The following is a 230,686-nucleotide window of genomic DNA, read 5'->3' on the forward strand; positions in this document are numbered from 1 at the left end:
CGGCGTGAAGCAGTTCATCGTCCAGACCCATTTCCAGACGCCCTTGGAGGTGACGCCCGAGGCCGAAGAGGCCATCCGGAAGATCCTTTCGGCGGGATGGCTCATCACCAACCAGCTGGTCTACACCGTGGCCGCTTCGCGCCGCGGACATACCGCACGCTTGCGGCAGGTGCTCAATTCGCTGGGAGTGGTGTGCTATTACACCTTCTCGGTCAAGGGCTTCGAGGAGAACCGCGCGGTTTTCACGCCCAACAGCCGTTCGATGCAGGAGCAGGTCGAGGAGAAGGTTTACGGACGCCTGACCGCCGGGCAGGCGTCGGAGCTCGACGCGCTGCTGGCCGACGGACGCGATACGGCGGCCAAACTCCGCCGCTTCATGCGCAAATACCGTCTGCCGTTTCTCGCCACGGACCGCAGCGTGCTGAATCTTCCGGCCATCGGCAAGAGCATGACCTTCCGGCTGGTGGGCCTCACGCCCGAGGGGCGCCGCATTCTGCGCTTCGACCACGACCGCACGCGCCGCCACAGCCCGATCATCGACCGCATGGGCGAGATATTCATCGTCGAGAGCAAGTCGGTGGCCGCCTACCTGCGGCAGATCGGCAAGATGGGTGAGGACCCCGAGGATTATGCCTCGATCTGGGCCTATACCCGGGGTGAGACCGAACCCCGGTTCGGGCTTTACGAATACCCCGGATTCGACTTCGGGGTGACCGGCCGGATGAGCAATCTGGAATTGTAGCGGATGCAATAAACGGCACTGATTTTGCGTTTATTATATAATGATTATTAAACGCATGCAATGATGAAAAAGACGATTCACAGAGCCGGTACCCGCGGGTACGCCGATCACGGCTGGCTCCAGACACACCATACTTTCAGTTTCGCCGGATATTACGATCCCACGCGCGTCCATTTCGGCGCCCTGAGGGTGCTGAACGATGATACGGTGGCTCCGGGCGAGGGGTTCGGGACGCATCCTCACGACAACATGGAGATTGTTTCGATCGTGCTCTCGGGTGCGCTGAAGCACGGCGACAGCATGGGGCATATGAAGGTGCTCGAACCGGGCGAAATCCAGGTGATGAGCGCTGGCACGGGCATCACGCACAGCGAGATGAACGCCAGCCGCGAGGAGCCGGTGAAGTTCCTGCAAATCTGGGTGCTCACCGATGCCGACAACCATACGCCCCGTTACAACCAGGTCGAGCTGCTGCCCGGGAAGCGTAACGAACTGCGGCTGATCGTGGGCCCCGAGGGCCACGGCGGCGAGCACGTCGGGTGGATTCACCAGCAGGCGTGGTTCTATACGCTGGGCCTCGACGCCGGGCATGAGACGGAGTACCGGATGAATCTCCACGGCAACGGAGCCTATGTCTTCGTGGTCGAGGGACGCGCCGAGGTGGCGGGCGAAGAGCTCGGACCCCGCGACGGCATGGGTATAGAGGACGCTGACGATTTTCGGATCAAAGCCTCCGGAGATGCCAAGCTGCTGATTATCGAGGTCCCGATGGAGGTCTGAACCGTTTCGTTAGGAGCAAATCCGCCGGAGTGCAGACTCCGGCGGATTTTTCGTGTTTCAGAACTCCGAGGTGAAGTGGAAACGAATGTCCTTGAAATTCTCCTGCGCGAGGGCGAGCCCGTAGCTCGTGTCGGCGAGGAATACGTCGCGGCCGTGTTTATCGACGGCCATGTTGGTGTGCTTGCGGCGTTTGAAGTCGGCCAGCTGCGCGGCGTTGTCGCTGTCGATCCAGCAGGCTTTGTAGATCGAGATCGGTTCCCAGCGGCACGAGGCGTTGTACTCGTGCTCCAACCGGTACTGAATCACCTCGAATTGCAGCGCGCCCACCGTGCCGATGATCTTGCGGCCGTTGAGCGACGAGGTGAACAGCTGTGCCACGCCCTCGTCCATCAGCTGGTCGATGCCTTTGGCCAGTTGCTTGAATTTCAGCGGGTCGGCGTTCTCGATGTAGCGGAACTGCTCGGGGGCGAACGACGGAATTCCGGTGAAGCGGAGCTTCTCGCCTTCGGTGAAGGTGTCGCCGATCTTGAAGTTCCCCGTGTCGTGCAGACCCACGATGTCGCCCGGATAGGCGAAGTCGATCACCGACTTTTTCTCGGCCATGAAGGCCGTCGGGGAGGAGAATTTCAACTGCTTGCCGCTGCGTACGTGGAGGTAGTTCCTATTCCGTTCGAACGTGCCGGAACAGATCTTCAGGAACGCGATGCGGTCGCGGTGGTTGGGGTCCATGTTGGCGTGGATCTTGAAGACGAAGCCGGTCATTTTCGGCTCCGCAGGCTCCACCTGCCGGGTTTCGGTCGGCGCCGGGCGCGGCGAGGGGGCGATGCGCACGAAGCATTCGAGCAGTTCGCGCACGCCGAAATTGTTCACCGCCGAGCCGAAGAACACCGGGGCCAGTTCGCCCCGCAGGTAGGCGTCGCGGTCGAACTGGTCGTAGACGCCCTCGACCAGTTCCACGTCGGAACGCAGCTGGGCGGCGAACTTCTCGCCGATGTAGCCTTCGAGTTCCTGCGAGGCGAGGTCCGAGATTTCGGCCGTCGAGGCGTCGGCCGTGAGCTTTTCGTCCGACGTGAAGAGCGAGAGGTTCTTCTCGTAAAGGTTGTAGACGCCCTTGAACGTGGGTCCGTTCGAGATCGGGAAGGCCAGCGGCCGCACGCGGATATGCAGTTCCTTCTCCACCTCGTCCAGCAGGTCGAACGGCTCTTTCGACGGGCGGTCGAGCTTGTTGATGAAGACGATCACGGGGGTTTGGCGCATGCGGCAGACCTCCATCAGCTTGCGGGTCTGGGCCTCGACGCCCTTGGCGCCGTCGATGACGATGATCACCGAGTCGACGGCCGTCAGCGTGCGGTAGGTGTCCTCGGCGAAATCCTCGTGGCCCGGGGTGTCGAGGATGTTGATCTTGCAGCCCCGGTATTCGAATCCCATCACGGCCGTGGCCACCGAGATGCCTCGCTGGCGTTCGATCTCCATGAAGTCGGACGTGGCGCCCTTCTTGATCTTGTTGCTCTTGACGGCTCCGGCCACATGGATGGCGCCGCCGAACAGCAGCAGTTTTTCCGTAAGGGTGGTTTTGCCCGCGTCGGGGTGGGCGATGACGGCGAAGGTCCGCCGCCGGGTTATCTCTTCCTGTTGTGTCATGCGTTATTCTTTCGGGTAATCGGCGTTGTAGTGGCAGCCTACGGACTCCTTGATCTCGCGGCCCTGCTTGATGACCAGGTAGGCGATGGCGATCATGTTCCGCAGCTCGCACAGTTCGCGGTTGGGCTTGGTCTTGTTGTAAAGTTCCTCGGTCTCCTGCCAGAGGATTTCCAGCCGGTGCATGGCGCGCTTGAGCGAGAGGTTCGACCGCACGATGCCCACGTAGTTGGACATGATCGTCTGCATCTCGCGCTTCGACTGGATGATCATCAGCATCTCCTCGGTGTGCTGCGTGCCTTCGAAATCCCAGTCGGGAATGCCCTCCTGAAAATCGACTTTCTCCAGCAGCGACGCCGTGTGGCGCGCGGCCTGGTCGGCGTAGACCACCGCTTCGATCAGCGAGTTCGAGGCCAGGCGGTTGGCGCCGTGCAGTCCCGTGCACGAGGTCTCGCCCAGCGCGTAGAGCCGTTTCACGGAGGTTTCGCCGTTGGTGTCGACCTTCACGCCGCCGCAGCAGTAGTGCGCCGCAGGGGTCACGGGAATCCAGTCTTTGGTGATGTCGATGCCGATCGAGCGGCATTTTTCATAGATGTTCGGGAAATGGCTCTTCACGGCCTCGGGGTCCTTGTGCGTCACGTCGAGGTAGACGAAGTCGGAACCCCGTTTGGTCATCTCGCGGTAGATGGCGCGGGCCACCACGTCGCGCGGCGCGAGGGATTTCATCGGGTGGTATTTGTCCATGAACTCCTTGCCGTCGGGCAGCCGCAGGATGGCCCCGAAGCCGCGCATGGCTTCGGTGATCAGGAAGTTGGGCTTCTCGCCGGGGTTGTAGAGCGTCGTGGGGTGGAACTGGATGAACTCCATGTTCTCGGTCATCGCCTTGGCGCGGTGGCACATGGCGATGCCGTCGCCCGTGGCGACCACGGGATTCGAGGTCGTGGAGTAGACGTTGCCGCAGCCGCCCGTGGCCACGACGGTGAATTTCGAAAGCATGGTCTCGATCTCGTTGGTGTCGAGATTCAGGACGTAGGCCCCGAACGAGGCCAGTCCGCGCGTGTGGCGGGTGACGAATTCGCCCAGATGGTGCTGCGTCAGCAGGTCGATGGCGAAGTGGCGTTCGAGAACCGTGATGTTCGGATGCTCCCTCACCGACTGCACGAGCGCCCGTTCGATCTCGGCTCCCGTGAGGTCCTCGTGGTGGAGGATGCGGTGCTCCGAGTGTCCGCCTTCGCGGTTGAGCTCGAAACGCCCGTCGGGGGTCTTGTCGAAACGCGTGCCCCAGGCTATGAGGTCGGCGATCAGTTCCGGAGCGCGCCGCACGACCAGTTCCACGGCCTTCTCGTCGCATTTGCCTGCGCCGCAGACCAGCGTGTCGCGGATGTGTTTCTCGAATGTGTCGGGGGCGTATGTCACCGAGCAGATACCGCCCTGGGCATAGTTGGTGTTGCACTCTTCGATCGCGCCCTTGGTGACGATCGTAACGTGTCCGTGGGCTGCGGCTTTCAGCGCGAACGAAAGGCCCGCGGCGCCGGAACCGATAACCAGAAAGTCGGTTTTCATGGGTTTTTCCTTTTTCTATTGCCTTGCAGCGCCGCAAAGTTACAAAAAATAGTAACTTTGCCGCATAATTTCCGGCAAAATATGGAACGACATATCGACATAAACCGCTACGACTACGACCTTCCGGAGGAGCGGATCGCCAAATTCCCCCTCGCCGAGCGCAGCGCCTCGAAACTGCTCGTCTGGCGCGGCGGCGGGATTTCCGAACGGCATTTCGCCGACATCGGCGACGTGTTGCCCGCGGGCGAACTGCTGGTCTTCAACAACACGAAGGTCATCCGGGCGCGGATCATCATGCACAAGCCTTCGGGGGCGCGGATCGAGGTCTTCTGCCTCGAGCCGCACGACCCGGCCGACTACGAACGGGCGTTCGCCGTCACGGGCGGCTGCACGTGGTCGTGCATCGTGGGCAATCGCAAGAAGTGGAAAGAGGGGTATGTGGAGATCAATTTCGACGGCGAATACCTCCGGGCGTGGATCGTCGAGGACCACGGCCGCGAATGCGTCGTGCGCTTCGAGTGGAGCGCCCCGATGAGCTTCGGACAGCTGCTGGAGCACCTCGGGCGGATTCCGATTCCGCCCTACCTGAACCGCGAGAGCGAGGAGATCGACAACACGCGCTACCAGACGGTCTATTCGAAATTCGAGGGGTCGGTGGCGGCGCCGACCGCCGGCCTGCACTTCACGCCCGAGCTGATCGACGCCATGAAGTCCCGCGGATTCGGGTTCGAGGAGGTGACGCTCCACGTCGGGGCGGGGACCTTCCTGCCCGTGAAGGACGACGATGCCGCGAAGCATCCGATGCACACCGAGCATTTCGAGGTGCGCCGTGCGACGGTGGCCCGCCTGCTGGAGAAGTGGGGGCACATCACCGCCGTGGGAACCACCTCGGTCCGCACGCTCGAATCGCTCGCAGCCCTTGCGTGGCGCATCCGTACCGCCGGGACGCCGGACGCCGGACGGGTGGTCGGACAGTGGGAGCTGTACGACATTCCGGCTGACTATTCGGGGCGCGATGCCCTGGAGGAGCTGTTGGGGTGGATGGATGCGAACGGGGTCGAACGGCTGAAAGCCGCGACGCAGATCATGATCACGCCGCTGGGTTACGAGTTCCGCATCGTGCGCAACATCGTCACCAATTTCCACCAGCCCAAATCGACTCTGCTGCTGTTGGTCTCGGCCTTCGCGGGCGACGACTGGCACAGGATCTACGACTACGCCCTCGGGCACGATTTCCGCTTCCTGAGCTACGGCGATTCGTCGGTGCTGATGCGGGAGTGACCGTTTTGCAGAAAAAGAACAGGGACGCTGTTTTTCAGCGTCCCTGTTTTATTTGGTGCGGGCCGGATTAGAAATTATATCCGACGCTGATCGAGAAGCAGTTGTTGCGTATCGTGCCGTCGCCGTTGACAAGGTCTTTCTGAATCAGGTTCAGACAGCCGATGTCGTAGCCCAGTCCGAAGTAGATGCGGTTCCAGACGACGCCTGCGCCCAGACGCACGCCCAGGTCGGAGCGCTTGAGCATGCCGTCGTCGCCGAAGATGTCGTCTTTCTCGCCGTTTGCTTTCATCTTGCCGCCGATGCCGAGACCGTAGTAAAGACCTGCGAACGGCTGGATCGTAACGATGTTTTTGATGTTGAAGTGGTAATTTACCAGCACGGGAATTTGCAGGTAGGAGGGGCGGAAGCTCACTCCGGATAATTTGCCGCCGCGGCTCGAAAAGGCGAGTCCGGTTTCGAGGTAGAAAGGCAGTCTGTCGCAGAGCAGGATTTGGTCCGAAACGGCGACATGGAATGCGGCCCGCGAGTCGGTGCTTACCGATACGCCGCTCTCTGAAATCGAGTAGCTCGACAGGTTGAGACCGGCGCGGACGCCCAGGATGTTCTTTTCGTGATTTTGTGCCGAAACGGTGTTCGCCAGCAGGATGGCGGCCACGATGAGTAATACTTTTTTCATAGCTGTAAAGTTTGAGGTGTTTGCGTGGCAAATATAGGATAATTTTTTCCGAAAAATCCCCCCCCCGATTTTTTTTACGGGCAATCGGCGGCATTGTTCGTAAATTCCTATGTATTAATGAGATCGCTCCGGATGTCAGAAATTGTATCCGATCGTCACGGACAGGCAGTCGTTGCGGATTTCGATCGCCCGGGTCCGGGACTCGTAACTGAAAAGCGATCCGCCCTTGAACTGGTTCATGCAGCCGATGTCGTAGCTTACGCCCAGATAGATGCGTTTCACGACGAATCCGACGCCTGCCCGGACTCCGAAGTCCAGCCGGTGAAGCACTCCCCGGTCGCCGAACAGCTCCTCTGTCCCGAGGTAGTCGAACTCCATGCGGCCCCTCAGCCCCACGCCGCCGTAGATGCCGGCGAAAGGCTGTATCGTGAGGAGGTCGCGGACGTTGAAATGGCAGTTGACGAGCAGGGGAACTTGCAGGTAGAACGGCCGCGGAGTCGTCCGGTAGACTTCGCCGTATTGCGCAAGAGCGATTTTGCCGCCGCGGCTCGAAAAATCGACCCCCGTTTCGAGGTAGAGGGGCAGCTTCCGGGTCAGCAGCACCTGATCCGAGACGGCGAAACGGAATCCCGTGCGCCAGCCGATGCTGATCGGCATATCTTCGGCCGAAACCGCGAGTTTCGAGACGTTGAGGCCGGCGCGGACACCCAGGATGTTCTTTTCGCGCTGCTGGGCCCGGACGCTTCCCGCCAGCAGCAGGACGAGCAGGATCAATGCGTATCTTTTCATGCGTGCAAGAGGTTATTCTTCGGGGGCGGCGCTTCGGAGCGCCAGCCGTTTGACCCAGACGACGAAGCCGCCCGTGAGGATGAGGTTCAGCACCAGCGTCAGCACCGAGACGATGAGCGCCGGGCCGCCGAGGCTGTACCCGAGGGCGATGAAGATCACCCCGGCGCCCACCTCGCCGCGGGTGAACATGCCCACCGAGAGGGCCAGCCGTTCGCTCAGCTTCCGGTCGCGGTAGAAGAAGACCGGGACGAGCTTTCCGAGGTTGGAAAGTGCCGATACGGCTGCGACGTGCAGCAGCAGGACGCCCCACGGCATCATCGGCTGTGCGGCGGTGACCGATCCGGCTGCCGCGGCCGCGTCGGACGCCGCGGAGCCCGTCACCAGCGGCATGCTCATTCCCACCAGCAGCATGAACAGGAACGAGATGCCCGTCGAGGCGCGGCGTTCGGCGGGGGTGTCGTGGTCGCGGTGTTTCATCAGCATGCCGATCACGAAGGCCGGGAGCAGCACCTCGATGTGGATGCTGTTTTCGGGGCCGTACCAGTGGGCCGTCGCCAGATAGAGCAGCTGCGTCAGGGCGCAGACCGCGACGGAGAGGCCCAGGATGCGTTTCCAGTCCTGCTTCACGTTCCAGGCCGCCTGCCACCGCCACCCGACGGCGAGCAGGACGCTCACCGTGCCCACGATGGCGAACATCTGCCATTTGAGGCCGATCATCAGGATTTGCAGCGGGATCATCAGCAGGATGGTGTCCAGATCGTCGAAGATCGCCAGCACTTGTATTTTACGGTAGATCCAGCTCTGTTTCAGGTGCAGCGCCGCGAGCATCGTGAAGAGGATGCCCGCCGAGGTCGGGGCCGCGAAACGGCTCAGCAGCAGGTTCTCCTTCCACGCCGCGGGGCTTCCCCACAAGTCGGAGGGCAGCAGCACGAAGACGTAATAGAGGGCGATCAGCAGCCACGGAAGCGCCGCGGTGGCCATAGCGATGAAGTAATCGGCGGTGTAGGAGCGCCAGCGGGACTTGTCGATCTCGAACTCCCGGCCGACGTTGATCATAATGAACCCCAGACAGACGTAGAGCAGCGTGTCGGTCGCGGCCTTGAAGCCCGCATAGGATGCGCCCAGTGCGCCGGGAAGCAGCTGCGAGGCGACGAGGCCCAGCATCAGGAAGAGCGAGAACGAAAGAACTTTTCGCATTGAATGACGGTCGTTTACGTGGTTTTGCGCGTAGGCAGCGGCGCAAAGATACGATATTTGCGCCGGAAACGGAAAAAGGCGTGCCGCAATCGTGAAAAAATTAACAATAAAGAAACCGCAATTCGCAATTATTTTGTACCTTTGCCGCGACGTTTAGGAAGTTAGTATTTCAAACACATATTATTCAAACCATTACAACTATGCAGATTGTAGAGATTCATGCAAGGGAGATCCTCGACTCGCGAGGCAATCCGACCGTCGAGGTCGAAGTACGGACTGTATCGGGCGCATTCGGCCGCGCTGCCGTTCCGAGCGGCGCATCGACCGGCGAGAACGAGGCGCTCGAACTTCGTGACGGCGACAAGAGCCGTTACCTGGGCAAAGGCGTGCTCAACGCCGTGAAGAACGTCAACGAGGTGATCGCCCCGGCCATCATCGGCATGAACGTCGCCGATCAGGTGGGCATCGACAAGGCCATGATCGCCCTCGACGGCACCCCGACCAAGTCGAAGTTGGGCGCCAACGCCATCCTCGGCGTGTCGCTGGCCGTGGCCCGCGCCGCCGCCGACTACTTCGGCATGCCCCTCTATCGCTATATCGGCGGTTCGAACGCCAAGACGCTGCCCGTTCCGATGATGAACATCATCAACGGCGGTTCGCACTCGGACGCCCCGATCGCATTCCAGGAGTTCATGATCCGTCCCGTAGGCGCCGCTTCGTTCCACGAGGGCATCCGCATGGGCGCCGAGGTGTTCCACAACCTCAAGAAGGTGCTCCACAACCGCAACCTCTCGACGGCCGTAGGCGACGAGGGCGGTTTCGCTCCCGCGCTCAACGGCACGGAGGACGCCATCGAGTCGATCATCGAGGCTATCAAGATGGCCGGCTACAAGCCCGGCCGCAAGTGCGAGGGCGGCGACGTGTCGATCGGCATGGACTGCGCTTCGTCGGAGTTCTTCGAGAACGGCGTTTACGACTACACCAAGTTCGAGGGTGCGAAGGGCGCCAAGCGTTCGTCGAAGGAGCAGGTCGAGTACCTGAAGGGCCTCGTTGCCAAATACCCCATCGACTCGATCGAGGACGGTATGTCGGAGAACGACTGGGAAGGCTGGCAGATGCTCACCAAGGAGATCGGCGACAAGTGCCAGCTCGTGGGCGACGACCTCTTCGTCACGAACGTGGACTTCCTGAAGAAGGGCATCGAGATGGGCTGCGCCAACTCGATCCTCATCAAGGTAAACCAGATCGGTACGCTGACCGAGACGCTCGACGCCATCGAGATGGCTCACCGCGCCGGCTACACGTCGGTGACGTCGCACCGTTCGGGCGAGACCGAGGATTCGACGATCGCCGACATCGCCGTGGCTACGAACTCGGGCCAGATCAAGACCGGTTCGGCTTCGCGTTCGGACCGTATGGCCAAGTACAACCAGCTGCTCCGCATCGAGGAGGAGCTCGGCGACGAGGCTATCTACGGCTACACGAAGGTATACCGCAAGTAATCTGCGGACCGATCAGAGAGAACCGGATGTCCCGACGGGGCATCCGGTTTTTGTTTTTGTTTTCGTCGGGTTGGCCGGCGTTTTCGGCGCGCGGCCGCTTCCGCGGGCGTTCCGCACGGCTCCGTCCGTTCTCCGCCGGCGGCCGGCGCCGGGTGAAAAGTTTCGGCCGGGAGCTTTCTACGGGTCGCATCCGGCAAACTATTTGTTTCAAAATGCCATCTTTGCGGTTACAGCGAAACCAGTTAAAAGAAGGCATTATGAACATAGGAAACGATCCGAAAAAACGATTGAACATGAGTATCAAGCCGATGCTCAACATTCGCCCCGGCAGCCCCGACGGACGCTATACGCTCGTCATTCAGCTCATACTCGAAAGACGCCGCGGCGTGCTCTTCACGCCGTACCGCCTGCTGCCGGAGGAATTCGATCTCTGGAAACGCAAGGCGGTCGCCGTCAACCAGCGCAAGACGCACGTGGCGCATATCAGGGATGTCAACGCCTTTCTGGAGAAACAGCGGGAGGAGATCGCGCGCATCCTCGCCGAGTTCGAACGGGACGGAAAACCCTTCACCGTCCACGATATTACTTCGGCTTACCGCCGGCGATACGACAACCGCTACGTGCACACCTTTTTCCAGCATCAGATCGCGGAGCTGATCAAGGAGGGTTCGCAGGGTACGGCGAACAAGTACAATGCGACGCTGGTGGCTTTCGAGAAGTTCGCCGGCAGCCGCCGGGTCCACTTCGACGACATCGACGAGAACCTGTTGCTGGATTTCGAACGGTATCTGCATCAGATTCCGCTGCAACCCAACACGGTATCCTTCTACCTGAGCAATTTCCGGGCGCTGTATAACAAAGCCCAGAAACGAGGGTATGTGACCCGCAGCCGGTCGCCTTTCGATGCCGTGCCCATCCGCATCGGGAAGACCCGCAAGCTGGCCGTCAGCGAGGAGATGCTCCGCAAGGTCGCCGACGCCCGGTTCCCGGATTCCGAGAAGCTGACCTGCGCCCGGGATCTGTTCATGTTCAGCTTCTACTGCCGGGGAATGTCGTTCGTGGATATGGCCTATCTGCGGCAGGAGGATATTCACGGAGGGATGATCTACTACCGCCGCCGCAAGACGGGGCAGACCTATACGGTCAAGATCATTCCGGAGGTGCAGGAGATCCTCGACCGCTATCGGGATCGCTGCTTTCCGTGGGCGCTGCCCGTGATGCTCGACTTCGACGGAGAGGGCCGTTTGCGGCCTCTCGTATACGAGGGCGCGACGGCGGAGGACCGCAAGCGCTTCGAAGCGCGGTTGTATCTGCGCTATAAGTACAACCTGTCGCATTATCTGCGCTTTTACCGGGATATGAGCAAAAAACTGGAACTGCCCGTCAAACTGTCGTTCAACGTCGCCCGCCACAGTTGGGCCAGCCTCGCGCGCAAGCACGGCGTCTCCGTTTCCGTGATCAGCGCGGGACTGGGGCACACTTCCGAAAAGACCACGCAAATTTACCTCGACGAACTGGACAACAGCACCGTGGACGCTGCGAACGCGATGGTGGCGGGACTGCTGAAAGCTCCGGCTCCGGATCGGGGAAAAAGGGCGGAGAAAAAGTTGAAATCAGCGAAAAAATAGTATTTTTGCTATCGGACCGCAGCTCTTGTGTTTCACGGGGATGCGGAAAAAAATGCGGTCTTTTCGGAAAAGACTGTGGGGGCTTCTTTTTCTTGCGGCTTTGAGCTGAATCCGTCTCGAATTCCCGGTGCAAAGATACGGGAAAAATATGAATATGAATTTACCCCCCCCCTGACCGGAATCGGACATTCTTATATCCCGTTTATGCCAAAAGCGCATTTCTAACCCGTTATCGGTCAGAGATGTGCTTCGTTCTTAATTCGGCGGGCGTGCAATTCAGGTGGCGCTGGCAGAATCGGTAAAAAGCAAGATAACTGCTGAAGTCGAATATGTGCATCAGCTCTTCGTTGCTTGTGATTCCGTTACGGACTGCCTGTTCTATTTCTGAGGCTTTTTGTTTCATCCTCCATTTGTGATAGGACTCGTGGAATGCCTCCCGGAACTTGCGGGTAAAGGTCCTTCCGCTCATGTGTCCCATTGCCGCCATGTCCTCGACGGTTTTGGCCTGGCGGTAGGAACTCAGGACGAAGAGCGTGAAATCGTCTTTGGGTTTCAGGACATCGCGGAAGAAACAGCCCAGACGTTTGTCGCCGTATAGACATATCATCATCAGGTACAGTTCATGTTCCTTGACGATGTGATAGCAGGGAATGTGCAGCCGGTGCGGGTCGAATGCCGGTTCCAGCCCGCGAAGAAACGACAGCAGCTCCGGGACGATCTCCAGCACGGGAGAGAACGACTCCATGCCGCCGCTCTTCACGGCAACGTGCGCCAGAATGTCGTTGTGGCAAAATATAATCCGGTTATTGAAGTCGAGGGCGATGACCTCGCTCTCGGTTTGTGCCATTACCGTCGCAGTCCTGCTTTTTGCGAGGAATATGCACTGGCCCCCGGAAAGGTAATGGTTGTCGCGGCTGTCCATGCAGACGTGGATATGCCCCGAAAGCAGAAACAAAATCCGATGCGAACGATGGGCTGCGCCGGGCAGCCAATGGCGCTCTTGGAGCCTCGTCTTCGAAAACCTGGCGGAAAAACGGTCGTTGTCATAGGAGCATTCCGCGCAACCGACAGGGCAGTTGACCGTGCGGAGCGCTTCGCATGCGTCGTGGGCCGCGTTTGATGGCTGTTTCATCGTTATCCTTTTTGGTCCGACTTCTATTTCGCTGAATTATAGCATTTTGTATTTATGGTTTCATCCCGTGTGACAATATTCGCAATGATTAAGCGATTCCTTGCGGAATGTATCGCTTAATAATCTGATTCTTAGCGGTATATATCGGAGCTCTCGCATCCGACAGTCTTTTCCGAAAAGACTGTCGGACATGATCTGTTCGTCCGGCGCGTTTTGTGGCATTCGGCTGGTTTGTCTTTTCCCGGCGTTACCGGGCGGAAAGGTGTCGTCTGTTGTCGTATGATGCAAATAAATTCATCTATGAGGAAACTTCTTATCCTATTGTTTCTATCGTGCTGTTCGGCAGGTCCGGCTGCTGCGCAGCGGTTCGGAGTCAAGACCAATGCGCTGCATTGGGCGACGGCCGGAACGCTCAATGCGGGCCTCGAAGCCGGCCTGGGCAAGCGGACCTCGCTCGAACTGACCGGCGATTACAATCCCTGGACGCTCGACAGGGACGAGAACCGGAAACTCAAATTCTGGTCGGTGATGCCGGAGTTCCGCTATTGGCTCTGCGAACGCTTCAACGGCCATTTTTTCGGACTGCACTCCGGCTACGGCGAATACAATATCAGCGGTGTGCGCATCCCTTTCCTGAAAAAGTCCGTGAAGGACCACCGCTATCAGGGCTGGGCGACCGGCCTGGGCATCTCTTACGGTTACTCGTGGCTGCTGGGCCGGCGCTGGAATCTGGAGGCGACCGTCGGCGCGGGATACGTCTATACGAATTACGACCGCTACGAATGTGCGACCTGCGGCAAATTCCGCGGGACGGGCGACCGGCACTATTTCGGACCGACGAAAGCCGGCATTTCCATCATATACATCATAGATTAGGAGGGACGACGCAATGAAGCATATCTTTTACATATTGTTGGTTGTGCTGGCATACGGCCCGGTCCGGGCGTATGCCGGAAAAACCGGAAAGACGGTGAGTTATCTTCCGGTGATCGGGATGAAGGATCAGGAGGTGCGGAAGAACGGACGCAGCGTGGAGCTGACGATGGTCGTCGATCTGAGCGGTGCGCGTATCCGGACCCAGCATACGGTGTCGCTGACCCCTGTGCTGGTCTCCCGCGACGGACGGCGCGAGGCGGCGTTTCCGCCGGTCGTGGTGGACGGCGGCACGCGCAGTAAGGTTTACCTGCGCGCACAGCGCATGAAGAGCGTGGAGCTGCCGCCCTGCCATGACGGGCGGGCGGAGGTCGTCATCCGCCGCAGGAACGGTACGGAGCAGACCTACGACTATGCGGCCGCGCTGCCTTACGAGCGGTGGATGCTCGACGGACGGGTGGAGCTGCGCGAGGAGGTTCACGGATGCGTGAACTGCGCTTCCGGCGAGTCGGAGCAGGAGCTCATGTCGGACGTATTGCCCGGGTTCGTGCCCGAATACCGCTTCGCGGCGATTCTTCCCGAGCCCGAACCGGTGAAAGCCCGTGCCGAAACCCGTACCGCCCGGCTGCAATTCCGCCAGGACAGCTATACGATTCTGCCGGAGTTCAGGAACAACCGGGCCGAGCTGGACACGGTGTCGAACTCGATCCTGCTCGTGAAGCGAAACGGCGACGTGGAGATCACGGGAATCTACATCACCGGTTATGCTTCGCCCGAGGGATCGGAGGCGCATAACCTCGTGCTTTCGGAGAACCGCGCCAAGGCGCTCGCCGGGTATATCCGTCGTCACGACGGCATCGCCCCCGAACTGCTGCATGTCGAATGGCGCGGCGAGGACTGGGACGGGTTCGTCGAGGCATTGGACGACTATCCGCAGCTGCTGGGGCTCGACCGCATCCGCGAACTGATTGCGAAATACCCCGGCAACCGGGACTATTGCGAGCTGGCATTCCGCCGGCTGGAGCCCCCGGCGATCTACCGGCGGCTGTTGAACGAGGTCTATCCTCCGCTGCGGCGCAACGAGTACAGGATCGAATACAACGTGCGCAATTTCGATCTGGAGGAGGCGCGGCGGATGATCGGCGAGCGGCCCGACCTGCTGAGTCTGGAGGAGATGTACAAGGTTGCCGGGTCCTATGAAAAGGGATCGGCCGGGTACGAGCGGGCGATGGAAACCGCCGCACGCTGCTACCCCGATCGGCCGGCCGTGCTGAACGACCGGGCGCTCGCGGCGCTCGGGCGGGGCGATGCCGCCGCTGCGATAGGCATGCTGGAGGAGTGCGGCTTGTCGGAGAAACACCCCTCGCTGCTCAATACGCTCGGCGTGGCCTACGCCCGCAGCGGCGAGGTGCGGAAGGCCGAGGAGGCGTTCCGGCGCGCCGCGGGGCAGGGGTCGGACGAGGCGCGTCACAATCTGGAACAGCTCCGGCTGGTCATCGACCAGCTGTGATCCGCGACCGGAAATCGGAGATAACGGACATTTCAATATTCACATTCATTAATTCCATTCGTATTATGAAAATCAAAAACTATCTGGCTCTGACCCTTATGGCGGCGGTGTCGTTCGCGGCCTGCGATAAGGGGGAGAACGGCGCGGACGGCGACAAGTCGCCGAAAAGCGTGACCCTTACTTTGTCCAATGTCGTGCCCGGAACCCGTGCTGCCGATGATCCCGTGGCCGGCGACAGTAAAGTGACACTCAACGATTTCCAGGTGTTCTTTGCCGAGAGCGACGGGACGCTGGTGAAAGGCAAGACGTTGCAGAACACGGATGCGGAGCACTATTTCGCGGTCGCCGATTTCAAAGACGAGAACAAAGTGTTCCATTTCCTGCCCGCCGAGGTGACCAAGGTGATCGTCGTGGGCAATCTTTCCGAAGATTTGAAGACGGCCCTGGCTTCCGCCGGGAGCACCGACGACCTGAAACGTACGCTGACGGTCGCTGCCGAGCAGGACGATGCGAATCTCGCCCTTTACGACGAAGTGGAGCTGACTACGGTCGTGGGCGAGGACTCCGCCGGACACCCGCTTTACAAGGCTGCGATGGTGCTCGAACCCCGCGTCGCACGTATCGAGGTGGTCGGCTTCGAGTACAAGGCCGAGGTGGACGATGCCACGCAGGCGGAGAAAGAGCGTCTTTACGAGAGCATTCAGGTCGAGCAGATCGTGCTGAACAACTACTACGGCCAGGCCGAGTTCGTGACGGGCGCCGTTTCGGGGATTAAGACGAATACGCCGATCGACGCCGGTTCGGTGTTCGGATTCTTCGCAAATGCCGCGAGCGACTGGACGAACGATAAGCTGGACGGCACGAACCTGCCGGCAGTCAATCTGGACGAGGCGGCGGGCTACAAGATGGCGTACGGGGCTGCCGCCAAACGCCCGGCCTACCATTTCTTCCCCGACGCTGCCAAAATCGCCGGAGACGACCATCCGCAGCTCGTGGTGAAGCTGACCGGGACGAAGGCCAACGGCGACAAGGCCGCGCTCTATCTGGCTACGAAGGGTTTCTCGCCTGCCGTGACCTCCGACGTTGCCAAGATCTATCAGGTGAAATTCGAATTCGACGACGGCGATCTGGCGAATCCGCAGAAATGCGTCGAGGTCAGCGTGGATGTCGTTGCCTGGGATGTCGTACCGGTCATCGCCCAGCTCTGAGATTTTTCCATCGGCATTTTCACGGGGGAGGGCCGGGGCCGCTCCGCCTCCTCCCCCGTACTTTTTACGGACGAAAAACATACGGACTATGAGATTCAGAATTTTCGCTTTGGGCCTGTTGCTCGCAGGGGCGGCTGCGTCGTGTATCCGGGAGGACATGAGCCAGTGCCGCAATGCGCACGAACTGGTGCTGAGCTACCTGGGGGACGGGAAGACCGAGATATTCGGCGATAAGATCTGCCGGGTCGAGATGTATGTTTTCGATGCGATGAACAGCTGCGTGGCCGATTTCGTCGTTCCCGCCGGCCAGGTCGCGGCCCGCACCGCGGAGCTGCCGCCCCTCGCGCCCGGCGATTACCGGGTGGTGTGTCTGGGCAACACGCACCACACGAAGACCGTGAATCTTTCGGCCGGAAGTTTCGATGCGATCCGCTTCGCCGACGCGGATTATGTGGACACGGGCGCTGCGTCGGGCAACGACTCGCTCTACTATGCGTCGGTGCCTGTCACGGTGACCGGATTCACCGGGAAAGAGGGGGATCGGACCACCCTCGTGCCCTTCGTCTGCTCCCACTACGATCTGTCGGTCGAAGTGGCCGGCATTCCCCGGTCCGATGTCAGAGCCGGCCTGCTGCCGAAGCTCGAAATCTGCGGTGTCGCGCCTTGCACCGACTTTGAGAACCGCGTATGCGGAGAGGCGGCCGACTATACGCTCGAAACCAGGTACGACGCCGACAAGATGCTGTTGACCTCCGAGACCAATATCATGCGGCATACGAATCACGAGGCGGTGAGCGTCTGCCTGCGCACCGCTTCGGGCGAAAGCACTTTCGTCGAGGTCAACCTCGCGGAGTTCCTGGCCGAGCATCCGGCCATAGATTGTTCGAAACAGGAGGTGCTGATCCCGATCCGCATCGAATTCACCTCGGCGGGTGTCGAGGTTTCGGTGCCGGACTGGTTCGTTCAGGAGGTGAAACCCGAATTTTAAGCGATTACGACCATGCGTAAAGTCAGATATCTGTTGCTTGCGGCGTTCGTCGCCGCCTGTTGCGGCGGGGCGGTGTCCGGCTGCGGAAAAGAGGACGCGGACTCCGATTCTGCCGGGAAAAAGAGAGTCTCGGTGCTGATGAAGGTCGGCACCCGCAGCGTCGATGCGGCGGACGGCACGCCGACGGACGCGGAGGCGGTTCTGCACACGCTCCGCGTCTATGCCTTCGTCGGCGACGAGCGCGTCGGTTATTATTACAGCGACGGCGGCCTTGAGGCATCCGCTGCGTTCCTGATGGATATGACCCTGAAATCGACATCCGGTCAGAAGGTGGATTTCTATGTCGTGGCCAACGAGGCGGCGATGGTGACCCTCGGCGTCAGCGGCGGCCTGTCGGAGACGACGACTCCCGCGCAGCTCAGGCAGTTCCGCTTCACGCAGCTCGACCTTTCGAAGGGGCTGCCGATGTACTGCATGACGACGGAGACGATCGACGTTGTCACGGACGACCCGAACAATCCTCCCGCCGAACTGGGGCACGAAGACCATACGCTGCTGGCGCAGAAGCTCGAATTCGAACTCCGGCGGCCCGTGGCGAAGCTGGGGGTTTTCGCTGCCAAGCGTCCGGGCGAGGCGGCCGAACTGCGCATCACCGGACTGACGATGCTGGAGCAGGGCACGCGCATGCACAACTACCTGATGCCGCAGGATCGTGCGGTGCTGGAGCAGGTGCAGTCGATGTCGGCGCCCTTGGAACTGGACCCGGTCACGGCGGCGGTCGGCGAACTGACGGTTCCCGCGACCGCGACCGAGGAGGAGGCCCGCCGGAATCCGGCCAACTACACGCCGGTGCTCGACACGCCGTTCTACCCCTTCGAGAACCCGTGGGGCAACGGCGGAAGCTGGGACATTCCGGGCGACGAACAGGGCAATGTGCTGAAGATCGACTACGAGTTCGGGGGCGAGAGCCGCACGGGGCTGATCTTCCTGCCGGCGATGGAGCGCAACCGCTACTATACGGTGTGCTGCCTGATCAGCAACACGGGCAAATTCACCGTGGAGTACATGGTGGCCGACTGGGAGGAGGGCGATTCGTGGGACGACCTGATCTTCGATTACCCCTCCTACACCAATCCGCTTTCGGCCGAACCGACCGCCTCGACGGTGCCCGCAGAGGCCCCGACGATCTTCTATAACCCCGATTACGACCCTTCGGATGACGACACGTTCGTCGAGGGGGCGCTTGAGGTGCAGGGGAGCTGTTCGTTCTTTTTCCAGCTGTCGGCCCCTTCGGGGCAGGTCTGGACGGCGACGCTGCTCGATGTCTCGGCGGCCGACTATTCGGTGACGGTCTATGACGCCGCCGGCCGGAAGACGGATATTCCGGAGGCGTCGGACGAGTTCTACCGGATCGTCGTGCGCGCGCTGAACGACAATCCCGCCTATGTGGGCCGAATCATCCGGCTGGGGATCGCCTACACGCCGACATGGGAGGGCATGGGCACGGGCAGTTTCCTGCTTATCAACGGCTCGGACGGCGACATCAAATGGCCTTGCCACTCCGACGGCCGGCAGGTCCCCGAATTGATCGAGATCAAACAAGTTGCTAATTGACCGGGTAGCGAACCGGATACCCGGGACTAAACAATTCAACGACGATGAAACGTATTTTATCCTATTGGGCGATCTTCTGCTGCGCGGCGTGCGGCCTCGCGGCCTGCGTGCAGGACGACGATCCGGCGGATGCGGCGGGCGGCGACAGCATCCGCCTCGGCGTTTCGGGGATCGAACGGATGACGCGCGCCGAATCCACCGCCGTCGAGTCGCGCGTCGATCGGCTCGACGTGCTGATATTCGATGCGGCGGGCGTGAAACGGCACTACGAGCGGGTTTCGGCCGGCGGCGTGAGTCAGGGCGTGGTGACGCTCCGGGCCAGGCGGACCGATTTCGAGGCGAATGCGGACTACTGGGTCTACCTGATCGCCAACACGTCGCACCCCGAAGCGGATTTCGAGGCGCTGACTACGCGCGAGGGGTTGCAGACGATGACGCAGCGGGATGCGAACATCCACATGACGGGGCTCCCGGAGGTGCAGAATGCCCCCAGAGCGTTTCTGATGGACGGCATCGCCTATCCGAAGGGCGCTTCGGCCGAACCCGCGGCGCCGGCGCCCGTGAAGCTGTACGACGGAGTCCGTTCGAACGACACCGAACTGATGGTGACGCTGCGGCGGGCCGCCGCCAAGATCGTGGTGCGCATCAGGAAGGGCGCGAGCATCACGTTCGACGACTATGAGGCCGCGGCGGGACACGGCTGCGGCTACTACCTGCGCAACATGCCGATCTCGACCTCGCTCGTCGCCGAAGCGCAGCAGAATGCCGAGGTGGCTACGCCCGGCAAGAACAGCGCCGGCTATTTCCAGTGGGGCATCGACGACGACAAGAGCTTCATCGGGGAGGTGCGCGTCACGGCCTATGCTTACAGCCACGACTGGGACGGCCGGAGCGCCCTCGACTGGGAACCCCGTCTGGTCGTCAACCTGCCGATGTGGTACCACGGCAGGGAGGGAGAGCCCGGGTACAATCCCGATAGGGAGGATGACAATTTCCATGCGAACAGCTACTACCAGATTCCGATCTGCCGTCCGTCGGTGAAACGGCTCGAACGCAACCGCTGCTACGAGGTGACCGTCGAGGTGAATGCCGCGGGGGCCACCGATGCGTCGGAACCGGTCGAGCTGGGCCCGATCCGCTATTCGGTCCGGGATTGGGAGGAGCAGACGATCGGCATCGGCGGCGAAACCGAACGTCCGCACTACCTGATGGTGAATACCGATTCGATGGAGATGCACAACATGGCCGACGATGATACGACGCTCGAATTCGCATCGTCGTCGAAGGTGACCGTGACGCCTGTCGAAGCCTGGTATTTCGACAAGAACGACGACCGGCAGTCCGTCGATGTCGGCAGCGCCGGAATCACGGCGACTCCGGACGAGGGGCTGTCCGGGCATATCAAAGTGCACAGCCCGGTGCCGACGAACAATGCGCCGCGCTATGTCAAATTGAAAGTGGAAAACGAGGACGGCTCCCAGCCGCGCGAGATCGTCATCGTCCAGTATCCGCTGGAATACATCACCAATATCCACGGCTGGTATTCGTACCGCGACGATTTCAACGGCGGCAGGACGAACTGGGAGTATCTGGACGGCATTCCGGCGGAGGAGGTGGAGGGGCAGTCCTACGATTCGCAGCAGTTCTCATCCGAGAAGCGGACGACTTCCAACAGCCTTTTCAAATCGAAAGCCGTCGATAACAGCGGAGGAATCAGCCGCTATGCCTGGGAGCAAAACGGTTCGGGATGGTGGGGGAATAATCCTCCCTACACCTATCGCCGGACGTTCGACAATGTCGATAATAACGATAATTTCCGCATGTACCATGTCCGGATCACGGCTTCGTCGGGCGAATATACGCTGGGGCGCCCGCGGCTGAATGACGAGGGCAATACGGACCGGAGCTCCGAGAATTCGGTGATCGTATCTCCCTCGTTCCTGATCGCTTCGCAGCTGGGAACTACCTCTGCGACCAGTGCGAGAACGACCGCCGAAGAGCATTGCAAACAGTATGTCGAGGTCTATAAGACCAGGGACGCATCGGGGAAGGAGGTCACGAGGAGACTGACCGACTGGCGTCTGCCGACGCACTACGAGGTGGGGATCATCCTCAGATTCCAGAACTCTTCCGCAGCTATGGACGAAGTGATGTCCGGCGATTATTATTGGTCGGCGAGCGGCCGGGTGGCCCGGGCCGACTGGGAAAATCTGCCGGAAAGCGGTTCCGCCAACATCCGCTGCATTCACGATGCGTATGACATCGAATAGGAATCATAAAAGTCAACTGACATGATGAAAGGAATCATATACGCTGCGGCCGTGTCGTCGTTCGTGCTGGCCGCATGCACCTCCTGCACGCACGACGGCCTGCCCGGCGCGGAGGTTCCGGACGACGGCTGCATCGAAATCCGTTTCGACGCCGATATTCCGCCGATGCCCGTGGTCGCCACCCGCTCGGTCGATCCCGACGGCACGGGCGTGCAGAACATGACGCTCTTCTGTTTCGACAGCTACGGACTTTTCGTCGCAACGACGCAGGCGACGCTGGCGCCGACATCGGACGACCTGCATGAAGGCACGTTCACGGCCCGCGTGCCGCAGAATACGCGCCTGATCCATTTCCTGGGCAACCAGAACATGCTGGGATTTCAGGAACGGGATTTCTACAACAAGTCGGAGGCGCAGGTGATGGCCGCGCTCGAAGGCTCCTCGGGCATGATGATCTACTGGGCCCGTTTCGCCTGTGCCGAGGACGATCCGCGCTCCGTCGCCGAGCAGCTGAAAGCGCAGGGCGGGATAGAGCTCGTCCGCAACCATGCGCTGATCTCGGTGGACAACCCCGCGGGCAACGGCAGTCTGGACGTGACCGGGTTCGTCGTCTGCAATACCAGCGCGTTCGGCACCGTGGCGCCCTATCACCCCGAGCAGGGATTCGTATGGCCGGGGACGGAGCCTTTCGTGACGCTGCCGAAAAATACGTCGGTGATGAGCGACATCCTCGACGTGACGACCGACATGCGGCAATATGTCTTCGAGTGCGAGAATACGGCCGACAAACCCGTCAGTGTGATCCTGCGCGGACACCGCCCCGGTGAAACCGAGGCCGACGACCTTTATTACCGCGTGATGCTGATCGATGCGCAGGGCGAACAGCTGCTCATCCGCCGCAACCACCATTACATTCTCCATATCGAGGGCGAACTTTCCTACGGGCAGCGCTCGTTCGGCGAAGCGCTCGATGCTGCCGCGACGAACAACGTCTGGATCTCGATCCGGGACAATATCGACGAGGTTTCGGACGGCACCTTTACCCTGAAAGTCGATCGGACGAGCTATGTGCTGGACCAGAGCAACGAGGGGCGGCAGTATTCGCTTCGCTACACGCTCCGGAGGAACGACGGATCGGCGGTTTCGGAGGCCGACAAACCGTCGGTGACGTGGCTCGACGGCAACAACGTGGCGGGGCAGAATGTCGGCAATTCGTTCGTCGTCGGGAGCGACGGCGTGGGGAACGGCGAACTCACCGTGGTGCTGCGCGAAATGGGCGGCAGCGAAAAGCTCGAAGGGACGCTGCTGGTCAAAAAGGGGCTTTTGCAGCGCAAGATCAAGATCATCCTCATCAAAACGCAGTCGTTCCGGCCCGCATGGGTGGCGTCGCAGGTGTTCGGCACACCCTCTGCCGGAGAGAGCGGAGGCACGTACGGCGAACATGTGACGTTGATGTTCACCGTTCCGGAGACATGTCCGGCGGAGCTGTTTCCGCTGCGGGTGCTGATCGGCGTCGAGGATCTCGATGTCCGCGCGGCGGCCGGCATGTCGCTGCCGGTGATCCGCCGCGGCGAGGATGGCTTCGGAGAGAATATCCTCGACGAAAAGGGGGAGCCGATCGAATACAAGTTCGTCTATACGGCCGTACAGCCGGGCGTGCAGCGGGTGTATTTCCGCACGATCCTGCCGCAGAGCGGTTCCGGAGCGAAGACCAAGGTTTCGGTCGAAGCCGGATACTTCGCCACGCAGGAGAAGGAGGTGACCTATACCGGCCTCCGATATGTGATCGAGGTCGCCGGATTGAACGAATATACGGCCAGACCCGACGACGATTTCGCCGACGACGAGAAGATCTTCTACCGGCTGGTGCCGCAGAAGAAGGGCGCTTTCGTCCAGTTCACCATGCATCTGCACGATAATTCAGCGGAAACATCGTCCGGCGGCGATTACGGCGAATTCGTCAACGCCACGGCCGACGACGAGTTTCTGATCTATTCGCAGTATCTCGACCACATTCCCGACGGAGAGGAGCCCGACGGCGTTACGTTCGACTGCACGTTCTCGCCCGTCAACGAGGATATGTGGACGGAGAATGGCCGCATGTATCTCTTTTACCCGCGCGCGGGCGGCGATACGCCGCAGTCGGGGACGGGCATCTATTCGATTTACCTGCGAACCAACCGTCCGCAGAGTGCCGAGGTCGTCCGCATAGCCTCCAATATTTCGGGCGAGAAGTCGTTGAAAGATGTCGCCCGGGACTATGCCGGCCGCGGTTATCGTTCGACTTCGTTCGAGCTGGCCAACTACAACCCCTTCCGTTTTGCGGCACGCATAGACGGTGCGGGCGGGGATGCCTCCGGAAGCGACGCGGAGCCGGTGACGGAATTGACGTGGAATTATGAGAATCCGGCCGAAACGAACATCGACATCGAGTTCGACGTGACCAGTTTCCGGGGTTCGGACGACCGGTCGGCCGATCCTTTCGGCGAGACGTTCGAGGTCTATATCGACGCGCCGATGCTGACCGTGGACGAATCGCGGCTGGCCGAGTGCAATCTGACGCCCGATAAACTCAAAGCGGACCCTGAGGTCGAGGGGCGTTTCGTTTATACGGTCGATGCCTCGCGCGAGGAGGAGCGCAAATTCGGTGTCGCAGACGCGCTGATCCCCGATACGACGCCGGCCGCTGCCGGAAGCCCTGCGCCTTCACAGTCGGGAGAGCGCAAGCGGCTGCCGTTCAAGACGAACTGTGTGGTGAGCGCCGGCGACATCACCCTTTCGTCGAACGAGGAGAAAGTCGTCTTCTTCCGGAAGACCTTCCGTGTGGCGAACGAGTCGGTCACGGGGCGGATCACCTACGATCCGGGCACCGGGGCGATTCCCGTGCCGCGCAATGCGTTCGTGTCGTTCATACAGTCGGGAACGGGGAGCCGCATCGGGTCGATGACCGTGACGGCGGACGGCCGCTACGAGTTGCGGTTGCGCAAGGAGTATGACCCCGGGTGGTTCGATCGCATCGAACTCCGCTATACGAAGGACGGCGCGGTTTACCGGAACCGGATCGACGAGAACAATCCGCTGACGCTGGCCCGTCTGGTGCAGTCGCCCGATATAGTATTGGTGAATGTGGCCGCTGATTGACTGAACCTATGACACGGGCCGACAAATTGCTGCTGTTGCTGCTCTGCGGAGCGTGCATGCTGGCCGGATGTCCGGAGATCCGCACCGCCGAGCGTCCCGAAACCGCCGAGTGCCCCGAAACCGCGGAACCCGCCGCAGACACGGCGGATTCCGAGAGCGCGGACGGGACTCCCGGGCGGCGGGCTTTCCGGCTGCCCGATGTGCCGGAGGCCCTGCGCGATCCGGCCGACCGGGCGGACTATCTGGCCTTGCACTATTGGGACTGTTTCGACTTCGCCGATACGGTCCTGCTTTCGTGTCCGGAGATCACCGAACAGGCTTTCGTTGATTTTCTGAGCGTGCTGCCCCATGCCCGCGAGGCGGCCGCGGCGGTCGATACGCTCTATTCGCGGGCGGCCGTGCGGAGCGAGGCGCTCTATTGTTTCATCGGGCTGGGCGACAAGTATCTTTACGAACCCAACTCCCCGATGTGCGACGAGGAGCTTTACATCCTGGTGCTGCGGGCGCTGACGGCCAATCCCCGGATCGGTGAGGCCGACAAACTGCGGCCGCGCCGCCTGCTGGAGACGGTGTCGAAGAATCGCCCGGGAGACAAGGCGGCCGATTTCGAGTTTCTGGGCCGCGACGGAGTGAAACGGCGCATGTCGCATCTGAAGGCGGAATATACGCTGCTGTGCTTTTACGATCCCTCCTGCGACGAATGCGGGCGGGTGAAAGGGCGGCTGGCAGCATCGCCGGCCGTTTGCGGGATGGTCGGGGAAGGGCGGCTGGCCGTGCTGTCGGTGAACGTCGCCGGCGACAGCGGGGCGTGGCGCGATGCGGCTGTCCCGGAGGGTTGGACGGACGGCTGCGATGTCGGGGAGCGGCTGGTGCGCGGGGCGGTTTACGACCTGAAAGCCATGCCGACGCTCTATTTGCTGGATCGTGAAAAGCGGGTGCTTCTCAAAGACACTTCTGTCGGGCGGCTCGAAGCGAAGCTCGCCGGAGCGGACTTTTAGGGCCGCATGGCGTGAAACCGTGACTCATATATTTCCGGGGCGGAAAAAGCGTCCTGGCTCCGCAAAATCGGCTTTATTGAGCCGATGATTCCCGGGGCCGGGAACGCAGGCTGCCGCACCCTGCGTACGGGCTCATATCCCATGACATGAAAAAGAGGAGGGGCTTACCGTCGCGGCGCCCCTCCGGATGAACATTTCTGCAAATTTGAACTTTTTATTTGATTGCTTATGGTAAGAAATGTTCAGTTCGTTCTAAAAGTTCGCATCGATGAAATCGCTGTAATCTTTCATATCCTCTTCCCAGCCGGTGTTTTTCATGCCTTTGACGGTATAGCTGACCGTCGAGCCGTCCGGATTCGTGCGCGTGTAACCGAACTCGATCGCATCGGCTTTGTAACCGGTCTTGGTGTCCACGCCGTTTTTCGTCACCTTGCCCCCGGTCACCGTTACGGTATAGCCCTGGGAGGCGACGGCTCCGGCGTATCCGGCCGTGTAGTAGCCCTGTCCGAGATAGATGTTGTGGCAGGTCCGGGGCTGAACGGCCTCTGCCGAAGTGCAGGAGAAGGTCAGCGCGCTGTTGTCGCAACTCAGTTTGAATTGCAGGGCGTCGAGATAGCGAGGGTTTCCGCTTGCCGAATAATCGCAGTCGGCGATGGTCATCCACATGGCATCCGCCGCGTTGTCGGTCGTATTGGTCACCAGAATGTCGAATACGGTAACGGGGGTGTCCGGAGCGGACGATTCGTAGGCGAAGCAGATCCACTGGCCGTCCAGATCGGCAACGGCCGTCATGTCGGGATCATCCACGTCGTAGGTTTCGCAGGATGCGCATCCCATTGCGACGAGAGCGCCTGCAAACAGCATTTTCAGTATTTTGTTCATAATCCTTGCATTTTTGATATTAATCTTCGTCGCTGCTATTTATGCCACCACATCTTGGCCGTCAGCGGTTCGACCTGCGGGGCGTTGGGGTTGTAGTCCGTCGAATTGTAGGGATAGAGGAAGCGGCAGGGGAATCCGCCCAGCACGCCTTCCGAAGCGGTGATCGTCGTGCCGCGCGTCGGATAGCCCGTGCGGTTCATGTCGAACCACGATTCGATGGGCATGCAGCGTACGTTCGAGGCCCATTTGTGATTGATGATCTGCTCCACCATCTGCTCGGTCGTTCCGCCCGTGAATGCGTAGTCGCCGGCGATCAGCTCGTCGGCTCCCGTGCAGCCGCAGCGCGCGAAGGCAGCCCGGATGGCCTCTTCGTAATTACTCCTGGCATTGGCCGCATCGTTCAGGCGGGCGTACGCTTCGGCCTTGAGGAAACAAGCCTCGTCGATCGTGGCGAAATAGACCGGATCGGTGGCGCCGAGTTGCAGCCGGTTCGCTTCGGCAGGCGTCGGGGTCGTTCCGTAGGCGACGCCCGTTGCACCGCCCTCGTAGTAGTAGGACAGCCGCGAATCGGTCGCGCTCAGTACGCCGAGTATGTCCGAGCAGCAGCGGATGTTCTGATCCGTATTGAGCTGGCGGCGGTCGCTCTCGTAGAGCGGGTTCGACTTGTCGGCTTCATTGGAGAAGTTGTCGAAGGCCGCATCCTGCGTGTCGAGCAGGTTGTTTTCCGCCAGCAGGGACTGGATCTTGCTGCGGTTGGTGTCGAAATCGCGCAGCAGAACCCGCAGGTAGAGCGTATTGGCGAATTTCACCCACTGTTCGACATCGCCTCCGAAGATCATGTCCGCCTTCACGGACGTATTGGCCTGTTCGTCGGCTGCGAGCTGCCCGGCGTTCATGGACCGGATCTCTTCGAGGATGCCGGTGATGATGCCCTGCATCTGTTCGCCGCTGTCTAATCCGGGGGTTGTGTTCTCCGGGTTCAGATAGCCGTCCGTATAGGCGACCTTGTCGTACAGACTGGTCAGCAGATAGAGATTGTAGGCCAGCATCGTCTTGGCTTCGAGCACGAAATTGGAAACGCCCGACTCGCCCTCGCACTGTTCGAGGATCGTCCTGACGGAGGGCAGTACGCGGACGTAGAGATACGACCACGGGCTGGTGAAATAGGCCGACTGCGTGTTCAGGTCGTAGTTCATGACGGTGGTGTACTGGCTGGTGTTCCTGTTCTGAACGGTGTACTGCGCCCAGAAATAGCCCGTCAGCGTCAGTTCATAGCCCACTTTGTCGGCGGTCATGAGCGCTACGGTCGGTAACAGCGTCGTCTTGTCCGCCTTGCTGACATAGTTCGGGTTTTCGTTGATGTCCAACCAATCCCGGCAACCGCTCAGAGTCAACGAAACGAAGACGAGCAATGTGAAGATATTCTTTTTCATGATTGAGTCTCCTTGAATTTAGCCGTTAGAATACGATTTTGATGCTGCCTCCGAACGTGCGGGTCGTGGGTGCGGAGTAATACTCGCCGAACTGCGATTCGAGGTCATTGCCATAGTTGGTCATGTCGGGATCGACCAGCCCCTGCGACGGCGTCCACATCAGCAGGTTGCGTCCCACGAACGATATGTCGATGCCCGACAGCCATTTCACGCCGGCGAACCATTTGCGGGGCAGGCGGTAGGTGAGGTTCACTTCGCGGAGTTTCAGATAGGTTTTGTCGATCAGATCGTCGCGGTAACGCTCGCTGTTGGTGTTCGAATACCAATAGTAGTTCATGTTGTAGTAGGCGGTGACCGGGATGTTGTTTTCGTGGTACTCTCCGTCCGATCCCATATATACGGCATTGGGCACGACGAACGGATCGCGCATGTTGTACATGGTCTCTTCCGCATTGCCGTTGAAGTAGATGACGCTCTTGGTCGCGGAATACATCTTGCCGCCGTAGCGCCAGTCGAACGAGAATCCCAGCGAAAGGTCTTTCCAGCGGACGGTGTTGTTGAAACCCATCGTGAATTTGGGATCGGCATGGCCGATGATCTCCGTCTCGGTGGTGGAGACGACCGGATAGCCGCTCGTGGCGTTGACGATCGTCTTGCCGTAATGGGGGCTCGACTCGTCCTGCACGGTCTCGGTCTTGTAGAAGGTCCAGGTGCCGAGCGACTCGCCGACGATCGCTTTCAGCTGCGGACCGGAGGTGAGGCCGTAGATGGTCGTTTCGGTGACATCGTCCCACAGCTCCTTCACCTCGTTGTTGTTCTTGGAGAACGTGTAGGTGAAATTCCACTCCCAGTCCTTGGTGCGCACGGGAACCAGCCCCAGCGTCAGTTCGACACCGCGGTTCTGGATCTTGCCCACGTTGCGGACGCGGGTCGTGTAGCCCGCTTCGGGAGCCAGCGTCGCCGAGATGATCTGGTTCTTCGTCTCCTTGTTGTAGTAGGCGACGTCGAGGTTGATGCGGTTCTGGAACAGACGTACGTCCGCGCCGATCTCCCATTCGGTCGAGATCTCCGGTTTGAGGTCCGATGCCGGCATGCGGGTGGAGCGCAGCAGGCCGGAGTAGCCGTTCAGCGGGAACGTGAGGTCGCCGAAGCCGCCCGTGGCACTCCCCAGCACATAGTAACCCGACGTATAATAGGGGGACGCGTCGTTACCGGTTTTTCCGTAACCGCCGCGGAGTTTGAGGAAACTCAAAACGTCGCTACGCATCGAAGGAAACAGGTCGGTGAGGACCACCGAGGCATTGACGCCCCAGTAGAAGAACGAGTTGCTGTCGATAGGAAGCGTGGACGACCAGTCGTTGCGGGCCGAGAGGGTCAGGTAGATGCCGTCGCGCCAGCCCAGATCGGCTTGTCCGTAAAGACCGATCAGACGGCGGCGCTGGTAGAGCGAGGCGGAGGTCGGAGTGGCTCCGCTCGTATTGCCGAAGCTCGGCCAGTTCTCGACGGCCAGTCCCGTCAGCGAGCCGTCGAGGTAGGAAGCCGTGCGCTGGTTGAGGTTCCAGCCGGCTGCGGCGTGGAGCGACCAGTCCCTGCCGAAGCGGTAATCGGCGTTGAGCAGCACGTTGGCGTCGATCTGATTGCTCTTGCGCGAGATCTCCTCGTAGGAGCCCTGTTCGGCGCTGCCGCCCTCGGTCTCCGTATATGACCCGGGCGAGAAGACCCAGATGTCGTTGTAGTATTTCTCCAGCGAGTTGCTGAAATCGCCGCCCAAACGTCCGATCAGCGACAGTCCTTTGTAGAGCTGGAAGCCGACCTCGATATTGCCGTATACGCGGTCGTCCTGGAAGGTCGAGTAGTTGTGGTCGAGCGTCCACCAGGGGTTCTGGGCATAGGGCGAATAATAGTTGTCGGCGTTGTTGTAGATGCTGTTGTAGTCTTTCAGATCGCCGTAGTCGATGTCAACCGGATACTGGAGAATGTCCTGATAGATCGTCGAACCGTTCTGCCCCTGACCCGTCATGGCGTTGCGCACATCCTTGCGGACGTAGGTCACGCCGTAGTTCAGCCATGCGAGACCTCCCTTGATCTTCGTGTTGCCGCGGAACGAGAAGGTGTTGCGCTTGAAGTAGTCGTCGTTGCCCGGAAGAATGCCGTTCGAATAGGTGTTGCCGTAGGATGCCACGAATCCGCTGTTGGCCGTGCCGCCCTGCACGGTGATCGTGTTGTTCGTTTCGAAGCCCGTGTCGTAGAAGTTTTTCAGCGAATTTTTGGCATAGGAAAAAGGTTTGTAGGACATCTCGGCCCCGTTGTTCCACGTCGCTCCCGGACGCCAGTAGTTTTCGCGCCCGTCGAGGATGTTGCCCCAGGAGCCGTTTTCCGTGGGCGAGAAGTTGCCGAAATAACCGCCGTCGTAATCGTAGTACCACCCCTGGCCGAACTTGTTCTGCAACTGCGGGATGCGCAGCGCGGTGCTGGCCATGAACGAGCCGTCGTAGGTGACGGTGACATCCTCGTTCTGGCGTCCCCGCTTGGTGGTGATGATGATCACGCCGTTGCCGGCGCGCGAGCCGTAGAGCGCCGTCGCCGAGGCTCCCTTCAGGACCGTGATCGACTCGATGTCCTCCGGATTGACATCGGCCGCCTGGTTGCCGAAGTCGATCGAGTTGTTCAGATCCTGCGTTCCCATCGTGGAGTTGGATACGGGAACGCCGTCGATGACATAGAGCGGCTGGTTGCTGCCGGCCAGCGACGAATAGCCGCGGACGATGACCTTCTGCGAGGTGCCCGTGCCGCCCGACGAGGAGATCTGCATGCCGGCGACCTTGCCGATCAGACCGGTCATGGCGTCGGCGGCGTGTCCCTTGGCGATCTCATCCGCCTTGATCGTGGTCGAGGCGTAGCCGAGCGTGCGTTCCTGCCGCGTGATGCCCAAAGCCGTGATGACGACGTTGTCCAGTCCTATCGCATCGTCCTGCATGGTGACATCGACGGTCGTTTTGCCGTTGACCGGAATGCGCTGAGTCTGCATGCCGATAAAGGAAACTTGCAGAACATCGCCGGGGCGGACATTCAGCGTATATTTGCCGTCCGCATTCGTACTGGTGCCGACATGGGAACCTTCGATGACGACCGTAGCGCCTGCGATCGGCTTGCCGTCGGCTGAGGTGACCGTACCGGAAACTTTGCCGTTCTGGGCGAGAGCGCAGACGCAACATCCGAAAACGGCCATGAAGAATAGTACAAATTTTCTCATAAACCTGAAGTTTGAGTTAATAAACCTTTAATATCTCCTTCTAAGAGATATGATTACGGATTGTAAGCGCTGAACGGACGGCTGTTAATGATTCCAGAGGCCGATTTTGGGCCAACAATCGCCCTTTAATGCGAACATTTCTGCAACCGGAACTTCAAAATTATAAGTCCGAATATTGATCGTAACGATTTTTTGCCTATTTTTGCCCGTGAAATCATATCTCTTAGAAGGAGATTCGATCTCTTATCTCAGGCCCTTTTCCCGGAACGAATTTATAACCGGCCGCTTTGTCCGGTCCGCGGCGGGGCGGATACGGCGCAAAAAAAACGTCCGACCGCCAAGTCGGCCGGACTTGTGCGATCGAACGCTATGCAACCGTTCTACGGTTGCGAAACAGATGACCTTCCCCCGGAACGGGTATTTTAGAGGTGCCGGGAGGTCAGTTTTCCGGCGCCGAGTAGTCCCACCGGCGCGAACAGAGATAAAGCCCCAGGCAGATGACCGAGCAGAGCAGAACGAGCGTGGTCATCGAGCGGATCATATCGCCGAGGCCGGTGAGCGGCGCCACGATGCCGCCGAACAGGAACGGCAGGGCCCCCAGCAGGGCGGAGGCGATGCCCCGGTGCTCCGTCACGGAGTTCAGCGCCAATGTGATGCCCACCGGCGTAATCATGCCGACGCAAAACAGCATCGGAACGAGAACCAGCTCGAAGAGAACGAACGGCCACTCCAGCCACAGGGCGACCGACATCAGCAGTCCCGTGACGAACAACCCGACGGAGCACCACGGCGTAGCCGATGCCAAACGTCGGATCTTCATCACGACGCTGCTGCCGACCACCAGTCCCAGCGCATTGCCGGCGAAGCAGATGCTGTACTGCAAGGGCGTCAGTCCGAAATGTTGCTGGAAGATGAAAGGCGAGGCGGAGATGTAGGCGATCAGCGCGGCCGCCGAAAAACTTTGCAGCAGGTTCATCACCAGATATTTGCCGTTCGTTACCACGGGTACGTAGCATCGGAAGGTTTTCCAGACGGGCATTTGCAGGCGGTCTTTTTCAGCCAGCGACTCCGGCATGCGGCGGCATACGGCGAGCAGCCCCAGGGCCCAAATTCCCAGCACGGCGAACGTTCCCTGCCAGGAGGTCAGGCTGAATGCCACGCCCCCGACGACCGGTGCCACGATGGGCGCCACGCCCTGCACGGCGGCGAGCACGGCGAAGTAGCGGGCCACGTCCTGCCCGGTGAACGAATCGGCGATGATCGCTTTCGAGATGACCAGTCCGGCGGCTCCCGTCAGTCCCTGCAACAGCCGGAAGAGGATAAAGGCCGAAATCCGGGTGGAGAGCATGCAGCCCGCCGTGGCCAGAACGAAAAGCAGCAGGCACCACAGCAACGGGCGCTGGCGGCCGTATTTGTCCGTAACGGGGCCGACGAGAAGCTGTCCGGCGGCCAGCCCCAGCATGCCGGCTGTCAGGCTCAGCTGGATCAGGGAGGCCGAACCTCCGAAATAAGCGGTCAGTTCGGGCAGGCACGGGAGGTAGAAATCGGTGATGAACGGCCCGAAAGCCGTCAGGTTGCCCAAAATGAAAACGAGTCTCTTTTTGTTCATGGTCCGTCGGGTTTTTTGAAAAAAAGAGTGTCCGAACACATAAAAGCCAATTAGACTTACGTGTTCGGACACTACATATTGCTTTGCGGCACAAAAGTAACGAAAAATATTCGACCCGCCAAGCATCAGGGCCTGAAAAATCACTTTTCCCGGCTCAAGACGGCCATTGCCGCTTCCGAATAGGTTTTGCCCACCGGCAGCCGTTTGCCGCATTTCGACAGCACGACTTCGGTGCTCGAGAACTTCGCAATACGCTTCTCGGGCACGACGAACGAGCGGTGGATGCGGATGAACTCCCCGTCCGGGAGCTGCTCCTCGACGGCGCGCAGGGAGATTTTCGACGTAACGGTCGCGCCGTCGATGGTGTGTACCCGGACGTAGTTGTCCAGCGATTCGATGTAGAGAATCGTATCGACAGCGATCGATACGTTCTTGTAATCCGCTTTCAGAACCAGGCTGCGGGAGGCCGACTCCGCGATCCGCAGCAGGTCGTGCATCCGCAGCCACTCTTCCGCTTTCTGCATGGCACGCTCGAAACGTTCGTAGAAATAGGGCTTGTGCAGGAAATCGACGGCATCGACCTCGAAGCCGTCGAGTGCGTAATGGGCGTATGCGGTGGTGAAGACGAGGCAGCAGGCGGGCGGCAGTTCGCGGGCGAGTTCGATGCCCGACGTGCCGTTCATCTCGATGTCGAGGAAAACCACGTCGGGCCGCCACTCTTTCACGCGGGCCATGCCGGCCCGCGGCGAGCTGTAAGTTTCCAGCTCGATGCCGCCCCGGCGTTCGCAGTACTGGCGGACGATGCTCAGGGCGATGGGTTCGTCGTCGATGGCGATACAGCGGATCATAGGGCGGGGGATTGAATTTCGAGCCGGACGCGAAACAGACCGTCGGCATCCGTGCCGGTCTCCAGCCGGTGCCGGTCGGGATAGAGCAGCGCGAGGCGCTTGCGGCAGTTGGCGATGCCCATGCGTTTCGAGTTTTGCGACTCCCGCCCGAAAACGGAGTTTTCCACTTCGAAGCGGAGCGTGGAGCCCTGCTGGCGGAGCCGGATACGGACGAAGCAAGGTTCGTTGGACGAAATGCCGTACTTGAACGCATTTTCCACGAACGTAATCAGCAGCATGGGCGGCACTGACATCGCGTTGTGCTCGACCGTGCGGTCGAAGCGGACCTCGGCGAATCCGTTCAGCCGCAAGGTTTGCAAGGCGATATACTGGTCGATGTACTCCACCTCCTCGCCGAGCGGTATGAAATCGCGATTGGCGTTGTTGTACATGTATTTCGTCAGGTTGATGAAGCGTTCCAGCGTCGCTTCGGTCTTGTCGGAACGGGTGATGAGCAATCCGTAGAGCGCGTTGAGCGTGTTGAACAGAAAATGCGGGTTGATCTGCGCCTTGTAGAGCGCAAGTTCGGCTTTGTTGCGTTCGTACTCCACCTCCTCGCGGGCCAGCCGCTGGCGGTAGGCTTCCGTCAGCATGCCGACGGCGAAGCAGAAGATCACGACGATGATATAATGCAGCCAGATGGCCTGCTGATTCTGCCGCGCGCCCCAGCTCGGAACGGGAATCGCCGCCAGCTGCTGCCGGACATGGTAGAACGGCGACGATATTTCGTAGGACGAGAAGAGGAACGTGACCAGCAGGGAGACGGCAATCGCCGTCAGGGCGTACATGCGCGGTCTGCCTTTGTGGAACAGCCGCGGAACGATGAAGTATTTGTAGGAGAAATAGGTGGCATAGAGCCAGCCGACGAACGAGCAGAAAAACACGGGATAGGTTCCCCACCACCGCTCCACCGGAAAGGCGAAGATCATCAGCGGCAGGAACCCGAGGCAAAAAGCGAGGTCGATATACAGAGAGGCGTTTTTCATCGTCCGGAGAAAGCTATTTGTGCTGCTCGAAAAGCCACTCCTGCACTCCTTCGATGCCGTAGGCCACGAACCACGTGGCGCGGTGGCTGCCGCCCGTGAGGTAGGTGAAAAGCAGGTGGCCGCCCCCGGCGCGCATCTTGTCGGCTTCGGCGGAGAGCTCTTCGGGCGAGGCTGTCAGGTCCCACGTGGCCTCTGAGACGCTATGGCCCTGCCCGCGCCACTTCTCGACGGCCCGGCTTTGCAGGGTGTTCGACGATGCGTCGCCCTCGCATGAAATGATCCAGATGTTTTGGTCGGCGAGCGGGCCCATCAGTTCGGGATTCCATTTGCCGGCCACGAGCAGCGCTCCGGCGAAGAGGTCGGGCTCCTTGAGCATCATCACGATCGACGACATGCAGCCCATCGACTGTCCGGTGGCGTAGATCCGGTCGGGATCGACGGAATAGCGCGTTTGCAGGTCTTTCAGCAATTCGATCGTGGTGTCGAGATGGTGGCTGTAATTCCAGTTGTCGTCAACGGTAATGACCGGATATTCGGGAGCCACGACGATGCACTTATGTCGGGCCTGCGCCTCGGGTTCGGCCCACGAGGTCGCGCCGTTGCCCTGGTAGAGCGTCTGCGTGACGGGGCCGCTCGCCGCCCCGGCGTCGTGGATGAAGAGCACCAGCGGATATTTTTCCGCCGGGTCGTAGTCTTCGGGCAGGTAGATGTTGTAGGGCAGCGTCTGACCCGTATAGGGGCTCACGAACTCCTCCTGCCGGAAATCGTCGGCCACCAGGCAGATCTCTTCGGTGGTCTTGATGGGGGCGTCGCTCGCCGCATAGGTTTTGCCCTTCGCCGTCCTGATGTCCGCAATCTGATACGCCGTGGCGTCGCCCGGATATTCGTCGTCGCCGCCCGTGCTCCAGCCGGCCCGCAGTCCGGGGCCTCCCTGCATCCGGTCGCGCTCCCGCTTCTTTTCCATGTCGGCTTCGGTGGGCTGCTTGGGCTGTGCATTCAGATCGACTTCCGTCTTCAGTTCGATAACGACATAGCGTCCGTCCGTCCCCTTTTCGGCCCGTTCGGGGACCGTGTTGGCGTAAATGCGCGTCACCTCCCGGCCCTCGACCGCATAGCTTTCGGCCGTCAGGCTCTTGTCGCGGACGGGGGCGTCGTACTCCAGCACGACGGTTTCCACCTTGCGGCCGTCGCCCAGTACGCGGCTGACGGCCGTGGCGGATTGTACGTGTCCGGTCGGGGCGGCGGCTTGCGCCAAACCTGCGGCTCCTGACAGGAGCAGCGTGAAAATAGTTCTCTTTTTCATGGTTCCGTAATTTTGAATGACGCATCCTATGATGCAAAGATACTTCCTTTTTTCAGGAAAGCCGGCAAAAGCGTCCGGCCGTTCACCCCCGGATCGGGCCGCTTTACCCCCGGATTGCGGGATCGCGGGCCGGGAGGTGACGCTTATGACTATTTTTGTCATACGACAAAAAATGCAATCATGGACGTTCGCACATTCATAAACCGTCCGATCCTTTCGGGCGTCATCTCCGTGGCCATCGTCATCGTCGGGCTGATCGGCCTGAGCCGTCTGCCCGTCGAACAGTTTCCCGACATCGCCCCTCCCACCGTGCGCGTCAGCGCCACCTATACCGGAGCCAACGCCGAGACGGTGATGAAGAGCGTCGTCACGCCCCTCGAGGAGCAGCTCAACGGTGTGGAGAACATGATCTATATGACCTCGACGGCCACCAACACCGGTGCGGCCACCATCAACGTCTACTTCCGGCAGGGCACCGACCCCGACATGTCGGTGGTCAACGTGCAGAACCGCGTGGCTTCGGCGCAGGGGCTGCTTCCGGCCGAAGTCACGAAGGCGGGCGTGACGGTGCGCAAGCGTCAGAACAATTCGCTGAAGGCCATATCGCTCTATTCGCCCGACGACCGTTACGATGCCAACTTCCTGACCAACTACATGAAGATCAACATCGAGCCTCGGATGTCGCGTATCGCGGGCGTGGGCGAGGTGAATATCTGGGGCGCCAGCTATTCGCTGCGCATCTGGCTCGATCCGTCGAAGATGGCGCAGTACGGACTGATGCCCTCGGACATCGCCGCGGTGCTGGCCGAGCAGAATGTGGAATCCCCGACGGGGACGCTGGGAGCCGAATCGGCCAATACGTTTCAGTATGTGCTGAAATACCGCGGCCGTTACGAGGAGGAGGCCGACTACGAGAACATGGTCATACGCTCGCTGCCCGACGGCAGCGTGCTGAGGCTGAAAGACGTGGCCCGCATCGAACTCGGTGCCGAGAACTATACGATGCTCAGTCAGACGAGCGGACATCCCGGCGCTAACTGCATGATGGCCCAGACCTCCGGCTCGAACGCCAACGAGATCATCGAAGAGATCGACGAAGTGTCGGCCGACATCGCCTCGTCGCTCCCCAAAGGCATGGTGCTGACCGACATCACCAGCACGAAGGATTTTCTCGATGCCTCGATTGCCAATGTGGTCGAGACGCTCCTTATCGCCATCGTTCTGGTGGTCCTGGTGGTCTATCTCTTCCTCCACGACCTGCGGGCCACGCTCATTCCGTCGCTGGCCATCGTCGTGTCGCTGATCGGAACGTTCGCATTCCTTTACGTCGTCGGGTTCAGCCTGAACCTGCTGACGCTTTTCGCCTTGGTGCTGGTCATCGGCACCGTGGTGGACGACAGCATCGTGGTCGTAGAGGCCGTGCAGGCGAAGTTCGACGAAGGATACGTCTCCGTCTATCGGGCCACGGAGGATGCGATGGGCGGGCTGACCTCGGCGCTGATGACCACGACGATCGTTTTCATGGCCGTGTTCATCCCCGTCAGCTTCATGGGCGGCACGACCGGAACGTTCTACACGCAATTCGGACTGACGATGGCCGTCGCCGTCGCCATCTCGCTGCTCAATGCCATGACGCTCAGCCCGGCGCTCTGCGCGCTCATCCTGCGGCCCCGCGCCGATGCCGCGAGCGGGGAGATGCCGGGTTTCTCCGACCGATTCCATGCGGCTTTCGATCGTTCGTTCCGCCGCGTACAGCAGAAATACCTGCGGGGCGTGTCCTTTTTGTTCCGCCGCAAGGCAATCGCCGTCGGGAGCATCGTCGCGGCGTGCGGTGTGCTGGTCTGGCTGATGAGCGTTACCAAAACGGGCCTCGTGCCGCAGGAGGACATGGGCACGATCAACGTGGGCGTGCAGACTTCGCCCGGCAGCAGTCTGGAAGAGACCGACCGCATCATGGACGAAATCGAAGCGGCCATCCGCGACATTCCGCAAATCCAGATCTATTCGCGCGTTACGGGCAAGGACACCCGGCACAACCAGTCGTCGTCGGCCGGATCGTTTTCCGTCCGGCTGAAAAATTGGAGCGAGCGCACGAAGAAGGGCGACGACATAGCCTCGGTCATGGCGGAGATCTACCGCCGCACCGACGGCATCAAGACGGCGCAGATACGTGTCTCCACCACTCCGATGATCTCCGGATACGGCCAAAGCGACGGTTTCGAACTTTACGTGCAGGACCGCAAGGGCGGCAGCGTGGAAGACCTGCTGCGATATACCCGCGCATTTATCGACGCCCTGAACGCACGACCGGAAATATCGCGCGCCTACACGACGTTCGATACCAAATTCCCGCAGTACCGGGTCGAGGTGGATGCGGCCTTGTGCAAGCGCAACGGCGTGTCGCCCGCCGATGTCCTCAGCACCCTTGCGGGGTATGTGGGCGGCAGCTATTCGTCGAATCTGAACCGCTTCACCAAACTCTACCGCGTCATGGTGCAGGCTTCGCCCGAATACCGGCTCGACACCGAGGCGCTGAACGATCTGTTCGTGCGCAATGCCGCGGGCGGGATGTCGCCCCTGTCGCAATACCTGACGCTCACGAAGGTCTACGGCTCGGAGAGCCTTTCGCGATTCAACCTCTTTTCGGCTGTCGCCGTCTACGGCGCACCGGCCGAAGGGTACAGTTCGGGACAGGCCATTCGGGCGATCGGGGAGGTGTCGAAGAGCGCCTTGCCCGAAGGATACGGCTACGAGTTCGGCGGCATGTCGCGTGAGGAGGCTTCGACGAGCAATGCCACCACGATGGTCTTCATCGTCTGCATCCTCTTCATTTATCTGATTCTCTGCGCACTTTACGAAAGCCTCTTCATCCCGTTCGCCGTCATCCTCGCCGTGCCGTTCGGTTTGGCCGGCAGCTTCGTCTTCGCGCAGTTGTGGGGGCTTGAAAACAATATCTATATGCAGACGGGGCTGATCATGCTGATCGGCCTGCTCGCCAAAACGGCCATTCTGCTTACGGAGTACGCCTCCGACCGCCGACAGCAGGGCATGGGAATCGCGGCGGCGGCCATGTCGGCGGCCAAAGCCCGGCTGCGTCCTATTTTGATGACCTCGCTCACGATGATTTTCGGCATGTTGCCGCTGATGTTCGCGCAGGGTGTCGGCGCCAACGGCAACATTTCGGTCGGCGTGGGTACGGTCGGCGGCATGCTGACCGGCACGCTGGCACTGCTCTTTATCGTGCCGGCGTTGTTCATCATCTTCCGGTATTTGCAGGAGCGGTTCCTGCCCGGACGTTTCCGGGCGTCCGAATAACGCCGTACGATTGTTTCCGGATCTCCGCCGCATCGTCCCGGGCTTCTTTGCGACATCTTGCTGGTCGAGTTTACGACGCAGCGAGACCGCTGCATAGCGGGCTGGACTCCGGGAATGTTTCGTATCCGGGGTTCGGCCCGTTTTCAGGGCGTGTTCTCCCCGACGTACATGTCGAATATCTCGTGCCGGTCGAAGTCGAGCCAGTATTGCAGCGCCAGGGCCCGCACGTATTGCCAGTAGGGCTCTGTCAGATTGCCGTAAAGTTCGATTCCCCGTTTCACGTCCCGGCGGATACGGTCGGCGTACCCGGGTTTCAGCACCAGCCGTACCGTCTTGTTCTTGAAGGTGAAACGGGCTTCGGGCCGCGGCGTGACGTTTTCCGCGACGGTAATCAGCCCGTGTCCCACGGAGGCTCCCGTACCTACCTGCAAGCCGTCGTTCATGCAGCTTATCGGCGGATTATGCCCCGCATAAGTCGTCACCAGAATATCGTCCACTCCGATATTGAAATATTCACGGGCGCGGATTCCCATCTTGACGCCGATCGTGGCGTATATTCCCAGATGACCGTGCAGTTCGTTGGTCAGCACGCCCGCACGCCATTCGCTCACTCCGTGGCGGGCGATCGCCGAGTCGATGATCGGAACGACATCCGCCGCATACAGCGCATGCCGTACCGGAAAGCCGTAGAACACCCGGCTCTCGCTGTCGGGTTTTCCCCGGAGGATCGCCGTCAGCCGGGTCTGCACCTCCTCCGCCGGGACCTTGTCCGACAGTTCGCACGCCTGAACCGTTCCGCTCAGCTTCCGGGAAGAGAACAGCTCCGGGGCGAACAGCCAGAGCGCGACCAGATCGTCCCAGGCTTCCAGATGACGTTCGCCGACCAGCTTCGCCAGCGGGGGCGTGCGGTGCGTCGCGGCGATTTTCCGGGCGTAGACGTTCGGCACGGCCGCCACCGAGTCGATCAGGGCGGGCGTAACGACGACCGGGCAGGCCGGATTTGCCGACACGACCGTTACGGGCACGCCGCTCGCCAGCACATAACGGGAGGCGGTGCTATCCGTTTCGAAATTGGCTCCGGAGAGCGGCCCGGTCCGGCTGTTGTACCAGACGACCCGGTCGATCCGCGCGCCGGAAGCGGGATTTTCCCGCAGAACGTCGCATAGATTCGTCAAAGCCCCGAGGGCGATGAAAACGACCTTCTCCTCCTCTTCTCCGAGGGTTTCGGCGATCAATGCCGGCGCCGCAGGGAAGCCGGTTCCGGCGGTTGCCGCGGCTGCGGCATCGCCCCAGTCCACGGCCTCGGAGTGGGCGCGCCACATCGGTGCGGGGGCATTCGCCGCACGTCCCGCGCCGACCGGAACGCCTTCGTGGTGGAAGGAGTCGAGCAGCGCACGCACACGTACGGCGGCGCTGTCGGGAAGCAGCGCGCCTTCCGAAGTCGTGACGGCGAGCACCTCGACTTCGCGGTTGCCCAGCAGCATGCAGAGGGTGCGCAGGTCGTCGGCGGCGCCGTCGGTGTCGATGACGGCGTGGAAACGGGCTTTGCCCGAATGCGCATGGCAGGGGGCGAGGAGGACCGACAGGATGACTGCCAGCAGGCCCCGGCGGAAAAAGTACGGACGGATTGTCATGGTCTCGGATCGTATTCAGAAATTGACATTCATGCCGCCCAGCGCCGTGGCTTTCGGCATGGGGAACCCGGCGTTGATCTCATAACGCTGCGCCAGCAGATTTTCGCCCCGCACGAACAGATCGAGCCAACGGGTCGCGCGGAAAGTGACATTGGCGTTCCACAGCACGAAATTATCCTTGGCCACGGGTTTGACCGAGGTGTAAAGTCCGTGGATATACTGCACGCCCGTCGATGCCTTCCAGCGTCTGCGCGAAAAATCGACCCCGGCGTAGAGTTTGTGTTCGGGGGCTGCGACCACCGGATAGGCCATGTGGAGGTAGCTGTAATTGACCGAAACGGCCCACGCGGGGTTTATGCGGCAGGCCGCGTCGCCCTCGGCGCCCCAGTTCTCGATCCGGCCCGTATTGATGTTTTTCGGGCGTCCGTCCACCGGAACGGTCTGGATCATGTTGTCGCCGTCGATGTAGTAGACGCTGATCGCGTACGAAAGCGCCCCGTCCGACACGCGCTGTGTGAATGAAAGTTCGTAGTTCATCAGTTTTTCGGGTTTCAGATCGGGATTCTGCGGCGGGAACATATACATTTCGCGGATCGTCGGGAAACGGAATCCTTTGCTGACCATCGCCTTGATCTGGGCATTGTGCGGAAGCAGGAACGACAGCCCGCCCTGCGGCACCCACTCCGTGCCCGCGTGCGAGTGGTGGTCGAGGCGCAGCCCGGCGTCGAGCGTCAGCCAGTGCGTCAGGCTCTGGCGGAAATCGATGTATACGGCCGCCTCGTCCATTGTTTTGTCGGCCGTGGTTTTATCCGGAGCGCCGTCGGTGAAGGTGTTCCACGCCTTGCCGCCGAAATGCTGCCAGTCTGCACCCACGGTCAGGCGGTTGCCGCTGAAAAGCGTGACGCTCTGATACCACGATACGCCCAGCATCCTGTCGCGGGAGTTGAAGCGGTAGTTCAGCGGCTCTTCGCCGGGCGAGTATCCGTCGTTGATTCTGTGCCGGCCCCAGTTGTAGAAGAAACTCAGGGTTCCGGAGGTCTTGCCGTAGTCGTTGCGCAGAGCGAACGATGTCATGCCGCGGGTGATGCGCTGGCGGTTGTCGAGAATGGGTGCCGAAACGGCGCCCGGGTTCTGGGCATTGAAATGCGTGAGGTTCACGTCGGCGTAAACGTCCCACCGTTCCGTGATCCGGTATCCCAGTTTGGCGTAACCGCCGTACTGCTCGAATCCCATGTTCCTGCGATGGCCGTCGGTGCGGTTGTAAGAGCCGGTCACCGTACTGGTGAAACGTCCGGCCCGAATCTGGTTCGTGACCTCGGTTTCCAGCGTGTTGTAGGAGCCGTAACCGGCATGGAGGTCGGTTTTGACCCCGTCTTCGTGCATCTTGCGCGTCACGATATTGATGACGCCGCCCATGGCGTTCGAGCCGTACAACACCGAAGCGGGGCCGCGCACGACCTCGACCCGGTCGGCCAGCATCGACTGATAGGCGTCGGCGATCGGATGCCCCATCAGCCCCATGTACTGGGGATGCCCGTCGATCAGCACCAGCAGCCCCGTCGTGGGGCTTCCGCCGACGCCGCGCAGCGTCATCTGCCCGGCGGCCCCGCCCGAAACGCCGTATCCCATGATGCCGCGTCCCGTGACGAACAGTCCCGGAATCCGCTCGGTCAGCGTCGGCAGCAGCGACGGCCGGAATCCCTCGGCGATCTTCTGCCGTCCGACGACGGAGATGGTCATCGGCAAGTGCCGGATGTCGGTTTCATGCCGGGTTCCCGTGACCACGACCTCCCCGATCGGATAGGTTTTCGCATTGCGCAGGCTGTCGGCAGTCTCCGACCGCAGGGCGCATACAGGGACGATGCTGCCCGACAGCAGCAGGACAAACAGTTTGGACTTCATCTTCTCGCATTATGTTTTACTTGGACATTCGTCACTCTCTTTTTGCAGCGTATTTTCGTCCTTCACCAATTCTTGTTCCAAAATCCGCCGCCGGAGCGGGAAAGTGCGAATCCCGGAAATGCTCCGGACCGGACGGACGGTTTTTCTTTCGGCGCGTTTCTTGTTCTGAGCCGCATAAACCGCTCATTATGGAAAACACCCGGCAACCGATCCTGTTACGGGTCCGGCAGCACCTGCGCGATGCCGTCGGACGCATGCACCCTTCCGTCTCGTTCGTCTCCTGCATCGGTGTTCTGCTGGCTTATCTGACGGGCGTCTACATAACGGGATCGCTTCACGAGGCGTCGCGCTGGATGGGGGCCATGCTGGCCTGCACGTCGCTGGTGGTCGTCTTGCAGTCGAACAGCTACAAGGCTTCGCTGCGCACCGGATGGACCCGGGTGCTGGGAACCTTCCTCGGGGCGCTCGTCGCCTACACATATCTCAAAATGTGGCCCTTCTCGATCGTGGGGATGCTCGCTTCGGTCTTCGTGCTGGAGATGCTCTGCATGCTGGTCGGAATCTACCGGAACGGCCGTATCGCCACCATTACGCTGCTCATCATCCTGCTCGTCTCGCAGATGACGCCCCACGTCTCGCCGGCCGTGAACTGCCTGCTGCGCTTTACCGAATCGGTCGTCGGCGTCGTGGTGGGCATTGCGCTGCTGTGGCTGCTCGAACGGTGGAACAGATGGCTCTACCCGCAGGAATACGCAAACACGGTTACCGATAAAAATATGAACATGGACACGATGCCCCTGCGTTGGGGCCATTTCAGAGTGCTTGTCGTCGCCTCGCTCGGACAGATCACCGGAGCCGGGCTGGCGACGCTGGTCGGCGTCATACTGCCGATGATTCAGATTTTCCGGCATCCCGGACTTACCTCCCTGCAACAGGGACTCGTGGCGGCGACCAGTCTCGTCGGAATCATGGTCGGTTCGGTGCTGTTCGGAGCGTGGAGCGATAAAAAGGGATACCTGTTTTTCTTCCGCTTCTGCCCCGCGCTCATCCTCGCGGCCTCGCTGTTCACCTTTTTCACGGCCGATCTCTTCGGACTGGTCACGGGGCTGTTTTTCATGGGACTGGGCATCGGAGGCGGTTACAGCCTCGATTCGGACTATATCTCCGAGATCATGCCCCGGCGGTGGAGACTGCTGATGGTCGGCGTGGCGAAAGCCGCGTCGTCGCTGGGCAGCATCGCGGCGGCGGCCGTCTGCTTCTTCCTGTTGCGGGAGTGGGGCGATCCGCACCTCTGGAACCGGCTGCTGCTGCTCGTCGCATTCATGGCGGTCGTCATGCTGCTTTGCCGCATCCGTTTCGAACAGAGTCCCGGATGGCTCATCGCCCACGGGCGAATATCCGAAGCCGAAGAGGCCGTGCGCTATTTTCTGGGACCGGACGTGGAGATCGGCGAGATCCGCAACCGCCCGAACAAAACGCAGATGCCGAAGGCGGCTTGGAGCGACCTCTTCAAATCGGGCCAGGTGAAGAAAGTGATTTTCAGCGGCATTCCGTGGGCCTGCGAGGGATTGGGCGTCTACGGCATCGGGGTTTTCCTGCCCGTGCTGGTCATGGCGCTGGGGCTGGAAACGGGGTCCGAGTCGGCCTTTGCCCGGATCACCGATTCGGTATTGCTGACCACATGGATCAACCTCTGCATCCTGCCGGGATTCGTACTGGGCCTGCTGCTCGTGAACCGCTGGTACCACGTGCGGACCCAGACGTGGGGCTTTGTCCTCTGCGCCGCGGGCATGGCCATCCTGCTGGCGGCCTACGAATTCCGCTGGCCGGTCTGGACCGCCGTGTCCGGGTTCATGCTCTTCGAACTGTTCCTCAATGCGGGCCCCCACCTGATGACGTTCATCATTCCGCCCCAAATCTACTCCGTCGCCGAGCGCGGCGCAGGCGCGGGGCTGGCCGCGGCTTTCGGCAAACTGGGCGCCGTCGCCGGCGTCGTCTTCATCCCGATGCTGCTCAAGTGGGGCGGGGCTTCGCTGGTGCTTTGGGTGACGATCGGCGTACTGCTCGCCGGGGCGTTGGTTACGGCTGTCGTCGGCCGGGAGGTGCTTCCCGACCGGGGGCGGTCCGTTCGTCCCGAGATCCGGCGCGACTGACCGTCAGGGGGCGTACTCCTTTTTCAGCGCGCGTTTCATCCGCAGTTCGCAGGGCTGTTCCAGTCCGCACTCTTCGAGCAGGGCCAGATCGCCGAATACGTGCCGCGTACTGCCGTCGGCCACGATCCGCCCCTCCTTCATCACGATCGTCCGGTCGCAAAGGTCGAGCACCATCTCCATATCATGCGTGGCGATCAGCGTCGTGTGGCTGAAACGGCGTATCAGGTCGATGATCTGCCGCCGGGCGCGGGGATCGAGATTCGAGGTCGGCTCGTCCATGACGAGCACCGACGGCTCCATCGCAAGGACCGTCGCTATCGCAACGCGCTTCTTCTGTCCGCCCGAAAGCCGGAAGGGCGACTCCCCGCGCAGATCGAGCGCACCGACGGCGTCGAGGGCTTCCGTGACGCGGCGGCGGATCTCTTCGGGTTCGAGACGCATGTTCGAAGGTCCGAAGGCCACGTCTTCTTCGACCGTGGGCATGAAGAGCTGATTGTCCGAATCCTGAAACACCAGCCCTACGGATTGCCGCACCAGCGGCAGCGTTCTGCGCGTGAGCGCGATCCCGCCCAAGACCACTCCGCCCTGCGAGGGCATCAGCAATCCGTTGGTGTGCAGCAGCAGAGTCGATTTCCCGGCTCCGTTGGCCCCGACCAAGGCGACCTTCTCCCCGTGCGTGATGCGGAACGAGACGCCGCAGAGCGCTTCGTAACCGTTGGGATAACGGTAATGCACATCGTCGAACCGGAGGTAGTGGTGGCTCATGTCAGAAGTTGTTTATCAGCATCGAGAAGTTTTCGGCCGGACGGCACAGGCGCAGCAGGACGAGTGCCGAGCACCATGCGGCGAGAAACAGGGTATCGCGCATTTTCCATGCCGGACGTTCGGACATCCCCTCCGGGATGCGTCCCGTGAATCCGCGGGCGAGCATCGCCCGGCTGATCCGTTCGGCCCGGTCGAAGGTGCGGATCAGCAGCTGCCCGACGAGCGTTCCCCAGACTTTGAGCGGGTAGGATTTGCGGCCGAAACTCCTCGCGTCGCGGGCCTGTTGCATGGCTGCGGCCTCTTCGATCAGGACGAAAAGGTAACGGTAGACGAAAAGCAGCTGCGTGGTGAAAACGGCCGGCACGCCGAGCTGCTGCAAACTCCGGCAAAGGCGGTAGTACCCGGTGCTGCCGATCAGCACCAGCAGCGCCTGCACCGACAGCAGGCCGCGCAGGATGATCGAGAGGAACGATATCCAGCCGGCGGTGACGACCAGCGCACCCATCCGGAAAACCGGCTCGCGGTCGTAGAAAAGGTTGAAAACGCCGATGAAGGCGACGAACGGCAGCACGACGAGCGACCGCCGGAAAATCGGTCCGTAACGCAGGCCGCCCATCGCGCAGGTGAAGATCGGGAAGATGAAAAACAGCAGCAGTTCCGGAAGCCGGTATGGCAGCACGGAGAGCATCGTCACGAGAAAAACCACTGTAACGAGCAGCTTGGCCCGGGCATCCGTGCGATGGAGCGGACTTTGCATCCGCGCGGTCCGCTCCATCGCGTCCAACGCACAAAGCACATGTTGCAGTCTGTTTTTCATTCCTGCCTTTGTCCGGCGCGGAACAGGCAGGAGGCGCCGAATACGGCCAGCAAAATGGCCCCGCTTCCTACGATTCCCGCAAACGTCGTGTTGTAGTCGGGTATCACGGCCGTTTTCTCCTGAATGGCGGCGGCTCTCCGGTGCAGGCCGTCGGACGCAGGTTCCAGTTCGGCCCGGCCCGCCGTTTTGGCGATCGACCATTCCAGTCCGTCGGGATCGGACGAGGCGATCCACGAGAACGACCCGCCGATCAGCAGTGCCGCCAGCGCGATCGCCGCAAGGGCTTTTCCGAGTCTCCGTCTTCCGGGGGCGCTCGCTCGGCGGATGCCGTACAACAGTTCGGGCTTATAGCGCTGCACGACGCAGATCACCGCCGCCGTGGCCAGCCCCTCGCCGATGCCGATGAACAGATGGATCGGAAGCATGAACAGCAGAAACTGCCCCATCGGCAGCGCGGTGATGCCCGACGCTTCGGTTTCGATCGTCACGGCCAATGCGCCCAGTTCGAGACCGGCCACCGAGGCGAGCACCGACGCGGCGATGATCCGCCCCGGCGATGCGCCGGGCTTCATCAGCGGCCTGAACAGCAGCGGATAGGCCACCAGACACGACAATGCCGCCATGTTGAGGATATTGGCGCCCAGGGCCATGAAGCCGCCGTCGGCAAAGACGAGACACTGAATCACCAGCACCGAAGCCAGCGTAATCAGCGCGGCCCAGGGGCCCAGTATCGCCGAGAGCAGGATGCCGCCGACCAGATGGCCGCTCGAACCCGTTCCCGGGATGGAGAAATTTATCATCTGGGCAGCGAAGATGAAGGCGCCCATCACGCCCATCAGCGGAACGATGTGCTCGTCCCGCCCGTCGGGTTCGGGGCGGTCGTTGCGCGGACGCCTGACTTTCCGGATTGCCGTTCCGAGTAGGGCCAGCGATATGGCTCCCGTAACGGCGAATACCGGCGGGGAGACCAGTGCGTCGGACATGTGCATAGTCTGTTGTTTTTCAGGTTTTCAGACCGCCCCGGTCCGGCCGTTGCCGGACGGGCGGACGGTTATTTCGTTTTCGCGCCCGGCTGCTGCGCCGCCAGATGCTTCTTGTTCTCCGGATACCAGTTCGAATGGTCGGGTTTCTCCTCGTCGTCGAACCTGACGAGCGGCAGCAGGAAGAGCCACGTCGTGATGCAGAACGGCCCGGTCAGGGTGGCGATTCCGACGGGCGCCATCAGCACATACATGCCGGCCTGGACGAACACCGTCGTCAAGATCCCTAGCACGGCCCACAACGCCGAACGGAAATTCGGTTTGTAGAACACCGTTGCCAGCGCAATGGCCGTCAGCACGGGGCTGTATCCGTAAAGTCCTTCGGAGATGTCCGGGCCCGACGCTTTCAGCGCGACGACCGTCAGCAGCGCCAGCGCCGAGCCGATCGCGGCCCAGAGCGCCGCCCAGCGGCTGCAAAGGAACAATCCTGCGAGGAAACAGATTCCCGTCACCCACGAATCGATCAGAAAGACCTGTCCGATACCTTTCAGCCAGTAAACCGCCAGATCGCCGAAACGGATGTTCTCCAGCGCCGGAAAGGCCGCCGGAAGCGCCGGATCGGCCATGTGGGTCGTCGGAAGCCCGTGCATGGCGCGCGCCGCGAGCAGAAACATCCATGTGCAGAAAACGAACGGGAAGGTGAACGAATTGACCTTCCAAGGCGCCATCACGTTGTTGAACCCCGTGCGCACCCATGTCGTCAGCGCCGCACAGAGCACCAGCGCCAGCCACATCCAGACGGTGTTGCCCATGAACGTGGGAAACGCGCATCCCACCAGCACGCCGTTGAAGCCCCAGAGTCCCTGTTCGCCGTCCCTGGCCGGAAATCCGAGGATGTAACCCGTTACCGTCGAGACGATCACGCCCAGCAGGGCGCCCCAGGCGACGAGTCCCTGGCCTTCGGCGTACGCACCCCAGAAAATGCCGATCATGAACAGCAGTCCGGTCCATGCGCTGTTTTGAAACATCACCTGCCCGGTTCCGCGCAGCAGAATTTTGATAAAATCGAAGGAACCTCCGCCGGCCCCTTCGGATCGAGCGATCGTATTTGCCATATTTGCATTGTTTAACCGTTAATCCAAGTTTTTATCGCCAAGGAAACTCTTCGGGCAAAGGTTTGCCCTTGATTTCCTGCCGGACCGAGGAGCAGAATTCGCGGACGAGTTTCTTCACGGGTGCCGTCTCCTCGCCCAAAACCTTATAGAGCAGTCCCGCTTCGTTCGGCAGTCGCGTGATACCGGCGGCCAGCCGGCGGCCGCGGTCGATGAATGCCTCCGTCCGTTCGTAGATGCCGTCGGCGTGTTCCGGAGGCGTCAGCACGATCACGTTGGCGAAAACGTCATACCCGTTCATCGCGCCGAGCGTCGAGGGCGGGTGCATTTCGGGCCGGATGATGAATTTTTCGCGGAACAACTGCCTCCCGCCGGGGCGTTCGGCATGGGAGCAGACCGAGAGGATGTCGTACTGGAAAGTCTCGCCCCGGTCGAAATACTTCCGGCCGCTCATGTAAATCTCCGAATAGAACAGCGTGGCCGACGGCGCGATGCGGATCGCCGTGTCGGCGATGAACCGCGTGTGCTGGCACGGGATGGTCGGTTCGGGCAGGTATTCCAGATAGGCGTTCTCTTCGAGTTCGAACACCTGTGTCAGTCCCGAATAGTTGTAGCGCATCTCGGCCAGTTTGGTCGCCGCTCCGGTCGAAATGTGGGCATAGGCGCCTTCGCGGACGACGAAACGCTGTTCGTAGCGATCGCCGTCCACGTTGGGGCCTCCCGAGGACAGGATGTAAACGCACGGCATCTCGGGCATGCCTTCGTCGAAATAGAGCTCCTGCTGGACGATCAGCGGCGCATGCCGGTCCAGGTCGCGCATGATCGACCTGCCGTCGCCGTCGAGCTCGAATCCCAGATAGAGGTATCCCATTTTCCCCGGAGTGCCGACGGGCATCGCCTTCGGCTCTTCGAGGTAGGGGCTCATCTCTTTGGCTGCTGCGAAATTCATCGTGGGGCGCCGGTTAGGGGTTCCGGAACTTTCTCTTTGTCGTTGTCGAGGTCGAAGAGCGCCATCCGGCGGATCAGGGCGACCAGTTCGTCGATCCCTTCGCCCGTCATGCAGTTGGTGAATACGAACGGTTTGCCCGGACGCATCAGCTCGGAGTCGCGCCGCATCACTTCGAGGTCGGCATGGACATAGGGGGCCAGGTCGGTCTTGTTGATGACCAGAATGTCGGACTGGGAGATTCCCGGGCCGTCCTTGCGGGGAATCTTGTCGCCTGCGGCCACGTCGATCACATAGATGAAAAAATCCACCAGCGCAGGGCTGAACGTGAGGGTGAGGTTGTCGCCGCCCGACTCGATCAGCACCACGTCGCCGTCGGGAAACCGGGCCTCCATCTCCTCGACCGCCGCGATGTTCATCGAGGGGTCCTCGCGCACGGCCGTGTGGGGACACGCACCGGTCTCGACGCCGATGATCCGCTCCTCGACAAGAATGCCCTTCAGCATTTTACGCACGTGCTTGGCGTCTTCCGTGGTCACTACGTCATTGGTTATCACCAGCACCTTGTAGCCCATGTCCAGAAGCCGCGGGGTGATCGCTTCGATCAGCGCTGTCTTGCCGGAGCCCACGGGGCCGCCGATTCCGATTCTGCAAGTTGTGTTGTCGCTCATAATTTTATCTTTCTGTTTGTGTATAAGTTCATTCTGTTTTCGGGTGGCACCGGATTCGGATTGCCGCGCTCGCATCCGTTCGCTCGCAATGACCGGCTTTCGGAAAGAGTCCGGGCGCACATTGGGAACGGATGCGCTCCGGCCTGCCTTCTCCCCTAAATCGGGCTTTTTAAGCCCGCGCCTGTAAAACCCGCTTCTTAAGCGGGTCAGTTCATGAACATCCGTTTGGTTCCCTTTTCGTGCAGCGAGGCGAGAATGTCGATCTGCGGCACGAAGGTGTACATGTCGTCGAAATCCATGTCGCTCGCCGTGTCATAGAGTTCCCCGAGCTTTTCGGCGGTCCGGAACAGGATGCGCTGCGTGTCGTAGTGCGACACGCGCACGCAGCGGAGGGCCGCGCTCACGACCATGTTGACCACACCGTACTGGTGGGAGCAGAAAAGCTCCTTTTCGGAGATTCCGCAGGCCGCGAATACGATCCCCTGTGCCACGGGATAAGTACCGGGAGTGCGGTCTCCGGCGATGTCGCCGAGCCACTGCGCTGCGGTTTCATCGGGAAAGATCTGTTTCGACAGCTCGGCCAGCTTCTTGCCCATACGCCGGGTCATCAGCCGCGCCTCGGCGTTCATCTTGCAGAGGAGGGCCTGACGGTCGGCATTGAGGATGCCCTCGTAATAACCGAGGTTATAGCTGCGGAAAGCGTGCAGCGCCGCGACTCCGTCGGTGAAGGCGGCCTGCCGGACGATGTCCTGCGCGTATTGTTCGAGCGTCGCGGCGTCGTACACCAGTCCCTCTTCGGCGGCCGTTTCCAGCCCGTTGGAGAAAGAGAAGGTCCCGACCGGAAAGGCCGAGTCGGTGAATTCGAGCAGCCGCATGACGGTTGTCGCGTTGTCGGTCATGGGTGTCGGTTTACTGCGCATGCGCATGTTCGTGATGGTGGTGTACGTCGCTGTCGGGGCCCGTACCGCCGAACAGACGCCGGATTTCGTGGGGCGCCAGGTAGGGAATCACCTCCGAGCCGGGCTGGAACGACCAGGCGACGCCTTCGATATGGTGTGTGCGCATCACGCTGTCCATCACTTTCTTGTCCACCGTCAGCGGGATGTAGACCTTCGTTCCCTTGACCACGGCGGGCCAATGCTGGTTGCCGATGGCATGGCCGAGTTCCACCGAGATGTGGATGATCGTTTCCGGCGTTTGGCGTGCCAGATCCGAAAGGTCCGCGACCAGCACGTCGTTGAGCCGGATGCGGATGGCCGCGATGCGGCGCTGTTCGGGCAGGTATTCGATGATGTCGCCGTCGAGCATCTGCGAGTGGCGTTTCAATGCCACGGCGTATTCGTTTTCCCGGTCGCCTTTGACCGCGAAGCGGCTTTTCTGGGCCGTCCACTGGTCGAGATCGATAAATTCGATCTCGGCTCCCCGCGCTCTCTCCGCCCATTCGGGGTCGTGCAGGTTGCCTATGATTTCCGTATAGATTTTCATCGTATGTGTGTTTTGGGAGTTTGCACCGACCCCCGGGAGCGGCCGTGCGGGCCGCCCCCGGAATCGGACGGGTGTCTAACTGAACCAGAGCAGCTGGCTCAGGGGGAATTTGTCGGCCGGCTTGACGTAGGCCCGGATGTCGTTGACCAGCACGTCGAACGTTTCGGGATTCACGTCGATCTTCGGCATTCCTCCGTTGCGCACCATGTCGTATTTGGTGAGCTGGCGGGTGCGGCGCACGGGCTGCACCATGCGGTGCAGGTGGAGACGCTCCTTGATGCCGCTCTGGAATGCGGCGTTCGATACGAACGAGAGGCAGGTCTCGGGCAGCGTGCGGCCGAAAGCGCCGTACATCGGACGGTAGTAGCACGGCTGCGGCGTCGGGAGCGACGCATTGGGATCGCCCATGTTCGACCAGTTGATCAGACCGCCCTTGATGACCATCTTGGGCTTGGCGCCGAAGAACTGCGGCTCCCAGAGGACGAGGTCGGCGACCTTGCCTTTTTCGACCGATCCGAGGTAGTCGGACACACCGTAGGTGATGGCCGGGTTGATCGTGATCTTGGCGATGTAGCGCAGCACGCGGAAGTTGTCGTTTCCGTCGGCATCCTCGGCGAGCTTGCCGCAGGCGTTTTTCATGAACGACGCCATCTGGAACGTACGCATGAACGATTCGCCGATGCGGCCCATGGCCTGCGAGTCGGACGAGACCATCGACAGTACGCCCAGGTCGTGCAACACGTTCTCCGCGGCCTGCGTTTCGGGGCGCACGCGGCTCTCGGCGAAGGCCACGTCCGACGGAATCTTCGGATTGAGGTTGTGGCAGACCATGATCATGTCGAACAGCTCGGCCTGGGAATTGACGCCGAACGGCAGGGTGGGATTGGTCGATGAAGGCAGCACGTAGGGCATCGACGCCACTTTCAGCAGGTCGGGGGCGTGTCCGCCGCCGGCGCCTTCGGTGTGGTAGGTGTGGATCGTGCGGCCGTCCATGGCGGCGATCGTGTCCTCGACGTATCCGCTTTCGTTGAGCGTGTCGGAGTGGATGGCCACCTGCACGTCGAAACGGTCGGCGACACCCAGCGCGGCGCGGATCGCAGCGGGGGTCGAACCCCAGTCCTCGTGAATTTTCAGGCCGCAGGCTCCGGCCTCGATCTGCTCTTCGAGCGGCTGGTTCATCGAACAGTTGCCCTTGCCCAGCAGACCGACGTTCACCGGAAGCCCCTCGATTGCCTCCAGCATACGTTCGATGTTCCAGCGGCCGGAAGTGATGGTGGTGCCGTTGCTGCCGTCCGTAGGGCCGATTCCGCCGCCGAACAGTGTCGTAATGCCGTTGCTCAGACAGGCGTAAGCCTGCTGCGGGGAGATCATGTGCACGTGGCCGTCGATGCCGGCCGCTGTCAGGATCAGGTGCTCGCCCGATATTGCGTCGGTCGCGGTGCTGGTCACCAGATCGGGATGCACGCCGTGCATGATATTGGGATTTCCCGCCTTGCCGATACCGGCGATTTTCCCGTCCTTGATACCCACGTCGGCCTTCACGACGCCCAGATTGGCGTCGATGATCGTCACGTTGGTGATCACGAGGTCGAGCGACCCTTCCTTCGAAGTCATCGTATTGGCCAGCCCCATACCGTCGCGGATGGTTTTGCCGCCGCCGTAGACGACCTCGTCGCCGTATTCGCGCAAGTCTTTTTCGATCTCGACGTAAAGATCGGTGTCGCCCAGCCGGATTTTGTCGCCGACGGTGGGACCGAACAGGTTATTGTATTCCTGACGTGAAATTGTTGCCATATCCTCTATTTTTTAGTGTTGTTGCCTTTTTTCATAGCGGCCTCGGCATCGCTTTCCGAAACGGTCTTGAAGCCTGCGTGCCGGACTTTGCGCGTGGCGTGCATGCGTGCAGGGAAATAGGTGGGCGCATCCTCGTCGCCCGTGTATCCCATCACCAGCCCGTTGAAGCCGATCACGCGGCGTTTGCCCGAATAGGCCACGACCTCGACCTCTTTCTGGTCGCCCGGTTCGAAACGGATGGCGGTCGTTGCGGGAATGTTCAGGTGACAGCCGAAAGCGGCGTCGCGGTCGAATTCCAGGTAACGGTTGACTTCGAAGAAATGGAAATGCGAACCGACCTGAACCGGACGGTCGCCGGTGTTGCGCACGACAAGCTGCACGGTCTTGCGGCCGGTGTTGTACTCGATCGGGGCGTTCATCAGGATTACTCCTCCGACGGCTACGGGCTTTGCGGGCTTGAAACCGGGTTCATTCGGATAGAGACTCGCCGCCTGTGCCTGATTTTTCGCAGGGGCGGGATTTTTCGTACTCATAATCGGGATTTTTAGAATTACTTGATAGGATGGTGGATGCTCACCAAACGGGAGCCGTCCGTAAATACGGCTTCGACCTGCAACAGGTCGATCATGTCGGCGACGCCCTCCATGACATCGCTTTTTTTCAGTACGCTGGCCGCCCCTTTCATAACCTCTTCCACGGTCTTGCCTTCACGCGCGCCCTCCAATGCCGTGGACGTGATATAGGCTACGGCCTCCGGATAATTCAGTTTCAGCCCTTTTTTCATCCGCCGTTCGGCGATCATGCCGAGCGAAAGCAGCATCAACTTGTCAATCTCTTTCGGTGTCAAGTGCATAGTAAACGATTTTTACGATTAATCCGGCTCCGCATCCCCGACGGCCATACGTATCCCGCCGGGGCAGCAGTCTGCCGGTACTGATCTGCGGAATTCCAAATAGGATGCCAAAAGTCCTCCCGCGGCGATTCGCGGCGAAAAAGCGGAAGTCCCGGTGGCATTGAATTTGTCCGGGAAAGAATCCGAATGATAGAATCAACCAAAAACGTGTGAATTATGTTCAAAGCGATGATGCTTGCAGGACTCGGCGGTTTTATCGGCACATGCCTGCGCTTTCTGACGGGAAAACTGGCCCATGTCATTACGGTTTCTGCTTTTCCGTGGGGTACGTTCGCCGTCAATGTTATCGGCAGTTTCGTGATCGGTATTTTCTTCGGATTGGCCGAAAAGACCCATGTCATCTCACCGTCGATGAACGTCTTCCTGATCACCGGCTTCTGCGGCGGTTTCACCACCTTTTCGTCGTTTGCCGACGACATGTACCTGCTCCTGCAACAGAAACACTGGCTCTATTTCGGTCTTTACGTCGGTCTGAGTTTCGTCCTGGGGCTGGTACTCGTGTGGCTGGGACGCTCGCTGATAAAGACGGTATAGCGGCTGTCGCCGGCACACCCGTCCCGAAGCGAAACGCACCGAATCGGCCGGAATGCGCCATGTATGCCGGCTGAAAGGGAATGTCGGAGCCGCAGACATCCGTCTGACCGGGCAGGTGCAGGCTATCGACGACATTCAGCGGCAGGTCGTCTTTCCGATACCGTTGCCTGGTATATTCGGTCAAGTATCGGAGTAGGCGGTGGTATTTGTTACAAGTTACTTGTGTGATACGTGTTCCGACCTCTCGCTGCCGTTTGTCGCAGTATTTCGAAAACTCGGCGAGGAACATCCGCTGTGCGGCTTAAAAACGAAAAAGCCTTATATATCAACGATATATAAGACTTTTGCTCTTTTGTGCGCTTTCCTATCCTGCGCCTCCAGGGTGGAAGAAGGGGCTCGAACCCTCGACCTTCGGAACCACAATCCGACGCTCTAACCAACTGAGCTACATCCACCGTGTCGATACGTACTCGTCGTATCGGGATGCAAATGTAATATGTTTTTTCGGTCCGTGCAAAATTTTCGGCTTAAAAATCTTCGGGAAAACGCATCGGGTGACAAAATGGCAGTCCCCTCTGCTCGTTTGTCACGCAAAACCTGCCAAAAAACGGTTGGCACACCTATTGATGGATACGGGGGTGCGAAAGCAACTGAAAAAACACATATAAAAACTTAAAACACGTAAAAGCTATGAATGTAAAACCGTTATCGGACCGTGTGCTGGTTCTCCCGAATCCCGCGGAGGAGAAGACAGCCGGAGGATTGATCATCCCCGACACGGCAAAGGAAAAACCGCTGGCAGGCAAGGTCGTTGCAGTGGGCCCCGGCACTTCGGAGGTCAAGATGGAGGTCAAGGTGGGCGATCAGGTCCTCTACGGCAAGTATGCCGGTCAGGAGATCCAGGTCGATGGCGTAGACTACCTCATCATGAAACAGAACGATATTTTGGCAATCATCTAATAATTCGCATACAGTCATGGCAAAAGATATCAAATACAATGTAGAGGCGCGCGAACTGCTCAAGGAGGGTGTCGATGCGCTGTCGAACGCCGTCAAGGTAACGCTGGGCCCCAAAGGCCGCAACGTCATTATCGACAAGAAATTCGGCGCTCCGCAGATCACCAAGGACGGCGTGACCGTGGCCAAGGAGGTCGAGCTGGAGGACGCTTTCGCCAACATGGGCGCCCAGATGGTCAAGGAGGTCGCTTCGAAGACCAATGACGATGCGGGCGACGGTACGACGACCGCGACCGTGCTGGCGCAGTCGATTATCGGTGTGGGCCTGAAGAACGTGACGGCCGGCGCCAACCCGATGGATCTGAAACGCGGTATCGACAAGGCCGTTGCGAAGGTTGTGGAGTCGCTTCGCAAGCAGAGCCAGGAGGTCGGTTCGGATTTCGCCAAGATCGAGCAGGTGGCCACCATTTCGGCCAACAACGACCAGAATATCGGTAAGCTGATTGCCGAGGCGATGGCCAAGGTTAACAAGGAGGGTGTCATCACCGTCGAGGAGGCCAAGGGCACCGAAACCCATGTCGAGGTGGTCGAGGGCATGCAGTTCGACCGCGGTTATATCTCGGCCTACTTCATCACCGACACCGAGAAGATGGAGGCTCAGCTCGAAAAACCCTATATCCTGATTACGGACAAGAAGATTTCGACGATGAAGGAGCTGATGGGCGTGCTGGAGCCGGTGGCTCAGAGCGGCCGTGCGCTGCTGATCATCGCCGAGGATGTCGATGGCGAGGCTCTTTCGGCACTCGTGGTCAACAAACTGCGCGGTACGTTGAAGATCGCCGCTTGCAAGGCTCCGGGCTTCGGCGACCGCCGCAAAGAGATGCTGGAGGATATCGCCGTGCTGACGGGCGGTACCGTGATCTCGGCCGACAAGGGCATGAAGATCGAGGATGCCACGTTGGCTATGCTGGGTTCGGCCGACAAGGTGACGCTCAACAAGGAGAACACCACCATCGTCGATGGCGCCGGTAAGAAGGAGGAGATCGCTGCGCGCGTGGCGCAGATCCGCGCTTCGATCGAGAAGGCTACGTCGGACTACGACAAGGAGAAGTTGCAGGAGCGTCTGGCCAAGCTGGCCGGCGGTGTGGCCGTGCTCTACGTCGGAGCCGCTACCGAGGTCGAGATGAAGGAGAAGAAAGACCGCGTGGACGACGCGCTGGCCGCAACCCGTGCAGCCGTCGAAGAGGGTATCGTCCCGGGCGGCGGTGTGGCTTACATCCGCGCCACGGCGGCTCTTGAAGGCATGAAGGGCGACAACGAGGACCAGACGACGGGTATCCAGATCGTGAAACGCGCCATCGAGGAGCCTTTGCGCCAGATCGTTGCGAACGCCGGCGGCGAGGGTTCGGTGGTCGTTAACAAGGTGAAGGAGGGCAAGGACGCCTTCGGTTACAACGCCCGCGACGACAAGTACGAGGACATGATGAAGGCCGGTATCATCGACCCGACGAAAGTGTCGCGCGTCGCATTGGAGAATGCCGCGTCGATCGCTTCGATGTTCCTCACCACGGAGTGCGTGTTGGCCGAGAAGAAATCGGAGGCTCCCGCCATGCCGGCAATGCCCGGAGGCGGCATGGGCGGCATGATGTAATTCCGCACATTACCTGAAGCGGGGCGGGTGGAAGAATATTTCCATCCGCCCCGCTTTTTTTATTACCTTCGCGGCCGAAACTTACGTGTTATGAAAAAGGGTATTCTCTATGCTATACTGGCCTCGGTGTTGTGGGCCCTCGTCAATCCGTTCATCAAACAGGGACTCAGCTACGATTTTACGCCGATGAATTTCGCCGGGCTGCGCTTCACGACCGTCGGCGTCATCCTCTTCGCCTACACGTGGCACGGCGGCATGTGGCGCGAGATCGTGCGCCACATGCGGCTGTTCGGCAATCTCATTCTGATCAACATGTTCCTGGGCTACACGGCGTTTTATTTCGGCGTGGACTTCGTCAGCGGAGCCATCGGCTCGATCGTCATGGGCCTCACGCCGCTGATCAACGTGCTGCTGGCGCACCTGCTGGCCAGCGACGACCGGCTGAACCGCTACAAGGTCGTGAGCCTGCTGGTCAGTCTGGCGGGACTGCTGCTGATCGTCGGCACGGGCAGCGACGGCGCGCCGCTCGACTGGCGCGGCATCGGGGGCATCGTGCTGTTGCTGGCGAGCATCGTCTTTCAGGGCTACTCCGCGATTTCGGTTTCGGAGGACAAGGGCAAGGTCGATCCGGTCTTCCTCAATGCCGTGCAGATGTTCTTCGGCGGTCTGCTGATCTACGGCGTGGGCGTCGCCGCAGAGGGTTTCCACCCTTTTTGGGCCAAACCGGCCGGATTCTACGGAAGCCTCGGGGTGCTGGTCTTCATTTCGGTCTTCGCTTTCAGCTTCTGGTTCATGGCCCTGCGCACCGAGGGCACGAAGGTCAGCGATATCAATATGTGCCGCCTGATCAATCCCGTGCTGGGGGCGGTTCTGAGCTGGATCATGCTGCCCGGCGAGTATCCCCATTTCAGCACCGTGGCAGGCATGGCGATTATCGTCGGTTCGCTCGTCATCTACTTCAAGGGTGAAATCCTCGTCGAACGGTGGCGGCGGCGACGCCTCTGAACGAACGGAGTGCCCCGAAAGGTGCTCCGCTGCATTTTGGATTCAGGGCATCCATTCCAGAATGCCCTCGACGGGATTCGCCGCGCGCCATGCCTCGAATTCGGCATAGGTGCGCACACCGTCGCGCAGCACGGCCTGATAATATTCGATGCCCATGATCTTCACCTCGTCGGGCGTGTCGTATTTGATTTGCAGGATGGCGCGCCGCGTCTCGTCGGTCAGCACGGCGCCGATCCGGTCGGCCACCCGTTCGAAATAGCCCTCCCAGGCCGATCCGCGGGCCATGTGGATCATGTCGATCTGCCAGAGCCGGTCGTCGGCGTCGGCATACCACGCATGCCATTCGAGACATTGGTCCGGGGCGTCGAGCAGGTTGCCGTATTCGATGCGGCGGATGCGGGGATTCGCGGCGATGCGGGTCATGGCCGCGAAGCTGTCGGCGATGTTCAGGGACGGGGAGTAGATGTGGAAGTCGATGTCGCGGTGTTTCATCAGCAGGCCCGTGCGGAACGACCCCACGAGGTTCGGTTCGGCGCCCGCCGCCCGCCAGGCGGCTTCCAGCCCGGTGTCGCGGATGACCTCGCGGGCGCGCTGCTGGTTGGCGGCCGCGATTTCGAGGATGTTTTCCATGATGCGTTTTTTGCGGGGTTATCGTAGCGGGCGGAGCGATTCCGGGTCGCTCCGTCTTGTGTAAATCGGTTCGGGGCGGTTATTTGCCCAGCAGGATGCGGGCCTGGGCCACGGCGGCGTCGGTGATCTCCGAGCCGGAGAGCATTTTGGCGATTTCGGTCACGCGTTCGTCGTCGCCGAGGCGGGTGATCTCCGTGCGTCCGTTGCGCTTGTAGACCACGAAATGCGCCGAGCCCTTCGAGGCGACCTGCGGCAGGTGGGTGATGTCCACCACCTGCATCGACGCCGCGAGCGATTCGATGATCTCGCCCATGGCGTCGGCGATGCGGCCCGAGACACCCGTGTCGATCTCGTCGAAGATGATCGTCGGCAGCTGCATCCGCTCGGCCAGCAGGGCTTTCAGAGCCAGCATCACGCGCGAAAGCTCACCGCCCGAGGCGATGCGTTCGACGGGCTGGGGCGTCATGTTCCGGTTGGCTGTGAAGAGGAACTGCACGCTGTCGCACCCCGTGCGGCCCGGTTCGGCCAGCGGCGTCAGCGCGATGCGGAAGAGGGTGTCGGGCATGCCCAGTTTGGCGAGGGTCGAGAGGATGTGTTTTTCGAATCCCGCAGCCGCCTTTTCGCGCGTTTTGTGCAGACGGTCGGCCAGGGCGAGGAGCTTGGCGGCGGCTTCTCCGAGGGCGGACTCCGCTTCGGCGATCTCCTCGCCGCTGTGGACGATGGCCGCTAGTTGGGCCGCACAGCGGTCGCGCAGGTCGATCAGCCCGGCTTCGTCCGCGACGTGGTGTTTCTGTTGGAGCGCGATCAGCGCGTCGAGGCGGGCCGAGCGTTTCGCCAGCCGCTCCGGATCGGCGTCGAGCCGTTCTGCGGCCGCAGCGGCCGAATTGTTGATGTCCTTCAGCTCTTCGAGCACCGACCGCAGACGGTCGGCGTACTCCCCGGCGGCGGGGTAGTGGCCGCGGATATGGTTGAGTTCGTTTTCCGAGTTTTTAAGCTGCGCCAGCACTCCCGTTTCGTCGGTGTCGAAAGCGTTGCGCAGCGTGGTCAGCGCTTCGCCGATGCGGTCGGCGTTTTCGAGCACCGTCAGCTCCTCTTCCAGTTCGGCCTGTTCGCCGGCGCGCAGGTTGGCGGCCGTCAGCTCCTCGGTCTGGAACCGGAGCCACTCCTCGTCGCGGCGGCCCTTCTCGGCGGCTTCGCGCAGGGCGGCCAGCCGGCGCCGCAGTTCGGATGTCCGGGCGTACTGTGCGGTGTATTGGGCCAGCAGCTCCCGGTTCGCGGCCACGGTATCGAGTGCCGAGGTGCGGAACTCCTCCGACGAGAGGATCAGGTTCTGGTGCTGGGAATGGATGTCGATCAGGCGGCTCCCCAGTTCGCGCAACTGCGCCAGCTGCACCGGCACGTCGTTGATGAAAGCGCGGCTCTTGCCCGTCGGGGTGATGATGCGCGTCAGGGTCGTTTCGGGAGCGTAGTCGAGGTCGTTTTCGTCGAAGAACGCCTCCAGGTCGCGCCCCGTGAGGTCGAAAATCCCCTCGACCGTGCAGTTGCGCGCCGCGTCCTTCATCGCCGAACCGTCGTTCTTGGCCCCCAGCAGCAGCCCGAGAGCTCCGAGCAGGATGGATTTTCCGGCGCCCGTCTCACCCGTGATGATGTTCAGACGGGGGTCCAGCTCCATTTCGAGCTTGTCGATAAGCGCGTAATTTTCGACCGACAGACGGCGTAGCATGCGAAATTACAAATTAAGAATTAAAAATTAAAAGCTCCGGCCTTCCGTTGCGGAAGGCATTCATCGGGCGAAAAATTTTTCGATTTTGTCGGCAATGCGTGCGGCGACCTCGCGCTTCGCCATCAGGGGCAGCTCTTCGCGTCCCGCACGGTCGATGAAGGTCACCTTGTTGGTGTCGCCGCGGAATCCGGCTCCGGCGTTGCGCAGCGAGTTGAGCACGATGAAGTCGAAATTCTTCTTCGTGAGTTTGGCTTCGGCGTGCGCCTCCTCGTCGTGGGTCTCCAAAGCGAATCCCACCAGCAGGCGGCCGCCCTTGTGCGCCCCCAGTTCGGCAGCGATGTCGCGCGTCCGGCGCAGGGCGATGTACATGTCGCCGTCGCCTTTCTTGATCTTGGTTTCCGAAACGCTGTCGGGAGTGTAGTCGGCCACGGCGGCGCACATCACCGCACCGTCGGCCTTCTCGAAGGCCCGGACCGCGGCGTCGTACATCTCGGCGGCCGAGAGCACGTCCACCCGCTCGACGCCTGCGGGCGTCGGCAGCGCCGTGCGGCCCGTGACGAGCGTCACCTCGGCGCCCCTGCCGGCCAGCTCCCCGGCAATGGCGTAGCCCATCTTCCCCGAGGAGTGGTTCGAGATGAACCGCACGGGGTCGATGGCCTCGATCGTGGCTCCTGCCGTGACGATCAGCCGTTTACCTTGCAGACTCTTTTTTTTTTCGCGGAGAAGGTCGCCGACGAATGCGGCGATCGCTTCGGGTTCGGCCATGCGGCCCTTGCCGGTCAGTCCGCTGGCCAGTTCGCCTTCGCCGGGCTCGACGATGCGGACGCCGCGTTCGGCGAGTGTCCGCAGGTTCTGCTGCGTGGCTGCGTGGGCGTACATGTCCAGGTCCATGGCGGGAGCCGCGACGACCGGGCAGCGTGCCGAGAGGTAGGTCGTCAGTAGCAGATTGTCGGCGATGCCGCCAGCCATCTTGGCCAGCGTGTTGGCCGTGGCGGGGGCGATCAGGTAGCAGTCCGCCCATTCGCCCAGCGACACGTGGGAGTTCCACGCGCCGTTTTCCGGATCGAAGAATTCGACCAGAATGGGATTTTTCGAGAGCGTGGCCATCGTCAGCGGCGTGATGAACTGCTTGGCCAGCGGCGTCATCACCACGCGTACGTCGGCGCCTGCCGTCTTCAATAAACGACAAAGCACGGCAGCCTTGTAGGCCGCTATGCTGCCCGTGATGCCCAGCAGTATGTGCCGTCCCGCCAGCGGGGGATTCGCAACGCCTTCGGATGCCATCTCCCTGCGCGGATTAGATCACCTTCATCTCGCCGTCCTTGCCCTCCTTGAAGACCAGTTCGTGGTCGATGAACTCCTCGGTGGCGATGATCACCGGTTTGGGCAGGCGCTCGTAGTAACGCGAGATCTCGATCTGCTCGCGGTTCTCGAAGGTCTCCTCCATAGTGTCGGTGGGCGACGAGAAATCGGCGAGTTTGCGGTTGAGCTCGGTTTTGAGTTCGGTTGCGATCTGGTTGGCGCGGCGGGCGATGATGTTGACGCTCTCGTAGATGTTGCCCGTTTCCGAGTCCAGATCCACCAGCTTGCGCGTGATGGTGTTGTTGGGAATGTTCTTTTTGATTTCCATTCTTATATATTGTTGTCCTTGTTGTTGTTGCGGTCGAGGTAGTCGCGGGCGCTCTTGGCCATGCGGTCGAGCTCCTTGATGTGCTTCGATTCGGGGAACTCCTCCTTGAACGAGAGGTAGGAGTCGAGCATCGTCAGATAGCGGTCCGTCTGCTTGTCCTGGACCGAGTTGCTGGCGAAGCGGTAGCCGGCATCGACGATCAGGTACATGATCTCCTCGCGGTGCTTGCTTTCGGGATATTGTTTCAGGGCGTTTTTCAGCGCCACGATCGCCGATTTGTAGCGGCCGATCTTATAATAGGTATAGGCGTTGATGTAGGCTTTGTCGTGGAGCCGTTCGGTGAGCTCCGCGTTGATCTTCTTGAAATCCTCGATCCGGTCGCTCTTCGGATAGCGCGACATGAATTCGTTGATGGCGATCAGCGCCTGGCCGGTCATCGTCTGGTCGCGCGAGGGTCCCGGCGAGAGGTAGTAGAAGCAGAGCGCGTACATGCCTTCGGCGTCCTCGATGAAGGCGCTGCGGCCGAATTTGCGCCGGAAGTCGTCCAGCAGGGTCGATGCCGTGTCGTAATCGCGGTTCTTGAATTTGCAGCGGGCGTTGAAGAACGAGATGCTGTCTTCGGTCGGGGTGCCGGTGTAGTAGTACTGGGCTCCTTCGAAGAGCGTCGAGGCGCGCTGCCACTTCTCCTTCTGGTAGTACTCCATCGCCTTGCTGTAAATCAGTTCGGGTTTTCCGCTTTTCAGCAGGGCGTTCATGCCAGAACACCCTCCGAGGATAGCCGCGGCCGCCAGTCCGCAAAGGGCGTATAAAAAAGTCTGCTTCATTTATGAATCTATTACGGCGCTTTATCGCACAAAGTTACACATAAATTAACGATTTGCAAAAAAAATTATTGCACGCGGAAGCTGCAAAGAGGGATGGATCGCCGTTTTTTATTCCGGCGGATGCGAAAGCCCCCGCCGGGGCGGGGGATCAGGACCGGGATTTTCAGAAAAAGAAACCGACGGAACCGCCGTAGACGATGTCGTGGGGCACTTTGACACGGCGCGATACGCCGTCCGACGTGAAGTCGTGCCACACCCGCGAGCGCGGATAGCCCGAGATGCGGAAGTCGATGAAGAATTTGCGGACGTTGAAGCCCAGGCCGCCCATGACCCCGATGTCGCCGTTGTTGAACCGGACCCGGAGCAGCTGCGGGGCGCTGCTGCGCTCGGAATCCGTGACGCGGAACAGCGCGCCTCCGAACAGCCGCAGCACGCCGAACTGGAAGCCCAGCTGGACGGGAATCTCGAACCGCTCGGTGCGCAGCGTCAGGCGGCGGTTTCCGGCATCCCCGGCGCGGACGGAGTAGTTGACGAAGGCGTAGTCCAGTTCCGATTGCAGATGGAGGTGCTTCGAGAGGTTGAGGCGCAGGACGAAGCCCACGTCGTAGCCTGCCCGCGGGGAGCCCGGCGAGAACCGGATGTCGCCGATGCGTGTCGGGACGAACGAGTAGTCGGTGAAATTGACGCCGCCGCGCACGCCGACCATCAGGCGTTGGGCGGAGGCCGCGCCCGAAACGAGGAGCGCGGCGAGGAGGGTGAAGACAAGGTGTTTCATGGTGCGTATATGTTTAGGACGGGATCACATCAGGGGTGACACGAGCCGCAGCACGTCGCCCAGCGTCCGGCGCCACAGCGGGGGCCGCCACTCCCGGCGCGTGATGCGCCGGCAGGAGGCGAGGTCCTCGCCGAAGTTCGCCGCCAGTTCGCGGACCGCCTCCCGGCCGCGGATGAAGGCCGTGACTTCGAGGTTGTCCGTCAGACTGCGGTAGTCCATGTTCGCGGTGCCCACCGAGGCCAGCTCTTCATCGACGATCACCAGTTTGGCGTGCAGGAATCCGTTGTCGTAGCGGTAGAGTTCGACCCCGGCGTCGAGCAGGTCCCCGACGTAGGAGTCGGACACGAGGTCCGAGAACGGGGAGTCGCTGCACGCCGGGATCATCACCTCGACCCGGATGCCGCTCCGGGCCGCCAGCCGCAGGGCGTCGAGGATCATCACCGGGGGCAGGAAGTAGGGCGAACAGATGCGCACCCGCTTCCGGGCCCGGACGATGGCCGCCGCGAACGCCTCGGCGATAGTCAGCCGCGAAGGGCCCTCTTCGGACCATGCCAGCTGGATCGGCAGCCGCTGCCGGATGCGGTGAGGGGCGATGTATCTGCGCGGGTCGAGACGCTCCCGGGCGGCCCGCGCCCAATCGGCGATGAAGAGTCGCTGGAGGTCCGCGACGGCGTCGCCTTCGATGCGAAGGTGCTCGTCGCGCCACTTGCCCATGCAATCTCCGTCGAGGTAGTATTTCGCAATATTTATGCCACCCAGATAGGCGGTTTTTCCGTCCGTAACGACTATTTTGCGGTGGTTGCGGCGCGCGGCGCGCGGGGTGAACCACGGGAAGCGGACCGGTTCGAAGGCGGCCGTGCGGACCCCCGCCTCGTGCATGCGCCGCAGCATTGCGCGGCTCAGCCGCCACGAACCCACGGCGTCGTAGATGACCCGCACCTCCAGCCCAGCGCGGGCCTTGCGGATCAGGATTTCGGCGATGGTGCGGCCGATGCGGTCGTCGCGGATGATGTAGTACTCCATGTGGATCGAGCGGGCGGCGTGTTGCAGGGCGGCGATGAGCGATGCGAAGGCATTGTTGCCGTTGTGGAGCAGTTCGATGCGGTTGTGCCGCGTGGGGGAGGTGCCGCAGCCCCGGGCGACGATCTGTTCCACGGCGTCGCCCCTGTGGACGGCCTCTTCGGCCGGGGGTGCGGGACGGCGGTATCCCGCCAGTACGTACAGCAGCGTGCCAGCCACCGGGAGCAGGAGAACCAGAGCCAGCCACACGGCCGCCGAAGCGGGTATCCGCTGCCGACGCGTGATGACGAGACCCGCGCCGAGCGTCCATAACAGATGGATCGTGAGGAGGGTGTGCATAACCCCGTTCGCGGGCACGATCCGTGCCACGGAGCGCGAAAAAGATTTGGAAATATGGAATTTACTTTCTATCTTTGTCTGAGCAACGCAACGGGGTTCTGACCTTTACGGGTCAGGATTCTTTATTTTTTATGTTTTTTTAGGTATGGCAAAAGAGATTATTTATCTGACAGCGGAGGGTTATAAAAAACTCAAGGAGGAGCTCGATCACCTGCGTTCCGTCGAGCGTCCGGCGATTTCGGCGGCGATCGCCGAAGCGCGCGACAAGGGCGACCTTTCGGAGAACGCGGAGTACGACGCTGCCCGTGAGGCGCAGGGTCTGATGGAGATGCGTATCGCCAAGCTGGAAGATACGATCGCCAATGCGCGCGTGATCGACGAATCGAAGATCGACAAGAGCAAGGTGCAGATTCTGAGTAAGGTGACGCTCCTGAATCACAACACCCACAAGCAGATGACCTATACGATCGTCGCCGAGCACGAGGCCAACCTGCGCGAAGGGAAGCTGGCCATCGGCACGCCGATCGCCAAGGCGCTGCTGGGCCGCAAGAAGGGCGACTGCGTGGATGTGGACGTACCTGCCGGCACGATCCACTTCGAGATCCTCGACATCAGCATCTGAGGCGCCCGGCTTCCGGGAGGGGCGCACGGTCCGTCTCCCGCAGCGGGCGACCGGACAGACATACAACCTACTAATGTTTAGGTATTTTTGCAGGGGCCGCTTGTCGCGGCCCTTTTTTATTGTAACTTTGCATCCGATGAAGATGCGCCCCGGACTCAGACGATGCTGTGCGGCTTTCCTGCTGTCGGTCCTGCTCGCGGCCTACGCGGGGCAGAAGGTGCATATCTATAACGAGGACCCGGCCCACTTCGCGGCGTTCAGCGGCGACCTGGTGCCCGACAACGGCGCCGAGCAGCAGATCGTCGAGTTCTGTATCGTCGATGATTTCCATTTCTTCCCCTATCTGCTCGAAATCCCTTATGCGCATCAGTTCTACGCCGAGGTGCTCGCCGTGCTGCTGCCCGAGGCCACGCGCTGCAAGTGTGCGCCTGAGATTTCGTTCTTCTCCCTGCGGGCGCCTCCTGCGGCGTAATCTCGTTTCGCCTCCTTTCTGATTTGTCCGGAGTTTTCCGGGCCCCACTCTCAATTTTATTTTACTATGAAACGACATATCCTGTCGGTACTCCTCGTCGTGTGCCTGACTGTTTCCGGCGTGCTGGGCGCCGAGGCCCCGCGCAAAGGCACGGATGCCAACCTTTACGGTCATGTGGTGGACCGTGAAACTCACGAACATATTCCCTATGCCTCGATAGCCGTCGTCGGCACGGCCTTCGGTACGACGACCGACGCCTCGGGGCACTATTTTCTGAAAAACCTCCCCGAAGGGGAGCTGACGCTCGAAGTCCGCGCCCTGGGCTACGCCCCGAAAAGGACCTCCGTCGCGCTGAAGCGCGGCGAGACGCTGGAACTGAATTTCGAGGTGGCGCAGAACGGCATCTCGATGGACGAGGTGGTCGTGTCGGCGAGCCGTTCGGCGACGCTGCGGCGCGAGGCCCCGGCGCTGGTGAGCGTGCTCGACTCCAAGTTGTTCGAGCGGACCAATGCCGCGTGTCTGGCGCAGGGCCTTTCGTTCCAGCCCGGCGTGCGGGTCGAGGACGACTGCCAGAACTGCGGCTTCATGCAGGTGCGCATCAACGGCCTCGACGGCCACTATTCGCAGATTCTGGTCGATTCGCATCCCGTCTTTTCGGCCCTGACGGGTGTCTACGGGCTGGAACAGATTCCGGCCAACATGATCGAGCGGGTCGAGGTGCTGCGCGGCGGCGGCTCGGCGCTTTTCGGTTCGTCGGCCATCGGCGGCACGATCAACATCATCACCCGGGAACCGTCGCGCAGTTCGGCCCAGCTGTCGCACACGCTGACTTCGCTCGGCGGCAGCAACTCCTATGACAATGCGACGATGCTCAACGCCTCGATCGTCTCCGAGAGCGGCCGTGCGGGCATCAGCGTCTTCGGTCAGAGCCGCCACCGCTCGGGCTACGACCACGACGGCGACGGTTTCACCGAACTGCCCGTCATCAACAGCCAGTCGGTCGGCATGCGCTCGTTTTTCCGCACGGGGGCTTATTCGCGCATCACGGCGCAGTATCACCATATCGACGAATACCGCCGGGGCGGCGACCTGCTGGACCTGCCTCCGCACGAAGCCTTCGTCGCCGAGCAGACCGACCATGCGATCGACGGCGGAAGCCTTTCGTTCGACATCTCATCGGCCGACCGCAGCAACCGCTTCAATGCCTACGCCTCGTTCCAGAACACGGCCCGCAAGAGTTATTACGGCAGCAAACAGGACCTCGACGCCTACGGCACGACGCACGACCTAACCGCGGCGGCCGGCGTGCAGTATGTCCATGCCTTCCGCAAGCTGCTGTTCATGCCCTCGGAGCTGACCTTAGGGGCCGAATACAGTTTCGACGAACTCGAGGACCGTTCAATCGGCTACGCTATCGACACCGACCAGACGGTGCATATCGTGGGCGGATACTTGCAGAACGAGTGGAAGATCAAAAAATGGTCGCTGCTGATCGGCGGCCGCCTTGATAAGCACAACCTCGTGGATCACGTGATTTTCAGCCCCCGGGCCAACATCCGTTTCAACCCTTCGGAGTCGGTGAACCTGCGGGTGAGCTACGCCGGAGGCTACCGCGCTCCGCAGGCTTTCGACGAGGACATGCACATCGCCATCGTGGGCGGCAAGCGGGTCCGCATCCGTCTCGCCGACGATCTGAAAGAGGAGCGCTCGCACAGCGTGAGCCTTTCGGCCGATCTTTACCACACGTTCGGAAGCGTGCAGGCCAATCTGCTCGTCGAGGGATTCTATACCAAACTGGTGGATGTGTTCGCCCTGCGGGACATCGAGGACACGGCCGACGGCGGCAAGATCAAGGAGCGTTACAACGGTTCGGGCGCCACGGTGCGCGGACTGAACGCCGAGGGCCGGGCGGCCTTCACCCGCTGGTTCGAACTCCAGGCGGGAATGACGTGGCAGCGGAGCCGCTACTCTGAACCCGAGCAGTGGAGCGAGGATGCGGAGGTGCCGCCCGTGCGCCGGATGTTCCGCACGCCCGATCTCTACGGCTATTTCACCGCGTCGTTCAAGCCGCTGCGCCGCTTCACGGCCGATGTGACCGGAACCTGCACGGGGGAGATGCTCGTGCAGCACATGGCCGGATCGGGGGTGGACCGGGACGTGGCGGTCACCACGCCGGCGTTCTGCGACGTGAACCTGCGGCTGGCCTATGATCTGCGTATCTATAAGGAGATCACGCTCCAGTTCTACGGCGGCGTGCAGAACCTCTTCGACGCCTATCAGAAGGATTTCGACCGGGGCGCCGAACGCGATTCGGGTTATGTCTACGGGCCTTCGCTGCCCCGCAGCTGGTTCGTCGGTGCGAAAATCAGCTTCTGATCCGGCCGCCGGACACGAAAAAGCCGCTCTCCGATCGGAGAGCGGCTTTTTTTGCAGGATATGACGGGGTGTTCGGGCGTGTTTCGCAGGACGGCTGTCCGCTCGCCTGCCCCCCCCCTCTCTCGGCGGCTTAGAGCGCCTTGATCTCGTGCAGGATGTTGTTCGTCTTGCGGACGGCCTCGGCCGAAGCGGCGAACTTCTCGGCCTCCTCTTTCGTGAGGTCGATCTTCACGATCTTCTCGATGCCCTTGCGGCCGATGATCGCCGGAACGCCGATGCAGATGTCCTTCTGGCCGTACTCGCCGTCGAGGTAGCAGCAGCAGGGAACCAGCTTCTTCTGGTCGTGGAGGATCGCCTCGACCATCATCGAAGCGGCGGCTCCCGGAGCATACCAGGCCGACGTGCCGATGAGTTTGGTGAGGGTCGCGCCGCCGACCATCGTGTTGGCGACGGCCTCTTCGAGCTTCTTCTTCGAAGCGAACTGCGAGACGGGAACGCCGTTGACCGTGGCTTTCGACACGAGGGGAATCATCGTCGTGTCGCCGTGGCCGCCGATGACCATGCCGTCAACGTTGTTGATGTTGGCTCCGGTGGCTTTGGCCAGGTAGCATTTGAAGCGCGACGAGTCGAGTGCGCCGCCCATGCCGATGATGCGGTTCTTCGGCAGTCCCGAGGCTTTCAGGGCCAGGTAGGTCAGCGTGTCCATCGGGTTGGCGACCACGATGATGATGGCGCGGGGCGAGTATTTTATGACGTTCTCGATCACACCCTTCATGATGCCGGCGTTGGTGCCGATCAGCTCTTCGCGGGTCATGCCCGGCTTGCGGGGGATGCCCGAGGTGATGACCACGACATCCGAATTGGCGGTCTTCTTATAATCGTTGGTCGCTCCTACGAGCTTCGTGTCGAAATCCATCAGCGTCGAGCACTGGTACATGTCCAGCATCTTGCCCTCCGAGAGGCCCTCCTTGATGTCGATGAGGACCACTTCGCTCGCCACTTCGCGGCAAGCCATCACGTTCGCACAGGTGGCGCCCACGGCGCCTGCGCCTACGACGGTAACTTTTGACATAACGGTAAGTATTTTGTGTTAATTGTTCGTTTCGGTTCTCTCGGGCCGGCTCCATTCGCGGCGTTCCGCCGCGTTTACAAGTCTGACCCTCCTAAATCCCCTCCTCGTGAGGGGACTTTATCCGAAGGCTTTGAGGGAAACTTGTCGGGCGTGAACTATCCGAAAGTATAATTCAGTTTCGCTCGTCGCTCCTAAAGCCTGCTTCTTAAGCGCTTTAGCCGATCAGCTTTTCGTAGTCGGCGGGGCTCAGCAGCGCGTCGTAGTCGGCCGGGTTCGACATCTTGACCTTGACGAGCCAGCCTTCGCCGTAGGCGTCCTTGTTGACGATGGAGGGGTCGGCGTCCACGGCGTCGTTGAACTCCACGATTTCGCCGCCCACGGGCAGGAAAGCGTCGCTCACGGTCTTCACGGCCTCGATCGAGCCGAACACCTCGCCGGCGGCGAGCGTTTCGCCCACGGTCGGGACATCGACGAATACGATGTCTCCCAGTTGGCTTTGCGCGAAGTCGGTGATGCCGATGACGGCCGTGTCACCCTCGATACGGCACCACTCGTGGTCGTTCGAGTATTTCAGATTTGCAGGTACGTTCATGTTATTCTTAATGTTTGATTTGAAATTGGCTGTTTTACGATGCAAATATAACTGTTATTTCTGTAACAGCAAGGATTTGTGTCAGGAATTTATCACGAATTCCACCTCTTTGAACAGGTATTCCCGCAGCAGGCCGTCGTCATGGCGCAGCAGCAGTTCTCCTGAGGGGCGGACGCCCTCGATCACGGCCCCGAACGGCGTGCCGTCGGGGAGGCGGAACGTGCGGCGCCGGCCCAGTCCGTACATGCGTTCGCGGTAGTCGCGCTGCAAGGCTTCGGCGGCGCCCTCTTCGAGTTGCGCGTAGCGGGCTTCGAGCCGTTCGCGGAAGGTTTCGAGCACTTCGCGGCGGTCGAACCTGCGGCCCGCGGCGGCGGCCATCGACACGGGGTTCGGAAGCGCCGGGTCGAATTGCGTCTGGTTGACGTTGATGCCGATTCCGACGACCGTGCGGTCGAGCGTCGGCCCCGAGTAGCTGTGCTCGATCAGGATGCCGACCAGCTTCCGGTCGCCGGCGTAGATGTCGTTGGTCCACTTGATGCGGGTCTCGATGCCTGCCTGCGCGAAGGTGTCCGTGAGCGCCAGCGCCACGGCCTCCGACAGCAGGAACTGCTCGCCGACGGGCAGGAACCGGGGGCAGAGCACCACCGAGAAGGTGAGGTTCTCGCCCTCGGCGCTCGTCCACGTATGTCCCCGCTGGCCGCGCCCGGCGGTTTGCCGTTCGGCCCATACGATGTCGCCGTGGCGGTATTTCGCGTCGCGGGCGTCGTCGTTCGTGGAGGTGGTCTCTTCGATGCGGTAGATCATGCCTATACCGATACGCCGAAGTCGCGCAGGGCGTTGTTGAGCGATGTTTTCTTGTCGGTGGACTCCTTGCGCTGTCCGATGATCAGCGCGCAGGTGACGCTGTATTCGCCCGCCGGGAACTGTTTGCGGTAACTGCCCGGGACGACCACCGAGCGGGGCGGCACATAGCCTTTGTAGGTGACGGGCTCGGGTCCCGTAACGTCGATGATGTGCGTCGAGCCGGTGATGACGGTGTTCGAGCCCAGCACGGCTTCGCGGCAGACGTGCGCCCCCTCGACCACGATGCAGCGCGAGCCGATGAAGCAGTTGTCCTCGATGATGACCGGTGCGGCCTGCACGGGTTCCAGCACGCCGCCGATGCCCACGCCTCCCGAGAGGTGGACGTGCTTGCCGATCTGGGCGCACGAACCGACCGTGGCCCACGTGTCCACCATCGTGCCGGTATCGACGTAGGCGCCGATGTTCACGTACGAGGGCATCAGGATCGCCCCCGGGGCGATGTAGGCTCCGTAGCGCGCCACGGCGTGAGGCACGACGCGCACGCCCAGCTCTTCGTAGCCGTGTTTGAGCTCCATCTTGTCGTACCACTCCAGCTCCCCGGCCTTCATCTTGCGCATGGGCTGGATCGGGAAGTAGAGGATCACGGCCTTCTTGACCCATTCGTTGACCTGCCATTCGCTCGCGTCCGGGGCGACGGGCTCCGCCGTGCGGAGCTGCCCCTTGTCCACCAGTTCCACGACCTGCCGCACGGCCTGCTGCACGGCGGGGTCCTGAAGCAGTGCGCGGTCTTCCCACGCCTGCTCGATTATCGTTTTGAGTTCGTTGTACATAGTCCGTTGTTTTTCGCAGGCCGAAGTTACTGAAAATATCGGATAACTCGGCCATCGGGTCTGAAAAATATGAGTCGCCGGCCCGGAAGGGGATTCGGGCTGAACGTAAGCCCCCGCCTGGGGCGGGGATTTGGGGGTGGGTCGGATCTGCGAACGCAGCGAAGCCGCGAATGTATGGCCGTAAACGAAAAAATGCGGGCAATGCACTTACAATGAGTCGGGAAAGTGCGTTGTTTTCTGTTTTTTTCCTAACTTTGTCCCGATCATTACCCAAACGGTTCTATTATGACGAGTTTTTTCTACAAAGCCGCCGTCCTGCTCGGTGCAGCGGCGGTGGCGGCAAGTTGCAGCGACATGAAACAGATCAAACACCTGCCTTACCCCGAAACCGAGCGCGGCGACGTGGTGGACAACTATTTCGGTACCGAGGTTCCCGATCCCTACCGGTGGCTCGAAGACGACAATTCCGAAGCGACGGCCGCCTGGGTCGCCGCCGAGAACGCCGTGACCCAGGACTATCTCTCGCAGATTCCGTTCCGCGGGGCGATCCGCGAGCGGCTGACCGAGTTGTGGAACTATCCCAAGGAGGGGGCTCCCGCGAAGCACGGCGACTGGTGGTACTATACCTATAACGACGGCTTGCAGAACCAGGCGGTGATCTGGCGCACGAAGGAGCCGGGCACCCCGGGCGAGGTGTTCCTCGACCCCAACACGCTCTCCGACGACGGAACGGTGGCGCTGGCCGCCATGTCGTTCTCGAAGGACGGACGCTGGTTCGCCTATTCGGCCGCCGCGTCGGGTTCCGACTGGGTGGAGATCCGCGTGATGGACACCGCCGACAAGTCGCTCGCCGCCGACAGGATCGAGTGGGTGAAGTTCTCGGGCGCCCGGTGGGCTCCCGATTCCAAGGGATTCTATTACAGCGCCTACGACGCGCCGAAAAAGAGCGCCTATTCGTCCAAGAATGAATTCCAGAAAGTTTACTACCACGAACTGGGTACGCCCCAGTCGGCCGACAAACTCGTCTACGAGGACAAGGCGCACCCGCTGCGCTACTTCTCGGCCGTGCCTTCCGACGACGGCAAGTGGCTCTTCATCGTGGGTTCCGAGGGTACGTCGGGGAACGAAATTCTTTATAAGAAAGTCTCGGAACCGAAATTCCGCACGTTGCTCCCGGGCTTCGATGCCGATTACATGCCCGTCGATTGCAAGGACGACGCGCTGTTCTTCGTCACCAACGAGGGCGCCTCGAACTACGCGCTCAAACGCATCGAGCTGAACGCTCCCGCCAAGGTTGCGACGGTGATTCCCGAAGATGGGAAAAACCTGCTCGAAGGGGTCGGCACGGCCGGCGGCTATCTGTTCGCCTACTACTTGCAGGATGCGCAGAACCGGGTCCGTCAGTACGACTACGACGGCAAGCTGGTGCGCACGGTCGAGCTGCCCGCCATCGGTACGGTCGGCGGCTTCGGCGGCGAGAGGGAGGATACGGAGCTCTACTATACGCTGACCAACTACACGTCGCCCGCGACCGTCTACAAATACGACATCGCCTCGGGGGCATCGACGCTCTACAAGGCCCCGGAGGTGAAATTCGATCCCTCGCAGTTCACGACCGAGCAGGTGTTCTACACGTCGAAGGACGGTACCCGGGTCCCGATGTTCATCACCTGCCGCAAGGGGCTGAAACGCGACGGCAAGAATCCCTGCCTGCTCTATGCCTACGGCGGTTTCCAGATCAACATCACCCCCGGATTCACCCCGACGACGATCCTCTTCATCGAGCAGGGCGGCGTCTACTGCGAAGCCAACCTGCGCGGCGGTTCGGAGTACGGCGAGGCGTGGCACAAGGCCGGCATGCTGGAAAACAAGCAGAACGTCTTCGACGACTTCATCGCGGCGGCCGAATACCTCATCGCCGAGAAATACACTTCGTCGGACAAGCTGGCGATCCGCGGCGGTTCGAACGGCGGTCTGCTGGTCGGAGCCTGCGAGGTGCAGCGTCCGGACCTCTACGCCGTCTGCTTCCCGGCCGTCGGCGTGATGGACATGCTGCGCTACCACAAGTTCACCATCGGCTGGGGCTGGGCCGTGGAGTACGGTTCGTCGGACAACGAGGAGCAGTTCTCCTATATTTATAAGTACTCCCCGCTGCACAACATCAAGGAGGGGACGAAATATCCCGCGACGCTGGTGACCACCGCCGACCACGACGACCGCGTCGTGCCGGCCCATTCGTTCAAGTTCGCGGCCGCGATGCAGCACGCCCAGGCGGGCGACGCCCCGATCCTGATCCGCATCGAGTCGAAGGCGGGCCACGGGGCCGGCAAACCCACCTCGAAGCGCATCGACGAAGCGACGGATCAGTACGCATTCCTGTTCCAGAACATCGGAGTGCCCTATAAGGTAATTAAGAATTAAGAATTAAAAATTGGTTTTTCATTTCGGGACATCCGGTTGTAAATCCAGTCGAAATCCCGGTTGCGTTGCGACAAGCCCCTCCCACGGGAGGGGTTTGGGGTGGGGGAGATTTGTAAACGCGGCCGATGGCCGCGAGAGTACGGCAGTAGATAGCGGTAAGACAGTAAGGTAAGGTTAGTTAGGTTAAAACGAGAGATAACATGAAGGTCTATAAATTCGGAGGCGCGTCGGTGCGGAATGCCGACGGCGTGAGAAACCTGCGCAAGATCATCGACGACGAACAGAACCTGTTCATCATCGTTTCGGCGATGGGCAAGACGACCAATGCGCTGGAAAAGGTGTTCGAGGGGGTTCAGAAAGGGGACCGGCAGCTTTCGCTGGACAACGTCGAGGCGCTGCGCAAATACCATGCGGAGATCATCGACGACCTGTGGCGCGGTCCCAAACGCCTGCCGGCGGTCGATGCGCTGTTCGACGAGCTGGAAAAAATAGCCGTGGAGACCGACTATAAACCGGCCGACGCCGAGTTGTGGTACGACACGATCGTGGCCTACGGCGAGCTGGTTTCGACGACGATCATCTCCGAATACCTCAACTACGCCGGGGTTCCCAACCGCTGGATCGACATGCGCCGCTGCTTCCTCACCGAACAGCGTCACAAGGATGCCGGGGTGAACCTCGAAGCCTCGACGGAACTGTTGAAAAACGCGCTGGGCAAGTGTGACGAGAATATCTTCATCGGACAGGGATTCATCGGCGGGGCTCCCGACGGCACGACCACCACGCTGGGGCGCGAGGGCTCGGACTATTCGGCGGCCGTGGTGGCCAACATCCTCGACGCCGAGTCGATGTCGGTGTGGAAGGACGTGGACGGCGTGATGAACGCCGATCCGAAAGCGTTCCCCGATGCCGTGCAGATCACCGAACTGAACTACCTCGACACCATCGAGCTGGCTTACAGCGGAGCGCAGATCATCCACCCCAAGACGATCAAACCCCTTCAGAACAAGAACATTCCACTCTATGTGCGTCCTTTCGGCGACAAGCGCAAGCCCGGTACGGTCATCCGCGGCATGTCGGCCCCGGTCGATGTGCCCATCCTGATCCTCAAGAAGGACCAGGTGCTGCTGACGATCCGTTCGCGCGACTTTTCGTTCGTGCTGGAGGAGAAGTTCGCCACGATCTTCTCGCTGCTGGAGCGGTTCCGCATCAAGACCAACCTGATCCACAACTCGGCCGTGAACCTGAGTCTGTGCGTCGATAATTCGTGGCACATCGACGAGGCGGTCGAGGCGCTGCGCGAGGCGGGCTTCGACGTGATGAAGGCCGAGAATATGGAGTTGCTGACCGTGCGCGGCTATACCGACGAGCTGTGGCGCAGATACGCCCGCGGTCCGCAGGTCTTCGTGCGGCAGGCGACGCAGTCCACCGTGCGCGTGGTACGGAAAAAGGAGTGTTAGAAAAACACTCCTTTTTTTACTCCTGCCCCTGCCGGAGGCGGTGGATGATGCCGATCATCGACGTTTCCCGGATCTCGCCGTTGCGCTTCATGCTCCAGATCGTGCGGGCGATATAGCGTTCGATGTCGCGCTCCAGACGTTTGTAGAGCGCGCATTTGGTGTAATTCTCGTTGTCCAGGAGCACGTCGCGGATCGAGCGCAGCGAATTGGTGTAGTTCGCCATCTCGTTCTTGAGCGCCACGCCCTGCTTCTTCGATGCGGTGATCTTGGCGATCGACATCGCCCGCAGCTTCTCGCACACGGTGTTCAGGGCGATCATCACCACGTTGTCCATCAGCGTATGGCCGTGCATGAACAGATAGGCGTTCTCGGGTTTCAGTCCGCGTTCCTTGAGCTGTTCCTCGAATTCCTTCATCGGTTCGATCATCCGCGGATTGCGCCGGCGGAGCAGCTCCTCGCGCTTCGTGACGTTGCGCCGGAGCCATTCGAGGGTCTTTTCGCCGTTGTTCTCGATGTCGAGGTAGCCGATGCGCACCGACTGCTTGAAGTCGATCAGCGGAAAGACGTTCTCCGTGGCCAGCTGCGCCGAGTAGGCGTACCAGACGAACAGCGGGTAGATCGTGCACGAGTATTCGCGCATGAATTTCACGAAGTCGAAGATGCGTGTGTCGTTCTTGGTGGCCTTCACGCAGACGTTGTGCAGCGAGGGGGCGTAGCAGAGGTAGTTCTCGGTGGCGTAGGCGTAGGTGTGGAACATGAACCGGCTGCCGTTGACCTCCTTCGACTGGGGCGTGCGGTCGGCGAAGAGGTAGTCGAAATCGGAATCGACGCAGAGGATCGTCTCCTCCGACGAACGGGGGATCATCCCCATCAGCACCTTTTTGCCTTTGGGCAGGTCGCCGCGGTCGGGCACCGAGATTTCGAACCGCAGGTAGGGATTCTGGAAATGGTCGAAAATCCCGCGCCAGAATGCCACGTCCTCGTAGCCTTCGACATAGACCTTCACCAGCCGCTGGTCCGGATTGGCGGGCAGGGGCTCGGGCAGCCGTTCGGGCGTCATCGGCTGCGAGAAGGGGTTGAGCCGGCGCAGTTTTTCGCGGAACTTTTTTGCCATACGCATATAAAAATAATACAGACCCGCTGCGGAAGCGAATTTGCGCACGGTCCGGCGGAGCTTTTCGACAAATTAACGGGTCGTTGCGACACCAAAGATAAATATTTTGCTAATTTTGCGCAATAAATTACGTCCCTTTCGGCGTTCATTTGCAACCATTCGAACAATTATGGCGGACAACGACTGGAAAGCGCGGCTCGGGATGGTCTATTCGACCGATCCCGGCTTCAAATACGAAACGGCCGAAGAGCCCGAGGCGGAGACCCTGCCCCCGGCGCGGCAGGACCTGCGGGTGTGGCTCGACCGCAAGCAGCGGGCCGGCAAGGTCGTGACCCTCGTCAGGGGCTTCGTGGGCCGCGACGGGGATTTGCAGGAGCTGGCGCGCCTGTTGAAGACCCGCTGCGGCGTCGGAGGTGCCGCCAAGGAGGGCGAAATCATCATTCAGGGCGACCACCGCGACCGCGTGGTCGAGATTCTCACCCGCAGCGGCTACCGCTGCAAAAAAGCCGGCAGCTGACGTGCGCCGGCTGCTGTTCCTGCTCGCGGCGCTCGTCGCCGTCTGCGGTGCCGAGCGCGCCGCCGCCCAGTATTACACGTGGGGTTCGGACCCTCCGATGAAGTGGTCTGCGATCCGCACGCCCGACGTGCGGATGATCTATCCCGACACCGTGTCGGCCGTCGCCCGGCGCACGCTGTTCTACATCCGCACCGTGCAGCCCGACATCGCCTACGGCTTCCGCCACGGTCCGATGCGCATCCCCTTCGTCATGCACCCCGAGAATTTCCAGTCGAACGGGCTGGTGATGTATCTTCCCAAGCGTGTGGAGTTCCTCACCTCGCCGGCCGTCGAGGGCTACTCGATGCCGTGGTACAAACAGCTCGTGGCCCACGAATACCGCCATGCCGTGCAGTACAACAACCTCGACCGGGGCGTCATCCGCGCCCTGAGCTACGTGCTGGGGCAGCAGGGTTCGACCATCGGCCTGCTGTGCATGCCGATCTGGGCTATGGAGGGCGACGCCGTGATGTCCGAGACGATGATGTCGTCGTTCGGACGGGGGTTGCAGCCCTCGTTCTCGATGGCCTACCGCGCGATGGGCAGCGTCGGCCGCGACCGGCGCAACATCGACCGCTGGTTCTGCGGCTCCTACCGCGACTACATTCCCGACCACTACGAACTGGGATACCAGATATGTTCCTATGCCTGGGAGCGTTACGGTGAAAATGTCTGGGACAAGGTCGCGTGGTACGGTTCGCGCAACCCCTACGTGCTGGCCACCACGCGCGTCGCCCTGGGCAAGTTCTACAAGACCAACGTGCAGAAGCTCTTCCGCGAGACCTTCGACGAACTGGAACGCTATTGGGATTCGCTGCCCGCCGCCGAGGACAGCGCCGCAACCCTGACCCGACTGCCCGAAAAGAACCACACCACCTACCAATGGCCCCTGCCGCTGGGCGATACGGCCGTGCTGGCGCTCAAAACCGACCTCGACCGTGTGTCGCGCTTCGTCGAGATCGACCGCCGCACGGGCCGCGAACGCCTCGTCTGCTACACGGGGCAGGTCTCGACCCGCCCTTCGCTGTGCGGGGGACGGGTGTGGTGGACCGAATACCGCCGCTCGAAACTCTTCGAACAGCGCGTCAATTCGCAGCTTTGTTATATGGAGCTCTCCGACGGCGTGCCCCGCTCGGTCGCCGGACGCCGCAGGGCGCTCTTCCCGGTGGAGACGCCCGACGAACTGGGGTGGGTCGAGTACGATCCCGACGGCCGCTATACGGTCGTCGTGCGGCGCGGGTCGGAACCCGAACGGCGCCTGGCGACGCCGGGCCGGACCGAGGTGCACGGGCTGGCGTGGGACGACCGGACGGCGGCGTGGTACGTCCTCGTCACCGATGACAGCGGCATGTGGATCGGCCGCATCGACAGCGAAGGGGTGCATCCGATCACCGAGGGGGCCTACATCACCCTTTCGAATCTCCGGGCCGGCGGCGGCAAACTCTACTACGGCTCGATCGCCTCGGGCAAGGACGAGGCCCATTGCTACGACCTGACGGACGGCCGCGAATACCGCATCACGACCTCGGCCTACGGCTCTTTCTCTCCGGCTCCTGCCGGCGGCCGCGTGCTGCTGACGACCTACGACCGCCGCGGCTACCGCGTCACGGAGCAGGCCGCGGACAGCGCGCTGATCCCCGTCGCGCCGTCGCGTCTGCCGGTCAACCTCGTCAATCCGCCGCGCAGGCGCTGGGACGTGGTGAACCTTGATACGGTGCGTTTCGATGCGGCCGACTCCCGGATGCAGCGCGATTCGTTCCGCACGAAGCGTTACCGCAAGGTGCCCAACCTGATCAATGTCCACAGCTGGATGCCGCTGGCGTTCAATCCGTTCGCCGCGGTGGACGAACACGTCATCGACCTCAATCTGGGCTTCACGCTTCTGTCGCAGAACCTCCTGTCGAACACCGAGGCTTACGCCTCCTACGGCTGGAACCGCAGCGAAGGTTCGCTGGTGAACCTCGGGGTGCGCTATTTCGGGCTGGGCGTGCGCTTCGACCTCGACGCCTCCTACGGCGGCAACCAGCTCTTCTACTCGCTCGGACAGTATAACCGGCAGACCGGAAAATACGAATATCAGTCGCGCCCCGCGCCCGACAAATACTACTCCGTGGGGCTGTCGGCCACGCTGCCGCTCTATTTCCAGCAGGGCTACCATACGCGCCAGCTCTCCGTCTCGACGGGCTGGAACTACTCCAACGGCATGGTCGCCAATATGCGGGAGATCGAATGGGGCCAGGGAGGGCTGATCTCCAACATCCAGCACATCGGATTCCGCAAGGGGCTGCACAAACTCTCGTTCGGCGTGGGTTTCTCGGACCAGGTGCGCATGTCCCACCGCGATTTCGCTCCCCGCTGGGGCTACACCCTCAGCACGAACTACACGTTCAATCCGGCGAACTCCCATTTCAGCGACCTGATTTCGTTCTACGGACAGGCTTACCTGCCGGGATTCATGCGCCACAATTCGGTGAAAGTCGCCGCGACCTATCAGACCTCGCTCGGAGGGTACAAATACCCCTCGGGCTACTCGCCGCTCAGCTACCGTTCGACGCGCCTCATTCCCCGCGGATTCACCTCGGCGGACATTCTGTCGAACAACTACACGGCCGTGTCGTTCGATTACCAGTTGCCGGTGTGGTGCCCCGAGGGCGGTATCGGGTCGGTGATTTACATCAAGCGCATCCGGCTCAACGCCGGCGGCGACTACGCGCAGTTCCGCGACGCGGGACACGATGTCTGGCGGCGCATCTGGTCCGCGGGCGGCGATCTCGTCGTCGATTTCAACGCCTTCCGCCAGCCTGCGTCGGCCACCTCGACCTTCAAACTGTCGTGCTACAAGCCTTCGAACGGCTCCGTGTGGTTCGCGGCGTCGGTGGGGCTACCGTTTTAAGGAATATTTCGTATCTTTACCGCAAATTTTGGTCGTATGACACAGCGTAAAAAGACGGGCGTGAGTCCGAAAATGATAAAATGGATCTGGTGCGTGGCGCTCGCACCCTTTGCGTTCGTGGGCGTGCTGCTGCTGCTGACGGCGCTCGGCGTCTTCGGGCGCATGCCCTCGTTCGAGGAGCTGGAGAACCCCCGCAGCAACCTCGCCACGGAGATCTATTCCGAGGACGGCAAGGTCATCGGCACCTTCTTCGTGCAGAACCGCTCCTACGTGCAGTACGCGGACCTCTTTCCGTCGGATTCGACGCTCCGCATCCGGCTCGACGGATACGAGGTGCCGCCGATCGTCGCGGCGCTCATCTCGACCGAGGACATCCGCTTCCGCGGCCATTCGGGCATCGACATCCCCTCGCTGGCGCGTGTGGCGGTGAAGACGCTGCTGATGCAGAACACCTCGCAGGGCGGCGGCTCGACCATCACCCAGCAGCTGGCCAAGAACCTCTTCCCGCGCGATACGGCCCGCAACCGCGGCGCCGTCGTCCGCAAGGCCAAGCTCGTGACGGCGAAGCTGAAAGAGTGGATCACGGCCCTCAAACTCGAATACAACTATACCAAAGAGGAGATCGCCGCGATGTACCTCAATACGGTGGAATTCGGCTCGAACGCCTACGGCATCAAGTCGGCGGCCCACACGTTCTTCAACAAGGAGCCCGACGAGCTGAACGTGCAGGAGGCGGCCGTGCTGGTGGGCGTGGTGAACGCCCCGACGCGCTACTCCCCGGTGCGCAATCCGGACAACGCCCTCGCGCGCCGCAACCTCGTGCTTTCGCGCATGGAGGAGGCCGGGGCGCTGACGCGCAGGCAGCGCGACTCGATCGCGGCGCTGCCCATCGTGCTGAACTACCGGCCCGTGTCGCATAACGAGGGCTCGGCGACCTATTTCCGCGAGATGCTGCGTCTGGTGATGAACGCCGAGCGGCCCAAGCGCAGCCAGTTCTACAACGAATGGGACTACGACCAGGCGGTGAAGGAGTACGACGAGAATCCGCTCTACGGCTGGTGCCTCAAAAACCGCAAGGCCGACGGCACGCCCTACAACATCTACCGCGACGGACTGAAAATCTACACCACGATCAACTCCGTGATGCAGTCCTATGCCGAGCAGGCCGTGCAGCGGCAGATGGAGAAGGAGATCCAGCCCAAGATGGACGCGCAGTACCGCAGCACCAAGACGCTTTTCATCGGCGCCGACCGCGAGGAGCGCGAGCGCATCATGCGCCACGCCGTCCGCTATTCGGACCGCTACCGCGAGATGAAGAACGCCGGGGCGAGCGAGAAGCAGATACAGGCCGCATTCGACAAACCCTGCGACATGAAGGTCTTCACCTACAAGGGCGAACGCGACACGCTGATGACCCCGCGCGACTCGATTCTCCACCACAAGCGGATCATGCGCGCTGCGATGGTGGCGCTCGATCCCCGCACAGGTTTTGTAAAAGCCTATGTCGGAGGCCCCAATTTCCGTTATTTCAAGTATGACATGGCCCGGCAGGGCAAGCGGCAGATCGGTTCGACGATCAAGCCCTTCGTCTATACCTTCGCCATCGACCATCTGGGTATGACCCCCTGCACGATGGTCCCGAACCTGCCGACGACCATCGAGACGGCCAACGGCACGGCGTGGTCGCCCAAGGAGGCCGGCAACGTCGAGTACGACGGCGTGCTGCATCCCCTGAGCTGGGGCCTGGCACGCAGCCGCAACAACTATTCGGCGTGGATCATGAAGCAGGCCAAGCAGCCGGCGGCCGTGGCCGACTTCATCCATAACATGGGTATCCGCAGTTACATCGATCCGGTGCCGGCGCTGGCCCTCGGCTCCTCGGAGTCGAATGTCTACGAGTTGGTGAGCGCCTTCTCGACCTTCGCCAACCAGGGCGTGCACACCGATGCGATCTTCGTGACCCGCATCGAGGACCGGCAGGGCAACCTGATCGCTTCGTTCATCCCCCAGTCGCAGGACGCCATCAGCGAACGCACGGCCTACACGATGCTCACGATGTTGCAGGGCGTGGTCAATGCGGGAACGGCCGGGCGTCTGAAGTGGCAGTTCGGATTCAACGACGTGGAGATCGGCGGCAAGACCGGAACATCGAACCAGAACCGCGACGCATGGTTCATGTGCGTGGCTCCGAAGCTCGTGGCAGGGGCCTGGGTCGGCGGCGAGGACCAGTCGGTGCACTTCGTCCGCGGCGGCGAGGGCAGCGTGATGGCCCTGCCGATCGTCGGCGATTTCATGAAGCGGGTCTACGACGACGGACGCTTCGGCATCGGCCGCGGGGATCAGTTCCTGCGTCCGGCGATGATGCCCCGCTACGACTGCGACGAAGAGGTCGATCCCGGGAAGCCCGATACCTCCGACGAGGACGACTTCTTTAATTGATGATTACGGCCGGCCATTGTGCCGGTCGATTTTTTTTGCATTTCGTACTGATTTCGTTATATTTGTCCCCGGAGCTTCCGTGTACGGTCCGTCCGAGCGGGAACGATGATCACTTTTTAATTTTAATCAGGATGAAAATTGCTATTGTGGGCGTCAGCGGTGCTGTGGGCCAGGAATTTCTGCGAATTTTGGAGGAACGGGCGCTTCCGATCGACGAACTCGTGCTGTTCGGGTCCCAGCGCAGTGCGGGACGCAAATACAAGTTTCGCGGAAAGGAGATCGAGGTCAAACTGCTGCAACACAACGACGATTTCAAGGGGATCGACTTCGCCCTGACCTCGGCCGGGGCCGGAACGTCGAAGGAGTTCGCCGATACGATCACCAAACACGGTACGGTCATGATCGACAATTCGAGCGCCTTCCGCATGGATGACGACGTGCCCCTCGTGGTGCCGGAGGTCAATCCCGAGGATGCGAAGAATGCGCCCCGCCGCATCATCGCCAACCCCAACTGCACGACGATCCAGATGGTCGTGGCGCTGAACGCCGTCGAGAAGCTCTCGCACATCACCCGCGTGCATGTCTCGACCTACCAGTCGGCCAGCGGCGCCGGAGCCGCCGCCATGACGGAGCTGGAGACGCAGTATGCCGAGCTCGGCGCGGGCAAGGAGCCCACGGTGGCGAAATTCGCTTTCCAGCTGGCCTATAACGTGATTCCGCATATCGACGTGTTCACCGACAACGACTACACGAAGGAGGAGATGAAGATGTTCCACGAGACGCGCAAGATCATGCACTCGGACATCCGCGTGTCGGCGACCTGCGTGCGCGTTCCGGTGATGCGCGCCCATTCGGAGAGCGTGTGGCTCGAGACCGAACGCCCCGTGTCGGTGGAGGAGGTCCGCGCGGCCTTCGCCAAGGAGCCGGGCGTAGTGCTGATGGACGACCCGGCCGGCAAGGTCTACCCGATGCCGCTCTTCATCGCCGGCAACGACCCTGTCTACGTGGGCCGTATCCGCAAGGACCTGACCTGCGAGAACGGACTGACGTTCTGGTGCGTGAGCGACCAGATCCGGAAGGGTGCGGCGCTCAACGCCGTGCAGATCCTCGAAACGCTGATCTGACTCTCCGGCGGCGGTCTCCGCCGTCGGATCTGATAACGGCCCGATGCCATGAAAAAATTGCTTTCCGCCCTTTATGCGATGCCCGGACCCGTATGGCTGTTCGGCGCTTACGGCGTTTCCCGGATGTGGTCGTGGCTGCTCGCATGGGCCGCTTCCGGCTCCCTGCCGACGACGTGGACGGCTGCCGTCACGCTCTTTGCCTCCCTGCTGCCCTTGACGCTGCTGTGGCTGCTGCTGCGACGGAGTCCTTATGCCGTGCAGCAGGTCAGCCTGTATGCGGGATTGAAAAGTGCGGCGCATTTCGCGGCCCTGTTCCTGTATCGTCCGGTTTTCGGCGACCTCCCGGGTGCCTTTTCGGTGCCCGCGAGCGCGCTGCTGACTAACGCGGTGATGTGCGCCTTGTGGTTCGGAGTGCTGCGTTACTTCGAACGTTCGGAGGACATCGCCCGGCTGTTTCCTGCGGAGGAGCGGCGGCGGACGTGGTGGCCTGCGGTGCCGATGGCCGTCCTGATTCTGACCTGCATGTAGACGGCTTGCATAGAACGAACCCCGGAGTGCGAACTCCGGGGTTTTTGTGTCGTCTGTCCGGCCGGCATGCGTGCGAAATGTGCGATAATTGCGACCTTTCGGAATAAATTTCTTGAATTATGACTACTTCCGTAAAGGTGAAATTCCGCACATCGCGTGTCCCGGGCAAGGCCGGGAGCATCTATTATCAGGTGACGCACGACCGTCAGGTCCGCCGCATCGCCACCCGCATCCGCATTCTCCCCGCATGGTGGGACGCCGCTGCCGGGCACGTCCTGCCGCTTCCCGGCGAGGCGTCGGTGATCCGGCTCCGCATCGACGGCGACGTGGCCCTGCTGCTGCGTATCGTCCGCGACCTGACGCTCGAAAGGCGTCCGTACACGGCGGACGAGATCGTCGCGCGTTTCCGCACCCCGCACCGGGATGTCTCTGTACTGGCATTCCTGCGGGGGCAGATCGCCCGGCTGACTTCGGAAGGGCGGCTGGGGACGGCGCGCAACTACGCGCGCACGCTCAACAGCTTTTCGGCTTTTCTCGGCGGCACGGACCTTCCCTTCGCCGCCTTTACCGAGCCGCTGGTCGAGGAGTACAACGCCTATCTCGTCCGGCGCGGCGTCGTGCGCAACACCGTGTCGTTCTACATGCGCATTCTCCGCGCCGTCTACAACCGGGCGGTCCGGCAGCGCCTTACAGAGCAGAGTTTTCCGTTCAGCGGCGTCTACACGGGCATCGACCACACCCGCAAGCGGGCCGTCGAGGAGCGGCTCATCGGCCGGCTCCGGAACCTCGACCTGAGCGGATCGGACGCCCTGGCGCTGGCCCGCGACCTCTTTATTTTCAGCTACTGCACGCGCGGGATGTCGTTTGTCGATATGGCCTTCCTGCGGAAGCGCGACCTCTCGGGCGGGGAGATCAATTACGTGCGGCGCAAGACGGGGCAGCTGATGACCGTGCATTTGGAGACGTGCATGCGGGAGATCGTCCGGCGGTACGAGTGGCGCACCCGGAATACGCCTTACGTCTTTCCGCTGCTGACCGCCGAGGAGCCCGGCAGGGCCTATTCGCAGTATCAGATAGCGCTGAACTATTACAACCGCCAGCTGAAGCGGCTCTCGCAGCTCCTCGGGCTCGAAGAGGGGCTTTCGTCCTACGCGTCGCGCCACAGCTGGGCGACGGCGGCGCGCAACCACCGGGTGCCCATCACGGTCATCAGCGCGGGCATGGGACACACCTCCGAGCGCACGACCCGGATCTATCTCTCTTCGCTGGAGAGCTCGGTGATCGACTGTGCCAACCGGAAGATCCTGTCGGCGCTGACCCGGATATGACGCAGCGGGCCGGACCCTTTCGGAGTCCGGCCCGTCGGCTGTCATTTCACCTCCCAGTCGTCGGTGCGGAACGAGGAGGCGGGGATGCCCGAACTGTTGAACAGCGTAGCTTCGGCGTAGTTGCGGAAGGCGTAGCGCACGGCCACGGGCTCCGCAACGGCGTCGCACGTGACGATCAGGCGTCCTTTGCCCTTTTCGATCCGGGCCGTGGCGGGGTGGAACACCCGGTCGGCGCCGGCGACCTCGAAGCCCGTGAGCGTGTCGCCCAGCGGGGCGAGGCCCTCGCGGCCCGTGCGGAAGGTCAGATAGGCTTTGCCGTCGGCAACCTCCATCTTTTCATAAACCGGCGTGTCGGCGTCGATGCCCTTCATGCCGTAGGTTTTCGTCAGCGCCAGCCATGCCAGGCGTGTGCCGACCTCCTCTTTCCGGGCGGGGTGGATGCAGTTCTCGTCGCCGATGTCCATCGTCACGGCCATGCCGCTCGACGGAATGTCGCCGAGGTTGCGCAGCTGGGCTTCGCGCAGCAGGACCGAACCCGCCGCTTCGTTGGAATTCTCATAGCGGTAGGGCGCGATCTGCACGTAGTAGAACGGCAGTTCGCCCTGCGCCCAGCGTTCGCGGAGCATCTTCACGAAGGCCGGCATCAGCGCCCGGTACTGGCCGGGCCGCAGCCGGTTCGATTCGCCCTGGTACCAGAGGAAGCCCTTGACGGTGAAGGGCACGAGCGGTGCGATCATGGCGTTGTAGAGTCCGCAGGGCTTGTTCTGAGGACGGTCGATCTTCCCGTCGCCGTCGAGGAACGAGAGGTCGAACTCCTTGAAGCCGCCCATCGTCTCGCGGTCCATCCATGCCTCGACGGGCGTGCCGCCCCAGCAGGTGACGATGACACCCACGGGAACGTCCAGCACCTCTTGCAGGTAGCGGGCGAAGTAGTAGGCCGTGGCGCTCGTCGCGGCGACGGCCTCGGAGGTGTGCTTCTGCCATTGCGCCGTGCACTCCTCCTGCGGGGTGCGTGCCGTGGCGCGGTTCACGGTGCAGAGGCGGATCGGCGTCGCGGCCTTGGCCCGTACGATCGCGTCTGCCGAGCCTTCGACGGGCTGGTTGAAGAAGCCGCGCACGGGCATCTCCATGTTTGACTGCCCGGAGCAGAGCCACACCTCGCCGATCAGTACGTCACGGAGCGTCAGCGTCTCGCCGTCGCTCAGCTCGATCGTGTAGGGGCCTCCGGCCTCCGGGGTGGGCACGGCGGCCTGCCAGCGGCCGTCGCGGCTGGCGGTGGCCGTCACGGGCTTCGCGCTCCACGAGGGGCGGATGGTGACTTTCTTTCCGGGAGCGGCTTTGCCCCAGAACTGCGCTTCGGACTGCTGCTGGAGCACCATGTTGTCGCCGAAGATGCCGGGCAGGACGACTTTCGCCTGCATCGTGAGGGCCGTGCCGAGCGCGGCCAGTGTGAGAAGGATTCGTTTCATGGTTCGTTATCGGATTTAATCGGATTCGACAGAACGGTCGCAGACCTCAAAATTACGAAAAATATTCGAAAAACCTCGATCGGGCATTTTATTTGTTGGAATGCCGTTCGACGCGCAGCCCGGCGGGGGTGTCCCTGGTGGGCGGATAACGTAAAAAACGACCTTTTATGACGACATTCATCACCTTATTTATAATTCCTCTGATTATGGCAACCGATACCGCAACCGAACCGCGTTTCACGCCGCAGGAACTGCCCTACGCATACGATGCGCTCGAGCCGGCGATCTCCGGCGAGACGATGCGCTACCACCACGACAAGCACTATGCGGGCTATGTCGCCAAGCTCAACGAGCTGATTCTCGACACGCCCTTTGCCGGACAGCCGCTCGAAGACATCGTACTCTCGTCCGACGGTGCGATCTTCAACAACGCCGCGCAGGCTTGGAACCACGAATTTTTCTTCGGACAACTCTCCCCGCATCCGCAGAAAGCGCCCTCGAACGAACTTTCGGAGGCCATCGACCGCGATTTCGGTTCGTTCGACGGGCTGAAAACACGGATGGCGCAGGCTGCCGCCGGGCTGTTCGGATCGGGCTGGGTGTGGCTGGCCGAGAACGGGTCGGGCGAGTTGGTGGTCGTCGGCGAACAGAACGCCGGCAATCCGATGTGCCGGGGCATGAAGCCGCTGCTGGCGATCGACGTTTGGGAGCACGCCTACTACATCGACTACCGCAACCGCCGCGCCGACGCCGTGGGCGCGCTGTGGAACGTCATCGACTGGCGTGTCGTGGAGGACCGCTACGCGAAGGAATAGCCTTCCGGACCGTCGTGTGAGAATGCCGCTTTCCCGTTTCGGAAGGCGGCTTTCGTTGTTCGAAATGGCGATTATGTAATCAAAATTCGTCTTTTTGCGTCTTTTTCCGTCCGCAGAGTCTTTTTTCTGCATAAAAGACCGTATCTTCGCATCGCATAAACTGCGATTCGGACGGAATGTTGGAACGGCTTCGATATGTCTTGATCCTGCTGCTCTTCGCTTTGGCGGGAAATCTCGGGGACACCTCGTTTCAGGATGCAGGCGGTGTACCGCCTGCGCTCGACGAGACGGTGACGGCGTGTCCTCCGGCAGCCGTCCGCAACTATTTCTCCGTGGCGCTCTGTTCGTGCAGCGCCTCGATCGAGGCCCCCGTCGTGCAGACGGACCAGAAGGCCGTCGTCCGGCAGCGCGCCGCCGTGCGCACCGCCGTCGATGCCGCGTTCGGAGTGCGCACCGCGATGCGCACCTATGCCCGGACCCTGCATGCCGATCCCGTGGATTATTACGTCTACTCGCTGGGGCGCATTCTGATTTAGCGTCCCTGCCCCCCCCCTTCGTCTTTTGTCTGTTTCTTCCGGGAGCGCTCTTCCCGGATTCGCGGCGTTTCGGGCGCCGGATAGATATAATTCGTAAAACAATCGCTTATGTATTTTACGCTGTTGGTGGTCGTTATCCTTACGGCCATTGCGCTGGTAGCTGTCGCGCTGGGCATCGCCCGCGCCATCTCGCCGCGCTCGTACAACCCCCAGAAGGGCGAAGCCTACGAATGCGGCATCCCCACGCGGGGCCGTTCGTGGATGCAGTTCAAGGTGGGTTACTACCTCTTCGCCATCCTTTTCCTGATGTTCGATGTCGAGACGGTGTTCCTCTTCTCGTGGGCCGTGGTCGTGCAGGAACTGGGCGTCTACGGACTGGTGAGCATCCTCTTTTTCTTGTTGGTACTGATTCTGGGCCTTGCCTACGCATGGCGGAAAGGAGCTTTGGAATGGAAATGATGAAGAGACCGAAAATCAAGTCGATGTCCTACGAGGATTTCAACGACAACGAATACATCGAACGGATGGTCGCCGAACTGCGCGAGGGCGGTGCCAACGTGCTGGTGGGGTGTCTGGACGAACTGATCGAGTGGGGCCGCAGCAACAGCCTCTGGCCCCTGACGTTCGCCACGAGCTGCTGCGGCATCGAGTTCATGGCCGTCGGCGCCGCGCGCTACGATTTCGCCCGGTTCGGGTTCGAAGTGGCCCGCGCCTCCCCGCGGCAGGCCGACTTCATCATGGTCGCCGGAACCATCACCCATAAGATGGCCCCGGTGCTCAAACGTCTCTACGACCAGATGGCCGATCCCAAATACGTGATCGCCGTGGGCGGCTGCGCCATCAGCGGAGGGCCTTTCAAACGGTCGTACCACGTGGTCGATGGCGTGGACAAGATCCTGCCCGTCGATGTCTACATCCCCGGGTGCCCGCCGCGCCCCGAGGCGATGCTCTACGGACTGATGCAGCTCCAGCGCAAGGTGAAGGTGCAGCGGTTTTTCGGCGGCGTGAACCGCCAGATCGGCCGGGAGGAGTACGAGGAACTGCTCCGGCGCGACCTGACGGCGGAAAAGAACGATCTCAATGTGGAAGGAGAAGAAAAACATGAATAACGACCTCTTGAATAAGATTACGGCCTGGGAGCCCCGCGCCGTACGGACCGAAGGCGGCGACGGGATGTTCACCGTTCCGGCGGACGGCTTTCACGATCTGGCCGGGCGTCTGCGGGCCGACGGGTTCGACTTCCTGCGCAGCCTCACGGGTATGGACTGGGGCGAGGCAGGTTTCGGCGTGGTCTATCATCTTGAAGCGACCGCGACGGGCGAGAACGTCGTGCTGCGGACGCTGACCCCCGACCGCGAGCGTCCGGTGCTGCCCTCGGTGTGCGACCTGTGGAAGGCCGCCGAGCTGAACGAACGCGAGGCGTTCGACTATTTCGGCATCCGCTTCCTGAACCATCCCGACATGCGGCGCCTGTTCCTGCGCGACGACTGGGCGGGACACCCCCTGCGCAAGGATTACGACCCGGCGCAGAACCCCCTGCGCATGAGCAACGAGGTGTCGAAGGACAGCTCGCCGACCTACGAACTGCAACCCGACGGCAGCTATATCCGCAAGCGCAACGTGCTCTTCGAGGAGGATGAGTACGTCATCAACATCGGCCCCCAGCACCCGGCGACGCACGGTGTGCTGCGTTTCCGCGTGTCGCTCGAAGGCGAGATCATCCGCAAACTCGACGTTCACTGCGGCTACATCCACCGCGGCATCGAGAAGATGTGCGAGGAGCTGACCTATCCCCAGACGCTGGCCCTGACGGACCGCCTCGACTATCTCGGGGCCGCGCAGAACCGCCATGCGCTGTGCATGTGCATCGAGAAGGGGTTGGGCGTGGAGGTGCCGGAGCGCGTGCAGTACATCCGCACGATCATGGACGAGTTGCAGCGCATCGACTCGCACCTGCTCTTCTTCTCCTGCCTCTGCATGGACATGGGGGCCCTGACGGCTTTCTTCTACGGCTTCCGCGACCGCGAGAAGGTGCTCGACATCCTCGAACAGACCACCGGAGGGCGTCTGATCCAGACCTACAACACCATCGGCGGCGTGCAGGCCGACATCCACCCCGATTTCGTGCGCAAGACCAAGGAGTTCATCGCCTACATGCGTCCCAAACTGCGCGAATATCACGAGGTGTTCACGGGCAACGTCATCGCGCAGGAGCGTCTGAAAGGCACCGGCGTGCTGACGCGCGAGGATGCCGTTTCGTTCGGCGCCACGGGCGGCACGGGGCGCGCCTCGGGATGGGCCTGCGACGTGCGCAAGCGCCATCCCTACGCCGCTTACGGCAAGGTGGATTTCGAGGAGGTGCTCTTCACCGAGGGCGACTGCTTCGCCCGCTACATGGTCCGCATGCGCGAGATCGAGCAGAGCATGAACATCATCGAACAGCTGATCGACAACATTCCCGAGGGCGAATACCAGTTGAAAATGAAGCCCGTGATCCGCATTCCCGAGGGCAGCTACTACGCCGCCGTCGAGGGGAGTCGCGGCGAGTTCGGGGTCTTCATCGAGAGCCGGGGCGACAAGTTCCCCTACCGCATGAAGTTCCGTTCGACGGGCCTGCCGCTCGTTTCGTGCCTGGAGACCATCGCCCGGGGGACGAAGATCGCCGACCTGATCGCCATCGGCGGCACGCTGGACTACGTGGTTCCGGATATTGACAGATAAAAAAGAGACACTATGTTCGACTTTTCAATAATTACAAGCTGGGTGCACTCGCTGCTCACCTCCCTGATGCCCCTCGGACTGGCCGTCTTCGTCGAATGCGTCGTGGTCGGCCTCTGCCTGCTGCTGATGTACGCGGTGATCGCCGTCGTGATGATCTTCATGGAACGCAAGGTCTGCGCGGCTTTCCAATGTCGCCTGGGCCCGGTGCGCGTGGGTTTCTGGGGGCTGTTGCAGGTCCCTGCCGACGTGCTGAAGATGCTCACCAAGGAGATCATCACCATCCGCCGCTCGGACAGGTTTCTGTATAACCTCGCTCCCTACATCGTCATTCTGGCCTCGGTGCTGGCCTTCGCCTGCCTGCCCGTGAGCAAGGGACTGGAGGTGCTGGACTTCAACGTGGGGGTCTTTTTCCTGATGGCCGCCTCGTCCATCGGCGTGGTCGGCATCCTGCTGGCCGGGTGGAGCTCCAACAACAAGTATTCGCTGATCGGCGCCATGCGGAGCGGTGCCCAGATGATCTCCTACGAGCTTTCGATCGGCCTCTCGATCCTCACGATCGTCGTGCTGACCGACACCATGCAGTTCTCCGAGATCGTGGCCCGGCAGGCCGACGGATGGTTCCTCTTCAAGGGCCACCTCCCGGCGTTCGTCGCCTTCGTGATCTACCTCATCGCGGGCAACGCCGAGGTCAACCGCGGGCCGTTCGATCTCCCGGAGGCCGAATCGGAACTGACGGCGGGCTACCACACCGAGTATTCGGGCATGCACTTCGGCCTGTTCTACGTCGCTGAGTTCGTCAACCTGTTCATCGTCGCGGGCGTCGCCGCCACCATCTTCCTCGGGGGCTGGATGCCGCTGCACGTCGCGGGCTGGGAGGGCTTCAACGCTGCGATGGACTGCATCCCGGGCTTCGTGTGGTTCTTCGCCAAGGCTTTCTTCGTGGTGGGGCTGCTGATGTGGATCAAGTGGACCTTCCCGCGCCTGCGCATCGACCAGATCCTGACCCTCGAATGGAAGTATCTGGTGCCCATCGGCCTGGCGAACCTGCTGCTGATGGTCATCGTCGTCGTATTCAAACTGCATTTTTAGCCATGAGCAACTATATCAAAGGAGTGTTTCACGGCGTGGGAACCCTGATGACCGGCATGAAGGTCACGCTGAAGGAGTTCTTCACCCCGAAAGTCACGGAACAATACCCCGAGAACCGGGCGGCATTGAAGATGTACGACCGTTTCTGCGGCGAGCTGACCATGCCCCACGACGCCGAGGGCCGCAACAAGTGCATCGCCTGCGGCCTGTGCCAGTCGGCCTGCCCCAACGGCACCATCCGCCTCACGACCGAGACGGTCGTCGATCCCGAAACGGGCAAGAGCAAAAAACGGCTGGCGCGTTACGAATACGATCTCGGGTCGTGCATGTTCTGCCGGCTGTGCGTCAACGCCTGCCCGACGGGCGCCATCCGCTTCTCGACCCGTTTCGAGCATGCGGTCTACACGCGCGAAAAACTTGTCAAACAACTCAACAAGCAGTAAGTCATGGAAATAACACTCGAATTCATCGTCTTCGTCATTCTGGCGCTGTTCATCGGCGTCAGCGCGATACTCGCCGTGACGACCAAGCGCATCCTGCGCGCTGCGACCTACCTGCTGTTCGTGCTTTTCGGCACGGCGGGCATCTATTTCCAGCTCAACTACTCGTTTCTCGGGGCCGTGCAGCTGCTGGTCTACGCCGGCGGCATCACGGTGCTCTACGTCTTCTCGATCCTGCTGACCTCGAGTCAGGGCGACAAGGCCGAGGACCTGAAAGGCTACAAGCTCTTCGCGGGACTGGCCGCCACGCTGGCGAGCCTCGGCATCTGCCTCTGGGTGATGCTCCGGCACGACTTCAATCCCTCGCATTTCGAGCACGGCGAACTGCACGTGCAGACCATCGGGCACGCGCTGATGAGCCCGGAAAAGTACGGCTACGTACTGCCTTTCGAGGTCATCAGCATCCTGCTGCTGGCCTGCATCGTCGGCGGAATCCTCATCGCACGCAAACGCTAAAACAACTACGGCTATGATAAAAATGGAATATTACCTTGTCGTCTCCACGATCCTGATGTTCGTGGGCATCTACGGGTTCGTCACGCGGCGCAACCTGCTGGCGATGCTGATCTCCGTGGAGCTGATTCTCAACTCGGTGGACATCAATTTCGTGGTGTTCAACCGCTTCCTCTTCCCCGAACAGCTCGAAGGCTTCTTCTTCACGCTCTTCGCCATCGGCATCAGCGCGGCGGAGACCGCCGTGGCCATCGCCATCATCATCAACATCTACCGCAACATCCGCAACATCGAGGTCAAGAGCCTGCGGGAGATGAAGTGGTAACAAACGCTTCGCTATGGAATATACGATCCTGATACTTTTGCTGCCGTTCGTGAGCTTCCTCGTGCTGGGGCTCGCGGGCATGAAGATGCGCCCCGTCGCAGCGGGCCTCGTCGGCACGGCCGTGCTGGCCGCGGTGGCGCTGCTGAGTTATTACACGGCTTTCGAATACTTCTCGGCCGGGCGCGACGCCGCGGGCGCGTTCCCGACCCTCGTCCCGTGGAACACCGTGTGGCTGCCCATCGGCGGGGAGCTGCACATCGACCTGGGCATCCTGCTCGATCCGATCTCGGTGATGATGCTCGTGGTGATCTCCACGGTCTCGCTGATGGTCCACGTCTACTCGCTGGGCTACATGAAGGGCGAACGGGGTTTCCAGCGCTACTATGCCTTCCTCTCGCTCTTCACGATGAGCATGATGGGGCTGGTGGTCGCCACCAACATCTTCCAGATGTACCTCTTCTGGGAGCTGGTGGGCGTGAGCTCCTACCTGCTGATCGGCTTCTACTACACGAAGCCGGAGGCCGTGGCCGCGTCGAAGAAGGCTTTCATCGTGACGCGCTTCGCCGACCTGGGCTTCCTCGTCGGCATCCTCGTCTACGGCTACTACGCCGGGACCTTCTCCTTCACGCCTGCGGCGCAGACCCTCGCGGCCGCCGGGGCGATGATCCCGCTGGCTCTGGGGCTGATGTTCGTCGGCGGTGCGGGCAAGAGCGCCATGTTCCCGCTGCACATCTGGCTGCCCGACGCTATGGAGGGCCCGACGCCCGTGTCGGCGCTGATCCATGCCGCCACGATGGTCGTGGCGGGCGTCTACCTCGTGGCGCGGATGTTCCCGCTCTTCATCGGCTACGCTCCCGAGGTGTTGCATTGGACGGCCTATGTCGGGGCCTTCACGGCGCTTTACGCCGCCGTCGTGGCCTGCGTGCAGAGCGACATCAAACGGGTGCTGGCGTTCAGCACCATTTCGCAGATCGGCTTTATGATCGTGGCGCTGGGCGTCTGCACCTCGGCCGATCCCCACACGGGCGGACTGGGCTACATGGCCTCGATGTTCCACCTCTTCACCCACGCGATGTTCAAGGCCCTGCTGTTTCTCGGCGCGGGGTGTATCATCCATGCGGTGCACTCCAACGAGATGTCGGCGATGGGCGGCCTGCGGCGTTACATGCCGCTGACCCATGCGACGTTCCTCGTGGCGTGCCTCGCCATTGCGGGCATCTGGCCCCTGAGCGGATTCTTCTCCAAGGACGAGATACTGACCGCCTGTTTCGCCTTTTCGCCCGTAATGGGGTGGACGATGACCGCCATTGCGGGCCTCACGGCGTTCTACATGTTCCGCCTCTACTACGGCATCTTCTGGGGCACCGAAAACCGCGAACTCCATGCCGCGCATACGCCGCACGAAGCTCCGCTGACGATGACCCTGCCGCTCGTGTTCCTCGCGGCGGTGACCTGCGTCGCTGGATTCATACCTTTCGGGAAGTTCGTTTCGAGCGACGGCGCGGCCTACGCCATCCATATCGACCGGGGCGTCGCTGCCGTCAGCCTCTGCGTGGCCGCCGCGGCCATCGCGCTGGCGACGTGGATGTACGCCCGCGATAAACAGCCCGTGGCGGACAGGCTGGCCGCGACGTTCAGCGGCCTGCACCGCGCGGCCTACCGCCGTTTCTACATCGACGAGGTTTATCAGTTCATCACCCACCGCGTGATCTTCGCCTGCATCTCGACGCCCGTCGCGTGGTTCGACCGCCACGTGGTCGATGGCTTCATGGACCTCCTTGCCCGGGGCGCCAACGGCGCCGCCTGGCTCATCCGCGACATGCAGAGCGGCAGCGTGCAGCGTTACTGCATCTGGTTCCTCGGCGGTGCGCTGAGCCTCACGATCCTGATCCTTTTAATCTGCTAATCGGAAAGTCGTTATGAATATACTATCCCTCTTCCCGGCCGTCCCGCTCGTGATGATGCTGGGGTTGTGGCTCTCGAAATCGACGCGGCAGATCCACGCCGTGATGGTCGCCGGCTCCTCGCTGCTCCTGGCGCTGGCCGTCGTGCTCGTGGTGCAGTACCTCGGGCTGCGCGGCGCGGGCGAGACGGCCCCGATGCTCTTCACCGCCAGCCGCGTGTGGTATGCGCCGCTCAATATCCACTACGCCGTGGGCGTCGATGGCATTTCGGTGGCGATGCTCCTGCTGTCGGCCATTATCGTCTTCACGGGCACGTTCGCATCGTGGCAGATGAAAACCGATGTCAAAGCCTATTTCCTCTGGTTCTGCCTGCTGAGCGTGGGCGTCTTCGGGTTCTTCGTTTCGGTGGACCTCTTCACGATGTTCATGTTCTACGAAGTGGCGCTGATCCCGATGTATCTGCTGATCGGTGTCTGGGGCAGCGGCCGCAAGGAGTATGCGGCCATGAAACTCACGCTGATGCTCATGGGCGGTTCGGCGCTGCTGCTGATCGGCATTCTGGGCATCTATTTCGGCGCGGGTGCCACGACGATGAACATTCAGGAGATTGCTGCCCTGCACAACATCCCGCTGTCGTTGCAGCGCATCTGGTTCCCGCTGGTGTTCGTGGGCTTCGGCGTGCTGGGGGCCCTGTTCCCGTTCCACACATGGAGCCCCGACGGCCACGCCTCGGCCCCGACGGCCGTGTCGATGCTCCACGCCGGGGTGCTGATGAAGCTGGGCGGATACGGCTGCTTTCGGGTGGCCATGTACCTCCTGCCCGACGCTGCGCAGGAGCTGAGCTGGATATTCATCGTCCTGACGACGGTTTCGGTCGTCTACGGTGCTTTCGCGGCCTGCGTGCAGACCGACCTGAAGTACATCAACGCCTACTCCTCGGTGTCGCACTGCGGGCTGGTGCTCTTCGCCGTGCTGATGATGAACACCGCGGCCGGCACGGGCGCCGTGCTCCAGATGCTGAGCCACGGCCTGATGACGGCCCTCTTCTTCGCCCTGATCGGCATGATCTACGGCCGCACCCACACGCGCGACATCCGCCAGCTGGGCGGACTGATGAAGGTGATGCCCTTCCTTGCGGTGGGTTACGTGATCGCGGGCCTCGCCAACCTCGGACTCCCGGGCCTGAGCGGCTTCGTGGCCGAGATGACCATCTTCAACGGTGCGTTCATGCACGCCGACACGTTCCACCGCGTGGTCACGGTCGTCGCCTGCACGTCGATCGTCATCACGGCGGTCTACATCCTGCGCGTCGTCGGGAAGATCCTCTACGGCACGTGCGACAACCCCGGGCACCTCAAACTCACCGACGCCACGTGGGACGAACGCCTTTCGGTCGTCTGCCTCGTCGCGGCCATCGCCGGCATGGGGCTCGCGCCGCTGTGGGTGAGCGACATGATCCGCGGCAGCGTTTCGGAAATCATTGCACACATTTTGAGTTAAGCGACTATGGATTACACCTCGATATTTACGCTGATGCGGGCCGAAGTGACCCTCACGGCAATCCTCGTCCTCGTATTTCTCTACGACCTCGTCGCCGGGGAGCGCGGACGCCGCCGGTTTTCGGCCGTGGTCTGCGGCCTGCTCGCTGTGCAGACGGCGGTCTGCCTCCTTCCGGGCGGAGAGGGCGAAGCGTTCGGCGGGATGTTTCAGTACCATCCGATGCACGGCATCGTCAAGGGCATTCTCGCCGCGGGTGCACTCGTCGTCTGCTTACAGGCGAACACCTGGCTGCGGCGCGAGGATACGCGCCACAAGCAGGGCGAATTCTACATCCTGACCCTCTCGACGCTGCTGGGCATGTATTTCATGATCGGCGCAGGCAATTTCCTGCTCTTCTTCATCGGGCTGGAGCTGGCCTCGGTGCCGGCGGCCTGTCTGGTGGCTTTCGACAAATACAAGCGCTATTCGGCCGAGGCCGGAGCCAAGTACATCCTCTGCGCGCTGTTTTCGAGCGGCCTGATGCTCTACGGCATCTCGTTCCTCTACGGAACCACCGGAACGCTCTATTTCGGCGACATGGCGGCCCGCCTCGACGGTTCGCCGCTGCAGGTGATGGCGCTGGTCTTCTTCTTCTCGGGGCTCGGGTTCAAGATCTCGCTCGTGCCGTTCCACCTCTGGACCGCCGACACCTATCAGGGGGCGCCCACGGCGGTGACCTCCTACCTTTCGGTGGTGTCGAAGGGCGCCGCGGCGTTCGTGCTGCTGGCGGTGCTCGTGAAGGTCTTCGCGCCGATGGTCCGGGAGTGGCAGACGCTGCTTTGGATCGTCACCGTGCTGAGCATCACCGTCGCCAACCTCTTCGCCATCCGGCAGAAGGACCTTAAACGCTTCATGGCCTTTTCGTCCATCTCGCAGGCCGGCTATATCATGTTGGCCGTCATCGGCGGTAGCGCCCTCGGCATGACCTCGCTGGTCTTCTACGTGCTGGTCTACATGGCCGCGAACCTCGCGGTGTTCGGCGTCCTGTCGGCCGTCGAGCAGCAGACCGGCGGCAAGGTGGGGATGGAGGACTACAACGGTTTCTACAAGACCAATCCCCGGCTGGCGGTGGGGATGACGCTCGCGCTCTTCTCGCTGGCGGGAATCCCGCCCTTCGCGGGCTTCTTCTCGAAATTCTTCGTCTTCGCGGCGGCTTTCGAGGGCGGATTCCGCTGGCTGGTCTTCATCGCGCTGATCAACACCGTGATCTCGCTCTACTACTACCTGCTGATCGTCAAGGCGATCTACATCACCCCCAACGATACGCCGATCGCCGCGTTCCGCACCGACCGCTGCACGCGCATCGGTCTGGCAGTTTGCATGGCCGGGGTGTTGCTGCTGGGCGCCGTGAGCGCCGTTTACGACGGCATCAACCTCTTCGCGTTCGGGCTCTGATCCCGGACCCGGACGGCATGTGCGGGGCGCGGAAAACCGCGCCCCGCGCTTTCGACGGAGCCCCCGGACGGGGCATATTTCGCCCGGGAGTGCGGAATTTGCGGGATTTGTCGTATTTTTGCAACCGAAACAACGCTGAACAGGATTGATGATCTCTTTCGAACGCCTCGGAATTACCCCCCCCCGCCTGATTTGGGCCGGGTGTCTGGTCACGCTGCTATACGCCGCTTTCAGCCTGGGCACCTACCATCCCGACGAACATTTCCAGATACTCGAATACGCCCATATGAAGCTCTTCGGGACCCCTACGCCGGATCATCTGCCGTGGGAGTACCTCTTGCAGATGCGCCCCGGCATACAGCCGTTCGTGGCGTGGGCCGTCGGGAAAGGACTGCTGGCCGCGGGGATCTATTCGCCCTTCGCCGTGGTTTTCGTGCTCCAGTTGCTGAGCGGAGCCCTTTCGGCCGCCGCGCTGCTGTTCTTCTACCGCACGGTGCGCGATGACCTGCGCGACGAGAATGCCCGCTGCTGGTTCCTGCTGCTGGGATTTTTCCTTTGGTACCTGGCCTACCTCCACGTCCATTTCAACGCCGAGATGATCTCGGGCAACCTGCTCCTGCTGCTGGCGGCGCTCACGATGCGCTGCCATAGGGCCGTGGGCCGGCGGGAGTTCGGCCGGGGCGTGCTGCTGGGCATGACCGCGGGACTGACTTTCGCGGTGCGGTTCCAGATGGGATTCGCGCTGTTGGGCTACGGCATCTGGCTGTTGGTGTTCCACCGCCGCCGGAAGCTCTATGCCGGGATGGTTCCGGGCGTTCTGGTCGTGCTGGCGCTCGGGATGCTGACCGACCGCTGGCTCTACGGCGAGTGGACCCTTACGCCGGTGAACTACCTGCGCGAGAACATCCTCAACGAGAATATGCTCAAATTCGGGACCTCGCCGTGGTGGTACTACTTCACCGAGCCGTTCACCGAGGGCGGCTATGTCTACGGACCGTTGGCGCTGGTTGCTGCGGTTTGGTTCTTTTGGCGCCGTCCCCGGCATGTCGTGACGTGGATGCTCGTGCCGTTCCTGCTGGTGCACTTCTTTCTGGGGCACAAGGAGCTGCGGTTCTTCTTCCCGGCGCTCTTCTTCGCCCCCTGGTTCATCGTGCTGATGTTCCGCGAGCTGCCCCGCAGGTGGTTCGGGGCCCGGGTCTGGCGTTACGTGCTGGGAGCGCTCGTCGCGGTCAACGCGGGCATCATGGGCTACTGCCTGGCGCAGCCCCGTCCGGAGATCTGTTTCTACAAGATGATGCAGGAGTATTGCCGCGGCAAAAAGGAGGTCGTGGCCCTCGGGCTGGTTCCCACGGGCGTCGGATACGGGTATATCGAGGATATTTTGGAACCCGGCCGCATCGTGGAGATCCGGTTCTACATGCCCCGGAACCTCCGGCCGCTCTGTTTCGACACGCAGGAGGCGCTCGAAGCGGCGGTTCCCGCGTTGCAGGCCCCGGACCGGCAGCTGATGGTGCTTTCGCACTGCTGGTGGCTGGACACGGAACTGTCCCTGCCGCTGAAAAAAGTCCCCTGGCGCCCCTATCCCGACTGGCTGGTGCGCTGTTTCAATTTCAACGACTGGACGCGCTTCGGCGCCCGCTATATGGGTGTCTGGGAGGTGGAACCGACGGCCGCGGCCGCTCCGGAAGCCGTCTGACTACCGTTTCTCCAGCGCGAGCAGCTGCTCCTTAACGTCGAGGCCCCCGGCATATCCCGTGAGCTTGCCGTCGTAGCCGATGACCCGGTGGCAGGGGACGACGATCACGATCGGATTGCGGTTGTTGGCCATGCCGACGGCCCGGAACGACTGGTTGTGGCCGATCTGGATGGCGATCTGTTTGTAGGTGCGGGTCTCGCCGTAGGGGATGGTGCGCAGCGCCTCCCAGACCTTCTGCTGGAAAGGCGTCCCTTCGGGGGCGAGGGGCAGCGTGAATTTGCGCCGCGAGCCTGCGAAATACTCCCCGATCTCTTCGGAGGCCTTGCGCAGCAGGGGAGTGGCTTCCGCCGCGGTGCAGCGTGCGGAGCCCTCCGGGACCTCCGTGCCGAATCGGATGGCCGTCACGGCTTTCTTCGTCGCCGTGACCGTCAGCGGGCCGATCGGCGTTTCGAGTTGCATGGAATACGTCATAAATTCTTCAGGGTGTAATCAATCATTTTCTGTCTTATGTGTGCCGTTGCGTCGGGCAACATCGAGTGATTCTGATCGGGATACACCATCATGTCGTACTGCTTGCCGGCGCGGTTCAGCGCCCGGGTCATCTCCACGGTGTTCTGGAAATGGACGTTGTCGTCGGCCGTGCCGTGGATGATCAGCAGGCGCGTCCGCTTGTCGTCGAGCATCCGCGCGAAGTTGATCGGCGAATTGTCGTCGTAACCCGCGGCGTTGTACTGCGGGAGGTTGTTGTAAATTTCGGTGTAGATCGTGTCGTAATAGCGCCACGAGGTGACGGGCGCCACGGCGATCGCCATGCGGAACAGCCCGTGCCCCTTCATGGCGCAGCTCAGGGCCATGAATCCGCCGTAGGACCAGCCGTAGATGCCGATGCGCGCGGGGTCCACCCAGGGCTGCGACGCCATGTAGCGGGCCGTCGAGATCTGATCCTCGGTTTCGAGGGCTCCCAGGCGTCCGTAGGTGAGTTTCTTGAACTTCTCGCCCCGGAATCCCGTGCCGCGGCCGTCGGCACAGACCACGATATAGCCTTTGTCGGCCAAAGCATCCTCCCAGTCCAGCGACCAGCGGTCGCGGACCGACTGTGAGCCGGGGCCCGAATATTGCGTCAGCAGCACGGGATAGCGCTGCGAGGGGTCGAAGCCGCGGGGTTTGACGATGCAGGCGTTGAGCGTGTCGCCGCGCTCGGTCGTGAATGTGAAGAACTCCTTGACGGGGCGTTCCGATGCCGCCAGCTCCTCGCGCAGCTTGCGGCTGTCGGCCAGCGTGCGGATCACCCGGCCTTCGGCGTCGCAGACCTCCGTGACGTTGGGCGTCGCGGCGTTGGAGAAGGTGGTGATGAAGTATTTCATGCCGGGAGCCGGGGCGGCGGTGTAGTAGCCTTCGCCCGCGGTGAGGCGCCGCTTGTCCTTGCCGTCGAGACGTATGCTGTAAAGGTTGCGGCGCAGCGGCGAGGTCTCGGTCGAGAGGTACCAGACGCGTTTGCCGTCGCATCCCACGACCTCGGTGACCTCCCAGTCGCCCCGGGTCACCTGTCCGAGAATGCCCCGGCGGAGGCTGTACAGGTAGAGGTGCATGAATCCCGTGTGGCTCTCCTGCCGCACGAGGAAGCGGTCCTTGTCGATGAACGTCACGGTCTTGTCATCGACCCGTTCGACATACTGCCGGGCGCGTTCCTCGTAGACCGTGCGCTGGGCTCCGTGGGGCTCGCAGACGATCATTTCGAAGGTGTTCTGACGCCGGTTGAGGCGGTAATACCAGGGCCGTCCGTCGGGCGTCCACCCGATGCGGGGGATGTACTGGTCGGTTTCGGGACCCGTGTCGATGCGCTCCTTCGCACCGGTCGAGAGGTCCGCCACCCAGAGCTGGACCACCGAATTGCGTTCCCCGGCCTTGGGGTATTTGAACGAGTAGGCCCGGTTGTAGAGCTTGCCGTCGAAGCGCATCATCTCCATCAGCGGCACTTCGCTTTCGTCGAAACGCAGGTAGGCGATGCGGCGGCTGTCGGGCGAGAAGGCGTAGGCGCGCGTGATGCCGAACTCCTCTTCGTAGACCCAGTCGGTCGTGCCGTTGATGACCTGATTCCACGCTCCGTCGTCGGTGATGCGGCGCGTGGTCTGCGCGGCGATGTCGTAGACGTAGAGGTCGTTGCCGTCGGAGTAGGCGATGCGCTGTCCGTCGGGCGAGAACGAGGCGTCGCGCGGCGCTTCGGCCTGCCGCAGCACGGGCTGCACGCGGTTGTCGCGGATGAGCGAATAGGAGGTGGTGTAGGAGTGGCGGTAGATGGGTTTGCGCCCCGAGGCGACGAGGATCGTCCGCTCGTCGGGCGAAAAGAGGTAGTCGCTGATAATCAGATCGGGCGCGGGCGACGGGAGCAGGCTCTCGCCGGGAGCATCCGTGGCATAGCTGTAACGGAGTATATTGTTTTTTTCGAGCGTGGTGTAGTGCTCGCCGTCGGCCGTGGGGCGGATGCCGCGCACCGATTCGTTCAGGCTGCGCAGGCGGGCGATTCCGGCGTATTCGTTCTGGGCGTATGCTGTCCCGGTTGCCAATAGCAGTCCGGAAAGAATAATTAATTTGTTTATCACGGTTGTTCTGTCTTTTTTGCGTTGCAGCGTAAGTCCCCTCCGAGGAGGGGATTTAGGGGTGGGTCAGATTTGTAAACGCCACCCGTGGCGGCGACTGCGACCGGCGGATACGCAAATTCGGTGCGGGACCGGATTTTGTTTCAGTTCCCGGTTGCTTAAATGTCCTCTATGTCGAAATCGTAGCCCAGCCGCTTGCCGGTCACGAATTTCGAATTGTCCATCTTGGTGTTGAACTGATCGACCGTCACGCGCTTGTTCTCCTCGTAGGGAGGCATCAGCAGGTCGAAGTTCAGCGCGAAGTCGATCGCCGATTCGAGAATCGGCACCAGCGCGTCGCGGTCCAGCTCCTCCCGGCCGAAATCCGCGGCCCGCATCGAGGTCTGCTGCTTGCCTTCGACGAAGTAGCGGCGTTCGCGGTTGATGAAGATGCGGCCGATCAGATACCCTTCGTCGGCGTTGCGGTTGAACTTGAACGAGTCGGAAAGGAAGTTGTAGATGTTGACCAGTCCGCAGTAGGAGTTCTCGCGGTCGGCCGCGACGTAGGGATTCTGCCAGATGGGGTGCCCGTCTTCGAATTCGAAAACGTCGGTGTGCATCTGGAAGATCAGGATGTCGTTGGCGACTTGCAGCTGGGCTTCGAACTTGCCGCGGTCGCGGTATTCGAGGCGCACGCGGCGGTCGAGTTTGCCGTCCAGCTCGTCGTCCATCTCCGAGGCCATCTCGAACAGCGTCTCTTTCAGGGTGTTGAATGCCGCGAACGAGTTGTCGAAGACCTTCTGTTTGAGGGTCGATTTGCGGATGATCGTATCGAGTATCCTGGCTCTCAGCGGGGTTGTTTCCATATGTTTCAGTTTATCGTTTGTTCGTTTTTCGGTCCGGTTCGCGCCTGTGCCGGTCGCCGCCTTCGGCGTCGTTTGCAAATCCGACTCACCCCCAAACCCCCGCCCCAGGCGGGGGCTTGCGTGCCCCGGCCCTTCGGCAGGCTCAGGGACCGGCGGCAAAATCGGCGTGTCGGGCGGTTTCTGCTTTTTTACTTTATCCGTATCTGGCGCCCCTGTTCCAGCTCCTCGCCGGGCCTGAGCTTGTTGAGCTTTTCGATCGACCGCGTGCGGATGGCGTAGGACTGGCCGACGGAGTAGGCCGTCTCGCCCCGGCGCGCGATGTGGTGCCGGGAGTTGCCCGTCCAGCGCTTCTTCTTGCGCTCGATGTAGACCGTCTCGCCCGGCACGGGCTGCGCCTGCTTGTCTTTCAGATCGTTGAACTTGCGCAGGTTGCGCGGCGAAATGCGGAATTTGCGGCCGATGTTCTCGAACGTGTCGTTCTCCTTGGCCGTGACGTAGTGCACGCCGTTGGTGGCATAGACGTTGTAGCCCGCATGGGCGTTGATCGTCACGCGGTAGTTGTCCGGATCGACGGCCGTTCCGGCCTCGGCCGTGCGTTCCACGCTGCTCTGCTCTGCGAACCACTCCTCGGGGTCGCGCGGAAGCCCGTAGCGCGTGGCGTAGAGGCGCATGCCGTCGGGACGGTCCAGCAGGTAGAGCTGGTTCTCCTCGATGACCCGCACGAGCCGCTGGGCGTAGTCGGGGGCCGTGGCGTATCCGGCGGCCTTCAGACCCCGCGCCCAGCTCTTGTAGTCGTCGGACGGATAGGCGAAGAGCGAGTCGTAGCGCGGCTGCGAGTCGAGAAACTCGGCGTGGTCCTGGTAGGAGGCTTCGACCGAGGGGTACGAACGGAAACATTCGCCCTTGGCGTCGTCGTCGTGGTAGACCTTCTCGCCGGTCCAGTTGCGCTTGCACTTGATGCCGAAGTGGTTGTTGGACTTCATCGACAGCAGGCTGTTGCCGCAGTCGGATTCGAGGATGCCCTGCGCCATGGTGATGCTTGCCGGGATGCCGTAGCGCTCCATGTGGGCCACGGCGATCGACATGTAGCGGCTGATGTATTCTTCGCGTGTCTGGCGCACCTGCGCCCCGAGCTGCACCGCGCAGCAGAGGAGGATTCCCGCGAGGGATATTGCTTTTTTGGAAAAAGTCATTATCTTTGTTTAACAGTTACCGACAAAGGTATAATTTTCCGATGAAAATAACAATAATCGAATAAACCCTAAGCTATGTTTACCGAAAACGCGAATCGTATTTTCAACCGTTCTATCGAAGATTATCACCGCTGGGACGATGTCGATCATCCGATCGACAATCCCTATGCTCCGGGAACGATCGACCACCTGCTTTATCATAAGAACTGGATCGACACCGTGCAGTGGCATCTGGAGGACATCATCCGCGATCCGGAGATCGACCCGGCCGAGGCGCTGAAGATCAAGCGCCGCATCGACAAGTCGAACCAGGACCGCACGGACATGGTGGAGTACGTGGATTCCTACCTGCTGGACAAATACAAGGAGGTCGTGCCGGCGCCCGACGCCCGGCTGAACACCGAAACCCCGGCGTGGGCCATCGACCGGCTGTCGATCCTCGCCCTGAAAATCTATCATATGGCGCGCGAGGCGGAGCGCACGGATGTCGATGACGAACACCGTGCGGCCTGCCGGAAGAAGCTCGGCGTGCTGTTGTCGCAGCAGGCCGACCTTTCGCGGGCCATCGAGGAGCTGATCGAGGACATCGAAGCGGGTCGCAAGTACATGAAAACCTACAAGCAGATGAAGATGTACAACGACCCGGCGCTGAATCCGGTACTCTATGGGCAGAAGAAATAGGGAGCTGCCGCGTCATCTGCTGGTGCTGCGGACCTCGGCGATGGGCGATGTGGCGATGCTGCCGCATGCGCTCCGGGCGCTGATGTCGGCCTATCCCGACCTGCGGGTCACGGTGGCGACGCGGCCGATGTTCAAACCCTTCTTCGAGGGGCTCGGCGTGGATTTTCTCGATGTCGATCTCAAAGGCGTCCACCACTCCCTGCGGGGCATGTGGCGGCTGGCGGCCGAGGCCCGGCGGCTGGGCGTGGACGCCGTGGCCGACGTGCACGACGTGCTGCGCTCCCGGGCGTTCCGCCTGTCGATGACTCTCCACGGCATCCCCGTGGCCTTCATCCACAAGGGCCGCGCGGAAAAACGGCGGTTCATCCGCTGCGGAAGCCGCGGCATGGAGCCGCTGCGCCACACCGTGCTGCGCTACTGCGACACGTTCCGGCGGCTGGGGTTCGTGTTCGATGATCCGGAGCCGGTCCGCCGGCAGGAGCGGCCCGATCCGTTCGGCCCCAAGGAGGGCGTCTGGGTGGGCTTCGCGCCGTTTTCGGCCCAGCGGGGCAAGACCTATCCCGAAGAGCTGAGCCGCGAGGCGGTGCGGCTGCTGGCGGAGCGTTACGACCGGGTCTTCATCCACGGCGGCGGAGGCGGCGAGCAACGCTTCGCCGAGGAGATGGAGCGCACGTATCCCAACGTCACGGCGTTGTTCGGCAAGGTCGGCCTCGACGGGGAGATGGACCTGATCGCCGACCTCGACTGCGTGGTGTCGATGGATTCGCTGGTCATGCACCTCGCGGCGCTCGTGGCGACGCCCGTGGTGTCGGTGTGGGGAGCGACGCATCCCGGGCTGGGATTTCTGGGCTACGGGTGCGATCCGCGGGGCGTGCTGCAAGCCGACATGGCGTGCCGTCCCTGTTCGGTATTCGGCAGCAAGCCCTGCCGCTACGGCGACTACCGCTGTCTGAAAGCCGTGCCCCCCGCGATGATCGCCGAACGGGTCCGGCTGCTTGTCGGACGATGACGAAACGAAAAAGCCTCCGGACGACCGGAGGCTCTTTTTTTGCCGCAGCCGCGGTTAATCGGCTTTGGTGTAGACCGTTCCGGTTCCCTCGATCGTCAGGGTGTATTTGCCCTCGGCGTCCTTGGTGATCACGCCCGTCTCGGTGAAGCCGATGGTCTGGCCGTTGCCGATGCTCTCTCCTTTGAGCAGGATTTTGTCGGCCTCGCCCTGGAGCTCCCACGACGTGTAGACCAGCGTGGCCATGTTGATCGACTGCGCAACGCCTTCGATCCGGATTTCGACGCCCATCACGCCCTCGGGGTCGATCGGATCGGGCATCGTCCACCGGCCTATGGCTTCGGCGTAGGTGGGGTCGGTGGCGATCTTCGTGGCCGCGGCGCCGTCCTCCAGTTTGCCCGTGTAGTCCACGACGACCGGAGCGCCCGGCAGCAGGCCGTTGGCCTCGCTCTTGTCGGCGTCCGTCGTCGAGAAGGTGTAGGTGATGTCGGCTGTCGGTGCCTTGACGGTGACGGTGTTCATCGAAGCGTCGGCGATGAAGCCCTCGAAAAACTTCGGGGTATTGTCGGCGCAGGCTGCCAGCCCGCAGAGGGCCGCGGCAGTCGTCAGGAGTTTGATGCTTTTCATTGGCTTGTATTGTTAACGTTTTTTGATGTATTCGTCGATCGCCCGGGCCGCCGTGCGTCCGGCGCCCATAGCCAGAATCACCGTCGCGGCGCCCGTCACGGCGTCGCCTCCGGCGAAGACGCCCTTGCGGGTGGTGGCTCCGTGCTCGTCGGCCGTGATGCATCCCCGGCGGTTGGTTTCGAGACCTTCGGTCGTCGCCGCCAGCAGCGGGTTGGGCGAGGTGCCCAGCGCCATGATGACCACGTCGCAGGCGATCTCGAACTCCGAGCCCTCCTTCACCACCGGCGACCGGCGGCCGCTTTCGTCGGGTTCGCCCAACTCCATCTCCACGCACCGCAGACCCGTCACCCAGCCCTGCTCGTCGCCGAGGACCTCGGTGGGGTTGGTCAGCATGCGGAAGCGGATGCCCTCCTCGCGGGCGTGGTGGACCTCTTCGACGCGCGCCGGGAGCTCCTTTTCCGAACGGCGGTAGACGATCGTCGCCTCGGCGCCCAGCCGCCGGGCCGTGCGCACGGCGTCCATCGCCACGTTGCCGCCGCCCACGACCACCACGCGCCGTCCGACGTAGATCGGGGTGTCGTACTCCTTGTCATAGGCGTGCATCAGGTTGGCCCGCGTGAGGAATTCGTTGGCCGAGACCACGCCGTTGAGGTTCTCGCCCGGGATGCCCATGAAGCGGGGCAGTCCGGCGCCCGAGCCGATGAAAACGGCGCCGTAACCCTCTTCGTCCAGCAGCGAGTCGATCGTCACGGTGCGGCCCACGATCACGTCGGTCTCGATCTCGACGCCCAGCCGCTCGACCTGAGCGATCTCGCGCGCCACGATGCGCTCCTTCGGGAGGCGGAACTCGGGGATGCCGTAGACCAGCACGCCGCCCACCTTGTGCAGCGCCTCGAAGATCTTCACGGTGTAGCCCATCCGCGCCAGATCGCTGGCGCAGGCCAGTCCGGCCGGGCCGCTGCCGATGACGGCCACTTTGCGGCCGTTGCGCACGGCGGCGGGCTGTACGGGTGCGCCGTGTTCGAGTTTCCAGTCGCCGACGAAGCGTTCCAGCTTGCCCACGGCCACCGGTTCGCCCTTGATGCCCAGGACGCACGACCCTTCGCACTGGCTCTCCTGCGGGCAGACGCGGCCGCAGATCGAGGGCAGCGAACTGTCCTCGGAGATGATGTCGGCGGCCTCCTGCAACCGGCCTTCGTGCAGGGCGGCGATGAAGTCGGGGATGCGGATGCCCACGGGGCAGGCCGCCACGCAGCGGGGATTCTTGCAATGCAGACAGCGCGAGGCTTCGAGTGCGGCCTCTTCGAGGTCGTAGCCGTAGCAGACCTCTTCGAAATTGGCGGCCCGGATCGCCGGGTCCTGTTCGCGCACGGGGACGCGGGGTATTTTGTTTGCCATAACTTTAGATCAGGTGAAAGGTGAAAAGTAAAAGGTTAAAAGTGGAATGAGACTGGTACGGTCTGTAATGACCCATAAAATACCTTTCACATTTCACTTTTAATCTTTAACCTGTTTTACTTGTCCAATCCGATTTTACATACGTGTCCCGCCTCGCGCTCGGCTTCGATGGCCGCGGCGCGCTGCTCCTGGTTGCGGTACATGCCCTGACGGCGCATCGCCTCGTCGAAATCGACTTCGTGGGCGTCGAACTCCGGGCCATCGACGCACGTGAAGCGCGTCCGTCCGCCGACCGTCACGCGGCAGGCGCCGCACATGCCCGTGCCGTCAACCATCAGCGCGTTGAGCGACACGGTGGTCTTCAGTCCGTATTTCTTCGTGGTGAGGGCCACGAACTTCATCATGATCATCGGCCCGATGGCCACGCATTCGTCGTAGTGCCGGCCCTGTCGCTCGACGAGTTCTTCGACCACCTGCGTCACCAGCCCCTTGAAACCCTCCGAACCGTCGTCGGTGGCGATGTAGAGGTTTTCGGCCACGGCCCGCATGGCGTCGGTGTAGATCAGCATGTCGCGCGTCTTCGCGCCGATGATGACATCGGCTTCGACGCCGTGTTCCCGGAGCCATTTGACCTGCGGATAGACCGGGGCCGTGCCCACGCCGCCCGCCACGAAGAGGTAGCGCCGTTTGCGGAGCTCTTCGACGGGCATTTTGACGAACTCCGAGGGGTGGCCCAGCGGCCCTGCGAAGTCGGCGAGGGCGTCGCCCTGTTCGAGTGCGCAGATTTTGCGCGTCGAGGCGCCGATGGCCTGCGTGACGATCGTCACGCTGCCCTCCGCGGCGTCGAAGTCGGAGATCGTGAGCGGAATGCGCTCGCCGTGTTCGTCGCTGCGCACGATGACGAACTGTCCGGGCTGCGCCGAACGCGCTACGCGCGGTGCGAGGATCTTCATCAGCCAGATGCCTTCCGCGAGGCTTCGTTTTTCAAGAATGGGGTACATTGTGTCGTATTAAGCGTTTGTGTGTCACTCTTCGATGATCGCCGTGATCCGCAGCCGCCGCATTGGCCGCACGGGATCGTTGGTCACCACCACGAGGTGCTCGGTCAGGACGCCGAAATCCTGCGTCCCGGGGTCGAGGAGCACCTCGGCCCGGTAGGAACCTCCCGGAGCCACCGTCTGGCCCGGTGCGAGCGTCGTGGCGATGTGTCCTTCGCCCTCCACGGCCCGGACGATCAGTTCGGCTTCGCCCGTGTTCGAGAGCGTGAACGACAGCTTCCGGCGCGGGCCCGCATGCTTCACCGGTCCAAATTTAAGGATATTTTCCGAAAATTCGGCCCTCGGGGTCTTTTGTGTCGCGTCGGCAGGCCGCGGATCGACGCCGATGCCGTGCGCAACGATCGTCGTGCCGTTGCTGCGGCCGTCAACGGCGACTTCCAGCGCGTCGCGCAGGGTGCCGTAGCGGGGTTTGTCGGCCGGGATGAGGTAGGAGAGGTTGATCTCGCCCCGCTGGCCCGGCGCGATCCGCTGCGGGGCGTCGATGCTGAGCAGGCCGCTTGCGCTCTGCGGACGCAGCGAGAGGCGGATCGTGCGGTCCGAGGCGTTGGCGTAGCCGATCGCCCCCTGCGTCTGCCGCCCCTGATATATATAGGAGAAGGCGCTGAGCGTCGCGGCCAGCCGCAGGCCCCCGCCGGCATCGACCGGGTAGAGCTCTTCGAGGCTCTTTTCGCGGGGCGTGACATTGCCCTGCACGGTGATCGAGGCGACTTTCTTCCGTTCGTCGGAATAGATCCACAGCTCCTTGGTGAAGGTGCCGGGGCGGTTCGTGGGGTCGTACGTGACGGTGATCTGCGTCGTGCCGCCCGGGGTGACGGGACGGCGCGAGAATTCGGGCGCCGTGCAGCCGCAGGAGGTCACCACGTCGAGGATCACCAGCGGCTTGTCGCCGCGGTTGACGCCCGTGAAAGTGTGGCTGACGCGGCCGTCGCTCTCGCGGATGGTGCCGAAATCCCAGGTGTCGGGTTCGAAGACCAGACGCGCCTGCGCGGCGGCGGAAAGGGCGGCGAACGCCGCGATAATGAGGAGTATGGTTCGTTTCGCTGACATCGGTTCGGTTGTTGCGGGACATGCAAAGATACTTTTTTTGCGAAAAATTCGTGCAATAATTTTGCAGGAATGAATTTTTGCTCTATATTTGCACTCCGAAACGATGAAACAACTCGTTTTCGAATGCCTGAATAGCTCAGTTGGTTAGAGCACATGACTGTTAATCATGGGGTCCTAGGTTCAAGTCCTTGTTCAGGCGCAGATGCGCGAGGGTTGCGTAAAGGTTCTTTCAAGAATGCGCCTGCAAGGGGTTGTCCGTAAAAGGATGGTCCGGAATGGGCGATCGGAAGATTGCCTTTGCAGTCCCAAGCCATTTTTAGGGGAGCTTAGCTCAGTTGGTTCAGAGCGTCTGCCTTACAAGCAGAGGGTCGGGGGTTCGAATCCCTCAGCTCCCACGAAGCCACCGCAGGATAAGGGTGGCTTTTTTGTCGGCCTTGCGGCCGCCCATATATTTCCACTTTCCCGCAAGGGAGAGTTTTCTCGGGAGCTTAGCTCAGTCGGTTCAGAGCGTCTGCCTTACAAGCAGAGGGTCGGGGGTTCGAATCCCTCAGCTCCCACAAGGTTACAACCATCTCGGAAGATGGTTTTTTTATGCAGGGAGCATAGCTCAGTTGGTTTAGAGCGCCTGCTCGACAAGCAGGAGGTCAGCGGTTCAAATCCGCTTGTTCCCACCGATGAAAAAAGTCTTTCAGGATTTTCTGGAAGACTTTTTTGTTGTTCAATCCTTATTCCGGTGCCGCTATGAATACCATTTGGATCGTACTCCCCATTCTGATCGTGCTGATGTTCCAGCTCGGTATCGAACTCGACCGGCAGGCGTTCGCCGGGGTGTTCCGCCGTCCCGCAGCCGTCGTCGCGGGGCTGCTCGGGCAGCTCCTGGCACTGCCGCTCATCGCTTTCGGCGTGGCGCTGGCGTTCCGGCTTCCGCCCGTGTGGTTCATGGGGCTGATGCTGATCGCCTGCTGTCCCGGAGGCAGCTCGTCGAACGTATTTTCGATGCTGGCTAAGGGCGACGTGGCTTTGTCGGTGACGCTGACGGCGTTGAGCAGCGTCGTCACGCTCTTCACGATTCCGGTGGTGATGGGGTTCGCCGCGCGGTTCGTCTCCGTGCATGCCGATGCGGCCATCGACCTCCCGGCCGGGAAACTGCTGGTCCAGAATATCGTCCTGCTCTTCCTGCCGATGGCCGCGGGAGCCCTGTTCCGCCGCTGGCGTCCGGATGCGGCCCGGCGGGTCCATGCGTCGCTGGGGCGCGTGGCCTTTCCCGCGCTGATGTTGCTGGCCGCGGTTTTCTTCGTGCAGTATGCCGGCACCATTCTGGAAAACCTCGGGACGCTGGGACTGGCCGCCGGGGCGCTGATCTTGTTGGCCATGAGCGCCGGATCGCTGCTGTCCCGGGTGTTCGGACTGCGGAGGGCGGCGCGGAGAACCGTCGTTATCGAGGTCGGGATGCAGAACGCCGCGCAGGCCATCGCCATCGCCGCCTCGCCGCTGATCTTCGACAGCGGGGAGATGGCCATCCCGGCCATCGTCTACGCCCTGCTGATGAACGTCATTCTGCTCGTCTATCTGAAATTGCTGCCGAAATATTCCGGCGAAACGGCGGCGGATTAGCTCCGATCGGCTATATTTGCCGTATGAAACTCCTGAAAATCGTGATGCTGTGTCTGTGCCTGCCGGCGGCGTTCGCCGTGCGGGGACAGCAGGGAGCCTACTCCGTCAGCGGACGGGTGATCGACCGTCTGAGCCGCCGCCCCGTGGCCTATGCCGCCGTGGTGCTGGCCGGGCAGGAGCGGAAGGGCGCTTCGACCGATTTGCTGGGGAGATTCCGCATCGAACGGGTGGAGCCCGGCATCTGGCGGCTGGCGGTCTCGTCGGTGGGGTATAAGAGCGTCACGACACCCGAATATATGGTGTCGGCGGCCACGCCCTTCATCGAGGTCGAGCTGGAGGAGGACGCCGAGCGGCTGGAGGCCGTGACGGTGCGGCCGTCGCCGTTCCGCGCCACGGTCGAAAGTCCGGTGAGCCTGAAGGTGATCGGCTTGCAGGAGATCGAGAAGAGCCCCGGCTCGAACCGCGACGTGTCGCGCATCGTGCGCTCCTATCCCGGCGTGGCCTTTTCGCCCGTGGGTTACCGCAACGACCTGATCGTGCGCGGCGGAGGCCCCGCGGAGAACAAATTCTACATGGACGGGATCGAGATCCCCAATATCAACCACTTCGCCACGCAGGGCGCCACGGGCGGCCCGGTGAGCATCGTCAATGCCGACCTCGTGCGCGAGATCAGCTTCTATACGGGGGCTTTCCCCGCCGACCGGGCCGGGGCGCTGAGTTCGGTGCTGGATTTCAAATTGCGCGACGGCAATGCCGAAAAGCAGACCTTCAAGGCCACGTTGGGGGCTTCGGAGGTGGGCGTGAGCGGCAGCGGCCATATCGGCAGAAAGACCACCTACCTGTTTTCGGTCCGCCAGTCCTATCTGCAACTGCTGTTCAAGATGCTGGGGCTGCCGTTTCTGCCCAACTACATCGACGGGCAGGTGAAGGTCAAAACACGCCTTTCGGAGCGCGACGAGCTGACGGTGCTGGCCCTGGCGGGCTTCGACAATATGAAGCTCAACGTCGATGAGAAGGGCGAGGACGCCGAATACCTGCTGAGCTACCTGCCCCGCATCCGGCAGGAGACTTTCACCGTGGGGGCTTCGTGGCGTCACTATGCGGGCCGCCACGTGCAGACCGTGACGCTGAGCCACAACTACCTGAACAACCGTAACCTGAAATACCTGCGCAACGACGATTCGTCGGAGGACAACCTCACGCTGCGGCTCCGTTCCGTGGAGCAGAAGACCGCGCTGCGGGCCGAGAACCGCTCCTACCTGGGCCGCTGGACGCTCCGCGAGGGCGTCGAGGTGAACTGGTCCGGTTACACGAACCGCACGCTACAACGGCTCTACACCGACAAGTCGCAGCTCTCGGATTACGATACGCGGCTGGGAATCGTCGGCTGGGGGCTTTTCGCCGGAGCCGAATACGCCTCTGCGGACAAGCGGTTCACCGCCTCGGCGGGACTGCGCGCCGACGGGTGCGACTACTCGGGGCGCATGGCCCGGCTGTGGAACCGGCCCTCGCCGCGCGCGTCGGTCTCCTATGCGCTGGCTCCGGCGTGGTCGGTCAGCGGCAGCGCAGGGCTCTACTACCAGCTGCCGGCCTATACGGCGCTGGGATTCAAGCGGGACGACAGGCTGGTGAACGAATCGCTCGACTACATGCGGGTCGGGATTTTCAGCGCCGGCATCGACTGGCGGCTGCGCGACCGGCTGATCGTCTCGGTCGAGGGATTCTACAAACGCTACGGGGATGTGCCCCTGTCGGTCGCGGACGGGATTCCGCTCTCGTGCAAGGGCAACGACTACGGCGTGGTGGGCAACGAGGAGCTGGTCTCCTCGGCGCAGGGACGCGCCTACGGCGTCGAGGCGATGGCCCGCTGGCAGATTCCGGGGCGCGTGAGCGTCGTGGGGTCGGTGACCGTGTTCCGCTCGGAGTACCGCAACGACCGTTCGGCCCCGTGGATCGCTTCGGCGTGGGACAACCGTTTCGTGGTCAACGTCAGCGGCACCTACGATCTGCCGCGCCATTGGAGCGTCGGGGCGAAGCTCAGCGCCGTGGGCGGTGCGCCCTACACGCCCTACGACGAGGAGAAATCGTCGCTCGTCGAGGCGTGGGACGCGCAGGGACGGCCCTATTACGACTATTCGAGGTACAATGCCGGGCGGCTCGACGCCTTCGCCCAGCTCGACGTGCGCATCGACAAGGTATTCTATTTCCGCCGCTGCATGCTGGGGCTCTACATCGACTTGCAGAACGTTGCCGGAGGAAAGCTCCGCCAGCCCGACGTGCTGATGTCCACGGGCGAGATCGAGAACCCCTCGGCTCCGGCGTCGGAGCAGCGCTACCGCATGAAGAGGCTCGAACAGGTCAGCGGCACTTTGCTGCCGTCGCTGGGCGTCACGGTGGAGTTCTGACCCGCCCGCTTAAGAAGCGGGTTTTAGGGGGCGATGGACGGTTGCCTCGTTTCCGGTCTGCCTCCTCGCTGCGACGGGTGGATACGCAAAAAAACAGCAGGGAATCGTCACGATTGCCTGCTGCCCCCGGAGGTTGCCCTCCTAAAACTACTAACCCAAACTTAAATAAATGAAGAAACCTCACTGCGGTTGCTGTGCCGCAGTTGATTGAAGTAATCGCAAAGTGCGTGCCAAAGATGGACGGCGGTCGTCCGAAAACGGTTGGCCGGGGCCGAAAAGGCTTTTTGAGCGATTTTCGGACCCTCCGGACAAATATTCCGCCGGATTCGTTTGCTTCCCGGCGGGAAAAGCCTATCTTTGTTCCCGCAATGGTTTCCCCTCGCGGGGAATTAAAAGGGAATGCCGTGTGAATCGGCAACAGTTCCCGCTGCTGTGAGTCCCGCCCGTCGAGGGCATGAAAGGATGCGGCAATCCGAGCCACTGGTGAAAACCGGGAAGGCGCCGCATTCGGGACGAGTCAGAAGACCTGCCTTGCACGATAGAGTGTTTGCTCCTGCGGAGAAAGGGGGCGCCTGACATGCCGCCGGCATTGTGCCTGCGCGCAATTTGTTAACAGCTTTCGCTTTTTTTCATCAGCAGCAAACCTCTTCGGACAGACTTTTTACGGTCGGATGAAAAGGTTGTCGCCATGCTTTGCCGGGACTTGCCGTTCCCGCTCCCGCTTGTGTATGCCTGTCGTCGTCGGGAAAGCCTGTCCGGACCGGACGAACAGACAACACCATTAACTAAAAAGCAAAGCATGATGAAAAAATTGTTTGTGATCTGCGCTTGGACGCTGCTCCTCGGCGGATGTGAAAGCGACTCGGGCAACGGCCCGGGCGATGTACCCCCCCCCTCCGTCGATCCCGTCTCCCCGGAGCTGAAACAGAAGATCGAGGACCTCAATGCCGGGCTCGTTACGCTTCGGGAGCTGACCGGAGCCGTGTCGCGCTCGGCGGTCGGTGCCGTGACGGAGGGCGACGCGGGGACGCTTATCGCGTTCCGCGACGGCACGGAGGTGACAGTCGCCTGCGATGCGGAGGCAGCCGGAGCCCCGTTGATCGGAATTGCGGCCGACGAGAAGGTTTATTATTGGACGCTCGCCGCGGAAAAGGATGCGCCGTGGCTGAAAGACGCCTCGGGTGCGCGGATGCCCGTCTCGGGGGCCGTTCCGGTGACGGATGTTGACGAAGAGGGCTATTGGACCGTTGCGGCGGGCGAGGCTGCGCCGTGGCGGATCGTGGACGCCGCCGGAGAGCCGATCGAGGCGTCGGAGGAGGTGCAGGCGGCCCAATTCCGTTCGGTGACGATGGCCGAGGGGCGCGTGAAGGTGGTGCTGACCGGCGGCGGGGAACTTTCTGCGGCGAAGGTCGATGACCTGAGCGCCGCAGGAACGGCCAACTGCTATGTCGTATCGACTCCGGGAACCTATGCGTTCAATGCGAAGGTGCGCGGCAACGGCGCGGGCGAAGCGGCTTCGGCAGGATTCGACCCGGCGATCGAAATCGCCGACGGCATGAAGGCCGACTGGATATGGACCGACCGGGAGGGGCTGGTGTCGGATGTTGTCCTCGACGAAGAGTCGGGGGAGATCGTCTTCACGGTCGGCGAGGGCCGGGGCAACGCGCTGGTGGCCCTCGTGCAGGAGGATGCGATCGTGTGGAGCTGGCATATTTGGGTGACCGACGCCCCGCAGACGATGGCCTATGAGAACGGCGTGGTCTTTATGGACCGCAATCTGGGCGCTGTGGGAACCACCGTCGGCGGAACGGACGCTTACGGCATGTATTACCAGTGGGGGCGCAAGGACCCGTTCTACTGGGGAACGAAAACCTCGACCAGCGCCACCCCTTTCGATGAGGTGAAAGAACTTACCGTCGTAAACCCCGCGTATGCGGCTCTGACGTGGAGCCTCGCCAAGGCCGCCGTGACGCCGGAGGCAGCCGCGGCCAATCCGATGACGTTCTATAACAATACGGTCGGAACCGGTTCCAACTGGCTGGCGAAGCCGAGCGCAAAACTGTGGGGAGAGGCCAAGACCCTGAACGATCCCTGCCCTCCGGGATACAAGGTCCCGGATATAGACGCATGGGAGAACCTGAGTTCGGGACGCGACTACATCGACGGCGTGTCGGCATGGGATGTCGAAAACTATGGCGTGACCTATACTTACAACGGGCAGACGGCCTGGTATCCGGGGCAGGGCTACCGCATGTACAATACCGGTGCCATCGTCGGCCAGCGGGCTTCGAGCGGCGGTTCGGGCGGCTACTGGTCGTCGAAGGCGACGGCGGTCAAGGCTTACTACCTGTATGTCAAGAAGCGGATCAGCACATCCGGGTCGATCAATCCGGAGCTGGACGTACACCGCTCCTATGGCTACACGGTGCGCTGCTGCAAGGAGTAGCGGCCGTTATGACGGAAAAAATGCAGGGCTCCGAGCGGGGCCCTGCATTTCGCTTTTTGGGAGAAAGACCTATCGGAATACGCCCGTGTAGGTCGAGGGCGAGAGGGCGCGCAACTCCTCCTTGACCGATTCCGCCACGTCGAGCGTCTCGATGAACGCCGCGATCGATTCGCGGGTGATGTGGGCGTTGGTGCGCGTGAGGGCTTTCAGCGCCTCGTAGGGCTTGGGGAAGCCTTCGCGGCGCAGGATGGTCTGGATGCCCTCGGCCACGACGGCCCAGTTGTTCTCCAGGTCGTGCTCCAGCGCTTCGGGGTTGAGGATCACCTTGTTGAGTCCTTTCATCAGCGATTGCAGGGCGATCACCGCATGGGCCATCGGCACGCCGACGTTGCGCAGGACGGTCGAATCCGTCAGGTCGCGTTGCAGGCGCGAGACGGGGAGTTTCGACGCGAGGTGCTCGAAGACGGCGTTGGCGATGCCGAAATTACCCTCGGCGTTCTCGAAGTCGATGGGGTTGACCTTGTGGGGCATGGCGCTCGATCCGACCTCCCCGGCCTTGATCTGCTGCTTGAAGTACTCCATCGAAATATAGGTCCACATGTCGCGCGAAAGGTCGATCAGAATGGTGTCGATGCGCTTCATGTTGTCGAAGATCGCCGCCAGATTGTCGTAGTGCTCGATCTGCGTGGTGTACTGCGAGCGGCAGAGCCCCAGCTTTTCGCCCACGAAGCGGTTGGCGAATTCCACCCAGTCGATGCCGGGATAGGCCGCGCGGTGGGCGTTGAAATTGCCCGTGGCGCCGCCGAACTTGGCCGGCACGGCGATGTCGTGGAGCATGGCCAGCTGTTTTTCGATGCGCTCGACGAAGACCATGAATTCCTTGCCCAGGGAGGTCGGCGAGGCGGGCTGCCCGTGCGTGCGTGCCAGCATCGGCACCGCGCGCCACTGCTCGGCGAACGACGCCAGCTTGCCGCGGACCTCCTCGACGGCGGGGTAGTAGACCCCCGTCATGGCCTCTTTCAGCGAGAGCGGGATGGCCGTGTTGTTGATGTCCTGCGACGTGAGGCCGAAGTGCACGAACTCCTTGTAGGCTTCGAGCCCCAGGGTGTCCATTTTCTCCTTGATGATGTACTCGATGGCCTTGACATCGTGGTTCGTCACCGACTCGATCTCCTTGACGCGTTGGGCGTCGGCGGTCGAGAAATCGGTGTACAGCGAGCGCAGGGCGGCGAATTTCGAGCGGTCGATGCCGGCGAGCTGCGGCAGCGGCAGTTCGCAGAGCGCGATGAAATACTCCACTTCGACGCGGATGCGGTAGCGGATGAGGGCCTGTTCGGAAAAATAATCGGCCAGTTTCTCCGTTTTATTACGGTAGCGCCCGTCAACGGGCGAAATGGCGGTGAGGGAAGTTAACATATCGGGTTTGATTTGTTTTTGCTTTCAGCCGCCAAATTTACGACAATTAATTGAAATACGCAGATTTTTCCCTACCTTTGTGGGGATGTAAACCAGAATCGGAATGAATTTCATAACGGCAATCATCGACTCGCTGGTGGGTTTCGTGCAGCGCAATCCGCTGACGACGCTCCTTATCGTCATACTGGCGCTCGGCGCCCCCGCGCTGCTGAAAGGCATCGCGCTTTTTATCATGTACTTTTTTATGGGACTTGTCATTTTGGCCGTCGTGCTGATGCTGGCCTTCCGCTGGCGGATTTACAGGGTCCGCAAGCAGATGGAGGAGCAGTTCGGCGAAGGCTTCGGGGATCAGGCGCAGGGCGGATTCCGGCAGCGGAATTCCGGCTCGCCGTTTGCAGACCGGGAGCGCAGGGGCCGCGAAGGCGAGGTGCGGGTGCACCGGACCGCCGGGACCCCCGAGAAACGTGTGTCGAAGGACGTGGGCGACTACGTCGATTTCGAGGAGGAAAAGGAACGGTAGCCGCATGTTGAAGGTATTCGAAATCATAGGCCGCTATTTCATGCTGATGGGGAAGGTCTTTTCCCGTCCGGAGAAGGCGGCGATCTACCGCCGGCGCATCGTCTTCGAGATGGAGGCGCTGGGCGTCAATTCGATCGGCCTGACGGCCATCATCTCGGTGTTCATCGGCGCGGTCATCACGCTGCAAATGTGCATCAACCTCGATTCGCCCTTCATTCCCCGCTCGCTGGTGGGCTATGCCACGCGCGAAACGATGATCCTGGAATTCTCGTCGGCGGTCGTGGCGCTGATCCTCGCCGGCAAGGTCGGTTCGTCGATCGCCTCGGAGATCGGGACGATGCGCATTACCGAGCAGATCGACGCCCTCGAAATCATGGGCGTCAATTCGGCTTCGTACCTGATTCTTCCGAAGATCGTCGCCGCGATGCTCTTCTTCCCTTTCCTCACGATCCTCTCGATCCTGATCGGCATCCTCGGCGGATGGATCATCGCCGCGGCCACGGGCATTATGATCCCGGCCGACTACGTTGACGGCCTGCTGATGGATTTCAAACCCTATTCGATCACCTACACGCTCATCAAGACCGTCGTCTTCGCCTACATCATCACTTCGATCTCGGCTTTCTACGGCTACAACGCCCGGGGCAACTCGCTGGAGGTCGGCGCCGCATCGACGCGCGCCGTGGTGGCCAGCTGCGTGGTGGTCCTGCTTTTCGACCTGATTCTTACGCAAGTCCTGCTCATATGATACGTGCCGAACATATCGTCAAAACGTTCGACGGGCGCGTGGTGCTCGACGACATCTCGGTGGAGTTCGAAACCGGGAAGACCAACCTCATCATCGGCCGCAGCGGCTCGGGAAAGACCGTGCTGCTCAAAACGCTGGTCGGACTGCACGAACCCGATTCGGGCGACGTGTGGTACGACGACATCAATTTCACCCGGCTGGGGTTCCGCGACCGCAAGGCCATCCGCAAGGACATCGGCATGATCTTCCAGGGCGGGGCGCTGCTCGATTCATCGACCGTTGAGGAGAATGTCCGGCTGCCGCTGGACCTCTTCACGTCGCAGAGCACGAAGGAGAAGATGGAGCGCGTGAATTTCTGCCTTCAGCGCGTGCGCCTCGAAGACGCCAACCGGCTCTATCCGGCCGAACTGTCGGGCGGCATGATCAAGCGCGTGGCCATCGCCCGCGCCATCGTGATGAACCCCCGCTACCTCTTCTGCGACGAGCCCAACTCGGGCCTCGATCCCCAGACCTCGATCGTCATCGACAACCTGATTCACGAGATCACGCAGGAGTACGGCATTACGACGATCATCAATACGCACGACATGAACTCGGTGATGGAGATCGGCGAGAAAATTGTATATATCCACGGTGGCCGCAAATGGTGGGAGGGGACCAAGGACGACATACTCCACGCCGACAACCGCGAACTCAACGATTTCGTCTTCGCCTCGGCCATGGCCAAGCGTGCCAAGAAGGTCGCGGAATAGGCCGCAGGGAGAATGCGGCGCACAGGTGCATACGGTTCGTAAAAAAATTTAATTTTTTATTTGCGTAAATAACGGAAAGTATGTACTTTTGTGCTGTGAAAAAAATAACGCAATTTTTTACTAACAAATAATTCAAATCATTATGGCAACTATTAAAATCGGTATCAACGGCTTCGGTCGTATCGGCCGTCTGGTGTTCCGTGCAGCCTGCACGAACGACAACATCGAAGTGGTGGGCATCAACGACCTGGTTCCCGTGGACTACATGGCTTACATGCTCAAGTACGACACGATGCACGGCCGCTTCAACGGTACGGTAGACTTCAACGCTGAGAAGAGCCTGCTGATCGTAAACGGCAAGTCGATCCGCGTAACCGCCGAGAAGGACCCCGCAAACCTGAAGTGGAACGAGGTCGGCGCCGAGTACGTAGTCGAGTCGACGGGTCTGTTCCTCACCAAGGAGAAGGCCGAGGCCCATATCGCAGCCGGTGCCAAATACGTCGTCATGTCGGCTCCCTCGAAGGACGACACCCCGATGTTCGTATGCGGCGTGAACACCGATACCTACAAGGGTCAGACGATCGTTTCGAACGCATCGTGCACCACGAACTGCCTCGCCCCGATCGCCAAGGTCCTGAACGACAAGTTCGGCATCACCGACGGTCTGATGACCACCGTTCACTCGACCACCGCAACGCAGAAGACCGTCGACGGTCCCTCGATGAAGGACTGGCGCGGCGGCCGTGCCGCTTCGGGCAACATCATCCCCTCGTCGACCGGTGCTGCAAAGGCCGTAGGCAAGGTGATTCCCGAGCTGAACGGTAAGCTGACCGGTATGTCGATGCGCGTTCCGACCCTCGACGTTTCGGTTGTCGACCTGACCGTGAACCTGGCCAAGCCCGCCAAGTACGACGAGATCTGCGCTGCCATGAAGGAGGCTTCGGAAGGCGAACTGAAAGGTATCCTGGGTTACACCGAGGAGGCTGTCGTTTCGTCGGACTTCCTGGGCGACGCCCGTACGTCGATCTTCGACAAGGCTGCCGGTATCGCACTGACCGACACCTTCGTAAAGGTCGTTTCGTGGTACGACAACGAGTGGGGATACTCGAACAAGGTCCTCATGCTCATCGAGAAGATGGCCGCTTTCAACAACAAATAGTCGAAAAGCCATTCAACGGAAAAGGGACCCCGAGGGGTCCCTTTCTTTTTTTCGGGCGGTCGGAGGCCGCCGCTCCGGGCGGGGATTATTTTCCCGACTCCACGCGCAGCTCTATCGAGGCGCCCGACCATTGGTTGATCGCCCGCTTCTCGGTGCGCAGCAGGCGCCCGGCGTAGGAGATGCGCAGCTCGATTTCGAAGGGCCGTGTCGTGTCGATGTCGTTGCCCGCAGGCAGCGTGTGGGGAATGAGGTAGAGATAGAGCACGAGATGGTCGCACGGCATGGTCTCCAGCACCGCGCGGCGGTCGGCCGGGATGTCGGCCGGGCGTTCGGCGAGATTGGCTCCCACGGCGGCGACGGTCGATTCGGCCGACGCGAACCCGATGCGCTGCTCCGCAGCGTCGAAACAGCCGCACATCAGCGCCGCGTTATACCGCCACCACCCGTCGTAGCGGCTCGTGACTTCGATGGTGAATCCTTTTTTGTCCATATTATAATAAGGTGCGATAGAATATCCTCCGCAAAGATAGGGAAAAGACGCACGGATGCAAAACCATCCTGCGGCGGGCTCGCCGCAAAGCGTGCGGAAGCGCTAAATCTCGCGGTTTTCTTTGCAAATGTCCTATTTTTTCGTAACTTTGCGCACTAAATATGTATAAATGGAGGAATCTCAACGATATGCGATCCCTTATAAAGGGTTGAAGAACGGCTGCCACGAATTTCGTTTCGAGGTGGACGGATCGCTGTTCGAGGAGTACCAGAGCACGGAAATCAAGGACGGCCGCTGCGAAGTGACGGTCGCCGCCGACCGCTCGGAAAGCCAGGTGACGCTCGACGTGGCGATCGCGGGCTACGTTGTTGTGGAGTGCGACCGCTGTCTGGAAGATTGCCGCGTGCCCATCGATTTCGAGGGGCGGCTCGTGGTGAAATTCTCCGAAGAGGTGCATGAATACGACGGCGAGGTGATGTGGATGTTGCCGGGCGAGGATCAGGTCGATCTCAAACAATACATCTACGAGAGTATCGTGCTGTCGCTGCCCTACCAGCGGGTGCATCCCGAGGGGATGTGCAACCCCGACATGCTCGAACGTTTCCGCATTGTCTCGGACCAGGAGTTCGCGTCGATCGAGGCCCGGGCCGGAGGCGGGGCGCACAACGAGGGCGAATGGGCCAAACTGGCGGCTCTGCGCGAGCGGATGGAGGCCGGGGAGGAGACGCCGGAAAAGGGAGAAGCGGGGGAAAAGCCCCGCGGCACGAAATAACGAAAGCGAAAAATACGTTAAACTTATAATTCATACTGTAAAATGGCACATCCTAAACACAAAGTTTCGTCAACGCGACGCGATAAGCGCAGAACCAACTACAAGGCTGTCGTTCCGACGGTGGTCACCTGCTCGAACTGCGGTGCAGCCGTGCTGTACCACCGCGTATGCCCCGAATGCGGCTTCTATCGCGGAAAGCTGGCTATCGAGAAGAAGGCTGCCGAATAGGTTCGGCACTCAGAAGAGTGCATCCCGCAGGGTTTGCCTCTTTTTTTATGTAACAATCTCTTCCGTTTCACCCGGATCGGGCCGGGCGTCGCACGGCCGTTGCCGTATGTGCGGGTGGCGGGAGGAGACAACAACCAAATCGCACGAGTATGATAAAGATTGGTGTAGACGCCATGGGCGGCGATTACGCTCCCGAAGCGACTGTGAAGGGCGCTATCCTGGCGCTCGGAAAGGTCGGATCGGACAGCCGTATCGTGCTGTTCGGCGACGAGCAGAAAATTAACTCCGTGCTCGCTTCGGAAGGGTGCCCGGCCGACAGGTTCGACATCGTCGCCACTACCGAGGTGATCGAGATGGGCGACCATCCGGCCAAGGCGTTCCAGTCCAAGACCGATTCGAGCATTACGGTGGGCTTCGGCTATCTGGCCAAGGGCGCCATCGACGGATTTGCGAGCGCCGGCTCCACCGGGGCCATGATGGTCGGCTCGATGTACGCCGTCAAACCCATCGAAGGGGTCATCCGGCCCACGATCTCGTCCGTCGTTCCCACGGTGGCAGGGCGTCCCGCGCTGCTGCTGGACGTGGGTCTGAACGTGGACTGCAAACCCGAGGTGCTGGAACAGTACGGACTGATCGGGTCGATATACGCCGAAGCGGTGCTGGGCATCGAAAAACCGCGTGTCGCGGTGCTCAACATCGGCGAGGAGGAGACCAAGGGCAACGTCCAGACCAAAGCCGCTTACGAATTGCTGAAGGCCGACGGCCGCATCAATTTCGTGGGCAACGTCGAGGCGTCTTACATCTTCTCGGGAAAGGTCGCCGACGTGATCGTCTGCGACGGATTCGTCGGCAACACGGTGCTGAAAATGGCCGAGGGTCTCTACCGCATCAACAAGGCGCTGGGGGGCAGCAATGCCTTCTGGGACGCCATGAACTACGAAAACGTGGGCGGCACCCCCGTTCTGGGTGTCAATGCACCTGTCGTCATCGGCCACGGATGCTCTTCGCCCGAGGCCATCAAAAGCATGATCCTTTCGACCGAGCAGGTCATCCGGGCCGGCCTCACGAAGAAATTGCAGCGTGCATTTCAAAATTAATCCGAATTACGAACAGCAAAAGTTAAGTTAATGGGTAAGATTACAGCAGCGATAACGGGAGTGGGACAGTATCTTCCGGAGTATATCCTCACCAATGACGAGTTGAGCCAGATGGTCGATACCAACGACGAGTGGATCATGTCGCACACCGGTATCAAGACGCGCCACATCCTCAAAGGCGAAGGCGTCGGCAGTTCCTACATGGGAGCGCGCGCCGTCATCAACCTGCTCGACAAGACGGGCGTAGACCCGATGTCGGTCGATGTGGTGATCTGCGCCACCGTGACCCCCGATATGTTCTTCCCTTCGACGGGCAATCTGATCGCCGATCAGGCCGGCTGCAAGAATGCCTTCGCATTCGACGTGTCGGCCGCGTGCAGCGGATTCCTGTTCGCGCTGACGACGGGCGCCAAGTTCATCGAGGCCGGCACGAGCAAGCGGGTCATCGTCGTAGGCGCCGACAAGATGTCGTCGATCGTCGATTACACCGACCGTTCGACCTGCCCGCTCTTCGGCGACGCGGCGGCAGCCGTGCTGCTGGAGCCCGACACCGAGGGTTACGGCGTGATCGACTCGATCCTGCGTTCCGACGGTTCGGGCGAGATGCAGCTCTACATGAAGGCGGGCGGTTCGCGCTATCCGGCTTCGATCGAGACGGTGCAGAACAACTGGCATACCATCATGTGGGACGGACACGCCGTGTTCAAGGCCGCCGTGTCGAAGATGTCCGATGTTTCGGTGGAGATGATGGAGCGGCACAACCTCACGGGCGATGATGTCCGTTATCTGGTGCCCCATCAGGCCAACCTGCGCATCATCGACGCCACGGCGCGCCGCATGGGCATCACGCAGGACAAGTGCATGATCAACATCGACCGCAACGGCAACACCACGGCAGCTACGATCCCGACGTGTCTCTGCGACTACGAGAAGCAGCTCCGCAAGGGCGACAACCTGATTCTCTCGGCCTTCGGCGGCGGTTATACCTGGGGCGCGATCTACGTCAAGTGGGCCTACGACGGCGAGAAGGCATAGCTTCCGGCCGGTAAATAACTGTGCGGCGTCCTGCGGGGCGCCGCTTTTTTTTGCCGCCCGGCCGGAAAATGGCTATATTTGACGGCCGGGCGGGGCCGTTTCAGTTTCCTTTCGGATTCGTTTCCGATCTTTCCCCCGCCTAAGAGGCGGGTTTTAGGATGGTGGCAAGTTAGGAATGCATCTGAGCCGGTTTGCGCCTGCCCGCCTGAGAGGCGGATTTTAGGAAACCAGCCGTGAACTAAAGATAGATTATGAAAATACTGATTGTCGAAGACGAACCCTCCCTGCGGGAGATCATGGTCCGGACGCTGGTCCGGGAACAATACGTCGTCGAGCAGGCCGCCGACTATGCCGCGGCCCTCGACAAGATCGCCGCATACGACTACGACTGCATCCTGCTGGACATCATGCTGCCCGGCGGCAGCGGACTGCGGCTGCTCGGGGAGCTGAAACAGCGCCGCAGCCGGGCCGGGGTCATCATCATCTCGGCCCGCGACTCGCTGGACGACAAGATCGAAGGATTGGAACTCGGGGCCGACGACTATCTGCCCAAGCCGTTCCACCTGGCCGAACTCAGCGCCCGCATCCGCAGCGTCCTGCGGCGCCATCAGCGCGACGGGCACGAGAGCCTCGATGCCGGAAACGTGCGTCTGTGGCCCGACAGCCGCCGCGTCGAGGTGGCGGGCCGCGAAGTGGAGCTGCTGCGCAAGGAGTACGACATCCTCCACTACTTCATGTCCCGCCCCAACCACACGGTCGATAAGACCGCTTTGGCCGAGGGGGTGTGGGGCGACCACATCGACCAGGCCGACAATTTCGATTTCGTCTACGCGCAGATGAAGAACCTGCGGCGCAAGCTCCACGACGCGGGCGCCGACATCGAGATACGCGCCGTCTACGGCTTCGGCTATAAACTCATACGGCCATGAAACTCGTCTGTCGCATTCTGCTGCACCTCGCGTGGGCCCTGTCGCTGTTGCTGGCGGCGTGGGCCGTGCTGTTCTACGTCACGATGATCGACGAGATCAACGACGAGATGGACGACGCCCTCGAAGCCCGCGCCGAAGTGATTCTGACGCGGGTGCTGGCGGGGCGGGAGCTTCCGGCGCCGGCTTCCGAGGGCAACAACGCCTATTTTCTCAACGAGGTGTCGGCCGAATACGCCGCCGCACAGCCGCGCGAACGCTATTCCGACGAAGAGATCTTCATTCCCGAGCGGGACGACGAGGAGCCGGCGCGCGTGCTGCGCAAGGTGTTCCACGACCGCGCCGGGAGGTGGTACGAGCTGACGGTGATGACGCCCACGATCGAGAAGGAGGATCTCCGGGAGGCGATTCTCGGCTGGATCGTCTCTCTCTACCTCTTCCTGCTGGGGATGATCCTGCTGGTCACGGTCGTCGTGCTCTACCGCACGATGCGGCCCCTCTACGCCCTGCTGCGGTGGCTGGACGGCTATACCGTGGGGGCGCAGAACCCGCCGCTGGCCGTCGAAACCTCCGTCACGGAGTTCCGGCGTCTGAACGACGCCGCGCGCCGCTATGCCGAGCGCGCCGAGGAGACCTTCGAACGGCAGAAGCAGTTCATCGGCAACGCCTCGCACGAGATGCAGACCCCGCTGGCGGTCTGCCGCAACCGGCTCGAAATGCTGGTCGATGATGCGCCGACGCTCACGGAGGAGCAGTTGGGCGAGATTGCCAAGGTGCAGCGGACGCTGGATTATCTCGTGCGGCTCAACCGCTCGCTGCTGCTGCTGTCGAAGATCGACAACGGGCAGTTCCCCGAAACCGAGGCGGTCGATATGAATGCGCTGGTGCGCCGCACGGCCGAGGATATGGAGGAGATCTACGCCTACCGCAACATGCGCTTCACGCTGGCCGACGAAGGGCCGCTGACGGTGCGCATGAACCCCTCGCTGGCCGGGAGCGTGGTGGCGAACCTCGTGAAGAATGCGTTCGTCCACGGCGACGCCGGCGGGGAGATCGTCGTCACGGTGGCGTCCCGCAGGCTCACGGTTGCGAACAGCGGCGCGGGCGGTCCGCTCGACGCCGGGCATATCTTCGACCGCTTCTACCAGGGCGCGAAGAAGGAGGGTTCGACGGGGCTGGGCCTCGCCGTGGTCGATGCCGTGTGCCGCCTCTACGGGCTGAAGATCGCTTACTCCCATGCGGACGGGCGGCATTGCTTCACGGTGGATTTCCCGGCGTGATTTTTCCGTTTTTTTCGCTTTTTCCCGATTTTTTCAGATTCGTTTCAGTTTCAGGCCGCAACTTTGCAGTAGAAAATCCGATTAAACCTGTAAAAACAAAAAACGATTATGAAAAAGCTCACGATTATCTTCGCTTCTCTGGCCCTCATGGTCTCCTCTGTCGCCGCTTTCGCCGGCAACGACCGCATCATCACCGTCGCCGAACTCCCGGCCGTTTCGCAGCAGTTCATCAAGACCCACTTCGCGGGCGTCGAGGTCTCTTACGTCAAGGTCGATGAGGAGATGTTCGACAAGGACTACAAGGTGGTCTTTGTCAACGGTTCGAAGGTCGAGTTCGCCAAGAACGGACAGTGGACGGATGTCGATTGCAAGTACGGCGAGGTGCCCGCGGCCATCGTTCCGCAGCAGATCCGCGACCGTGTGGCCAAGGATTTCGCAGGCCGCAAGATCGTCTCGATCGACCGCGACAAGCGCGGCTACGAGGTGGCGCTCGACAACGGCCTCGACCTGAAATTCGACATGAAGTTCCGCCTGATCGAGGTCGATGACTGATCCGCATCCTGCTGAAAACCACCGACGGCGCCCGGATTCGTATCCGGGCGCCGTCTTATTCATATTTATAATGTCCGCCTATTACCGTATAAAATAATATGATGGATATTTTTGTACAAATCACAAAAAACTATTGTATATTTGTGTCACGAACAAAACGCAAACTTAAAGCAATACAGTTATGTTAAGCAAGAAATTACACGAAGCGATGAACGCTCAGATCAATGCCGAGCTTTGGTCGGCCTATCTTTATCTTTCGATGTCGATGGACGCCGAGGCCAAGGGGCTGAAAGGCGTTGCCAACTGGTTCTACGTGCAGTTCCGGGAGGAGCAGGACCACGCGCGGATCTTTATGAACTACATCCTCTCGCGCGACGCCGAAGTGAAACTGCTTCCGATCGAGGCTGTGCGCACCGAATGGGCTTCGCCGCTGGAGATGTTCCGCGACACGCTCGAACACGAGAAAAAGGTTACGGCCATGATCGGCAATCTGGCCGCCATCGCCGCCGAGGACAAGGATTACGCTTCGTCGAACATGCTCGTCTGGTTCATCGACGAGCAGGTCGAGGAGGAGGCGTCGGCACGCGACATGATTACGGCCTGCGAGGCCGTCGAGGGCAACAAGTTCGGGCTCTACATGCTCGACAAGGAGCTGGCCGCCCGCGCCTATACGCAGGCTTCGCCGCTGGCCAACGCATAGACGGAAGATTTTGTCATAGTTATTTTTAGTGGGTCCGGCCTCCGAAAGGGGGTCGGATTTTTTGGTTAGTCGGATTATTTGACTATCTTTGCCAAAGATAAACTTTGGCTTAGATAGGCTGCGCCTCAGCATAGCTCGGGCTTGCCCGGCTCTGCATTCGGCTTGCGCTATCTTTGCAATAGAATATATGATTAGAGGTTAAGACAAACCTTTGCGCCAACGGTAAACTCGCGACTGCTACATTTAGTAGCAGGTTTATAACATGGTGTGAAATTTGTCTGAAACCTGAGTCTTGTCCCTACCCGTTCGGGCAGGGGACAGGCTTGGGCGTAAGGGCAACTCACCGTGTAAGGCTCGCGAGGCCGACCGTTGGCAGGTTGTACCTGCGTCCTTGCTTTTTATAGGAGGGTCGTCCTGCGGGGCGCCGCTGTGAGAGCGGACCGGGTACATGACTTGTGCGGAAGGAATGTAACCCGGTCCGGTTGTTTGGGGATTCTTCATAGGATTTCCGGACAAAGCAAAATGAGGCGTCACTGTTTGTTTGCCGGGCCGGGTTCCTTCCGCACGTTTTTTGTCCCTGCCGGCAGGTCCTGTCAGACGAGCTCCATGCGCAGGCGCACCATGTGGCGGCACTCGACGCCGTTTTCGAAGATCGGGACGGGGCTGTGTTTGCGGAAATAGTCTTCGTCGATGCCGCAGCGGACGAAGCCGCAGCGTTCGTAGAGGGCGATTTGCCCGAATCCCGAGTCGCCCGTACCGATTTCGAGCAGGCGGAACCCCGCCCGGCGGGCCGTCTCGACGGCGTGGGCCAGCAGGGCCGTGGCGATGCCCTGCCGCTGGCGGTCGGGCGCGACGGCGATGTTCACGATCTCGGCCGTGAAGGGCCGCGTGTGGATCAGCACGTACTGACCGACGATCCGGTCGCCGTCGCAGGCGGCGTAGCACGTCCCGCGGCCGATGTAGTCGGCCACCGAGGCTTCCACCTCGTCGGCCAGCGTCAGGAGTTCCCGCGAAGGGGTTTCGGTTTTGCGGATTTCCATGTCAGAAAAGGGTTAGGGCGCCCCGGAAGGTCGCCAGTACGACGATGTAACGCGCGGTTTTGCCCGCGAGCATCGCGGCGGCCGTCAGCCACACGTTGCTGCGCATCAGCCCCAGCACGATGGCGATGGCCTCGCCGATGGTGGGCAGGAAGGCGAAGAAGGCCATCAGCGCCCCGCGTCCGGAGAGGAATTTCCGCGCCCGGGCCAGCTGGCGCGTCGAGACCCCCAGCCGGGTGATCCACTCGGTCCGGCCCAGCGTGCCGATCCAGTAGCAGGTCATGCCGCCGAGGGTGTTGCCCAGCGCGGCCGCGGCGATGCACCCCGCGGGGTCGAGGCCCATGCTGACGAGCACCACCATCACCGCTTCGGAGCTGAACGGCAGGACGCTCCCGGCGATGAACGCCGAGAGGAAGAGGCCCCAATAGCCCCAGTCGATGAGAAATTCGGTGATCGCTTCCATACGCTTCGGGCGGACCCTGCGGCGGGCCCTGCGGACAAAGATAGCGTTTTTTTCGCTCGCTGCGTCTATGGGGTCCGGGTGCAGCGTGCGGCCGGGGCGAAAAATGCGGGGAGCGTTTGCGCGGATCGGGCGAATTTGGGTATCTTTACGGCATGAATTTCAACCGGCATATCACCCAGGCGGAGTTCTCCCCGCTGGCGGAGTTCCTCCGCGCGGAGGGAACCGAACGCCGCTTCGAGCGCGGCGAGCGTCTCGCCGCTCAGGGCGGGCGCAGCCATCGTGCGGGGCTCGTCGTGCAGGGGGCGTTCCGCTATCTGCATGCCGATGCCGCGGGCGGGGAGCATGTCGTCGGCTATGCCTTCGCCGGGGAGTTCGTCGGCGACTATATCTCGATGTGCGTCGATGCCCCCTCGCAGGTGACGATCGAGGCGATGTGCGGCGCCGCGGCGCTGGTCGTCACGGGCGGGCGGCTCGAAGCCTTCTACCGCACCGACGCCGCGCACGAACGGCTGGGCCGCACGATGGCCGAACACATGCTGGCCGAGGTCTACGAACGGCTGCTGGAGCGCTATGCCGCGTCGCCGCAGCAGCGTTACGAAGCGTTGCTGGAGCGGTGTCCCGACCTGCTGCAAATGGTCTCCCTGCGCGAACTGGCCTCCTACCTGGGCGTGCGTCCCGAGACCCTGAGCCGCATCCGCGGCCGGATTCGCTGATTTCTTGATTTCGGTCAATCTTTTTCCCGTTTCCAGACGCTAACTTTGCCCCTATGAAACGAGCGATTGTCATAGGGGCCACCTCCGGCATCGGCCGCGCGGTGGCCGAACGCCTCGCCGCCGCCGGATACCGCGTAGGTGTGACCGGACGGCGCGGGGAGTTGCTGGATGAACTGGCCGCCGCCGATCCCGGGGCCTTCTGCTGCGCCGAGGCCGATGTCACCGATCCGGCGGCCTCGTGCGCCGCGCTGGATGCCCTCGCCGGGGAGCTGGGCGGTGTGGATCTGTGCGTGGTGAGCGCCGGGGCGGGCGAGCTGAACCCCGGGCTGGACTATGTGCTGGAGGAGCCGGCCATCCGCACCAATGTCGTGGGCTGGACGGCTGCGGTCGGTTGGGCCTACCGCCTTTTCGAGCGGCAGGGCGGCGGACACCTGGTCGTCGTCACCTCGGTCGGCGGCCTGCGAGGCGGGGGAGGGGCCCCGGCCTACAACGCCTCGAAAGCCTATCAGATGAATTATGCCGAGGGGCTTCGGCAGCGGGCCGCCAAATCCCGGCTGCCGATCTTCGTGACCGACATTCGCCCGGGACTCGCGGCGACCGCGATGGCCAAGGGCGAGGGGCTGTTCTGGGTGATGCCCGTCGATAGGGTGGCGGACCAGCTGCTGCGGGCCGTGCGGGGACGCCGTTCCGTGGCGGTCGTCACGCGCCGCTGGCGGATCGTCGCGTGGCTGCTCCGGCATATGCCCGACCGGATTTACCGCAAAATGGGATAGCGATGAACGGCTGGTTTCTCGCGGCCGGAGCGCTGCTCGCCGCCGCCTTTTCCGTGCATCTGTTTTCGGGCAACCGCCTCTATTCGGCGGCGCGTCCCGATGCGGCGACAGCCCCTCCCCGGGCCTGCGAGGCGTGGATGATGGGCCGCTGCGGGATGCAGATGATCTCCGTGGACCTCTTGCTGGCCGCCGGATTCCTCGTGCTGTCCGGGCTCGGAGTGCTGCCCCGCAGCTTCTGGTTCGAACTCTTTCTGCTGCTGCTCTTCGGCGGCTGGGGGATTTTCTGGCTGGTGTCGCTGGCCTGTGAAAAAGCCGGAGGACGCTATTACCTCCGGCTGTGCCAATGGGTGCTGTTCCTCGTGCTGTTCGGGCTGGTGCTGGGCGGCATGCTCGGGCAGCCCTACTGCTCCTCCTCGTAATAGACCTTGTAGAACTTGCCCTTCTCGTCCTCGCCCTGCTCCAGCAGACCGCGGTTGCCGTGGACGTAGATGTGGAAATTGCGGTCGAGCTTGATGACGCTCTTGTACGACCGCGCCTGCTTCTTCACGGCCGAATCCGAAATGCCGAACTCGTCCTCGATGCGGATGTCGCGCTCCTGCTCGTACTCCTGTTTGAAGCGCGCGAAGCTCTCGGCGACCTCCGGCTGGCGGATCACCTGCTCCGAAAACTCGTCGAGCGAGAAGCTGTCCCGCTCCTGGAAATAGCTGATCGTGTCGTTGAGCATCTCCGCCTGGTCGGCCTTCGAAACGTCGAACTCCTTCGAAAGATGCTTCGTGACGTACTTCTTGCACATCGCCAGGGCGTTGTGCGTGTTGTGGTAGTCGTCCCGACGCTGGCGCACGCGCAGGAAGTCGTCGATCCAGTAGCGGGCCTCGGTGCGGTTGGTGTTATCGACGATGTGGACCGCGAAGCCCGCCTCGCGCTCCACGTTGAAGATGACGGCCCCCTTGTCCAGCCGCTTGATGTCGATGCCTTCGCGGGCCGCGATGCGGACCCCTTCGGCCTCGTGGGCGACATCGAGGAACGTGTCGCGCGTCTCCGACTTGAAGAGCCCCAGCGCGTCGGTCGGCTCGCCCCCGAAGCGGCAGTCGGAGAAGTAGACCGCGTAGAATTCGCCGCTCTTGATCTGTGGGTGCAGGCCGCTTTCGTAGAGGTGTTTCGCCAGGCTCACCGAGTGTTCGTAGAACGTCGCCGGGTCGTCGAAAATCCGGCAGGCGAAGTTCCAGACCTCGTTGCACGCGAGGTCGGTCTCGTGGTAGAGGTTGTAGCACTCCTCGGACTTGAATCCGCCGAGAAAATAGGCCGTCAGCGTGCGCATCAGCCCTTCGTCGGCGACCTGCGGGGAGATGTCGGGCGAAATCATCAGCGGTTCGTCTTTCGATTTGTTGCCGACGACATGCACGGCGAGCGTTTCGATACGGGTATCTTCGGAGCAGAACATTTTCAGAGCTTGTTTTTCGGAGTGCAAAGATGCGCATTTTTCCCCGATTAGGCAAAACGTTCTATCAGTTGAGCAAAAAATGCTATTTTTTGACGGAATAACGATGATGACAATGCGATAAACCGTTTAATTTTACAACCTGAATGGAACGCTCCCCGCCCGGGAGCCAGTACGACACATGTGAAACGGATATGAAGATAACGGAATTTTTGACCGCGGCGCTGTTTCTCGCCGGAGCGGTGTTTCAGGCGAATGCTTCGGATATTCCCCGCGGGGAGTACCCGCGGCCGCAGTTCGAACGGACGGCGTGGATGAATCTCAACGGGGTGTGGGACTATACGTTCGACTTCTCCGGGTCGGGATTGGAACGGGGATTGGAGAAGGCGACCGCTTTCGAGGGCCGGATCACGGTGCCGTTCTGTCCCGAGAGCTCCCTCTCGGGCGTCGGGTACACCGATTTCATCAACTGCATCTGGTACCACCGCGAGGTGGCGGTGCCCGAAGCGTGGCGCGGAAAGGACATTCTGCTGAATTTCGGGGCCGTCTACTACAATGCGGAGGTCTATGTCGATGGCGTTTTCGCCGCCCGCCATATCGGGGGCAGTTCGTCGTTCAGCGTCGATCTGACCCGTCTGGTCACGCCCGGAAAGAGCCACCATCTGGTCGTGAGAGCCACGAGCGACGTGCGCTCGACGACGCAGGGCGCCGGCAAACAGAATCTGCAATACGCCTCCTACGGCTGCAACTACACCCGCACCACGGGCATCTGGCAGACGGTGTGGATGGAGGCCGTGGACCCTGCGGGGCTGCTCTCGGCGCACGTGGTGACGGACATCGACCAGGGGCAGCTGGTCATCACGCCCCGCTTCCGGTCGGAAAGCGGCAACACGCTGCATATCGCGGTGAAGGAGGGCGGCAAGGTCGTGGCCACCGCGGCGGTGAGGGCCGCGAACAGTTCGGTCGCCGTGCTTCCCGTCAAACGTCCGAAACTCTGGTCGCCGGAGTCGCCGTTTCTCTACGACATCACCTACCGGATCGTGAATGCGAAAGGGGAGGTGCTCGACGAGGTGAACTCCTATGCGGGCATGCGCAAGGTCCACATCGAGGGGAACCGGATCTACCTGAACAACGAACCCTATTACCAGCGGCTGGTGCTCGATCAGGGATTCTATCCCGACGGCATCTGGACGGCTCCTTCCGACGCGGCGCTGAAGCGCGACATCGAACTTTCGATGGCCGCCGGGTTCAACGGTGCGCGTCTGCATCAGAAGGCTTTCGAGGAGCGTTTCCACTATTGGGCCGACCGGCTGGGCTACATCACCTGGGGCGAGGCGCCCAGCTGGGGCATGGATGCCAACGGCATCGAGACGGCCCGCAACTTCCTGACCGAATGGTCGGAACTGGTGCTCCGCGACCGGAACCACCCCTCGCTGCTGATCTGGACGCCGATGAACGAGGAGTGGTGGCCCGACCGGGTGCAGTATCCCCGCTTTACGGCGGACCTCTACGACCTGACCAAGGCGCTGGACCCGACCCGTCCGGTGAACGACGCCAGCGGCGGCGTCCATATCAAAACCGACATCTGGACCGTGCACAACTACGAGCAGGACCCGGCCCGGCTCAAGGAGATCATCTACAAGGACGGTGTGTTTTTCCAGACGCCGCTGCGGTCCGTCGGGGTCGCTCCGGCCAACATCGGCTTCAACGGCCTGCGGCAGAACGACCGCTACGAGTTTCCGGTTTACGACGGGAAGATGCCGTTCCTGATCGACGAGGTCGGCGGCATCAAGTGGGCGAAGGACCAGGACCGCGAGTCGCAGACCGAATCGTGGGGCTACGGCAAGCCGCCGAAGAGCGAAGCGGAGTTCCTGCAACGGCTCGAAGGGCAGATCGGCGCCGTTTTGGAGCTGGCGGACCAGGTCTGGGGCTATTGCTACACCCAGCTGACCGACGTGGAGCAGGAGCAGAACGGCGTCTATTATTACGACCGCACGCCGAAATTCGACACGGAGCGGATTCGTGCCATCTTCGGCCGTAATCCCGGAGACAAGGCGCTGAAGAAAGACTGATTGCAGAACGATAAACGAATATCTGAAAAACAATGAAAAAATCTCTTATTTTGCTGTGTGCGGCCCTGACTGCCGCATGCGCGGGCGGTCCGCAGGACGGGCCGACGCTCTCCGGCCTGAACCGGAGCGATTTCCAAAGCGAGGCGGACGGAAAGAAAACCGACCTCTTCGTCCTGAAGAATGACAACGGCATGGAGGTGTGCGTCACCAACTTCGGCGGACGCATCGTGTCGGTGATGGTTCCCGGCCGCGACGGCGTGATGCGCGATGTCGTGCTCGGATTCGACAAGGTCGCCGACTATCAGACGATTCCGAGCGATTTCGGGGCCACGATCGGCCGCTATGCGAACCGCATCGCCCAGGGGCGGATCACGCTGGACGGCACCGAATACCAGCTGCCGCAGAACAACTACGGCCATTGCCTGCACGGAGGCCCCCGGGGATTCCAGTACCGGGTTTTCGACGCCGTGCAGAAGAGCGACCGCGAACTGGAGCTGACCTATGCGTCGAAGGACGGCGAAGAGGGTTTCCCGGGGAATTTCGAGTGCCGGGTGACCATGACGCTGACCGACGATAACGCCATCGACATCCGCTATGCCGCCGAGACGGACAAGACCACGGTCGTGAACATGACCAACCACTCCTATTTCAACCTCGACGGGGACCCCGCGAAGGACAATTCGGAATGGCTGCTGACGGTGAACGCCGACAGCTATACGCCGGTCGATTCGACCTTCATGACCACCGGCGAGATCGCCCCGGTGGAGGGCACTCCGATGGATTTCCGGACCCCGACGCCCGTCGGCGAACGCATCGACCGGGATTTCGAGCAGCTTCGCAACGGCCACGGCATCGACCACAACTGGGTGCTGAACACCCGGGGCGACATCGCCGAGGCGTGCGCTTCGCTGGAGTCGCCCGCCACGGGCATCCGGCTGGATGTCTACACCACCGAGCCCGGCATTCAGGTCTACTGCGGCAATTTCCTCGACGGAAGCGTCAAGGGAAAGAAGGGGGCCGTTTACGGATTCCGGTCGGCCGTCTGCCTGGAGACTCAGAAATATCCCGATACGCCGAACAAGCCCGAATGGCCTTCGGCCGTATTGCGTCCCGGGGAGAAGTACGAGAGCCGCTGCATCTATAAATTCTCGGTCGGCGAGTGATTCCGCTTCGGCGACCTTCCGGCTGCCGGTTCGCCGACCGCCTCATAATGAACGAGAGGACGCCCGACGGGCCTCCTCTCGTTTCGTTTTCCGGCCATTGCTGCAAATTTTCGGTGGACATCCGAATGATTCCGAAAGGAGCCGCGTCGGCGAAGCCCGTGACGCCTCCCGCCGGAAAACTCCCGCAGGCAGTACGGACGCGCCCCGCAGACTTGGGGAACTCCGGGGTGCGTTTATCGAAAAGCAGGCAGCCTGCCTTTCGCCCGTCCGGTGTATGCCGCCGCTGCCCTCCGGGGAGCGATCGGCCGGTGTCGCCGGCCGCACCGGCCTCTGCACCGGGGCTGAGTGCGATGCCTGCGAGGTGATTTCTGTCGCTTTAACTGCATCTGTGAAAAAAGGCCGCCCGCTTTCGGCGGATACGGCCTTTACGAATGTATTCTCGTTCAATGCGGGCTGTTCTGCCGTTATCGTGCATCGGGAGACGGCTCCCCATGCCGATTCCGTACCCATCCCCGCAGAAAAACTACTCCCGAACGGGGCGCACCGGGTCGGCTCCGGCACGAGGAGTGAAGGCTAATGCGGCGACATCCACCGCTTCAATACCAAGACAGGAATGGACATAACCCGTCGTTTGCGGGATGGCCGTCCAGCAGCCGCCGTAGGCGTATACGTAAAGCATATCGCCCGACCTGTAAACGATACCGCCCATGGCCGGAAAGAAGATCACACCGCCCGAGGTGTCGTAGTTGCCGATACCCGGCATCTTGTTGCAATACAACTCCCAACCATAGTTTTTGTAGAAATCGTCGGTGGAAGTATGGGGCGAGTTGTATTTGGCGAACTCGTAATCACCGGGGTTGGCGGCGTTGTACGTCACCCCCGAGCAGACGTTCGAAGGCGGCAAACGATAGCCGGCTGGCGAAGGATCGTAGATGGTCTTGACAACGACGTTGTCGTTCTTCGTCGTCACGGTATTGTCGGCGCTCCAAAGGTTGTTGTAGGACGCCGAGCACCAGTCTTCGGGCAAAGAGCCGCCGTAATTATAGAATACGTGCGGATTCCGGATGGACGTGCCGATCGAGACTTTGCCCGTGCCCGACTTGTCGAACGCATAACCGCTGTCGGAATAACAGCTCTTATAAAGATCGGCCTCGGAATCGGTACAAATACCGCCCAGCATCGGGTCCTTACGTCCGAACTGGAAATAGGGATTGTTGCCGGTCTTCTCCATCTCTCGTGCATTCTGGGCGATCGTTATGACCTGCGTAGCCCCGGTTTCCGCCTGCGTGAAACGCACCTTGACGCTGCGGGCGGCATAGGTCGTGGTCTCGAAGTCGCACCAGCCGAGGAAGACTCCCATGAAGGTATATTTCACGCCCTGATAGTTCGTCACGACCTTGTCGCGCTGCACCTCTGCCGGATTGTAATGCGATGTCACGGTCGGCGGAAGACCGGGCACGAAGTCCGTCACCCAGATATGCCAGCTCCACATGATGCGGTTGCTCGCGTCGCGCACGGCCACGATGGCGTTGCCCTGTTTGATCGTCGCGCTCCCCACCTCGAAGGTCAGGCTATGTCCGTCGGGTGCGAGTGCGACGTTTGTCACCAGATTTTCCTCATCCTGCCATACGAGGATGGCGTTGTTCGGCGTACAATTCGCATTGTTGTAGATGTACGGGTCGGTGATAGGCGCATCGAGGTGATTTACGAAGGTCTTCAATACGTACGTTCCGCTGGCCTGCGAAGTGTAGGCCGAAGCGTTCGTACTTCCGTTCTTGACAGCATTGCCATAGACCAGCGGGAGTGAGTATTTTCCGGGGGCGTTGATGACATAGCAGTTGGCCGTATTCATCGCCGTCGTCCCGCCCTTTGTCGAGAGGTCGTAGATACCCGACACGGGCTCTGCTTTCCGCAATGTCTCGTTATGCGGGTTGGAGGTAACGGCTGTCTGGGCCGCGACCGCAGCCGAAAACGACGAATCCGATATACTGCCGGCGCCGCTCGCGGTGAAAGCGGTAAGCCAGTCGGGCCGGGAGATCACGTTGTAACCGCCCGCACCGTCGTCCTCGACGAACTCGGCAGTCCATGCCACCGGCACGGTTTGCGAGGCGTCGCCCGAACGGGAAACGGCAGCACAGCTGGTGACCGAATAATTTTGGTTGCCTCCGGCATAGGTGAACGCGGAAGGCGGCGTCACGGAGAAAGTCGGAGTCATGGAGATACTCGAGGTGGAAATCCGGTAAGTGACGGTCTTGCCTATCGGCCACAGGCTGCCTGCGATAGAGGCGGTTAGGGTCCGTTGTGTCGAAGTCAGATTGTCCGTATAGACGACCTCGATCGAGGCGCCCGACGGCAACGTCTGGGGCAGCATCATAAAGGTCGCCGCAACGGGCGTGATCACCTGATCGGCAGACCCGTCCACATCCGCCGTAAGTGTCTGCGAAAAGTCTGCCGTAGCGCCGTAATCGCCCCACGAATCGGAACCCATCGTATACGAGCCCGAGCCGTAGACGCCTTTGAGCGTGATTTTCGTAATGCGTCCGGCCAGCATATCATCGCCCGTGGTAAAGCGTATGGCCGTGAGCGCGTGGGCGAAAGTCAACGGAGCGGCCGCAGCGGTATTGCCGGCTATTCCGGAGGTGGCGGCGACGAGCAGATCCCGCTGGGCGCCGACGGCTTTCGGGACCGTATAGGCAATCGACGGAGTGCCGGCCTTCGTCGCGCTCGAAAGGGAAATACCCGTCCCGTTATAGGGTGCGTAGGCGAAGAAGCGGATATTGCGCCCGCTGCCCGGCCAATGGTAAGAGGTCGTCCACGACGATGCCTTCGTCACCTCGACGTTGTACATATAATCCGGCAGACACGCGGTTTCGCTCCACGAGCCCGTATAAACCGAAGCCAAGACGCCGAACGAGTCGTAGAAATTGGCCGTCTCGATGGGTGTGGCACGGGTCTGCGGCCGGTCGGTTTGGGCATTCGGCTGCGGTGCGGCGATTCCGTCGGCGACCGAGGCGTGCAGGAACAGAGTGTCGGCGGGAGTTTCGCCCTGCAACGTAAAAACGGCGGCAGACTCTTTCGTTTGCAGACTGTCTTCGGCGGTCCGGCTCTGCGATCGGGTGCGGGAAGAATTCGCTTCGGTGACCTCGAAGCGCAGATATCCGCCCCGGAGAGCGCCCTCCGCTGCCGGATCTTTCGAGCAGGCGGCGAACAGAAATGCCGCCGCAATCGCACCTGCAATTCGTACATGACCCGGTAAAAGTAAAGATTCCATTGTTTTCATACATATTGCATTTTCAGTTCGGATCGGCATCGCCGAAGTCGGAGCGTGACGCTCCCTGAGCGATCGGGAGGGGACAGAGTCCGATCTTTCGTCGTCCTCCCCGCGTACCTGCCGTACATAACCTACTAAATACACGACGGTTCTCTGCGGTTCAACCCCTCCCGATCCGGTTGTCCGGCTGCACGTCAGCCGGAAGATTTCTTACATGTTCAGATTCTGCGAAGCATCCACCCAGGGAGTCACCGTAACCGTGAACTTAATGGGGTCGCCCAGGATGGGTTCACCCGGCTCGAACGGATCCGGATCGGTGGGGTCGGGCTTTTCGGGATCGACCCGACCGGCGCCGTTCGAGAAGTCCAGCGTATAAACGTACTTCTGACCGGCTACCCAATTCGTTCCGACGGGCACGGCCACCCAGTCGTACTCGCCGACGGAAGCGTCCGGATAGATACGGGCGCCGCTCGCGGTCGTGATGTTGACCTTCACCGCGATATACGCACCTTTTTTCGTGTTGGTCTTGTCCGAATCGGGCGTCCATGCAGTCAGCTGCTGCGGGATCAGCATGGCGTTATTGCCGTCCGTCGCCATGATCGAAGCGGCCGTAGCGTTCAGGGTTTTCGCCGAAGTATAAGTCACCTCGTAGTTGCTCTTCGTCGTTCCGAGCGTCCACGCCGATGTTCCGAAATCGAACGTCGTCGCTTGGGAAACAGGCTGTCCTATACGCACGCCCTGTACTTTGTAGACGTAGCCTTGATTCGCATTCTTGGCTTTGATCTCGATTTGCGCGAGGCGGTGTGCGAACGTCAGGGCTACGCCCGTCGATTCGTTGGTCTTGCTGCCCGTAGCCGACGCGGTGATGAAATCCTTCTGGCTGGCGATCGCCGCAGCAGGGCTGAAATTGGTCATCGTTTTGCTCGCAGAGGTAATCGAGATGGTAGCGCCCAGATCCGTGGCTGAAGGCGAATAGGCGAAGAAGGAGAGATTGCTGCCGTCGTTGGGCCAATAGTAGGCAGGGTTGGAGGTGAAGTAAGAGCCCGTTTTCGTGAACGCCTGATCGGTGAAGAAATTGGAGTTGCCGGCATTGATGGCGGTCACCAAAAAGTTCGTGATATTGGCTGTCGTCGTCTCTGTCGCGCGGGTCTCCATCGCAACGCGGAAGTCGATGGCCTGGCCGTTGTTGACCTCCGTCGATTCGTCCTTCGAGCAGGAGGTGATGGTCAGAACTGCCGCAGTCATTAAAAGAATTTGTTTTTTCATAATTGAACAGTTAAGTAAGAAGTTAAACATTGAATTGTTTCATGCGAATCATCTTTCTCCCGAAAAGAGAGAAACCGTCACATTTCTATATCTATCGGTACTTCCTGCCACTCTTCGACCGTGGGCTGGAAACCGCCGCCGTTGACGATGGGTTTCGGCAGCGGCAGCCCGTTCAAAACGATATGTACGTCGCGTTGATTCGGGGCCGAATGAATCTGATCCGTCACGTCGTAGGTGTAGTACCACCGGCTCTGGTCGGCCAGAACCGCATAGACGGTCAGCTGGTGTCTGTTCCGCACCGACGGACAATGCCCGAATGCGAGCAGCTGCCCCGTAATGAGGTGTTGCTCGGGAGAAAAAGTTGCATCGAAAGGTATCGTGACGCATTCTTCCGTCGTTTCCGCCTTGCCGGCTAACAGACCGCCCGCAAGACTCGAGATGGACCCGCTGATCCCTGAAACGTATTTCAGATTCTCGGCGTTATGGATCTCGACCGTATAGCGGCTGACCGATACTTCCGGATAAAGCGTGACGGTCTGCGTCGCGGAGGTTGCTTTCAGTTCGATACCCTCCGCATGATCGCTCCAGAGCATGTCCGGAGACAGCACCACCCGTTCGCTTTCCGTACCTGCGGCACGGGGCGCTCCAGACGAACGCACGCCCAGGGCGGCGAGGTCCGACAGCAGGGCCGTGGTTCGTGTCGTCACCTCGAAACCATTTTTCGTCTCCGTATTTCGATAGCTGATGTTTTCCGTGTCACTGTTCAGGCACAAAGCGTCGTAACGTCCGGCAGGAACCCGGATTGTACCGCCGTTTCTGTCCGTAAATTCATAGCGCAGAACCTCTCCTCCGTCGGTCGGAAACAGATAGCACGACATGGATTTCGGAGCGGCGTTCGGGGCATTGCGCCAGTCGAAAACCACATTTACAATGCCTGTGTGCGCGTGATCGTAGCAAAGATTCTTATGTTCGCAGGATGTCGTGCTTAATATACATGCCGCCGCTATCGTGTAGAATATATTTTTCATCGTTTACCTCCTTTTTTTGCGTTATAGTTCCCGCGGCCGAGCAACCATACCAGCGATATTTCCGCTTTGGTCGGTCCGAACCAGTGGCGTTGCCGGGTTTCGGTCCACACATAATGACTCTCCTTGGGAAGATATTTCTGGTATTCCCCTCCCCAATAGCCTACGCCGATGCTGAAATCGAGGTTCAAATGACGTCCGACAGGTAATGAATAACCGTACTCCAGACTCGCGGCATAGTTCATCTTGTCCCAGAGCGTACCGCCCGGTTTGCCGCCCATGTATCCTCGGCCGCCCGTTTCGAAGTCGTAGGTGAACAACTGGCCGCAGAGCCCCAGATGGTGCCCCGTAAGGGGTTTCTCCGCAGCGCGGCGACCGAAATACTTGCGAACTGACAGGTCGCCTCCGTAGATCCGCCAATAGTTGTGCTGCCGGTTGCTGTTCCACCATGCGTACATCCAGTTGATGCCGACGGACCATCCCCGGCCCGCGTAGAACTCGGCGCCGATATTCGGAACGAGCGCCGCGTCGTATAGCAGATTGGTTTTGAGTGCCATATAGAAAGGTGCGCGCGAAGTGCTTCCGGCAACCCCGGAGCCGACCGGATATGCACTGTCCAGGATCACTGTGTCGCGCACGGCATCCCCGATCATATCCGTGCCGCCTTCCGTGGGAGTTGCCTCGTCCGGGCCCGTTGCGACGATGGAAGAATCCGAAGCCGGCGTCTGCTGCGCCACGGGTTTCGGTAGGGGTGTGATCCGATAAACGACACGAACGTCCGAACCGCGCAATTTCGGAAAGAAATGCTCGTACATATACTGCCACGCCCGGCCTCCGTGCAACATTCCCAACCGACGTTTACGTCCATCGACAACGACCCCGTTCCGAACAACCCATTCCGGAGTGTTGCGTAGAATATTCAATACCTCATCTCTGTACGGCATGTCCGAAGTATCGACCAGATCGGTCAGTCCCTCCCAGTTCACCCCGCGCGCAACGATCTCGAACAATGAATCCGGGAGGTCGGTCGAACGGTGCAGTAAATCGGCGAGCCGGAACGCTCTTCTTTCGGACAACCGACTGTTGCAGTCGGAACTGCCTTCCGGCGAACTGAAAGCCATGATACGAACCGAATGAACTCGACGCATCGTATCACGGCGCAACTCGGCGACCTGCTGGAAAAAGGTGTCGAGGCGCCGGCCGTTGTCACGGAACGACGGCTCCAGAGTCGAATGTCCCTGTCGGAAATACACTGTTACGCCGACCGTATCTGAGGAAGGATTTTGGGCCGAAAGCGTTCCCCCGAATAGAACCGGCAAGATTAATAAGAGGTAACTTTTCTTCATCAAAAAAACGTTTTCGTTCTTGCTAATTTCCTGTGTGTAAAATTAAGAAGTCCGTATCGCATGGGATTTGCGATACGGACTGAAAAATCTAACGGTGTATATGGATTATATACTGATTGTCAGGGCTGTAAAAATATGTTTCGTGCAGATTTCTAACACCGGACTAACAGCTAACCGAGGAGGGCGAGAAAAAGCTCTTTGTGCGGTGCTTCCGAGGTGCGAATGCGGGATTTCAACCGCGACTTCCTGGCATAGACGTTGGCGACGCTATCGTGCATGAAGAGGCTGATGACTTGCGGGGAGAATCCTCCGAAAATATAACACAGCAAACGGACATCCGCATCTTTCATTTGCGGAAAGTCGTCCCGCAATTTCCGGACCGCATCGTCATGGACTATATTCACGACCCGCTCCAGCGTGAGCAGCATTTCTCCGTTTTCCGAAAAGTCGTCGATGAGTTTTCGCACCAACCGGACCAGCTGCGCTTGTTCCGAAACGGAATGTTCGCGTTCATACAAGGTTCGGCCGATCTGTTCCACGATGTCGAACCGGGAGGCGAGCTCTTTCCTTAACAACGCATCCTGTTCGTGATTCCGTTCCAGAAGGGCGGAAAGATTCCGATATTCGGATTGCATCTCTCGAACAAGCAGCATATAGCGTTCGTTTTTCGCCTGATGCAGGTGTATCCGCTGCCGGATTATATATCCCGCAATTCCGAGCAGCGACAGCGCGGCGACGACGATCGTGATTTCCCATGTCCGGCGATTTTGAAGCCTATAATCGTAGAAAGCGGATCGTTCCCGGAAATACTCCTTTTCAATCATCCCGGCAGATCCTTGCAGGGACGAACGGGTCAACGAATCGCTGTAATAGATGAATTTGTTGATATTCCACGTCGCTTCTTGGTAACGTCCTGCCGATATGTCGGCCTTATAAGCCGTATAGAGCAACATCGGAAGGTCCTCGCTGTTCGCAATTCTTTCGGCGCGTTCGATGTAGTGACGGGCGCTGTCGGGACGGTTGCGGAGCAGCTGTATTTGGGACCGTGTACGAAAACCCGTGACGGTCGTATCCCGGTGAACGGATTGCTCGATTCTCCGTAACATCCTCTTCTGGCAAAGAACCCTTGTCGGACAGAGCGTACAGAGCCGCCAGATAACCGAGACTTTTCTGTGCTAATTGTTCGTAGTGCGCTTCGTCCGACAATTCGAGAGCCAGCCTGCAATTACGGCGCGTCTGCTCGAAGTCGTGCATACGCAGACCGCAAGCCGTCATGCCGAGCAATGCTTCGATCCGATGGCGCATGTCTCCCGAACGCAGGAGCAGTTCGCGGGCCTCCCGATAATAACGGTAGGCCCTTACGAAATTCAACTCGCCCCGGTAAACGTCTCCGATGGATAAATAGAGCATTCCCCGGTCTCTGGGATTGTCGAGACTGTCGTTGTTTTTCTCGGCTTCCAGGAACAAACGCAGAGCTCCGGGTTTGTCGCCTTGGCGCAATTTGCTATGGGCCATGTAATAGAGCGTGCGGCAACGGTTTTGCATCTCTTGCGGGTGCTTACGGTAATATCGCCAGGTTATCCGAAGCAGGGAATCCGTATTTTCATTGAGTTGCGCACGTTCCGCGGCATCGATGTACAGCAGGGCGTATCGGGCCCGCATCGCCTGGTTGCCGAGCGATTTTGCCGGAATGTCTTTCAGCAGGCGCATGGCGCTGTCCGGAGCAACGGCAAGGGCCTTTTCGACCTGCACAAGGGTATTCGCTATTCGATTCCGGTTCATGCAGCCCCCGAACAGCACAATCGAGACAAGCAGTACACAGATATATCGTTTCATATTCGATATGGCAATTTGCTTCGAAGATAATCAGTCAAACACATCTATGCAAATAAATGCTGATCTATTCGAGTTCTAAACCAAACTTTCTTCACAACGCCGGAAATGGCGGCATCGGCAGCAAGAGTGCTTTTTGGGCCGGCATTAAAACGAGACACAACGATCTGTCGGTTGCTTGTCGGGGACGTACAATGAAGTGGGGCAGGCCACGCTGGTCGAGATAGAGGTCTCTCTCATTTTGACGCTTACGTGTTGTTTGGGGCATTAGACAACCGGGGAACACCATCGACCGCGATCAATTTGACGAAGAACTTGGTTATGGCACGGGCGGAGAGTAACAATCTGACTATTGACGACCGCTTCGGCCCTTGGCAGATGTTGCCCGGCAAGCTATCCGGCTGTGAAGTGTCGGAAATGCACGAAAAGACATAGTCCGGAAAGAGTTGTATTGCCGTATTGTTACCTCGATTTCTTTCCGGATTCTGCATGACCCTGAAAACAGATGCACGGAAAACGGTAACTAAAAGAAAATATATGAAAGTATCTAACCTGCTAACAGGTAGAGTTGTATTGTAATATGTTTGTATTCAGGGTGTTTAGCTATTTGCCGACGCAGCATATTATGCTAATTGACTATCAATATTTTATGGCTTAAAAGATAGAAGGCTCAAAAATTTACTTGTTTTTTCGCCGAAAATCGAAGATTTAGGATTATTAACCTTAGCTTATCTTCAAACGAAGGAAAAAAGAGAAAAATGGCTCTCTTTTGCTCCGAAACCTCCAGTTCGCAAAGATAAGGCATATCGGTGATTATTTCTCCGATTCGAGTTGCAAAATCAGAGATGGTTTTACGGATTTTGGGGTTGGCTCTTGTGTCTTGACAAGGGCTCGAATCATGTCTGTTTTGTGAGCAGGATTTCTGTGTCTTTTGCAGTCAAAAAAAGAAAGTCGGCAGATATCGTTCGGTTCGGCTTTGGCGAAGCCATTTCTTTTTCTCCCTCTGTTAGCTTTACTTTAATGCACGTATATATGAATACGAGGATAAAGTAAAGTTGGTTTTCATTTTGAATAGCCAATCTAATCTTGAGATTTGTGTTTATGTAACGAATAATATATTGTTGTTATATGGGTGTATTGGCACTTACAAACAATATGATGGCATTTACATTTTTCCAAAGCAAAATCACCTTGTCTTTCGCACTTTTCCAAAAATGCTTCTCGGAATCGGCTGCAAAAACATTGGATTCGCTTGGAAAAGTGTTGTATAATGGTTGTGATTCGTTTGAAAAAGTGTCGCGAACAAGATTTATTCGCCTGAAAAAGTGTAGAACCGTTATATTGTACTTGTTTTAGCCATCTCTTCTAGTTTTGAGATTTTCCCTTTTAATAATCATTAAATAGATAAAATCTAATATCTTTATATATTATATGATGAGTTGATTATGACAAAGAATACAATGGGAACCAAACTGCCTCGAAAATTGGTGCAGAAAATGTCGATTGTAGGAGAGCAGATTAAATTGGCTCGCCTACGAAGAAATCTGAGTGTGGTTCAGATCGCAGAACGTGCTACTTGCTCTCCGTTGACCGTGTCCCGAATAGAGAAAGGTGCATCAACAGTAGCCATCGGAATCTACTTGCGTGTGCTGTATGCTTTGCAACTTGACGATGATATTCTGTGGCTGGCCAAAGAAGACAAGTTGGGAAAAGCGTTGCAGGATTTGAGTCTGAAGACAAGGAAGCGAGCTTCGAAAAAGGGGTAGAGCTATTATTCTCCTATACATAAGTTGCAATTTGCTCTGTTGGAATAAAAAAATATGGCTCAAAATTTTGCGTTATGCTATAAAAACATTATGTTTGCATTGCATAATAAATAAGACGTATGAAATTCGTTGATAGAATAGATGAAGCTGCACGATTAAAGGATGCTCTTGCAAGAGAGAAGTCCTCGTTAGTCGTGATGTACGGTCGCAGACGGTTGGGTAAGTCAACGCTTATCAAAAGGGTGTTGTCAGATACGGATGTTTATTTCCTTGCCGATCGTTCTGAAGGCCAACACCAAAGGATATTGCTTGCAAAAGTGATAGCACAAGTGTTTCCAGATTTCGACAAATTGACATATCCAGATTGGGAATCTATATTTCGTGCGGTCAATTATCGGACAGACAAGCGTTTTACTCTATGTTTGGATGAATTTCCGTATCTTGTAGAGCAATCACCAGAGCTGCCGTCTGTATTGCAGAAACTTGTTGATGAGAAGCAGTTGAAGTATAACCTGGTACTTTGCGGTTCATCACAAAATATGATGTATGGGTTGTTCCTTGATTCTACTGCACCTCTATATGGGCGTGCAGATGAAATAATGAGGCTTGCACCGATACGTTTGCCGTATATTCAAGAGGCTTTGCATCTTAATGCGATGAATGCCATTGAAGAGTATGCCGTATGGGGCGGTGTGCCGCGTTATTGGGAACTGAGGGAAAACAGAAGTTCGCTTGATGATGCTCTGTGGCGCAATATCCTTTCTGTAAATGGAACTCTTTATGAAGAGCCTATAAAACTGTTTCAGGATGATGTCAAGGATATTGTCAAGACTTCAACGATCATGTCTTATATCGGTACTGGTGCAAATCGGCTTTCTGAGATTGCCGCAAGATGCAATGAGCCTGCAACCAACCTGTCGCGTCCATTGAAGAAACTTATTGATCTCGGTTTTTTGGAGAAAGATGTTCCGTTTGGGATTGATGAAAAGAATGCGAAAAAGAGTCTTTACAAGATAGCCGATCCGTTTATGGCATTCTACTATCAGTTTGTTGTTCCTAACCGTTCGTTCATTGAACTTGGTCGTCGCTTACCCATAGAACAGGCTTTAACTGCTCATTTCTCTGAGTATGTGAGTATGCAATGGGAAAAACTGTGTCGGGATGCTGTCACAGGAAATCTTGTTAATGGAGTAGTTTATGGCAAGGCAAAACGCTGGTGGGGTTCTGTTCTCAATGAGGATAAGAAACCTGAACAGGTCGAATTCGATGTGATGGCAGAATCGCTTGATAAAAAGTATCTGCTGGTTGGTGAATGTAAATGGACAACTCAAGAGAATGGTAAACAGTTAACAACTGAACTTCTCCGCAAGGCTAATCTACTGCCGTTTGCCAAGAACTACACCGTCGTTCCAGTGCTGTTCCTTAAGAACGCTCCGAAAGATGATGCTGGGAATGTAATGTTGCCGGAAGATGTTGTTGAGTTAATGAAATAAAGGAATCTCAAATCCACTATTTGACAGAGTTATTAGATGGCAAAAAAAACAATAAATAAAGAGCTTACAGGTGCACAGGACTTATACAATTTCTTGTTTGAGGCCTGTAATATAATACGCGGTCCTGTAAGCCAAGATAATTTCAAGGATTATATCACGCCTTTGCTTTATTACAAGCGGATATCAGATGTTTACGATGAAGAAACAGAAGAAGCTTTAATTGTCAGTGGCGGTGATAAGGAATATGCATCTCTGCCAGAACAACATCGTTTTGTTATTCCTGATGGTTGTCATTGGCAAGAAGTCAGAGAACGTACAGAAAATCTTGGAGCAGCCATAGTTGGTGCTATGAGACAGATAGAGATAGCAAACCCAGATACATTGTATGGGGTGCTATCTATGTTTTCATCTCAGAAATGGACTAATAAGGCTATTCTCAATGACAGTAAGATTCGTGACCTGATAGAACATCTATCAAAACGAAAACTTGGTAATAAGGATTATCCTGCAGATTTAATGGGTGATGCCTACGAGATACTATTAAAGAAGTTTGCTGATGACAGTAAGGCCCAGGCCGGAGAATTTTATACTCCTCGTTCTGTTGTGAAATTATTAGTACATATTCTCGATCCGCAACCGGGTGAAACTGTATATGATCCGGCTTGTGGTAGTGGAGGAATGCTTATCGAAGCTATACGATATATGCACGATGATTCTCTTTGCTGCGGAAGTATATTCGGACAGGAAAAGAATGTCGTGAATGCAGCCATTGCTAAAATGAATCTATTCCTGCATGGTGCATCTGATTTTAATGTAATGCAAGGTGATACATTGAGAGACCCAAAAATTCTTCAAGGTGGTAATATCGCCAAATTCGATTGTGTTATAGCAAACCCTCCATTTTCTCTTGAAAATTGGGGAGCAACGGGATGGAGTTCAGATAAATATAAGCGCAATATATATGGTATACCGAGTGATAGTTGTGGAGACTATGCGTGGATTCAGCATATGATATGTTCTATGTCTTCTGGCAAGGGGCGTATGGCTGTTGTAATGCCACAAGGTATTCTGTTTCGTGGAAATCAAGAAGCAGAAATACGGAAACAATTAGTCGAAAGTGATTTGATAGAAGCCGTTGTTACGTTAGGAGATAAATTGTTTTATGGAACTGGACTTTCACCGTGCTTTTTGATAATACGAAGAATGAAACCGGCTCATCATTCCGGACGGATTTTGATGATAGACGGCTCCAAGATTCTAACTCAAAAGAGAGCGCAGAATATTTTAGCAGAGAATGATATAGACAGGTTATATTCACTTTATCAAAATTACTCCGATGAAGAGGACTATTCTCGAATCGTTACGTTGCAGGAGATAAGAGATAAAGAGTATAATCTTTCGCCCAATCGCTATGTGGTTTACCACAAGGAGGAAATTCATCCTTATGCGGAAGTGTTGGCAGAGTTCAAACAAGCATACGAAGATGTGAAGCGATTGGAGAAAGAATTTTCATTACTCATTAACGCATAATCAATATGGCAGAAAAAGTAAAACAATATCGTCATCCTGACGACCCTATTACGCTCGATGAACTTAAAGGTTTCCTTTGGGCGGCTGCCACTCATTTGCGTGGTCAGATTGATGCGGCAGGATATAAAGAGTATATTTTCCCTTTGCTTTTTTTTAAACGCATTTCCGATGTTTATGATGAACAGTTTGAAGGATTCGTGTGTGAAGGAGGAGTTGAGTATGCAGGTATGCAAGTAGAAGATCTTCCCATCCGCATTCCTGATGGTGCGCACTGGAGAGATGTTCGTGAGGTGACGGAAAATGTTGGTAATAAATTAGTCGAAGCATTTATTGCCATAGAACAAGCCAATCCTGCCAAGGAAATGGATGGTAGAAAAATCGGAGGATTAGAAGGTATTTTCGGACCTAAGGACGGATGGACCAATAAGGCTAAGATGCCCGATAGTATCATTACTTCGTTGATTGAGGATTTTTCTAAATATACGTTGAGCCTGAAGGCTTGTCCTGCCGACGAAATGGGGCAGGCATACGAATACCTTGTTGGAAAGTTTGCCGATGATGCCGGGAATACAGCTCAGGAGTTCTATACGAATAGAACGGTCGTTCAACTTATGGCTGAAATACTGCAACCCCAACCGAATGAAAGCATTTATGACCCTACTTGCGGTTCAGGAGGGATGTTGGTCAAATGCTTAGACTATCTGCGTAACAAAGGTGAAGAGTGGCAGAGTGTGCAGGTGTTTGGACAAGAAGTAAACGGTTTGACATCTTCTATTGCACGAATGAATCTTTATTTGAATGGAGTTGAAGATTTTTCGATTGCCTGTGCTGATACGTTGGAGAATCCAGCGTTTTTAGATGGAAGCCATCTTCGAAAGTTCGATATTGTTCTAGCAAATCCTCCTTATTCAATCAAAGAATGGAATCGTGAAAAATTCATGAATGATAAGTGGGGACGTAATTTTTTAGGCACACCTCCGCAAGGGAGAGCTGATTATGCATTTCTTCAGCATATCATAGCTTCAATGAATGAAACTCAGGGAAGATGTGCGATTCTTTTTCCCCATGGTGTACTATTTCGTGATGAAGAATTAGAATTACGAAAGAAACTCGTTGAAATGGATATACTTGATTGTATAATAGGTTTGGGAGCAAACTTGTTTTATAATTCTCCTATGGAAGCTTGCATATTAATATGTAACTGCTCAAAGGCTAATAGCAAAAAGAATCGAGTTTTGATGATAAATGCTGTGAATGAAGTTACAAGAAAAAATGCAGAGAGTATGTTGTTGGCAGAACATATACAAAGGATTGTAAATGCATACCAGCAAAATAGAGAATTGGATGGCTTCTCAAGAATTGTAAGTAATGATGAAATTAGAGAAAAGAAGTTTAATCTGAATATATCATTGTACGCATATCAAAGTGTACTAAAGGATGCACTTACTGTCTCTAAAGAGGATGCTATAAATGTTTGGATTTCCTCTCATAGTCAATGTATAAATGAAATGGATGAGTTAATTAAGTTGATTAAATAGTATGGGTGTAGTAAAATTAGGTGATGTCGCTCGTGAAAGTCGACTTAAATGGACAAAAAGTAAACAGGATGTTCCTATAGTTGGTTTGGAACATCTTATCCCTGATGAAATACGTTTTGATGCATATGATATAAATACAGATAATACTTTTTCAAAAAGGTTTGTAAAGGGACAAGTCTTATTTGGTAGACGTCGAGCTTATCAACGTAAGGCTGCAATTGCTGAATTTGATGGTATATGCTCAGGCGACATAACTGTAATAGAAGCAATAGAAGGGAAAATGGTGTCTGAGTTATTGCCTTTCATAATCCAAACACCTGTATTTTTTGACTATGCTAATAGAGGCTCTGCTGGATCTCTATCACCTCGTGTAAAATGGGAGCATTTGGTTGATTATGAGTTCGAATTACCTTCATTAGAGGAACAAAAAGTTCTTGCTGATAAATTATGGGCAGCCTATCGATTGAAGGAGGCTTATAAGAAACTACTTGTTGCCACTGATGAAATGGTGAAATCGCAATTTATCGAGATGTTTGGGACCGTTGAATCTTATTGCAAATTGGAAGATTTGTTATCTGATACATTCCCAGGGGAATGGGGAAGCGAACCGACTTCTGAAAATGCTATAAAAGTGATTCGCACAACAAACTTTACTAATGAAGGACATCTTGATCTGGCGGATGTTGTAACTAGAGATATTGAGCCTAAAAAAGTTGCACGAAAAAAGCTCAAACAAGGTGACACAATCTTGGAGAGGTCCGGAGGTACTAAGGATAATCCGGTTGGTAGAGTCGTGTTTTTCGATGAAATAGGTGATTATTTGCTTAATAATTTTACACAAGCATTGCGTCCTAAGGAATCTGTAAATCCAGTATATTTATTCTACGCTTTATATAATTCCTATAATATCAATAAGGCTGCAATGAGAGCAATGGCAAGCCAAACTACCGGTATCCAAAATTTAAGCATGTCGGACTTTATGTCTAAGTCTATAGTACTACCTTCAAGAGACGAACAAAACAAATTTGAACAGATCTACCGTCAGGCCGACAAATCAAAATTTGAATTGAAGCAGTGCATTGAACATATCGATAAAGTCATAAAGAGTTTAATAAACGGATAGAATAAAATAGATACGTTGATAGCTGTGGCTTAATTGGATAACTAATTTATTAATAATATGATAGAGAATCTGATTAATGACATAGAGCAGGCTATGCTTGGTGTTTTAAACAACGAGCAAATGAGTCAATTACGGAAGGTGCTAGATTATGCCTTTCGTGATATCAACGTGTCGTCTAAGAACAATGAAGAGTGCAGTGGTAATAGTGAATTGATAGATAGTTTTTTGTCGGCTAAAAGAGTTGAAGGATGTTCGGATAAGTCGATGCACTATTATCGAAGTACGTTAAATAATGCAATCAGGAAAATAGGAAAAAATATTCGTCATATTACGACGGATGATTTGCGTAGTTATCTAAATGACTACCAACTAACAAGTGGGGCAACAAAGGTTACGGTAGACAATATACGTCGCATCTTGTCGAGCTTCTTCTCATGGCTTGAGGATGAAGATTATATTGTGAAGAGTCCGGTACGTCGGATTCATAAAGTAAAAGTCGGAAAAACAGTCAAAGAAACATACTCCGATGAAGCGTTGGAACAAATGCGTGACCATTGCGAAGGTATTCGTGATTTAGCCTTGATTGATTTGTTGGCCTCTACCGGTATGCGTGTCGGGGAGTTGGTCAAACTCAATCGGAATGATATAGATTTTGAAAATAGGGAATGCATCGTTACAGGTAAAGGAGATAAGCAACGTCGAGTTTATTTCGATGCTCGTACAAAGATACATTTACAACGTTATTTAGCGGAGCGGATAGATGATAATCCTGCTCTGTTTGTCTCGTTATTAGCACCTTATGACCGCCTACAGATAAGTGGCGTGGAAATTCGGTTACGTCGATTGGGATGTGAATTGAATATTCCTAAGGTACATCCTCATAAATTCCGCCGCACGTTGGCAACAATGGCGATAGATAAAGGTATGCCCATAGAGCAGGTCCAGCATCTCTTAGGGCATCAAAGTCTTGATACAACATTGCAATATGCTATGGTGAATCAGACAAATGTAAAAATGTCTCACCGTAAATTTATTGGTTAGTATGTCGCAATTTATCGAGATGTTTGGAAATTGTAAATCTCAAGGTACGTTTTCATCATTATGTGCAACTTTTATTGATGGTGATTGGATTGAATCTAAAGATCAATCAGATAACGGAATACGCCTTATTCAAACAGGTAATGTTGGATTTGGATTTTTCAAGGGTAGGGAAGACAAAAGTCGCTATATAACAGAAGAAACCTTCAAAAAACTTAATTGTACGGAAGTTGTGCCTGGTGATATTCTGATTTCTAGATTGCCAGATCCTATTGGTCGAGCTTGTATTGTACCGGAAGGGATTGGTAAGGCAATAACAGCAGTGGATTGCACTATTGTTAGATTGAATGCAACTTTACTTCCAGAGTTTCTTATTTCATTTTCTAAAACAGCTCTTTATGCGAGCCAAATAAACAAAATAAAGACAGGAACTACAAGACTTAGAGTTAGCCGTGGAAATCTTGGCAATGTGATAATACCAATCCCACCGATTGAATCTCAGCATCGCTTTGCAGCCATTGCTCAACAGGCCGATAAATCAAAATCTGTTATTCAAAAAGCTTTAGTATATTTGAATGACATACAAAGTGACGAATTAAGGAAAATCGCTTAATTATTAAATTGATAACAATAAAAATCATAGATATGTTTAACGAAGACAATACAGTGGAGCAAATGCTCATAGAAGCTGCAACCCAAAGTAGTTGGCAGTATGTAAAGTCACAGGATATACCTCGTAGTTCTGATTCTGTTCTTGTTGAATCATGGCTATTGGAAGCTCTTGTCAGGTTGAACCCGATAACACGTCAACAAGCGGAGCAAGTTATTTATAAACTCCGTGCTGCTATTACTTGTGGAGGTAATTATGATGAATTGGTGACTGCCAATGACCGTTTTCGTACATTGTTATTTAATGAAAACACAGAGCCTTTTGGAAAGGATGGTGAATATATACCTATCAGATTCTTCAGCGAAGATGCGGTCGAAGATTATTGTGTAGTGACCAATCAATAGGAGTTTCCACGTAGTTCTGTTGAAGGCGGTAAACGTTTGGATTTGATTTATCTGATAAATGGAATTCCGGTTTGTGTTGGTGAAGCAAAATCTCCTGTTCGCCCTCAGATAACATGGGCTGACGGAGCCATTGATATGCTGCATTACGAAAAGAGCATTCCTGAAATGTTTGTTCCGAATATATTGACCTTTGCTACAGAAGGAAAAGAACTTCAATATGCCGGCATCTGTACACCAGTTGACAAATGGGGGCCTTGGTTTAAGGATGAGAGTCGTCAGTATGGTACGATAGAGTCGGTTAAAAGTAACGTAATGGGGTTGGTTCAACCAAACCGACTGCTTGACATATATCGTTATTATAGTGTTTTTACAGGAACATCATCAGGCAAAAAAATAAAAATTGTTTGCCGCTATCAGCAGTATTTAGGAGGTGAAGCTATTGTTCAGCGTGTTTTAAATACATATCGTGAGAAACAAGGTCCGAAGAAAGGTCTTATTTGGCATTTCCAAGGTTCGGGAAAATCATGGCTGATGGTATTTGCTGCCCAAAAATTACGTTTGCAGAACGAATTACATGCTCCCACTGTTGTTATCGTTGATGACCGTATTGATTTGGAAGATCAGATAACTGGTGATTTTACTCGTGCTGATATACCCAATATAGAATCAGCAAAGACAAAAGAAGCGTTAGTTGCATTTTTCAAGCAGGATCAGCGCAAGATTCTGATAACGACAATTTTCAAATTCGGAGATGTTGATAGTGTACTGAATGAAAGAGATAATATCATACTGTTGGTAGATGAAGCACACCGAACTCAGGAAAAGGATTTAGGACAAAAAATGCGCAATGCACTGCCTAATGCATTTTTCTTTGGCCTTACCGGAACGCCTATAAACAAGCGGGATAAGAATACTTTTCAATCGTTTGGTGCTGATGAGGATTTAGAACAAGGTGGGTATATTTCAAAATACACTTTCCAAAATTCTGTTGAAGATGGAGCTACGCTTGAATTGAACTTCCAGACAGTGCCGGTAGAGATGCATCTTAACGAAGAGCAATTGCAAGAAGAGTTTGATGAACTGACTGATCAGATATCAGAAGAAGAAAAAAATGAATTAGTAAAGCGTACGTCTGTTGAAGCATTTTTTACAGCGGAGAAGCGAATTAACGATGTCGCACGTTATATTGTAAATCACTTCAAAGAGTATGTAGAGCCCACTGGAATGAAAGCTCAAGTCGTGGTATATAACCGAGACTGCTGTGTGAAATATAAGAAAGCGATTGATGCTCTTTTGGGTTCGGAAGATGCAACCACTATCGTTATGCATACGGCTGGCGATAAAGCTGATGAGTATAAGGCATACCGTCGTGATAGAGAACAAGAAAGAAAACTTCTTGACCAATTCCGTGATCCATTGTCACCGATTAAAATGGTGATTGTCACTTCAAAGCTGTTGACAGGTTTTGATGCTCCAATTTTGCAATGTATGTATCTTGATAAACCAATGAAGGATCATACGTTGTTACAAGCTATTTGCCGTACGAATAGAAAGTACAATGTTGATAAGAAATGTGGTCTGATTGTAGATTTCGTTGGTGTATTTGATAATGTAGCCAAAAGCCTTGCTTTTGATGAGGATACGGTAAAAACGGTTGTAAAGAATATTGATGAGATAAAAGTGTTGATACCTCAATTTTTGCAAGAGTGTATTGACTTTTTCCCTGGTGTAGACCGGACAATCGGTGGTTGGGAAGGTTTGCAAGCTGCCCAGCAATGTTTACTTGATGAGTCTACAAAAACGAATTTTGCAAAACATTTTTCACGATTGGCTAAAGCTTGGGAAACAGTAAGCCCGGATGCAATGCTGGCTGCTTATCAGGCGGATTATACTTGGCTGGCTCAGGTATATCAAAGCGTACGTCCTGTTAGTACCGGAGGTTCACTTATATGGACTTTATTAGGAGCTAAGACTATTGAAATCATTCATCGTAACATTGATACAATTGATATCGGGATGCCACTTGAAGATCTTGTGGTAGATGGAGATGTAATTGATATGGTGTTGGAGCAAGCCAAAGACAATCCTAAAAAGATATTGGAAGTGGAAAAAATGCTTCGTTTGAGGTTGGGAGAGCATCATGGAGACCCTAATTACAAGGCATTTGCCGAGAAATTGGATGAACTGCGCCGTCATATGGAGGAGAATCTTATAACTAGTATTGATTTCCTCCGAGGATTGCTCACCCTTGCCAAAGAAGTGCTTGAAGAAGAAAAAAACTCAAATCAACCTCTTGACAAGAGGGAACAAGCTAAAGTTGCTCTTACGGAGTTATTTGAATCAATTAGAACAGAGGATACACCTATCATTGTAGAACGTGTAGTTGCTGATATTGATGAAAATGTAGTAGCTATTGTACGTAAGTTTAAAGACGCTTTTAAAAGCATTACAGCTCAGCGAGAAATTAAAAAGAAACTACGTTCTATTCTGTGGGTTAACTACCAGATTAAAGATCAAGAAGTTTTTGATAAGGCTTATCAGTATATTGAGATGTATTACTAATATTAGTTGTTTGAAGAACTTTTAGATACTGATAATTTAATTAGGAGTAGAATGGATAGAATAGAAAATGCTATAAACAATCTCATTGTATATTTGTACTTAGTTAATTAAATTTGAATAGTAAAGACATCAGAGTATGGAATAAGTCCGATCTCTCATTGGTCTTCTAAACCGGGAATTATGTTCTGACCCCATACTCTTTACATCAGAATCCGGATAGTTCGTAAGGTGTTTGAGCCCGCATTCGCAATGAAGGACCAAGATGTAAGCGATGTCGTTAGAACCAAAAAACGAACGGCCATGAGGTACATTGGAATCGACGTGAGCAAGGCTACATTCGTGGTAGCTTACTCCTCCGACAAAGGCGGGGAGATCCGTACTTTTAACAACACGACCGCTGGTATCAGACAGTTTATCGGGACTCTCCCCAAAGATGGCAGTATCCACTGTGTTATGGAGGCGACAGGGAACTACAGTGCCTTGCTGCTGTATATGCTCAATGTCGCCGGAATTACTGTCAGCATGGAGAATCCGCTGAAGGTAAAGAACTTCGCCAAAGCCATGCTCTCTACGATCAAGACCGATAAGAGCGATGCACGACTCATTACCTTGTACGGAGAGAAGATGAACCCGCGTCCTTTCAAGGTCCAGGGAGAGGCCATCCTGCGGCTCCGACAGAAAAGAACCGTCATTCGCCAACTTACTAAGCAGATTACCGCCATGTCGAACCTTCGTGGCTCTCTCGCATGTCTGCCTGTCCCGGACAAAGGTGCAACTCATACCGTAGACGAAACGATCAAGTTCCTTGAAAAGAAGCGTGACAGGCTTCAGTCGGAACTCACGGATCTTGTCGAAGTCGAGTTCAGCCGGCAACTCGCACTCCTGACAACCATCAAAGGTATAGGCATAACGCTCGCCACGGCGCTCATCATCACTACCGGAGGATTCACTTACTTCCAGAATGCCAAGCAGGTGTCCCGCTATCTCGGTATCTGTCCCACTTACGAACAATCCGGAACTTCGGTAAACATCAAAGGGCATATCAACCGAAACGGAGACGCATACACCAGAGGACTTCTCTATATCGCCGCTTGGCCTGCCAGTAGGTTCAATGCCCAATGCAAAGAGACTTATACGAGGCTCAGGCAAAACGGAAAGTCGGGAAAACTCGCTATGATCGCTGTCGCAAATAAACTCGTCAGGCAGGCTTTTGCTGTTGTTGCGCACGATAAAGAATATGTCGACGGATTCGTCTCCAACAGACCTTAGCAGGAACCATTCTCCGATATTATTACTCTTTTTCCGCATTTTTTAATATAGTTCGTAATTAATACAAATGAGGCAATAAAGTCCCGTATTGAGGAGGTCAGGTACTGCATAGATATACCTGATACTGAATCTAAAGGATATTGCTATTGTCTAAAAGTTGATGCTAATGGTAAGTTAAGACTTCAAGATTTAATCGAATATATTGATTCTCGAATAGTTGATTATGCTATCCCAAAAAAGGAGATAGATGAGGCAAGAAGTGATTTAAATAAAACAGGTTCTACGAGAAAGATAATTCAGTTAAGAAAGAAAGCTGAAAATCTTTTTACTGATTTGAATAAAACTGGAGAAGGTGGTGAAATTTTATTATATATTCTTACACAGGATATATTGAAACTTCCACAACTGATAAGTAAAATGTCTTTAAAAACATCCACCAAAATGCATTATCAAGGAGCAGATGGCGTCCATTTTCAGTATAATAGCATAACGGGTAACCTTGAACTATATTGGGCGGAAGCAAAAATGTATCAAGATTTAAATGTGGCAGTAGCAAATTGTTTTGATAGTTTAAAGGGGTTTCTACTTGATCCTAAAGGTTGTACTTCAACACAAGAAAGAGACATAGATTTGATTACATCGAATATACACCAAAATATAAACGATGAAGCTATTGAGAATATACTTGTAGGGTATTTTGATAAAGATAAAGAACAATCAAATCATTTAGTTTATAAGGGTGTATGTTTTATTGGATTTGATTTTGATAAATACCCAAGTGATACAGATATTACAAAAACTACAGAATACGTAAGGAATGCTATATTGACAGAATATGAGAAATGGCATAATACTATAGGTCAAAAGATAAAAGATCATGAAAATCTTGATAAAAAGGAGATTCATGTCTTTTTAATGCCCTTTCCTTCTGTTGACGATTTTAGAAAGTATTATCTTCAAACAATCAAATAATGTTAGCTGAAAAAGTTTATAACTTAGATAGTTTCAAACGTCAATATGAGGCTTTACTTACATTGTCCGTTAGTGATACTATTCCTAATTTAATGTGGGATAAAGATAAATCAGATTTATTGTCTCAGATAGATTGGAATAACATATTAAGTATAGCATCACTATTTAGTTATTGCGATGAAAGCAAATATTTGGATGCTGCTCTCCGTATAGCTCAGACTTGTTTAACACAGGAGGCAACTAATGAAAATCAAAAAAATGCCGCTGCATTTGTTCTGGATAATTTAACAATTAAGCCTGCAATTAAAATTGCATTGGATAAACAGTATCTAAAAAAGAACTTTAGAGATAGCTATCCTTTTACCTTGAAACTCCAACAAAACAAGTCAGATATTGAACATGCCATAATTGTAAATGATGATATATTCCTTTTGAATAAGTTTCAAAAAGAGGTTTATTCCGCATATAAACATAATGAGACAATAAGTATATCAGCTCCAACTTCAGCTGGTAAGTCTTACATTCTTTGTACTCTTTTATTAGAAGAATTAACCGAAGGCAATAAAAATATTGTATATGTTGTACCCACAAGAGCGTTAATCAGTCAAGTTGAATCTGATTTAAAAGCATTACTGAAACAGTATAATCTAGAGAATCTGACGAATGTGACGACAGTGCCTCCTCAAGAAGAGATTATAGAAGAAAAATCTAATATTTTTGTTTTTACGCAGGAGCGTCTTCATTGGTTTTTACATGGGAATTCTAATAACAGAATAGATATTCTTATTGTCGATGAAGCACATAAAATTGAAGATGGGAATAGAGGAATTTTACTTCAACAGAAGATAGAAGATGTCGTTAAAGCTAATTCTTTTATCAAGGTATTTTTTTCTAGTCCTTTTACATCAAATCCAGAGATTCTTCTGGAAAATGTTATCAATAATAGCAGAAAGTGTAAGGTCAATACTCAATTTGTTGCTGTTAATCAAAATCTTTTATATGTTTCTCAAGTTCCCAGAAAAATCAGAGAATGGCAAATCCATTTATGTACTGTTGAGAATACTATTTTGTTGGGGAAAATAGTTATGACCGATCGTCCTACAACAGAACGACATAAAATAGTTCATACTGCTTATCAAACATCGAATAAAGGTGGATGTCTGATTTATAGTAATGGAGCAGCTGATGCTGAAGATACTGCTAGCTTGCTTTACGATTTACTACCAGAACGTCAACCGGATTCCGAAACAACCGAGCTTATTGGATTAGTGCAGAGCACTATTCATGCTCAGTATGTTTTGGCTAGAGTTTTATCTAAGGGGATTGCATTTCATTATGGAAATATGCCCTTGCTTATAAGAAATGAAATAGAGAGATTGTTCTCTATTGGGAAAATTGAATATTTAGTTTGTACTTCAACTTTATTGGAAGGTGTTAATCTCCCAGCTAAATCTATTATTATAAGAAAACCATCAAGAGGTATAGGAAATCCGTTGAACCAAAACGATTTTTGGAATTTGGCGGGTAGGGCTGGTAGATTAGGTAAAGAATATAGTGGGAATATATTTTGTATAGAACCATTAAAATGGAGCGTCCAGCCAGAACCAAATAAAGCGAAACAAGAGATTAAACGAGCGTTAAATGTTATTGAAAATAAAGGTGAAGAATTATTGGATTATATTCGGCATCAATCTCCTAGACAAGAGGCTGAAAAACGGCCAGACTTGGAGTTTGCGTTTGGCTATTTTTACATAAGATATGTATTGGAAAAAGAGATAGCGCCTTCAAATCCATTTTATAATGAATTAATGACTGAATTATACTCAATTCAATCAAAGATCACATTACCAAGCGCTATCATAAAGAAAAATCCAGGTATATCGCCTTTAGCTCAACAGGAATTATATAATTTCTTTACGGAGCATCTTGATGAGATTGATACATTAATCCCTGTCTATCCCAATGATACTAATGCCTTTGAGGAATATAAGAATCTTATTGATATTATAGGTCGCACTATTTCATATTATCCCCAACAATTAAATGCTTCTAGAGCAATATTATTGATTAATTGGATGTCAGGGAAACCATTGTCATATCTTATTCGCAAAAGTTATGAATCTTATAAAAGAAATCGTTATAATAAGAAACTTCCTGCGGTGATTAGAGAGGTAATGGAAAATGTGGAAAGTTTTGTTAGATATCAATTTGCCAAAGATTCGAGCTGTTATGTTGATATACTTCGATATGTTCTTGAGATAAACAATAAGCAGGAACTATTGGAAAGTATTCCTCAATTAAATCTTTGGTTGGAGTTTGGAGTGTCTCAAAAGACACATCTCTCATTATTGGCTTTAGGCTTAAGTCGTAATACCGTTCTTGAATTGACAGATCGTACTATATCAACGGAAAAATCGAAAGAAGAGTGCTTGACCTGGTTAAGGTCATTAAATCTTGATGAATTAGAATTATCTCCGATAATCATTGATGATATTAAGAAGGTGCTGTAGTATATGGTGATATAAAAATGCGTTACAAATTATCAAAAAACAACTTGTTGTTGTGATGATACAAAAAGAATTATGGCAAAGAATATAGAAATACGAAATAGTACAGCAGAGTTCCTCATTTTCATGCTTGAAGGCAAAGAAGATGGGATTCAGGTGATGTATAAGTGTGAAACCATTTGGGCAACGCAGAAAGCTATATCGCAGCTCTTTGATGTGGGCGTGCCAGCAATCAGTAAGCACCTTAAAAAAATCTTTGAGAGTGGTGAATTGGTTGAAAACTCAGTTGTTTCCATTTTGGAAACAACTGCTTCAGATGGCAAAAATTATAACACAACCTTCTATAATCTTGATGCCATTATTAGTGTCGGGTATCGAGTCAATTCTGTTCGTGCCACTCAGTTCCGTCAGTGGTGTACGTTTGTACTCCGGCAGTTTGCCATTCGTGGATATGTGCTTGATCATAAGCGAATGGAGAACGGGTCCTTCTTGGGCGTGGATTACTTTGAGCATTTGCTTGCCGAAATAAGGGAGATAAGGCTGAGTGAGCGTCGTTTTTATCAGAAACTCACGGATATCTATGCTACGGCAATAGACTATAACAAGGATGCTCCGACAACCCGTCTTTTCTTCAAGAAGGTACAGAACAAAATGCACTATGCTGTGCATGGGCATACCGCTGCGGAACTGATTGTAGAACGGGCCAATGCAGATAAAGAACACATGGGATTGACCACATGGGAGAATGCTCCGAATGGAAAAATTGTCAAAACTGACGTGTCTGTAGCAAAGAATTATTTACGAGAAAAAGAATTGGAAGAAATGGGCAGGATAGTCAATGCTTCGCTTGATATGGCAGAAAGTATGGCTATGCGTCATATACCTATGACAATGGAAGATTGGGCAAAGCGAATAGATAAATTCATTAATTTATTTGATGGCCCGATATTGCAGGATAGCGGAAAAGTTTCTGCCGAATATGCCAAAGAGTTTGCTGAATCAGAGTTTGAAAAATACAGAGTCATTCAAGACCGTCTTTTCCAATCGGACTTTGATAGATTTGAGGATAACAGCCTTCCTCCATTGGATGTAGAATGATATGGAGGTGAAAAGCGACGAGTTTCAATCCTGATTTTCAGGTTTAAGGCTCTTCGCTTTGTAGTTATCTGCTATTGGGGCTTGTTCAATACTTTTAAAAGAAGTATCATTGTGGTAATTCCGGCTGCGGCAAGCAGAATAGTCCATAAAACAGCCTTCCAAATCAATACCGAGTGCAAAACATCTGTATTAGCCACTATGATGCTGGCGAAAAAAGAAGAGAGGGCAACCAGAATGATAATCAGAATATAGAATACCAAATGCGGTATGAGAACATAGCTGTCTGCCTGGTGGATTTTCCGTTCAGTTTCATCCCATTTGTCTTGAATTTGGCAAAGGTACTTATCAAGTACAGATTGCCCGAATTTTTCGGCTTGTTCCTGCATACTTTGGGCAATAGTTAACTTATACTCCTGTAGAAATTTAAGTAAATTTACCAGATTTATACTCATCTCATGCACATTGTCATTCAGGTTGGCAAGTTCCTTGGCGTTCACATCAAGTAGTTGCTTCTCTTCTTCCAGATATTCATTCTTGGGAGTGTTTTTTATGGATTCCGCTTCATTCATTTCTGCGGAAAAATCGAATTTCTTTTTCATGCTTGACTTCATAGGCTTATCGTTTCAATCCTGTTTTCGGTTTCTTTCCTAATGAACGACTGGCAGCACGGGCACATCTGCGAGCCCATTGCAAATCGTCTTCGTTTTTGTCTCTCCACGGAAGGTCGCTTTGAGAACCTCCACCACCGCCTCCGGTTGTTATATTCGGCGTTTCGAGCAGTCCCACAAAAATAGCCATAGCCATATCGGTAAGCTCCTTACAGTTGGAAACGAACCTGTAATCAAACTCGTCATTGAAGTAGTTAAGCACTTTTTCCGGAATATAGAACTTGTGCTCCTTGCCTTCATGAGTCAGGGCATAGGGAATCATATCCAAACGGTCTGTGCGATATTGGGTATAGTCAATAGGAGCCACCTTATGTCTGTTCGATTGCTGTACGACTTGGGGAGTATTGCTCTTGGTAGTAACAGGCTGGTGGTGTAGCTTCTTCCATGTCGCAGGAAGTTTCGAGATCATTAGGTTCCTGCCGATTCCCAATTCGGAAGCCTTGTATTTGGTGTTCCCATTCACAAGCGCATAACCATGAAGAATACCTTTCTTATCTTCTCTTTCATGTACTGTATAGCCTTTCCGTATAAGGGCATTTTTGTACTCTTCCCATGACCATGATTGCATTGATTTCAGCGTATCCATGCAGTCACGATTCACTTGGTGAATATTGGAATTCCTGACTTGCGCTGCCGTTGTCCAGCCTCGTTTCTTTGCCACCCGTTCCGCTGCACGTTGCGCGCGAAGATGAATGTTATGGTCGTTGTTGATATTGCTGTTCTCATCCATGCGGCAAACCGCAGCATGAAGGTGGGGAACTTCGCCTTTAGATTCCGTATGAAGCCAAACCGAGTATTTGCTACCAGCCAAATTAGTCGGACATGAACGGACTTTCCTGTCCTTGCCGGTAATCACTTGTTTGTCGAATTCCTCAGCGAAATCCTGCCAGAGTTTTTGCCAGTCCTCGATGTCAAAGAATTGGGTATGTTCAGGCGAAGGACTCAGTTCGATTCTGATAACAGAGTTCTTGATCGGCCGATGTTGGGATAAGGTCAACTGCATGGAGTTCCATATCCCCATAGCGTCCGGTTCTGAGTGCAACAGATTGTCCAATACCCGATAAATTTTTTCCGGATGTTTCTTGTGTTGTGATTCGCCGGTAATGTAACGGAGGTCGTTTATTCCGTGCGATATGGCTTTTGCTTTTGCAATCATTCTTCTTCGGATTTAGCGTTAGACGGAATTTTGTTATGCTCTTTTACGGCATTCAGAAACTGGCAAACGCTTTCGGCTACATTGCCAAGTTCCTTGAGCCAGCCGACCATAAACGGAATCTGATTAAACATTATCATGCGTTGCTTTGTGGACATTCCGTGAAGTGCGGAGGTGTATTTAACAAGGTCTGACCGACAGTTATCCAAATTTTGCAACAGTGCCGCTTCTTCTTTTGTAAGCCTCGCTTTGGGCTTGAAGTTATAGGCACACGACAATATGTAATCGCTTACGGTCATACCGCATTGTGCTGCCAGTGATTTTATATGCTCTTTCTGACGGGGAGTAACTTTCGCTCCGATGAAGACGCATCTTGTTTCGTTAGAGGAACCTAATGAATTTTCAGTATTTTCTTTCATATAAATTGTTCTATAATGGTAAATAGGTGCGAGCTTGCGAGTACCGCATCGGCGAAAGAACTGAGCAGGCAAGAGCGCCAATGTACAACCGGAACGCAGTGAGGTTATACCTTGGCATATCTTGCAATAGTTACCTGTTGATACTTCCCTGCAAGCCATGTCGAATGTGGATATGGAATCGGCATTCGGATAGTAAGATATATCTCTAAAAGAGGGGAGAGTATGACTATCTTACATTATGTTATCTTGCCTACTTTGCTTTATTCCTATATATACGCCCCGACAATAAAGTAAAGTTGAACTCAGTAATGGCATTCGGGATTGATTTTATATTCTTTCCCCTCTTTTATCACCATCCGCTTGTTGCCGAGGAAGGTGGCTACCTTGACCGCCTTGTTATGACCAAGTTTTACACCTTGCAATCCGTACTCCTCTTTCAACCGTTCCAAATAATCACCATAATTATTGATAGTGCCATTCGCAAAAGTGGCATCCAATGCTGCGCGATGTACATTCTCCGGAATTTCTTTGTACGGATCAAACGGTTCTTTGGTCGGACGCCCTATCTTCTTTTCTCTGGGCAGATAAGGTTCTACCAGTTCAGGCAAACCCTCTTCGTTTATGCGGAAAGCGAAAGGCTCAAACTCACGGTCACGAATATGCACGGCTTCGACCACACTTATGCTTTTGTCCTCTTTATCCACCTTGACCTGCATGATGGTTTCCGCCTTATTATTGAGTTTCGTGCCGATGTGACCACGGGCATGTTCATCATTCTTGTTCTGATGCAGGACAGTATGGATGTGTATCTGTCTGTCATCCGTCCACTGCATGAATTTGGAGATGATATCGGTAGATTCACCGGGAGAATTGATGTCATACAGGAAATCACGAATGCCATCTAGATGACCAATCCCAAATCCGGTATTGTGCCAATGGCTTGTTCGACTATCGCCAGACGTAGTTTAGGGGAAAACTTGCGTAGAGCCAGCATGAGCAGATTATCCGGCTTCTTGTCTTCAGGCAATTCAGCCAAACGTAGGATTCGTTTCAATATCTGTTGGCAATGATGTCGTCCTTGCTCCGTGTCTATGTACAGAATATTCCGCTTATTCTCGGGGAAAGTGGATCGATAATGAAGAACTGTGTTGCCTCTCAATGCCGATGCGACAATAGCTGAGACATTGAACGTTTTCTTACTTTTAGCCTTACCTATGGAAGCACTGAAATTGCCTAATGTGCCTATAACTGCATCGTCCACCATCAGCACCACAGGTGACTGTTCGTATGCACTTGTCACGCTCACTATTGACTCCTCCACGTAAACTGCCAACTCCTCACGTGAAGGAGTCGTATTATCCGCCTTCTCCATCGTTACCAGTTTTTAGAGTTCGGTTTACGACGATGGGATGCGAGCATGGACTCGTTCTCTTCCTCAAAACTTTGCGGTGCTGGATTTCTTCGGGAGGATTCCAGCCATCTGTCCAGCTCATCACGATAGATATAGAGATGCTTCCCTTGTTTGATAACCGGAATGTCATCCTTTTTGACCTTGTAATAAAAGGTTGACAACGGCATTTTAAGATAGTTGCAAGCCTCCTGTACGGTCATGGGGACGTGCGTGTTCTCTTTGGTTTCGTACTGCTGGGAAAATTTCTCCGTAAGCAGTTTTTCCATACTTGCGATTCTGTCGCATAGTTCGCCTACCACAGTCGGCAGGTCGTTGAATGTCAGTTATACTCTTTTAATCGTTTAATATGCTGCGAACCAACTCAATGAAACCTTGCAGAACAATACAGACCGGATTAATTATTTCATCTGCATACGTTTTTTATTGTGAGTCATCATTATCTGCATCCAAATGGAAACGATAGTCGCCTTTATCGGGTACATCAATGGGAATCTGACTTGTAACATGGTCTCTCAAATTGAGCCTGAGATATTCATGTGTAGCGTTTACGAGTTCGTGTGGAAATGACGCCTTGATAAAAGCTGCTCTTTTTACCAAGGGTATTCCCAAGCGTTCACCTACATTCCATGCCAGATGGCGAAGTCCCGGCGACCTCAGCGGATTGTCTATATTTGAGCGAATGGGCTTGTATAAGTCATATCTACCACAAGCCATATATTCTATATTGGAAATGAGGATTGAAATAGCTTCTTTAGACAGATAGGGAGCGGTTTTAATAGTTACATATTCACGAATAGCATTCATGACTTCTACTTGTCTTTCTGCTTCTTTCTTTTTGATGTTCTCCAACAGTGTGTCATAATTATCTATAACTGAGTCATTGGGCTGTTCAATGGTTTGAACTTCATTTGCACAATCGTCTTTTATCTCGAAATCAGAGTCAAAAACAAGCGGAGATTGCCAACCAAAAGAAAAATCGATTGGATTCTTCGTCAGCCATTTATAGAAAGATCGTTGTAACAGACCGCATAATAAAATTGTTGTTACAAGTCCGAGTATTAGCGGAGTTGTTATCTTCATGATATTGATCTCGTGGCAGGCGAAAAGATAAGTGTCTATCGCAGTATAGGTGATTACCGACAGCGCAAGAACAAAGTTTATTCTTTGAGTACGAATTCGAGTCCTATTTGTCATATACAGTTAATGTTGGGAGTGATTATGCCGCAAAGTTATGTGCCGTATTCCAGATACTTATAATTGGTGATGACAAACCGCCCAATATTGGTAAAAATAATAGGTATAGTATGATTTTGGGCTAAAAATCATACTATACCTGTACAAATGGAGGCTAAAATCGTTATCAATCTTTCCTTGTCAGGGTAATTTTCTTGCTGGCTTCCCGTTTGTTGGCATCGACCACCTTGATATACCTTTGCGTGGTGGTGATACTCTTGTGCGCCATGATGCTCTGTATGGTGCGGATGTCCGTCCCAGCAGCAGCTTGTAGCGAGGCGAATGTTCTCCGGTACGAGTGGAATGTGATGTCCTTGGTAATTCCGGCAGAACGAATCCACTCTTTCATCGGGATTTGCGTCCAGCTACGCATAAGTCCCTTGAATACCAAACCTTTCTTTTCAGAACTATAGCCTATCAATCCCAATGCCTCCTCGCTGATGGGAATGATGTCTTCCGCTTTGTTCTTTTGCGTAATGATGTGTACGCATTTCCCTCCGGCTGAGTAGTCTACAATATCTTCCCAGTATAGGGCGAGAATATCACTGATACGTAAACTGGTCATACAGGCAAACAGCGATGCGATTTTCAGAATAGGTTTCTTACAAGGTGTTTCGGCCAACTTGTACAGCTCCTCTACCGACAAGGCTTCTTTCATTACATCCTCTGTCTCTATCTTTTCCAAAAAATCATTGACATTGGTCTTTATCATTCCATTACGGTAGAGAATTTTCAGGAATCCCCTGAAAGTAGACCAATATCCTGATGCGGAGTTCCGTGTGATGGGTCCATTGCGCCTCAGCTTTTTGGCACTCAGCAAGTATTCCCGAAATTTGTTACATAGGTCGATGTCAATCTCCTCAAAGGTACATTTGTCATGTACGAAGTTTCTGAAATGGAGATAGACGAACTCCCATTTCTGGTCATGCTTACGGAGCTGTTTGCGATAATACTCCAAGAAATCGGCTTTGAGTTTGTACCTGTCGAAGAAATCATACCGTTCATTCACCACAGATTCAAACCTACGGCAACGTATGGCTTCGGCTTTCTCGGTCATTACTTCGTTGAAGTTCTGTTCACGCTTGTTTCTCGGATTGGCATATACGTAAATACCAAGCGACTCATGGCGGATAACTTTCATTGTTTCCTTGTCTCTATACCCAGGATAATAATCCAGATAAAACGACAGCATCCTGTTTTTCAAAGGACGAGTTCTTAATGTTACGGTTTTACAATCGTTCATAGTGTTATATTTTTTATGGTTGTTATTAATTCGCTGGCAAATCACTGTAATGTAACCATGCAGACCACCTTCAGTGAAGATTAATTTTGGAATAATTTACGGTAGCCTATAATCAGGTTACTTACGGACACCCATAACCCGGTCAAAGTCCACTTTCAGGAAGCGGACGAAGCGCCCGTTCTTCTCTCGGCTGATCTGATGGAATTGCAGAATATTATAAACCGAGTTACGGGAGAGTTTGAATTTTTCCATTGCCTCCTTGACGGTGTAGTATTCGGCCTTGCTCTCCTCCGCGCTGCTCTTCGAGAGGTCGAAGTGTAGCTTCGAGTAGTAGATCTGCCCGTGTTCTTTTTTCGATGGGATATTGTTGCGGTAGACGTGCGAGCGGATGGCGATGCGGGTCATGCCGTATTTCTCCTGAATCTCTTCGGGCGTGTACCACTCCGTCAGGTCGGAATCCACCTCATACTTGGCAAAGGCGGCGTCGATATGCTTCTTGCTGTAATAGTTGAACTGGCGGATTCTCACTTTCGGGACCTTGTGCTGTCGTGTATAAGTCCATACCCATTTGGCATTGACCTTATATTTCTGTGCAATCTCTTCGGCGGTGTAATACTCGGTGATGTCGAAGTCCTCTTTGGGCACGACACGCTCGTAAGGTTTGGTTTTCATCATCAGTTCGATGTCCGCACGGCGGATGAGTGACTTCTTGCCGCTGATGCGTGAAGCCCGAAGTTTGGATTCCTTTACCAATTTATATATGTATTGTCTGGTTACGCCCATCAACTTTGCTGCTTGGGCAAAAGAGAAGAAATCCTGTCCCTCGGCGGCTTGTCGAGGTTGTAGCAACTCTTGCGAGCGTTTCAACTGCCGCTTGCGTTCCCGGATGCGTTCTTTGTAGCTAAGATTGGAACACTGATGGCTACAATAGCAGGTCGTTGTCTTTTGGGCTATAAATGGCTTTCCACACCATTGGCAAATTCTTTTTACTTCCATGTTGTTTTCTCCATATTTTTAGTGAAACCATATAATTTTAATTTCGCTTTTTGTCTACCTATGTAAACCATTGTCAACACATGTTGTTGACTACCTCAGTGTGACAGCGGGGACAAACCCCAATTTGTTTCGCGGTAGAAATACGGTAGAAAAATATGGTGAACAACACTATCCAATCGCTATGAACTGGATTTTTGGCAAACAAAAAAGCCGCTGAATTTCAGCGACTTCATTACAGTTGGTTCTAATTCGTTGCGTTTAATTGCGATATATCATTTCCCGATGCAAAATTTCGAAAAGATATTTTGAAGGACTTCGTCGGGGACGATGGCGCCGCGGGCGGTGATGGAACCGAGAGCGTGGATGACCTGGCGGATCTCTTCGCTCAACAAGTCGGCGGGAAGCCCGTTGCCCAAGCCGTCGAGAGCCCGATCGAGAGCCTCGCGGGCCGTCGTGAGGGCTTCGTAATGGCGGCTGTTCGAAACGACCGGATCGCCGTGGTAGAGTGCGTCGGTATCGACTGCCCGGCGCAGGGCTTCGCACAGCCGGTCGAGACCCGTGCCCTGTTTCGCCGAGATGCCGATGATGTTTTCGGGAAGCGTCAGCGACGCGGGAGCCCGGTCGATTTTGTTTGCGACGGTCAGGAGCTTCTGATCGGGACGGAGCGCGAAATCGGGCTCGGGAACCGCGGCTGCGAGGGCCGAAGCGTCAATCAGGTGGATGACGAGCTGCGCCCGCCGGATGCTCTCCATCGTGCGTTCGATGCCCATGCGTTCCAGGCGGTCGTCGGTCGAGCGGATGCCCGCCGTGTCGAGGAACCGGAAAAGGATGCCGCCGATGTTGGCCCGCTCCTCGATCACGTCGCGCGTCGTGCCGGCGATTTCCGAGACCATCGCGCGCTCCTCGTTGAGCAGGCGGTTCAGCAGCGTCGATTTTCCTACGTTCGGGGCTCCGGCGATCGCCACGGCGACACCCTCCTTGATGGCGTTGCCCAGCGAAAACGAACTGCGCAGGCGGTCGATCTCGGCTCCGATGCGCTGCATTGTCTCGCGCAGTGCCGTCCGGTCGGCGAACTCCACGTCCTCCTCCGAAAAGTCCAGTTCCAGTTCCAGCAGCGAGGTGAGGTTCAGGAGTTTGTCGCGCAGGCGTTCCAGCTCGTCGGAATACCCGCCGCGCATCTGCGTCGAGGCCAGCGCATGCGCCGCGCGCGACGAGGCGGCAATGGTGTCGGCCACGGCTTCGGCCTGCGAAAGATCGAGCTTCCCGGCCAGATAGGCCCGTATGGTGAACTCCCCGGGCTGGGCCATGCGTCCGCCCGCGGCGGTCAGCAGACGGAGGATTTCCGATACGATGTAGGACGATCCGTGACACGAGATTTCGACCGAATCCTCGCCCGTGTAGGAGTGCGGCGCACGGAACACCGTGGCCAGCACGTCGTCCACGATGCGGTCGCCGTCCATGATCTCTCCGTAGTGCACCGTGTATCCGTCGGCTTCGGCGAGCGGCTTCCGGCCCCGGAACACCCGGTCGCAGAGGGCGAAAGCCTCCCGGCCGCTCACGCGGACGACTGCGATGGCCCCTCCTGCGGCGGTTGCGGGGGCGACGATGGTATCGTGATCGGGAATCATGCCGTTATCTGCCTTCGATGCGGAGCCGCTGTCCGATGCGGAGTTTGTGGGCGCTCTTGAGGTTGTTCCAGCGCATGATCTGCGTCGTGGTCACCCGGTAGCGCCGGGCTATGGCGCCCAGCGTGTCGCCCTTCTTGACCACATAGACCGAGCCGCTGCGCTCCTGGCGCTTCTTGTCGAGGTTAGCCGGATTGATGTACTCTTTGAGGTACATCGAGTCTTTGGCGTGAATCTCGGGTTCGTGGGCGATGTACTGCATGACGTAGCGCTGCGGCAGGACCAGCGTGTAGGGCTTGGTCGTCGCCGGGATGATGTCGAGCTTGTACTGGGGATTGAGCTGGCGCAGGGTTTCGACCGGCAGGTCGATCGTCGAGGAGATCTGTTCGAAGTGCATCAGCCGGTTCACCCGGATCGTGTCCACCGAAAGCGGAATCGGTGCCTCGGTGGGTTCGATGCCGTGCTGGCGATGATAGGCATAGGCGTACGACGCCCCGATGAAGGCCGGCACATAGCCGCGCGTCTCGCGGGGCAGGTAGTCGTAAATCTCCCAGAAATTCTTGCCTCCCGAACGGGCGATGGCCTTGTTGACGTTGCCCGGGCCGCAGTTGTAGGCGGCGATGACCAGCGACCAGTCGTTGTAGATGGCGTAGAGGTCTTTCAGATAGCGGCAGGCGGCTTGCGTGGCGCGGTAGGGGTCGCGGCGTTCATCGACCAGCGAGTTGACTTCCAGTCCGTAGCTCTTTCCGGTCGTGGGCATGAACTGCCACAGCCCGACGGCGCCCATCGGCGATACGGCCGTGGGCGAGAGCGCCGACTCGATGACCGGCAGGGCGCGCAACTCGACGGGCAGCCCTTCGCGGAGCAGCTCCTCTTCGATGATCGGGAAATAGTACTGCGACATGCCGAGGATGCGGCTGATCGTGCCGTAGCGCGAGCCGGTGTAGCGGTTGATGTAGCCTTTTACGATGCTGTTGTAGGGGAACTGGATCGGCGACGCGAGGTCCAGCAGCCGCCGGGCGTAGACCGAATCGGGGGTGGTGTCCGCTACCACGGTGGAGTCTTCGAGAATGTATTGCTTGAAAAATTCGCTGTATGCGTCCTGACGCTGGCGTTCGCGCCACACGGCCAGCAGCGAGTCGGTCTGTTCGGGGGTGAAATCCGGCGTCATGTCGCTGACGGGCGGTTCTTCGGCGGATTCGGGTGCTGGGCCGAGGTCGGGTTCCGGCTCCGGGCAGACGGTCTTTTCCGCCGGAGCGACTGCCGGGGCGGGGATTTCGGTCTCGGCCTTTTTCTTGTCGCGGCGTTTCTTGCGGGGGCTGCGGTCGAAAGCCGACGCCTCGGCGGCGACGGCCAGCAGCAGCGCTATGGTCAGGAGTTTCTTCATCGTCTAAAATTTGAGGCTCAAGTTGAATCCGAACACCGGGCGGTTGCCCCCGAGGGTGGGGACGTAGGTGTAGTCGACCAGCGGTTCGATGTTCATCGAGAGGTCGTCCGACACGTCGTAGTCCTTCAGGTGTGCATCGACGTGTGCGTCGACGATCTGCAGAACATAGAGCGCGCCCGAGATGATGATACAGAGGTCGCGGTTGCGCCGGTAGTTGTTCCGCAGGTTGCGGATAAACGAGGCCGAGTAGCGTCCGTGGAACTCGTCCGTCGGGCCGTCGGGGTATTTGTCCGGATTGTGCTCGTAGTCGCTCAGCAGGTTGTAGGCCTTTTTGAACCGCTGGTAGCCGCGGTTGTTCCAGTCGATGCAGTAGATCATCGAGGCGAATCCGCCCACGACGAACGGCACTTTCCAGTAGCTTTTGTTATAGATCTGTCCCGCGCCGGGGAAGATGCAGGCCAGCGTGGTGGCCTTCTTGACGTCCGACACGTCGTTGGTCTTGTAGCTCACGGCCGCGTCGCCGATGAAATAGATGTACGAGGCGATCGTGATTCCGAGATAGGCTTGCCTCCGGGTGTTGCTGCGGATCATCTGCGATTGCAGGGCGTCGAGCTCCGGGGTGCGCGAGAGACTCACGTCCGTATAGGCTTCGTACTGCCGTTTGAGCGGTTTGTAGGTCTTGTTTTCGTGGATGTAGAGCCCCAGTCCGGTTCCCACCAGTCCGTAGAGGATCGGCAGTTTCCAGTATTGCTTGTTGTAGATCTGTCCGTAGCCGGGCAGCACGGTCGAGAGCCAGCACACCTTCGAGAGCGACATCGAGTCGCTCATCAGCCACCCTTTCTTGAAGACGCGGGTTTTGGGCGTGGTGTCGATGCCCAGCCGGGCGACTTCGAAACGGGCCAGCGCCAGCGAATCGAGATAGCGGCGGTCGTCGGTCCGCAGGGCCGAGACGGCCGCGGAGTCGGCGAGGTAGCCGGCCGTGGCGACCGAATCGTAGTGGAGGATGATCCTCGCCAGCTCCGCCGAGTCGCGTTTGGGACGGAGCGAATCCGGTTTTTCGAGCAGGCCGCCCCGTACGATGGTGCGCGCGCCGCGGTGGAGCTGGGCGCCGGCAGGCAGCCACAGCACGAGAGTTGCGGCGAGCAGCAGCAGTCTGGCCCGGATTCGTGTCATGCGGTGTGTCAGGAGCGTTTGGCGAACCGTTCGATGAAGCGTTCGATGTCCTTGTCGTCGTCGAAGCCGATGACGATCTTGCCGCCGCCGTTCTTGGCGCGTTTGATCGAGATCTCCTGCGAGAAGAATTTCTCCAGCTGCTCGACCAGCCGCAGGTAGCTGTCGGGATACTCTTCGTCCTCGGCCGGCTGTGCCGCGGCGGCCGGAGCCTCCGCGAGCGAACGGGACAGCTCTTCGGCCTGACGCACCGAAAGCCCCTTCTTGATGCACTTCTTCAACGCGCGCAGCTGCTGGTCGGCGGGCGCTCCGGCGATGGCCTTGGCGTGACCCATCGAGATCAGCCCTTCTTTGAGGGCGAGCTGCACTTCGTCGGGGAGTTTCAGCAGACGCAGGTAGTTCGACACCGACGAACGCTTCTTGCCCACCTTCTCCGAAAGTGCGTCCTGCGTGAGGTGGCACTCGTCGATCAGGCGCTGCATGCCCAGCGCGATTTCGATGGCGTTGAGGTCCTGGCGCTGGATGTTCTCCACGAGGGCCATGGCGTGCAGGTTCTCGTCGTCCACCTCGCGGATGTAGGCCGGGAGGGTCGTCAGATCGGCGCGCTGCGCGGCCCGCCAGCGGCGTTCGCCGCTGATGATGATGTATTTGCCGTTGTCGGCCTTCTTCACCGTCACGGGCTGGATGACGCCCAGCTGGCGGATCGAGTCGGCCAACTCGTCGAGGGCCTCCTCGTCGAACTGCGTGCGCGGCTGCGTGGGGTTGGGGATGATGTCGGCGATTTCGATCTCGGCCATCCGGCTCATCGGTTTGAGCTTGGCATCGACCGGATCGCTGCCGAAAATGGCGTCGAGGCCGCGTCCTAATCCTTTTTGTTTCATGTCGGTATCGCTATTTGCTGCGTTTGCGGTTGCGTTTCAGGAACTCCCGGGCCAGGGTCAGGTAGTTTTCCGAACCCACGGCCCCGGCGTCGTAAAGCATGACGGGTTTTCCATGCGAGGGCGCTTCTCCCAAACGGATGTTGCGCTGGATTATTGTGTCGTAGGCCAATTCGCCGAAGTGCTCGCGCACCTCGGTCACCACCTGGTTGTTCAGGCGGTTTCGCATGTACATCGTCAGCAGGAAGCCTTCGATGTCGAGATCGGGGTTCAGCCCCGACTTGACCTTGCGGATGGTGTTCAGCAGCTTCGAGAGTCCCTCCAGCGCGAGGTATTCGCACTGCACGGGGATCAGCACCGTGTCGGCCGCCGTGAGGATGTTGACCGTGGTGTAGCCCAGCGAGGGCGAGCAGTCGATGAACACGTAGTCGAACTTCTCGCGCACCGAATCGACGATGCGCTTCATCACGTGGTGGGCGTTCTCCATCTTGGGCAGTTCGGTGTCGGCGGCCACCAGGTCGATCGACGAGGGCAGCACCCAGAGGTTCTTCACTTCGGGACTTTGCAGGATCACCTCTTCGGCCTGCTTCTGCCCGGCGATACATTCGTAGATACCTTCGAGATTGATGTCGAAACCCAGCCCCGAGGTGGCGTTCGCCTGCGGATCGGCGTCGAGCAGCAGCACTTTTTTGCCCAGCAGGGCCAATGAAGCCGCCAGGTTGATGGCCGTCGTGGTCTTTCCCACGCCGCCTTTCTGATTGGCCAATGCGATTACCTTTGCCATAGATGAATTCGGTTTATAAGCAGGCAAATTTAATGAAATTAAATGGAAATCCATAACCGTACCGGAAAAATGCTTACCTTTGGAGTCGGAACGAACTGACAGTTACACGATATTATGGAAGAAAAAAAGACGGCGTTTCCGGCGGCCGGGCGCGAAGCGGCCGCGGAAGGAGGTACGGAATCCGGGGGTGGCGGGGAGCTGCACGGGCGCCGCAGATTCCCGACCGTGGGCGACATGCTCGCCCTGCTGGGCATCGCCCTCGGGGCGCAGATCGTCGTGGGCACCGCGGCGATGCTCTTCATGCTTTTCGCCGGACACGGATTCGATTATAAGTCGATGGAGCCCGCCGCCCTGGGCAAACTGATGGCGGCGCTCTATTTCTGTTCGATGTCGATCACCCTCGCCGGCATCCTCTATTATCGTCGCGCGCGCGGCGGCAGCGGCCCGTGGGCGCGTTTCTCGGCCCGGGGGCTCAATCCGGCGCTGCTGTTGTGGGCCTTCGTGCTGATCTTCGCCGTCGGCGTGGTGCTCGAACCCCTGCTGCGCCTGCTGCCCGAACTCTCGCTCGACGTGGGGCGCGGTTTCTGGACCATCCTTTCGCTGGTCCTCTTCGCTCCGGTGTTCGAGGAGCTGATCTGCCGCGGCGTGGTGCTCGGTTCGCTGCGCGCCCGTTACGGCGTGGTCACGGCGTGGCTCGTGTCGTCGCTCTTCTTCGGGGTGCTCCACGGCCAGCCGGCGCAGGTCATCGGCGCTTCGGTCATCGGACTGATCCTCGGCTTCGTCTATCTGGCTACCGATTCGATGTGGTCGGTGATGATCCTCCACGCCCTGAACAACGCCGTGGCCTACCTGGCGATGGCCACCGGGCACGGAAACGCCCTGCTGATCGAAATGGTGGAGAGCCGCACGCTCTACGTCCTGATCTATATCGCGGCGCTGGCGCTCACGGCCGTCTCGGGTTACATGATGCTGCGCACGCTGCGGAGGATGAAAAATCCGTCCGCGGCGTAATAATCCGGGCTTCGCTGCGTTACTTACAAGTAAAAAACGTATCTTTGCCTTTCGGAATATGAATGTGCGAGCGAAAATAGCGGTCGCGGCGGGTGCGCTGCTGCTGGCGGGTTGCCGGGAGCTGCCCCGTTATTTCACGAGCGATACGACCATCGCGCGGGCCGGCGGCAAGGAGCTGAAGATACGCGACGTGCGTTCGGTGGTTCCGCAGGGGCTCACGGGCGAGGACAGCGCGGCTTTCATGCGGGTCTTCGTCGATCGCTGGGTCGTCAAGCAGCTCAAGTTGCAAGAGGCGGAGACGCTTTTCTCCTCCTCGGCGGACGACATCGACAAGATGGTCGAGGAGTACCGGCAGGCGCTGCTGATCCGCAAGCTGGACCAGCACTACGTCGATCGCTCGATCGACACGGTGTTCACCGACGACGAGATCGCGGCTTACTACAACGCCCACAAGGCCGATTTCAAACTCGACCGCCCGATCGTCAAGGGCCGCATCGTCCGCTTCACCGAGGGGTACCGCCAGGCCGCGAAGCTCAAAACGCTGATGGCCTCCAAAACGGAGGCCCAGCAGCAGGATTTCCGCGACATCTGCGAGAAAAACGACTTTACGATCAGCGACTTCCGCGATCAATGGGTGGATTTCTCGGATTTCCTGAGCTACCTGCCGACGCCGCGGTCGCAGTCCTACGATCCGCTGCTGGCCTCGACGGCCGTGCAGGAGATGCGCGACAGCCATTCGCACTACTATTTCCAGATCGAGGCCGTGCGGCGCGAGGGCGAGCCGATTCCGCCGGAACGGCTGCGGGGAATCATTCGCCGCATCCTGTTCAACCAGCGGCAGGGCGAGATCATCCGCCGGCACGAGGAGGAGCTCAGCGCCCGGGCCACGGAGAACGGCGAGGTGAAGATCTTCGACGATGAAAGGGCGAAAAGGGAAGATAATTGAATAAAAAACGATAAACGAAACCGAGATGTTGAAAAAAGGTATGTTGGCCGCGGCGCTCGTCCTGTTGTTCGCAGGGGCCCTTGCGCAGAAACGACAGGTGATGCTCGACAAGGTGGTGGCCGTGGTGGGCGGTTCGTCGATCCTCTATTCCGAGGTGGACGAATATGCGCGCCAGCTCACCGAGCAGCGCCGGCAGGAGGGCTATACGTCCGACCGCGACCCGATGAACGAGGCGCTCGAAGCGCTGATGACCCAGAAACTGCTCTACAACCAGGCGCAGATCGACTCCGTGAAGATCAACGACGGCGACATCATGTCCCGCGTCGAGGAGCAGGTGCAGCAGATGATCGACATGGAGGGTTCGATCCCTGCGCTGGAGGCCAAGCACCACATGCCGATCTTCAACATCCGCGAGATCATGCGCCAGCGTTACGAGGAGCAGTCCTACGCCAATTCGATGCAGAGCGAGGTGGTGGGCAAGGTCTCGGTGATCCCGGGCGAGGTCGAGCGGTTCTACAAGTCGATCTCGAAAGACAGCCTGCCGACCATCGCCGACCAGTACGTCTACGCGCAGATCACCAAGTTCCCCAAGTCGATGACCGCCGCCAAGCAGCGCACCCGCGAACGGCTGCTGGACATGCGCGAGCGCGTCATCACCGGCTCGGCGAAGTTCGAGAACCTGGCCCGCATGTACTCGCAGGACCCCGGAACGATGATGCGCGGCGGTGAGATGGACCCCTCGCCGCTGGCCAGCCTCGACCCGTCGTTCGCCGCGGCGCTCGAAAACATGAAGCCCGGACAGATCTCCGAGGTCGTCGAATCGCAGTTCGGATTCCACATCATCCAGCTGCTGGACAAGCGCGGCCAGCTGTACCATTTCCGCCACATCCTGCTGCGCCCGGTCTACACGACCGAGGAGCTGGGCGAGTCGCTCAACCTGCTGGACAGCATCGCCAACCTGATCCACAAGGATTCGCTCACCTTCGAGAAAGCGGCCCTGCAATACTCCGACGACGCGCAGTCGAAGATGAACGGCGGCATCGTCTCGAACCACGACATTCTGGAGCGATTCAACGCCTTCGACGCCAAACTGACCGTCACGAAGTTCCTCAAGGAGGATTTCGGACGTTTCAAGAGTCTCGACGACTACAACGCCCTCAACCGGCTGAAACCCGGAGAGGTGTCGGACGCCTACCTCACGGAGGACATGCTCGGCAACCAGATGGCCAAGATCGTCAAGCTCGTGGAGATCATCCCCACGCATACGGCCTCGCTCAACGAGGACTACCTGCGGCTGGAGGAGATGGCCTTGCAGGACAAGCAGGACCGGGTCTTCAAGGAGTGGCTCTCGAAGAAGATCGACGGCATGTATGTCTACATCGATCCCGAGTTCCGCGACGGGGAGTTCGAGAACAAACACTGGGTGAAGTAGGCCGTGCGCAGGCTCGTGTCCATAGCCGCTGTGGCGCTGGCTGCCGCCGGCGTGCTTTCGGCGCGCAGTGTCATGCAGGCTCCTGCGCCCGGGGAGGGCGAGAAGAAGCTCATCGACCTCAAATCGGACCTGATGGGCCCCGTGGCTCCGGGCGACTCGGTGGTCTTTCTGGTGGGCAACTTCGCCGCACAGCACAACGGCGCCGTCATCACCTGCGACTCGGCCGTCCGCTATTCGGACATGCGCATCGAGTTCTTCGGCAACGTGCTCATCAACAAGAATACGACCTACATTTACGGCGACCGGGCCGAGTACGACGGCGATGTGAACGAGGCGCGGGTCTATTCGGACATCATCAAGGTGGTGGACGGCGACGCCACGCTCTACACCTATAAATTCCTCTTCAACACCAAGAGCAACGTCGGCGAGTTCGACGACGGCGGCGTGATGCTGAACCGCGAGAACCTGCTCGAATCGGTCCGGGGCTACTACTATGCCGATACGAAGGAGCTGATCGCCGTCGATCGTGTGGAGATGCGCAACGACGAGTACGAACTCAAAGGCGATTCGGTGGTCTACGACATGACCACGGACAACGCTTTCTTCTTCGAACACACCAACATCTGGAACAAGGACGGCGACTACCTCTACGCCGACCGGGGGGCTTACGACAAGCTCGACACGCTCTATATCGTCACGCGCAACGGCTATATCCTGACCGAAAAGCAGGAGATATGGAGCGACAGCCTCGATTTTTACCGCGCCAAGGACCACGTGATTCTGCGGCACGACCTCCAGCTGGACGACACCGAACACAAGGTGCTGGCTTTTGGCGATTACGGCGAGTATTGGAAAGAGCCGGGCGATGCGATCCTCACGCGGCGTCCTGCCGTGGTGAGCTACGACCTTTCGCAGGGCGATTCGCTCTTCATGCGCGCCGATTCGATGTTCCTCTTCACAATCAACGAAAACGCCCTGCGCCGGGCCGCCGAGGCGGCGAAAGCCGACTCTCTGGCGCGCGTGACGCCGGATTCCACGGGCGGGCATCCCGTTCACAGGGCCGATTCCCTGCCGGCCGACAGGAGCGTGACGGATTCGCCCGGACACACGAAGCCCCTCTCCGGGGCCGATTCCGTGGAGCGGTCCCGAATGCTCGACTCGCTGAGCCGTCCGGAACTTCCCGATTCGCTGCGGGGAACCGATTCGCTGGCCGTTCCGGCGGTCGATCCTCTCGATACGCTGGTCGGCGACGCCCGGAAAGCCTACCTGAAAGAGCAGGAGATCAAGGCCAAAGCCGCCCTGAAAGCCGCTGCGGCCAAAGCCAAGAAAGAGAAACTCGAACAGATAGCTGCCAAGCGGCAGGAGAAGGCCACGGCCAAGCTGCTGGCCCAAAAGGAGCGCGAGGAGAAGCGTTTGGCGGCCCGCAGGCTCAAGGCCGAATCGAAACTGCGCGCCCGGCAGGCCCGTGCGGCCCGCAAGGGCAAGGTGATACCGATCGACTCCACGGCGCTGCGCGAGATCGACTCGCTGATCGACCGCAATGCCTCGGAGATGGATTCGCTGCTGATGCTGACGGCCGATTCGCTGGCCGCCGACTCGCTGGCGATGACGATTCCCGCCGATTCGGCCGATTCGCTGGCCGTGCCCGCCGATTCGGTCTACCGCCTGCTGAAAGGTTTCCGCGACGTGCGCATCTACCGTTCTGATTTCCAGGCCGTCTGCGACTCGATCACGGCCATCAGCACCGATTCGACGATCCACATGTACATCGACCCCGTGCTGTGGAACCAGTCCAACCAGATCACCTCCGACGTGATGGATGTTTTCACCGAGAATCAGCAGATCACGCGCGCCGAGTTCGTCGGCACGCCCATGATGGTCGCCGAGCTGGACACGCTCCATTACAACCAGGTGGCGGGCAAGCAGATGACGGCTTATTTCCGCGACAATGCCATCTACCGCAACGATGTCAACGGCAATGCCCGGACGATCTACTACATGCAGGACGGCGAACCGCCCCAGATCACGGGCGTCGGCGTCATCGAGAGCGGCGACTGCTCGTTCTACATCGAGGACAAGCAGGTCGTGACGATCGTCTACCGCAAGGACCCCGACTGGAACATCTATCCGATGGACAAGATCCCGCCCGATCAGGAGCTTTTCCTCAAGGGATTCAAGTGGGAGGGCGCGCGGCGTCCGACGCAGGCCGACGTTTTCGACCGCACGATCCGCCCCTCGCAGCGCGAGGCCCGGTCGCAGCTGCCCCATCCGGATTTCCCGCTGCTGAAGAACCTCGAAGAGCGCAAGAAGCGGCTGATCGAGGAGCGCCGCTGGACCGACCGCAACGATCAGGTCGATGCCGCCACGGTGGAGTGGATGCGGGCTCTGGGCTTCGAAGTCGGCCAGCCGCGGGAGTCGGGGCCCCGGCTCTGAAAAATCGGAAAAGGTGAAAAGAGGCAGAAACTTTTCACCTTTTTTGTGCTATTTTTGCGGCCGGTTAGTTGTTAAAGGTTATTTTCCGATGAAGAAAAGTCTGATCGCTTTGGCTTTCGGGACATTGGCGCTCGGCATGGCGGAGTTCGTGATGATGGGCATCCTGCCCGACATCGCCCGCAGCCTCGGCGTCTCGATTCCCGAAGCGGGGCACCTGATCTCCGCCTATGCGCTGGGCGTCTGCTTCGGGGCGCCCCTCACGGTGCTGGTGGCCCGCACGCGGCCGCTGAAACACATTCTGCTGGCCCTCACGGGCCTGATCATTCTCGGCAACGCCTGCGCGGCGCTTTCGCCGAACTACTGGACTCTGCTGGCCATGCGTTTTATCTCGGGGCTTCCCCACGGGGCCTTCTTCGGCGTGGGGTCGATCGTCGCCGAGCGTGTCGCCGACAAGGGCAGACGCGCCGAGGCCGTGTCGATCATGGTCGTGGGCATGACCGTCGCCAATCTTTTCGGCGTGCCGCTGGGAACCTACATCAGCGGCGCCGTGACGTGGCGCGCCACGTTCGGGATCGTCGCCGTGTGGGGCGCTGTGGCCATGTTGCTCGTGAAATTGTGGGTCCCGGCCCTGCCCGCGCTGCCCGATACGGGGATGAAGGGACAGTTCCGGTTCCTGAAAAGCGCCGCTCCGTGGCTGGTGCTGGCGTCGGTGATGCTCGGCAACGGCGGCATCTTCTGCTGGTACAGCTATGTCAGCCCGCTGATGCTCCATACCTCCGGATTCCGCCCCGACGACCTGACGCTTATCATCATGCTCGCTGGTTTCGGCATGTTCGCCGGCAATATCGTCGGCGGCCACTATGCCGACCGCTTCTCGCCCGAGAAGGTCGTGCGCTTCACGCTCGGCACGGCCTGTCTGGCACTCGTCGGCATCTTCTTCGGGGCGCATGTTCCCTACCTCTCGGTGGCGCTGATGTGTCTGACGACGGCCTGCCTCTTCTGCGTCTCGTCGCCCCAGCAGCTGTTGATCCTCGAAAACTCGCGCGGCGGCGAGATGCTCGGCGCGGCCCTCGTGCAGGTGGCTTTCAATCTGGGCAACGCCCTGGGAGCCTACGTCGGCGGCCTGCCGATCGGCCGCGGACTCGGCTATGAATATACGGCGCTGCCCGGCGCGGCTTTCGTGTTGCTGGGCATGGCGGCCGTCATGGTTTACATCCGTAAATATCCCCGCCATGAACTGCGATAACAGCGAAGAGGTCTTTCCCGTGGTCGATTCCGCCGGAAAGGTCGTCGGCCGGGCCACGCGCGGCGAGTGCCACGGCGGTTCGATGCTGCTGCACCCGGTGGTGCACCTCCACGTCTTCAATTCGAGCGGGGAGCTCTACTTGCAGAAGCGTCCCCTTTGGAAGGACATCCAGCCGGGGCGGTGGGATACGGCCGTGGGCGGACATGTGGACTACGGCGAGACGATCGCCGAAGCCCTGCGGCGCGAGGTCCGCGAGGAGCTGGGCATCACGGAGTTCACGCCCGAGGCGGTCGCCGTCTACGAGTTCCGTTCGGAGCGCGAGCGCGAGTTGGTCCATGTCTTCCGGGCGGTCTGCGACGGTCCGGTCCGTCCGAGCGGCGAACTCGACGGCGGACGCTTCTGGTCTCCGCAGGAGATTCGAGAGAATCTGGGCGAAGGGATCTTCACGCCCAATTTCGAAGGCGAAGTGAAGCTGGTGCTCGGATAGAAGGGTCTCTTGCGCCTGCGCCCGTGGCGCGGAAATTGCGTCGTGGCGGGAGTATGCAAACTCATCTGAAACGCTGGACCGATTCTCTTTTGGAGTGGCTGGGCGCGACCTCGGCCGCCGATGACGGCTGGGACCGCTGGGTGGCTTTCGCGCTGGTCGTGCTGGCCGCCGTGCTCTTCGATCTGCTGCTGCGGCTGGGGATCGTGCGCGGAGTGCGCAAACTCGTCACGCGCACCCGGGCCAAGTGGGACGACACGCTTTTCAGCGTTCCGGTTCTCAACCGCATGTGCCACATTCTGAGCGCTATCCTGCTGGCGGTGGTGCTGCCGGTCGTCTTCGAGGAGAAATCCTCCGGCCGCGTCATCGTGATGCGGCTCATGCAGGTCTATATCGTCGTCACGGTCTTCCGCTTCGTCAGCGCCCTGCTTTACGCCGCTTTCCATATCGCCGCGTCGCGCCCGGCGTGGCAGAACAAACCCATCAAGGGCCTGCGGCAGACGGCGCAGGGCATTGCGGCGCTGATCTGCGCTATCCTGATCGTTTCGATCCTGCTCGACAAATCGCCGACCATCCTGCTCACGGGGCTGGGGGCCTCGGCGGCCGTGCTGATGCTGATCTTCCGCGACAGCATCCTCGGATTCGTGTCGGGCATCCAGCTCTCGGCCAACGACATGCTCAAAGTCGGGGACTGGATCTCGGTCCCGAAGTACGGCGCCGACGGAAACGTCGAGGAGGTGTCGTTGACGACGGTCAAAATCCGCAACTGGGACAACACGCTCGTCATGCTGCCGCCTTATCTGCTGACGACCGATTCCTTTACGAACTGGCACGCCATGCAGCTCTCGGGCGGGCGGCGCGTGATGCGCTCGGTGTCGATCGACATGACCAGCGTGCGTTTCTGCACCCCCGAGATGCTGGACCATTACCGCACCATCGACCTCATCAAGGACTATGTCGAGGAGACCGAGCGGCGGATCGAAGCCTACAACGCCGCGCACGGCATCGGGGCCGCCGAACGGCGGGTCAACGGACTGCACCAGACCAACCTTGGGGTTTTCCGGGCCTATCTGGTGCGCTACCTGCAAAACGAGGTGCCGGTGAACAAGTCGATGACGCTGATGGTGCGCCAGCTGCAACCGACGGAAACGGGGCTTCCGATGCAGCTCTATTTCTTTACCGATACGGTCGTCTGGGTGGATTACGAGAGGATACAGTCGGATGTTTTCGACCATGTGCTGGCCGTGATCCCTGAATTCGGGCTGAGGGTCTTTCAGAATCCCTCGGGTGCGGATGTCGTTTCGCTGCGCGCTCCGGCACCGCAGGGCGATGTGCCGCCTGCATCGCAAAACACGCCGCCCGCGCCGCAGGGCACTTCGCCGGAGGCTAAAGCACCAGCATCAGCATCACCTGAATGATGATCACGCGCAGGAACATGCAGACGGGGTAGACTGTGGCGTAGGAGACCGAGGGGTTGTCGCCTTCGATGGTGTCGTTGGCATAGTTCAGGGCCATTGGGTTGGCCATGCTGCCGCACAGCAGTCCCGACACCGAGCCGAAATCGACCTTCAGCGCCCGGAGGGCGAACAGCCCGACCAGCACCACCGGGACGAAGGTCAGCACGAATCCGACGGCGATCCACAGTGCTCCTTCGGGCCGCATGACGGTTTCGAAGAAATGCGTTCCGGCGTCGAGCCCGAGGCAGGCGAGGTACATCGAGAGCCCCAGGGCGCGGAGCATCAGGTTGGCGCTCTGCGTGGTGTAGGTGATCATGTGGAGCCGGGGTCCGAACGTGCCGATGAGGATGCCGACGATGATCGGGCCGCCGGCGAGACCCAGTTTCACGGGGATCGAGATGCCGGGGATGGCTATGGGGATGCTTCCGAGCGTCAGACCGAGGATCAGACCGATGAAGACCGCCACGAGGTTGGGTTCGTTGAGGCTCTTCACGGCGTTGCCGAGGATTTTCTCGACATTGCGGATCGCCTGCGCTTCGCCCACCACCGTCAGGCGGTCGCCCATCTGGAGCCGCAGGTCGGGCGTCGCCAGCAGCTGCACGCCCGAACGGTAGACGCGGCTGATGTTGATGCCGTAGTTGTTCCGCAGGCGCAGCTGCGAGAGTTTCTTGCCGTTGATCTCGGGGCGTGTCACCAGGATGCGCTGCGAGATCAGCTGGCGGTCCACGGCGTTCCAGTCGATGTTCTCCTTGTTCCAGTCCTTCTGTTCCTGCTCGCCGAAGATCAGCCGCAGGGCGTCGGCGTCGCCGGGGGTGGTGATCACGAGGATCACGTCGCCCGCGTCGAGCGTCATGTCCGACGTGGGGATCGACACCCGCCCGTCGCGCCACAGGCGCGAGATGACGAAGTGGTGGTGGCTGTGGACCGCGATTTCGTGCACGCTTTTGCCGAAGACGGCGGGATTGGTCAGGCGGTAGCTGGCGATGAAGACGTTCTTGTGGTGTTCGGCGTCGGGGCCCGGCATGTCTGCGGGGCGCACGAAGAGTTTGCGCAGGAAAATCATGGCTAGAATGACGCCCACGACCCCCAGCGGGTAGGCCACGGCGCAGCTCAGCGCGGCGCCGTTGGTGTCCATCCCCATTTGTTGCAGGGCCTGTTGTGCGGCACCCAGCGCCGGGGTGTTGGTCGTCGCGCCGCAGAGGATGCCCGACATGTCGGACATCGGGATCTTGAAGGCGTAGCTCAGCCCCACGGCCAGCGCCGTGCCGAGCAGTACGACGGCGATGGCCGGCGACATCAGCCGCAGCCCATCGACGCGCATCGAGCTGAAAAAGCCCGGTCCCACTTGCAGACCGAGGGCGTAAACGAAGATCACCAGTCCGAAACTTTCGGCGTAGGTCAGCATCGCCGGGTCGAGCGACAGCCCGAAGTGTCCGGCCATGATCCCCACGAAGAAGATGAAAGCCGTGCCGAGCGAGATTCCGAAGAAGCGGATCTTGCCCAGTCCGATGCCGATCGTCGAGATGAGCGAGATCACCACGACGGCTTGCAGTGCCGAGTGCTCGACGAGCAATTCTTTAAGCCATTCCATCCTGTTGTCGTTGAAAACGCTGCAAAAGTAGGGCAAATTTTCGGGATTGCCGCCTTTTTGCCGGACGAAAAGCAGTCCGAATACGGCCGGAGGCATCGTTTCGTGTGTTATATTGCAACAATTCGGCCGGGCGTGAATACAGAAACGCCCAGTCGCTTGTGGGGGCGAATAATTTGTTCTACCTTTGTATCGCTGGGATAAACACAGATTTCAGTGACGCACGAAGGACTTTCCTGCCGGAGGAAGTCCGGGACTCACTACCGGAAGCCGTCCGGGATTTTGTTGGGACTGATGTTTCGGATGGCAATAGGGCGACCTTTTCGGGTCGCTCTATTTGTTTCGAATTGTTTATTGCGGGCGGGCTTTTTCAGAGCGTCAGCGGTTTCCCGCGGTAGAAATCGAGTATTTTCGAACGGAATACGAATTCGTATTTGGCCTGCACGGCCTCGGCTTCGGCCTTCTCCATGCGCGTTTTGGCGTCGTTGAAGTCGAACACGGTCGAGCGGCCCGCTTCGGCTTTCCGCTCCTCGTAGGCGAAGGCGACCCGGGCCGATGCCGCGGCGGCATCGGCCGAGCGGTATTTGGCGTAGGAGGCGTCGGCGTTGTACCACGCCTGTTCGATCAGTTTGCGCAGCTCGCGTTCGGCTTCGGTGACGGCCAGCCGCTGGCTGCGCACGGCGATCTGCGCCGTGCGGATGTCGTTGCGCGCGGCCCGGCGGTTGAAGATCGGAACGTTGAGCGAGAGCCCCACGTATTCGCGGCTGTTGTGGCGCACCTGGGCCCAGAACTTGTCCTTGTCGGCGCTGTAAACCCCCGTGCCGTATCCGCCCGAGAGCGACAGCGAAGGGTAGAGCGCCGAGCGGGCGACCGCCACCGCGTGTTCCGAACTTTCGAGCCGCAGCCGTTCGGCCCGGATGTGCGGACGGTTTTCGGCGGCATAGGCGTAGACCTCGTCGGCCGAACCGAGGCGGTGGAGTGCGGCGAGGTCCATGCTGTCGAGCGCCGGGGCGACGATGTCGAAGCCGGCGGCGCTCTCGCGGTTGAGGGCCTGGCTCAGGTTGAGCAATGCCAGTTGCAGGTCGTTGCGGGCCTGCGTGAGGGTCATGCGGCTGCCGGCCGCGAGGGCGTCGCTCTCGTAGACGGCCGATTCGGGCTGTTTGCCCGCGGCGGCCAGCGCCCGGCTCCGCCCGGCCTGCTGCTCGCTCAGCGTCAGCTGGCGTTCGGCCACGCCGACCATCTCCTTGTTGTAGAGCACCTCCAGATAGAGCGTCATGACGTTGATCGCCACATCCTCGCGGGCGCGCTCCATGTCCTGCACGGCGGCCGCGAGGTCCAGTTTCCCGGCTTTGATCCGGTGGTTGATGCGCATGCCCTGAAACAGGGGCATGGAGGCCGAGACGTTGAGCGACCCCGAGGTCTGGTTCTTCGTCTGATAGGTGTTGTCGCTCGACAGCACGCGGCCGAACGAGGCGTCGGCGCCGACCGAAGCGTTCAGGTCGGGCAGGCGGCTGTATTTCGCCGTCGAGAGATCCACGTCGCTCTTCTCGACCTGCAACGTGCGCCGCTGCACGTCGATGTTGTTGCGCTGGGCGAAGCCGATGCAGTCGTCGAGCGTCCAGGGGGCGTTTGCCGCGGGCGACTGCCCGGAGCCCTCCGGAGCCGCACCCTGCGCACAGGCCGCCACGGCGGCGAACAGGGCCGCGAATAAGATGCCGGTTTTCATCATGCGGTGTTTTTGCGGTTACTTTTTCTTTTTGTCCTCCTTGGCGCCGCGGATCTTCTCCCCGGCGGTCACGCCCTCCTTGATCTCGATGTTTATGCCGTCCGAAAGGCCCAGCTGCACCTCGCGTTTGTCGAAAGTCTGCTCCTCGGCCCCCTCGGCGCTGGTCAGCACGTAGACGTAGCTCTTGCCCTCCTCGAACTCCACGGTGCTCTCCGGGAGGGTCAGCACCCCTTCGCGGCTCTCGATCATCACGCTGGCGTTGGCGCTGTAACCCGCCCGCACGAAAACCTCGTCCGGAACCGTCACGGCCGCCTTGACCTCGAAGAGCACCACGCCGTTGTCCTCGGTGGCCTTCGGCGAGACGTATTCCAGCAGGGCGTCCAGCTCGACGTTCTGCAATGCGCCGATGGTGAGTTTCACGGGCATGCCCTCCCGGAGCTTGCCCACGTCCGTCTCATCGACGTTGCCCCGGAAGAGCATGTTCGACATGTCGGCCACCGTGGCGATCGTCGTGCCGTCGTTGAACGTGTTGGCCTGAATCACCGAGTTGCCGACCTTGATCGGCACGTCGAGGATCATGCCGTCGATCGTCGAACGTATCTGCGTGTTGCTCAGCTCCTTGAAGCGGCTCGATATGCCGTTTTTCACGATCTCGAGGTTCTCCCTGGCGTTTTGCAGCTCCTCTTCGGCCTTGGCGAGGGCGGTGCGGCTCTGCTCGGCCTCCTCGTCCGAGACGACGCCTTTCGCGTGCAGGGCCGTTGTGCGGTCGTGTTCACGGCGGGTCTGCGCCAGCGAGATTTCGGCCACCGAGACGCGCGACTCGGCGCTCGACAGCTGGCCCATTTCGGGTACGACCTTCACCGTGGCGATCACCTCGCCCTTGCTCACCGACTGTCCGGCCTCCTTGCGGACGTTGGAGATGATGCCCGAGATCTGGGGCTTGATCAGCACCTCGTCGCGCGGTTCGACCTTGCCCGTGGCCACCACGAACTGTTTGAGCGTGTCCGGCACGGGCTCCACGATCGTATAGACGACCTTCGCCGGACGGGTTTTCTGCCACAGGAACCAGAAGGTTCCCAGTAAAAGCGCTGCGAAAACGACGGCTGCGAAAATCTTAAGGAATTTTTTCATAGGGCTATCATTTTTAATTTTTCATTTTTAATTCTTCATTGGAGGTTTATTCCTCCCTGATGGCGTCCACGGCCTTGATCTTCAGGGCGCGGGTCGCGGGGATGACGCCCGCCAGCAGGCTCCCCGCCACGAGGATCGCCAGGGCGAGGATTCCCGTGCCGAACGAGATCATCCACGAGATTTCGAATCCGTCCTGCGCCACGGTGACGACCTGGTAATAGATCGAGTCTGCCGCTGAGAGCACCCCCACGGCCGCCGTGAGCCCCAGCACTCCCGCGATGAACGTGAGCACGAAACTCTCCGAGAGTATCTGCCCGATGATGGCCCGGGGCGGGGCGCCCAGCGCGCGGCGGATGCCGATCTCCTGCGTGCGCTCCTTGACGAGCACCAGCATGATGTTGCTCACGCCGACGATGCCCGCCAGCAGCGTTCCGAGGCCCACGATCCACGTCAGCAGCGCGATGCCGCGGAAGAGCCCCATCACCTTCTCGAAGATCTCGGCCGTGGCCATCGACCAGACGGCCTTTTCGTCCTCGGGCGAGATGATGTGGCGGGCGAAGACCGCTTCGCGGCACGCCTTGTCAACCTCTTGGCTCGGCGTCTCCTCGTGTCCCGCCACAGCGAGCATGTCGATGCCGTTGCCGCGCCCGAACATCTGCTGGGCGAGCGATACGGGCACGACGATCGTGCGCTCGACATCGCTGAACGACATGGCGGTGCTCTGCTTGCGCAGTACGCCGACCACCCGGAAGTGGGTGTCGCTCAGCTTGATGATCCTGCCCGTGGGGTCCTGCCCGCCGGGGAACAGGTCCTTCCAGACCTGGGTGCCGATGACGCACGATTTGCGCTTCTGCACCATGTCCACCTCGTTGATGAAGCGTCCGTAGAGGATTTTCTGCGGGTTGATCTTCTGATAGTCGGGCGTGTAGCCCATCAGCGTGTAGTCGCCCTTGTGCTCCCGGTGGCTGGCGTGGACCTCGCGGCCCCAGAGCACCGCCGAGGCGTACTGCACCTCGGGGAGCCGCTTCACCGTCTCCACGTCTTCGTTGTTCATCCACCACCAGCGGTTCTTGGGCATGCCCTTGTAGGGGATGCCGGTCTGCTGGGGCTGCATGAGCAGCGTGTTGGTTGACATGTCGCCCAGCTGCGCCCGGAACAGACGCCCCAGCCCCATGCCCGCACCCAGCATCACCGTCAGCATGAAGATGCCCCAGAAGACCCCCAGCGCAGTCATGATACTGCGCTTGCGGTTCCGGGCGATGGTCTGCCAGATTTCGTTCCAGCGGTCTGTGTCGAAAAAGGACATGGTTCGGGCGATTTGTTATGCGGTTATATTTTATGCACCCTTGCACCGACCGTCGGGAGCGTACGCCGTCTCCCTCCCTGAGGGAGGGTCGGGGTGGGGTCAGATTTGTAAATGACGCCGCAGGCGGCAAGGACAGCGGTCGTAAGCGACTGGTACATCGAAGTGTGTTTTTGCTTTATTTGTTATATCTCAATGCGTCGATCGTTTTCAGCTGCGCCGCGCGGTAGGCGGGGATGTATCCGGCGACGAGTCCCGCGGCGACCAGCACCACCGTGGCGCTCACGGCCACGCTCAAATCGAGCGTCGGGTCGAGGAACACCGAGTTCATGCCGTCCCCGGCCTGCTGCTGCGGCATCCGGTCGAGCAGATAACCGACAGTCTCCATCACGGCCACGCCCAGCACCATCCCCAGGTAGCCGAACGCCGCGGTGATCAGGACCGATTCGGTGAGGATCAGGCGGATGATCGATGACGGCCGCGCCCCGAGGGCCTTGCGGATGCCGAATTCGGCGGTGCGTTCGGTGACGGTGACGAGCATGATGTTGCTCACGCCGACGATCCCCGCCAGCAGGGTCCCCAGACCGATGATCCAGACGAAGAGGTGGATGCCCCCGAAGACGACCATCATGTTCTTGTACATCTCCATCGTGTTGTTGATCCAGATGGCGCTGCGGTCGTCCGGGGCGAAGTGGTGTTCGACGGAGAGGCGGCGGATGAGGCGCTTTTCGAAATCCTCCATCTGTTCGTCGGTGTCGATGCCCCGCAGCGTGAGGATGACGTTGTTGACCTCGGGGTCGTTGGCCGAGTAGATCAGCTGCCCGGTCGTGAGGGGGATCGTGCACGAGGAGCTGTTGCGCTGGGCGTCGCCCTGCATGACGCCGACGACCGTGAAGACGAGGCCCCCGACCTTGATCTGCCGGCCCAACGGGTCGGCGCCCTTGAAGAGGATGCGGCGCATCGGTTCGTCGATGACGATGACTTTGCGGTAGTTCTTCACGTCGGCGTCGTTGATGTAGCGTCCGGCCGAGAGCTTGATGCCCTCCATCTGCTGCACCTTCGGGAGCGATCCCCGCAGCCAGACCTGGGTGAACTCGTGTCCGTAGGTGGCTTTCTTGCCGTCGAGCCATTTGTTGGCCGAGACCTCCTCGACCTCGGGGAACTCCCGTTCGAGAATCTCCAGGTCGCTGTTCCGCATCCGGATGCGGCGTCCCTTCTCGTAGCCCATCCACGGCACGGAGGTCCGGCCGCCGTAGAGGTCGATGGAGTTGGTGGCGTAGTCGTTGAAGTTGGCCAGCACGCCGTTTTGCAGCCCGTTGCCCGAGCCCAGCAGAATGACGAGCATGAAGATGCCCCACGCGACCGAGAAGCCCGTGAGGAACGTGCGTAGCTTGTTGCGCCGCACCGAGGTCCATATCTCCAGCAGCAGTTCTCTCATCGTTTTCCGAGGCCCGTTTGGTCGATGCTGCTGATGACGCCGTCCCTGAGACGGATGATCTTGTCGGTCTGGTCGGCGATCGACTGTTCGTGGGTGACGCAGATGATGGTCATGCCCAGGTCGGTGTTGACCCGGCGCAGGAGGTCCATCACCTCCTGCGAAGTGGCGCTGTCCAGCGCGCCCGTGGGCTCGTCGGCGAGGATGATTTCGGGCCGGTTGATCAGCGCCCGGGCGATCGCCACGCGCTGCTTCTGGCCGCCCGACATCTCGTTGGGCATGTGCGAGGCCCAGTCCCGCAGCCCCAGCATGTCGAGGTATTCCAGCGCCAGGGCGTTGCGTCTGCGGCGCGCGACGCCCTGATAGTAGAGCGGCAGGGCGACGTTTTCGACGGCGTTCTTGTAGTTGATGAGGTTGAACGACTGGAAGATATAGCCGATCATCCGGTTGCGCGCGGCGGCGGCCTGCGTCTCGTTGAGATTCCGGATGAGACGGCCCGCGAGGTAGTAGCTGCCGCTGTCGTAGTCGTCGAGGATGCCGAGGATGTTCAGCAGGGTCGATTTGCCCGAACCCGAGGCTCCCATGATCGACACCAGTTCGCCTTTTCCGACTTCGAGGTCGATGCCCTTCAGCACGTGAAGCGGCGAACCGTTGTTATAGGTTTTGTTGATGTTTTCCAGTTTGATCATAATCCGTCCGCATCGGGTGAGGGTTGCCGGGTAACGGTTCGTTACGCATGCGGGGGCAAATATAGGGATTAATTTTTGAAAAACAATTTATTTTTATCGAAAATCAATAAAATGTTGCCCCTCCCCGATAAGAGGGGGCTTACGAATCGTAAACGGCTCCGGAGGGTTGTCCGATCAACAGCCGTCGGAGCGTTTCGATGTCGGGGGCGAAGCGGTCGGGGCGGGCTGCTTCCAGTTCGCCCGGCGCGGCGTATCCCCATCCGACGGCGATCGAGGCGAGGCCCGTTTCGGCGGCTCCTTCGATGTCGTAGCGGCGGTCGCCGATCATCACGGCCTCCTGCGGGGCGATCCCCAGCGTGCCGAGGGCGTGGCGGATCACGTCGGATTTGGTCGTGCGCGTGCCGTCGAGCGTGCTGCCGCTGACGAGGCGGAAATACCGGGCGAAGCCGAAGTGTTCGGCGATCCGTTCGGCGAACGGCGTGGGTTTCGAGGTCGCCATCACGTTCACGCATCCCGCGGCGGCCGTCGCGGCCAGCAGTTCGGGAATGCCCGGGTAGACGTCGTTTTCGAAGATGCCCTTCGGGGCGTAGTATTCGCGGTATTTGGTGACGGCTTCGGCCGCTTCGGCGTCGCTCATGCCGTAGCGTTCCCGGAACGAATCGGCGAGCGGCGGCCCGATGAAGGGGCAGAGTTTCCGCAGGTCGGGTTCGTCGATGCCGAAATGGCGCAGGGCGTACTGCACCGAGCGGGTGATTCCCTGCATGGGGTCGGTCAGCGTGCCGTCGAGGTCGAAAAAGAGGTATTTCCTGTACATATTCTTTATAAAAAGCCCGGCCTCGCGGGGCCGGGACGGGATTACGGTTTCATCCGCAGGAACGAGTAGCCGAAGCGTTCCGCGGCGGCGCGTTCCAGCTCTTCGCGGACCGCGGGATGCGCCACGGCGATCAGCGCCCGGGCCCGTTCGGCGAGGTTGCGGCCCCGGAGGTGCGCCACGCCGTATTCGGTGACGACGTGCTGGACCATGTGGCGCGTCGTGACGACACCCGCTCCGGGTGTCAGCAGCGCCTTGATTTTCGATTCGCCTCTGGGCGTGGTCGAGGGGATGGCGATGAAGGTCTTGCCCCCTTCGGACAACGCACCGCCGTACATGAAGTCGTGCTGGCCGCCCACGCCCGAGATGATGCGTTCGCCGACCGAATCGGCGCACACCTGCCCCGTGAGGTCCACCTCCACGGCCGAGTTGATGGCCATGACCCGGGGGTTCTGCCGGATGCGGAACGGATCGTTGGTCCACGCCACGTCCTTCATCACCAGATCCTTGCGGTAGTCCATATAGTCGTACAGCCGGCGCGAGCCCAGGGCCAGCGACGCCACCGTCACGCCGGGCATCACCGCTTTCTGCGAGTTGTCGATCACGCCGCTTTCCAGCAGCGGCAGCACGCCGTCGGTCATCGCCTCGGTGTGGAGCCCCAGGTGCTTGTGGTCGCGGAGGGCCCCCAGCACGGCGTTGGGGATGCCTCCGACGCCGATTTGGAGCGTGGCTCCGTCGGGGATCAGTTCGGCGATGTAACGGCCGATTTTGAGTTCGGTTTCGGTGGGCACGGCCGTCGGGACCTCCACCAGCGGGGAATCGACCTCCACGGCCGCGGCGAAGCGCGAGGAGTGGATCACGGCGTCGCCGTAGGAGTAGGGCATCGCCTTGTTGACCTGTGCGATGACGGTCTTGGCGCACTCCACGGCCGAGACCGCCAGATCGGCCGAGACGCCGAACGAGCAGTAGCCCTCGGCGTCGGGCGGCGAGACGTTGATGAGCGCGAAGTCGAGGGGCAGCGTGCCGTCGCGGAACAGCCCCGGAATCTCGCCCAGAAAGGCCGGGATCGACTGTCCGTAGCCGTCGGCCAGCCAGCGGCGGATGTTGTTGGCCACGAAAAGGCTGTTCACGAGGAACGAATCGCGGTATTCGGGACGGCAGTAGGGTGCCTCGAAGGCTCCCACGGCGAAGGCCGAGTAGACCTTCACGCCCCGGAGTTCCGGGCCCCGGTCGGCCATCGCGGCCACGAGCGCCTCGGGAATCGAGGTGCTGCCCTGAATGTAGACGCTGTCGTTGGACCGGATGAGTTTTACCGCCTCCGCGGCAGTCGTAAAGCGCATGGAATCGTCTATTTATGGGTTTCGGCGAATATTCGCAAACGTTTTTCGAGCAGGTCGAACTGTTCGGGGCGGTTCAGCTGCGAGACGCAGACCCGGATGCCGTGCTGGCGGCTGCCGGTCGAGGTGAGCGAGATGGCGCAGATGCCGCAGAGCAGCAGTTCGCTCAGCAGTTCGGCGCTGGTCATCGTGCCGTAGCCCACCGTGTAGAAGAATCCGTCGCTGACGGCCTCGTCGCGGTCTTTGTCGTAGACGATGCGGAAGCCGTGGCGGAGGAACGCCTCCTTGGTGAGCCGGGCGCGGCGGGCGTATTCCGAGGCTTCGCTCACGAAATCCAGCTCTCCGTCGGCCGCCGCGCGGAACATCGCCGCCAGAGCGTGCTGCGCCGAATGGCTCGTGCCCGACGAGGCCGCGTAGAGGAAGACCAGCACGAAGGCGTCGCCTAACCGTCCGATGTTGTAGCGCCGGCGCAGGGCCGGATAATCGCGGCGGTGGAGCGTTTCGGAGAGGGCCGCCACGGCGATCCGCTGTCCGGCGTAGCTGAATATCTTCGAACCCGAGACCAGCAGGATGTAGTTCTGCGTGTAGCGGGCGACGGTGGCCTGATAGGGCGGTTCGAAGGGGCGTCCCAGCGGCTTGCGGAAATCCATGCAGAGGTAGGCGAGGTCCTCGATGACGACGGTGTCGTATTTCGTGGCAAGCTCCCCGATCGTGCGCAGCTCCTCCTCCGTCAGGCAGACCCACGCCGGGTTGTTGGGGTTCGAGTAGACGATGGCCGCCACGTCGCCCGCGCTGAGATAGCTCTCGATCTTCGGGCCCAGTTTCTCGCCCCGGAAGTCGTAGATGTCGAACGACTCCGAGGGGATGCCGAGGATGCGCACCTGACTGCGCTGCACGGGGAATCCGGGGTCGATGAAGAGAATCTTGTTTTTGACCGGGTCGAGCTGCGAGCACATCAGGAACGCGGCGAAACTGCCCTGCATCGACCCGACGGTCGGGACGCATCCTTCGGGGGCGATCTCCACGCCGAGAAAGGCTTCGAGGAAGCGCGAAGCCTGCTTTTTCAGCTCCGGGATGCCCTGCATGGCGGGGTAGCGCGACGCGACGCCCTCTTGCAGGGCCGTGCATTCGGCCTCGACGCCCACGCGCTCGGGCGGCAGTCCCGGCACGCCCATTTCGAGGTGGAGGAACTCGGCGCCGGTTTCGCGCTCCATCATGCGGGCGATGTCGCCCGACTGGCGGATCGTGGCCTGCGCGATGTCCGCGATGTCCATCCGCTCCAATGCGGAGCGCAAACAGGATCTGTCGAAGGGTATTTTCATCGTTTCGTCTGTTTTCGGGTCGCTTCGCAGCCGGCGCGGAACGCCGCGAGGTTCATCTCCACCACCTGTTCGCCCTTGCGTGCGAAGATGTCGCGGATGCCCGCTTCGAGCCGCTCGGTCCCGATGCCCAGCATCGGCGCGGCGGCGCCCAGCAGCACCATGTTGGCCGAACGGGGCGATGCCGCGGCCCGGGCCAGGGCGTCGGTGTCGAGCGTCACCGCGTGCGGCAGGGAGTCCAGTTCGCGTTGCAGGGCCTCGGCGTCGGGGTAGTCGGGGATGTTGACCACCGGAACCGTGCCGGTGATGACCCATCCGTCGGGCGCCAGCCACGGCAGGTAGCGCAGCGCCTCCATCGGTTCGAGCGAGACGATGAGGTCGGCCTTGCCCCGCGGGATGAGGTCCGCATGGATCGCCGACGAGGAGATGCGCAGGTTCGACTGTACGTCGCCGCCCCGCTGGCTCATGCCGTGGACCTCGGCCTGCTTCAGCTGCAACCCTTCGGCGAGGGCCGCCCGTCCGATGACGGTGGCGATGGAGAGGATGCCTTGCCCTCCGACTCCTGAAAGTATGATGTCGCGTTTCATAAGCCTTTATTTTTTTGCCGTGTTATGTCTTTTTGCGGTCTGGATGCACTCGCGGCGCGGGATGATGACCGATACGCCCGGCCAGGCGATCTCCTCGCGGATCATCGCTTTCAGCTCTTCGCGGTTCTTGGGCAGCGGTACCGTCACGCGGATGTGCTCCGGATCGACGCCGATGCCGGCGCATATCTGTTCGAGACGCCCCGTGCCGGCCGAATCCTGACCGCCGGTCATGCCCGTCGTGAGGTTGTCCGAGATGATGACCGTGATGTTCGCCCGCTCGTTCACGGCGTCCAGCAGCCCCGTCATGCCCGAATGGGTGAAGGTCGAGTCGCCGATCACGGCGATCGAGGGGTGCTGTCCCGCGTCGGCGGCGCCTTTGGCCATGGTGATCGAGGCCCCCATGTCCACGCAGGTGTCGATGGCGTGGAACGGCGCCAGCCACCCCAGCGTGTAGCAGCCGATGTCGCTGAAAACCCTGCCGGAGGGGTACTCCTCGCGGACCACCTCGGTCAGCGCGGCGTACATGTCGCGGTGTCCGCATCCCTGGCACAGCGCGGGCGGACGGGGAACGACGATCTCGCTGGCGGGGTGCGTCCGGTGCGGGGCCATTCCGAGGGCCGCGCGCACGCTGTCGGGCGTGAGCTCCCCGGTGCGGGGCAGTTCGCCTGTCAGGCGGCCCCGGATCGGCAGGGGGCCCGGTAGTACGCCCCGCACGGCCTCCTCGACGACGGGCTGCCCCTCCTCGACGACGAGCAGCGCCTGGCACTCCGAGGCCATGCGCCGCACCAGATCGCGGGGCAGCGGGTATTGCGACAGTTTCAGCACCGGATGCGGACAGCCGTCGGGATAGTTCTCCATCACGTAGTTGTGGGCGATGCCGCAGGCGATGATGCCCAGCCGTTTGTCCGGACCCTCCGCATAGGCGTTGAACGGGCTCGCGGCGGCGGCCTCTTCCAGCCGGGCGTAGTCGTCCAGCAGACCTTTGTACCTCACGCGCGAGTTGCCCGGCATGAGCACCCACCGGCGGGTGTCGGCGGGCGCGTGCAGTTCGTTTTCGGCCCGGGGCTCCGTCACCTCGACCACCGCCCGCGAGTGGGCCATGCGGGTCGTCAGGCGCATCAGCACCGGAATCCGGAACCGCTCCGAGAGTTCGAACGCGGCCTTCGCCATGTCGTAAGCCTCCTGCTGCGTCGAGGGTTCGAACGTCGGCACGAGGGCGAATTTCCCGTAGAAGCGTGAATCTTGCTCGTTCTGCGAGGAGTGCATCGAAGGGTCGTCGGCCGCCACGACGACCAGTCCGCCGTTGGCCCCGGTCATCGCCGAGTTGACGAAGGCGTCGGCCGCCACGTTCATGCCCACGTGCTTCATGCAGACCAGCGCGCGTTTGCCGGCGAACGACATGCCGAGCGCCTCTTCCACGGCCGTCTTTTCGTTCGACGACCACGTGCGGTGGACGCCGCGCGCGGCGGCGAGGGGATGTCCCTGGATGTATTCGGTGATTTCGGTCGAGGGTGTGCCCGGATAGGCATAGACACCCGACAGTCCCGCATGGAGCGCCCCCAGCGCGAGGGCTTCGTCTCCGAGTAAAAGTTCGCGTTTTTCCATAAGATCGGCGGTGTGATTCGGATTCTACAAAATTAGGAAAATTTAATTGAAATGCAACTTTTTGCGACGATTTATCATATCGTCGGTCCGAATTCGGAATAAATATCGTCCCGACCCGTGTTTTTGGTTGAAAAATGTAACGCCGGGCGATGTCCGGACTGCGTAGAAAAATGTCCGAAACGCATATATATACGGTGTAAAATGCCTATATTTGCAGACAGCTCCCTTTTGTACAGGCCGGAAAAACAGTCATGGAGAGAAGACCGACGGAATCGGAAAAGTTCGTGAACCGGGTCAACGGGAAAGAGCCCGCTGCCTGGGAGGAGCTTTACGCCCGTTACTACAAGGCGCTCTGCGCCTACTCCGCGTCGCTGACGGGCGATGCCGCCTTCGCCGAGGATCTCGTTCAGGAGTTGCTGCTCCGGATGTGGCAGTCGGACCGGACCTTTTCGGTGCTTCCCGAACTTGCGTCCTACCTCTACCGTTCGGTCTACCGCAATTCGCTGGCTTACAGGCGTGACCGCAGCAACCGCGAATCGTTGCTGCGCAACATGCACGAACAGAGCCTGCGCGACGGAAATTCCCCCCCCCACGTCGATCCCGAGGAGGAGTCCGGGCTACTTGCCGGAATGGTCGGCGAGGAGGTTATCCGCCGGCTTTACAGCGACATCCGCGCGCTGCCTTCGGAGCAGAGCCGGATCATACGCCTCTCGATCGCCGGGTTCAAGGGCGCGGAGATCGCCCGCCGGCTGGGCATCAGCATCAATACGGTCAAAACCCAGAAGTACCGCGGCTATCGTTCGCTGCGGCTCAAACTCAGCAAGTTCGTCTTCCTTTTCGGCTCCCTTCTCGCGCTGTTCGCCGACCTGAAATAGACGCTCCCGGGAGCTGGGCAGCGGGCGTCACAGGTTCCCGATCGGGATGCCGTAGTCGTGTTTCACCTCGTCCATGACGAAAGTGCTCATGAGCGACCCGAGGCTGTCGATGGTTCCCAACACGTTGAGCGTGAACTCCTGATAGTATTTCATGTCGGGGGCGTGTATTTTCAGCAGATAGTCGTAGTCGCCCGAGATGTTGTAGCACTCGGTGACCTCGGGAATTCCGCGCACGATGCGCGTAAATTCGGCGGCGATGTCGCGGTTGAGGCGCCGGAGCTTTACGCTGCAAAAGACGACGAAGCCGCAGTGGAGCTTCTCGGCGTCGAGCACGGCGACGTATTTGCGGATATAGCCCTCGTTGTCGAGCCGCTTGAGTCGTTCGAATACGGGCGTGGGCGAGAGATGCACACGTGCGGCGAGCTCCTTGGTCGTCAGGCGGGCGTTCTCTTGCAGGATGCGCAGGATCTGCAAATCGGTCTTGTCGAGTCTGTCCATGGAATAAAATTCTTTCCGGAGCCGTTTTTCGGCGGCCGGTCCGCGGTTATTTTCTGTGTTAGGGTGTAAAAATAGCGATATTTTCCATATTTTTCGGATTTCTTGTTTGAAAAATTTGCAGATCGTAGCTTTGCAAGTGTTGAACGATATTAACTCTTACGGCTATGAAACGCGAAAATCTCCACTTCGAAACGCTGCAACTCCATGTGGGCCAGGAGCGGCCCGATCCCGTGACCGACGCACGTGCGGTGCCGATCTATCAGACCACCTCTTATGTCTTCCGCGACTCGGCGCACGCCGCCGCCCGTTTCGGATTGCAGGACCCCGGCAATATCTACGGACGCCTGACCAACCCGACGCAGTCGGTCTTCGAGGAGCGTGTCGCCGCGCTCGAAGGCGGCGTCGCGGCGCTGGCCGTAGCCTCGGGAGCCGCGGCCATCGCCTACGCCTTTCAGAATATCACCCGCGCGGGGGAGCACATCGTTGCGGCCGAAACCATCTACGGCGGCACCTACAACCTGCTGGCGAATACGCTGCCGACCTATGGCGTGACGGCGACTTTCGTCGATCCGTCGGACGTTGCGAATTTCGAGCGGGCCGTGCGCCCCGAGACCCGGGCGATCTTCATCGAGACGCTGGGAAATCCCAATTCGAACGTCATCGACATCGAAGCGGTGGCCGCCGTCGCACACCGCCACGGGATTCCGCTGATCGTCGATAATACGTTCGGAACTCCCTACCTGATCCGCCCCATCGAACACGGAGCCGACATCGTCGTGCATTCGGCGACGAAGTTCATCGGCGGCCACGGCACGTCGCTGGGCGGCGTGATCGTTGACTCGGGCCGCTTCGACTGGGCCGCCTCGGGCAAATTCCCGCAGCTCTCCGAACCCGATCCCAGCTACCACGGCGTGCGCTTCACCGAAGCGGCCGGCGCTGCGGCCTATGCCGTGCGCATCCGGGCGATCCTGCTGCGCGACACGGGCGCCGCGCTTTCGCCCTTCAACGCCTTCATTCTGTTGCAGGGGCTCGAAACTCTCTCGCTGCGTGTCGAGCGGCACGTGCAGAACGCCCTGAAGGTGGTGGAGTACCTGTCGCACCATCCCGGAGTCGTCCGGGTGAACCACCCGGCGCTGCCCGGCCATCCCGACCACGCGCTCTATGAAAGGTATTTCCCGCAGGGCGGCGGCTCGATCTTTACCTTCGAGATCCGCGGCGGTCAGGAGGAGGCGCACCGTTTCATCGACTCGCTGGAGATCTTCTCGCTGCTTGCGAACGTCGCCGACGTGAAGTCGCTGGTAATCCACCCGGCGACGACCACCCACTCGCAGCTTTCGCCCGAGGAGCTGGCCGCGCAGGGGATCACGCCTGCCACGGTGCGCCTCTCCGTCGGCACGGAGCATGTCGATGACCTGATCGCCGACATCGAACAGGCGCTGGACGCCGCCGTGCGCTGATCGGAACGCTCCGGAGGCTGCCCGGATCAGCTGTTGTAGGATGTTTCGCCGTGTTCGTAGTAGTCGAGTCCGTCCTCTTCGATGCGGCGATCGACGCGCAGTCCGATCGTGCTGCGGATGGTTCCGAAGAGGATGAGGCCGCAGACGAGCGCCCATGCGGCGTAGACGGCGGCTCCGAGCGTCTGAATGCCGAGCATCCGCCAGCCCCCGCCGTAGAACAGACCGCCGTCGGTAGCGAACACTCCGGTCAGCACGGTTCCCAGCGAACCGCACACTCCGTGCACGGAGATCGCGCCCACGGGGTCATCAACCTTCACGACGGCGTCGAAGAAGTTCACGGCGAAGACCATCGCCATGCCGCAGAGAATGCCGATCGCCGCCGCGCCGGCCGGCGTCACCGCATCGCAGCCGGCCGTGATGCCGACCAGGCCGGCGAGCACCCCGTTGAGCGACAGCGACAACGACGGCTTTCCGTAACGGAACCAGGCCGCGAACAATGCGGTGAGCGCACCCGTCGCAGCGGCGATATTGGTGTTCATGAAGACCTGCGAGGCGCTCTCCTGCAAGGCGGGGGTCGCTATGCCCACCGTGCTGCCGGGGTTGAATCCGAACCAGCCGATCCAGAGGATGAAGACGCCCAGCGTGGCGATGGTCAGATTGTGCCCGAGGATGGCCCGGGGTTTCCCGTTCTTGTATTTCCCGATGCGCGGGCCGACCAGCGCCGCCCCTACGAGCGCCAGCCATCCGCCCACGGAGTGCACTACGGCCGATCCGGCGAAGTCGTGGAAACCCAGGGCGGCCAGCCAGCCGCCGCCCCAGGTCCAGTGTCCGGCCAGCGGGTAGACGAGCGCCGAGATGAAGATGCAATAGACGAAATAGGCCCTGAACTGCGTCCGTTCGGCCATAGCTCCCGAGACGATGGTGGCCGTCGTGGCGCAGAACATGGTCTGGAAGATCAGAAACGCGGTCTGCGGAATGTTGTCCGGGATGGAGGCGCCGGGTGCGAACGGATTGGCCAGCAGCCCGGCGAACGCGTCGGCACCGAACATCAGCCGGAAGCCCAGAAGCCAGAACAGCAAAGCCCCGAAACAGAAGTCGAGCAGATTCTTCATCAGGATGTTGGCCGTGTTCTTCGACCGTGTGAAGCCGGCCTCCACCGATGCGAAGCCCATCTGCATCATGAAGATAAGAATTGCCGCCAGCAGCACCCAGATGGTGTCTGCGGCCGAAGAGAGCCCGTCGATGCGGGCCGTGATGTCCATCGTGTTTTCCATAACCTGAAATCTTAACCTAACCTTCGTTCGTATTTACTTTTTCTCCGGAGTCCCGGCCGCCATCTCTTCGGGCGAGCGCTTGTGGTTGATCTGTTCGTCGCAGCGTCCCGTGCGGATGCTGTAATAGTGGTCGATGTCCGACACCCAGACGCGCCCGTCGCCGATCTCGCCCGTGCGCGCCGTGCGGATGATCGTGTCGATGGCCTTGTCGCACAGTTCGTCGCGGACGATCAGGATCAGCATCATGCGCTCGATGATGTCCGTTTCGTACATCACGCCGCGGTAGACGCGGCGGTTGCGGGCGTGGCCCGAGCCCCGCACATCGACGTAGGAGAACCACTCCACGCCGTTTTCCAGCAAGGCTTCCTTCGTCTCCTCGAACCTCGTTCGACGGATGACAGCTTCGATTTTCTTCATAATAATATATTGGATTGGGTTTGGGAATTTCTCGGAATCCCGGATTTGCGGACCCGGGTCTTTCCGCCGCAGGCGAAAAGCCGGAAAGAAAAACGCCACGAGGGTCGATTTCCCTGTGGCGTCGTGTCAGCGCTGTCGTGAGGCGGCAGATTCGATGGTGATCGACCATCGGTCGTTGCGTGTATCCGGAGATGTTTTTCGCATGATTGCCGCTGTATTGTATCCGTTGCAAATATAGGCATTATTAAAATAATTTCAAAACAAATGCGCCGAAACAGCTCTTTTTTTTCAGAAATCGTTATATTTGTAGCGGTTAGATCAGGTTGCCCTATGAACAGAGAACAAACTATGCCGGACGGAGGATTGTACCGCCCGGAATGCGAGCATGACGCCTGCGGCGTCGGACTCGTCGTCAACATCAACGGAAACAAATACCATTCGGTCGTCGAACAGGGGCTGTGCGTCCTCGAGCATATGGCGCACCGCGGAGCCGAAGGCTCGGACAACAAGACCGGCGACGGCGCGGGTATTCTGGTGCAGATTCCCCATGAATTCATTCTGCTGAACGGCATTCCCGTGCCCGAGAAGGGGCGTTACGGCGTCGGCATGGTCTTCCTGCCGCGCGACGGCGCCGACCAGCAGCTTTTCATGCAGCTGGTGACGGAGGTCGTCGAGGAGCAGGGGCTTCGTCTGACGGCGTCGCGCAACGTTCCCGTTGACAGTTCGATCCTCGGCGCCGACGCCGCGGCGACGGAGCCCGTCATCCGGCAGCTCTTCATCGTGGGGTGCGACGACCGCCAACGGCTCGAAGAGCTGCTCTACATCGTCCGCAAGCGGATCGAATTCCGGCTGGCCGGCTCCGCCATCCGCGACAAGCAGAGCTGCTACATCGTCAGTCTCTCGACCCGGACGATCGTCTACAAGGGGATGCTCTCCTCCCGCCAGCTGCGCCACTACTTCACCGATCTGCAAAGCCCCTACTTTTCGAGCGCCATCGCTCTGGTGCATTCGCGTTTTTCGACCAATACTTTCCCGACGTGGAGCCTCGCGCAGCCCTTCCGGCTGATCGGGCACAACGGCGAGATCAACACCATCCGCGGCAACCGGCTCTGGATGGGGACGCGCGAGGCGGTGCTCCACCCCGAGTTCGCCGGCGATGCGGAGGGCGGCCTCGGGCCGATCATCCAGCCGGGGATGAGCGACAGCGCGTCGTTCGACAATGCGCTCGAATTTTTCCTGCGCGGCGGCATGTCGCTGCCGCATGCGCTGGCGATGCTCGTTCCGGAGAGCTTCAACGAGAAGAACCCGCTCTCGAAGAAGCTGAAGAGCTTTTACGAATACCACTCCATCTTCATGGCTCCCTGGGACGGTCCTGCGGCCGTCATCTTCTCCGACGGCCGTTATGCGGGCGGCATGCTCGACCGCAACGGCCTGCGCCCGGCCCGTTATCTCATCACGCGCGACGGGCTGATGGTCATCGCCTCCGAGACGGGCGTGCTGGACATTCCGGCCGCCGACATCGAGTCGAAAGGGCGTCTGGAGCCGGGCAAGATCGTCATGGTCGATACCGAGCAGGGGCAGATTCTGTTCGACGACGAGATAAAGAGCCGGCTGGCCAACGAACACCCCTACGACGAGTGGCTGCACGACAACCGCATCCTTCTGAAAAACATCACCAGCGGACGCAGCGTGACGCACGAGGTGGAGAATTACCCCCAGCTGCTGCGCGCCTTCGGCTACGACCGGGAGGAGATCGACCGCATCATCCGGCCGATGGCTGCGGCTGCGGCCGGACCGCTGGTTTCGATGGGCGACGACACGCCGATCGCCGTGCTGTCGCGGAAACCCCAGCGATTCTTCAATTTCTTCCGCCAGCAGTTCGCCCAGGTCACCAACCCGCCTATGGACTCCATCCGCGAGGAGCTGGTTATGTCGCTGACGAGCTACATCGGCGCCGTGCGCAAGAACATTCTGAAACCCTCTCCGGAGTTGTGCAAAGTGGTGATGATGTCCTCGCCGATCATTTCGGACCGCGATTTGGACATCCTGCGCCATCTGGAATACAAGGGATTCCGCACGATCACGCTGCCGATGCTCTTCCCGGTCGGCGGCGACGGCGCGGCGCTCGAAAAGGCGCTCGGCGAACTGTGCCGGGCTGCGGAAAAGGCGGTGGACGACGGATACAACTACATGATCCTCAGCGACCGCGGCGTCGATGCCGCGCATGCCGCCATCCCCTCGCTGCTGGCCATGTCGGCTGTGCACCACTACCTGATATCCCGCCGCAAACGTTCGCAGATCGCCGTGATCGTCGAGAGCGGCGAGGTGTGCGAAACGATGCACGTCGCCCTGCTGATGGGCTACGGCGCCAGCGGGGTCAATCCCTACATGGCGTTCGCCATTCTCAAGGCGCTGACCGCCTCCGGGGAGTTGCAGCTCGACTTCGAGGCTGCGGAGCGTCATTACATCAAGGCCGTGGACAAGGGGATGCTGAAAATCATGTCCAAGATGGGCATCTCGACCATCCGCAGCTACCGGGGCGCCGCGCTGTTCGAACCGCTCGGCGTCGGCGAGAAGCTGCTCGGACGCTATATGGGCGGCGGCATCTCGTCGATCGGCGGCATCGGTCCGGACGACGTGGCCCGGCAGGCTTCGGCCATGCACGCGCTGGGATTCGCCCCGGGAGCCGCCGACGAACCGCTCGAAAACGTGGGGCGCTATGCCTACCGCCGCGACGGCGAGTTCCACGGCTGGAATCCCGCCACGGTGCTCTCGCTCCAGGCCGCGGCGCAGACGGGCGATCCGGAGAAGTTCGCCGAATTCACCCGCCACGCCGAGCACGCCGATACGCCTGCGTTTCTGCGGGATGCGATCGAGATCGTCAGCCCCCGGGCTCCGATACCGCTGGAGCGGGTCGAACCCGCCGAGGCGATCATGCGGCGTTTCGTCGTCGAGGCGATGTCGTTCGGCGCCATCAGCCGCGAGGTCCACGAGACGCTCGCGGCCGCGATGAACCGCATCGGCGGTCAGAGCAACACCGGCGAAGGGGGCGAGGACCCCGCCCGCAACACTCCGCTTCCCGACGGCACGTCGCTGCGCAGTGCGGTGAAGCAGGTCGCATCGGGGCGTTTCGGCGTCGATGCGGAGTATCTGGTCAATGCCGACGAGATTCAGATCAAGGTCGCCCAGGGCGCGAAGCCGGGCGAGGGAGGTCAGCTGCCGGGCTTCAAGGTCGATGAGATGATCGCCCGCACCCGCCACTCGATTCCCGGCATCACGCTCATCTCGCCGCCGCCTCACCACGACATCTATTCGATCGAGGACCTGGCCCAGCTGATCTTCGACCTGAAGAATGTCAATCCCGAAGCGCTCGTCAGCGTGAAGCTGGTGGCCGAGAGCGGCGTGGGAACCATCGCCGCGGGCGTTGCCAAGGCGAAGGCCGACAAGATTCTGATCAGCGGCTGCGACGGCGGTACGGGTGCCAGCCCCGCGGATTCGATGAAATACGCGGGCGTTCCGGTCGAGATCGGACTTGCGGAGATTCAGCAGACGCTCGTCCTCAACCGGCTTCGCGGCCGGGTGCGTCTGCAAGCCGACGGGCAGCTGAAATGCGCCCGCGACGTGCTGGTCAGCGCCCTGTTGGGGGCCGAGGAGTACGGATTCGGCACGGCGGCGCTCGTGGCGCTGGGATGCCGGATGCTGCGCAAGTGCCATACCAACACCTGTCCGATGGGCGTGGCGACGCAGGACCCGCAGCTGCGCGAACGCTTCACCGGGACTGCCGACCGGCTGATCAACTACTTCCGGCTGCTGGCCGAGGACATCCGCCGCCGCATCGCGGAGCTGGGTTACGAGCGTCTCGACGATCTGATCGGGCGCAGCGACCTGCTGCGCCAGCGCACCGCACCGCCGGAGAGCCCCGTCGCACGGCTCGATCTGCGGCGTTTGCTCCACCGGCCCGCCGGCGATGCCGACATCCGCTGCCGCCTGCCGCAGGAACACGCGCTGGCCGAGGTTCCGGACCAGCTGCTGCTGCCGCTGGCCGACCGGATTCTCCGGGACGGGAAGAGCGTTTCGCAGACCTTCCCGATCGCCAATACGGACCGCAGCGTCGGCGCCATGCTCAGCGGATACGTCACGCGGAAGTGCGGACGCGGGGGCCTTCCGGCCGAAGCGCTTTCGGTCACGTTCCGCGGAAGCGCCGGGCAGAGTTTCGGGGCCTTCCTCGCGCCGGGAATCTCGTTCCGCCTCGAAGGCGACGCCAACGACTATCTCGGCAAGGGCCTCTCCGGCGGCCGGATCGTCGTCGTTCCGCCCGCCGGGTCGCGCTTCGCGGCCGAAGGGAACGTCATTGCCGGAAACACCCTGCTCTACGGGGCGACGGGCGGCGAAGCCTACATCGACGGACGGGTCGGCGAACGCTTCTGCGTGCGCAACAGCGGCGCCACGGCCGTCGTCGAGGGCGTGGGCGACCACGGCTGCGAATACATGACCGGAGGCCGTGTGGCCGTGCTCGGACAGACCGGGCGCAACTTCGCGGCCGGCATGAGCGGCGGCATCGCCTACGTCTGGAACCCGCGCGGAGATTTCGACTATTACTGCAACATGGAGATGGTCGAACTGACCCTGCTGGACAACGCCGACGACCGGGAGGAACTCCATCGGCTGATCGCGGCGCACGTCCGTCACACCGACAGCCTCATAGGACGCAGGATGCTCGAAGAGTGGGAACGCTATGCGCCCCAGTTCATCAAGGTGACTCCGGTCGAATACCGCCACTACCTCGAGAGCCGAAAGGAGCGCTGATCGCGGCCTTCGGGCCGGAACGAAGAAGAAATGATTGGATTTCTCGAAAAAATGATTTATATTTGCTTCCGATTGAACCCTGTGTTTTTCATGCTGGCAGTAAAAAATACGATGTGTTGTGCAGCGGCGATCTGTTGTCGTTGCGATTCGTCGTGTCTGCTGCCGGGCAGGGTTGAAATGTGGAAGAAGTGATTCAATGAGGTAATTCCTATCGTTTTATAGATTCGGCGGCAGACGTTTGTCTGCCGCTTTTTTGTTTTTCAAGAAAAACCGGAAATTATGAAGAAAATTGTGAATTCCGTTCTGGAACTTGTCGGCGATACGCCGATGGTCGAATTGGAGCGTCTGGGCCGGGATGCGGGCGCTGTGGCGAGGGTCGTGGCGAAAGTCGAACTGTTCAATCCCGCGGGAAGCGTGAAGGACCGCGTCGCCCTGGCGATGGTCGAGCGGGCCGAAGCCGACGGCACACTCCGTCCCGGAGCCACGATCATCGAACCCACGAGCGGAAATACGGGCGTCGGGCTGGCGCTGGTCAGCGCCCTGAAGGGCTACCGGCTGATTCTGACCATGCCCGAGACGATGAGCGTCGAGCGCCGGCGGCTCGTGGCGGCCTACGGCGCGCAAGTGGTCCTCACCCCCGGCGCCGAGGGGATGAAGGGGGCCATCGCCCGGGCGCAGGTGCTCCGTGAGGAGATTCCCGGCTCGGTCATCCTCCAGCAGTTCGAGAACCCCGCCAACCCCGCGCGGCACTACCGCACCACCGCCGAGGAGATCTGGCGCGACACCGAGGGCGGAATCGACCTTTTCGTGGCCGGGGTCGGCACGGGCGGAACCGTCAGCGGCACAGGCCGCCGGCTCAAAGAGCTGAATCCCGCGGTACGGATTGCGGCCGTGGAGCCGGCCGCCTCTCCCGTGCTGTCGGGCGGAGCCCCGGGGGCCCATAAGATACAGGGTATCGGCGCCGGCTTCGTTCCCGGGAACTACGATCCCTCGGTTGTGGATCTCGTCGTGCCGGTCGCCGACGACGAAGCCATCGCTACGGCGCGGCTGCTGGCCTCGCGCGAGGGGCTGTTGGTCGGCATCTCGTCCGGAGCCGCCGCATACGCGGCCCTGCAACTGGCCAAACGGGAGGAGTACCGCGGCAAAACGATCGTCGTGCTGCTGCCGGACACGGGCGAACGCTATCTTTCGACCTTGCTGTACGCTTTCGACGAATACAAAACCGATATCCGCCTATGAACCCCGCATCCTCCGATATGCGCTTCGGGCGGATCGCCGAAGCCCTCGCAGCGCCGGATGCCCACATCCCTGCGGCCGCTTCGGCGGGTATCGACCCCGCGGAACTGAAACGTGCCCTGCTGCTTTTCCGCTCGGCGGTCTTCGCCGGGTATTTCGACTCGGAACCGCTCGGCGGGCTCCTCGGCGACCTCTACTCCATTCTCGCCCGCCAGAGCGCCCGGGCCTGCGCCATCTTCCGCCGCGGGGAGCATCCGGACGCCGGGCGGTTCGGCGAGCGGGTCGCCGGACAGCTGCTGGAGCTGCTGCCCGAACTGCGCCGCCGGCTCGGAACCGACGTGAAGGCCGTCTTCGACGGCGACCCTGCGGCCGCGAGCTACGAAGAGGTGATCCTTTGCTATCCGGCCCTCGTAGCCATGACCCACTACCGCTTCGCGCACGCCCTGCTGCAACTCGGCGTGCCGATCCTCCCGCGACTGATCTCCGAGGCGGCCCACTCGGCCACGGGCATCGACATACACCCCGGTGCCGAGATCGGCGAATATTTCAGCATCGACCACGGTACGGGTGTCGTGATCGGCGAAACGTGCGTCATCGGCGACCACGTGCGGCTCTATCAGGGCGTGACGCTCGGCGCCAAGAGCTTCAAGTTCGACGCCGCGGGCAACATCCTCCGCGAACCGCGCCACCCGATTCTCGAAGACCGCGTGGTGGTTTATTCCAACTCCTCGATTCTGGGCCGCGTGCGGATCGGCCACGATTCGGTCATCGGCGGCAACGTCTGGCAGACGACCGATCTGCCGCCCTGTTCGCGGGTCGTTCAGGGGCGTGCGAGCATCTCGACTTTCGAGGACGGGGGCGGTATCTGACCCCTCCCGGCGCCGGGAGCGGCGGCCCCGGGGCAAAATATTTCGGGCAGGCCGCGGAGAGCGAAAACTCTCCGTCGTACCTGCCCGAAATTGCGTTTTTCCGAGGGCTATGCTCCGCGGATCAGAAGTTCGAGATGTTGCCGTATTTGAATCCGGCCCAGCGGATTTTGCCGTCGATCCGGTATTCTTCGATGACGCGCTCCTCCTCGAAGGTGAGGAAGTTCACGCCCGAACCCACGTTCCGGTTCGAAGTGGTGTACATCATCACCGTGCCGTCGGCCAATGCGAAGAGCATATAGCAATTATTGCTTTTCATCGTACCTTCGACAATGGCCACGACATCCTGATCGAACGTGTGGAACTCCGTGGGAGCTCCCGTCGCCGTGCGCTCCTTGACCAGCACTTTGCGCGGATTCGACGCCGCGGTGTAGAACATGTAACCCGACTTGTAGTAGCTGCCTCCGTCGATGCGGATGACGCACGTCTTGCTGTCGGGACCGAACTCGGGGAGTTCGCGGTAAACCTCTTCGTAGACCTCCGACATCTCTACGGCCGAGGTTCTCGGCGTGTAGGAGATCTTCACCTCGCGCGTGTAATATTTGCCGTCGGACTTCTTGCGGAACAGCATCATGACGCCCGACTGCGGGGGATAGGCCATGACGTTGGCGTCCTTGATGAACCAGCCGTCGATGAACTCGTAGTCGGTGATGCCGCTCATGCCGCTGTCGTCGGGGAACTCCGTGATATTTCCCGCCCTTTCGCCGGAATCCGCCTCGGAGGTGCTGTAATCGAGATTGGCCACCAGGAAACGGCCGCCGTTTTCAGTCTGGTCGTAGATCAGACCGTAGCCTTCGGCGTAGCGCGCCGTGATGAATTTCACCCCGTTGATCTGCTTGCCGTCGTAACGCACCGGCAGGTCGAGGAAATGTCCCGTATAGTAGATGCGCGAGCCCTTGCGCTGGAAGACACGCCCGTCGTCGGCCATCACGTAGCTGATGAAGCCGCCGTGCATGAAGTCCTTCACCCGGAAGTTCTCCGGAAACTCCTCATTGAGGAACTCTTGCTTCAGCGTCATTTCGTGCAGCAGGGTTTCGCCGCTGAACGAGGCGCAGTTCTCCGGATCGTCGTCGAGGAACATCTCTTTGCCGATGACGGATGACTTTTCGCACGACCAGTACTCCTGCAAGCGGGGGTTGTCGCCCGTGAAAGGAATCTGGATGCCGGCGCCGTTCTCGTAGTAGTCGAACGTGTAAAGCGCCGCCACGGTATAGCTGATAAAGTCGTAGCGCAGCGCCCCGTCCTTTTCGACCAACAGGTTGTAACCCGTCACGTAAGGCTGATCGAGTTCGATGCTGAAAGGGAAGATCGTGGAGTTTCCCGCGGAGTTGCGGTGAATTTCGAAATAGCAGTAGACCCGGTTGGCTTCCATGTCGCACTCCCAGTCGAGGTCCTTCGTCGTGGCTACCTCCCTGCCGTCGATGACCCAGCGGTACGAGAGGTCGTTCATGTTCTTGTAGACGACGTTGGGCGTGATCTGCAAGCGGTCGGCGAGTTTGATCTTGTAGGCCCGGTTGGGGACGAACAGCGCCAGGTCGTTTTCCGGGTTGTCGATCACCGGCAGGTCGAGCGTCTTGTAGTCGGTGTTCGTGTCGTCGCTGTAACATCCGGTCAGCAGCGCCGCCACGACGGCCGGAATCAGAAATAGATATCGTTTCATAGTCTGTCTCTTTTAATGGTTAACCCTGGATCGCCACTTTCATCTGTGTGCCGTCCTCCTCCGTCTGGGGATTCTCTGCGAGCCAGTACTTGAATTTGAGCGCATAGAACCGTTTTTCGCTGTCGCTCAGTTCGCCGTAGTCGCCCGTGAAGATATTCTGCGAGAACAGTCCGAACTTTTTGTCGCTGTATGTTCCCAGATAGAAATCCACGACCGACTGGTTCCACCACGAAGGCTGCGCGATCTGCGCCGTGACGCGGAGTTCGGCCTCCAGAAATCCGGTCTGCGTAGCGAAGAAGTTCTCGTTGCTTTCGAGGCTGAATTTGAGGTTGTAGGTGCCGTTCTCCATCCGGGAGGTCTTGTGGACCGTGACGAAGATCGTGTCGAGGAAGCTCTCCTTGTGGAAAACCAGCTCCGGGAGTTCGTATTCTTCGTTGGCTTTCAGCGTCGTCTGCTCGTCTCCGGGGTAGACCTTCAGGGCGTAGGAGAGGTCCTCGGTCAGCGGCCGTCCGGCGAATTTGATCGGCACGGCGATCTGCACGGTCTCCTTGGTCGTGGAGATGAACGAGAAATTGAAAACCGGATTCCCGCTCTCCGGATACGACATGTAGATGTATCGCTGGTCGGTCGGAGCGAGAATCTCCGACTTGTTGCAGGCGGTCATGGCCAATGCCGCTGCCGCTGCAAGTATGGCTGTCGTCTTTTTCATCGTGTCTGCTTTCATGTGTTTCATCGGTTAGATCGCACTTTCGCTGTCGGGAACCGGCAGGGTGAGTTTGCCCTTGTGGTCGAATTTGCCTTCGGAGAAGGTGATCGGACGGTTGGTGCGCTTGTAGAAGAAGATGAGCTGCCCCTCGCCGATGAACTCCTTGCGGTATTCGTAGGTCAGGGCCTCCCAGAACGCATCTTCGGTCATCGTGCCCGAAAGCACGGGCGACGAGTAGCCGCGGGCCTTGCGCACGACCATCAAGTCGGCGGCGGCCGTCTTCATGTCGGTCTTGTAAAGGCATTCGGCGGCGATGTAGTAAGCCTCGCTGATACGGATGTTCGGGACGATCTTGTCCTTTTCATCGGAGACGTTGACGGTGTATTTCGTGAGGAAATTGGTCGAGGTCTTGATGAAACCCGAACGCTTGTCGTTCGTCGGCGTGGTGAAGAAAGTCTTGTCGTCGATGGTCAGCCGGCGCGAGTTGGTATTGTTGACGTAGGGCTCGAACGTTTCCGTCAGTTTCTCCTGATAGAATCCGAAGAGCAGGTCGTCGAACATCTTGGGGACGCTCAGGATCGATCCCGAGGTGGAGAACTGCAAGGTCTTGGCGGTCACCAGGTCGATGATCTCCTGCGCATAGGTCAGCGCATCGTCGGTCTTCTGGGCCCAGAGGCAGGCGCGGGCCAGCAGCACCGTCACGGCGTAGTAGTTCAGCCGGGTGCCGCGGTTGTTGTAGAATTTGCCCTGCGCGGGATTGCTCGAACCGAAGAAGCGGTAGGCCGTGGACGTGGCGTAGGAGGGGTTGACCTCAACGTCGAACGTTTTGAGCAGGTCGCGGGCCTTCACCAGGTCGCCGATCGTCTTTTCCATGAATTCCCGGTTTGGGATCGGCGGGTTGACCGTCGAAGGATAGGTCTCGACATAGGGGATGTAGCGTCCGTCGGCATCGACCTCCATCGACGCTCCGAACAGGCGCATCAGGTCGAAGTGCATCATGGCGCGGATGGCGTAGGCTTCGCCGAGGATCGTATTGCGGTCGATCTCTTCGTTGGTGAAGAATCCGTCGTCGGTCTTCTCGGTGTGCGCGATCAGGTCGTTGGCCTGGGCGATGATCTTGTAACCGGCGCCCCAGGCCGCGGAGGCGAGCGACGCGGCCTCCTTGGCCTCGTATTCCAGATCGTACATCTGGGGATAGGACTTGTAGTCGCTGGCGGGGTCGATGGCGTAGTAGCGCGCCCACACGTCGGTCATGCCCCACGAGAGTTCCTTGCCGTAGAGCGCGAAATCCGACATCTGGCGGTAGAGGCCGTTGACGACTTTGTAGTAGCCGGCGGTGTTCTTGTAGAGGTCCGTATCGGTGATTTCGTATTCGGGCTCTATTTTCAGCCACTCCTCGCAGGCCGTGGCCATCGTTGCGGCGAGGAGAAGCGAAGCGAGATATATCTTTCTTGTTTTCATGATTCACGCATTTTTTAGAAGGAGGCGTTGACGGAAAGGGTGAACGCACGCGCGTAGGGCGACGAGAGGCCGCGCTCGACCTGGATCGAGCTGGCGGTGAACAGGTCGCGGCAGTTGAATTGCAGTTTGAGGCGGTAGAGTCCCAGTTTGCGGATCATGTCGCGTTTGAACTCGTAGCCCACCGAGAGGCTCGACATGTTGAGGTAGCTGTAATTCTGCACCAGGCGCGACGTGGGGCGCGTCACCGAGTTGTAGTCCTTGATGTCGCGGAAGCGGGCGATGTCGCCGGGTTTGATCCAACGGTCGCTCAGCACGCGGCGGTCGCAGTTGCTGTTGAGGATGTCGGCCATCTCGATCGTCGTGCGGAGCGTCTGGTTGTAGCGCTGTCCGCCCCATTCGTACATGAAGTAGGTGTCGAGCGTGAAGCCTTTCCAATAGGCACTCAGGCCGAACGAACCGCTCATCGAGGGTTCGGTGTCGCCGACCAGCACATTCTCCGCGGGGTCCCACTTGAAGGTGGTCGAACCGTCCCGGCGCATGTAGAGTTCCTTGCCCGTCGCCGGGTCGATGCCCAGCGAGCGCATGGCGTAGATGCCCGTCAGCGAGCCGCCTTCGACGTAGCGCAGCAGCGGGGTGGACTGCACGTCGTTGCCGCCCTGGTTGGAGTTGTAGTGCTCGTTCACGCGGTCGTTGTAGGCTCTCAGCGAGTTGGAGATCTTTTTGAGCTTGCCCTTGTTCGACGCGCCGTTGAATATCAGGTTGATGATCGTGTTCCGGGTGTTGACGACGCGGCTCTGGAGCTTGATCTCGTGTCCGCGGTTCTCCATGCGGCCGATGTTCTCCTTGTAGGAGGTGAAGCCCGACGAGGTCGGGATGAACATGTCGGCGATGTTGTCGTGGGTGTCCTTGATGTAGTAGTTGTATTTGGCGTAGAACAGCCCCTTGAGGATCTCGAATTCGAAGCCCAGATCGGTCTGGAGCGTCCGCTCCCATTTCAGATTGGGGTTGCCCAGATACATGATCTGCACGCCGTCGCCCGTCGGATACTGCCAGTCGGTGAACATCTCGTACTTGTTCTGTGCGGCGTAGGAGGGGAACGACACCTTACCCGTCATGCCGTAGGTTCCGCGCAGCTTGAACTGCGTGAGCCACGGCGTGTTCTCCTTGAAGAATTTCAGGTTGTGGACGTTGACGCCGGCGCCGGTCGAGAAGAAGGGGGCGAAGCGTTTGTTGGAGCCGAACTGCGAGCTGCCGTCGATACGTCCCGAAAGGTCGGCGAAGATCACGTCGTTGTACGAGTAGTTGAGCACGGCGAGGGCGCCGAACAACCGGTTCTTGCCTTCGAGGTAGCTCTTCGTGTCGATGTCCTTGGCGTAACCCGGGGCCGAGAATCCGCCTTCGGGGAATCCGCTGTAAGTGAATCCCTCGTAGTCGGTCTTCTCCTCGCGGATGTTCAGACCCACGACGAAGTTGATGTTGTGACGGCCGATCTGGTCGTTGTAATAACCGTTCAGCGAGATGTCGTAGGTCGATTGCTTTTGCCGGGAGGTCGTCAGCTGGCCCTTTGTCTCTCTGCTCTGGAACTTGGCTGCGGCGGGATCGGTGAACTTGTCCGAGTCGCTGACGATATATCCCAGGGCGACGTTGGCTTTGAAATTGATCTTCTTGTTGAGGTAGTAGCGGACATCGAACTGGTCGTAGAATTCGTGGCGTTTGCCCTTGTCGAAACTGCCCAGCGTGGCGTCGTACATCGGGTTGCGGTAGGGCGAGCCGCTGTGCCAGGTCGCCATGTTCATGCCGATGTTGCCGTTTTCGTCGAGATAGGTGTCGTAGGGGTTCATGCGCACGTAGTCCGAAAAGGTGCCGTAGGGCGACTCCTGCGAATTGACCAGCGTGGTGGTCATCTGGTTGCGGAACGTGAGGCCCTTGTACTGGTATTGCAGGTTGAGCGCCGCCGACATCTTCTTGCGGTTCTGGCCTTTCATCACGCCCTCCTGGTCGTCGTACATCAGGTCGAGTCCGTAGCGGAAGGCGTCGGAGGCGCCGGCGATGCCGATCGAGTGCTTGTGGCCGAACGACGTGCGCAGCGGCAGCGCGAGCCAGTCGGTTTCGATGCCGCGCTCGATGTTCTGCAACTTGCCGTTGTACTCTTTGAGCTTCGTGGCGATCTGCGACGGATCGTCCGTGTCGTAGTAGCCGGCCAGCCGTTCGGCTTCGAGCTTCTCGCGGGCGTTCATCAGGTTGTAGCTCGACAGGTCGGGGGCGTTGATCGTGAAGTTGCCGCTGTAAGTGACGTTCAGGCGTCCGGCGGGCAGGGGCTTGGTCGTGATGACGACCACGCCGTTGGCCGCGCGCGAACCGTACATGGCCGTTGCGGCGGCGTCTTTCAGGATGGTGTAGGTCTCGATGCGCTCGATGTCGAGGTCGTAGATCTTCTCCATCGACACCTCATAGCCGTCGAGCATGAAGATCGGCTGGTTGGGGTCGTTCTTGAGCGCATGCTCCGAGGTGAGGCTCTCGTCGAGGGCGGGGGTGCCGATGCCCGAGCGTCCGCGGACGTACATCTGCGGCAGGGCGTTGGGGTTCGAACCCATGTCGAGGTTCTCGGCGATGCGGAACGAGGGCTCGAAGATCTGGATGGCGCTCAGGGCGTTGCCCTGGGGCGCCACGGTTTTGAGCTGTTCGCCGGTGATCGTGGTCGATGATCCGGAGAACGATTTCTGGGCGATGTTCAGGATGCCCGTGACCACGACGTTGCCGATTTCGCTCACGGCCGGGTCCATGTGGACGTTGATCTTGTCCAGCTCCTTGAAGACCTGCTTGCCGTTGTTGAAAACGGCGATCTCCTGGTTCTTCATGCCCAGGAACGAGAACGAAAGGGTCATGTCGTCCGAGCGGCGGGCCTTGAGGGTGAATTTGCCGTCGGGACCCGTCACGGCGCCGCGGCTCGCCTGTTTGAGCACGACGCTCACGCCGGCCAGCGGCAGTCCGTTTTCGTCGTAGACCACGCCGGAGAACTGCACGGCCTCCTCGGTGCCCTTTTTGATCTCGTCCGCAGGCCGGATGACGACCATGTTGCCGCGGATCTGGTAGCTGAGGCTGCTGTTGCGCAGGCAGTGTTTCACCACGTCAACGACGGTGGTGCGGCTCATTTGCATCGAAACGCGCGGCAGCGACTCGATCTGCGAATTGTTGTAGACGAAGTCGTACTGCGTGTGGTTGTCCAGCCAGGTAAAGACCTGCTGTACGGTGGCGTTGCGGAAGTTGACCGCGATCGTCTGCTGCGACTGCTGTGCGCGGACGGCGCTCAGTCCCGCTGTCCAGATCACCAGCAGCACGGCCAGCCGCCGCATCACTCTGCCGGAGAAACCTGCTTCGGGTAAAAATTTCTTCATACGCTGTCGGGTTATATGGATGAAACGATCAAAGATCCCCGCCTTCGAACCCCGGAGGCGGGGATCTTCAAAGTCTTAGTCGATGAGCCGGCTGATCGACTCGTAGATGAACCGGTAGTGTTCGCGGGTGCGCCGGTCGCTGCTGTTGATGTAGGGTTTCACGATCTGACGCAGCTCCTTGAGGATGCCGTAGTAGAGCTGGCGCGTTGACTGCGTGTTGATCACGGGCCAGTATTTCAGCGCTCCGTACTGGGCGCCGACCTCGTCGCGTCCGAAGTCCACGCCGTTCGTCGAGTAGAGCAGCGGCATCTCGTCGAGGGCCTTCATGCACGCTTCGGGGTCGCTGAAATCGAAGACCTTCGGGTCGCCGGCGATCTGTGCCGCGAGTGCCGATGCCGAACCGTTCCGGTACTTGGCGTTGCGGTCCACGATTTTCGACGAGGCCATCATCGTCTTGGCGAAGTTCGTCTGGTAGTAGAAATCCTCGTCGGAGAGCTTCTGTCCCTTGCGGGTCTTCTCGAAGAGTTTGTCGAACATGTAGCGGATGTAGCGCGCATGGTCGAAATGCTCCTTGCCCCGCCCCTCGTAGATGAACAGACGGGTCGCCGTGGCGTTCATCAGCAGGCTGAGGTAGTCCTTGTGCTCCTCGATGCGTTCGCGCTGGATGCCCATCAGGCGCACCAGCTCGGGGCGCTGCACCCAGTCGGGCATGTAGCGGTTGGCGTAGAGGATGTCGAGGGCCTCCTTCTGTTCCGCATAGGGCGTGAACTCATAGCTGGGAACGGGGTCGTTGGCCTTGCGCTCGTAGGTCTTCACGCCGTAGGCCGTGATGGCCACCTGGGTCAGCAGCTGTTTGTAGCGGCGGTAGAGGTAGTTGTAGATGCCGTTGCGGTAGAGATACTCGGGGTCGTCCTCGTCGGAGATCCACTTGTCGAAGTTCTCCATGCAGTACCTGAGGTTGCCCAGGGCGTATTTGAAGTTCTTGATGTCGTCGTCGCCCACGTCGTTGGCGCCGCAGTCGGGGCAGTCCTTGGCGTTCTCGTAGCGGTAGACGGGATTGCCGACCGTGGCGTCCACCCATTTCTCGATCACCTTGAGCTCCTCCTCGGAGGTCTTGGCTTCGGGAACGGGCTTGTAGAGGCACTTCACGACGTGGTAGTCGTATTCGCCCACGCCCGTCGGGGTGATTCGGAAGCCCTTCTCCACGGCGTCGATCGGCGCGATGAAGTTGTACTTGGCGATGTCGAGCATCGAGGGCGTCGTGCCGTATTTCCGCGTGAAGGCGGCGTTGTGGCGCAGCGAATCCGAGGGGAAGGCCGCCGACGAGGTCAGGTTGTACGACATGCCGAAGCAGTCAACGCCGGTGAGCCACGTGAAGTGGTTCTTGACGTGCTCGAAAAGCGTGCTGTCGGGCATGTAGCGCTGGCGCACCGACGGATCGGCGTGCGCCGTGAAGACGAAGATCTCGAACGGCATCTCCCACGTCATGTTGTGGCAGACCATGACCGTCGTGCGGAGAATCTCGCCGCTGCGGGGATCGACGTAGGTGCGCACGCGGGTGTCGCCCGTGAGCGAAGGCACGTAGTTGATGCAGTTGTAGCGGAAGTTCTGGGGGCTGAACTGCGGGTCCTCTTCGGGCGTGGGGAACGGCCTGACGCGGATGGCGTTCTTGAAGCCGATGGCCTCGAAACACTTGTTCCATTCGAGGATGCCCTTCGTGATGGCGGCGCTCATCTGCGCCGTGAAGGTCGTGTCGATGTAGAAAACCACGGGGGCCTTGGGCTCCACGGCTTCGCCCCGGTCGTAGGCCGCCTGGTCCGACGGCTCCATGCGCCAGCGGGTGGCGAAATAGACGGGGTTCATCAGCTTGTAGTCCGAGTGGTAGTTGTACTTGCCCAGCACGTTCAGCGGCAGACGGAAGTCGGCCAGGCGCGGACGCATCGGCGTCTCGGGCAGCAGGGCCAGCGAACGCACCAGCTTGGCGGTGGTCACCTTGTTGTAGGTCTTGCCGATTTTGCTGTCGTAGGTGATGTAGCTGGTGACGGTGGCGTTGTCGTCGAAAGCCGCCACGTCGGTCAGCAGCGAGCGGTCCTTCTTCTGGTTGAAGGAGACGCCGCGCAGCACGAGTTTCGTTTCCGAGCGGGGGTCGATGGCCGTCAGCAGGCTTTCGCCTCCGATGAACAGGTCGGTCATGTCGAACACGACGGCCGTGGAGTCGGCGTTGAAGGCTTTGATCTTGTACGACCCGAGGATCGCCGGCATGTTGCTCTGGGCCAGGGCGCGGCGGATCTCCTCGCCGTTGTCGGCCACGACCGACTGGCTGCGGTCGCGGCGCAGCAGGACCGTGCGGTTGATCGTGTCGAACTTGACTTGCAGCGGCCGCAGCGGCGAGAGGCCGACGTAACTGTCGGTGTGGTCGGTGATCTCGGCCACCGACGACATGAGCATCATGTCGCGGTTGAGCATTTTCAGGGGCAGTTCGACCAGCAGTTTGTCATCGACGATGTGCAGGGTCATGATGCCGCCTTTCGAGGTTTTTACCTTCTTGTCCTTGAAGAGCTTGTCGTATTCGCTCTGCTTTTTGACGGGTGCGGCGGCGGTCGTCGTCTGGGCTTTCTTCTTCGATTTCCTGCCCTTGGCGAAAGTCGCCGTCGAAGCGCCCGACAGGAGCAGCAGCGAAAGCAGACAGATCAGATATCGTTTCATAATGTGAATCGCTGTTTGGGGTTAAATTACTGTAAAGCGCCTTCGATGCGGTGGAGCAGCAGTTCGTAGTGGTTGCGCGTCTCCTGATCGCCGGTGTAGCGTTTCTGGCGCAGCAGGTCGCGGACCTTGATCAGACGGCCGTAGTACATGGCGTCGCGCGGCGAGAGCGATTCGGTCAGCGAGCGGAAATAGCCGAATCCGCCGACCTCCTCGGGGGTGTTGGAGGTGCCGAACAGGTCGGCTTCCAACTGACGCTCCATGCGCGACATCATGTCGCCGTCGCCCAGAGCCTCGGCATAGACGTTGCCGGTCGAGATGTTCCAGCCGTTCTCGTCGAGCTGCGGGGCGAAGCCGATGCCGCGCTCGTCGTCGGCGATGCCTTTCTCCGAACTTTTCTGAGGAGCCAGACGGGTGATCATCAGCAGCATATCGACGTAGGAGTTCTGGTTGCTGCGGTCGCGCGGCGTGAGGCTCTTGCCCTGATAGGTGTGCAGGAAGATGCCTTTCAGTGCGTCGTCGCCGTGTTCGAGCTGCGAGTAGGCGTTCGGGGCGGGGTCGATCATGCGGCCGAAGCTGCCCTTGTCGGCCTCGATGCAGGCCACGAGAATACGCTGTACGCGCACCGAGAGGTTGCCTTGCAGCGGCAGTTCTTTGAGCAGCACGGGATCGTCGAGCCAGTCGAGGTCGTGGAGCTGGTCGATCAGGAACTGCTGTGCGCGGCGCTGGTAGTCGCCGTCGATGAACGAGTAGGAGGGGCGCGGGTCGCCGGCCTTGCGCTCGTTCATCATGATGCCGCCCTTGACGTTGTAGACGTGGTTGATGTAGGTCAGGTACTGGTTGAGCAGGTATTTGTACATCGCCTCGCGGGCCGTGAGGTCGTTGTCGTCCTCGCCGTACCACTCGTTCAGGTGCTTCATGATGTATTTGAGGTTCCTGATGCCGTACTCCGAAGCGCGTACGTGGTCGTCGCCGAGGTCCTCGGACAGCGACGTGGGATCGAGCGTGTTGAATATCTGCTGCTTGCCGTAGCGGTAGATCGGGTCGCCGGCGTGCGAGCGGACGAGGCTGTCGAGCCAGGGCTGCTCCTCTTCGGGAGTCTTGGCGTCGGGCAGGTAGGTGTAGAGCCACTTCACGGCGTACTCGTCGTAGAGACCCATGCGGGGAGGCATCATGCTGACGCCGCGCTCGTAGTCGCCGGGCTGTGCCACGTGGTTGAAGCGGGCGTAGTCCATGATCGAGTAGGTCGTGCCGTATTTCTGCGTGAACGACGGCGAGCGGAGCGAATCGACGGGAATGGCCGCCGACGAAGCCATGTTGTGCATGAAGCCCAGGCAGTGTCCGACCTCGTGCGAGAGGACGTAGCGCAGGGCGCTGCCCATGATCGAGTCGGGGATGTTCATCGTGCGGACGTTGGGGTCGGCGGCTGCGGTTTGCAGGAAGCGCCAGCGGTTCAGGAGTTTGACGATGTCGTGGTACACCATCACCGACGCCGTGATGATCTCGCCCGTGCGGGGATCGTCCCACGAGGGGCCCATGGCGTTCTGGAACGCCAGCGGGGCGTAGCGGATGCAGGAGTATTTCAGGTTGTCGGGATCGAACTCGGGGTCCTCCTCCGGGGTGGGGTAGTCGCGGACCTGAACGACGTTCTTGAAGCCGATCTTCTCGAAGGCGTCGTTCCATTGTTCGATACCCTCGCGGGCGTAGGGTTTCCACGCCTCGGGGAGGTTCGTGTCGAGGTAGAAGACGATGGGTTTCACCGGCTCGACCAGCTCGCCGCGCTTATAAGCCTCGACATCCTTGGGCTCCACGCGCCAGTGGCGGGCGTAGTAGACGGGCAGCGTGCCGCGGTTCATGTTCGACGAGAAGCGGGCCTTGCCCGTCACGAAGATGTTCATGCGCGGGTCGGCGATGCGCGGACGCATCTCCTTCTCGGGGAGCAGCAGCAGCGTGCGGGTGACGAGGGCCGTGAAGGCGCGCTTGTCCTCGATCTTGCCGATCATCGGGCCGTTCGAGTAGGTTACGGTGGTGGTGTAGCTCAGGTAGCTCTTGACGGTCACGTTGTCCTCGAAAGCCTTGATGTCGCCCAGATGGCTGTTCGACTTCTGGAACGACGTGGTGCGCGAGAAGGGCTTGTAGCCGAAGGTGCTGTACGGGTCGAACGGCGTCAGATCGTCGTTGTCCTCCATGAAGAGGTTCGTCACGTCGATCACCACGGCCGTCGAGTCGGCGTTGTAGGCTTCGATCTTGAAGGCGCGGTAGATGCCCGGGATCGAGGAGCGGCGCACCGCTTCGTCGATGCCCTTGTCCTTGCCGTCGCCGCTGTAAATGTCGTTGACCAGGCAGAGCTGCACGCTCTTGTGGCCCTCCTTGGCGAAGGTCACGTGCAGCGGGTCCTTGGCCTTGTAGCCCACTACGCCGTGGTCGTTGTTGCTGGTCTCCGAAACGGTCGATCCGAGCAGCATCTCGCGGCCGAAGATCGACATCGGCAGCTCGAAGTAGAGCTTCTCGCCATCGACCTTGTGGATGGTCACGAGGCCCTTGACGGTCTGACATTTCTTGCCCTTGAAGAGCTTGTCGTAGTCGGAGGTCTTTTTGACGGAGGCGGTGTCCGTCTGTTCCGTTTTCGCTTTTTTCTTGTTCTTGCCCTTGCTTTTCGAGGGCTTGGCTGCCAGCAGGAGCGCCGGGATGAGCAGCGCACACACGAGGAATAGGCCTTTTCGTATCATACGGTTTGGATTAAGGTGTTTGTTTATTGTTTCTTGTTCACGATCAGTGTTTTTTCATCAGGCATCACCAATTCCAGGTCGGTGATCGCCTCCAGCAGGTCGATCACCTGCGCCAGCGAGAAGTCGCGCGGGATCTTTCCCGTCAGCGCGTACTGCGCCGGATCGACGTTGACCCGTATTTCCACCCGGTACCAGCGGCGGATGTCGGCGAGAACCTCCTCCAGATCGGCGTTGTAGAAGGCGATCTTGTCTTCGGTCCACGCGGTGTAGGCCGCGGGGTCCACCTCGCGCACGTCGAGCGCTTCGGCCGCGCCGCGCGTCCGGGACTGCATGCCCGGTTCGAGGGTCACCTTGCCGCTCCGGTTGCCGACCTCGACGCACCCTTCCAGCAGGGTGGTGCTGGCCATGCCCTCGTCGTCGAAGTCGCGCACGTTGAATTTCGTGCCGCGGACGGTCATCGTCGCTTTGCCCGCCTCGACGACGAACGGATGCTCGGGGTCGTGCGTGACATCGAACAATCCTTCGCCCGAAAGTTCCACCCGGCGCTCCCCGGCGGCGAACTTCACTGGGTAGCGGAGCGTCGAGCGGGCGTTGAGCCATACGCGGGTGCCGTCTTCCAGCGTGACGAGGCACTTGCTTCCGTCGGGGACCGACAGCTCGTTGTAGAGCGGCGCCTCTCCGGCCCTTTCGGCGATCTCGGGCGCCGCTTCGTATTTCACGCCGTCGGTGCCGTAGCTGACGCGGCCCACGCCGTCGATCTGTCGCTCGGCCTGCCCGTCGAGTTGCAGCCGGCGTCCGTCGGCGAGCGTGAGCGTCACCTTGTCGGGCGCGGGGTAGATGGCGTCGGCCAGTTGCAGCGTGCGTTCGCGCTCGCTCGGCGCCGGACGGGTGAGGAACGCGATTCCGGCGGCCACGACCACGGCTGCGGCGATGCCCGTTGCGGCGACGGCCCAGCGGCGCAGCGTGCCGGCGGGTTTGCCGAGGCCCGCGGCGGTGCGGAAGCGTCCGAAAGCCTTGCGGGCGTCGAACCCGTCGTATTCCGCCATGCGGCCGGCGATGTAGCCGCTGGTCGTGAGCTGCTCGCGGAGCGCCTCGAAATGCGGGTCGCGGGTCAGCTCTTCGAATTCGGCCGCCTCGCTTTCGCTGAGCGTGCCGTTGAGATATCCGATGAAAAGCTCGGTCCAGTGTTCCAGTAGCTCTGAATTGTCGATCATCTTTCAGGTTCTGTTTGCAGGTAGTTTGATAAAGAATGCGCGGAACCGAAAAAAGTATGACAGATTTTTCGAAATTTATTGGTTTGATTGGTTTTTTTACGACCTTTGCAGTATCAACAGAATTTAGCCATGAACCATTCACCGAATGTCAAACAGGTAGAAACCGTACTCAAATACATCAAGGAGCAACTCTATTCGGGGAGTTTGCAGCCGGGCGAACGCCTGCCCGCCGAGCGGCGGCTTGCCGAAATGCTGGGGGTGGGGCGCGCCCACGTGCGGACGGCGTTTCAGAAGCTGGAGTTTTACGGCATCGTCCAGACCTTTCCCCAGAGCGGCACGGTCGTGGCGCAGGAGAAGATGCAGGTGCTGGAGCGTCTGATCACCGATGCGTTGCAGATCGAGCAGTATGACTTTGCGTCGCTGGTCTACGTGCGCGTGCTGCTCGAACTCGAAGCCGTGAAGCTCTGCGCCCGCAACCGCACGCCCGAGGATTTGGAGAACATCGAACAGGCCCTGATCGAATGCGAAGAGAAATTTTATACCGACGAGCGTGTGTCGAAGGACTTCGCCTACCACCAGGCGCTGGCCCGCGGGGCCCACAATCCGGTGATCGCTTCGATGCTGCTGGTCATCACGCCCGACGTGCTGCGCTACTACCAGCGCTACCGCGTCTGCACGGTCCCGCAGGAGGAGGTCTGCTTCGAACACCGCGAACTGCTGCGCTGCGTGCGCGAACGGGACGAGGAGGGGGCCGTCGCCATGCTGCGCCGCCACCTGAAGTCGCTGAGCGAGTTCGCCGCCACGTACAACGACGAAAATCATTTTCTGGAATAGCCCTTCGGGCCGGAAATGACGAACGGCCACCCCTTTCGGGGCGGCCGTTCGCCGTGATGCGCCGCGTCTATGTGTCCGGATTCTCTATCCGCACAGCCATTTGCGCAGTATTTCGGGTATTTCGATCTCCCGGCAGCTGACCGAGGCGAGCAGTTCGCGGCCTTTCGTCGTCAGCGAGTAGTGCATCTGCCGGCGGTCCTTGCAGCAGAGTTCGCGGAGCACGAGCCCTTTCGACTCCGCCGAGCGGAGCACCTTCGAGGTGTTCGACGGGGTGAGCCCCAGCAGCTCTCCCAGCCGGCCCGGGCACATGCGCTCGGCGTTCGAGAGGCTGCAAAGAGCCATGCCTTCGTTCAGGCAGATGCCGTAGCGTTTCTCGAAAGCGGCTTCGAACTGGTTCACGGCACGCTGCAAATCGCGTATTCTGCACAGTTTATCCATGCCTTTCCGCTTTGTGTACGGCCTGCCTGCCGCAGTGTCTCACGCATTTGCCGCATTCGATGCACTTTTCGGGGTCGATCTCCGGCAGGGCGTTCCCCTTTTGCGAGATCGCGCCTGCGGGACAGATCGGGATCATCGGGCAGCGGTGGTTCTGCGGACACAGCAGGGGGTCGATGACCAGCGCCATTACTTGCCGAGCATTACTTTGTCGATGGCCTCCTTGAGCGACGCCTTGGGCATTGCGCCCTGCGCCATCTGGGGCTTGCCGTTCATCGGGACGAACAGCAGCGTGGGGATCGAACGGATGCCGAACGCCGCGGCGAGCTCCTGCTCCTCTTCGGTGTTGACCTTGTAGATGTAGATCCGGTCTCCGTATTCGGCCGCCAGCTCTTCCAGCACCGGAGCCAGCGCCTTGCAGGGGCCGCACCACGATGCGTAGAAGTCGATCAGCGCGGGTTTGTCGCCGAGGTATTTCCACTCCTGGGGATTCTTTTCATAGTCGGCCACCTTCTTCAGAAAGTCGGCCTTGGTCAATGCGATCGTTTTCATATTCTTCGTGTTTTTGTCGTTGGTCCGTGCCTGGCTTCCGGCGGCGAAGGCCAGCAGCGCGAAGGCGGTTATGAGCAGTTTTCTCATCTTGTTTTTTGTTGTTCCGTATCAATAACGATGCAAAGATGGGATTTATTTTCCGATAAAACAAATTTCTGATGGAAAATAATTGGAAAAACGAAAAAAGCCCGGCACCGCATTCGGGATGCCGGGTTGTTGCGGGAGGAGGGTATGGGTGCTGGGCAGGCTGGAAAGCGTGCCGAAATTGTCATCGCCCTTTGAAGCCTGCCTCTTGCGCGGGCGGTTCTTAGCCGGGATGCGTGGGGCATTCCGGACGAACGTGAGTGAGCGTGGGAATCCGGCGGCGGCGTTGTGAGGTTGCAACGTGCAGTCGGATTGCCGCGGCATCTGCGATTGCCTCGCAATGACGGTGAACTTGCCTGTTGGCCGGGTGTTTCGGGACGGCCTCCCCTTGAATCCGGCGTTTTGCGCCGGCTATTCCAAGTAGACCATGACGTTGCCGCTGATCTGCTGCAACGATATTTCGCACAGCTTGGTGTTGTACTGCGCCGTGAGGATGCGCTCCTCGGCGTCCAGCAGGCTCTTCTGCGCTTCGCGCATCTCGATGCCCGGCAGGTCGCCCAGCAGGTAACGCTCCATGGCGATGGCGTAATTCTCCTTGGCGGCGATCAGGTTCTCCTCTTCGAGCAGAATCACCTCGAGGTTGTTGCGGTAGGCCTGCCAGAAGTTCGACAGGTCGGCGCGCAGCGACTGCTCCAACTGCCGGCGGGTCAGCCGGGCGTTGTCGATGCCGATGCGGGCGTTGCGCTGTTCGCGGCGGCGGTTGCCGTCGAAGATCGTGAAGCCGACCTGCACCCCGGCGTTCAGCCCCAATGTACTGCGCGAACGGTTCGCGGTAGAGCCGTAGCGGTTGTAACCGTAACCGTAGCCCGTCGTCAGATTGACATAGGGATAGTTGCGCGCTTGAACGGCTTTCAGGTCGAGTTCGGCCAGCGTGTTGTCGTGCTCGGCCATCAGCAGCGAGGCGTTCGCCGAGAGGGTCTTTTCGAGCAGGGTGTCCCACGCGAGGGTGCTGTTGACGCGGATCAGCGTGTCGCGGATGCAGAGCTTTTCGTCGAGGTCTTCGTTGGCCAGCAGTTCGTTGATGCGGATGCGCGAGGCGGTCACCAGCTCGTGCTGGGACATGTATTTCGAACTGTCGGCGTTGAAATCCACGCGGGCCTGCAGCAGGTCGAGGCGCGAGAAGTTGCCCACCTGCACGCGCGCCTCGGTGATGCGGAGCCGCTCGCGCGAGAGCCCCACGGCATAGCGGAAATTCTGCAGGCGGAGCGTCTGCTGAATGTAATTGTAGTATTCGGCCGTCAGGCTGGCCATGAAATCCTCGATGGTGATGCGGGTTTTGAGGGCGCCCATCTGCTGCATCTCCTTCAGCCGCTTGTAGTTGGTGCGGATGCGGAATCCGTCGAACAGCGTCCAGTTCACCGCCAGCCCCACGCTGGCCGTCTGGTCGTAGACGTTCGACTCGCTCACGGCGTCGCCCTCGCGCGGGGTGGTCGTGCGGTCGTTGTCGAGCGTTCCCGTATACCCGGCCGAAAGGCCGATCGTGGGGAGCATCCCGGCATTTCCGGCCGTGGCGTCGTTGTCGCTGATTTGCTCCTCGTTGCGGACGATGCGCACGTCGTAATTCTGTTCGAGCCCGATCTCCAGACATTTGCGCAGGGTCAGCGGAGCGGACGCCTCCCGGGCCGACGGCATCTCCTGCGCCCCGGCCGCGGCGTATGCTCCCAGCAGCAGGACCGTTAATAATGCTCTTTTCATGCGTCGTTGTTTTTCGATTGCTTGATCCGGTTCGTCGAGACATAGCTGTAGATGGCCGGAACGATGTAAAGTGTCAGCAGCGTCGAGACCACCATGCCGCCCACCACGGCCACACCCATGGCGATACGTCCGTTGGCCCCCTCGCCCGAGGCGACGGTCAGCGGCAGCAGGCCCAGAATGGTCGAGGCCGAGGTCATCAGGATCGGGCGCAGGCGTTGCAGCGCCGCCTCCTCGATGGCGTGCATCTTGTTCATCCCTGCCTCCTGCTTCTGGTTGGCGAACTCGACGATCAGGATGCCGTTCTTGGCTACCAGTCCGATGAGCATGATGATACCGATCTGGCTGAAGATGTTCATCGTCTGCTCCGTGCCCCACATGAACACCAGCGCTCCGGCGATGGCCAGCGGCACGGTGAGCATGATGACGAGCGGGTCCTTGAAACTCTCGAACTGCGCCGCGAGGATCAGGTAGATCAGCACGATGGCCAGCACGAAGGCGAACATCAGGCTCGACGAACTCTCGCGGAACTCCTTCGAATCGCCGGCCAGCGCCGTGCGGAAGTCGTCGCCGAGCACCTCTTCGGCGATGCGGTCCATCTCGTCGAGGCCCTGCCCGATGGTCTTGCCCTTGGCCAGTCCGGCCGATACGGTGGCCGAGAGGAAGCGGTTGTAGTGATAGAGCTGCGGCGGTGCGACGTTCTCCTCGAGCGTGACGAGGTTGTCCAGTTGGATCATCTCGCCCTTGTCGCTGCGCACATAGATCGAGCGCAGGTCGGCGGGCTTGTTGCGCTGCTGGCGGTTGATCTCGGCCAGAATCTCGTACTGCTTGCCGTTCATGTAGAAGTAACCCATCCGCTGGCCGCTGAGTCCGTACTGGAGCGTCTGGGCGATGTCGCGCGTCGAGATGCCCAGCAGGTTCGACTTGTCGCGGTTGATGGTGATGCGCGCTTCGGGTTTGCTGAACTTCAGGTCCACGTCGGCCATCTGGAACACGGGGCTTTCGTAGACCCGGGTCATGAACTCGGGCAGCACCTCCTGCAATCGTTCGAGATTGGTGGCCTGCAGGACGTACTGTACGGGCATGTTTCCGCGGCGCCCGCCGAACGTGCTCTGCTGCTGCACGAATGCGCGTGCTTTGGTTTTGGTGCGCACGGCGGCCGAAACCTCCTCGGCGATCTCCATCTGCGACCGCTTGCGGGTCGCGATGTCCGTCAGGGCGATGCGGACGTTTCCGCGGCCGCTCGACACGCGCGCCGTCACGGCTTCGGCCTCCGGCACGAGCGAGTCGACCAGCCGGTTGATCTCCTCGGTGTAGTCGCGCATATATTCATAGGTGGCGCCCTCCGTGCCGCTGGTGTTGACCGAAATCTGCGACCGGTCCTCCAGCGGGGCCATCTCGGCCGGGATCGAACTCCACAGCCAGCCGATCACCGCGAGGGTCAGCGCGACCAGCGGAAGCGCCAGCCAGCGGCGGCGCAGGAAAGAGGCCAGCGTGCGGCTGTAAAAGTCGTTGAGCCAGACGAAGAAGGGTTCGGTCTTGCTGTAGAACCAGCTTTTCTTCTCCTGACGCACCAGCAGTTTGGTCGCCAGCATCGGGGTGATCGTCAGCGCCGCGAAGGTCGAGATGACCACGGCGCCCGAGATCACCATGCTGAACTCGCGGAACAGCCGCCCGGTCATGCCCTCCATGAAGACGATCGGGAAGAAGACGGCGATCAGCGTGATCGAGGTCGAGATCACCGCGAAGAAGATCTCCTTGGCACCCTCGATACCGGCGTCGCGCGGCGTCATGCCGCGTTCGATGCGGATGTAGATGTTCTCGGTCATCACGATGGCGTCGTCGACGACCAGTCCCACCGACAGCACCACGGCCAGCATCGACAGCACGTTGATCGAGAATCCCGCGACGTACATGATGAAGAACGTGCCGATCAGCGACACGGGGATGACGATGCAGGGGATGAGCGTCACGCGCCAGTTCCTCAGGAAGAGGAAGATGATGATGATGACCAGTATGAAAGCCTCGTAGACGGTCTGCTTCACCTCGTCGATCGAGGCGCGGATGAAGCGCGTGTTGTCGAATCCGTAGGAGGTCACCACGTCGTCCGGAAGGTCCTTTTTCATCGACTCCATGCGTTTGTAGACGGCATCGGCGATCTCGATGTGGTTGGCGCCCGGCTGGGGGATCACCACCACGCCGACCATCGGGATGCCGTTCATCTTCATGTAGCTGCGCGTATCCTGCGGGCCCAGCTCGGCGCGTCCCACGTCGCTCAGGCGGATGATGCGGCCGGCGTCCTCGCGTATCACCAGATCGTTGAACTCCTGCGTGGTGTGCATCAGACCCATCGTGCGGATGGTCAGCTCGGTGGTGTTGCCCTCGATGCTGCCCGAGGGCAGTTCGACGTTCTCGCGGTCGAGGGCGTTCTTGATGTCCGTCGGGGTGATGCCGTAGCCGGCCATCTTGGCCGGGTCGAGCCACAGGCGCATCGAATAGCGCTTTTCACCCCAGATCTCCACGCTGCTGACGTTGCTGATGGTCTGCAACTGCTCCTTGACCGTGAGGTCGGCTATCTCGCTCAGCTCCAGCAGCGACCGCTTGTCGCTCTGGATCGTGGCCATCAGGATCGGCTGGGCGTCGGCGTCGGCCTTGGCGACCGTCGGGGGATCGCAGTCGCGGGGCAGGTAGCGCTGGGCGCGCGACACCTTGTCGCGCACGTCGTTGGCGGC

The 230,686-nt window shown here is 59.1% G+C and carries 188 protein-coding genes, 5 tRNA genes, 1 pseudogene and 1 riboswitch (2 of these 195 cut by a window edge); of the genes and pseudogenes, 95 read left to right on the plus strand and 99 right to left on the minus strand.

The genetic code is table 11. From position 1 onward, the window contains the following. Together NQ519_RS08975 and NQ519_RS08980 are read left to right on the plus strand one after the other, a co-directional pair. On the plus strand, positions 1 to 742 hold the 3' portion of the coding sequence (locus NQ519_RS08975) for a KamA family radical SAM protein (protein WP_019151486.1). Its footprint begins 1,355 nt before the window's first position; 742 of the gene's 2,097 nt are visible here — the last part of the coding sequence; its start codon lies off the left edge, out of view; its stop codon occupies positions 740 to 742. Positions 743 to 805: 63 nt separating this feature from the next. Beyond that, on the plus strand, positions 806 to 1,522 hold the full coding sequence (locus tag NQ519_RS08980) for a pirin family protein (protein ID WP_026076684.1): 717 nt from the start codon (positions 806 to 808) through the stop codon (positions 1,520 to 1,522). Between the two features lie 57 nt (positions 1,523 to 1,579). On the opposite strand, the gene NQ519_RS08985 is transcribed toward NQ519_RS08980, so the two are convergent. Further along, the gene (locus NQ519_RS08985; RefSeq protein WP_019151484.1) at positions 1,580 to 3,163 is read right to left on the minus strand and encodes a peptide chain release factor 3; all 1,584 of its coding nucleotides are present in this window, start codon (positions 3,161 to 3,163) and stop codon (positions 1,580 to 1,582) included. Positions 3,164 to 3,166: 3 nt separating this feature from the next. Continuing rightward, positions 3,167 to 4,723 (minus strand): L-aspartate oxidase, encoded by a 1,557-nt coding sequence (nadB, locus tag NQ519_RS08990; RefSeq protein ID WP_019151483.1) that lies wholly within the window; start codon positions 4,721 to 4,723, stop codon positions 3,167 to 3,169. An 81-nt stretch (positions 4,724 to 4,804) separates the two neighbouring features. Between nadB and NQ519_RS08995 the strand changes: the two genes are divergently transcribed. After that, complete coding sequence (locus NQ519_RS08995; protein WP_019151482.1) at positions 4,805 to 6,004, plus strand: S-adenosylmethionine:tRNA ribosyltransferase-isomerase; 1,200 nt, start codon at positions 4,805 to 4,807, stop codon at positions 6,002 to 6,004. Positions 6,005 to 6,071: 67 nt separating this feature from the next. On the opposite strand, the gene NQ519_RS09000 is transcribed toward NQ519_RS08995, so the two are convergent. From NQ519_RS09000 to NQ519_RS09010, 3 genes are all read right to left on the minus strand, one after another. Next, on the minus strand, positions 6,072 to 6,680 hold the full coding sequence (locus tag NQ519_RS09000; protein ID WP_019151481.1) for a porin family protein: 609 nt from the start codon (positions 6,678 to 6,680) through the stop codon (positions 6,072 to 6,074). 135 nt (positions 6,681 to 6,815) lie between these two features. After that, positions 6,816 to 7,469 carry a porin family protein gene (locus NQ519_RS09005; protein WP_019151480.1) on the minus strand — a complete coding sequence of 218 codons (654 nt, stop codon included), beginning with the start codon at positions 7,467 to 7,469 and terminating at the stop codon, positions 6,816 to 6,818. Positions 7,470 to 7,481: 12 nt separating this feature from the next. Further along, positions 7,482 to 8,666, minus strand: coding sequence for a cation:proton antiporter (locus tag NQ519_RS09010; RefSeq protein WP_019151479.1), 1,185 nt, complete (start codon positions 8,664 to 8,666; stop codon positions 7,482 to 7,484). A 200-nt stretch (positions 8,667 to 8,866) separates the two neighbouring features. Between NQ519_RS09010 and eno the strand changes: the two genes are divergently transcribed. Further along, positions 8,867 to 10,168: a phosphopyruvate hydratase gene (gene eno, locus NQ519_RS09015; protein ID WP_019151478.1), complete on the plus strand. Its 1,302-nt coding sequence runs from the start codon at positions 8,867 to 8,869 to the stop codon at positions 10,166 to 10,168. Between the two features lie 257 nt (positions 10,169 to 10,425). Continuing rightward, positions 10,426 to 11,796: a tyrosine-type recombinase/integrase gene (locus tag NQ519_RS09020; RefSeq protein ID WP_019151477.1), complete on the plus strand. Its 1,371-nt coding sequence runs from the start codon at positions 10,426 to 10,428 to the stop codon at positions 11,794 to 11,796. Between the two features lie 229 nt (positions 11,797 to 12,025). Here the strand turns inward: NQ519_RS09020 and NQ519_RS09025 are convergent, their stop codons facing one another. Beyond that, positions 12,026 to 12,928, minus strand: coding sequence for a helix-turn-helix domain-containing protein (locus NQ519_RS09025; protein ID WP_083871115.1), 903 nt, complete (start codon positions 12,926 to 12,928; stop codon positions 12,026 to 12,028). 300 nt (positions 12,929 to 13,228) lie between these two features. Here NQ519_RS09025 and NQ519_RS09030 point away from each other — a divergent pair, with 300 nt between their 5' ends. From NQ519_RS09030 to NQ519_RS09065, 8 genes are all read left to right on the plus strand, one after another. Continuing rightward, a complete protein-coding gene (locus NQ519_RS09030) occupies positions 13,229 to 13,804 on the plus strand; it encodes a DUF3575 domain-containing protein (RefSeq protein ID WP_026076683.1) in 576 nt (191 codons plus the stop codon). Between the two features lie 13 nt (positions 13,805 to 13,817). Further along, entirely contained in the window at positions 13,818 to 15,311 is a 1,494-nt protein-coding gene (locus NQ519_RS09035; protein ID WP_026076682.1) for a DUF3868 domain-containing protein, read from the plus strand. Between the two features lie 65 nt (positions 15,312 to 15,376). Beyond that, positions 15,377 to 16,519, plus strand: coding sequence for a hypothetical protein (locus NQ519_RS09040; RefSeq protein ID WP_019151472.1), 1,143 nt, complete (start codon positions 15,377 to 15,379; stop codon positions 16,517 to 16,519). An 88-nt stretch (positions 16,520 to 16,607) separates the two neighbouring features. Next, positions 16,608 to 17,507: a FimB/Mfa2 family fimbrial subunit gene (locus tag NQ519_RS09045; RefSeq protein WP_044118768.1), complete on the plus strand. Its 900-nt coding sequence runs from the start codon at positions 16,608 to 16,610 to the stop codon at positions 17,505 to 17,507. 12 nt (positions 17,508 to 17,519) lie between these two features. After that, positions 17,520 to 19,121: a fimbrial protein gene (locus NQ519_RS09050; RefSeq protein ID WP_026076681.1), complete on the plus strand. Its 1,602-nt coding sequence runs from the start codon at positions 17,520 to 17,522 to the stop codon at positions 19,119 to 19,121. A 44-nt stretch (positions 19,122 to 19,165) separates the two neighbouring features. Continuing rightward, positions 19,166 to 21,391, plus strand: a complete 2,226-nt coding sequence (gene fimD / locus NQ519_RS09055) for a fimbrial tip adhesin FimD (RefSeq protein WP_019151469.1) — start codon at positions 19,166 to 19,168, stop codon at positions 21,389 to 21,391. Positions 21,392 to 21,415: 24 nt separating this feature from the next. Then, positions 21,416 to 24,532 (plus strand): hypothetical protein, encoded by a 3,117-nt coding sequence (locus NQ519_RS09060; protein WP_147513227.1) that lies wholly within the window; start codon positions 21,416 to 21,418, stop codon positions 24,530 to 24,532. Positions 24,533 to 24,540: 8 nt separating this feature from the next. Continuing rightward, entirely contained in the window at positions 24,541 to 25,530 is a 990-nt protein-coding gene (locus tag NQ519_RS09065) for a DUF5106 domain-containing protein (protein WP_019151467.1), read from the plus strand. Positions 25,531 to 25,782: 252 nt separating this feature from the next. On the opposite strand, the gene NQ519_RS09070 is transcribed toward NQ519_RS09065, so the two are convergent. From NQ519_RS09070 to NQ519_RS09100, 7 genes are all read right to left on the minus strand, one after another. Further along, complete coding sequence (locus NQ519_RS09070; protein ID WP_052308452.1) at positions 25,783 to 26,412, minus strand: lipid-binding protein; 630 nt, start codon at positions 26,410 to 26,412, stop codon at positions 25,783 to 25,785. Between the two features lie 35 nt (positions 26,413 to 26,447). Continuing rightward, positions 26,448 to 27,845, minus strand: coding sequence for a SusD/RagB family nutrient-binding outer membrane lipoprotein (locus NQ519_RS09075; protein WP_019151464.1), 1,398 nt, complete (start codon positions 27,843 to 27,845; stop codon positions 26,448 to 26,450). A gap of 25 nt (positions 27,846 to 27,870) precedes the next feature. Next, positions 27,871 to 31,098: a SusC/RagA family TonB-linked outer membrane protein gene (locus NQ519_RS09080; protein ID WP_147513226.1), complete on the minus strand. Its 3,228-nt coding sequence runs from the start codon at positions 31,096 to 31,098 to the stop codon at positions 27,871 to 27,873. A 439-nt stretch (positions 31,099 to 31,537) separates the two neighbouring features. Further along, complete coding sequence (locus NQ519_RS09085; RefSeq protein WP_019151462.1) at positions 31,538 to 32,707, minus strand: multidrug effflux MFS transporter; 1,170 nt, start codon at positions 32,705 to 32,707, stop codon at positions 31,538 to 31,540. Positions 32,708 to 32,847: 140 nt separating this feature from the next. Further along, the gene (locus NQ519_RS09090) at positions 32,848 to 33,555 is read right to left on the minus strand and encodes a LytR/AlgR family response regulator transcription factor (RefSeq protein WP_019151461.1); all 708 of its coding nucleotides are present in this window, start codon (positions 33,553 to 33,555) and stop codon (positions 32,848 to 32,850) included. After that, positions 33,552 to 34,580, minus strand: coding sequence for a sensor histidine kinase (locus tag NQ519_RS09095; protein WP_019151460.1), 1,029 nt, complete (start codon positions 34,578 to 34,580; stop codon positions 33,552 to 33,554). The genes NQ519_RS09090 and NQ519_RS09095 overlap by 4 nt, the downstream gene beginning before the upstream one ends. A gap of 13 nt (positions 34,581 to 34,593) precedes the next feature. Then, on the minus strand, positions 34,594 to 35,883 hold the full coding sequence (locus tag NQ519_RS09100) for an alpha/beta hydrolase-fold protein (RefSeq protein ID WP_044118767.1): 1,290 nt from the start codon (positions 35,881 to 35,883) through the stop codon (positions 34,594 to 34,596). 180 nt (positions 35,884 to 36,063) lie between these two features. Here NQ519_RS09100 and NQ519_RS09105 point away from each other — a divergent pair, with 180 nt between their 5' ends. Then, a complete protein-coding gene (locus NQ519_RS09105) occupies positions 36,064 to 39,198 on the plus strand; it encodes an efflux RND transporter permease subunit (protein WP_019151458.1) in 3,135 nt (1,044 codons plus the stop codon). Between the two features lie 143 nt (positions 39,199 to 39,341). On the opposite strand, the gene NQ519_RS09110 is transcribed toward NQ519_RS09105, so the two are convergent. Both NQ519_RS09110 and NQ519_RS09115 read right to left on the minus strand, forming a co-directional pair. Continuing rightward, on the minus strand, positions 39,342 to 40,832 hold the full coding sequence (locus NQ519_RS09110; protein WP_019151457.1) for a nucleoside hydrolase: 1,491 nt from the start codon (positions 40,830 to 40,832) through the stop codon (positions 39,342 to 39,344). Between the two features lie 15 nt (positions 40,833 to 40,847). Further along, entirely contained in the window at positions 40,848 to 42,734 is a 1,887-nt protein-coding gene (locus tag NQ519_RS09115; protein WP_019151456.1) for a TonB-dependent receptor plug domain-containing protein, read from the minus strand. 188 nt (positions 42,735 to 42,922) lie between these two features. On the opposite strand from NQ519_RS09115, the gene NQ519_RS09120 reads away from it, so the two are divergent. Continuing rightward, a complete protein-coding gene (locus tag NQ519_RS09120; RefSeq protein ID WP_019151455.1) occupies positions 42,923 to 44,887 on the plus strand; it encodes an MFS transporter in 1,965 nt (654 codons plus the stop codon). Positions 44,888 to 44,890: 3 nt separating this feature from the next. Here NQ519_RS09120 and NQ519_RS09125 read toward each other — a convergent pair whose 3' ends face one another. From NQ519_RS09125 to NQ519_RS09175, 11 genes are all read right to left on the minus strand, one after another. Then, a complete protein-coding gene (locus NQ519_RS09125; protein WP_019151454.1) occupies positions 44,891 to 45,652 on the minus strand; it encodes an energy-coupling factor ABC transporter ATP-binding protein in 762 nt (253 codons plus the stop codon). 1 nt (position 45,653) lies between these two features. Then, the gene (gene cbiQ / locus NQ519_RS09130; protein WP_026076679.1) at positions 45,654 to 46,469 is read right to left on the minus strand and encodes a cobalt ECF transporter T component CbiQ; all 816 of its coding nucleotides are present in this window, start codon (positions 46,467 to 46,469) and stop codon (positions 45,654 to 45,656) included. Continuing rightward, positions 46,466 to 47,452, minus strand: a complete 987-nt coding sequence (locus NQ519_RS09135; protein ID WP_019151452.1) for an energy-coupling factor ABC transporter permease — start codon at positions 47,450 to 47,452, stop codon at positions 46,466 to 46,468. Before NQ519_RS09135 ends, cbiQ begins: the two co-directional genes overlap by 4 nt. A 68-nt stretch (positions 47,453 to 47,520) precedes the next feature. After that, on the minus strand, positions 47,521 to 48,564 hold the full coding sequence (gene yut, locus NQ519_RS09140) for an urea transporter (RefSeq protein WP_019151451.1): 1,044 nt from the start codon (positions 48,562 to 48,564) through the stop codon (positions 47,521 to 47,523). Positions 48,565 to 48,595: 31 nt separating this feature from the next. Continuing rightward, on the minus strand, positions 48,596 to 49,510 hold the full coding sequence (locus NQ519_RS09145) for an urease accessory protein UreD (protein ID WP_019151450.1): 915 nt from the start codon (positions 49,508 to 49,510) through the stop codon (positions 48,596 to 48,598). Then, positions 49,507 to 50,178, minus strand: coding sequence for an urease accessory protein UreG (gene ureG / locus NQ519_RS09150; protein WP_019151449.1), 672 nt, complete (start codon positions 50,176 to 50,178; stop codon positions 49,507 to 49,509). Before ureG ends, NQ519_RS09145 begins: the two co-directional genes overlap by 4 nt. Positions 50,179 to 50,384: 206 nt before the next feature. Beyond that, on the minus strand, positions 50,385 to 51,077 hold the full coding sequence (locus NQ519_RS09155) for an urease accessory protein UreF (protein WP_019151448.1): 693 nt from the start codon (positions 51,075 to 51,077) through the stop codon (positions 50,385 to 50,387). Positions 51,078 to 51,087: 10 nt separating this feature from the next. Continuing rightward, positions 51,088 to 51,663, minus strand: coding sequence for an urease accessory protein UreE (locus tag NQ519_RS09160; RefSeq protein WP_019151447.1), 576 nt, complete (start codon positions 51,661 to 51,663; stop codon positions 51,088 to 51,090). Between the two features lie 75 nt (positions 51,664 to 51,738). After that, positions 51,739 to 53,457 carry an urease subunit alpha gene (locus NQ519_RS09165; protein WP_019151446.1) on the minus strand — a complete coding sequence of 573 codons (1,719 nt, stop codon included), beginning with the start codon at positions 53,455 to 53,457 and terminating at the stop codon, positions 51,739 to 51,741. Positions 53,458 to 53,462: 5 nt separating this feature from the next. Then, on the minus strand, positions 53,463 to 53,990 hold the full coding sequence (locus tag NQ519_RS16300) for an urease subunit beta (RefSeq protein ID WP_019151445.1): 528 nt from the start codon (positions 53,988 to 53,990) through the stop codon (positions 53,463 to 53,465). Between the two features lie 17 nt (positions 53,991 to 54,007). After that, complete coding sequence (locus tag NQ519_RS09175) at positions 54,008 to 54,310, minus strand: urease subunit gamma (protein WP_026076677.1); 303 nt, start codon at positions 54,308 to 54,310, stop codon at positions 54,008 to 54,010. 216 nt (positions 54,311 to 54,526) lie between these two features. Between NQ519_RS09175 and crcB the strand changes: the two genes are divergently transcribed. Beyond that, entirely contained in the window at positions 54,527 to 54,904 is a 378-nt protein-coding gene (gene crcB, locus NQ519_RS09180) for a fluoride efflux transporter CrcB (RefSeq protein ID WP_019151443.1), read from the plus strand. 380 nt (positions 54,905 to 55,284) lie between these two features. On the opposite strand, the gene NQ519_RS09185 is transcribed toward crcB, so the two are convergent. After that, positions 55,285 to 55,360 (minus strand) — tRNA-His (locus NQ519_RS09185). Positions 55,361 to 55,594: 234 nt separating this feature from the next. Between NQ519_RS09185 and NQ519_RS09190 the strand changes: the two genes are divergently transcribed. The 3 genes from NQ519_RS09190 (at position 55,595) to NQ519_RS09200 (ending at position 58,517) form a co-directional block, all read left to right on the plus strand. After that, on the plus strand, positions 55,595 to 55,864 hold the full coding sequence (locus NQ519_RS09190; RefSeq protein WP_010264892.1) for a co-chaperone GroES: 270 nt from the start codon (positions 55,595 to 55,597) through the stop codon (positions 55,862 to 55,864). A 16-nt stretch (positions 55,865 to 55,880) separates the two neighbouring features. After that, positions 55,881 to 57,512, plus strand: a complete 1,632-nt coding sequence (gene groL, locus NQ519_RS09195) for a chaperonin GroEL (protein ID WP_019151442.1) — start codon at positions 55,881 to 55,883, stop codon at positions 57,510 to 57,512. A gap of 90 nt (positions 57,513 to 57,602) precedes the next feature. Beyond that, positions 57,603 to 58,517: a DMT family transporter gene (locus NQ519_RS09200; protein WP_019151441.1), complete on the plus strand. Its 915-nt coding sequence runs from the start codon at positions 57,603 to 57,605 to the stop codon at positions 58,515 to 58,517. A gap of 42 nt (positions 58,518 to 58,559) precedes the next feature. On the opposite strand, the gene NQ519_RS09205 is transcribed toward NQ519_RS09200, so the two are convergent. The 7 genes from NQ519_RS09205 to cls form a co-directional block, all read right to left on the minus strand. Further along, positions 58,560 to 59,147 carry a hypothetical protein gene (locus NQ519_RS09205; protein ID WP_019151440.1) on the minus strand — a complete coding sequence of 196 codons (588 nt, stop codon included), beginning with the start codon at positions 59,145 to 59,147 and terminating at the stop codon, positions 58,560 to 58,562. Positions 59,148 to 59,226: 79 nt separating this feature from the next. Next, positions 59,227 to 60,870: a DNA repair protein RecN gene (gene recN, locus NQ519_RS09210; RefSeq protein WP_019151439.1), complete on the minus strand. Its 1,644-nt coding sequence runs from the start codon at positions 60,868 to 60,870 to the stop codon at positions 59,227 to 59,229. 60 nt (positions 60,871 to 60,930) lie between these two features. Next, complete coding sequence (coaBC, locus tag NQ519_RS09215) at positions 60,931 to 62,154, minus strand: bifunctional phosphopantothenoylcysteine decarboxylase/phosphopantothenate--cysteine ligase CoaBC (RefSeq protein ID WP_019151438.1); 1,224 nt, start codon at positions 62,152 to 62,154, stop codon at positions 60,931 to 60,933. A 13-nt stretch (positions 62,155 to 62,167) separates the two neighbouring features. Next, positions 62,168 to 62,500 (minus strand): DNA-directed RNA polymerase subunit omega, encoded by a 333-nt coding sequence (locus NQ519_RS09220; protein ID WP_019151437.1) that lies wholly within the window; start codon positions 62,498 to 62,500, stop codon positions 62,168 to 62,170. A gap of 2 nt (positions 62,501 to 62,502) precedes the next feature. Then, the gene (locus NQ519_RS09225) at positions 62,503 to 63,324 is read right to left on the minus strand and encodes an outer membrane protein assembly factor BamD (RefSeq protein WP_026076676.1); all 822 of its coding nucleotides are present in this window, start codon (positions 63,322 to 63,324) and stop codon (positions 62,503 to 62,505) included. 163 nt (positions 63,325 to 63,487) lie between these two features. After that, entirely contained in the window at positions 63,488 to 64,099 is a 612-nt protein-coding gene (locus NQ519_RS09230) for an outer membrane beta-barrel protein (RefSeq protein WP_019151435.1), read from the minus strand. A gap of 24 nt (positions 64,100 to 64,123) precedes the next feature. Then, on the minus strand, positions 64,124 to 65,488 hold the full coding sequence (gene cls / locus NQ519_RS09235) for a cardiolipin synthase (RefSeq protein WP_019151434.1): 1,365 nt from the start codon (positions 65,486 to 65,488) through the stop codon (positions 64,124 to 64,126). A 115-nt stretch (positions 65,489 to 65,603) separates the two neighbouring features. Here cls and greA point away from each other — a divergent pair, with 115 nt between their 5' ends. The 3 genes from greA (at position 65,604) to NQ519_RS09250 (ending at position 68,928) form a co-directional block, all read left to right on the plus strand. After that, positions 65,604 to 66,080: a transcription elongation factor GreA gene (gene greA, locus NQ519_RS09240; protein WP_019151433.1), complete on the plus strand. Its 477-nt coding sequence runs from the start codon at positions 65,604 to 65,606 to the stop codon at positions 66,078 to 66,080. A 136-nt stretch (positions 66,081 to 66,216) separates the two neighbouring features. Then, positions 66,217 to 66,552: a hypothetical protein gene (locus tag NQ519_RS09245; protein ID WP_019151432.1), complete on the plus strand. Its 336-nt coding sequence runs from the start codon at positions 66,217 to 66,219 to the stop codon at positions 66,550 to 66,552. Positions 66,553 to 66,618: 66 nt separating this feature from the next. Further along, positions 66,619 to 68,928: a TonB-dependent receptor gene (locus NQ519_RS09250; protein WP_019151431.1), complete on the plus strand. Its 2,310-nt coding sequence runs from the start codon at positions 66,619 to 66,621 to the stop codon at positions 68,926 to 68,928. A gap of 130 nt (positions 68,929 to 69,058) precedes the next feature. On the opposite strand, the gene mdh is transcribed toward NQ519_RS09250, so the two are convergent. From mdh to NQ519_RS09270, 4 genes are all read right to left on the minus strand, one after another. Continuing rightward, a complete protein-coding gene (gene mdh / locus NQ519_RS09255; protein ID WP_026076674.1) occupies positions 69,059 to 70,000 on the minus strand; it encodes a malate dehydrogenase in 942 nt (313 codons plus the stop codon). A 214-nt stretch (positions 70,001 to 70,214) separates the two neighbouring features. Next, the gene (gcvH, locus tag NQ519_RS09260) at positions 70,215 to 70,592 is read right to left on the minus strand and encodes a glycine cleavage system protein GcvH (RefSeq protein WP_019151429.1); all 378 of its coding nucleotides are present in this window, start codon (positions 70,590 to 70,592) and stop codon (positions 70,215 to 70,217) included. A gap of 81 nt (positions 70,593 to 70,673) precedes the next feature. Beyond that, the gene (locus tag NQ519_RS09265) at positions 70,674 to 71,396 is read right to left on the minus strand and encodes a biotin--[acetyl-CoA-carboxylase] ligase (RefSeq protein ID WP_019151428.1); all 723 of its coding nucleotides are present in this window, start codon (positions 71,394 to 71,396) and stop codon (positions 70,674 to 70,676) included. A 2-nt stretch (positions 71,397 to 71,398) separates the two neighbouring features. Beyond that, entirely contained in the window at positions 71,399 to 72,226 is an 828-nt protein-coding gene (locus NQ519_RS09270; RefSeq protein WP_019151427.1) for a 2,3,4,5-tetrahydropyridine-2,6-dicarboxylate N-succinyltransferase, read from the minus strand. A gap of 285 nt (positions 72,227 to 72,511) precedes the next feature. Between NQ519_RS09270 and NQ519_RS09275 the strand changes: the two genes are divergently transcribed. Continuing rightward, positions 72,512 to 74,647, plus strand: a complete 2,136-nt coding sequence (locus tag NQ519_RS09275; RefSeq protein ID WP_019151426.1) for a prolyl oligopeptidase family serine peptidase — start codon at positions 72,512 to 72,514, stop codon at positions 74,645 to 74,647. A gap of 200 nt (positions 74,648 to 74,847) precedes the next feature. Beyond that, the gene (locus tag NQ519_RS09280) at positions 74,848 to 76,107 is read left to right on the plus strand and encodes an aspartate kinase (RefSeq protein WP_019151425.1); all 1,260 of its coding nucleotides are present in this window, start codon (positions 74,848 to 74,850) and stop codon (positions 76,105 to 76,107) included. A gap of 16 nt (positions 76,108 to 76,123) precedes the next feature. Here NQ519_RS09280 and NQ519_RS09285 read toward each other — a convergent pair whose 3' ends face one another. Continuing rightward, positions 76,124 to 77,221 carry a DUF4435 domain-containing protein gene (locus NQ519_RS09285; protein ID WP_026076673.1) on the minus strand — a complete coding sequence of 366 codons (1,098 nt, stop codon included), beginning with the start codon at positions 77,219 to 77,221 and terminating at the stop codon, positions 76,124 to 76,126. A gap of 169 nt (positions 77,222 to 77,390) precedes the next feature. Between NQ519_RS09285 and NQ519_RS09290 the strand changes: the two genes are divergently transcribed. The 6 genes from NQ519_RS09290 (at position 77,391) to NQ519_RS09315 (ending at position 86,089) form a co-directional block, all read left to right on the plus strand. Then, positions 77,391 to 77,738 (plus strand): translation initiation factor, encoded by a 348-nt coding sequence (locus tag NQ519_RS09290; RefSeq protein ID WP_019151423.1) that lies wholly within the window; start codon positions 77,391 to 77,393, stop codon positions 77,736 to 77,738. Position 77,739: 1 nt separating this feature from the next. Then, positions 77,740 to 80,670 carry a hypothetical protein gene (locus NQ519_RS09295; protein WP_019151422.1) on the plus strand — a complete coding sequence of 977 codons (2,931 nt, stop codon included), beginning with the start codon at positions 77,740 to 77,742 and terminating at the stop codon, positions 80,668 to 80,670. A gap of 36 nt (positions 80,671 to 80,706) precedes the next feature. Next, positions 80,707 to 83,109 (plus strand): transglycosylase domain-containing protein, encoded by a 2,403-nt coding sequence (locus tag NQ519_RS09300; RefSeq protein WP_019151421.1) that lies wholly within the window; start codon positions 80,707 to 80,709, stop codon positions 83,107 to 83,109. Between the two features lie 131 nt (positions 83,110 to 83,240). After that, on the plus strand, positions 83,241 to 84,233 hold the full coding sequence (locus NQ519_RS09305) for an aspartate-semialdehyde dehydrogenase (protein ID WP_019151420.1): 993 nt from the start codon (positions 83,241 to 83,243) through the stop codon (positions 84,231 to 84,233). 48 nt (positions 84,234 to 84,281) lie between these two features. Beyond that, on the plus strand, positions 84,282 to 84,761 hold the full coding sequence (locus NQ519_RS09310; RefSeq protein ID WP_019151419.1) for a hypothetical protein: 480 nt from the start codon (positions 84,282 to 84,284) through the stop codon (positions 84,759 to 84,761). Between the two features lie 119 nt (positions 84,762 to 84,880). After that, complete coding sequence (locus NQ519_RS09315; protein ID WP_019151418.1) at positions 84,881 to 86,089, plus strand: site-specific integrase; 1,209 nt, start codon at positions 84,881 to 84,883, stop codon at positions 86,087 to 86,089. 41 nt (positions 86,090 to 86,130) lie between these two features. Here the strand turns inward: NQ519_RS09315 and NQ519_RS09320 are convergent, their stop codons facing one another. Then, entirely contained in the window at positions 86,131 to 87,558 is a 1,428-nt protein-coding gene (locus NQ519_RS09320; protein ID WP_019151417.1) for a sialate O-acetylesterase, read from the minus strand. Between the two features lie 206 nt (positions 87,559 to 87,764). Here NQ519_RS09320 and NQ519_RS09325 point away from each other — a divergent pair, with 206 nt between their 5' ends. From NQ519_RS09325 to NQ519_RS09385, 13 genes are all read left to right on the plus strand, one after another. Next, positions 87,765 to 88,373 (plus strand): superoxide dismutase, encoded by a 609-nt coding sequence (locus tag NQ519_RS09325; protein WP_019151416.1) that lies wholly within the window; start codon positions 87,765 to 87,767, stop codon positions 88,371 to 88,373. A 176-nt stretch (positions 88,374 to 88,549) separates the two neighbouring features. Next, positions 88,550 to 88,909, plus strand: a complete 360-nt coding sequence (locus NQ519_RS09330) for a hypothetical protein (protein ID WP_227901141.1) — start codon at positions 88,550 to 88,552, stop codon at positions 88,907 to 88,909. A gap of 108 nt (positions 88,910 to 89,017) precedes the next feature. Then, positions 89,018 to 89,368, plus strand: coding sequence for an NADH-quinone oxidoreductase subunit A (locus tag NQ519_RS09335; protein WP_010264732.1), 351 nt, complete (start codon positions 89,018 to 89,020; stop codon positions 89,366 to 89,368). Beyond that, a complete protein-coding gene (locus tag NQ519_RS09340) occupies positions 89,359 to 90,018 on the plus strand; it encodes an NADH-quinone oxidoreductase subunit B (protein WP_019151414.1) in 660 nt (219 codons plus the stop codon). Before NQ519_RS09335 ends, NQ519_RS09340 begins: the two co-directional genes overlap by 10 nt. A 64-nt stretch (positions 90,019 to 90,082) precedes the next feature. Beyond that, the gene (locus tag NQ519_RS09345; RefSeq protein ID WP_026076672.1) at positions 90,083 to 91,630 is read left to right on the plus strand and encodes an NADH-quinone oxidoreductase subunit D-related protein; all 1,548 of its coding nucleotides are present in this window, start codon (positions 90,083 to 90,085) and stop codon (positions 91,628 to 91,630) included. A gap of 12 nt (positions 91,631 to 91,642) precedes the next feature. Further along, positions 91,643 to 92,719: an NADH-quinone oxidoreductase subunit NuoH gene (gene nuoH / locus NQ519_RS09350; RefSeq protein WP_026076671.1), complete on the plus strand. Its 1,077-nt coding sequence runs from the start codon at positions 91,643 to 91,645 to the stop codon at positions 92,717 to 92,719. A 2-nt stretch (positions 92,720 to 92,721) separates the two neighbouring features. Further along, positions 92,722 to 93,162, plus strand: a complete 441-nt coding sequence (locus NQ519_RS09355; RefSeq protein WP_019151411.1) for a 4Fe-4S binding protein — start codon at positions 92,722 to 92,724, stop codon at positions 93,160 to 93,162. Between the two features lie 3 nt (positions 93,163 to 93,165). Beyond that, positions 93,166 to 93,675, plus strand: a complete 510-nt coding sequence (locus tag NQ519_RS09360; RefSeq protein WP_019151410.1) for an NADH-quinone oxidoreductase subunit J family protein — start codon at positions 93,166 to 93,168, stop codon at positions 93,673 to 93,675. 13 nt (positions 93,676 to 93,688) lie between these two features. Continuing rightward, entirely contained in the window at positions 93,689 to 93,997 is a 309-nt protein-coding gene (nuoK, locus tag NQ519_RS09365; RefSeq protein WP_019151409.1) for an NADH-quinone oxidoreductase subunit NuoK, read from the plus strand. A 13-nt stretch (positions 93,998 to 94,010) separates the two neighbouring features. After that, positions 94,011 to 95,903, plus strand: coding sequence for an NADH-quinone oxidoreductase subunit L (nuoL, locus tag NQ519_RS09370; RefSeq protein WP_019151408.1), 1,893 nt, complete (start codon positions 94,011 to 94,013; stop codon positions 95,901 to 95,903). A 13-nt stretch (positions 95,904 to 95,916) separates the two neighbouring features. Next, entirely contained in the window at positions 95,917 to 97,401 is a 1,485-nt protein-coding gene (locus NQ519_RS09375) for a complex I subunit 4 family protein (RefSeq protein WP_026076670.1), read from the plus strand. A gap of 6 nt (positions 97,402 to 97,407) precedes the next feature. Then, on the plus strand, positions 97,408 to 98,835 hold the full coding sequence (locus NQ519_RS09380; RefSeq protein ID WP_019151406.1) for an NADH-quinone oxidoreductase subunit N: 1,428 nt from the start codon (positions 97,408 to 97,410) through the stop codon (positions 98,833 to 98,835). Between the two features lie 148 nt (positions 98,836 to 98,983). Beyond that, positions 98,984 to 100,531, plus strand: a complete 1,548-nt coding sequence (locus tag NQ519_RS09385) for a glycosyltransferase family 39 protein (RefSeq protein ID WP_026076669.1) — start codon at positions 98,984 to 98,986, stop codon at positions 100,529 to 100,531. Here the strand turns inward: NQ519_RS09385 and NQ519_RS09390 are convergent, their stop codons facing one another. The 4 genes from NQ519_RS09390 to NQ519_RS09405 all read right to left on the minus strand — a co-directional run bounded on the left by NQ519_RS09390 (position 100,532) and on the right by NQ519_RS09405 (position 105,166). Next, complete coding sequence (locus tag NQ519_RS09390) at positions 100,532 to 101,002, minus strand: methylated-DNA--[protein]-cysteine S-methyltransferase (protein WP_019151405.1); 471 nt, start codon at positions 101,000 to 101,002, stop codon at positions 100,532 to 100,534. Then, positions 100,999 to 103,131, minus strand: a complete 2,133-nt coding sequence (locus NQ519_RS09395) for a S9 family peptidase (protein WP_026076668.1) — start codon at positions 103,129 to 103,131, stop codon at positions 100,999 to 101,001. The genes NQ519_RS09390 and NQ519_RS09395 overlap by 4 nt, the downstream gene beginning before the upstream one ends. A 155-nt stretch (positions 103,132 to 103,286) precedes the next feature. After that, positions 103,287 to 103,973 (minus strand): hypothetical protein, encoded by a 687-nt coding sequence (locus NQ519_RS09400; RefSeq protein WP_026076667.1) that lies wholly within the window; start codon positions 103,971 to 103,973, stop codon positions 103,287 to 103,289. A gap of 188 nt (positions 103,974 to 104,161) precedes the next feature. Next, entirely contained in the window at positions 104,162 to 105,166 is a 1,005-nt protein-coding gene (locus NQ519_RS09405) for a glucosaminidase domain-containing protein (RefSeq protein WP_019151402.1), read from the minus strand. A 75-nt stretch (positions 105,167 to 105,241) separates the two neighbouring features. On the opposite strand from NQ519_RS09405, the gene NQ519_RS09410 reads away from it, so the two are divergent. Next, positions 105,242 to 105,847 carry a DUF4254 domain-containing protein gene (locus NQ519_RS09410; protein WP_019151401.1) on the plus strand — a complete coding sequence of 202 codons (606 nt, stop codon included), beginning with the start codon at positions 105,242 to 105,244 and terminating at the stop codon, positions 105,845 to 105,847. After that, a complete protein-coding gene (locus tag NQ519_RS09415) occupies positions 105,831 to 106,856 on the plus strand; it encodes a glycosyltransferase family 9 protein (RefSeq protein ID WP_026076666.1) in 1,026 nt (341 codons plus the stop codon). Before NQ519_RS09410 ends, NQ519_RS09415 begins: the two co-directional genes overlap by 17 nt. Before the next feature lie 54 nt (positions 106,857 to 106,910). On the opposite strand, the gene NQ519_RS09420 is transcribed toward NQ519_RS09415, so the two are convergent. The 4 genes from NQ519_RS09420 to NQ519_RS09435 form a co-directional block, all read right to left on the minus strand. After that, positions 106,911 to 107,480 (minus strand): lipocalin-like domain-containing protein, encoded by a 570-nt coding sequence (locus tag NQ519_RS09420; RefSeq protein WP_019151399.1) that lies wholly within the window; start codon positions 107,478 to 107,480, stop codon positions 106,911 to 106,913. 12 nt (positions 107,481 to 107,492) lie between these two features. Further along, positions 107,493 to 108,878 carry an NADPH-dependent glutamate synthase gene (gene gltA / locus NQ519_RS09425; protein ID WP_019151398.1) on the minus strand — a complete coding sequence of 462 codons (1,386 nt, stop codon included), beginning with the start codon at positions 108,876 to 108,878 and terminating at the stop codon, positions 107,493 to 107,495. A gap of 116 nt (positions 108,879 to 108,994) precedes the next feature. Further along, on the minus strand, positions 108,995 to 109,879 hold the full coding sequence (locus NQ519_RS09430) for a sulfide/dihydroorotate dehydrogenase-like FAD/NAD-binding protein (protein ID WP_026076665.1): 885 nt from the start codon (positions 109,877 to 109,879) through the stop codon (positions 108,995 to 108,997). A 24-nt stretch (positions 109,880 to 109,903) separates the two neighbouring features. Next, positions 109,904 to 110,983, minus strand: a complete 1,080-nt coding sequence (locus NQ519_RS09435) for a DUF1573 domain-containing protein (RefSeq protein WP_019151396.1) — start codon at positions 110,981 to 110,983, stop codon at positions 109,904 to 109,906. 125 nt (positions 110,984 to 111,108) lie between these two features. Here NQ519_RS09435 and NQ519_RS09440 point away from each other — a divergent pair. The 7 genes from NQ519_RS09440 to NQ519_RS09470 all read left to right on the plus strand — a co-directional run bounded on the left by NQ519_RS09440 (position 111,109) and on the right by NQ519_RS09470 (position 117,448). After that, positions 111,109 to 111,182 (plus strand) — tRNA-Asn (locus tag NQ519_RS09440). A 121-nt stretch (positions 111,183 to 111,303) separates the two neighbouring features. Next, positions 111,304 to 111,378, plus strand: a tRNA-Val gene (locus NQ519_RS09445). 87 nt (positions 111,379 to 111,465) lie between these two features. Then, a tRNA-Val gene (locus tag NQ519_RS09450) sits at positions 111,466 to 111,540 on the plus strand. 39 nt (positions 111,541 to 111,579) lie between these two features. After that, positions 111,580 to 111,654, plus strand: a tRNA-Val gene (locus NQ519_RS09455). A 43-nt stretch (positions 111,655 to 111,697) separates the two neighbouring features. Then, positions 111,698 to 112,597 carry a bile acid:sodium symporter family protein gene (locus NQ519_RS09460; RefSeq protein WP_227901161.1) on the plus strand — a complete coding sequence of 300 codons (900 nt, stop codon included), beginning with the start codon at positions 111,698 to 111,700 and terminating at the stop codon, positions 112,595 to 112,597. A gap of 23 nt (positions 112,598 to 112,620) precedes the next feature. Continuing rightward, positions 112,621 to 115,002, plus strand: coding sequence for a TonB-dependent receptor (locus NQ519_RS09465; protein WP_019151394.1), 2,382 nt, complete (start codon positions 112,621 to 112,623; stop codon positions 115,000 to 115,002). Between the two features lie 351 nt (positions 115,003 to 115,353). Then, positions 115,354 to 115,550, plus strand: a riboswitch (cobalamin riboswitch). 254 nt (positions 115,551 to 115,804) lie between these two features. Then, positions 115,805 to 117,448 carry a PL29 family lyase N-terminal domain-containing protein gene (locus tag NQ519_RS09470; RefSeq protein ID WP_227901140.1) on the plus strand — a complete coding sequence of 548 codons (1,644 nt, stop codon included), beginning with the start codon at positions 115,805 to 115,807 and terminating at the stop codon, positions 117,446 to 117,448. Between the two features lie 69 nt (positions 117,449 to 117,517). Here the strand turns inward: NQ519_RS09470 and purB are convergent, their stop codons facing one another. Next, complete coding sequence (gene purB, locus NQ519_RS09475) at positions 117,518 to 118,864, minus strand: adenylosuccinate lyase (protein WP_019151392.1); 1,347 nt, start codon at positions 118,862 to 118,864, stop codon at positions 117,518 to 117,520. 103 nt (positions 118,865 to 118,967) lie between these two features. Between purB and NQ519_RS09480 the strand changes: the two genes are divergently transcribed. From NQ519_RS09480 to gap, 4 genes are all read left to right on the plus strand, one after another. After that, positions 118,968 to 119,384: a DUF4834 family protein gene (locus NQ519_RS09480; RefSeq protein WP_019151391.1), complete on the plus strand. Its 417-nt coding sequence runs from the start codon at positions 118,968 to 118,970 to the stop codon at positions 119,382 to 119,384. 4 nt (positions 119,385 to 119,388) lie between these two features. Next, positions 119,389 to 120,132 carry an MlaE family ABC transporter permease gene (locus NQ519_RS09485; protein ID WP_019151390.1) on the plus strand — a complete coding sequence of 248 codons (744 nt, stop codon included), beginning with the start codon at positions 119,389 to 119,391 and terminating at the stop codon, positions 120,130 to 120,132. Continuing rightward, positions 120,129 to 120,884 (plus strand): ABC transporter ATP-binding protein, encoded by a 756-nt coding sequence (locus NQ519_RS09490; RefSeq protein WP_019151389.1) that lies wholly within the window; start codon positions 120,129 to 120,131, stop codon positions 120,882 to 120,884. Before NQ519_RS09485 ends, NQ519_RS09490 begins: the two co-directional genes overlap by 4 nt. Before the next feature lie 142 nt (positions 120,885 to 121,026). After that, on the plus strand, positions 121,027 to 122,043 hold the full coding sequence (gap, locus tag NQ519_RS09495) for a type I glyceraldehyde-3-phosphate dehydrogenase (protein ID WP_010264566.1): 1,017 nt from the start codon (positions 121,027 to 121,029) through the stop codon (positions 122,041 to 122,043). 85 nt (positions 122,044 to 122,128) lie between these two features. Here gap and NQ519_RS09500 read toward each other — a convergent pair whose 3' ends face one another. Then, positions 122,129 to 122,533 carry a hypothetical protein gene (locus tag NQ519_RS09500; RefSeq protein ID WP_019151388.1) on the minus strand — a complete coding sequence of 135 codons (405 nt, stop codon included), beginning with the start codon at positions 122,531 to 122,533 and terminating at the stop codon, positions 122,129 to 122,131. A gap of 169 nt (positions 122,534 to 122,702) precedes the next feature. On the opposite strand from NQ519_RS09500, the gene NQ519_RS09505 reads away from it, so the two are divergent. The 8 genes from NQ519_RS09505 (at position 122,703) to NQ519_RS09540 (ending at position 129,123) form a co-directional block, all read left to right on the plus strand. Beyond that, positions 122,703 to 123,305: a YceD family protein gene (locus tag NQ519_RS09505; RefSeq protein WP_026076664.1), complete on the plus strand. Its 603-nt coding sequence runs from the start codon at positions 122,703 to 122,705 to the stop codon at positions 123,303 to 123,305. Positions 123,306 to 123,347: 42 nt separating this feature from the next. Beyond that, positions 123,348 to 123,533 (plus strand): 50S ribosomal protein L32, encoded by a 186-nt coding sequence (rpmF, locus tag NQ519_RS09510; protein ID WP_083871108.1) that lies wholly within the window; start codon positions 123,348 to 123,350, stop codon positions 123,531 to 123,533. Between the two features lie 149 nt (positions 123,534 to 123,682). Beyond that, positions 123,683 to 124,630 (plus strand): phosphate acyltransferase PlsX, encoded by a 948-nt coding sequence (plsX, locus tag NQ519_RS09515; protein WP_083871105.1) that lies wholly within the window; start codon positions 123,683 to 123,685, stop codon positions 124,628 to 124,630. A gap of 30 nt (positions 124,631 to 124,660) precedes the next feature. Next, complete coding sequence (locus NQ519_RS09520) at positions 124,661 to 125,665, plus strand: beta-ketoacyl-ACP synthase III (RefSeq protein ID WP_026076663.1); 1,005 nt, start codon at positions 124,661 to 124,663, stop codon at positions 125,663 to 125,665. Between the two features lie 251 nt (positions 125,666 to 125,916). Further along, positions 125,917 to 126,594, plus strand: coding sequence for a response regulator transcription factor (locus NQ519_RS09525; RefSeq protein WP_019151384.1), 678 nt, complete (start codon positions 125,917 to 125,919; stop codon positions 126,592 to 126,594). Further along, positions 126,591 to 127,871, plus strand: coding sequence for a sensor histidine kinase (locus NQ519_RS09530; RefSeq protein ID WP_019151383.1), 1,281 nt, complete (start codon positions 126,591 to 126,593; stop codon positions 127,869 to 127,871). Before NQ519_RS09525 ends, NQ519_RS09530 begins: the two co-directional genes overlap by 4 nt. A gap of 108 nt (positions 127,872 to 127,979) precedes the next feature. Then, positions 127,980 to 128,423: a PepSY-like domain-containing protein gene (locus NQ519_RS09535; protein WP_019151382.1), complete on the plus strand. Its 444-nt coding sequence runs from the start codon at positions 127,980 to 127,982 to the stop codon at positions 128,421 to 128,423. Positions 128,424 to 128,631: 208 nt separating this feature from the next. Continuing rightward, positions 128,632 to 129,123: a ferritin gene (locus NQ519_RS09540; RefSeq protein WP_019151381.1), complete on the plus strand. Its 492-nt coding sequence runs from the start codon at positions 128,632 to 128,634 to the stop codon at positions 129,121 to 129,123. A 593-nt stretch (positions 129,124 to 129,716) separates the two neighbouring features. Here NQ519_RS09540 and NQ519_RS09545 read toward each other — a convergent pair. Further along, positions 129,717 to 130,163, minus strand: coding sequence for a GNAT family N-acetyltransferase (locus tag NQ519_RS09545; protein ID WP_019151380.1), 447 nt, complete (start codon positions 130,161 to 130,163; stop codon positions 129,717 to 129,719). Between the two features lies 1 nt (position 130,164). Beyond that, positions 130,165 to 130,623: a YqaA family protein gene (locus NQ519_RS09550; protein ID WP_019151379.1), complete on the minus strand. Its 459-nt coding sequence runs from the start codon at positions 130,621 to 130,623 to the stop codon at positions 130,165 to 130,167. A 152-nt stretch (positions 130,624 to 130,775) separates the two neighbouring features. Here NQ519_RS09550 and NQ519_RS09555 point away from each other — a divergent pair, with 152 nt between their 5' ends. The 3 genes from NQ519_RS09555 to NQ519_RS09565 are packed head-to-tail and all read left to right on the plus strand — an operon-like array spanning position 130,776 to position 132,528. Beyond that, a complete protein-coding gene (locus tag NQ519_RS09555; RefSeq protein WP_019151378.1) occupies positions 130,776 to 131,336 on the plus strand; it encodes a Crp/Fnr family transcriptional regulator in 561 nt (186 codons plus the stop codon). Positions 131,337 to 131,389: 53 nt separating this feature from the next. Then, positions 131,390 to 132,109, plus strand: a complete 720-nt coding sequence (locus tag NQ519_RS09560) for an SDR family NAD(P)-dependent oxidoreductase (protein ID WP_019151377.1) — start codon at positions 131,390 to 131,392, stop codon at positions 132,107 to 132,109. 2 nt (positions 132,110 to 132,111) lie between these two features. Next, positions 132,112 to 132,528, plus strand: coding sequence for a hypothetical protein (locus tag NQ519_RS09565; protein WP_019151376.1), 417 nt, complete (start codon positions 132,112 to 132,114; stop codon positions 132,526 to 132,528). Here NQ519_RS09565 and NQ519_RS09570 read toward each other — a convergent pair. Continuing rightward, entirely contained in the window at positions 132,510 to 133,550 is a 1,041-nt protein-coding gene (locus NQ519_RS09570; RefSeq protein ID WP_019151375.1) for a nucleoid-associated protein, read from the minus strand. The genes NQ519_RS09565 and NQ519_RS09570 overlap by 19 nt on opposite strands. A gap of 191 nt (positions 133,551 to 133,741) precedes the next feature. On the opposite strand from NQ519_RS09570, the gene NQ519_RS09575 reads away from it, so the two are divergent. Then, on the plus strand, positions 133,742 to 135,619 hold the full coding sequence (locus tag NQ519_RS09575; RefSeq protein WP_026076661.1) for a glycoside hydrolase family 2 protein: 1,878 nt from the start codon (positions 133,742 to 133,744) through the stop codon (positions 135,617 to 135,619). 32 nt (positions 135,620 to 135,651) lie between these two features. Then, entirely contained in the window at positions 135,652 to 136,782 is a 1,131-nt protein-coding gene (locus NQ519_RS09580; RefSeq protein ID WP_019151373.1) for an aldose epimerase family protein, read from the plus strand. 523 nt (positions 136,783 to 137,305) lie between these two features. Here NQ519_RS09580 and NQ519_RS09585 read toward each other — a convergent pair. From NQ519_RS09585 to NQ519_RS09610, 6 genes are all read right to left on the minus strand, one after another. Further along, positions 137,306 to 140,062 (minus strand): fimbrillin family protein, encoded by a 2,757-nt coding sequence (locus NQ519_RS09585; protein WP_026076660.1) that lies wholly within the window; start codon positions 140,060 to 140,062, stop codon positions 137,306 to 137,308. 201 nt (positions 140,063 to 140,263) lie between these two features. Then, complete coding sequence (locus NQ519_RS09590) at positions 140,264 to 141,298, minus strand: fimbrillin family protein (protein WP_019151371.1); 1,035 nt, start codon at positions 141,296 to 141,298, stop codon at positions 140,264 to 140,266. Between the two features lie 98 nt (positions 141,299 to 141,396). Further along, positions 141,397 to 142,347, minus strand: coding sequence for a DUF5119 domain-containing protein (locus NQ519_RS09595; protein ID WP_044118765.1), 951 nt, complete (start codon positions 142,345 to 142,347; stop codon positions 141,397 to 141,399). Continuing rightward, on the minus strand, positions 142,344 to 143,690 hold the full coding sequence (locus NQ519_RS09600; RefSeq protein ID WP_026076657.1) for a DUF3575 domain-containing protein: 1,347 nt from the start codon (positions 143,688 to 143,690) through the stop codon (positions 142,344 to 142,346). Before NQ519_RS09600 ends, NQ519_RS09595 begins: the two co-directional genes overlap by 4 nt. A gap of 170 nt (positions 143,691 to 143,860) precedes the next feature. Further along, positions 143,861 to 144,514 carry a hypothetical protein gene (locus NQ519_RS09605; RefSeq protein ID WP_154651042.1) on the minus strand — a complete coding sequence of 218 codons (654 nt, stop codon included), beginning with the start codon at positions 144,512 to 144,514 and terminating at the stop codon, positions 143,861 to 143,863. Between the two features lie 106 nt (positions 144,515 to 144,620). Continuing rightward, entirely contained in the window at positions 144,621 to 145,526 is a 906-nt protein-coding gene (locus NQ519_RS09610) for a hypothetical protein (protein WP_052308448.1), read from the minus strand. A gap of 1,442 nt (positions 145,527 to 146,968) precedes the next feature. Between NQ519_RS09610 and NQ519_RS09615 the strand changes: the two genes are divergently transcribed. The 13 genes from NQ519_RS09615 (at position 146,969) to NQ519_RS09675 (ending at position 163,433) form a co-directional block, all read left to right on the plus strand. Further along, positions 146,969 to 147,289, plus strand: coding sequence for a helix-turn-helix domain-containing protein (locus NQ519_RS09615; RefSeq protein ID WP_019151365.1), 321 nt, complete (start codon positions 146,969 to 146,971; stop codon positions 147,287 to 147,289). Positions 147,290 to 147,408: 119 nt separating this feature from the next. Next, positions 147,409 to 148,782, plus strand: coding sequence for an ATP-binding protein (locus tag NQ519_RS09620; RefSeq protein WP_019151364.1), 1,374 nt, complete (start codon positions 147,409 to 147,411; stop codon positions 148,780 to 148,782). 36 nt (positions 148,783 to 148,818) lie between these two features. Further along, on the plus strand, positions 148,819 to 150,312 hold the full coding sequence (locus tag NQ519_RS09625; RefSeq protein WP_044118764.1) for a type I restriction-modification system subunit M: 1,494 nt from the start codon (positions 148,819 to 148,821) through the stop codon (positions 150,310 to 150,312). Between the two features lie 5 nt (positions 150,313 to 150,317). Continuing rightward, positions 150,318 to 151,850: a type I restriction-modification system subunit M gene (locus NQ519_RS09630; RefSeq protein WP_019151361.1), complete on the plus strand. Its 1,533-nt coding sequence runs from the start codon at positions 150,318 to 150,320 to the stop codon at positions 151,848 to 151,850. A gap of 1 nt (position 151,851) precedes the next feature. After that, a complete protein-coding gene (locus NQ519_RS09635) occupies positions 151,852 to 152,973 on the plus strand; it encodes a restriction endonuclease subunit S (RefSeq protein WP_026076656.1) in 1,122 nt (373 codons plus the stop codon). Between the two features lie 57 nt (positions 152,974 to 153,030). Continuing rightward, positions 153,031 to 154,014, plus strand: a complete 984-nt coding sequence (gene xerA, locus NQ519_RS09640; protein ID WP_019151359.1) for a site-specific tyrosine recombinase/integron integrase — start codon at positions 153,031 to 153,033, stop codon at positions 154,012 to 154,014. A 1-nt stretch (position 154,015) separates the two neighbouring features. After that, on the plus strand, positions 154,016 to 154,624 hold the full coding sequence (locus NQ519_RS09645; protein ID WP_083871095.1) for a restriction endonuclease subunit S: 609 nt from the start codon (positions 154,016 to 154,018) through the stop codon (positions 154,622 to 154,624). 32 nt (positions 154,625 to 154,656) lie between these two features. Continuing rightward, positions 154,657 to 155,025, plus strand: coding sequence for a hypothetical protein (locus NQ519_RS09650; protein ID WP_227901138.1), 369 nt, complete (start codon positions 154,657 to 154,659; stop codon positions 155,023 to 155,025). Between the two features lie 36 nt (positions 155,026 to 155,061). Beyond that, positions 155,062 to 157,587, plus strand: coding sequence for a type I restriction endonuclease subunit R (locus NQ519_RS09655; RefSeq protein WP_227901137.1), 2,526 nt, complete (start codon positions 155,062 to 155,064; stop codon positions 157,585 to 157,587). Between the two features lie 300 nt (positions 157,588 to 157,887). After that, complete coding sequence (locus NQ519_RS09660) at positions 157,888 to 158,856, plus strand: IS110 family RNA-guided transposase (protein WP_009597560.1); 969 nt, start codon at positions 157,888 to 157,890, stop codon at positions 158,854 to 158,856. 192 nt (positions 158,857 to 159,048) lie between these two features. Next, the gene (locus NQ519_RS09665) at positions 159,049 to 159,828 is read left to right on the plus strand and encodes a HamA C-terminal domain-containing protein (protein WP_259810595.1); all 780 of its coding nucleotides are present in this window, start codon (positions 159,049 to 159,051) and stop codon (positions 159,826 to 159,828) included. Next, the gene (locus NQ519_RS09670) at positions 159,828 to 162,338 is read left to right on the plus strand and encodes a DEAD/DEAH box helicase (RefSeq protein ID WP_083871090.1); all 2,511 of its coding nucleotides are present in this window, start codon (positions 159,828 to 159,830) and stop codon (positions 162,336 to 162,338) included. Before NQ519_RS09665 ends, NQ519_RS09670 begins: the two co-directional genes overlap by 1 nt. 72 nt (positions 162,339 to 162,410) lie before the next feature. After that, complete coding sequence (locus NQ519_RS09675) at positions 162,411 to 163,433, plus strand: virulence RhuM family protein (protein ID WP_019151353.1); 1,023 nt, start codon at positions 162,411 to 162,413, stop codon at positions 163,431 to 163,433. 71 nt (positions 163,434 to 163,504) lie between these two features. Here NQ519_RS09675 and NQ519_RS09680 read toward each other — a convergent pair whose 3' ends face one another. From NQ519_RS09680 to NQ519_RS09740, 13 genes and pseudogenes are all read right to left on the minus strand, one after another. Then, positions 163,505 to 164,044: a hypothetical protein gene (locus tag NQ519_RS09680; protein ID WP_227901136.1), complete on the minus strand. Its 540-nt coding sequence runs from the start codon at positions 164,042 to 164,044 to the stop codon at positions 163,505 to 163,507. A 4-nt stretch (positions 164,045 to 164,048) separates the two neighbouring features. After that, complete coding sequence (locus NQ519_RS09685) at positions 164,049 to 165,257, minus strand: hypothetical protein (protein WP_019151351.1); 1,209 nt, start codon at positions 165,255 to 165,257, stop codon at positions 164,049 to 164,051. Beyond that, positions 165,254 to 165,673 carry a plasmid mobilization protein gene (locus tag NQ519_RS09690; protein ID WP_026076654.1) on the minus strand — a complete coding sequence of 140 codons (420 nt, stop codon included), beginning with the start codon at positions 165,671 to 165,673 and terminating at the stop codon, positions 165,254 to 165,256. Before NQ519_RS09690 ends, NQ519_RS09685 begins: the two co-directional genes overlap by 4 nt. Positions 165,674 to 165,975: 302 nt before the next feature. Then, positions 165,976 to 167,045 (minus strand): annotated as a pseudogene (locus NQ519_RS09695) (AAA family ATPase). Between the two features lie 2 nt (positions 167,046 to 167,047). Continuing rightward, positions 167,048 to 167,350: a helix-turn-helix domain-containing protein gene (locus NQ519_RS09700; RefSeq protein WP_019151347.1), complete on the minus strand. Its 303-nt coding sequence runs from the start codon at positions 167,348 to 167,350 to the stop codon at positions 167,048 to 167,050. A 154-nt stretch (positions 167,351 to 167,504) separates the two neighbouring features. After that, complete coding sequence (locus tag NQ519_RS09705; RefSeq protein WP_019151346.1) at positions 167,505 to 168,278, minus strand: hypothetical protein; 774 nt, start codon at positions 168,276 to 168,278, stop codon at positions 167,505 to 167,507. A gap of 166 nt (positions 168,279 to 168,444) precedes the next feature. Further along, positions 168,445 to 169,560: a tyrosine-type recombinase/integrase gene (locus tag NQ519_RS09710; protein WP_026076652.1), complete on the minus strand. Its 1,116-nt coding sequence runs from the start codon at positions 169,558 to 169,560 to the stop codon at positions 168,445 to 168,447. 117 nt (positions 169,561 to 169,677) lie between these two features. After that, positions 169,678 to 170,556 (minus strand): helix-turn-helix domain-containing protein, encoded by an 879-nt coding sequence (locus tag NQ519_RS09715; protein WP_026076651.1) that lies wholly within the window; start codon positions 170,554 to 170,556, stop codon positions 169,678 to 169,680. A 272-nt stretch (positions 170,557 to 170,828) separates the two neighbouring features. After that, positions 170,829 to 172,184 (minus strand): tRNA uridine-5-carboxymethylaminomethyl(34) synthesis GTPase MnmE, encoded by a 1,356-nt coding sequence (gene mnmE / locus NQ519_RS09720; RefSeq protein ID WP_019151343.1) that lies wholly within the window; start codon positions 172,182 to 172,184, stop codon positions 170,829 to 170,831. 4 nt (positions 172,185 to 172,188) lie between these two features. Continuing rightward, the gene (locus NQ519_RS09725) at positions 172,189 to 173,568 is read right to left on the minus strand and encodes a lytic transglycosylase domain-containing protein (RefSeq protein WP_019151342.1); all 1,380 of its coding nucleotides are present in this window, start codon (positions 173,566 to 173,568) and stop codon (positions 172,189 to 172,191) included. A 3-nt stretch (positions 173,569 to 173,571) separates the two neighbouring features. Next, the gene (locus tag NQ519_RS09730; RefSeq protein ID WP_019151341.1) at positions 173,572 to 174,741 is read right to left on the minus strand and encodes a DUF5683 domain-containing protein; all 1,170 of its coding nucleotides are present in this window, start codon (positions 174,739 to 174,741) and stop codon (positions 173,572 to 173,574) included. Positions 174,742 to 174,749: 8 nt separating this feature from the next. Further along, the gene (locus NQ519_RS09735) at positions 174,750 to 175,619 is read right to left on the minus strand and encodes a ParB/RepB/Spo0J family partition protein (RefSeq protein WP_019151340.1); all 870 of its coding nucleotides are present in this window, start codon (positions 175,617 to 175,619) and stop codon (positions 174,750 to 174,752) included. 10 nt (positions 175,620 to 175,629) lie between these two features. Continuing rightward, positions 175,630 to 176,400 (minus strand): ParA family protein, encoded by a 771-nt coding sequence (locus NQ519_RS09740; protein ID WP_019151339.1) that lies wholly within the window; start codon positions 176,398 to 176,400, stop codon positions 175,630 to 175,632. Between the two features lie 114 nt (positions 176,401 to 176,514). On the opposite strand from NQ519_RS09740, the gene NQ519_RS09745 reads away from it, so the two are divergent. From NQ519_RS09745 to NQ519_RS09775, 7 genes are all read left to right on the plus strand, one after another. Then, entirely contained in the window at positions 176,515 to 177,411 is an 897-nt protein-coding gene (locus NQ519_RS09745; protein WP_019151338.1) for a CPBP family intramembrane glutamic endopeptidase, read from the plus strand. A gap of 58 nt (positions 177,412 to 177,469) precedes the next feature. Next, entirely contained in the window at positions 177,470 to 178,357 is an 888-nt protein-coding gene (locus NQ519_RS09750) for a hypothetical protein (protein ID WP_019151337.1), read from the plus strand. A gap of 25 nt (positions 178,358 to 178,382) precedes the next feature. Continuing rightward, positions 178,383 to 179,789, plus strand: coding sequence for a peptidylprolyl isomerase (locus NQ519_RS09755; protein ID WP_019151336.1), 1,407 nt, complete (start codon positions 178,383 to 178,385; stop codon positions 179,787 to 179,789). Between the two features lie 3 nt (positions 179,790 to 179,792). Continuing rightward, on the plus strand, positions 179,793 to 182,222 hold the full coding sequence (locus NQ519_RS09760; protein WP_019151335.1) for an OstA-like protein: 2,430 nt from the start codon (positions 179,793 to 179,795) through the stop codon (positions 182,220 to 182,222). An 88-nt stretch (positions 182,223 to 182,310) separates the two neighbouring features. Continuing rightward, on the plus strand, positions 182,311 to 183,468 hold the full coding sequence (araJ, locus tag NQ519_RS09765; protein ID WP_019151334.1) for an MFS transporter AraJ: 1,158 nt from the start codon (positions 182,311 to 182,313) through the stop codon (positions 183,466 to 183,468). Next, positions 183,455 to 183,955 (plus strand): NUDIX hydrolase, encoded by a 501-nt coding sequence (locus NQ519_RS09770; protein ID WP_019151333.1) that lies wholly within the window; start codon positions 183,455 to 183,457, stop codon positions 183,953 to 183,955. Before araJ ends, NQ519_RS09770 begins: the two co-directional genes overlap by 14 nt. Positions 183,956 to 184,008: 53 nt before the next feature. Beyond that, on the plus strand, positions 184,009 to 185,370 hold the full coding sequence (locus NQ519_RS09775) for a mechanosensitive ion channel family protein (protein WP_026076650.1): 1,362 nt from the start codon (positions 184,009 to 184,011) through the stop codon (positions 185,368 to 185,370). On the opposite strand, the gene NQ519_RS09780 is transcribed toward NQ519_RS09775, so the two are convergent. The 11 genes from NQ519_RS09780 to NQ519_RS09830 form a co-directional block, all read right to left on the minus strand. Then, a complete protein-coding gene (locus NQ519_RS09780; RefSeq protein ID WP_026076649.1) occupies positions 185,339 to 187,000 on the minus strand; it encodes a putative transporter in 1,662 nt (553 codons plus the stop codon). The two genes, NQ519_RS09775 and NQ519_RS09780, sit on opposite strands and share 32 nt — an antisense overlap. Before the next feature lie 367 nt (positions 187,001 to 187,367). Further along, complete coding sequence (locus tag NQ519_RS09785) at positions 187,368 to 188,726, minus strand: TolC family protein (RefSeq protein WP_019151330.1); 1,359 nt, start codon at positions 188,724 to 188,726, stop codon at positions 187,368 to 187,370. Between the two features lie 15 nt (positions 188,727 to 188,741). After that, positions 188,742 to 189,854, minus strand: coding sequence for an efflux RND transporter periplasmic adaptor subunit (locus NQ519_RS09790; protein WP_019151329.1), 1,113 nt, complete (start codon positions 189,852 to 189,854; stop codon positions 188,742 to 188,744). A 46-nt stretch (positions 189,855 to 189,900) separates the two neighbouring features. After that, positions 189,901 to 191,160 (minus strand): ABC transporter permease, encoded by a 1,260-nt coding sequence (locus NQ519_RS09795; protein ID WP_019151328.1) that lies wholly within the window; start codon positions 191,158 to 191,160, stop codon positions 189,901 to 189,903. A 175-nt stretch (positions 191,161 to 191,335) separates the two neighbouring features. Continuing rightward, positions 191,336 to 192,595, minus strand: coding sequence for an ABC transporter permease (locus tag NQ519_RS09800; protein WP_019151327.1), 1,260 nt, complete (start codon positions 192,593 to 192,595; stop codon positions 191,336 to 191,338). Further along, on the minus strand, positions 192,592 to 193,281 hold the full coding sequence (locus tag NQ519_RS09805) for an ABC transporter ATP-binding protein (RefSeq protein WP_019151326.1): 690 nt from the start codon (positions 193,279 to 193,281) through the stop codon (positions 192,592 to 192,594). The genes NQ519_RS09800 and NQ519_RS09805 overlap by 4 nt, the downstream gene beginning before the upstream one ends. 139 nt (positions 193,282 to 193,420) lie before the next feature. Continuing rightward, complete coding sequence (locus NQ519_RS09810; protein ID WP_019151325.1) at positions 193,421 to 194,095, minus strand: HAD family hydrolase; 675 nt, start codon at positions 194,093 to 194,095, stop codon at positions 193,421 to 193,423. A 41-nt stretch (positions 194,096 to 194,136) separates the two neighbouring features. Next, on the minus strand, positions 194,137 to 195,432 hold the full coding sequence (locus tag NQ519_RS09815; protein ID WP_019151324.1) for an acetyl-CoA hydrolase/transferase family protein: 1,296 nt from the start codon (positions 195,430 to 195,432) through the stop codon (positions 194,137 to 194,139). Positions 195,433 to 195,440: 8 nt separating this feature from the next. Next, positions 195,441 to 196,751, minus strand: coding sequence for an aminotransferase class I/II-fold pyridoxal phosphate-dependent enzyme (locus tag NQ519_RS09820; RefSeq protein ID WP_026076647.1), 1,311 nt, complete (start codon positions 196,749 to 196,751; stop codon positions 195,441 to 195,443). Continuing rightward, a complete protein-coding gene (locus NQ519_RS09825; protein WP_019151322.1) occupies positions 196,748 to 197,335 on the minus strand; it encodes an indolepyruvate oxidoreductase subunit beta in 588 nt (195 codons plus the stop codon). Before NQ519_RS09825 ends, NQ519_RS09820 begins: the two co-directional genes overlap by 4 nt. A 6-nt stretch (positions 197,336 to 197,341) precedes the next feature. Beyond that, positions 197,342 to 198,940 carry a thiamine pyrophosphate-dependent enzyme gene (locus tag NQ519_RS09830; protein WP_019151321.1) on the minus strand — a complete coding sequence of 533 codons (1,599 nt, stop codon included), beginning with the start codon at positions 198,938 to 198,940 and terminating at the stop codon, positions 197,342 to 197,344. Positions 198,941 to 199,191: 251 nt separating this feature from the next. On the opposite strand from NQ519_RS09830, the gene NQ519_RS09835 reads away from it, so the two are divergent. After that, complete coding sequence (locus NQ519_RS09835) at positions 199,192 to 199,815, plus strand: RNA polymerase sigma factor (protein ID WP_019151320.1); 624 nt, start codon at positions 199,192 to 199,194, stop codon at positions 199,813 to 199,815. A 27-nt stretch (positions 199,816 to 199,842) separates the two neighbouring features. On the opposite strand, the gene NQ519_RS09840 is transcribed toward NQ519_RS09835, so the two are convergent. Next, a complete protein-coding gene (locus NQ519_RS09840; RefSeq protein WP_019151319.1) occupies positions 199,843 to 200,313 on the minus strand; it encodes an Lrp/AsnC family transcriptional regulator in 471 nt (156 codons plus the stop codon). Between the two features lie 164 nt (positions 200,314 to 200,477). Here NQ519_RS09840 and NQ519_RS09845 point away from each other — a divergent pair, with 164 nt between their 5' ends. After that, the gene (locus tag NQ519_RS09845) at positions 200,478 to 201,770 is read left to right on the plus strand and encodes an O-acetylhomoserine aminocarboxypropyltransferase/cysteine synthase family protein (RefSeq protein ID WP_019151318.1); all 1,293 of its coding nucleotides are present in this window, start codon (positions 200,478 to 200,480) and stop codon (positions 201,768 to 201,770) included. 26 nt (positions 201,771 to 201,796) lie between these two features. On the opposite strand, the gene NQ519_RS09850 is transcribed toward NQ519_RS09845, so the two are convergent. Further along, entirely contained in the window at positions 201,797 to 203,044 is a 1,248-nt protein-coding gene (locus NQ519_RS09850; RefSeq protein WP_019151317.1) for an ammonium transporter, read from the minus strand. A 33-nt stretch (positions 203,045 to 203,077) separates the two neighbouring features. Then, positions 203,078 to 203,461: a P-II family nitrogen regulator gene (locus tag NQ519_RS09855; RefSeq protein ID WP_019151316.1), complete on the minus strand. Its 384-nt coding sequence runs from the start codon at positions 203,459 to 203,461 to the stop codon at positions 203,078 to 203,080. 330 nt (positions 203,462 to 203,791) lie between these two features. On the opposite strand from NQ519_RS09855, the gene gltB reads away from it, so the two are divergent. From gltB to NQ519_RS09870, 3 genes are all read left to right on the plus strand, one after another. Continuing rightward, positions 203,792 to 208,267, plus strand: coding sequence for a glutamate synthase large subunit (gltB, locus tag NQ519_RS09860; RefSeq protein ID WP_044118760.1), 4,476 nt, complete (start codon positions 203,792 to 203,794; stop codon positions 208,265 to 208,267). Positions 208,268 to 208,546: 279 nt separating this feature from the next. Continuing rightward, positions 208,547 to 209,506, plus strand: coding sequence for a cysteine synthase A (gene cysK, locus NQ519_RS09865; protein ID WP_019151314.1), 960 nt, complete (start codon positions 208,547 to 208,549; stop codon positions 209,504 to 209,506). Next, on the plus strand, positions 209,503 to 210,372 hold the full coding sequence (locus NQ519_RS09870) for a serine O-acetyltransferase (protein WP_019151313.1): 870 nt from the start codon (positions 209,503 to 209,505) through the stop codon (positions 210,370 to 210,372). The genes cysK and NQ519_RS09870 overlap by 4 nt, the downstream gene beginning before the upstream one ends. 121 nt (positions 210,373 to 210,493) lie before the next feature. Here NQ519_RS09870 and NQ519_RS09875 read toward each other — a convergent pair whose 3' ends face one another. From NQ519_RS09875 to NQ519_RS09905, 7 genes are all read right to left on the minus strand, one after another. After that, positions 210,494 to 212,089, minus strand: coding sequence for a PKD-like family lipoprotein (locus NQ519_RS09875; RefSeq protein ID WP_019151312.1), 1,596 nt, complete (start codon positions 212,087 to 212,089; stop codon positions 210,494 to 210,496). Between the two features lie 19 nt (positions 212,090 to 212,108). Next, entirely contained in the window at positions 212,109 to 212,822 is a 714-nt protein-coding gene (locus tag NQ519_RS09880) for a DUF4843 domain-containing protein (protein WP_259810562.1), read from the minus strand. Between the two features lie 3 nt (positions 212,823 to 212,825). Beyond that, a complete protein-coding gene (locus tag NQ519_RS09885) occupies positions 212,826 to 214,256 on the minus strand; it encodes a RagB/SusD family nutrient uptake outer membrane protein (RefSeq protein ID WP_147513222.1) in 1,431 nt (476 codons plus the stop codon). Between the two features lie 14 nt (positions 214,257 to 214,270). Beyond that, complete coding sequence (locus NQ519_RS09890; RefSeq protein WP_026076645.1) at positions 214,271 to 217,651, minus strand: SusC/RagA family TonB-linked outer membrane protein; 3,381 nt, start codon at positions 217,649 to 217,651, stop codon at positions 214,271 to 214,273. Between the two features lie 75 nt (positions 217,652 to 217,726). Next, positions 217,727 to 220,357, minus strand: a complete 2,631-nt coding sequence (locus NQ519_RS09895) for a DUF5117 and DUF5118 domain-containing protein (RefSeq protein WP_019151308.1) — start codon at positions 220,355 to 220,357, stop codon at positions 217,727 to 217,729. 26 nt (positions 220,358 to 220,383) lie between these two features. Then, entirely contained in the window at positions 220,384 to 223,083 is a 2,700-nt protein-coding gene (locus NQ519_RS09900) for a zinc-dependent metalloprotease (RefSeq protein ID WP_044118759.1), read from the minus strand. Between the two features lie 23 nt (positions 223,084 to 223,106). Beyond that, complete coding sequence (locus tag NQ519_RS09905; RefSeq protein WP_019151306.1) at positions 223,107 to 224,297, minus strand: FecR family protein; 1,191 nt, start codon at positions 224,295 to 224,297, stop codon at positions 223,107 to 223,109. A gap of 129 nt (positions 224,298 to 224,426) precedes the next feature. Here NQ519_RS09905 and NQ519_RS09910 point away from each other — a divergent pair, with 129 nt between their 5' ends. Continuing rightward, a complete protein-coding gene (locus NQ519_RS09910) occupies positions 224,427 to 225,131 on the plus strand; it encodes a FadR/GntR family transcriptional regulator (protein WP_019151305.1) in 705 nt (234 codons plus the stop codon). 84 nt (positions 225,132 to 225,215) lie between these two features. On the opposite strand, the gene NQ519_RS09915 is transcribed toward NQ519_RS09910, so the two are convergent. The 6 genes from NQ519_RS09915 to NQ519_RS09940 all read right to left on the minus strand — a co-directional run. Further along, positions 225,216 to 225,569 (minus strand): MarR family winged helix-turn-helix transcriptional regulator, encoded by a 354-nt coding sequence (locus NQ519_RS09915; protein WP_026076644.1) that lies wholly within the window; start codon positions 225,567 to 225,569, stop codon positions 225,216 to 225,218. Beyond that, positions 225,562 to 225,756 carry a 4Fe-4S binding protein gene (locus NQ519_RS09920; protein ID WP_019151303.1) on the minus strand — a complete coding sequence of 65 codons (195 nt, stop codon included), beginning with the start codon at positions 225,754 to 225,756 and terminating at the stop codon, positions 225,562 to 225,564. The genes NQ519_RS09915 and NQ519_RS09920 overlap by 8 nt, the downstream gene beginning before the upstream one ends. Further along, positions 225,756 to 226,205, minus strand: coding sequence for a thioredoxin (trxA, locus tag NQ519_RS09925; protein WP_019151302.1), 450 nt, complete (start codon positions 226,203 to 226,205; stop codon positions 225,756 to 225,758). Before trxA ends, NQ519_RS09920 begins: the two co-directional genes overlap by 1 nt. A gap of 45 nt (positions 226,206 to 226,250) precedes the next feature. Next, positions 226,251 to 226,502, minus strand: a complete 252-nt coding sequence (locus NQ519_RS09930) for a hypothetical protein (RefSeq protein WP_147513221.1) — start codon at positions 226,500 to 226,502, stop codon at positions 226,251 to 226,253. 111 nt (positions 226,503 to 226,613) lie between these two features. Continuing rightward, on the minus strand, positions 226,614 to 227,957 hold the full coding sequence (locus NQ519_RS09935; RefSeq protein ID WP_019151301.1) for a TolC family protein: 1,344 nt from the start codon (positions 227,955 to 227,957) through the stop codon (positions 226,614 to 226,616). Further along, positions 227,954 to 230,686 carry the 3' portion of an efflux RND transporter permease subunit gene (locus NQ519_RS09940; RefSeq protein WP_019151300.1) on the minus strand. The gene runs 309 nt beyond the window's last position, so 2,733 of the gene's 3,042 nt are visible here — the last part of the coding sequence; the start codon falls outside the window, past its right edge; the stop codon is at positions 227,954 to 227,956. The genes NQ519_RS09935 and NQ519_RS09940 overlap by 4 nt, the downstream gene beginning before the upstream one ends.

The sequence above is a fragment of the Alistipes senegalensis JC50 genome (assembly GCF_025145645.1).
Taxonomy (GTDB): Bacteria; Bacteroidota; Bacteroidia; order Bacteroidales; family Rikenellaceae; genus Alistipes; species Alistipes senegalensis.

Bases quoted from the DNA above. Each gene is read 5' to 3' on its own strand.
- NQ519_RS09380 (WP_019151406.1), top strand. From the start codon at position 97,408: ATGGATTACACCTCGATATTTACGCTGATGCGGGCCGAAGTGACCCTC.
- NQ519_RS09330 (WP_227901141.1), top strand. From the start codon at position 88,550: ATGTTGGAACGGCTTCGATATGTCTTGATCCTGCTGCTCTTCGCTTTG.
- gcvH (WP_019151429.1), bottom strand. From the start codon at position 70,592: ATGAACGTACCTGCAAATCTGAAATACTCGAACGACCACGAGTGGTGC.
- NQ519_RS09020 (WP_019151477.1), top strand. From the start codon at position 10,426: ATGAACATAGGAAACGATCCGAAAAAACGATTGAACATGAGTATCAAG.
- NQ519_RS09660 (WP_009597560.1), top strand. From the start codon at position 157,888: ATGAGGTACATTGGAATCGACGTGAGCAAGGCTACATTCGTGGTAGCT.
- NQ519_RS09810 (WP_019151325.1), bottom strand. From the start codon at position 194,095: ATGTACAGGAAATACCTCTTTTTCGACCTCGACGGCACGCTGACCGAC.
- NQ519_RS09465 (WP_019151394.1), top strand. From the start codon at position 112,621: ATGAAACTCCTGAAAATCGTGATGCTGTGTCTGTGCCTGCCGGCGGCG.
- NQ519_RS09580 (WP_019151373.1), top strand. From the start codon at position 135,652: ATGAAAAAATCTCTTATTTTGCTGTGTGCGGCCCTGACTGCCGCATGC.
- NQ519_RS09630 (WP_019151361.1), top strand. From the start codon at position 150,318: ATGGCAGAAAAAGTAAAACAATATCGTCATCCTGACGACCCTATTACG.
- NQ519_RS09825 (WP_019151322.1), bottom strand. From the start codon at position 197,335: ATGAAACGCGACATCATACTTTCAGGAGTCGGAGGGCAAGGCATCCTC.
- NQ519_RS09650 (WP_227901138.1), top strand. From the start codon at position 154,657: ATGTTTAACGAAGACAATACAGTGGAGCAAATGCTCATAGAAGCTGCA.
- NQ519_RS09135 (WP_019151452.1), bottom strand. From the start codon at position 47,452: ATGTCCGACGCACTGGTCTCCCCGCCGGTATTCGCCGTTACGGGAGCC.
- NQ519_RS09060 (WP_147513227.1), top strand. From the start codon at position 21,416: ATGAAAGGAATCATATACGCTGCGGCCGTGTCGTCGTTCGTGCTGGCC.
- NQ519_RS09885 (WP_147513222.1), bottom strand. From the start codon at position 214,256: ATGAAAACAAGAAAGATATATCTCGCTTCGCTTCTCCTCGCCGCAACG.
- nadB (WP_019151483.1), bottom strand. From the start codon at position 4,723: ATGAAAACCGACTTTCTGGTTATCGGTTCCGGCGCCGCGGGCCTTTCG.
- NQ519_RS09645 (WP_083871095.1), top strand. From the start codon at position 154,016: ATGTCGCAATTTATCGAGATGTTTGGAAATTGTAAATCTCAAGGTACG.
- NQ519_RS09800 (WP_019151327.1), bottom strand. From the start codon at position 192,595: ATGAGAGAACTGCTGCTGGAGATATGGACCTCGGTGCGGCGCAACAAG.
- NQ519_RS09840 (WP_019151319.1), bottom strand. From the start codon at position 200,313: ATGGACAGACTCGACAAGACCGATTTGCAGATCCTGCGCATCCTGCAA.
- NQ519_RS09700 (WP_019151347.1), bottom strand. From the start codon at position 167,350: ATGGAAAAACTGCTTACGGAGAAATTTTCCCAGCAGTACGAAACCAAA.
- NQ519_RS09310 (WP_019151419.1), top strand. From the start codon at position 84,282: ATGAAAAAATTGCTTTCCGCCCTTTATGCGATGCCCGGACCCGTATGG.
- NQ519_RS09120 (WP_019151455.1), top strand. From the start codon at position 42,923: ATGGAAAACACCCGGCAACCGATCCTGTTACGGGTCCGGCAGCACCTG.
- NQ519_RS09895 (WP_019151308.1), bottom strand. From the start codon at position 220,357: ATGAAACGATATCTGATCTGTCTGCTTTCGCTGCTGCTCCTGTCGGGC.
- NQ519_RS09915 (WP_026076644.1), bottom strand. From the start codon at position 225,569: ATGGATAAACTGTGCAGAATACGCGATTTGCAGCGTGCCGTGAACCAG.
- NQ519_RS09535 (WP_019151382.1), top strand. From the start codon at position 127,980: ATGAAAAAGCTCACGATTATCTTCGCTTCTCTGGCCCTCATGGTCTCC.
- NQ519_RS09045 (WP_044118768.1), top strand. From the start codon at position 16,608: ATGAGATTCAGAATTTTCGCTTTGGGCCTGTTGCTCGCAGGGGCGGCT.
- NQ519_RS08985 (WP_019151484.1), bottom strand. From the start codon at position 3,163: ATGACACAACAGGAAGAGATAACCCGGCGGCGGACCTTCGCCGTCATC.
- cbiQ (WP_026076679.1), bottom strand. From the start codon at position 46,469: ATGAAAAACAGACTGCAACATGTGCTTTGTGCGTTGGACGCGATGGAG.
- NQ519_RS09505 (WP_026076664.1), top strand. From the start codon at position 122,703: ATGGAGGAATCTCAACGATATGCGATCCCTTATAAAGGGTTGAAGAAC.
- NQ519_RS09125 (WP_019151454.1), bottom strand. From the start codon at position 45,652: ATGAGCCACCACTACCTCCGGTTCGACGATGTGCATTACCGTTATCCC.
- NQ519_RS09245 (WP_019151432.1), top strand. From the start codon at position 66,217: ATGAAGATGCGCCCCGGACTCAGACGATGCTGTGCGGCTTTCCTGCTG.
- crcB (WP_019151443.1), top strand. From the start codon at position 54,527: ATGTTCAAAGCGATGATGCTTGCAGGACTCGGCGGTTTTATCGGCACA.
- NQ519_RS09785 (WP_019151330.1), bottom strand. From the start codon at position 188,726: ATGATGAAAACCGGCATCTTATTCGCGGCCCTGTTCGCCGCCGTGGCG.
- NQ519_RS09090 (WP_019151461.1), bottom strand. From the start codon at position 33,555: ATGATCCGCTGTATCGCCATCGACGACGAACCCATCGCCCTGAGCATC.
- NQ519_RS09500 (WP_019151388.1), bottom strand. From the start codon at position 122,533: ATGGACAAAAAAGGATTCACCATCGAAGTCACGAGCCGCTACGACGGG.
- NQ519_RS09685 (WP_019151351.1), bottom strand. From the start codon at position 165,257: ATGATTGCAAAAGCAAAAGCCATATCGCACGGAATAAACGACCTCCGT.
- NQ519_RS09340 (WP_019151414.1), top strand. From the start codon at position 89,359: ATGGAAATGATGAAGAGACCGAAAATCAAGTCGATGTCCTACGAGGAT.
- NQ519_RS09770 (WP_019151333.1), top strand. From the start codon at position 183,455: ATGAACTGCGATAACAGCGAAGAGGTCTTTCCCGTGGTCGATTCCGCC.
- NQ519_RS09300 (WP_019151421.1), top strand. From the start codon at position 80,707: ATGACACAGCGTAAAAAGACGGGCGTGAGTCCGAAAATGATAAAATGG.
- NQ519_RS09855 (WP_019151316.1), bottom strand. From the start codon at position 203,461: ATGAAGAAAATCGAAGCTGTCATCCGTCGAACGAGGTTCGAGGAGACG.
- NQ519_RS09375 (WP_026076670.1), top strand. From the start codon at position 95,917: ATGAATATACTATCCCTCTTCCCGGCCGTCCCGCTCGTGATGATGCTG.
- NQ519_RS09165 (WP_019151446.1), bottom strand. From the start codon at position 53,457: ATGGCAACAATTTCACGTCAGGAATACAATAACCTGTTCGGTCCCACC.
- NQ519_RS09910 (WP_019151305.1), top strand. From the start codon at position 224,427: ATGAACCATTCACCGAATGTCAAACAGGTAGAAACCGTACTCAAATAC.
- NQ519_RS09075 (WP_019151464.1), bottom strand. From the start codon at position 27,845: ATGAAAAAGAATATCTTCACATTGCTCGTCTTCGTTTCGTTGACTCTG.
- NQ519_RS09080 (WP_147513226.1), bottom strand. From the start codon at position 31,098: ATGAGAAAATTTGTACTATTCTTCATGGCCGTTTTCGGATGTTGCGTC.
- NQ519_RS09405 (WP_019151402.1), bottom strand. From the start codon at position 105,166: ATGACTTTTTCCAAAAAAGCAATATCCCTCGCGGGAATCCTCCTCTGC.
- fimD (WP_019151469.1), top strand. From the start codon at position 19,166: ATGAAACGTATTTTATCCTATTGGGCGATCTTCTGCTGCGCGGCGTGC.
- NQ519_RS09590 (WP_019151371.1), bottom strand. From the start codon at position 141,298: ATGACTGCGGCAGTTCTGACCATCACCTCCTGCTCGAAGGACGAATCG.
- NQ519_RS09360 (WP_019151410.1), top strand. From the start codon at position 93,166: ATGGAAATAACACTCGAATTCATCGTCTTCGTCATTCTGGCGCTGTTC.
- ureG (WP_019151449.1), bottom strand. From the start codon at position 50,178: ATGAGCGACAACACAACTTGCAGAATCGGAATCGGCGGCCCCGTGGGC.
- NQ519_RS09900 (WP_044118759.1), bottom strand. From the start codon at position 223,083: ATGATACGAAAAGGCCTATTCCTCGTGTGTGCGCTGCTCATCCCGGCG.
- recN (WP_019151439.1), bottom strand. From the start codon at position 60,870: ATGCTACGCCGTCTGTCGGTCGAAAATTACGCGCTTATCGACAAGCTC.
- NQ519_RS08995 (WP_019151482.1), top strand. From the start codon at position 4,805: ATGGAACGACATATCGACATAAACCGCTACGACTACGACCTTCCGGAG.
- NQ519_RS09705 (WP_019151346.1), bottom strand. From the start codon at position 168,278: ATGACAAATAGGACTCGAATTCGTACTCAAAGAATAAACTTTGTTCTT.
- NQ519_RS09385 (WP_026076669.1), top strand. From the start codon at position 98,984: ATGATCTCTTTCGAACGCCTCGGAATTACCCCCCCCCGCCTGATTTGG.
- NQ519_RS09870 (WP_019151313.1), top strand. From the start codon at position 209,503: ATGAACCCCGCATCCTCCGATATGCGCTTCGGGCGGATCGCCGAAGCC.
- NQ519_RS09470 (WP_227901140.1), top strand. From the start codon at position 115,805: ATGAAAAAATTGTTTGTGATCTGCGCTTGGACGCTGCTCCTCGGCGGA.
- NQ519_RS09775 (WP_026076650.1), top strand. From the start codon at position 184,009: ATGCAAACTCATCTGAAACGCTGGACCGATTCTCTTTTGGAGTGGCTG.
- NQ519_RS09435 (WP_019151396.1), bottom strand. From the start codon at position 110,983: ATGTCAGCGAAACGAACCATACTCCTCATTATCGCGGCGTTCGCCGCC.
- NQ519_RS09780 (WP_026076649.1), bottom strand. From the start codon at position 187,000: ATGGAATGGCTTAAAGAATTGCTCGTCGAGCACTCGGCACTGCAAGCC.
- NQ519_RS09315 (WP_019151418.1), top strand. From the start codon at position 84,881: ATGACTACTTCCGTAAAGGTGAAATTCCGCACATCGCGTGTCCCGGGC.
- yut (WP_019151451.1), bottom strand. From the start codon at position 48,564: ATGGCAAATACGATCGCTCGATCCGAAGGGGCCGGCGGAGGTTCCTTC.
- NQ519_RS09480 (WP_019151391.1), top strand. From the start codon at position 118,968: ATGAATTTCATAACGGCAATCATCGACTCGCTGGTGGGTTTCGTGCAG.
- trxA (WP_019151302.1), bottom strand. From the start codon at position 226,205: ATGAGAAAACTGCTCATAACCGCCTTCGCGCTGCTGGCCTTCGCCGCC.
- groL (WP_019151442.1), top strand. From the start codon at position 55,881: ATGGCAAAAGATATCAAATACAATGTAGAGGCGCGCGAACTGCTCAAG.
- NQ519_RS09745 (WP_019151338.1), top strand. From the start codon at position 176,515: ATGGAAGAAAAAAAGACGGCGTTTCCGGCGGCCGGGCGCGAAGCGGCC.
- NQ519_RS09605 (WP_154651042.1), bottom strand. From the start codon at position 144,514: ATGATTGAAAAGGAGTATTTCCGGGAACGATCCGCTTTCTACGATTAT.
- NQ519_RS09565 (WP_019151376.1), top strand. From the start codon at position 132,112: ATGAACGGCTGGTTTCTCGCGGCCGGAGCGCTGCTCGCCGCCGCCTTT.
- NQ519_RS09750 (WP_019151337.1), top strand. From the start codon at position 177,470: ATGAATGTGCGAGCGAAAATAGCGGTCGCGGCGGGTGCGCTGCTGCTG.
- araJ (WP_019151334.1), top strand. From the start codon at position 182,311: ATGAAGAAAAGTCTGATCGCTTTGGCTTTCGGGACATTGGCGCTCGGC.
- NQ519_RS09250 (WP_019151431.1), top strand. From the start codon at position 66,619: ATGAAACGACATATCCTGTCGGTACTCCTCGTCGTGTGCCTGACTGTT.
- NQ519_RS09105 (WP_019151458.1), top strand. From the start codon at position 36,064: ATGGACGTTCGCACATTCATAAACCGTCCGATCCTTTCGGGCGTCATC.
- NQ519_RS09560 (WP_019151377.1), top strand. From the start codon at position 131,390: ATGAAACGAGCGATTGTCATAGGGGCCACCTCCGGCATCGGCCGCGCG.
- gltA (WP_019151398.1), bottom strand. From the start codon at position 108,878: ATGGCAAACAAAATACCCCGCGTCCCCGTGCGCGAACAGGACCCGGCG.
- NQ519_RS09875 (WP_019151312.1), bottom strand. From the start codon at position 212,089: ATGAAACGATATCTATTTCTGATTCCGGCCGTCGTGGCGGCGCTGCTG.
- NQ519_RS09805 (WP_019151326.1), bottom strand. From the start codon at position 193,281: ATGATCAAACTGGAAAACATCAACAAAACCTATAACAACGGTTCGCCG.
- NQ519_RS09555 (WP_019151378.1), top strand. From the start codon at position 130,776: ATGAATTTCAACCGGCATATCACCCAGGCGGAGTTCTCCCCGCTGGCG.
- NQ519_RS09280 (WP_019151425.1), top strand. From the start codon at position 74,848: ATGAAGGTCTATAAATTCGGAGGCGCGTCGGTGCGGAATGCCGACGGC.
- NQ519_RS09845 (WP_019151318.1), top strand. From the start codon at position 200,478: ATGAAACGCGAAAATCTCCACTTCGAAACGCTGCAACTCCATGTGGGC.
- NQ519_RS09400 (WP_026076667.1), bottom strand. From the start codon at position 103,973: ATGGAAACAACCCCGCTGAGAGCCAGGATACTCGATACGATCATCCGC.
- NQ519_RS09205 (WP_019151440.1), bottom strand. From the start codon at position 59,147: ATGGAAAACATCCTCGAAATCGCGGCCGCCAACCAGCAGCGCGCCCGC.
- NQ519_RS09025 (WP_083871115.1), bottom strand. From the start codon at position 12,928: ATGAAACAGCCATCAAACGCGGCCCACGACGCATGCGAAGCGCTCCGC.
- NQ519_RS09070 (WP_052308452.1), bottom strand. From the start codon at position 26,412: ATGAACAAAATACTGAAAATGCTGTTTGCAGGCGCTCTCGTCGCAATG.
- NQ519_RS09795 (WP_019151328.1), bottom strand. From the start codon at position 191,160: ATGTCCTTTTTCGACACAGACCGCTGGAACGAAATCTGGCAGACCATC.
- NQ519_RS09220 (WP_019151437.1), bottom strand. From the start codon at position 62,500: ATGGAAATCAAAAAGAACATTCCCAACAACACCATCACGCGCAAGCTG.
- NQ519_RS09200 (WP_019151441.1), top strand. From the start codon at position 57,603: ATGAAAAAGGGTATTCTCTATGCTATACTGGCCTCGGTGTTGTGGGCC.
- NQ519_RS09065 (WP_019151467.1), top strand. From the start codon at position 24,541: ATGACACGGGCCGACAAATTGCTGCTGTTGCTGCTCTGCGGAGCGTGC.
- greA (WP_019151433.1), top strand. From the start codon at position 65,604: ATGGCAAAAGAGATTATTTATCTGACAGCGGAGGGTTATAAAAAACTC.
- NQ519_RS09490 (WP_019151389.1), top strand. From the start codon at position 120,129: ATGATACGTGCCGAACATATCGTCAAAACGTTCGACGGGCGCGTGGTG.
- NQ519_RS09485 (WP_019151390.1), top strand. From the start codon at position 119,389: ATGTTGAAGGTATTCGAAATCATAGGCCGCTATTTCATGCTGATGGGG.
- NQ519_RS09620 (WP_019151364.1), top strand. From the start codon at position 147,409: ATGAAATTCGTTGATAGAATAGATGAAGCTGCACGATTAAAGGATGCT.
- nuoL (WP_019151408.1), top strand. From the start codon at position 94,011: ATGGAATATACGATCCTGATACTTTTGCTGCCGTTCGTGAGCTTCCTC.
- NQ519_RS09270 (WP_019151427.1), bottom strand. From the start codon at position 72,226: ATGTACAACGAACTCAAAACGATAATCGAGCAGGCGTGGGAAGACCGC.
- NQ519_RS09095 (WP_019151460.1), bottom strand. From the start codon at position 34,580: ATGAAAAACGCCTCTCTGTATATCGACCTCGCTTTTTGCCTCGGGTTC.
- NQ519_RS09830 (WP_019151321.1), bottom strand. From the start codon at position 198,940: ATGGAAAAACGCGAACTTTTACTCGGAGACGAAGCCCTCGCGCTGGGG.
- NQ519_RS09285 (WP_026076673.1), bottom strand. From the start codon at position 77,221: ATGGCAAAAAAGTTCCGCGAAAAACTGCGCCGGCTCAACCCCTTCTCG.
- NQ519_RS16300 (WP_019151445.1), bottom strand. From the start codon at position 53,990: ATGAGTACGAAAAATCCCGCCCCTGCGAAAAATCAGGCACAGGCGGCG.
- purB (WP_019151392.1), bottom strand. From the start codon at position 118,864: ATGTTAACTTCCCTCACCGCCATTTCGCCCGTTGACGGGCGCTACCGT.
- NQ519_RS09000 (WP_019151481.1), bottom strand. From the start codon at position 6,680: ATGAAAAAAGTATTACTCATCGTGGCCGCCATCCTGCTGGCGAACACC.
- NQ519_RS09430 (WP_026076665.1), bottom strand. From the start codon at position 109,879: ATGTACCCCATTCTTGAAAAACGAAGCCTCGCGGAAGGCATCTGGCTG.
- NQ519_RS09790 (WP_019151329.1), bottom strand. From the start codon at position 189,854: ATGAAAAAATTCCTTAAGATTTTCGCAGCCGTCGTTTTCGCAGCGCTT.
- NQ519_RS09820 (WP_026076647.1), bottom strand. From the start codon at position 196,751: ATGAAAATACCCTTCGACAGATCCTGTTTGCGCTCCGCATTGGAGCGG.
- mnmE (WP_019151343.1), bottom strand. From the start codon at position 172,184: ATGATTCCCGATCACGATACCATCGTCGCCCCCGCAACCGCCGCAGGA.
- rpmF (WP_083871108.1), top strand. From the start codon at position 123,348: ATGGCACATCCTAAACACAAAGTTTCGTCAACGCGACGCGATAAGCGC.
- NQ519_RS09730 (WP_019151341.1), bottom strand. From the start codon at position 174,741: ATGACACGAATCCGGGCCAGACTGCTGCTGCTCGCCGCAACTCTCGTG.
- gap (WP_010264566.1), top strand. From the start codon at position 121,027: ATGGCAACTATTAAAATCGGTATCAACGGCTTCGGTCGTATCGGCCGT.
- NQ519_RS09005 (WP_019151480.1), bottom strand. From the start codon at position 7,469: ATGAAAAGATACGCATTGATCCTGCTCGTCCTGCTGCTGGCGGGAAGC.
- NQ519_RS09305 (WP_019151420.1), top strand. From the start codon at position 83,241: ATGAAAATTGCTATTGTGGGCGTCAGCGGTGCTGTGGGCCAGGAATTT.
- NQ519_RS09635 (WP_026076656.1), top strand. From the start codon at position 151,852: ATGGGTGTAGTAAAATTAGGTGATGTCGCTCGTGAAAGTCGACTTAAA.
- NQ519_RS09740 (WP_019151339.1), bottom strand. From the start codon at position 176,400: ATGGCAAAGGTAATCGCATTGGCCAATCAGAAAGGCGGCGTGGGAAAG.
- NQ519_RS09335 (WP_010264732.1), top strand. From the start codon at position 89,018: ATGTATTTTACGCTGTTGGTGGTCGTTATCCTTACGGCCATTGCGCTG.
- NQ519_RS09600 (WP_026076657.1), bottom strand. From the start codon at position 143,690: ATGAAGAAAAGTTACCTCTTATTAATCTTGCCGGTTCTATTCGGGGGA.
- NQ519_RS09725 (WP_019151342.1), bottom strand. From the start codon at position 173,568: ATGAAGAAACTCCTGACCATAGCGCTGCTGCTGGCCGTCGCCGCCGAG.
- NQ519_RS09325 (WP_019151416.1), top strand. From the start codon at position 87,765: ATGGCAACCGATACCGCAACCGAACCGCGTTTCACGCCGCAGGAACTG.
- NQ519_RS09680 (WP_227901136.1), bottom strand. From the start codon at position 164,044: ATGAAGTCAAGCATGAAAAAGAAATTCGATTTTTCCGCAGAAATGAAT.
- coaBC (WP_019151438.1), bottom strand. From the start codon at position 62,154: ATGGCATCCGAAGGCGTTGCGAATCCCCCGCTGGCGGGACGGCACATA.
- NQ519_RS09880 (WP_259810562.1), bottom strand. From the start codon at position 212,822: ATGAAACACATGAAAGCAGACACGATGAAAAAGACGACAGCCATACTT.
- NQ519_RS09890 (WP_026076645.1), bottom strand. From the start codon at position 217,651: ATGAAGAAATTTTTACCCGAAGCAGGTTTCTCCGGCAGAGTGATGCGG.
- NQ519_RS09390 (WP_019151405.1), bottom strand. From the start codon at position 101,002: ATGACGTATTCCATGCAACTCGAAACGCCGATCGGCCCGCTGACGGTC.
- NQ519_RS09530 (WP_019151383.1), top strand. From the start codon at position 126,591: ATGAAACTCGTCTGTCGCATTCTGCTGCACCTCGCGTGGGCCCTGTCG.
- NQ519_RS09290 (WP_019151423.1), top strand. From the start codon at position 77,391: ATGGCGGACAACGACTGGAAAGCGCGGCTCGGGATGGTCTATTCGACC.
- NQ519_RS09110 (WP_019151457.1), bottom strand. From the start codon at position 40,832: ATGACAATCCGTCCGTACTTTTTCCGCCGGGGCCTGCTGGCAGTCATC.
- NQ519_RS09550 (WP_019151379.1), bottom strand. From the start codon at position 130,623: ATGGAAGCGATCACCGAATTTCTCATCGACTGGGGCTATTGGGGCCTC.
- cysK (WP_019151314.1), top strand. From the start codon at position 208,547: ATGAAGAAAATTGTGAATTCCGTTCTGGAACTTGTCGGCGATACGCCG.
- NQ519_RS09345 (WP_026076672.1), top strand. From the start codon at position 90,083: ATGTTCACCGTTCCGGCGGACGGCTTTCACGATCTGGCCGGGCGTCTG.
- NQ519_RS09570 (WP_019151375.1), bottom strand. From the start codon at position 133,550: ATGTTCTGCTCCGAAGATACCCGTATCGAAACGCTCGCCGTGCATGTC.
- NQ519_RS09520 (WP_026076663.1), top strand. From the start codon at position 124,661: ATGGGTAAGATTACAGCAGCGATAACGGGAGTGGGACAGTATCTTCCG.
- NQ519_RS09410 (WP_019151401.1), top strand. From the start codon at position 105,242: ATGTTTACCGAAAACGCGAATCGTATTTTCAACCGTTCTATCGAAGAT.
- NQ519_RS09145 (WP_019151450.1), bottom strand. From the start codon at position 49,510: ATGAATTTCGCAGCAGCCAAAGAGATGAGCCCCTACCTCGAAGAGCCG.
- NQ519_RS09585 (WP_026076660.1), bottom strand. From the start codon at position 140,062: ATGAAAACAATGGAATCTTTACTTTTACCGGGTCATGTACGAATTGCA.
- NQ519_RS09610 (WP_052308448.1), bottom strand. From the start codon at position 145,526: ATGAAACGATATATCTGTGTACTGCTTGTCTCGATTGTGCTGTTCGGG.
- NQ519_RS09575 (WP_026076661.1), top strand. From the start codon at position 133,742: ATGAAGATAACGGAATTTTTGACCGCGGCGCTGTTTCTCGCCGGAGCG.
- xerA (WP_019151359.1), top strand. From the start codon at position 153,031: ATGATAGAGAATCTGATTAATGACATAGAGCAGGCTATGCTTGGTGTT.
- NQ519_RS09920 (WP_019151303.1), bottom strand. From the start codon at position 225,756: ATGGCGCTGGTCATCGACCCCCTGCTGTGTCCGCAGAACCACCGCTGC.
- eno (WP_019151478.1), top strand. From the start codon at position 8,867: ATGCAGATTGTAGAGATTCATGCAAGGGAGATCCTCGACTCGCGAGGC.
- NQ519_RS09755 (WP_019151336.1), top strand. From the start codon at position 178,383: ATGTTGAAAAAAGGTATGTTGGCCGCGGCGCTCGTCCTGTTGTTCGCA.
- NQ519_RS09735 (WP_019151340.1), bottom strand. From the start codon at position 175,619: ATGAAACAAAAAGGATTAGGACGCGGCCTCGACGCCATTTTCGGCAGC.
- NQ519_RS09935 (WP_019151301.1), bottom strand. From the start codon at position 227,957: ATGAAAAGAGCATTATTAACGGTCCTGCTGCTGGGAGCATACGCCGCG.
- NQ519_RS09160 (WP_019151447.1), bottom strand. From the start codon at position 51,663: ATGAAAATCTATACGGAAATCATAGGCAACCTGCACGACCCCGAATGG.
- plsX (WP_083871105.1), top strand. From the start codon at position 123,683: ATGATAAAGATTGGTGTAGACGCCATGGGCGGCGATTACGCTCCCGAA.
- NQ519_RS09355 (WP_019151411.1), top strand. From the start codon at position 92,722: ATGAGCAACTATATCAAAGGAGTGTTTCACGGCGTGGGAACCCTGATG.
- NQ519_RS09155 (WP_019151448.1), bottom strand. From the start codon at position 51,077: ATGACCGACAACGCGACAACCGTCATGCGGCTGCTCGAATTCACCGAC.
- NQ519_RS09715 (WP_026076651.1), bottom strand. From the start codon at position 170,556: ATGGAAGTAAAAAGAATTTGCCAATGGTGTGGAAAGCCATTTATAGCC.
- NQ519_RS09035 (WP_026076682.1), top strand. From the start codon at position 13,818: ATGAAGCATATCTTTTACATATTGTTGGTTGTGCTGGCATACGGCCCG.
- NQ519_RS09320 (WP_019151417.1), bottom strand. From the start codon at position 87,558: ATGAAACGAATCCTTCTCACACTGGCCGCGCTCGGCACGGCCCTCACG.
- NQ519_RS09545 (WP_019151380.1), bottom strand. From the start codon at position 130,163: ATGGAAATCCGCAAAACCGAAACCCCTTCGCGGGAACTCCTGACGCTG.
- NQ519_RS09225 (WP_026076676.1), bottom strand. From the start codon at position 63,324: ATGAAGCAGACTTTTTTATACGCCCTTTGCGGACTGGCGGCCGCGGCT.
- NQ519_RS09175 (WP_026076677.1), bottom strand. From the start codon at position 54,310: ATGCACTTGACACCGAAAGAGATTGACAAGTTGATGCTGCTTTCGCTC.
- NQ519_RS09050 (WP_026076681.1), top strand. From the start codon at position 17,520: ATGCGTAAAGTCAGATATCTGTTGCTTGCGGCGTTCGTCGCCGCCTGT.
- NQ519_RS09040 (WP_019151472.1), top strand. From the start codon at position 15,377: ATGAAAATCAAAAACTATCTGGCTCTGACCCTTATGGCGGCGGTGTCG.
- NQ519_RS09085 (WP_019151462.1), bottom strand. From the start codon at position 32,707: ATGAACAAAAAGAGACTCGTTTTCATTTTGGGCAACCTGACGGCTTTC.
- NQ519_RS09115 (WP_019151456.1), bottom strand. From the start codon at position 42,734: ATGAAGTCCAAACTGTTTGTCCTGCTGCTGTCGGGCAGCATCGTCCCT.
- mdh (WP_026076674.1), bottom strand. From the start codon at position 70,000: ATGTCAAAAGTTACCGTCGTAGGCGCAGGCGCCGTGGGCGCCACCTGT.
- NQ519_RS09275 (WP_019151426.1), top strand. From the start codon at position 72,512: ATGACGAGTTTTTTCTACAAAGCCGCCGTCCTGCTCGGTGCAGCGGCG.
- NQ519_RS09100 (WP_044118767.1), bottom strand. From the start codon at position 35,883: ATGAAAAAGAGAACTATTTTCACGCTGCTCCTGTCAGGAGCCGCAGGT.
- NQ519_RS09595 (WP_044118765.1), bottom strand. From the start codon at position 142,347: ATGAAAAATATATTCTACACGATAGCGGCGGCATGTATATTAAGCACG.
- NQ519_RS09540 (WP_019151381.1), top strand. From the start codon at position 128,632: ATGAACGCTCAGATCAATGCCGAGCTTTGGTCGGCCTATCTTTATCTT.
- nuoH (WP_026076671.1), top strand. From the start codon at position 91,643: ATGTTCGACTTTTCAATAATTACAAGCTGGGTGCACTCGCTGCTCACC.
- NQ519_RS09850 (WP_019151317.1), bottom strand. From the start codon at position 203,044: ATGGAAAACACGATGGACATCACGGCCCGCATCGACGGGCTCTCTTCG.
- NQ519_RS09030 (WP_026076683.1), top strand. From the start codon at position 13,229: ATGAGGAAACTTCTTATCCTATTGTTTCTATCGTGCTGTTCGGCAGGT.
- gltB (WP_044118760.1), top strand. From the start codon at position 203,792: ATGAACAGAGAACAAACTATGCCGGACGGAGGATTGTACCGCCCGGAA.
- NQ519_RS09230 (WP_019151435.1), bottom strand. From the start codon at position 64,099: ATGAAACACCTTGTCTTCACCCTCCTCGCCGCGCTCCTCGTTTCGGGC.
- NQ519_RS09710 (WP_026076652.1), bottom strand. From the start codon at position 169,560: ATGAACGATTGTAAAACCGTAACATTAAGAACTCGTCCTTTGAAAAAC.
- NQ519_RS08980 (WP_026076684.1), top strand. From the start codon at position 806: ATGAAAAAGACGATTCACAGAGCCGGTACCCGCGGGTACGCCGATCAC.
- NQ519_RS09905 (WP_019151306.1), bottom strand. From the start codon at position 224,297: ATGATCGACAATTCAGAGCTACTGGAACACTGGACCGAGCTTTTCATC.
- NQ519_RS09265 (WP_019151428.1), bottom strand. From the start codon at position 71,396: ATGATCTACCGCATCGAAGAGACCACCTCCACGAACGACGACGCCCGC.
- NQ519_RS09675 (WP_019151353.1), top strand. From the start codon at position 162,411: ATGGCAAAGAATATAGAAATACGAAATAGTACAGCAGAGTTCCTCATT.
- NQ519_RS09625 (WP_044118764.1), top strand. From the start codon at position 148,819: ATGGCAAAAAAAACAATAAATAAAGAGCTTACAGGTGCACAGGACTTA.
- NQ519_RS09415 (WP_026076666.1), top strand. From the start codon at position 105,831: ATGGGCAGAAGAAATAGGGAGCTGCCGCGTCATCTGCTGGTGCTGCGG.
- NQ519_RS09615 (WP_019151365.1), top strand. From the start codon at position 146,969: ATGACAAAGAATACAATGGGAACCAAACTGCCTCGAAAATTGGTGCAG.
- NQ519_RS09420 (WP_019151399.1), bottom strand. From the start codon at position 107,480: ATGAAAAGCATCAAACTCCTGACGACTGCCGCGGCCCTCTGCGGGCTG.
- NQ519_RS09525 (WP_019151384.1), top strand. From the start codon at position 125,917: ATGAAAATACTGATTGTCGAAGACGAACCCTCCCTGCGGGAGATCATG.
- NQ519_RS09670 (WP_083871090.1), top strand. From the start codon at position 159,828: ATGTTAGCTGAAAAAGTTTATAACTTAGATAGTTTCAAACGTCAATAT.
- NQ519_RS09835 (WP_019151320.1), top strand. From the start codon at position 199,192: ATGGAGAGAAGACCGACGGAATCGGAAAAGTTCGTGAACCGGGTCAAC.
- NQ519_RS09690 (WP_026076654.1), bottom strand. From the start codon at position 165,673: ATGAAAGAAAATACTGAAAATTCATTAGGTTCCTCTAACGAAACAAGA.
- NQ519_RS09815 (WP_019151324.1), bottom strand. From the start codon at position 195,432: ATGCGCTTTACGACTGCCGCGGAGGCGGTAAAACTCATCCGGTCCAAC.
- NQ519_RS09010 (WP_019151479.1), bottom strand. From the start codon at position 8,666: ATGCGAAAAGTTCTTTCGTTCTCGCTCTTCCTGATGCTGGGCCTCGTC.
- nuoK (WP_019151409.1), top strand. From the start codon at position 93,689: ATGATAAAAATGGAATATTACCTTGTCGTCTCCACGATCCTGATGTTC.
- NQ519_RS09190 (WP_010264892.1), top strand. From the start codon at position 55,595: ATGAATGTAAAACCGTTATCGGACCGTGTGCTGGTTCTCCCGAATCCC.